The organism is Marinobacter sp. KMM 10035 (assembly GCF_046537445.1).
Lineage (GTDB): Bacteria > Pseudomonadota > Gammaproteobacteria > Pseudomonadales > Oleiphilaceae > Marinobacter > Marinobacter sediminicola.
In genome coordinates, this window is the sequence record NZ_JBBVMG010000002.1 from 57,672 (window position 1) to 288,357 (window position 230,686).

At 53.4% G+C, this 230,686-nt stretch carries 217 protein-coding genes and 6 tRNA genes (2 of these 223 only partly in view); 91 read left to right on the forward strand and 132 right to left on the reverse strand.

Annotation, left to right across the window (positions count from 1 at the left end; translation table 11 throughout):
• The 12 genes from bamB to trmJ form a co-directional block, all read right to left on the reverse strand.
• A protein-coding gene (gene bamB, locus AADB16_RS12195) for an outer membrane protein assembly factor BamB (RefSeq protein WP_410803700.1) crosses the window boundary here: on the reverse strand, nt 1-151 show its 5' end (the start). Its footprint begins 1,067 nt before the window's first position; only the first 151 of its 1,218 coding nucleotides appear in the window; the start codon lies at nt 149-151; its stop codon lies off the left edge, out of view.
• Nucleotides 151-816 (reverse strand): YfgM family protein, encoded by a 666-nt coding sequence (locus AADB16_RS12200; protein WP_410803702.1) that lies wholly within the window; start codon nt 814-816, stop codon nt 151-153. The genes bamB and AADB16_RS12200 overlap by 1 nt, the downstream gene beginning before the upstream one ends.
• Before the next feature lie 43 nt (nt 817-859).
• Entirely contained in the window at nt 860-2,140 is a 1,281-nt protein-coding gene (gene hisS, locus AADB16_RS12205) for a histidine--tRNA ligase (RefSeq protein ID WP_410803703.1), read from the reverse strand.
• A 41-nt stretch (nt 2,141-2,181) separates the two neighbouring features.
• A complete protein-coding gene (gene ispG, locus AADB16_RS12210; protein WP_298446934.1) occupies nt 2,182-3,300 on the reverse strand; it encodes a flavodoxin-dependent (E)-4-hydroxy-3-methylbut-2-enyl-diphosphate synthase in 1,119 nt (372 codons plus the stop codon).
• A 37-nt stretch (nt 3,301-3,337) separates the two neighbouring features.
• Complete coding sequence (locus AADB16_RS12215) at nt 3,338-4,312, reverse strand: RodZ domain-containing protein (RefSeq protein WP_410803706.1); 975 nt, start codon at nt 4,310-4,312, stop codon at nt 3,338-3,340.
• A complete protein-coding gene (gene pilW, locus AADB16_RS12220; RefSeq protein WP_410804551.1) occupies nt 4,302-5,102 on the reverse strand; it encodes a type IV pilus biogenesis/stability protein PilW in 801 nt (266 codons plus the stop codon). Before pilW ends, AADB16_RS12215 begins: the two co-directional genes overlap by 11 nt.
• A gap of 46 nt (nt 5,103-5,148) precedes the next feature.
• The gene (gene rlmN, locus AADB16_RS12225) at nt 5,149-6,261 is read right to left on the reverse strand and encodes a 23S rRNA (adenine(2503)-C(2))-methyltransferase RlmN (protein ID WP_200204985.1); all 1,113 of its coding nucleotides are present in this window, start codon (nt 6,259-6,261) and stop codon (nt 5,149-5,151) included.
• A 62-nt stretch (nt 6,262-6,323) separates the two neighbouring features.
• The gene (gene ndk / locus AADB16_RS12230; protein WP_200204986.1) at nt 6,324-6,752 is read right to left on the reverse strand and encodes a nucleoside-diphosphate kinase; all 429 of its coding nucleotides are present in this window, start codon (nt 6,750-6,752) and stop codon (nt 6,324-6,326) included.
• Between the two features lie 81 nt (nt 6,753-6,833).
• Entirely contained in the window at nt 6,834-7,982 is a 1,149-nt protein-coding gene (locus AADB16_RS12235; RefSeq protein WP_410803707.1) for an IscS subfamily cysteine desulfurase, read from the reverse strand.
• A gap of 18 nt (nt 7,983-8,000) precedes the next feature.
• Nucleotides 8,001-8,498: a Fe-S cluster assembly transcriptional regulator IscR gene (iscR, locus tag AADB16_RS12240; RefSeq protein ID WP_298446931.1), complete on the reverse strand. Its 498-nt coding sequence runs from the start codon at nt 8,496-8,498 to the stop codon at nt 8,001-8,003.
• Between the two features lie 77 nt (nt 8,499-8,575).
• Nucleotides 8,576-9,349 (reverse strand): serine O-acetyltransferase, encoded by a 774-nt coding sequence (gene cysE, locus AADB16_RS12245; protein ID WP_298446930.1) that lies wholly within the window; start codon nt 9,347-9,349, stop codon nt 8,576-8,578.
• 18 nt (nt 9,350-9,367) lie between these two features.
• Complete coding sequence (gene trmJ, locus AADB16_RS12250) at nt 9,368-10,204, reverse strand: tRNA (cytosine(32)/uridine(32)-2'-O)-methyltransferase TrmJ (protein WP_410803709.1); 837 nt, start codon at nt 10,202-10,204, stop codon at nt 9,368-9,370.
• Between the two features lie 183 nt (nt 10,205-10,387).
• Between trmJ and AADB16_RS12255 the strand changes: the two genes are divergently transcribed.
• Nucleotides 10,388-11,188: an inositol monophosphatase family protein gene (locus tag AADB16_RS12255; protein WP_298446928.1), complete on the forward strand. Its 801-nt coding sequence runs from the start codon at nt 10,388-10,390 to the stop codon at nt 11,186-11,188.
• Between the two features lie 114 nt (nt 11,189-11,302).
• Here the strand turns inward: AADB16_RS12255 and secF are convergent, their stop codons facing one another.
• From secF to AADB16_RS12350, 19 genes are all read right to left on the reverse strand, one after another.
• Entirely contained in the window at nt 11,303-12,256 is a 954-nt protein-coding gene (gene secF, locus AADB16_RS12260; RefSeq protein WP_410803711.1) for a protein translocase subunit SecF, read from the reverse strand.
• Nucleotides 12,249-14,123, reverse strand: coding sequence for a protein translocase subunit SecD (secD, locus tag AADB16_RS12265; RefSeq protein WP_410803713.1), 1,875 nt, complete (start codon nt 14,121-14,123; stop codon nt 12,249-12,251). The genes secF and secD overlap by 8 nt, the downstream gene beginning before the upstream one ends.
• 94 nt (nt 14,124-14,217) lie before the next feature.
• Nucleotides 14,218-14,583 (reverse strand): preprotein translocase subunit YajC, encoded by a 366-nt coding sequence (gene yajC, locus AADB16_RS12270; RefSeq protein ID WP_298446925.1) that lies wholly within the window; start codon nt 14,581-14,583, stop codon nt 14,218-14,220.
• A 30-nt stretch (nt 14,584-14,613) separates the two neighbouring features.
• A complete protein-coding gene (gene tgt, locus AADB16_RS12275) occupies nt 14,614-15,735 on the reverse strand; it encodes a tRNA guanosine(34) transglycosylase Tgt (RefSeq protein ID WP_410804553.1) in 1,122 nt (373 codons plus the stop codon).
• A gap of 14 nt (nt 15,736-15,749) precedes the next feature.
• Nucleotides 15,750-16,862: a tRNA preQ1(34) S-adenosylmethionine ribosyltransferase-isomerase QueA gene (gene queA / locus AADB16_RS12280; RefSeq protein ID WP_410803715.1), complete on the reverse strand. Its 1,113-nt coding sequence runs from the start codon at nt 16,860-16,862 to the stop codon at nt 15,750-15,752.
• Nucleotides 16,863-17,086: 224 nt separating this feature from the next.
• Nucleotides 17,087-17,734, reverse strand: coding sequence for a hypothetical protein (locus AADB16_RS12285; RefSeq protein WP_410803716.1), 648 nt, complete (start codon nt 17,732-17,734; stop codon nt 17,087-17,089).
• 263 nt (nt 17,735-17,997) lie between these two features.
• Nucleotides 17,998-18,084: transfer RNA gene (locus tag AADB16_RS12290), tRNA-Leu, on the reverse strand.
• An 83-nt stretch (nt 18,085-18,167) separates the two neighbouring features.
• Complete coding sequence (gene flgL / locus AADB16_RS12295) at nt 18,168-19,406, reverse strand: flagellar hook-associated protein FlgL (protein WP_410803717.1); 1,239 nt, start codon at nt 19,404-19,406, stop codon at nt 18,168-18,170.
• A gap of 18 nt (nt 19,407-19,424) precedes the next feature.
• Nucleotides 19,425-21,464 carry a flagellar hook-associated protein FlgK gene (flgK, locus tag AADB16_RS12300; RefSeq protein ID WP_410803718.1) on the reverse strand — a complete coding sequence of 680 codons (2,040 nt, stop codon included), beginning with the start codon at nt 21,462-21,464 and terminating at the stop codon, nt 19,425-19,427.
• 3 nt (nt 21,465-21,467) lie between these two features.
• The gene (gene flgJ, locus AADB16_RS12305; protein WP_410803719.1) at nt 21,468-22,460 is read right to left on the reverse strand and encodes a flagellar assembly peptidoglycan hydrolase FlgJ; all 993 of its coding nucleotides are present in this window, start codon (nt 22,458-22,460) and stop codon (nt 21,468-21,470) included.
• 8 nt (nt 22,461-22,468) lie between these two features.
• On the reverse strand, nt 22,469-23,566 hold the full coding sequence (locus AADB16_RS12310; protein WP_410803721.1) for a flagellar basal body P-ring protein FlgI: 1,098 nt from the start codon (nt 23,564-23,566) through the stop codon (nt 22,469-22,471).
• Nucleotides 23,563-24,264 (reverse strand): flagellar basal body L-ring protein FlgH, encoded by a 702-nt coding sequence (flgH, locus tag AADB16_RS12315; protein ID WP_410803723.1) that lies wholly within the window; start codon nt 24,262-24,264, stop codon nt 23,563-23,565. The genes AADB16_RS12310 and flgH overlap by 4 nt, the downstream gene beginning before the upstream one ends.
• Nucleotides 24,265-24,292: 28 nt before the next feature.
• The gene (gene flgG / locus AADB16_RS12320) at nt 24,293-25,081 is read right to left on the reverse strand and encodes a flagellar basal-body rod protein FlgG (RefSeq protein ID WP_298446917.1); all 789 of its coding nucleotides are present in this window, start codon (nt 25,079-25,081) and stop codon (nt 24,293-24,295) included.
• An 81-nt stretch (nt 25,082-25,162) separates the two neighbouring features.
• Nucleotides 25,163-25,915, reverse strand: coding sequence for a flagellar basal body rod protein FlgF (locus tag AADB16_RS12325; RefSeq protein WP_298446916.1), 753 nt, complete (start codon nt 25,913-25,915; stop codon nt 25,163-25,165).
• 88 nt (nt 25,916-26,003) lie between these two features.
• Entirely contained in the window at nt 26,004-27,944 is a 1,941-nt protein-coding gene (locus tag AADB16_RS12330; RefSeq protein WP_309044346.1) for a flagellar hook protein FlgE, read from the reverse strand.
• A 26-nt stretch (nt 27,945-27,970) separates the two neighbouring features.
• Nucleotides 27,971-28,648, reverse strand: coding sequence for a flagellar hook assembly protein FlgD (locus AADB16_RS12335; protein ID WP_309044345.1), 678 nt, complete (start codon nt 28,646-28,648; stop codon nt 27,971-27,973).
• An 18-nt stretch (nt 28,649-28,666) separates the two neighbouring features.
• Entirely contained in the window at nt 28,667-29,116 is a 450-nt protein-coding gene (gene flgC, locus AADB16_RS12340) for a flagellar basal body rod protein FlgC (protein ID WP_309044344.1), read from the reverse strand.
• A gap of 34 nt (nt 29,117-29,150) precedes the next feature.
• Nucleotides 29,151-29,546, reverse strand: a complete 396-nt coding sequence (flgB, locus tag AADB16_RS12345) for a flagellar basal body rod protein FlgB (protein ID WP_410803726.1) — start codon at nt 29,544-29,546, stop codon at nt 29,151-29,153.
• Between the two features lie 225 nt (nt 29,547-29,771).
• The gene (locus tag AADB16_RS12350; protein WP_410803727.1) at nt 29,772-30,335 is read right to left on the reverse strand and encodes a nitroreductase; all 564 of its coding nucleotides are present in this window, start codon (nt 30,333-30,335) and stop codon (nt 29,772-29,774) included.
• Nucleotides 30,336-30,513: 178 nt separating this feature from the next.
• Here AADB16_RS12350 and AADB16_RS12355 point away from each other — a divergent pair, with 178 nt between their 5' ends.
• On the forward strand, nt 30,514-31,959 hold the full coding sequence (locus tag AADB16_RS12355; RefSeq protein ID WP_309044341.1) for an adenylate/guanylate cyclase domain-containing protein: 1,446 nt from the start codon (nt 30,514-30,516) through the stop codon (nt 31,957-31,959).
• On the opposite strand, the gene queF is transcribed toward AADB16_RS12355, so the two are convergent.
• From queF to AADB16_RS12370, 3 genes are read right to left on the reverse strand one after another with little or no spacing between them, the layout of a single operon-like run.
• Nucleotides 31,960-32,778 carry an NADPH-dependent 7-cyano-7-deazaguanine reductase QueF gene (queF, locus tag AADB16_RS12360; RefSeq protein WP_410803729.1) on the reverse strand — a complete coding sequence of 273 codons (819 nt, stop codon included), beginning with the start codon at nt 32,776-32,778 and terminating at the stop codon, nt 31,960-31,962.
• 43 nt (nt 32,779-32,821) lie between these two features.
• On the reverse strand, nt 32,822-33,595 hold the full coding sequence (locus AADB16_RS12365) for an ABC transporter permease (protein ID WP_298446908.1): 774 nt from the start codon (nt 33,593-33,595) through the stop codon (nt 32,822-32,824).
• Complete coding sequence (locus tag AADB16_RS12370; protein WP_410803730.1) at nt 33,592-34,542, reverse strand: ABC transporter ATP-binding protein; 951 nt, start codon at nt 34,540-34,542, stop codon at nt 33,592-33,594. Before AADB16_RS12370 ends, AADB16_RS12365 begins: the two co-directional genes overlap by 4 nt.
• 233 nt (nt 34,543-34,775) lie before the next feature.
• Here AADB16_RS12370 and AADB16_RS12375 point away from each other — a divergent pair, with 233 nt between their 5' ends.
• A complete protein-coding gene (locus AADB16_RS12375; RefSeq protein ID WP_410803732.1) occupies nt 34,776-35,924 on the forward strand; it encodes an organic solvent ABC transporter permease in 1,149 nt (382 codons plus the stop codon).
• A gap of 6 nt (nt 35,925-35,930) precedes the next feature.
• On the opposite strand, the gene AADB16_RS12380 is transcribed toward AADB16_RS12375, so the two are convergent.
• The 3 genes from AADB16_RS12380 to AADB16_RS12390 all read right to left on the reverse strand — a co-directional run bounded on the left by AADB16_RS12380 (nt 35,931) and on the right by AADB16_RS12390 (nt 38,397).
• Complete coding sequence (locus tag AADB16_RS12380) at nt 35,931-37,241, reverse strand: HD-GYP domain-containing protein (RefSeq protein ID WP_410803734.1); 1,311 nt, start codon at nt 37,239-37,241, stop codon at nt 35,931-35,933.
• A gap of 201 nt (nt 37,242-37,442) precedes the next feature.
• A complete protein-coding gene (locus AADB16_RS12385) occupies nt 37,443-38,063 on the reverse strand; it encodes a hypothetical protein (RefSeq protein WP_410803735.1) in 621 nt (206 codons plus the stop codon).
• Between the two features lie 55 nt (nt 38,064-38,118).
• Nucleotides 38,119-38,397: a PilZ domain-containing protein gene (locus AADB16_RS12390; RefSeq protein WP_309044335.1), complete on the reverse strand. Its 279-nt coding sequence runs from the start codon at nt 38,395-38,397 to the stop codon at nt 38,119-38,121.
• A 224-nt stretch (nt 38,398-38,621) separates the two neighbouring features.
• Here AADB16_RS12390 and AADB16_RS12395 point away from each other — a divergent pair, with 224 nt between their 5' ends.
• Together AADB16_RS12395 and AADB16_RS12400 are read left to right on the forward strand one after the other, a co-directional pair.
• A complete protein-coding gene (locus AADB16_RS12395) occupies nt 38,622-39,638 on the forward strand; it encodes a Fe(3+) ABC transporter substrate-binding protein (protein WP_309044334.1) in 1,017 nt (338 codons plus the stop codon).
• Between the two features lie 148 nt (nt 39,639-39,786).
• Nucleotides 39,787-41,475, forward strand: a complete 1,689-nt coding sequence (locus AADB16_RS12400) for an ABC transporter permease (RefSeq protein ID WP_309044333.1) — start codon at nt 39,787-39,789, stop codon at nt 41,473-41,475.
• 6 nt (nt 41,476-41,481) lie between these two features.
• On the opposite strand, the gene AADB16_RS12405 is transcribed toward AADB16_RS12400, so the two are convergent.
• A complete protein-coding gene (locus tag AADB16_RS12405) occupies nt 41,482-41,973 on the reverse strand; it encodes a thioesterase domain-containing protein (RefSeq protein WP_410803737.1) in 492 nt (163 codons plus the stop codon).
• Between the two features lie 127 nt (nt 41,974-42,100).
• Nucleotides 42,101-43,768: an AMP-binding protein gene (locus AADB16_RS12410; protein ID WP_309044331.1), complete on the reverse strand. Its 1,668-nt coding sequence runs from the start codon at nt 43,766-43,768 to the stop codon at nt 42,101-42,103.
• A 241-nt stretch (nt 43,769-44,009) separates the two neighbouring features.
• On the opposite strand from AADB16_RS12410, the gene AADB16_RS12415 reads away from it, so the two are divergent.
• The 3 genes from AADB16_RS12415 to AADB16_RS12425 all read left to right on the forward strand — a co-directional run bounded on the left by AADB16_RS12415 (nt 44,010) and on the right by AADB16_RS12425 (nt 46,760).
• The gene (locus AADB16_RS12415) at nt 44,010-44,984 is read left to right on the forward strand and encodes an ABC transporter substrate-binding protein (RefSeq protein WP_309044330.1); all 975 of its coding nucleotides are present in this window, start codon (nt 44,010-44,012) and stop codon (nt 44,982-44,984) included.
• A 69-nt stretch (nt 44,985-45,053) separates the two neighbouring features.
• On the forward strand, nt 45,054-45,956 hold the full coding sequence (locus AADB16_RS12420) for an ABC transporter permease (RefSeq protein ID WP_298446897.1): 903 nt from the start codon (nt 45,054-45,056) through the stop codon (nt 45,954-45,956).
• Between the two features lie 9 nt (nt 45,957-45,965).
• On the forward strand, nt 45,966-46,760 hold the full coding sequence (locus tag AADB16_RS12425; RefSeq protein WP_298446896.1) for an ABC transporter ATP-binding protein: 795 nt from the start codon (nt 45,966-45,968) through the stop codon (nt 46,758-46,760).
• Nucleotides 46,761-46,810: 50 nt separating this feature from the next.
• Here AADB16_RS12425 and AADB16_RS12430 read toward each other — a convergent pair whose 3' ends face one another.
• Complete coding sequence (locus AADB16_RS12430; RefSeq protein ID WP_410803740.1) at nt 46,811-47,629, reverse strand: DUF6160 family protein; 819 nt, start codon at nt 47,627-47,629, stop codon at nt 46,811-46,813.
• 619 nt (nt 47,630-48,248) lie between these two features.
• Between AADB16_RS12430 and AADB16_RS12435 the strand changes: the two genes are divergently transcribed.
• The 6 genes from AADB16_RS12435 (at nt 48,249) to AADB16_RS12460 (ending at nt 56,992) form a co-directional block, all read left to right on the forward strand.
• Nucleotides 48,249-50,393: an adenosylcobalamin-dependent ribonucleoside-diphosphate reductase gene (locus tag AADB16_RS12435; protein ID WP_410803741.1), complete on the forward strand. Its 2,145-nt coding sequence runs from the start codon at nt 48,249-48,251 to the stop codon at nt 50,391-50,393.
• A gap of 29 nt (nt 50,394-50,422) precedes the next feature.
• A complete protein-coding gene (locus tag AADB16_RS12440) occupies nt 50,423-51,118 on the forward strand; it encodes an NrdJb (protein WP_200371165.1) in 696 nt (231 codons plus the stop codon).
• 346 nt (nt 51,119-51,464) lie between these two features.
• The gene (locus tag AADB16_RS12445; protein WP_410803743.1) at nt 51,465-53,471 is read left to right on the forward strand and encodes an ATP-dependent nuclease; all 2,007 of its coding nucleotides are present in this window, start codon (nt 51,465-51,467) and stop codon (nt 53,469-53,471) included.
• Nucleotides 53,468-55,234, forward strand: a complete 1,767-nt coding sequence (locus AADB16_RS12450; RefSeq protein WP_410803744.1) for a UvrD-helicase domain-containing protein — start codon at nt 53,468-53,470, stop codon at nt 55,232-55,234. The genes AADB16_RS12445 and AADB16_RS12450 overlap by 4 nt, the downstream gene beginning before the upstream one ends.
• A 176-nt stretch (nt 55,235-55,410) precedes the next feature.
• On the forward strand, nt 55,411-56,388 hold the full coding sequence (locus AADB16_RS12455) for a hypothetical protein (protein ID WP_410803746.1): 978 nt from the start codon (nt 55,411-55,413) through the stop codon (nt 56,386-56,388).
• Nucleotides 56,378-56,992 (forward strand): hypothetical protein, encoded by a 615-nt coding sequence (locus tag AADB16_RS12460; RefSeq protein ID WP_410803748.1) that lies wholly within the window; start codon nt 56,378-56,380, stop codon nt 56,990-56,992. The genes AADB16_RS12455 and AADB16_RS12460 overlap by 11 nt, the downstream gene beginning before the upstream one ends.
• A 46-nt stretch (nt 56,993-57,038) precedes the next feature.
• Here the strand turns inward: AADB16_RS12460 and ltrA are convergent, their stop codons facing one another.
• A complete protein-coding gene (gene ltrA, locus AADB16_RS12465; RefSeq protein ID WP_410803750.1) occupies nt 57,039-58,373 on the reverse strand; it encodes a group II intron reverse transcriptase/maturase in 1,335 nt (444 codons plus the stop codon).
• A 537-nt stretch (nt 58,374-58,910) separates the two neighbouring features.
• Here ltrA and AADB16_RS12470 point away from each other — a divergent pair.
• From AADB16_RS12470 to AADB16_RS12480, 3 genes are all read left to right on the forward strand, one after another.
• Nucleotides 58,911-59,396 (forward strand): GFA family protein, encoded by a 486-nt coding sequence (locus AADB16_RS12470; protein ID WP_410803752.1) that lies wholly within the window; start codon nt 58,911-58,913, stop codon nt 59,394-59,396.
• Nucleotides 59,397-59,499: 103 nt separating this feature from the next.
• Nucleotides 59,500-59,988 carry a hypothetical protein gene (locus AADB16_RS12475; protein ID WP_410803753.1) on the forward strand — a complete coding sequence of 163 codons (489 nt, stop codon included), beginning with the start codon at nt 59,500-59,502 and terminating at the stop codon, nt 59,986-59,988.
• Nucleotides 59,989-60,001: 13 nt separating this feature from the next.
• A complete protein-coding gene (locus AADB16_RS12480; protein ID WP_410803755.1) occupies nt 60,002-60,571 on the forward strand; it encodes a hypothetical protein in 570 nt (189 codons plus the stop codon).
• 160 nt (nt 60,572-60,731) lie between these two features.
• On the opposite strand, the gene AADB16_RS12485 is transcribed toward AADB16_RS12480, so the two are convergent.
• Nucleotides 60,732-61,859: a zinc-binding dehydrogenase gene (locus AADB16_RS12485; RefSeq protein ID WP_410803757.1), complete on the reverse strand. Its 1,128-nt coding sequence runs from the start codon at nt 61,857-61,859 to the stop codon at nt 60,732-60,734.
• A gap of 208 nt (nt 61,860-62,067) precedes the next feature.
• Here AADB16_RS12485 and AADB16_RS12490 point away from each other — a divergent pair, with 208 nt between their 5' ends.
• The 11 genes from AADB16_RS12490 to AADB16_RS12540 all read left to right on the forward strand — a co-directional run bounded on the left by AADB16_RS12490 (nt 62,068) and on the right by AADB16_RS12540 (nt 68,268).
• Nucleotides 62,068-62,343 (forward strand): hypothetical protein, encoded by a 276-nt coding sequence (locus AADB16_RS12490; RefSeq protein WP_410803759.1) that lies wholly within the window; start codon nt 62,068-62,070, stop codon nt 62,341-62,343.
• Between the two features lie 17 nt (nt 62,344-62,360).
• Nucleotides 62,361-63,056 (forward strand): aspartate/glutamate racemase family protein, encoded by a 696-nt coding sequence (locus AADB16_RS12495; protein ID WP_410803761.1) that lies wholly within the window; start codon nt 62,361-62,363, stop codon nt 63,054-63,056.
• 72 nt (nt 63,057-63,128) lie between these two features.
• Nucleotides 63,129-63,461, forward strand: a complete 333-nt coding sequence (locus tag AADB16_RS12500) for a YnfA family protein (protein WP_410803762.1) — start codon at nt 63,129-63,131, stop codon at nt 63,459-63,461.
• Nucleotides 63,462-63,588: 127 nt separating this feature from the next.
• Nucleotides 63,589-64,026 (forward strand): thiol-disulfide oxidoreductase DCC family protein, encoded by a 438-nt coding sequence (locus AADB16_RS12505; protein WP_410803763.1) that lies wholly within the window; start codon nt 63,589-63,591, stop codon nt 64,024-64,026.
• The gene (locus AADB16_RS12510; protein ID WP_410803765.1) at nt 64,019-64,405 is read left to right on the forward strand and encodes a DoxX-like family protein; all 387 of its coding nucleotides are present in this window, start codon (nt 64,019-64,021) and stop codon (nt 64,403-64,405) included. Before AADB16_RS12505 ends, AADB16_RS12510 begins: the two co-directional genes overlap by 8 nt.
• 98 nt (nt 64,406-64,503) lie before the next feature.
• Nucleotides 64,504-65,589, forward strand: a complete 1,086-nt coding sequence (locus AADB16_RS12515; RefSeq protein ID WP_410803767.1) for a glutathione S-transferase family protein — start codon at nt 64,504-64,506, stop codon at nt 65,587-65,589.
• Nucleotides 65,590-65,628: 39 nt separating this feature from the next.
• Nucleotides 65,629-66,045: a hypothetical protein gene (locus AADB16_RS12520; RefSeq protein ID WP_410803769.1), complete on the forward strand. Its 417-nt coding sequence runs from the start codon at nt 65,629-65,631 to the stop codon at nt 66,043-66,045.
• 61 nt (nt 66,046-66,106) lie between these two features.
• The gene (locus AADB16_RS12525) at nt 66,107-66,286 is read left to right on the forward strand and encodes a hypothetical protein (RefSeq protein ID WP_410803771.1); all 180 of its coding nucleotides are present in this window, start codon (nt 66,107-66,109) and stop codon (nt 66,284-66,286) included.
• A 91-nt stretch (nt 66,287-66,377) separates the two neighbouring features.
• Complete coding sequence (locus tag AADB16_RS12530; protein ID WP_298446875.1) at nt 66,378-66,626, forward strand: DUF3297 family protein; 249 nt, start codon at nt 66,378-66,380, stop codon at nt 66,624-66,626.
• Nucleotides 66,627-66,652: 26 nt separating this feature from the next.
• Nucleotides 66,653-67,624 (forward strand): cysteine synthase A, encoded by a 972-nt coding sequence (gene cysK / locus AADB16_RS12535; protein ID WP_309044309.1) that lies wholly within the window; start codon nt 66,653-66,655, stop codon nt 67,622-67,624.
• Nucleotides 67,625-67,773: 149 nt separating this feature from the next.
• Nucleotides 67,774-68,268: a hypothetical protein gene (locus AADB16_RS12540; RefSeq protein ID WP_410803773.1), complete on the forward strand. Its 495-nt coding sequence runs from the start codon at nt 67,774-67,776 to the stop codon at nt 68,266-68,268.
• 72 nt (nt 68,269-68,340) lie between these two features.
• On the opposite strand, the gene AADB16_RS12545 is transcribed toward AADB16_RS12540, so the two are convergent.
• On the reverse strand, nt 68,341-68,664 hold the full coding sequence (locus tag AADB16_RS12545) for a hypothetical protein (RefSeq protein ID WP_298446872.1): 324 nt from the start codon (nt 68,662-68,664) through the stop codon (nt 68,341-68,343).
• 162 nt (nt 68,665-68,826) lie between these two features.
• Between AADB16_RS12545 and AADB16_RS12550 the strand changes: the two genes are divergently transcribed.
• The 11 genes from AADB16_RS12550 (at nt 68,827) to AADB16_RS12600 (ending at nt 78,669) form a co-directional block, all read left to right on the forward strand.
• Nucleotides 68,827-69,615 (forward strand): DUF1206 domain-containing protein, encoded by a 789-nt coding sequence (locus AADB16_RS12550; protein ID WP_309044307.1) that lies wholly within the window; start codon nt 68,827-68,829, stop codon nt 69,613-69,615.
• A gap of 167 nt (nt 69,616-69,782) precedes the next feature.
• On the forward strand, nt 69,783-70,775 hold the full coding sequence (phnD, locus tag AADB16_RS12555) for a phosphate/phosphite/phosphonate ABC transporter substrate-binding protein (protein ID WP_410803776.1): 993 nt from the start codon (nt 69,783-69,785) through the stop codon (nt 70,773-70,775).
• A 52-nt stretch (nt 70,776-70,827) separates the two neighbouring features.
• Nucleotides 70,828-71,622 (forward strand): phosphonate ABC transporter ATP-binding protein, encoded by a 795-nt coding sequence (gene phnC / locus AADB16_RS12560; protein WP_100640337.1) that lies wholly within the window; start codon nt 70,828-70,830, stop codon nt 71,620-71,622.
• Nucleotides 71,619-72,437, forward strand: a complete 819-nt coding sequence (phnE, locus tag AADB16_RS12565) for a phosphonate ABC transporter, permease protein PhnE (protein WP_200371126.1) — start codon at nt 71,619-71,621, stop codon at nt 72,435-72,437. The genes phnC and phnE (AADB16_RS12565) overlap by 4 nt, the downstream gene beginning before the upstream one ends.
• Nucleotides 72,431-73,240 (forward strand): phosphonate ABC transporter, permease protein PhnE, encoded by an 810-nt coding sequence (gene phnE / locus AADB16_RS12570; RefSeq protein ID WP_200371124.1) that lies wholly within the window; start codon nt 72,431-72,433, stop codon nt 73,238-73,240. Before phnE (AADB16_RS12565) ends, phnE (AADB16_RS12570) begins: the two co-directional genes overlap by 7 nt.
• Before the next feature lie 70 nt (nt 73,241-73,310).
• A complete protein-coding gene (locus AADB16_RS12575; RefSeq protein ID WP_309044304.1) occupies nt 73,311-74,084 on the forward strand; it encodes an HAD-IIB family hydrolase in 774 nt (257 codons plus the stop codon).
• A 16-nt stretch (nt 74,085-74,100) separates the two neighbouring features.
• Nucleotides 74,101-74,883: a DeoR/GlpR family DNA-binding transcription regulator gene (locus AADB16_RS12580; protein ID WP_410803779.1), complete on the forward strand. Its 783-nt coding sequence runs from the start codon at nt 74,101-74,103 to the stop codon at nt 74,881-74,883.
• A gap of 73 nt (nt 74,884-74,956) precedes the next feature.
• Complete coding sequence (locus AADB16_RS12585) at nt 74,957-76,210, forward strand: glycerophosphodiester phosphodiesterase family protein (protein ID WP_309044302.1); 1,254 nt, start codon at nt 74,957-74,959, stop codon at nt 76,208-76,210.
• A gap of 21 nt (nt 76,211-76,231) precedes the next feature.
• On the forward strand, nt 76,232-77,770 hold the full coding sequence (locus AADB16_RS12590; RefSeq protein ID WP_410803781.1) for a glutamate synthase-related protein: 1,539 nt from the start codon (nt 76,232-76,234) through the stop codon (nt 77,768-77,770).
• A gap of 136 nt (nt 77,771-77,906) precedes the next feature.
• Nucleotides 77,907-78,143, forward strand: a complete 237-nt coding sequence (locus AADB16_RS12595) for an MliC family protein (protein ID WP_410803783.1) — start codon at nt 77,907-77,909, stop codon at nt 78,141-78,143.
• 154 nt (nt 78,144-78,297) lie between these two features.
• On the forward strand, nt 78,298-78,669 hold the full coding sequence (locus AADB16_RS12600) for a YajD family HNH nuclease (RefSeq protein ID WP_298446861.1): 372 nt from the start codon (nt 78,298-78,300) through the stop codon (nt 78,667-78,669).
• A 27-nt stretch (nt 78,670-78,696) separates the two neighbouring features.
• Here the strand turns inward: AADB16_RS12600 and AADB16_RS12605 are convergent, their stop codons facing one another.
• Nucleotides 78,697-79,371, reverse strand: coding sequence for a class I SAM-dependent methyltransferase (locus AADB16_RS12605; protein WP_309044300.1), 675 nt, complete (start codon nt 79,369-79,371; stop codon nt 78,697-78,699).
• Nucleotides 79,372-79,471: 100 nt separating this feature from the next.
• On the reverse strand, nt 79,472-80,230 hold the full coding sequence (locus AADB16_RS12610) for a DUF1499 domain-containing protein (protein WP_410803786.1): 759 nt from the start codon (nt 80,228-80,230) through the stop codon (nt 79,472-79,474).
• A gap of 117 nt (nt 80,231-80,347) precedes the next feature.
• Between AADB16_RS12610 and AADB16_RS12615 the strand changes: the two genes are divergently transcribed.
• Nucleotides 80,348-80,614: a DksA/TraR family C4-type zinc finger protein gene (locus AADB16_RS12615; protein WP_410804555.1), complete on the forward strand. Its 267-nt coding sequence runs from the start codon at nt 80,348-80,350 to the stop codon at nt 80,612-80,614.
• 100 nt (nt 80,615-80,714) lie between these two features.
• Nucleotides 80,715-81,728, forward strand: coding sequence for a class I fructose-bisphosphate aldolase (locus AADB16_RS12620; protein ID WP_410803788.1), 1,014 nt, complete (start codon nt 80,715-80,717; stop codon nt 81,726-81,728).
• Between the two features lie 7 nt (nt 81,729-81,735).
• Here AADB16_RS12620 and AADB16_RS12625 read toward each other — a convergent pair whose 3' ends face one another.
• From AADB16_RS12625 to AADB16_RS12650, 6 genes are all read right to left on the reverse strand, one after another.
• The gene (locus AADB16_RS12625; RefSeq protein ID WP_410803790.1) at nt 81,736-82,716 is read right to left on the reverse strand and encodes a tRNA dihydrouridine synthase; all 981 of its coding nucleotides are present in this window, start codon (nt 82,714-82,716) and stop codon (nt 81,736-81,738) included.
• Nucleotides 82,717-82,834: 118 nt separating this feature from the next.
• Nucleotides 82,835-84,349, reverse strand: a complete 1,515-nt coding sequence (locus AADB16_RS12630) for a catalase (RefSeq protein ID WP_410803792.1) — start codon at nt 84,347-84,349, stop codon at nt 82,835-82,837.
• A gap of 192 nt (nt 84,350-84,541) precedes the next feature.
• Nucleotides 84,542-84,760: a DUF2835 domain-containing protein gene (locus tag AADB16_RS12635; protein ID WP_298446855.1), complete on the reverse strand. Its 219-nt coding sequence runs from the start codon at nt 84,758-84,760 to the stop codon at nt 84,542-84,544.
• Between the two features lie 5 nt (nt 84,761-84,765).
• Nucleotides 84,766-86,658 carry a molecular chaperone HtpG gene (htpG, locus tag AADB16_RS12640; protein WP_410803794.1) on the reverse strand — a complete coding sequence of 631 codons (1,893 nt, stop codon included), beginning with the start codon at nt 86,656-86,658 and terminating at the stop codon, nt 84,766-84,768.
• Nucleotides 86,659-86,876: 218 nt separating this feature from the next.
• Nucleotides 86,877-87,311 carry a PaaI family thioesterase gene (locus AADB16_RS12645; RefSeq protein ID WP_410803796.1) on the reverse strand — a complete coding sequence of 145 codons (435 nt, stop codon included), beginning with the start codon at nt 87,309-87,311 and terminating at the stop codon, nt 86,877-86,879.
• Complete coding sequence (locus AADB16_RS12650; protein WP_309044293.1) at nt 87,308-87,778, reverse strand: PaaI family thioesterase; 471 nt, start codon at nt 87,776-87,778, stop codon at nt 87,308-87,310. The genes AADB16_RS12645 and AADB16_RS12650 overlap by 4 nt, the downstream gene beginning before the upstream one ends.
• A 152-nt stretch (nt 87,779-87,930) precedes the next feature.
• Here AADB16_RS12650 and AADB16_RS12655 point away from each other — a divergent pair, with 152 nt between their 5' ends.
• From AADB16_RS12655 to AADB16_RS12670, 4 genes are all read left to right on the forward strand, one after another.
• Nucleotides 87,931-89,163, forward strand: coding sequence for a M48 family metalloprotease (locus tag AADB16_RS12655; protein WP_410804557.1), 1,233 nt, complete (start codon nt 87,931-87,933; stop codon nt 89,161-89,163).
• A gap of 170 nt (nt 89,164-89,333) precedes the next feature.
• On the forward strand, nt 89,334-89,879 hold the full coding sequence (locus tag AADB16_RS12660; RefSeq protein WP_410803798.1) for a hypothetical protein: 546 nt from the start codon (nt 89,334-89,336) through the stop codon (nt 89,877-89,879).
• Entirely contained in the window at nt 89,880-91,067 is a 1,188-nt protein-coding gene (locus AADB16_RS12665; RefSeq protein WP_309044291.1) for an iron-containing alcohol dehydrogenase, read from the forward strand.
• A gap of 175 nt (nt 91,068-91,242) precedes the next feature.
• Nucleotides 91,243-92,022, forward strand: a complete 780-nt coding sequence (locus tag AADB16_RS12670) for a substrate-binding periplasmic protein (protein ID WP_309044290.1) — start codon at nt 91,243-91,245, stop codon at nt 92,020-92,022.
• On the opposite strand, the gene AADB16_RS12675 is transcribed toward AADB16_RS12670, so the two are convergent.
• Genes AADB16_RS12675 through AADB16_RS12685 form a run of 3 tightly spaced genes read right to left on the reverse strand, consistent with a single transcriptional unit; the run spans nt 92,000 to nt 97,654 of the window.
• The gene (locus tag AADB16_RS12675) at nt 92,000-94,390 is read right to left on the reverse strand and encodes a putative bifunctional diguanylate cyclase/phosphodiesterase (RefSeq protein ID WP_410803801.1); all 2,391 of its coding nucleotides are present in this window, start codon (nt 94,388-94,390) and stop codon (nt 92,000-92,002) included. The genes AADB16_RS12670 and AADB16_RS12675 overlap by 23 nt on opposite strands.
• Before the next feature lie 58 nt (nt 94,391-94,448).
• Nucleotides 94,449-96,935 (reverse strand): ABC transporter permease, encoded by a 2,487-nt coding sequence (locus AADB16_RS12680; protein ID WP_410803803.1) that lies wholly within the window; start codon nt 96,933-96,935, stop codon nt 94,449-94,451.
• Nucleotides 96,935-97,654: an ABC transporter ATP-binding protein gene (locus AADB16_RS12685; protein WP_410803805.1), complete on the reverse strand. Its 720-nt coding sequence runs from the start codon at nt 97,652-97,654 to the stop codon at nt 96,935-96,937. The genes AADB16_RS12680 and AADB16_RS12685 overlap by 1 nt, the downstream gene beginning before the upstream one ends.
• A gap of 58 nt (nt 97,655-97,712) precedes the next feature.
• Between AADB16_RS12685 and AADB16_RS12690 the strand changes: the two genes are divergently transcribed.
• The gene (locus AADB16_RS12690) at nt 97,713-98,342 is read left to right on the forward strand and encodes an arylesterase (protein WP_200204410.1); all 630 of its coding nucleotides are present in this window, start codon (nt 97,713-97,715) and stop codon (nt 98,340-98,342) included.
• 6 nt (nt 98,343-98,348) lie between these two features.
• Here AADB16_RS12690 and AADB16_RS12695 read toward each other — a convergent pair whose 3' ends face one another.
• Nucleotides 98,349-99,314 (reverse strand): YheT family hydrolase, encoded by a 966-nt coding sequence (locus tag AADB16_RS12695; protein ID WP_410803807.1) that lies wholly within the window; start codon nt 99,312-99,314, stop codon nt 98,349-98,351.
• 73 nt (nt 99,315-99,387) lie between these two features.
• On the opposite strand from AADB16_RS12695, the gene AADB16_RS12700 reads away from it, so the two are divergent.
• Nucleotides 99,388-99,463, forward strand: a tRNA-Asn gene (locus AADB16_RS12700).
• Between the two features lie 67 nt (nt 99,464-99,530).
• On the opposite strand, the gene AADB16_RS12705 is transcribed toward AADB16_RS12700, so the two are convergent.
• Nucleotides 99,531-100,820, reverse strand: a complete 1,290-nt coding sequence (locus tag AADB16_RS12705) for a M18 family aminopeptidase (protein WP_410803809.1) — start codon at nt 100,818-100,820, stop codon at nt 99,531-99,533.
• A 136-nt stretch (nt 100,821-100,956) separates the two neighbouring features.
• On the opposite strand from AADB16_RS12705, the gene AADB16_RS12710 reads away from it, so the two are divergent.
• Together AADB16_RS12710 and AADB16_RS12715 are read left to right on the forward strand one after the other, a co-directional pair.
• Nucleotides 100,957-101,442 carry a hypothetical protein gene (locus AADB16_RS12710; RefSeq protein ID WP_309044283.1) on the forward strand — a complete coding sequence of 162 codons (486 nt, stop codon included), beginning with the start codon at nt 100,957-100,959 and terminating at the stop codon, nt 101,440-101,442.
• Nucleotides 101,443-101,524: 82 nt separating this feature from the next.
• Nucleotides 101,525-102,133, forward strand: coding sequence for an outer membrane beta-barrel protein (locus tag AADB16_RS12715; protein ID WP_309044282.1), 609 nt, complete (start codon nt 101,525-101,527; stop codon nt 102,131-102,133).
• A 27-nt stretch (nt 102,134-102,160) separates the two neighbouring features.
• Here AADB16_RS12715 and rlmKL read toward each other — a convergent pair whose 3' ends face one another.
• Nucleotides 102,161-104,335, reverse strand: coding sequence for a bifunctional 23S rRNA (guanine(2069)-N(7))-methyltransferase RlmK/23S rRNA (guanine(2445)-N(2))-methyltransferase RlmL (gene rlmKL / locus AADB16_RS12720; RefSeq protein WP_309044281.1), 2,175 nt, complete (start codon nt 104,333-104,335; stop codon nt 102,161-102,163).
• Nucleotides 104,336-104,654: 319 nt separating this feature from the next.
• On the opposite strand from rlmKL, the gene rmf reads away from it, so the two are divergent.
• Nucleotides 104,655-104,867, forward strand: a complete 213-nt coding sequence (gene rmf / locus AADB16_RS12725) for a ribosome modulation factor (RefSeq protein WP_200204386.1) — start codon at nt 104,655-104,657, stop codon at nt 104,865-104,867.
• A gap of 155 nt (nt 104,868-105,022) precedes the next feature.
• Here the strand turns inward: rmf and AADB16_RS12730 are convergent, their stop codons facing one another.
• Nucleotides 105,023-106,042: a quinone-dependent dihydroorotate dehydrogenase gene (locus AADB16_RS12730; protein ID WP_410803813.1), complete on the reverse strand. Its 1,020-nt coding sequence runs from the start codon at nt 106,040-106,042 to the stop codon at nt 105,023-105,025.
• Between the two features lie 355 nt (nt 106,043-106,397).
• On the opposite strand from AADB16_RS12730, the gene AADB16_RS12735 reads away from it, so the two are divergent.
• A complete protein-coding gene (locus tag AADB16_RS12735) occupies nt 106,398-107,561 on the forward strand; it encodes a cation diffusion facilitator family transporter (RefSeq protein ID WP_309044279.1) in 1,164 nt (387 codons plus the stop codon).
• A 33-nt stretch (nt 107,562-107,594) separates the two neighbouring features.
• Here AADB16_RS12735 and AADB16_RS12740 read toward each other — a convergent pair whose 3' ends face one another.
• Nucleotides 107,595-109,094: a RimK family protein gene (locus AADB16_RS12740; protein ID WP_298446840.1), complete on the reverse strand. Its 1,500-nt coding sequence runs from the start codon at nt 109,092-109,094 to the stop codon at nt 107,595-107,597.
• 203 nt (nt 109,095-109,297) lie between these two features.
• On the opposite strand from AADB16_RS12740, the gene AADB16_RS12745 reads away from it, so the two are divergent.
• Nucleotides 109,298-110,422 (forward strand): GNAT family N-acetyltransferase/peptidase C39 family protein, encoded by a 1,125-nt coding sequence (locus AADB16_RS12745; RefSeq protein ID WP_410804559.1) that lies wholly within the window; start codon nt 109,298-109,300, stop codon nt 110,420-110,422.
• A gap of 18 nt (nt 110,423-110,440) precedes the next feature.
• On the opposite strand, the gene uvrB is transcribed toward AADB16_RS12745, so the two are convergent.
• Nucleotides 110,441-112,501, reverse strand: coding sequence for an excinuclease ABC subunit UvrB (gene uvrB, locus AADB16_RS12750; protein WP_309044277.1), 2,061 nt, complete (start codon nt 112,499-112,501; stop codon nt 110,441-110,443).
• A gap of 213 nt (nt 112,502-112,714) precedes the next feature.
• Between uvrB and AADB16_RS12755 the strand changes: the two genes are divergently transcribed.
• Nucleotides 112,715-113,899, forward strand: a complete 1,185-nt coding sequence (locus tag AADB16_RS12755; RefSeq protein WP_410803815.1) for a pyridoxal phosphate-dependent aminotransferase — start codon at nt 112,715-112,717, stop codon at nt 113,897-113,899.
• Nucleotides 113,900-113,968: 69 nt separating this feature from the next.
• Nucleotides 113,969-114,044, forward strand: a tRNA-Asn gene (locus tag AADB16_RS12760).
• Between the two features lie 53 nt (nt 114,045-114,097).
• Here the strand turns inward: AADB16_RS12760 and pyrF are convergent.
• The 12 genes from pyrF to purU all read right to left on the reverse strand — a co-directional run bounded on the left by pyrF (nt 114,098) and on the right by purU (nt 128,623).
• On the reverse strand, nt 114,098-114,808 hold the full coding sequence (gene pyrF, locus AADB16_RS12765) for an orotidine-5'-phosphate decarboxylase (RefSeq protein WP_410803817.1): 711 nt from the start codon (nt 114,806-114,808) through the stop codon (nt 114,098-114,100).
• 69 nt (nt 114,809-114,877) lie between these two features.
• Nucleotides 114,878-116,047 carry a lipopolysaccharide assembly protein LapB gene (gene lapB / locus AADB16_RS12770; RefSeq protein ID WP_410803819.1) on the reverse strand — a complete coding sequence of 390 codons (1,170 nt, stop codon included), beginning with the start codon at nt 116,045-116,047 and terminating at the stop codon, nt 114,878-114,880.
• Nucleotides 116,047-116,349 (reverse strand): LapA family protein, encoded by a 303-nt coding sequence (locus AADB16_RS12775; RefSeq protein ID WP_309044273.1) that lies wholly within the window; start codon nt 116,347-116,349, stop codon nt 116,047-116,049. Before AADB16_RS12775 ends, lapB begins: the two co-directional genes overlap by 1 nt.
• Before the next feature lie 67 nt (nt 116,350-116,416).
• Entirely contained in the window at nt 116,417-116,713 is a 297-nt protein-coding gene (locus tag AADB16_RS12780) for an integration host factor subunit beta (RefSeq protein ID WP_100640373.1), read from the reverse strand.
• Between the two features lie 132 nt (nt 116,714-116,845).
• Nucleotides 116,846-118,540 (reverse strand): 30S ribosomal protein S1, encoded by a 1,695-nt coding sequence (rpsA, locus tag AADB16_RS12785; protein WP_200204364.1) that lies wholly within the window; start codon nt 118,538-118,540, stop codon nt 116,846-116,848.
• A gap of 130 nt (nt 118,541-118,670) precedes the next feature.
• Nucleotides 118,671-119,348 (reverse strand): (d)CMP kinase, encoded by a 678-nt coding sequence (gene cmk, locus AADB16_RS12790; RefSeq protein ID WP_298449463.1) that lies wholly within the window; start codon nt 119,346-119,348, stop codon nt 118,671-118,673.
• Between the two features lie 2 nt (nt 119,349-119,350).
• On the reverse strand, nt 119,351-121,609 hold the full coding sequence (locus tag AADB16_RS12795) for a bifunctional prephenate dehydrogenase/3-phosphoshikimate 1-carboxyvinyltransferase (RefSeq protein WP_410803822.1): 2,259 nt from the start codon (nt 121,607-121,609) through the stop codon (nt 119,351-119,353).
• Between the two features lies 1 nt (nt 121,610).
• Nucleotides 121,611-122,735 carry a histidinol-phosphate transaminase gene (gene hisC, locus AADB16_RS12800; RefSeq protein WP_410803824.1) on the reverse strand — a complete coding sequence of 375 codons (1,125 nt, stop codon included), beginning with the start codon at nt 122,733-122,735 and terminating at the stop codon, nt 121,611-121,613.
• A 22-nt stretch (nt 122,736-122,757) separates the two neighbouring features.
• Nucleotides 122,758-123,855 carry a prephenate dehydratase gene (pheA, locus tag AADB16_RS12805; protein WP_410803826.1) on the reverse strand — a complete coding sequence of 366 codons (1,098 nt, stop codon included), beginning with the start codon at nt 123,853-123,855 and terminating at the stop codon, nt 122,758-122,760.
• A 2-nt stretch (nt 123,856-123,857) separates the two neighbouring features.
• The gene (gene serC, locus AADB16_RS12810) at nt 123,858-124,940 is read right to left on the reverse strand and encodes a 3-phosphoserine/phosphohydroxythreonine transaminase (protein ID WP_309044269.1); all 1,083 of its coding nucleotides are present in this window, start codon (nt 124,938-124,940) and stop codon (nt 123,858-123,860) included.
• A gap of 50 nt (nt 124,941-124,990) precedes the next feature.
• Entirely contained in the window at nt 124,991-127,639 is a 2,649-nt protein-coding gene (gene gyrA / locus AADB16_RS12815) for a DNA gyrase subunit A (RefSeq protein ID WP_298446829.1), read from the reverse strand.
• A gap of 129 nt (nt 127,640-127,768) precedes the next feature.
• On the reverse strand, nt 127,769-128,623 hold the full coding sequence (gene purU, locus AADB16_RS12820) for a formyltetrahydrofolate deformylase (RefSeq protein WP_298446828.1): 855 nt from the start codon (nt 128,621-128,623) through the stop codon (nt 127,769-127,771).
• 169 nt (nt 128,624-128,792) lie between these two features.
• Here purU and ggt point away from each other — a divergent pair, with 169 nt between their 5' ends.
• Nucleotides 128,793-130,571, forward strand: a complete 1,779-nt coding sequence (ggt, locus tag AADB16_RS12825) for a gamma-glutamyltransferase (RefSeq protein WP_410803829.1) — start codon at nt 128,793-128,795, stop codon at nt 130,569-130,571.
• Between the two features lie 51 nt (nt 130,572-130,622).
• Nucleotides 130,623-130,871 (forward strand): YkoF family thiamine/hydroxymethylpyrimidine-binding protein, encoded by a 249-nt coding sequence (locus tag AADB16_RS12830; RefSeq protein ID WP_298446826.1) that lies wholly within the window; start codon nt 130,623-130,625, stop codon nt 130,869-130,871.
• Between the two features lies 1 nt (nt 130,872).
• On the opposite strand, the gene AADB16_RS12835 is transcribed toward AADB16_RS12830, so the two are convergent.
• From AADB16_RS12835 to AADB16_RS12845, 3 genes are read right to left on the reverse strand one after another with little or no spacing between them, the layout of a single operon-like run.
• Entirely contained in the window at nt 130,873-131,598 is a 726-nt protein-coding gene (locus AADB16_RS12835; RefSeq protein ID WP_410803831.1) for a ZIP family metal transporter, read from the reverse strand.
• Between the two features lie 42 nt (nt 131,599-131,640).
• Nucleotides 131,641-132,519, reverse strand: coding sequence for a glutathione-dependent disulfide-bond oxidoreductase (gene yghU, locus AADB16_RS12840; protein WP_410803833.1), 879 nt, complete (start codon nt 132,517-132,519; stop codon nt 131,641-131,643).
• Between the two features lie 58 nt (nt 132,520-132,577).
• Nucleotides 132,578-132,880: a monooxygenase gene (locus tag AADB16_RS12845; RefSeq protein WP_309044265.1), complete on the reverse strand. Its 303-nt coding sequence runs from the start codon at nt 132,878-132,880 to the stop codon at nt 132,578-132,580.
• A gap of 139 nt (nt 132,881-133,019) precedes the next feature.
• Between AADB16_RS12845 and AADB16_RS12850 the strand changes: the two genes are divergently transcribed.
• Nucleotides 133,020-133,193: a DUF2897 family protein gene (locus AADB16_RS12850; RefSeq protein WP_298446822.1), complete on the forward strand. Its 174-nt coding sequence runs from the start codon at nt 133,020-133,022 to the stop codon at nt 133,191-133,193.
• Here the strand turns inward: AADB16_RS12850 and AADB16_RS12855 are convergent.
• Entirely contained in the window at nt 133,184-133,522 is a 339-nt protein-coding gene (locus AADB16_RS12855) for a 4a-hydroxytetrahydrobiopterin dehydratase (RefSeq protein ID WP_410803836.1), read from the reverse strand. The two genes, AADB16_RS12850 and AADB16_RS12855, sit on opposite strands and share 10 nt — an antisense overlap.
• A gap of 144 nt (nt 133,523-133,666) precedes the next feature.
• Between AADB16_RS12855 and imuA the strand changes: the two genes are divergently transcribed.
• Genes imuA through AADB16_RS12870 form a run of 3 tightly spaced genes read left to right on the forward strand, consistent with a single transcriptional unit; the run spans nt 133,667 to nt 138,902 of the window.
• Nucleotides 133,667-134,356, forward strand: a complete 690-nt coding sequence (imuA, locus tag AADB16_RS12860; RefSeq protein ID WP_410803838.1) for a translesion DNA synthesis-associated protein ImuA — start codon at nt 133,667-133,669, stop codon at nt 134,354-134,356.
• 5 nt (nt 134,357-134,361) lie between these two features.
• Complete coding sequence (locus tag AADB16_RS12865; protein WP_410803840.1) at nt 134,362-135,780, forward strand: Y-family DNA polymerase; 1,419 nt, start codon at nt 134,362-134,364, stop codon at nt 135,778-135,780.
• Nucleotides 135,780-138,902: an error-prone DNA polymerase gene (locus AADB16_RS12870; protein ID WP_410803842.1), complete on the forward strand. Its 3,123-nt coding sequence runs from the start codon at nt 135,780-135,782 to the stop codon at nt 138,900-138,902. Before AADB16_RS12865 ends, AADB16_RS12870 begins: the two co-directional genes overlap by 1 nt.
• Before the next feature lie 127 nt (nt 138,903-139,029).
• Here the strand turns inward: AADB16_RS12870 and AADB16_RS12875 are convergent, their stop codons facing one another.
• The 4 genes from AADB16_RS12875 to dbpA form a co-directional block, all read right to left on the reverse strand.
• Nucleotides 139,030-140,364 carry a sodium ion-translocating decarboxylase subunit beta gene (locus AADB16_RS12875; protein WP_309044258.1) on the reverse strand — a complete coding sequence of 445 codons (1,335 nt, stop codon included), beginning with the start codon at nt 140,362-140,364 and terminating at the stop codon, nt 139,030-139,032.
• Between the two features lie 14 nt (nt 140,365-140,378).
• Entirely contained in the window at nt 140,379-142,157 is a 1,779-nt protein-coding gene (oadA, locus tag AADB16_RS12880; RefSeq protein WP_410803844.1) for a sodium-extruding oxaloacetate decarboxylase subunit alpha, read from the reverse strand.
• A gap of 49 nt (nt 142,158-142,206) precedes the next feature.
• The gene (locus AADB16_RS12885; protein WP_298446814.1) at nt 142,207-142,455 is read right to left on the reverse strand and encodes an OadG family protein; all 249 of its coding nucleotides are present in this window, start codon (nt 142,453-142,455) and stop codon (nt 142,207-142,209) included.
• A 219-nt stretch (nt 142,456-142,674) separates the two neighbouring features.
• Nucleotides 142,675-144,048 carry an ATP-dependent RNA helicase DbpA gene (gene dbpA / locus AADB16_RS12890; RefSeq protein WP_410803846.1) on the reverse strand — a complete coding sequence of 458 codons (1,374 nt, stop codon included), beginning with the start codon at nt 144,046-144,048 and terminating at the stop codon, nt 142,675-142,677.
• Nucleotides 144,049-144,155: 107 nt separating this feature from the next.
• On the opposite strand from dbpA, the gene AADB16_RS12895 reads away from it, so the two are divergent.
• A complete protein-coding gene (locus AADB16_RS12895) occupies nt 144,156-144,692 on the forward strand; it encodes a DUF2058 domain-containing protein (RefSeq protein WP_410803848.1) in 537 nt (178 codons plus the stop codon).
• Here AADB16_RS12895 and AADB16_RS12900 read toward each other — a convergent pair.
• On the reverse strand, nt 144,682-145,413 hold the full coding sequence (locus AADB16_RS12900; RefSeq protein WP_410803850.1) for a 5-oxoprolinase subunit PxpA: 732 nt from the start codon (nt 145,411-145,413) through the stop codon (nt 144,682-144,684). The genes AADB16_RS12895 and AADB16_RS12900 overlap by 11 nt on opposite strands.
• A 123-nt stretch (nt 145,414-145,536) precedes the next feature.
• Between AADB16_RS12900 and AADB16_RS12905 the strand changes: the two genes are divergently transcribed.
• A complete protein-coding gene (locus AADB16_RS12905) occupies nt 145,537-146,349 on the forward strand; it encodes a prolipoprotein diacylglyceryl transferase family protein (RefSeq protein ID WP_410803852.1) in 813 nt (270 codons plus the stop codon).
• 20 nt (nt 146,350-146,369) lie between these two features.
• A complete protein-coding gene (gene dsbG, locus AADB16_RS12910; protein ID WP_410803854.1) occupies nt 146,370-147,161 on the forward strand; it encodes a thiol:disulfide interchange protein DsbG in 792 nt (263 codons plus the stop codon).
• A gap of 51 nt (nt 147,162-147,212) precedes the next feature.
• On the opposite strand, the gene AADB16_RS12915 is transcribed toward dsbG, so the two are convergent.
• From AADB16_RS12915 to alaS, 9 genes are all read right to left on the reverse strand, one after another.
• On the reverse strand, nt 147,213-150,314 hold the full coding sequence (locus tag AADB16_RS12915; protein ID WP_410803856.1) for a molybdopterin dinucleotide binding domain-containing protein: 3,102 nt from the start codon (nt 150,312-150,314) through the stop codon (nt 147,213-147,215).
• A gap of 22 nt (nt 150,315-150,336) precedes the next feature.
• The gene (gene nrfD / locus AADB16_RS12920) at nt 150,337-151,446 is read right to left on the reverse strand and encodes an NrfD/PsrC family molybdoenzyme membrane anchor subunit (protein ID WP_410803858.1); all 1,110 of its coding nucleotides are present in this window, start codon (nt 151,444-151,446) and stop codon (nt 150,337-150,339) included.
• Nucleotides 151,427-152,206: a sulfate reduction electron transfer complex DsrMKJOP subunit DsrO gene (dsrO, locus tag AADB16_RS12925; RefSeq protein ID WP_410803860.1), complete on the reverse strand. Its 780-nt coding sequence runs from the start codon at nt 152,204-152,206 to the stop codon at nt 151,427-151,429. The genes nrfD and dsrO overlap by 20 nt, the downstream gene beginning before the upstream one ends.
• Before the next feature lie 205 nt (nt 152,207-152,411).
• Nucleotides 152,412-152,488: transfer RNA gene (locus tag AADB16_RS12930), tRNA-Arg, on the reverse strand.
• A gap of 210 nt (nt 152,489-152,698) precedes the next feature.
• Nucleotides 152,699-152,775 (reverse strand) — tRNA-Arg (locus AADB16_RS12935).
• A gap of 65 nt (nt 152,776-152,840) precedes the next feature.
• Nucleotides 152,841-152,930, reverse strand: a tRNA-Ser gene (locus AADB16_RS12940).
• Between the two features lie 128 nt (nt 152,931-153,058).
• Complete coding sequence (gene csrA / locus AADB16_RS12945) at nt 153,059-153,256, reverse strand: carbon storage regulator CsrA (protein WP_100640407.1); 198 nt, start codon at nt 153,254-153,256, stop codon at nt 153,059-153,061.
• Between the two features lie 148 nt (nt 153,257-153,404).
• On the reverse strand, nt 153,405-154,643 hold the full coding sequence (locus AADB16_RS12950; protein ID WP_309044248.1) for an aspartate kinase: 1,239 nt from the start codon (nt 154,641-154,643) through the stop codon (nt 153,405-153,407).
• Nucleotides 154,644-154,751: 108 nt separating this feature from the next.
• The gene (gene alaS / locus AADB16_RS12955) at nt 154,752-157,382 is read right to left on the reverse strand and encodes an alanine--tRNA ligase (protein WP_410804562.1); all 2,631 of its coding nucleotides are present in this window, start codon (nt 157,380-157,382) and stop codon (nt 154,752-154,754) included.
• 141 nt (nt 157,383-157,523) lie between these two features.
• On the opposite strand from alaS, the gene AADB16_RS12960 reads away from it, so the two are divergent.
• Nucleotides 157,524-158,063 (forward strand): RDD family protein, encoded by a 540-nt coding sequence (locus AADB16_RS12960; protein ID WP_410803863.1) that lies wholly within the window; start codon nt 157,524-157,526, stop codon nt 158,061-158,063.
• A 17-nt stretch (nt 158,064-158,080) separates the two neighbouring features.
• Here the strand turns inward: AADB16_RS12960 and lptG are convergent, their stop codons facing one another.
• Both lptG and lptF read right to left on the reverse strand, forming a co-directional pair.
• Nucleotides 158,081-159,142, reverse strand: coding sequence for an LPS export ABC transporter permease LptG (lptG, locus tag AADB16_RS12965; protein WP_309044245.1), 1,062 nt, complete (start codon nt 159,140-159,142; stop codon nt 158,081-158,083).
• Nucleotides 159,135-160,238 carry an LPS export ABC transporter permease LptF gene (gene lptF / locus AADB16_RS12970; protein WP_309044244.1) on the reverse strand — a complete coding sequence of 368 codons (1,104 nt, stop codon included), beginning with the start codon at nt 160,236-160,238 and terminating at the stop codon, nt 159,135-159,137. The genes lptG and lptF overlap by 8 nt, the downstream gene beginning before the upstream one ends.
• Before the next feature lie 200 nt (nt 160,239-160,438).
• On the opposite strand from lptF, the gene AADB16_RS12975 reads away from it, so the two are divergent.
• Both AADB16_RS12975 and AADB16_RS12980 read left to right on the forward strand, forming a co-directional pair.
• Nucleotides 160,439-161,932 (forward strand): leucyl aminopeptidase, encoded by a 1,494-nt coding sequence (locus tag AADB16_RS12975; RefSeq protein ID WP_410803865.1) that lies wholly within the window; start codon nt 160,439-160,441, stop codon nt 161,930-161,932.
• On the forward strand, nt 161,932-162,450 hold the full coding sequence (locus tag AADB16_RS12980) for a DNA polymerase III subunit chi (protein WP_410803867.1): 519 nt from the start codon (nt 161,932-161,934) through the stop codon (nt 162,448-162,450). The genes AADB16_RS12975 and AADB16_RS12980 overlap by 1 nt, the downstream gene beginning before the upstream one ends.
• Nucleotides 162,451-162,513: 63 nt before the next feature.
• Here AADB16_RS12980 and AADB16_RS12985 read toward each other — a convergent pair whose 3' ends face one another.
• On the reverse strand, nt 162,514-163,725 hold the full coding sequence (locus AADB16_RS12985; protein WP_410803869.1) for a pilin: 1,212 nt from the start codon (nt 163,723-163,725) through the stop codon (nt 162,514-162,516).
• Nucleotides 163,726-164,008: 283 nt separating this feature from the next.
• Between AADB16_RS12985 and AADB16_RS12990 the strand changes: the two genes are divergently transcribed.
• Genes AADB16_RS12990 through AADB16_RS13000 form a run of 3 tightly spaced genes read left to right on the forward strand, consistent with a single transcriptional unit; the run spans nt 164,009 to nt 168,484 of the window.
• Entirely contained in the window at nt 164,009-166,861 is a 2,853-nt protein-coding gene (locus AADB16_RS12990) for a valine--tRNA ligase (protein ID WP_410803871.1), read from the forward strand.
• A gap of 2 nt (nt 166,862-166,863) precedes the next feature.
• Nucleotides 166,864-167,886 (forward strand): ketopantoate reductase family protein, encoded by a 1,023-nt coding sequence (locus AADB16_RS12995; RefSeq protein ID WP_309044239.1) that lies wholly within the window; start codon nt 166,864-166,866, stop codon nt 167,884-167,886.
• A gap of 40 nt (nt 167,887-167,926) precedes the next feature.
• A complete protein-coding gene (locus AADB16_RS13000; protein WP_309044238.1) occupies nt 167,927-168,484 on the forward strand; it encodes a cob(I)yrinic acid a,c-diamide adenosyltransferase in 558 nt (185 codons plus the stop codon).
• A gap of 169 nt (nt 168,485-168,653) precedes the next feature.
• Here AADB16_RS13000 and AADB16_RS13005 read toward each other — a convergent pair whose 3' ends face one another.
• The 4 genes from AADB16_RS13005 to AADB16_RS13020 all read right to left on the reverse strand — a co-directional run bounded on the left by AADB16_RS13005 (nt 168,654) and on the right by AADB16_RS13020 (nt 174,702).
• Nucleotides 168,654-170,684, reverse strand: a complete 2,031-nt coding sequence (locus AADB16_RS13005; protein ID WP_410803874.1) for a methyl-accepting chemotaxis protein — start codon at nt 170,682-170,684, stop codon at nt 168,654-168,656.
• 103 nt (nt 170,685-170,787) lie between these two features.
• Nucleotides 170,788-171,675: a regulatory signaling modulator protein AmpE gene (gene ampE / locus AADB16_RS13010; RefSeq protein WP_410803876.1), complete on the reverse strand. Its 888-nt coding sequence runs from the start codon at nt 171,673-171,675 to the stop codon at nt 170,788-170,790.
• A complete protein-coding gene (gene ampD, locus AADB16_RS13015) occupies nt 171,676-172,326 on the reverse strand; it encodes a 1,6-anhydro-N-acetylmuramyl-L-alanine amidase AmpD (RefSeq protein ID WP_410803878.1) in 651 nt (216 codons plus the stop codon).
• A 72-nt stretch (nt 172,327-172,398) separates the two neighbouring features.
• Nucleotides 172,399-174,702 carry a DUF1631 domain-containing protein gene (locus tag AADB16_RS13020; RefSeq protein ID WP_410803880.1) on the reverse strand — a complete coding sequence of 768 codons (2,304 nt, stop codon included), beginning with the start codon at nt 174,700-174,702 and terminating at the stop codon, nt 172,399-172,401.
• Between the two features lie 235 nt (nt 174,703-174,937).
• On the opposite strand from AADB16_RS13020, the gene nadC reads away from it, so the two are divergent.
• Entirely contained in the window at nt 174,938-175,777 is an 840-nt protein-coding gene (nadC, locus tag AADB16_RS13025) for a carboxylating nicotinate-nucleotide diphosphorylase (RefSeq protein WP_309045832.1), read from the forward strand.
• 30 nt (nt 175,778-175,807) lie between these two features.
• On the opposite strand, the gene AADB16_RS13030 is transcribed toward nadC, so the two are convergent.
• The 5 genes from AADB16_RS13030 to AADB16_RS13050 all read right to left on the reverse strand — a co-directional run bounded on the left by AADB16_RS13030 (nt 175,808) and on the right by AADB16_RS13050 (nt 179,635).
• Complete coding sequence (locus tag AADB16_RS13030) at nt 175,808-176,143, reverse strand: YqcC family protein (RefSeq protein ID WP_410803882.1); 336 nt, start codon at nt 176,141-176,143, stop codon at nt 175,808-175,810.
• Between the two features lie 9 nt (nt 176,144-176,152).
• The gene (locus AADB16_RS13035) at nt 176,153-176,950 is read right to left on the reverse strand and encodes a ParA family protein (protein WP_309045834.1); all 798 of its coding nucleotides are present in this window, start codon (nt 176,948-176,950) and stop codon (nt 176,153-176,155) included.
• Nucleotides 176,951-177,032: 82 nt separating this feature from the next.
• Nucleotides 177,033-177,731: a DnaA regulatory inactivator Hda gene (gene hda, locus AADB16_RS13040; protein WP_309045835.1), complete on the reverse strand. Its 699-nt coding sequence runs from the start codon at nt 177,729-177,731 to the stop codon at nt 177,033-177,035.
• A complete protein-coding gene (locus tag AADB16_RS13045) occupies nt 177,728-178,288 on the reverse strand; it encodes a CDP-alcohol phosphatidyltransferase family protein (RefSeq protein WP_410803885.1) in 561 nt (186 codons plus the stop codon). Before AADB16_RS13045 ends, hda begins: the two co-directional genes overlap by 4 nt.
• A 21-nt stretch (nt 178,289-178,309) precedes the next feature.
• Nucleotides 178,310-179,635: a DUF2066 domain-containing protein gene (locus AADB16_RS13050; RefSeq protein ID WP_410803887.1), complete on the reverse strand. Its 1,326-nt coding sequence runs from the start codon at nt 179,633-179,635 to the stop codon at nt 178,310-178,312.
• A 216-nt stretch (nt 179,636-179,851) separates the two neighbouring features.
• Between AADB16_RS13050 and purM the strand changes: the two genes are divergently transcribed.
• The 3 genes from purM to AADB16_RS13065 all read left to right on the forward strand — a co-directional run bounded on the left by purM (nt 179,852) and on the right by AADB16_RS13065 (nt 182,412).
• Nucleotides 179,852-180,916, forward strand: coding sequence for a phosphoribosylformylglycinamidine cyclo-ligase (purM, locus tag AADB16_RS13055; RefSeq protein ID WP_410803889.1), 1,065 nt, complete (start codon nt 179,852-179,854; stop codon nt 180,914-180,916).
• Nucleotides 180,913-181,575 carry a phosphoribosylglycinamide formyltransferase gene (gene purN / locus AADB16_RS13060; protein ID WP_410803891.1) on the forward strand — a complete coding sequence of 221 codons (663 nt, stop codon included), beginning with the start codon at nt 180,913-180,915 and terminating at the stop codon, nt 181,573-181,575. Before purM ends, purN begins: the two co-directional genes overlap by 4 nt.
• A gap of 84 nt (nt 181,576-181,659) precedes the next feature.
• On the forward strand, nt 181,660-182,412 hold the full coding sequence (locus AADB16_RS13065; RefSeq protein WP_309045840.1) for a DUF3108 domain-containing protein: 753 nt from the start codon (nt 181,660-181,662) through the stop codon (nt 182,410-182,412).
• Here AADB16_RS13065 and AADB16_RS13070 read toward each other — a convergent pair.
• The 4 genes from AADB16_RS13070 to apbC form a co-directional block, all read right to left on the reverse strand.
• Nucleotides 182,409-183,686, reverse strand: a complete 1,278-nt coding sequence (locus AADB16_RS13070) for a valine--pyruvate transaminase (protein WP_309045841.1) — start codon at nt 183,684-183,686, stop codon at nt 182,409-182,411. The two genes, AADB16_RS13065 and AADB16_RS13070, sit on opposite strands and share 4 nt — an antisense overlap.
• Nucleotides 183,687-183,760: 74 nt before the next feature.
• Nucleotides 183,761-184,360 carry a YjaG family protein gene (locus tag AADB16_RS13075; RefSeq protein ID WP_298446780.1) on the reverse strand — a complete coding sequence of 200 codons (600 nt, stop codon included), beginning with the start codon at nt 184,358-184,360 and terminating at the stop codon, nt 183,761-183,763.
• Complete coding sequence (gene dcd / locus AADB16_RS13080; protein WP_200204240.1) at nt 184,357-184,923, reverse strand: dCTP deaminase; 567 nt, start codon at nt 184,921-184,923, stop codon at nt 184,357-184,359. The genes AADB16_RS13075 and dcd overlap by 4 nt, the downstream gene beginning before the upstream one ends.
• Before the next feature lie 267 nt (nt 184,924-185,190).
• The gene (gene apbC / locus AADB16_RS13085) at nt 185,191-186,291 is read right to left on the reverse strand and encodes an iron-sulfur cluster carrier protein ApbC (RefSeq protein WP_410803894.1); all 1,101 of its coding nucleotides are present in this window, start codon (nt 186,289-186,291) and stop codon (nt 185,191-185,193) included.
• A gap of 140 nt (nt 186,292-186,431) precedes the next feature.
• On the opposite strand from apbC, the gene metG reads away from it, so the two are divergent.
• Genes metG through nth form a run of 8 tightly spaced genes read left to right on the forward strand, consistent with a single transcriptional unit; the run spans nt 186,432 to nt 194,679 of the window.
• Nucleotides 186,432-188,474, forward strand: coding sequence for a methionine--tRNA ligase (metG, locus tag AADB16_RS13090; RefSeq protein WP_410803896.1), 2,043 nt, complete (start codon nt 186,432-186,434; stop codon nt 188,472-188,474).
• 36 nt (nt 188,475-188,510) lie between these two features.
• Nucleotides 188,511-189,092 carry an electron transport complex subunit RsxA gene (gene rsxA / locus AADB16_RS13095; RefSeq protein ID WP_200204228.1) on the forward strand — a complete coding sequence of 194 codons (582 nt, stop codon included), beginning with the start codon at nt 188,511-188,513 and terminating at the stop codon, nt 189,090-189,092.
• Between the two features lie 15 nt (nt 189,093-189,107).
• The gene (gene rsxB / locus AADB16_RS13100) at nt 189,108-189,680 is read left to right on the forward strand and encodes an electron transport complex subunit RsxB (RefSeq protein ID WP_309045844.1); all 573 of its coding nucleotides are present in this window, start codon (nt 189,108-189,110) and stop codon (nt 189,678-189,680) included.
• The gene (rsxC, locus tag AADB16_RS13105) at nt 189,680-191,518 is read left to right on the forward strand and encodes an electron transport complex subunit RsxC (RefSeq protein WP_410803899.1); all 1,839 of its coding nucleotides are present in this window, start codon (nt 189,680-189,682) and stop codon (nt 191,516-191,518) included. Before rsxB ends, rsxC begins: the two co-directional genes overlap by 1 nt.
• Nucleotides 191,519-191,539: 21 nt before the next feature.
• Complete coding sequence (gene rsxD / locus AADB16_RS13110) at nt 191,540-192,592, forward strand: electron transport complex subunit RsxD (protein ID WP_410803901.1); 1,053 nt, start codon at nt 191,540-191,542, stop codon at nt 192,590-192,592.
• Nucleotides 192,593-192,594: 2 nt separating this feature from the next.
• The gene (rsxG, locus tag AADB16_RS13115) at nt 192,595-193,296 is read left to right on the forward strand and encodes an electron transport complex subunit RsxG (protein WP_309045847.1); all 702 of its coding nucleotides are present in this window, start codon (nt 192,595-192,597) and stop codon (nt 193,294-193,296) included.
• Nucleotides 193,297-193,298: 2 nt separating this feature from the next.
• Nucleotides 193,299-194,012: an electron transport complex subunit E gene (locus tag AADB16_RS13120; RefSeq protein ID WP_410803903.1), complete on the forward strand. Its 714-nt coding sequence runs from the start codon at nt 193,299-193,301 to the stop codon at nt 194,010-194,012.
• A 28-nt stretch (nt 194,013-194,040) separates the two neighbouring features.
• Nucleotides 194,041-194,679 (forward strand): endonuclease III, encoded by a 639-nt coding sequence (nth, locus tag AADB16_RS13125; protein ID WP_410803905.1) that lies wholly within the window; start codon nt 194,041-194,043, stop codon nt 194,677-194,679.
• Between the two features lie 70 nt (nt 194,680-194,749).
• Here the strand turns inward: nth and AADB16_RS13130 are convergent, their stop codons facing one another.
• The 17 genes from AADB16_RS13130 to AADB16_RS13210 all read right to left on the reverse strand — a co-directional run bounded on the left by AADB16_RS13130 (nt 194,750) and on the right by AADB16_RS13210 (nt 213,712).
• On the reverse strand, nt 194,750-195,322 hold the full coding sequence (locus AADB16_RS13130) for a chalcone isomerase family protein (RefSeq protein WP_410803907.1): 573 nt from the start codon (nt 195,320-195,322) through the stop codon (nt 194,750-194,752).
• 234 nt (nt 195,323-195,556) lie between these two features.
• Nucleotides 195,557-196,570: an RNA polymerase sigma factor RpoS gene (gene rpoS, locus AADB16_RS13135; protein ID WP_410803908.1), complete on the reverse strand. Its 1,014-nt coding sequence runs from the start codon at nt 196,568-196,570 to the stop codon at nt 195,557-195,559.
• Between the two features lie 157 nt (nt 196,571-196,727).
• Entirely contained in the window at nt 196,728-197,528 is an 801-nt protein-coding gene (locus AADB16_RS13140) for a peptidoglycan DD-metalloendopeptidase family protein (RefSeq protein ID WP_410804564.1), read from the reverse strand.
• Between the two features lie 305 nt (nt 197,529-197,833).
• Nucleotides 197,834-198,754 carry a DUF368 domain-containing protein gene (locus AADB16_RS13145; protein ID WP_309045880.1) on the reverse strand — a complete coding sequence of 307 codons (921 nt, stop codon included), beginning with the start codon at nt 198,752-198,754 and terminating at the stop codon, nt 197,834-197,836.
• A 38-nt stretch (nt 198,755-198,792) separates the two neighbouring features.
• A complete protein-coding gene (locus tag AADB16_RS13150) occupies nt 198,793-199,422 on the reverse strand; it encodes a protein-L-isoaspartate(D-aspartate) O-methyltransferase (protein WP_410804566.1) in 630 nt (209 codons plus the stop codon).
• 23 nt (nt 199,423-199,445) lie between these two features.
• Nucleotides 199,446-200,216: a 5'/3'-nucleotidase SurE gene (surE, locus tag AADB16_RS13155; protein ID WP_410803910.1), complete on the reverse strand. Its 771-nt coding sequence runs from the start codon at nt 200,214-200,216 to the stop codon at nt 199,446-199,448.
• Between the two features lie 57 nt (nt 200,217-200,273).
• Nucleotides 200,274-201,371: a tRNA pseudouridine(13) synthase TruD gene (gene truD / locus AADB16_RS13160; protein WP_410803913.1), complete on the reverse strand. Its 1,098-nt coding sequence runs from the start codon at nt 201,369-201,371 to the stop codon at nt 200,274-200,276.
• Nucleotides 201,368-201,847 (reverse strand): 2-C-methyl-D-erythritol 2,4-cyclodiphosphate synthase, encoded by a 480-nt coding sequence (gene ispF, locus AADB16_RS13165; protein ID WP_309045855.1) that lies wholly within the window; start codon nt 201,845-201,847, stop codon nt 201,368-201,370. The genes truD and ispF overlap by 4 nt, the downstream gene beginning before the upstream one ends.
• Nucleotides 201,848-201,873: 26 nt before the next feature.
• The gene (gene ispD, locus AADB16_RS13170; protein WP_410803915.1) at nt 201,874-202,575 is read right to left on the reverse strand and encodes a 2-C-methyl-D-erythritol 4-phosphate cytidylyltransferase; all 702 of its coding nucleotides are present in this window, start codon (nt 202,573-202,575) and stop codon (nt 201,874-201,876) included.
• 150 nt (nt 202,576-202,725) lie between these two features.
• A complete protein-coding gene (locus tag AADB16_RS13175; protein ID WP_309045857.1) occupies nt 202,726-202,998 on the reverse strand; it encodes a septum formation initiator family protein in 273 nt (90 codons plus the stop codon).
• Between the two features lie 205 nt (nt 202,999-203,203).
• Nucleotides 203,204-204,499 (reverse strand): phosphopyruvate hydratase, encoded by a 1,296-nt coding sequence (gene eno, locus AADB16_RS13180; protein WP_309045858.1) that lies wholly within the window; start codon nt 204,497-204,499, stop codon nt 203,204-203,206.
• Between the two features lie 196 nt (nt 204,500-204,695).
• Nucleotides 204,696-205,541, reverse strand: a complete 846-nt coding sequence (kdsA, locus tag AADB16_RS13185) for a 3-deoxy-8-phosphooctulonate synthase (RefSeq protein WP_309045859.1) — start codon at nt 205,539-205,541, stop codon at nt 204,696-204,698.
• Between the two features lie 2 nt (nt 205,542-205,543).
• Entirely contained in the window at nt 205,544-207,172 is a 1,629-nt protein-coding gene (locus AADB16_RS13190; RefSeq protein WP_309045860.1) for a CTP synthase, read from the reverse strand.
• Between the two features lie 87 nt (nt 207,173-207,259).
• Entirely contained in the window at nt 207,260-208,600 is a 1,341-nt protein-coding gene (gene tilS / locus AADB16_RS13195) for a tRNA lysidine(34) synthetase TilS (RefSeq protein WP_410803916.1), read from the reverse strand.
• Nucleotides 208,584-209,537: an acetyl-CoA carboxylase carboxyl transferase subunit alpha gene (accA, locus tag AADB16_RS13200; protein WP_309045862.1), complete on the reverse strand. Its 954-nt coding sequence runs from the start codon at nt 209,535-209,537 to the stop codon at nt 208,584-208,586. The genes tilS and accA overlap by 17 nt, the downstream gene beginning before the upstream one ends.
• A gap of 158 nt (nt 209,538-209,695) precedes the next feature.
• Nucleotides 209,696-213,178, reverse strand: a complete 3,483-nt coding sequence (gene dnaE, locus AADB16_RS13205) for a DNA polymerase III subunit alpha (RefSeq protein ID WP_410803919.1) — start codon at nt 213,176-213,178, stop codon at nt 209,696-209,698.
• A gap of 81 nt (nt 213,179-213,259) precedes the next feature.
• Nucleotides 213,260-213,712: a TlpA family protein disulfide reductase gene (locus AADB16_RS13210; protein WP_410804568.1), complete on the reverse strand. Its 453-nt coding sequence runs from the start codon at nt 213,710-213,712 to the stop codon at nt 213,260-213,262.
• Nucleotides 213,713-213,795: 83 nt separating this feature from the next.
• Here AADB16_RS13210 and arsC point away from each other — a divergent pair, with 83 nt between their 5' ends.
• From arsC to AADB16_RS13230, 4 genes are read left to right on the forward strand one after another with little or no spacing between them, the layout of a single operon-like run.
• Complete coding sequence (gene arsC, locus AADB16_RS13215; RefSeq protein ID WP_309045865.1) at nt 213,796-214,149, forward strand: arsenate reductase (glutaredoxin); 354 nt, start codon at nt 213,796-213,798, stop codon at nt 214,147-214,149.
• 30 nt (nt 214,150-214,179) lie between these two features.
• Nucleotides 214,180-214,785: an NAD(P)H:quinone oxidoreductase gene (wrbA, locus tag AADB16_RS13220; protein WP_309045866.1), complete on the forward strand. Its 606-nt coding sequence runs from the start codon at nt 214,180-214,182 to the stop codon at nt 214,783-214,785.
• Nucleotides 214,786-214,838: 53 nt separating this feature from the next.
• Nucleotides 214,839-215,198, forward strand: coding sequence for a DUF2069 domain-containing protein (locus AADB16_RS13225; RefSeq protein WP_309045867.1), 360 nt, complete (start codon nt 214,839-214,841; stop codon nt 215,196-215,198).
• Nucleotides 215,199-215,227: 29 nt separating this feature from the next.
• The gene (locus AADB16_RS13230) at nt 215,228-217,057 is read left to right on the forward strand and encodes a GspE/PulE family protein (protein ID WP_410803922.1); all 1,830 of its coding nucleotides are present in this window, start codon (nt 215,228-215,230) and stop codon (nt 217,055-217,057) included.
• A 40-nt stretch (nt 217,058-217,097) separates the two neighbouring features.
• Here AADB16_RS13230 and AADB16_RS13235 read toward each other — a convergent pair whose 3' ends face one another.
• From AADB16_RS13235 to smrA, 9 genes are all read right to left on the reverse strand, one after another.
• Nucleotides 217,098-218,150 (reverse strand): DUF3080 domain-containing protein, encoded by a 1,053-nt coding sequence (locus tag AADB16_RS13235; protein WP_410803923.1) that lies wholly within the window; start codon nt 218,148-218,150, stop codon nt 217,098-217,100.
• A gap of 40 nt (nt 218,151-218,190) precedes the next feature.
• Nucleotides 218,191-218,883, reverse strand: coding sequence for an acireductone synthase (gene mtnC, locus AADB16_RS13240; RefSeq protein WP_410803925.1), 693 nt, complete (start codon nt 218,881-218,883; stop codon nt 218,191-218,193).
• The gene (locus AADB16_RS13245; RefSeq protein ID WP_309045871.1) at nt 218,880-219,440 is read right to left on the reverse strand and encodes a 1,2-dihydroxy-3-keto-5-methylthiopentene dioxygenase; all 561 of its coding nucleotides are present in this window, start codon (nt 219,438-219,440) and stop codon (nt 218,880-218,882) included. The genes mtnC and AADB16_RS13245 overlap by 4 nt, the downstream gene beginning before the upstream one ends.
• Nucleotides 219,437-220,063: a methylthioribulose 1-phosphate dehydratase gene (locus AADB16_RS13250; protein ID WP_410803927.1), complete on the reverse strand. Its 627-nt coding sequence runs from the start codon at nt 220,061-220,063 to the stop codon at nt 219,437-219,439. Before AADB16_RS13250 ends, AADB16_RS13245 begins: the two co-directional genes overlap by 4 nt.
• Before the next feature lie 4 nt (nt 220,064-220,067).
• Nucleotides 220,068-221,006 carry an XdhC family protein gene (locus tag AADB16_RS13255; protein WP_410803929.1) on the reverse strand — a complete coding sequence of 313 codons (939 nt, stop codon included), beginning with the start codon at nt 221,004-221,006 and terminating at the stop codon, nt 220,068-220,070.
• A gap of 79 nt (nt 221,007-221,085) precedes the next feature.
• Entirely contained in the window at nt 221,086-223,290 is a 2,205-nt protein-coding gene (locus AADB16_RS13260) for a molybdopterin cofactor-binding domain-containing protein (protein ID WP_410803931.1), read from the reverse strand.
• Between the two features lies 1 nt (nt 223,291).
• Entirely contained in the window at nt 223,292-223,786 is a 495-nt protein-coding gene (locus tag AADB16_RS13265) for a (2Fe-2S)-binding protein (protein ID WP_410803933.1), read from the reverse strand.
• A 117-nt stretch (nt 223,787-223,903) separates the two neighbouring features.
• Complete coding sequence (locus AADB16_RS13270; protein WP_298446737.1) at nt 223,904-224,095, reverse strand: hypothetical protein; 192 nt, start codon at nt 224,093-224,095, stop codon at nt 223,904-223,906.
• 73 nt (nt 224,096-224,168) lie between these two features.
• Nucleotides 224,169-224,750 carry a DNA endonuclease SmrA gene (smrA, locus tag AADB16_RS13275; RefSeq protein ID WP_298446735.1) on the reverse strand — a complete coding sequence of 194 codons (582 nt, stop codon included), beginning with the start codon at nt 224,748-224,750 and terminating at the stop codon, nt 224,169-224,171.
• 199 nt (nt 224,751-224,949) lie between these two features.
• On the opposite strand from smrA, the gene AADB16_RS13280 reads away from it, so the two are divergent.
• From AADB16_RS13280 to AADB16_RS13305, 6 genes are all read left to right on the forward strand, one after another.
• Nucleotides 224,950-226,866 (forward strand): putative nucleotidyltransferase substrate binding domain-containing protein, encoded by a 1,917-nt coding sequence (locus tag AADB16_RS13280; RefSeq protein WP_410803934.1) that lies wholly within the window; start codon nt 224,950-224,952, stop codon nt 226,864-226,866.
• 17 nt (nt 226,867-226,883) lie between these two features.
• Nucleotides 226,884-227,591, forward strand: coding sequence for a PolC-type DNA polymerase III (locus AADB16_RS13285; protein WP_410803936.1), 708 nt, complete (start codon nt 226,884-226,886; stop codon nt 227,589-227,591).
• 210 nt (nt 227,592-227,801) lie between these two features.
• Nucleotides 227,802-228,065 (forward strand): DUF4212 domain-containing protein, encoded by a 264-nt coding sequence (locus AADB16_RS13290; RefSeq protein WP_071268071.1) that lies wholly within the window; start codon nt 227,802-227,804, stop codon nt 228,063-228,065.
• 4 nt (nt 228,066-228,069) lie between these two features.
• Nucleotides 228,070-229,851 (forward strand): sodium:solute symporter family protein, encoded by a 1,782-nt coding sequence (locus AADB16_RS13295; protein ID WP_410803937.1) that lies wholly within the window; start codon nt 228,070-228,072, stop codon nt 229,849-229,851.
• 96 nt (nt 229,852-229,947) lie between these two features.
• Nucleotides 229,948-230,457, forward strand: a complete 510-nt coding sequence (locus AADB16_RS13300) for a hypothetical protein (RefSeq protein ID WP_309046026.1) — start codon at nt 229,948-229,950, stop codon at nt 230,455-230,457.
• 53 nt (nt 230,458-230,510) lie between these two features.
• Nucleotides 230,511-230,686: the start of a NahK/ErcS family hybrid sensor histidine kinase/response regulator gene (locus AADB16_RS13305; protein ID WP_410803940.1), read on the forward strand. The gene runs 3,346 nt beyond the window's last position; only the first 176 of its 3,522 coding nucleotides appear in the window; its start codon is at nt 230,511-230,513; its stop codon lies off the right edge, out of view.

A 230,686-nucleotide genomic window follows, 5' to 3' on the forward strand; every position in this document is an offset into this window, starting at 1 on the left:
AGACTGTTTTAAGCGTAACGGAGGTATCTACTTCAGGAACCGGCACCGGTTGCTCAAAGGTATCGGTTGTGCTGCACCCGGTGATACCCAGTGCAGCTACCAGGGCTGAAAAAACACCAGCCCGGAACAGCCTGTTACCCGCAAACTTCATCAGGCCTCCTCTCCAACACCAAGATCAGACAGCTTGAGCTCCAAAATACCACTGCGGCCTTGCTGGCTTTGTTCACGGGCACCCAGATAAGCATCCAGTGCACCTTTCTTGTCGCCCTTAGCCAACAGAATGTCACCACGCAACTCAGAGAAAATTGCAGCAAAAGCGTCAGCGCTTTCAACATCGCCAGCACCATCGATGGTTGCCAGTGCATCATCATAACGCTCGGCAGAGAATTGAGCGCGGGCCAGACGGTTACGAACCACCAGCGCCAGTGCTTTATGGTCACCGGCTTTTTCCAGAGCCCACTCCAGTGAAGCAACGGCTGCTTCCGCATCCTTGTCTTCAACCAGCTGCTGACGGGCCAGAATCAAATTGCCATAAACTGCATAGGCGCTTTCGGCATGATCTTCACGCAGCGTGTTCGCAACGAAGTCTACAGTTTCGCCAGCAGTGTCATCCGCTTGATTGCCAAATGCGTTTAACAGCGTGGCAAACTGGTTAGCAGCTTCCGCTCGCTGTTGTTCCTGATGGTTCTGCCAAGCCTGCCAGCCGAAAACAATTGCGAGGGCGGCACCGATACCAATGAGCAGAGAGCTGCCATTTTTCTTCCACCAGTCCTTGATCGCCTGAACCTGTTCTTCTTCGGTGCGCATTTCCGCCATGATGACTCCTGTAATGGTTTTTTACTTTTGTAGTGATGCGAATTCAGTTCGCCAGGGCTTTCGCAAGCACCGATGCAAGATCGCTCTGTGCCACACTGCTTTGTTCTTCATCGGAACGCAGCGGTTTGAGACCCACCGTTGCGTTCTCTATTTCGTTGTCGCCCAGAATCACTGCGTACCGAGCGCCACTTTTGTCCGCCTTTTTCATCTGACTTTTGAAGCTGCCACCGCCACAATGGCTGATCACCACTCGACCTTCCAGCTGATTGCGCAGTGTTTCCGCGAGCGCCATTGCTGGTGCTAACGCTGTATCGCCCATAGCGGTTACGTAGACATCCGCATTGCTGTTTGCTTCTTCCGGCACAAGCCCGAGGGTATCAAGCAGTAAAATGAGACGCTCCAGCCCCATGGCAAAACCAACAGCCGTCGTCGGCTTCCCGCCAAGCTGCTCAACAAGACCGTCGTACCGGCCGCCCGCACAGATAGTACCTTGGGCGCCAAGACTCTCGGTCACCCACTCAAAAACGGTTTTCCCGTAGTAATCGAGCCCGCGAACCAGAGCTGGGTTAACGGTGTAGACGATACCCGCAGCATCCAGAAGCTCTTTCAGGCGATCGAAATGCTCACGTGACTCTGCATCAAGATAGTCTTCAAGGCGCGGCGCATCGGCAAGCAACTTGCGGGTGCCCGAATCTTTGGTATCCAGAATGCGAAGTGGGTTGGTATCGAGTCGTCGCTGGCTGTCTTCATCAAGCTCCGATTTGTACTGCCCCAAGTATTCGACCAATGCCTGACGAAACTCCTTGCGGGCAGCAGATGATCCAATTGAGTTGATTTCCAGGCGAGCATGATCGGTAAGGCCCAATGCCCGCCAGAGTCTGGCCGTAAGAATCAACAGTTCTGCGTCAATGTCCGGGCCCTGAATACCGAAACACTCAACGCCAATTTGATGAAACTGACGATAGCGCCCTTTTTGTGGCCGCTCATGCCGGAACATCGGCCCGGTGTACCACAACCGCCGGGTCTGGTTGAACAGCAGCCCGTGCTCTTCGGCAGCCCGAACGCAGCCAGCCGTACCTTCTGGCCGAAGCGTCAGGCTATCGCCGTTACGGTCCTCAAAGGTGTACATCTCCTTTTCAACGATATCGGTCACTTCGCCAATGGAGCGTTTAAACAGATCTGTCTGCTCGACAATGGGCATCCGGATTTCCTGATACCCATATTGCCGGAGCACTTTACGCGCAGTGGACTCAACAAACTGCCAAATGGGTGTCTGCTCTGGCAGGATGTCGTTCATCCCGCGTATTGCCTGAATCTTAGCCAATGTAAACCCTTAATTCCTGCTGGATAATCGTGCCTGCTCGATTACTTGCCCGAGCGCGCAATAATGGCATCTTCCTGTTCTTTTTTTCGGGCGATTTCTTCACGAATCAGCCGCTCAAGATCATCCGTAAGATTGGCATTGTCGAGCTTTTGATTTGGTTTTCCTGCCCTGTAAAACAGGTTCTTTGGGCTGCCTCCGGTTAGGCCGATATCCGCCACTTTGGCTTCACCGGGACCGTTGACGATGCAGCCGATGATGGCAACATCCAGAGATTCGTTTACGTCTTCCAGTCGCACTTCCAGATCGTTCATGGTCTGGATAACGTCGAAGTTCTGACGGGAGCAGCTCGGGCACGCAATGAAGTTAATGCCCCGACTACGCAAGCGCAGGCTTTTGAGTATGTCGAAACCGACCTTGATTTCCTGAACCGGGTCTGCGGCCAGCGACACCCTGATAGTATCGCCGATACCATCCATCAACAGCATGCCAAGACCGATGGATGATTTAACCGTACCTGCACGGAGCCCGCCGGCTTCGGTGATGCCGAGGTGAAGCGGCTGATCAATCTGAGTCGCGATTTTGCGGTAGGCTTCCACCGTCATGAACACTTCCGAAGCTTTCAGGCTGACTTTGAAGTTCTGGAAATCATGTCGATCAAGAATGTCGATATGGCGCATTGCCGACTCAACCAAAGCGTCCGCCGTGGGTTCGCCGTACTTGCGCTGAAGCTCTTTTTCAAGTGATCCGGCGTTTACGCCGATGCGCATAGGTATGTTGCGATCCCGGCAAGCGCTGATAACTGCACTGACCCGGTCATCACGACCAATGTTGCCAGGGTTGATGCGCAAGCAATCCACACCCAGCTCAGCAACCCGAAGCGCTATTTTATGATCAAAGTGGATGTCTGCAACCAACGGCAGAGACACCCGCTCGCGAATCTTTCCGAAGGCATCAGCAGCCTCCATTGAGGGTACAGATACCCTGACAATGTCGGCACCCGCTTCCTGAAGCGCAGTAATCTGACCAACCGTTGCGTCAACATCGCAGGTGTTGGTGTTGGTCATGCTCTGAACAGCTATGGGCGCATCGCCACCAACGGGAACATCCCCAACCATGATCTGGCGGGATTTGCGTCTTTTGATCGGGGATTCGTGTTTCATGTGCTTACGACCGAGATAGATAAATGCAAAAAAATGTTCAGATTGTCAGTGTGAACTCAGACCGGTTGTTCACCACCGGGAAGTCCCTTATGTCCACAGATTCGCCCTGAAAGCGAATCGTATCCACAGTGCTTACTGCGCCAATAACAACCTTCAATGGGGGTTTGCCGGATACTTGAAGTGTATCACCTGCTCTTTGCAGGGAACTGGCCAAACGATTTCCAGTGGCATCACTTACCTGTACCCAGCAGTCACCTGTAAATGCAATTTCCAGCACGCCGGATACAGGCCCAGAGCTTTCCGTAACCGGCGGCTGGGCCAGAGCTGGCTCTATGGTTTGAGCCACAACGGGTACCTGGTCTGAAACTTCGGGCTGCACCACAACCTGCTCAGGCTCAACATCCCTGGCAACCAGCTCGGCCGCTGGGGCTTCATCAAGATATCCAAGATCAGACTGAATCTCGTTATTGTCATCACTATTGCTGCGGGGCTCATCGGGTATGCTGATGCTATCTTCTGGCAGCGCATCATCCGGCTGCGACATGACACCCGTTTCCGCCGGAAGCTCGGCATCTGCTTGGCCAGCAGTAAACTTCGGCACAACAAACATGACCACTAAAGCGCCAACAGCCACCATTGCCGCAAACAGCAAAAAAAGCTTGGCGATGCGGCGCTTCCTGCGCCTCCGACGCTCAATATCAATGAGAGGGTTGGCTTCAAGCTCCCGGGCTTTCTGAATTCGCGCCGGTTCAAGTTCAACATTTAAATCAGCAATAATGGCATCTGCATCCAGGCCGACCTGTTTCGCATAGGCTCGAACATAACCTTTAAGGAATAGCTCGCTGTCGATTTGTGCGTAATCGCCGTTTTCAATAGCCTGGACAACACCATTTCTTAAATGCTGGGCATCAGCAATCTGGGCGACGCTCAATCCTTGCCTTTCACGAGCTCGCTTCAGTTGCAGGCCAACGGCTTCATTCGCTGCATTTTGTTGGGAGTCATCACTTGTCATTTGAAATCAGCGCCTTGTATTGTTGGTACTCTACTGACTCCGGGTACTTGTTCTTCAGCTGCAAAATCAGGCTCGCTTCCTGATTTCTATCCCCGGAATATCGCGCAATACGAATACCCGTAAAAAGACTCTCAGGCGAATGCTGCAAATTCGGGTTACGCTGCATGATCGACAGAAGGCGGTCATAATAGCGCTTGGCCCCGGCCACATCGCCCGAGTCGACCATTACCCGGGAAAGCGAAAGCAAGGAGCGCGCATCGCCACGGGAAAGCTCCGTCGCGCGACGATAGGCAACAATTGCACCGTCCTGCTCCCCAAGGCGCTCCTGTGTCATACCCAGATTGTAAAAAACAGACCCACGGTCTTTGTAACTCGTATCTCTGGAAGCTGCGCTAAATTGATTGCGCGCCTCTGAAAACCGCTGTTTGGAATAAAGAAAGGCGCCATAATACACTCTTGCACGTGTGTATCCGGCGTCTTTGGAGATTGCTTTCTTGAAGCTCTCTTCTGCAAGCTCCGACTCGCCATCAGCATTATAAATCAACCCCAGAGTCGCCAGAGCCTGCGGGCTGTTTGGTTCAATCTCAAGAGCACGGTCCAGATGATGCCGCGCGCGCTCAATATTACCTTGGCCAATATAGGCCGAGGCAAGCTCAACGTAATTATCAACAGCTTTCTGGCGGTCCGCTTCACGGGAAAAACGGTTATCCGTAGTGGTAACACACCCGGTGACCAGCAGAGCAACCAACAAGGCCGCTGCTGTAGAACATCGTCCATTTAGCAATTTCATAGCCACAGAATGCGTTCCTCGCGGGTTAAACATTGCAAGTGTCCGATCAGGAATTCACCTGTTGAACATTGATGTATCGCTGGCTTCTACGGGTACGGTCTTCAACCTGTCCAACAAGCTGTCCGCACGCCGCATCAATATCATCGCCGCGGGTTGTTCTGATCGTAGCGATGTAGCCTGCCTCATTCAGGACAGCCTGAAAACGCCGGGTAGCGTTCATGCTAGGCCGACGGAAGTCGCTTTCCGGGAACGGATTAAAGGGAATGAGGTTGATTTTGCAGGGAATATCCCGCAACAACTCAGCCAGCTCGTGAGCATGCTCCGGCTTGTCATTCATGCCTTCAATAACCGTATACTCAATGGTCGCTTTACGCTTATCAGGAAGACGGCTGAAATAGCGTTTTGTGGCCGCCAAAAGCTCCGCAATCGGGTATTTTTTGTTAAGCGGCACCAGCTTGTTTCTCAACTCATCATTGGGCGCATGCAAGGAAATGGCCAGTGAAACATCGGTAACTTCCGCAAGCTTATCAATGCCCGGCACCACACCCGAGGTACTGAGCGTTACCCTGCGCTTGGAGATACCGTATGCAAGATCCTCCATCATAAGATTCATTGCATCTACCACGTTGTCAAAATTCATCAGGGGCTCTCCCATTCCCATCATGACAACGTTGGTAATTGGCCGGTCAGGGCCCGGCTCAAATGGCATGAAGGCTTTGCGCGCAACCCATACCTGCCCGATAATTTCGGCAGCCGTAAGGTTTCTGTTAAAACCACGCTTGCCCGTTGAGCAAAAGGTGCAGTCCAGGGTGCAGCCGATTTGCGAAGACACACACAAAGTGCCCCGCTCACCGTCTGGAATCAGAACAGTTTCTACACTGTTGCCGTTATCCATGCGCATGACCCACTTGCGTGTGCCGTCTTTCGATGTTTCATCGTAGACGACTTCCGGACCACGAATTACGGCTATTTCCTTGAGTTTTTCCCGTAGAGATTTACTCACATTGGTCATTTGATCGAAGTCATCCACACCCCGCTGATGCATCCACTGGAGCATTTGAGTAGCACGAAAACGCTTCTCGCCCAGGGATTCAAAGAAAGCCTCAAGCTTTGCTTTGGGCATTCCCAGCAGGTTGGTTTTTTCAGCAGCGGCTGTCATTTTATAACCTCGATCAGATAATCAATGCGGGAGCCGCCGACGGCAGCCCCCGACCAACAAAATCAGCCGCGCGGGCAGATTTCGTTGTCACTGAAGAAATAAGCAATTTCACGCTCTGCAGAAGCTGCAGAATCGGAACCGTGAACCGCATTCGCATCAATAGATGTAGCGAAGTCTGCGCGGATTGTGCCGGCATCCGCTTCCTTCGGGTTAGTTGCACCCATCAGGTCGCGGTTCTTCAGGATGGCGCCTTCGCCTTCCAGAGCCTGAACAACAACAGGACCGGAGGTCATGAATGCAACCAGATCGTTGAAGAAAGGACGCTCTTTGTGCTCAGCGTAAAAGCCTTCCGCCTGCTCCTGGGTAAGGTGCATCATGCGTGACGCTACAATGCTCAGGCCGGCTTTTTCAAAGCGGCTGTAGATTTCACCGATCACATTTTTTGCAACTGCATCGGGCTTGATAATAGAAAGCGTGCGCTCATTAGCCATGGTATTTCTCCTAGAGGGTTTGGGTTATGGAATACGGGTGAATTTCAGGCCTGCGATTATACGCAGTCAGAGGCCCACTGCCTACCGCACTGCGCGAAGGCGGGTAACAACTTCAACAATTTGCGTGCTGGCGAAGGCAATTTCCTCAGACGTGGTAAAACGCCCGATGGAAAATCTCAGTGCACGATGGGCTAACTCTTCGCCCAGCCCAATACCGAGAAGCACATATGAAGGCGCTAAGGTGGCAGAAGCGCAAGCAGAACCAGATGACACAGCGAGATGCCTGAGACCAAGCATCAGAGACTCGGCATCAACACCATCAAATGAAAGATTCATGATTCCCGGCACGCGGCACGTATCAGAACCATTGAGAGTCACCCCTGACAACCCTTCAAGGCCACCAAGAAATTCAGCACGCAAGGCTTCGAGCTTGCCGATTTCTTCCTCGAGACAGAGCTGGGAAATTGCGAATGCCTTACCCATGCCAACAATCTGGTGCGTCGGCAGGGTTCCCGAACGCATACCACGCTCATGGCCACCGCCATGAATCTGGGCTTCGATACGAACATCCGGCGATCGCCTCACATAGAGCGCGCCCACACCTTTGGGTCCGTATACTTTGTGGCCAGAGAGAGACATAAGATCCACTGGCATAGTGGTGACATCAACGGCGAGCTTGCCAGCGGCCTGGGCCGCATCGACATGGAACAAAACACCACGGTTTCGAAGCTCCGTACCAATAGTGGCTATGTCAGTTACACAACCCAACTCATTGTTCACAAGCATCAGGCTCACCAGAAGAGTTTCTGGCTTAAGCGCATCAAATACCTGCTGCGGCCGGATCACGCCATCACGTTCAGGCTCCAACCACGTAACTTCAACACCGCGGCCCTCGAGCCATTTACAGGTATCAACAACCGCCTTGTGTTCAATAGTAGAGGTTATGATGTGGGCTTTATCTCGACCCGCAACCGCGCCCTTGATGGCGAGATTATCAGATTCGGTAGCTCCGGAAGTCCAGACTATTTCACGAGGATCCGCATGAATCAGGCTCGCCACCTGACCTCGAGCAGCCTCTACAGCCGCTTCAGCCTGCCAACCAAAACCATGGGAACGGGACGCAGGGTTACCAAAGAAGCCCTCCGGTGTCAGATACTTGATCATCTCTTCCGCTACGGCAGGATCAACGGGTGTTGTTGCCGCGTAATCGAGGTATACAGGCTTTTTCATAGAATACAGAGGCTTGATTCAGGCGGGCGCCTGATCTATCAGACGCTCGGTATTAATTGTGTCGGAATCACCTTCGGCTTGCCGGCGATTCTGTCGGTCCGCAACCTGGCGGATTTCGTGTCTTTGCATCAGATCTCCGAGACTGATCCCGCTAAGAAACTGATGAATCTGATCACTCAAGTCAGACCACAGGTGATGCGTCAGACATTTTTCACCATTCTGGCAATCGCCCTTATTTCCACACCGCGTGGTATCCAGGGACTCACTGACTGCATCAACCACTTCGGCAATGTAAATACTGGCCGCACTTCGGCTCAGGTGATAACCACCGCCGGGCCCACGAATACTTATCACCAACTCCCGGCGACGAAGACGTGAGAAGAGTTGCTCCAGATAGGAAAGCGATATTTCCTGACGGGCTGAAATATCCGCTAGCGTTACCGGCCCCTGCCCTCCGTGGAGAGCGAGATCCAGCATTGCCGTAACGGCGTAGCGGCCTTTAGTAGTCAACTTCATGGCATCAGCCCCATGATGGGAATGAATCTCAGTATGCGAGACTGAGTATGAATTGACCAAGTAAATCAGTCAAGTATTCAGCCGCGATCCTCGCTTTCATCACGCACGCAATCAAAATCGTCTTCGTCCAGCACCGGAAGCTCTCCATTCTGGTACTCACTATTCACCTTGCGCAGTGCCTTACACATGATTTCAATGCGATCATCCACCGCATGCATGTGATCCAACAGCGCACGCATGGAGCGAGCAACAGGATCCGGCATCTCCTCGGTCACGCCATAAGCATCAAAACCCATGCGCTCTTCCATAACCTTGCGGCGGGCATCGTCTTCCATTTTTTGCTTCACGATAATCCGCCCGGGGATTCCCACAACAGTCGCACCGGCGGGAACCGCTTTGGTTACCACTGAGTTAGATCCAACCTTGGCACCCTCGCCTACCTCAAAGGGCCCGAGTATTTTCGCGCCTGCACCAACGACCACACCGTTACCTATCGTGGGATGCCGCTTTCCCTTATTCCAGCTTGTTCCGCCGAGAGTCACACCTTGGTACAGCGTCACATCGTCGCCAATAATCGTCGTTTCCCCAATAACCACGCCCATGCCATGGTCAATAAAAAAGCGCCGACCAATCGTTGCGCCCGGATGAATCTCGATACCCGTAAACCATCGTGCCAAGGTCGATATTGTACGAGCCAGCCATTTCAGCCCGACATTCCACAGCCAATGGGAGAACCGGTGAATAAGCAGAGCGTGGAGCCCCGGGTAATTCGTGAGTACCTCAAACGTGTTCCTGGCAGCAGGATCTCGATGAAAAACGCTATTTATATCTTCTTTCAAATGCCTAAACATGGCCATTTCCCTGCCCGGTCAGTCTGTACTGGCCTTGGTTGAATTGGTGTGCCCGGATGCGCCTGCGGCCTTTTGAACAGCACTCAAAATGCCCCGAAGGATGTTGATTTCCATCTGATCAAGCTTTGCGCGCTGGAACAATCGGCGCAAGCGAGACATCAACTGTCTGGGATTATCGCGACGATGGAAATCCACATCATGTAGCGTCTGCTCAAGGTGGCCAAAAAAGCCTTCCACATCACCTACCTTGGCGGGCGGCACATCCCAGCCAGCATCGCCTGGCGCGAGCATCGGTTTTAGATAGGGATTGTCTTTACCCTCTTCAAGGTTACGCAAGAAAAGCATGCGCAATTCATAGCACATAATCTGAACCGCCATAGACAGGTTCAAAGAACTGTAATCGGGGTTCGTGGGGATATGAATATGGTAATGACACCGGTGAAGCTCATCGTTGCTCAGCCCATGATTTTCACGCCCGAACACCAATGCCACTGGGCCACTAAGGCTCTTCTCCGCTGCAATTTCGGCCGCTTCTGGCGGCGGCAATACGGGCCAGGGAATTTTCCGACCCCTGGCACTGGTACCCATCACCATAATGCAGTCTTCAAGCGCTTTATCCAGACTTGGAACTACCTGGGCTCTGTCGAGTATGTCGGAGGCTCCGGCCGCTCGAGCGTATGAGGCTTCATCTGGAAAAGAATTGGGATTGACCAGCCAGAGATTGGCCAACCCCATGTTTTTCATGGCCCGTGCGACAGCCCCGATGTTTCCGGAGTGAGAGGTCTCGACCAGGACAATTCGAATTTTATCCTGAAACGCGTCTGGCCCTTCCAGAGGCGGAGATGGCTTATGCATTGGTGACTAGCCCGAGGTTAAAATTTAAGGGCCGCAATGATAGCAGAAACCAGATACCTTCTGCGCTCCGGATATTCACTCACATAGCAACATCCGTGCTTTTCCTGAGTCAAAAAACATACAAGGAGGGGGATCTTTTGCTATCATACCCGGCCTTCACACACCCGGATAACGAACACACAGATGCAACCAGCTATTAAAATGGCCCTGCGCGTCGCGCGTCAAGGGTCGGATTACCTGAAAGCCCACTTCGAGCGCCAGGAGCCTACCGGAAAAGACGACGACGAGCGTCGCTTCCAGTTGGACCGGGTCGAGCAATCCATTTATGACAACTTTGCAGAGCAACTCGAAAAGGCCTACAAAGATCACACCATTGCGCCCCTGAACGAATCAGACGCCGGAACCAGCGAACGTAGCTGGCATATTTTCCCGGTATTGGGACGCGAAAATTTCCTTCGTGGCATTCCTGAATTTGCTCTGGCACTGGCTCAGAAGAAAAACAACCGCACGGAAAACCTTCTACTGGTTAACCCGGTTACCGGTGAGGAATACTCTGCCAGCCGTGGCCGAGGCGCCGCACTGAATAGCCGCAGAGTTCGGGTGTCTGACGTCAAGCATGCCGAGAAAGCCGCGTTTGCAACCAACCTGCTTGATCAGGCGCGCAAAAGCGAGAACCCGCTGCTTTGGGGCGAGATGGCCGCAGTACTGGCCCAGAACTCCTCCATGTTTCGCACATCTGGCTGCGTGGTCCTTGATATTGCGCGGGTTTCTGCCGGCCTTCTCGATGCTGCAGTCATCTTCCGCCCAGATGCCGTTGATCTGGACCTCGGCGTTGCCTTGGCAATGGAGTCCGGTGCTCTTACCGCAGACTTCTCGGGCAACCCTTCAACAGATAAGGCACGCCAACTCGTTGTTGCGAACCCGAAGCTGTTCCGGGAGGTTCTCAAGGTATTGCACCCATTCCGTGGTCGCATGCCCGCCTGAGCTGAATACGCTTAACCCCTGAACTGAACCAAAGCCAAGTTCAGGGCACAAAAAAACCGCCAACGAACGAGTGGCGGTTTTTTTTGTGCCCGGGTTATTAACCCGGGACCTGAATCACATACGGTCAAGCCATTCCGGTGGCTGTTCCTCTTCAGCACCTTCCCCGGCACCCTCTTTAGCAGGCACCATGAGGTCTTCGCGAGAAACACCCATAACCATCAGCAAGTTGGCGGAGACATAGATAGATGAGTAGGTACCCACCACCACACCGATAATCAATGCCAACGCAAACTTGTTAATGGCTTCGCCTCCGAAGAAATACAGAGCCAGAAGAACCACCAACGTAGTACCAGAGGTGTTGATGGTACGGGCAATGGTCTGATGAATAGACTCGTTGATGATATCCCAGGATTCACCCACCCGCATTTTCCGGAAATTCTCCCGAATACGATCAGCCACAACGATGGTGTCGTTCAGCGAGTAGCCGATAATCGCCAGCAGAGCTGCAAGAACCGTAAGGTCGAACGTCCACTGAAACAGCGCGAAGATCCCAAGAACGATAATAACGTCGTGCGCCAATGGCACTACCGACGCAATACCAAACTTGAACTGGAACCGCATGCCCACATAAATGAGCACCACCGCAAGCGCGATGAGAAGCGCAAGGCCGCTGTTCTCTTTAAGCTCGTCGCCCACTTGCGACCCTACAAACTCGGAACCTATCAACTTCAGATCGCCACCGTTTTTGGCCAAAACGCTGACAATCTCTGGCGCCAACTGGTCGTTACCCGATTCGTTGAGGCGCACAAGAACAATCGTATCTGCACCGAAGTTCTGCACAACAAATTGATCGTAGCCAGCCTCTGTAAGAGTTGAGCGCACCTCATCCAGTTGCGGCGCTTGTGCGTATTCCAGCTCTACCGACGTACCACCGGTAAAATCCATGCCGAAGTTGAGGCCGCGGACTCCAAGCAACACGATAGACGCGACCACCAAAGTAATGGAGATTACGGAAGCAATTTTCCGAAACCCCATAAAATCGAACTTTTGCTTCTGATCATCAGACATTGGCGAGCTTTCCTCCGATCGACAGTTTCTCGACCCTGCGGCCGCCATAAACCATATTAACGATACTGCGGCTGACCATCAGTCCTGAGAACATGGACGTCATAATCCCGATACACAGTGTCACCGCGAACCCTTTTACCGGTCCTGAGCCCATCGCGAAAAGGATAATGGCCACAAGTAAGGTGGTGATGTTCGCATCAAAGATCGACACAAAAGCACGAGAGTAGCCCGCGTTTATAGCAAGCTGCGGCGACGCACCCGATTTAAGCTCTTCTTTTATACGTTCGAATATCAGAACGTTAGCATCGACCGCCATACCCACAGTCAGAACGATACCGGCAATACCAGGCAGCGTTAGCGTCGCGGAGAGAATGGACATGCACGCTATCAGCAGCATCAGGTTGATGGTCAGAGCGATATTCGCAACAACGCCAAACCCACGGTAGTAGACCAGCATGTACAGCAATACAAGAATGAAGCCCAGAGCCACCGACATCATGCCGGCATCAATGTTCTTCTGACCCAGGCTAGGCCCAATAGTGCGCTCCTGAACAAAGTACATAGGCGCCGCCAAAGCACCTGCACGCAACAACAGCGCAAGCTCGGACGCTTCAGGTATGGAATCCAGCCCGGTGATGCGGAAGCTGCTACCTAAAGCAGATTGAACAGTCGCGAGGCTGATAATGCCTTTCTCAACGACCCGCTTGTCTACTTCAACAGGCTCACCATCAACCATTCTGGTTTCGGTTTCCGTACGGAACTCGATAAACAGAACGGCCATGCGCCGCCCTATTGCATTCCGCGTAGCGCGATTCATCAGATCGCCACCGATCGAGTCCATCGTAATGCTGACTTGTGGCTGACCATTCTCATCAAAGGCCTGCTGCGCGTTTGCAACGTTGTTGCCGGTAGCGATTGTGTCCCGCTCCAAACGAGCAGTACGCTGACGCTCATTGCGGAAACTGAACTGTTCGGTTTCACTGGCAGGCGCATCCTGCCGCGCCTCCATACGGAATTCCAGGTTTGCCGTGGCTCCAAGTACCCGTTTTGCCTGAGCGGTATCCTGAACACCCGGAAGCTCAACAATAATCCGGTCTGCGCCCTGCTGCTGAACCAAAGGCTCTGCAACACCCAACTCGTTCACTCGATTGCGAATAGTGGTCAGGTTTTGCTCGAGGGCATACTTTCGAATGGCACTTACTTCAGCTTCGGAAAGCGTAAGGACAATCTGGAACTCATCGCCGACGGTCTTTTCATCCAAAAGAAACTCGTTGTACTGACGCTTGATGAGGTTAAAGGCTTCGGTACGCGACGATTCATCGCGGAAGCTCAAAACGATATCGCGAGTACCTTTAACATCGCCCCCGCGGTAGCGGATGCGTTCTTCGCGAAGTTCGCGCTTGATCTGACCTGAAACTGCTTCCAGCCTCTGACCAACGGCAGTATCCATATCCACTTCAAGCAAAAAGTGGACGCCACCACGCAGATCAAGGCCAAGTTTCATTGGCCCTGCACCCAGACCCTTGAGCCAGGCTGGCGTAGACGGTGCCATATTCAACGCAACGAGATAGTCTCGGCCGAGAGCTGCCTGAACGGCAGGGCGGGCACGCAACTGATCATCGGAACTGGTTAACCGTATAAGGGCATCCCGATCCTCAAGCGTGCTGCTTTTAACTTCAATGCCATCCGATTCCAGCGCTTTAACGGCTCTTTCAAGAACAGCGGAGTTCACTTCAGTGCTACTACGGGCACCGGTGATCTGCACAGCGTAATCATCGGGAAACAGGTTGGGTAAAGCGTAGATAAACCCGATCACGACCGCGACCAGGATAATCAGGTTTTTCCAAAGCGGGTACTTGTTCAGCATGGGATCCCTTGTAGCCGGCCCAAAAGCCGGCCTTGGTGTTTCAGCCAGAAAGGTTCAGGCCGGCGGGTATCAGGGCCGGCCAGAGAGTCCTTGCTCAGATATCTTTGAGCGTACCTTTAGGCAGTGCGGCAGCTACAGCTACTTTCTGTACCTTTACTTCAACATTGTCGGCAATCTCAACAACGATGAAGTCGTCAGCTACTTTGGTGATCTTTCCGGCAATGCCGCCAGAGGTAATCACTTCATCACCCTTGTTCAAGCCCGACATAAGTGACTTGTGCTCTTTCGCACGCTTGGACTGTGGGCGCCAGATCAAAAAGTAGAAAATAAGGATAAAGCCGGCGAAAAAGATAACCTGACCCATAACACCCATACCACCAGCGGCAGGCGCCGCCTGAGCCATAGCCAGTGCAGGCATCATTGCTATTAGGCCGGCCAAAAACAACTTGACTGATTTCATCAAAACTCTCCGTTGATTAAGCAAAAGGATTTACTCATTACCCATGGCTGGCACTGTCTCGCCGCGCAGAGCATAGAAGTCATTTATAAAGCTCGACAATGTACCTGCTTCAATGGCCCCGCGCAATCCAGCCATGAGGTTCTGGTAGTAGCGCAGATTGTGGATTGTGTTCAGCTGGGAGCCCAGCATTTCCCCACACTTATCCAGATGATGCAGGTAACTTCTAGAAAAATTCTTGCAGGTATAACAGTCGCAACGATCATCCAAAGGGCCTGTATCATGGCGATTCTTGGCGTTTCGGATCTTTACGATTCCGGTGGATGTGAACAAGTAGCCATTGCGGGCATTTCTTGTGGGCATCACACAATCAAACATGTCGACGCCACGGCGCACCCCTTCCACGAGATCTTCCGGCCGCCCAACTCCCATCAGATACCTGGGCTTATCAGCCGGCATCTTGGGTGGCAGGTGGTCGAGTATGCGGATCATATCCTCTTTGGGCTCACCAACGGAAAGACCACCAATGGCGTAGCCATCAAAGCCTATATCCGTAAGCCCTTCGAGAGAACGATCGCGCAGCGATTCATACATTCCGCCCTGAACAATGCCAAACAGCGCTGAAGAACTGTCTCCATGAGCGTCCTTACTACGCTTTGCCCAGCGTAATGAGAGTTCCATGGATTCCTTTGCCTGCTTTTCTGTTGCAGGGTACGGCGTGCACTCGTCAAAAATCATAACAATATCAGAGCCGAGATCGCGCTGAACCTGAATCGCGATTTCTGGGGACAACTCGACGGGGGATCCGTCTACCGGGGACCGAAACGTCACCTTTTCCTCAGTAATCTTTCGCATCTCCCCCAGGCTAAACACCTGAAACCCACCGGAATCCGTGAGAATCGGCCCTTTCCATTGAGTAAAATCATGGAGATCACCGTGAGCCTTTATTACTTCCGTACCAGGGCGCAACATCAGATGAAATGTATTACCCAGAATAATTTCTGCACCGGTTTCGTGGATATCCCGGGGCAACATCCCTTTCACCGTGCCGTAGGTACCTACGGGCATAAACGCCGGTGTTTCAACGGTTCCACGGGGAAAGCTCAGCCGGCCGCGACGGGCCAGGCCATCTTCCGCCAGCTTTTCGAATGTCATAAAACAGGACTGGCTCACGACTTATCTCCGGAATTGAATGATGATGGGCTGCCCGCATGTGCATGTTCATCGGGCGCGCCCAGTAGCATACCTCTGCTCGGCTCCTGCCCGGTAATGAACATGGCGTCGCCGTAACTGAAAAACCGATACTTTTCGGCAATCGCTTCTTTATATGCCTGCATTACATGCCCATGCCCTGCGAAGGCACTGACGAGCATAATCAGTGTGGATTCCGGCAGGTGAAAGTTAGTGACCAGTGCATCTACGGTCTGAAATCGATAGCCGGGGTATATAAAGATCCTGGTTTCACCCTGAAAGGCTTCCAGACACCCGCTCCGGCTGGCAGACTCAAGGGATCGCACAGATGTAGTACCAACGGCGATCACTCGCCCTCCCCTAGCCCGGGTGCGATTAACCGCATCCACTGCCTCTTGGGAGACATGCACTATTTCACTGTGCATAACGTGCTCATCGATATGATCAACCCGCACCGGCTGAAACGTGCCTGCCCCTACATGCAGGGTTACAAACGTACTTTCAACACCCTGGGCTTTCAAAACATCCAAAATTGTCGAATCAAAATGCAAGCCCGCTGTCGGAGCAGCAACCGCACCGGATTCTTTCGCGTAAACGGTTTGATAGCGCTCGCGGTCAGTTGATTCATCGGGACGATCAACATAAGGCGGCAGCGGCATATGCCCGATGCGCTCAAGCAGCTCCAACACCGGCTCACTTGCCTCACTTTCAAGATGGAACAAGGCGTCACTTCGCCCCGTCATGCGCAGTGCGCTGCCATCTTCAAGGATCACCTTCTGCCCTTCCTTCAATGCCTTGGAGGCACGAACATGGGCAACAAGATTATGCTCACCGGTGACACGCTCAACCAACACTTCAACCTGCCCACCGGTTTCCTTTTTTCCGAACAGCCGAGCAGGGATAACCCGGGTGTTATTAAAAACAAGCAGGTCGCCTGGCTGGAGTAAATCCGGTAGATCCGTAAAAGATCGGTGTGCAGTGTCGCCGGTAATACCGTCAAGACAGAGCATACGGGAAGCGCTACGTTCCCTGAGAGGGTACCGGGCGATGAGATCATCCGGGAGATCAAAGTGAAAATCGGAGACGTTCATGAACCAGACTATTCAAGGCGCCGCATTCCTGCGACTTGATTGGGGTAGCTGCAGATGCCAGTTCCGGATCGCTGCTGGTTAATTTCCATAAGTGGTTGATTTAGTTGAACTCACCCACTTACGGAGGCGGCATAGTATCGCACGCCCGCCAGCTTGGTTACAACCGCGCAGCGCTAGTAGCCCAAGCTTACAGCGCAGTGTAACCATCCAGGGTCTGAATACCCTTATTTACCCTTCTTTACGTGGGGTAAGGTCTTTTCAAGTGCTTTAACAATAACCGCTCCGAAGTCTTTGGCAGCGGAATCTATAGACATTGGATCAACGGTGCTGGAATAAAGTTGCCAAACAGGCGTGGCGGAGTCGGTATCAAACAGCGTCGATTTCAACGCGTAGGTTGTTGTTTCTTCATAATCAGCCGGCGCTACCGTTGTTTGCATGTAGGTAGATGCAGCGAGAGGCCCTACGGATGTAACAATTGGCTGGTAGTTCACCTGCTCTGGCACATACCGTGATTCGCGTTGCTTACTCACAAGCGAAACCACCATCACACCATCGTATGCTCCATTTCGGGCATCCTCAGCAACGAGCTGCTGCAGCCTGGTGGGGTCACCCCAGGGGATATCAGAGTTAGACATAGGAAACGGACTGGCTTTGAAATTATGCGCGTTCAGTTCCGCAACAAGCGCGGCTTCAATCATCGAACGGTTATGCTCTTTTTCTGTTACCGCAAACACCATGACGCGCTTATAGTCTTTATCAACCTCTGAGACTGCATCAATGCGCTCAACCTTCGTACCGGGGCCAGCGCACCCGACCAGAAGTGCAGCAATAAAAAAGCAGGCATATTTCATCATCGCCGTAGTTCCTTTCATACTCTTCCTCTTGATTCTTTTAAGGCCAAGGCTCGACCTTTTCTTGTTCGCTTGCTCGAGATTTCAGACGCAAATCGAGAACATTATAGTTCAGCAGCTCCCAGGCGACCTATCAATAGCCCACGAAACTCTCAATTTAGTGAACTGAGTAGGAATACTGCCCGCCCCTTTACTGAATACCCGAAAAACAATCAGGCACAAAAAAACCAGCCTTGAAGCTGGTTTTGTGTTTCTCTTTTTAACCAAAAACCTTCGTAAGATTTTGGTAGCGGCGGGCGGACTCGACCCGCCACACTATTTCTAGCAACGGATTTTGAATCCGTCGTGTCTACCAATTCCACCACGCCGCCAACGAAGAGTGGGGGAATTATACTTAGCCTGATCGTGAAAGCAAGACACTGAGCCTGCAAGTTTTCCTCACAGGCCAAACATTTTACAGCCGGTCAAATAACGACAGCTGGGAAACCTGGGCAAACGACTGCTGGGCTGCCTGCAACACAAAGCTCTGGAAGCTCAGGTTACTGATTGCCTCTGCATAATCCACATCTTGCAGTTGCGAGCGAATCTCATTGGTGTACACAGAGGAGTCTGCAAGGAAGCTCTTGGTAGATTCAACTGCATTCATTCGACCACCGAGCTCTGTCTGTTTGAGAATAAAGCTTTCCTGAGCATTATCGAGATTCACCAGAGAATGCGCGATCAAATCGTCATATTCGGCTTGACCTTCCGGAGTGCCTTTATTGATAGAATCCAGGCCGGCAATCAGGTTTTCGATGGTACCGAAAACGGATTGTTTCTCCCCTACCTTCAATGTGAACGTATCGGGCGAACCTGGGGTTGCTCCGGTAATACTTGCCTCGATCCCTGCAACAACAAACACACCTCCATCCTCGTAGTCCGCCGGGCTAACAGGTAAAGCCTGCGGTGGGGTACTGTTGTTGTCGAAAGCTAACACCTGTGGCGGCACGCTATTATCGACCTGAAGCGTTATATCATTGGGGAATCCGTTCGGAAACGCAGCAGCCAAATCGGCCTCGTTAACCACCTTAACGCCTGAAATAGATTCTCCCGCAGGGGTTGCACCATCAAACTGCCCTGTCACCGCCGCTGGCACATTGACAAATATACCCTTGCCGTTGTCACTGATCGGTACGGTCACACCGTCATCAATTTCAAGAACCCGCTGCCCTTCATCTCCATGGTATTCGTACTTGCCTTCGGCATTTTTCTGAAACGCCTGCACCGACCCCTGGAACCCACTGAAAATATACTCACCTGAGGAATCGCGGGTATTGCCGATGTTGGCAAGCTGCCCTAGTCGTTCTTTCATTTCTGAGGAAATCGACTTGCGGTCATTGGGGGACAGTGCCCCGTTACCTGCCTGCACCGTCAACTCGCGGATCCGTTGTATTACGTCGATCGCGCTTGTGAGCGTATTTTCTTCCTGCTTGAGCCGGTTATCCGCAAGGTTCACGTTGCGCTCATAGGTTTTAACCCGGGTCAGCTCTTGATCCAGCTTGAGAATGCGAGCCGCAGCCACCGGATCATCCGAGGGCTTGTTCACCCGTTTACCCGTAGATATCTGTTGTTGCGTGTTGTTCAGGTTACTGTTCAACTCCTGCAACCGGTTGATACCGCTTGAGAACACCTGTTGTGATGAAATTCTGATCATGTCACATCACCTCGTCTGTTACCGGAACGTCTGCAACAGTGTATTGAACAAATCCTGGGCCACCGATATTACCTGCGCCGAAGCGTTGTAAGCGGCCTGGTACTGAATGAGCCTGCCGGCTTCCTCATCAAGGTTGACCCCTGAAACCGACTCGCGCTGAGCCGTGGACTGCTCCAGCAGTGTCTTGCCCGCTGAAAGATCAAACTGGCTCTGGCGGGTTTTAACGCCTATATCCTCAACCAAACCGGCGTAGCCTTCGGTGAAGCTTTGGCTTTTGCCGTTCAGCGTATTCGCCGTACCCAGTGCAGCCAACAGTTCAGCGTTGCGGTTGTCTGACACACCGTTGCTGTTGTAGGCAATCTCAAAGGTATCGCCTACTGCTGGCTTGCCGGTCAACTTGAATTGAAAGCCTTGGTAATCCACTCCCGCCGCAGGGTCGTCACTGAACACATCGTTAATTTCCCCTGCCTCATAGGGCTGGTTTGGCGTTCCCACGCCAGTATTCGATGGCGGTGGACCGGTTACTGTAAAAGTCATGCCCGTTGGACCGCCTGCAGCAAAACGGATGGTCAGAGGACCATTAGCCAACTCACCCGCTGTCTGAAACCCTGGTAATAAAGAGCCGGTAAACGGGTTGCGGACATTGAACATGGTGCCTTGGTCAATCTTGCCAGTTCCTACGTTCTGCTCGCCCGTAGTGGCCCTTACCGGGCTGGCAAATGCCAGATCTTCTTCACGACTTACCTGCAAACCCATGGATTCGGCGGCGTTTCGGCTCGGTTGAATCAGGTACTTGTCGCCCGCGTTGAAGGTGCCACCTTCAATGCGAATATTAAAACCGGGCATGGAAATTTCCGACTGCACGGGATTTGGCAGCCGGCCCTGATTTACAACTTCCCCGCTGGCTTTGTCGATAAGCTCAAAGCTGCTGCCGTCGCCACTGAATTGCAGTGTCCAGCTACCCGCAGGCAGCTTCGTACTATCAGTAATCTCAACCGCCAACCGCCCATCTTTCGGCAACTGGTTGTTGGCGTTGGCCACCACACGGCTTCTCTGTACAGCCAGGTCGTTTATATCGTTGAAAAACAGGCCACCAAGATCCCCCTCAAGGTCCATCCCGATTTCGTGCTGATGGTTCACACTGGCGGCAAGCCCAATGGCAATCCGGCCCAGTTCATCAAACGCGGGTTTCAGTGCCTCATCATCAAACCGCCTCAAACCACCGAGCTTTCCACCGGTGATCTGCTCATTAATATTGACAGTGCGGCCACCAGTGGAGAGTGTGAACTCCAGGCGGGTCAGATCTTCCGCGTTATTCCGGGTACCGAGCTGAGCCGCGTTATTTCCAACCACAAGGGACAATCCATTGGATAGAGAAACGTTAACCTGACTACCCTCTGTTTCGGTTACCCGTATATTGACCAGTTCAGAGAGCTGGCGCAGTTTTTCATCACGCTGATCCAGCAACTCATTTGGCATTCTGCCTTGGGCCAATCCTGGGGATTCCGAGATTGCCAGGTTAAGATCGGCAATGCTTTTCAACAGGGTATTGGCGTCTTTAACACCCTGCTGCATTTGTGTTTTTACAGATTCCCGCTGCTGAATGAATTCCTGGCTCAGCGATTGAAACCGGTTGACCACCTGCTTGGCTTCGCTCAACACAAGCTGGCGCTGTGGCAGGGAGGCTGGGTCTTCTGCCGCGTTCTGCAGGCTCGCAAAAAAGTTATTCAGGGCATTGTTCAGCCCCGTGGTCTCGCCACCCAGCAAGTTGTCGAGCCGGCGCAGTTCGGAATTCAACGTTTGCTGCTCGCCTGTCAGGGTGCTGTCTTCCCTAACCTGCTGCACAAGGAACTCATTCGCCAGCCTGCGGATGTCTATAACGCTGACACCCGTGCCGATGGTTCCGGCGCCGGTTCGGTTCCCCTGCTGGGTTTCGAACACCACTTCCTGCCGACTGTAGCCAGGCGTATTCGCGTTGGTGATGTTGTTGCCCGTGGTGTTCAAGGCACTCTGATGGCCAAGGATACCGGTCAGGCCAATACCAATCAGTCCCGCCATAATTTACTCCCCGGCTCCATTGCCCATTGAAAGTGTCATCAGAGAATCCCGGTTCATAATCCGATTGATCTTATCCCCATACTGCGGATCCGTGGCGTACCCGGCTTCCTGCAGCTTTCTGGCAAACACATCGGGCTGATCGGCACTGGCCAACACATCACGGTACCGGGGGTTCGATTCCAGAAAGGCCACATAGTCACGGAAGCTGGATTCGTAATCCGGGTATGCACGGAAGTCCGCTCGCTCCTTCATGGGCACACCTTCACGGAACTCTGTGGTTGTAATCGTCACCGCATCACCCTGCCAACGGCTGTCCGCCTTGATACCAAACAGATTAAAACTCGGCTGGTTTCCGTCACCACGAATCATGTGTCGGCCCCAACCGGTTTCCAGAGCCGCTTGCGCGACCATCAGCTTGGGGCTAATGCCGGTATCGGCCGCAATCGATTCTGCAACTGGTAGCAATGTGCTTACAAAATGTTCCGGCGATTCAAACTGTTCAGGTAGTTTGATGGCTTGCGCGGCAGGCTCTGCATTCGTTTTCTGTGCCACTTCTGCCACTTCTGCCACTTCATCAACTCTCTCTGGCAAGCGTGGTGAAATGACCGGCAGGCTGCGTTCGTAGTCCGTCAGCAGCTTCTTGTGAGCGGCCAAGGGACTACCTTCCTCATCCATTCCAGGGATACTTTTACCCAGTTGACGCACAAGAGCATCCGCAAGCCCAGTGCCCTGCCCGCTAGCCATGGACAGGCTCAGCTGGCTATCGAACATATCCCGATACATTTGAGACTGACTACTGTTCAGGTAGTTGCCCTCAGCAAACACATCTCCGGCTTTGCGCATGGATTTCAGCATTTCAGACAGAAAAATACTCTCAAACTGGCGCGCCACTTCTTCCAGCGCAGCCTGCTTGTCATCCCCGGCGCTGTGCTTAAGTGCATTCAGCCCGCTGAAATCTGTGTATACCCTGGCCTGTTGAAGCTGATAATCCTGCATCACATCACCTAGATAACAATAAGCTCAGCGCGCAGTGCGCCAGCCTGTTTGAGAGCTTCCAGCACGGCCATAACATCCCCCGGTGCCGCACCTACCTGGTTTACTGCCTGAACAATTTCGTTGAGCGTAACCGCTGGCCCAAACTTGAACATGCGGGCCGGGTCTTCTGTGATGGCAATCTGGCTGTCCAGCTCGGTCGCAGTGGTGCCACCTGAAAACGGCAAGGGCTGCTGAATAGAGGGGTTCTCCTGAATGGTCACCGTCAGGTTGCCGTGGGTGACGGCCGCGGGGCTGACTTTCACGTTCTGCCCAACAACAATGGTACCCGTGCGGCTGTTTATGACGACTTTTGCTGCGTCTTCTGCCGGCTCCACTTCCAGATTTTCGAGAATGGACAGAAAACTCACACGCTGTGATGGGTCCCGTGGCGCACGAACCGAGATTGCTGTTGCATCATGGGCATAGGCCATATCAGGGCCAAGAAATTCGTTAACCACCTCTACCACCCGGCGCGCCGTAGTGAAGTCCGGACGCATCAGGTTGAAGGTAATCGTGTCACCACGGGTAAACGGCGAGGCAATTTCACGCTCAATGGTCGCACCGTTGGGGATTCGGCCAACACTGGGCACGTTCACTGTAATACGCGAACCATCCTGCCCCTGAGCACCGAACCCGCCCACCACAAGGCTACCCTGTGCCATGGCATAAACATTACCGTCTGCGCCTTTCAGGGGGGCCATCAGCAAGGTTCCGCCGCGCAAACTGTCGGCGTTTCCAATCGACGAAACGGTTATATCCATTTCCTGACCCATTTTCGCAAATGGCGGTAAAGTGGCACTCACAGTAACCGCAGCCACGTTGGCCAGGTTCGGGTTCACACCATCCGGCAGAGTAATGCCGAATTGGTTCATCATGTTTCGAAACGTCTGGTTGGTGAAAGGTGCTTTATCGCCCGTACCATCCAGACCAACCACCAGGCCATAACCGACAAGCTGGTTGTTACGCACACCTTTGATACGCGCCAAGTCCTTCAGGCGGTCTGCCAATACAGGTGCCGCCATGACGGCAAGCATCAGTGAGAGAACTACGCACCGGCGTATCGTCATAGGGGCCACCACTCACTGTTGAAGAACCGGGCCAGCCAGCCCATCTGATTCGCCTGATCAAAATCTCCGGTACCGCCGTAGGCAATGCGAGCATCGGCTATACGGCTGGAAGCAACAATGTTGCCCGGGTCGATGTCTTGTGGGCGCACCAGGCCTGTCAGGCGCACATACTCATCGCCGTTGGTCAGCGAGATCCACTTCTCGCCACGCACTTTCAATACGCCGTTGGGCAACACTTCTATAACCGTCACTGTAATACTGCCCGCCAGGCTATTGCTCTGGTCTGCTTCGGCTTTACCGTTAAAGTCTCTTTCATTCTTGATGGACGTTGCGATGCCAAAATCATTCCTGCCCAGAATAGTGGGCTCGATCAGTGAAATATCACTGTCCTTATTGATCTTGGTTTCAGCATTCTTGCTGGCCCGCGTGGACTCCTTGAGCGTAACCGTCAGTACATCGCCTACATTCAAAGCCACTGTGTCGCCGTAAAAGTTGTAGTTGCGGGAGCTCTGGAAAATCGCGCCTGATTCCGGATCACGCTGCATCATTGCGCTGGCACGCACAGGTGCGTACGCGGGATCATTCGGCTCGGCTCTGGGCCGGCTCATGGCCGTACATCCTTGCAGCAGGATCAGCAGCCATACCAACACAAAGGTGCCTGCCGGTTTAGCTATCCAGGTTGATGTAATCGGTTTCATGAGCTCACTCCTCACTTCTTTCAGTCTATTAGCCAATATTATTGGTAATGAACTGGAGCATCTGATCGGTAGTTGAAACAACTTTTGAGTTCATCTCATAAGCACGCTGGGTGGTGATCATGTTCACCAACTCTTCAACCACTTCCACGTTGGAGGACTCAATCATTCCCTGCTCCAATGAGCCCAGCCCGGCCAAGCCAGGCTCACCCTCAGCAGGGTCACCACTGGAGTTGGTTTCCTTGAACAGGTTGTTGCCGATGGCCTGCAAGCCCTGAGGGTTGATGAAGTTCACCAGGGTAATCTGCCCAAGGTTCACCGGTGCAGCCTGATCATCAGTAATCGCCGAAACAGTGCCATCTTTGCCGATGGTCACTTTTGTGGCGTTTTCAGGCACGTTGATATTGGGCTGAAGTGCATAGCCTTCTGGCGTAACCACATCGCCATCTGCGTTGAGCTGAAACTGGCCATCCCGTGTATAAGCGGTCTGGCCATCCGGCAGTTCAATCTGCATGAACCCACGGCCGTTAACAGCCAAATCCAGAGGCTGTTCAGTGATCTGAAGGTTGCCCTGGCTAAACTGCTTTGCAGTGCCAACCACTCGCACACCCGTACCCAACTGCAGACCCGATGGCAGCTCAGAGTTCTGCGTGTTCATGCCTCCAGGCTGCCGGTTGATCTGATACAGCAAATCCTGAAATACCGCCCTATCTCGCTTGAAGCCAGTGGTGTTCACGTTGGCCAGGTTGTTCGAGATGGTGGACATGTTGGTGTCCTGGGCGCTGAGCCCCGTTTTACTAACCCAAAGAGCTGGATGCATAGTCATTACTCCTTGCCGGTGCCCGGCCTGCGGCTAAGATTTGCCGCTTCCTGGCCAGACGGGCGTTGTTTTCAATCGCTATCAAAGGTTCTGCAACAGTCGTGCCGCTGCTTCAGAATTCTCGTTTGCCGTACGCATTACCTTCACCTGCATCTCGTATTGGCGGGAGAGCTGAAGGTTGGAAATCATTTCTTCTACGGCATTCACATTGGAGCTTTCGAGGAAGCCTGAGGCCACGCGCAAGTTCGCATCGGTGGGTTCTTCGCCATCAATTCCTTCGCCAGGTTTGCGGCGGATAAAACCATCCAGACCTTTCTCAAGCGCTTCTGGCGGCGGGTTGACCAGTTTTAGTCGGTCCACTTCCACCAACTGGTCTGGCGGGCCACCTACGGGAACAATAGACACAGTGCCATCAGCACCGACCTGTACGTTATCAAAGGGGGGTAGAGCCACCGGGCCGCCGTTACCGAGAACCATCTCGCCAGTGCCCAGGCGCACCAGGCCGTTCACATCAATCTGCAAGCTGCCAGACCGGGTAAAAACTTCCTCGCCCAGGTTGTTCTGAATGGCAAGCCAGCCCTCGCCTTCAATGGCTACGTCCATTTTCCGGCCGGTTTGCATCAGTGCACCCGCCGAAAGATCTGTACCGGGGCGTTCAGCCATGGCGTAAGCACGGGTAGGATGATGCCCACCGAACACGGGCATGCTACGGGCCTGAGCAAAGTCCTTCTTGAAGCCTGTAGTGTTTACGTTTGCCAGGTTGTTGGCATGGGCACGCTGGGAAAGCATATTCTGCTTCGCGCCAGACATACCAAGATAGAGTGCTTTGTCCATGGGAAAACTCCTGCCGGAATTTTGACTGTTTTCAGTGTTCTTACAGTCATTCCTGCAGGAGTCATGCCATGTTCAGATCAAAGCCGGTTTAGCGCAGGTTAATGATGGTCTGGGTGACCGCATCGGAGGTCTCAATGGTTTTCGCGTTCGCCTGATAGTTGCGCTGCGCAATGATCAGGTTGACCAGTTCCGCAGAAAGATCCACGTTGGATTCCTCCACCGAACTGGCTTTGATACCACCTAATGTTCCCGTATCAGGTTGGCCAATAATTGGCTGGCCCGACTCGAAGGTTTCAACCCAGCTGGTATCGCCCACGGGCGACAAGCCATCGGTGTTATTAAAGCTGGCAAGGGCCACCTGACCCAGGGCTTTGGATTGGCCATTGGTGTAGCGGGCGAACAGAACACCCTGCTTGGACACATCAAGACCGGACAAACGCCCAGTGGTGTAGCCATTTTGCCGCTGATCGTCCACGCCAAAGGCTGCACCGTACTGGGTGGTTTCCCCAAGGCTCAACACGAAGGCGGACGAAGTAGGCGGCTCCGGAATGGGAGTGACCACAGGTGCGCCAGCCGCCGGAGGGCCATCGGCGCCGTTAGGTAGGCCTTGGCTATCTTTCGGAACCCAGTCAGTGATCAGAATTTCACCACTGGTATCGCCGTTAATGGATTGCAGCACACCGTCTTGATCAAATCGCGCCGTGTAGGGGGTAATGTCTGTGCCCGCTACCATTTCGCCATCAATTTGCAGGTACACAGACCACTCACTCACGCCCACACCGTTTCCAGGGGCTGGCTCTTTAACAAAGAATTGCGTTAGCTCGTGGGAGTTACCTAAGCTGTCAAAAACCGAGGTCGATGTGGCGTGGTTATAGGTTCGCTGATCCTGCGGGTTGAACTCATTGGTTATGCGGATCGGAGAGGTCCCATAACTGTCAACAAAATTGCTTGTTCCGCCTGTAGATGTAAGACCTAAAATGGTTCGGTCGCCTATGGCATTCACATCACCGAAGACAGTTACAGGCGTAGTTGGATCTATAGATTGGGCCGGATTTCCATTGCCATAACTGAATTGAAGATTCTCACCCTGGTTATGAACGACATTCAACACACCAGTGGTACTGTCAATAGTGGCGGAGATTGCGCTATCACTCGATCTGTTAATAGCATCCCGCAGGTCAACCAGCGAGTTTACAGAACTGGTATCTATAGGAATCGGCGCATTGTTAACACTGAGATTGAATGAAAAACTGCTAGGGACTTGAGCTTGAGCGGTCGAAATATAGGCGTCGTTGAGTTCCGAGCCCGCTGGTGCAGGCGTGGTTGGGTGCTGAATGCGTGCAGTGGTTGTCGCGGAAGCGCTAAGACCCGGCGCACCGGCTATTTGGTCGGCCATCGCACGTGCCGTCGGCAATGAACTCAAATCGACGGAATAGGCAGGAGTGCCATCGGTATAGGTAACGTCGAAGGTTTCACCGCTAATGTCATTGTATGACAAAGGCACCACATCCCGTACTCTGGATTCCAGCACAGACTGGCGAGAGTCCAGATTCAGATCAGAGCGTAAATTAGTGGTACGCCGCGGCGCCAGGTTATCCGTGGCAATTTCAAGATTGCCCCGGATGCCCGAGAGGTTACCATCATCATCAGCAGTGTAGCCCTGTACCCGCATTGACTGGCTATTTACCACAAAGCCGTCTTTATCGATGGTGAATTGCCCGGCACGTGAGTAGCGGGTTTCGCCACCACTATTCAGAATAAAGAAGCCATCGCCACTAATAGCCATATCCAGGCCATTGTCTGTAAAGCTGATATTACCCTGACCAAACGATTGCTTTACGTCCTGAACATTGACACCGTCGCCAATCGGGTTGGAGCCGCCGCTCAGAAAGCCGCTGGCATACAGGTCGCCAAACTGAACCCTGCTCCCTTTAAACCCCACTGTGCTGGCGTTGGCAATGTTATTGCCCGTAACATCCAGATCTACCGCTGCAGCCCGCAGGCCACTGAGCCCCGTATTAAAAGCCATAATTCACCCCTGGTCTGACACCGGTATTAATTGATTTGTTGTACATCTGACAGAGCAATAGAGCCCATGCCTGCCAGGTTTAAAGTAACTGACCCATTTTGCCCAAGTGACACGCTGTCTACGTTTGCACTGACCAGAGTCGGAAGCTGCACGCTACCCTGCGGATACGAGGCTTCAGCCACAATTCGATAAGGCCCGGGCGGCAAACTGTTGCCGTTGCCATCCTTACCGTCCCAGCTGAACGCTTTGACCCCGGCAGAACTGCTGCCAAGATCAATCTGCCGCACCAGTTCGCCACTGGGGCTCTGGATAGACAAGCGCACGCCACCGGTGGATGCCGGCACCTGAATATTGCCGGAGATTTCACCCTCCGCTCCAAGAATACCGACTTCCGAAGGCGCCAGAACCGTCTTGCCAACCATTGCAGAGGCCTGCAGCGCCTGCGTGGAGCGGAACTGCCCTACCACGTCTTCAACAGTGCCCGACAGTTTCTGCATTTCTTCCAGCGAGCTGAACTGAGCAAGCTGGGAAATAAACTCGCCGTTGTCCTGGGGCTCCAACGGGTTCTGGTTTTTAAGCTGCGCCAGCATAAGCTCCATGAACTCATTCTTGCCGAGTTCGCCCTTGCCGCTGGCGCCGCTCTGTGGCTGGCTTCTGTAGTTCGCCAGTACATCTGAGGCTTGTGTTGCGTTAACTGCACTCATGATTGAATCCCCGCCCCGTTACTGCTGACCAAGTGTCAGGATGCGCTGCATCATGGATTTTGCCGTGTTCATAATGTCCACGTTCATTTGAAAGCTTCTTGAGGAAGACATCATGTCTGCCATTTCTTCCACCACGTTCACGTTGGGGTAGTACACATAGCCATCTTCATTAGCGGCCGGGTGATGTGGCTCGTAACGCATCTGCAGCTCGGCATCGCTCTCAACAATGCCCTCAACACGAACGCCTGCACCAGCACCCTCTCCTGCCTGAGCCCCAAATCCCTGCTGGCCCGGATTCATCATGGACTGCTGGATAGCAGAGAAAACCGGCTTGCGCGCACGATAGGTCGTGTCGGTGCTGGAACTCGCTGTCTCGGCGTTCGCGATGTTTGAGGCGGTGGTATTCAACCTCAACGATTGCGCTGTCATGCCGGAGCCGGCGATATCAAATATGTTGCCCAGGGACATGGTGATTCTCCTTCACAAATCGTGGAACCGCGGATTACTCGCCTTTCAGGGCTTTGGTCAGGCCGGTAAATTTACTGTTCAAAAACTGGAAGCTCGCCTGGTAATCCATCGCATTGCGCATGAACCGGGTCTGCTCTGCCTGGGCATCCACCGTATTGCCATCTACCGAAGGCTGGTCTGGCTCCCGATACAGCAAATCTGAATCGCCACCGGCAGAGGTATCCATATGGCCTGCGTGGGTTTTCTCCATGCTGATACCGCTCATGCTGTCCTGGGCTTTCTGCATCATGGCCTGAAAGTCCACGTCACGGGCTTTAAAACCCGGCGTATCGGCGTTGGCAAGATTGTTCGCCAGAATTTCCGCACGCTGAACCCTGGCGTGCAGCGCATGCTGGTGAATGCCAAGAGCTCTATCAAAAGTGATTGCCATACAACCTCCGAAATACTGTCACCAGCAATATTTGGCTTTGCCGGTTTCGTTCTATGGCAGAACTAAAGCAATGCTGATGCCAGATTTTGGAAGTACGCTGAATTCGGGTGTCTTAGGGGATTACAGAGGTGCGGGGAATAATGATGCAGATAAAGAAGCGGCAAAGCCTGATGAAAGCGGCAAGCTGCTTCCCCCGCTGAATCGGCAGGGGAAGCAGACCTGTTGTTACGCTGGCCAACGGGCAACAAATTCCGACAGCTCAGGCCTTGGGACTGCAGGCTTGTTCGACGACACGGTACCTGTATAGAGAAAACCGATTATAGATTCTCCCTGTTCAAGGCCCAGCCCTTCCAGAACCAAGCGATTGTAGACCAGTTCACCGGTGCGCCACATAACCCCATAGCCGGCATCCTGAAGGGCAAGTCCAAGATAGCTCATGCTGGCGCCGGCTGAGAGTATCTGTTCAACTTCAGGAACTTTTGGATGGGGCTTAGGGGACGCAATTCCAACAATAATCATGGGGGATCGATGCGCCTTATTGCGTATGATGTCGAGCTTTTTTTCGTCGGTCTTACCCCTTAAATCGGAGTAGCCCACCGCAAGCACCTCACCCAGGGCATCCAGACCCTCACCCTCAATCACCAGATAACGCCATGGGCGCAGCAATGCATGGTCTGGTGCCCGGGCTGCACAAGTAAAGGCGCGGTCAAGTATTGCGGCATCAGGAGCTGGCGCTTCCAGCCGTGGCTCAGATGCCCTGTTGAGCAAAAAGTCAGTGACTGAACTCATATCGATAATTTTCCAATAACAGAACACTGGCCCGTTAGCATTCAAACCGTGCCAGCGAATTGTGGGTTATACGTAATACTGCTAACCTTTAGTCGTACTTCCAATCTTTACTCTCAAACGTGCCTTACAAACTACAAATAAATTTGAATGGTTCCAGCACCATGAGTGATCAGCATACATGATGAGTGCTCCGGCAGATCTGCGCAATGCCAGCAATAGCTTGGGGAAATCTCTGGCATCCGATGCTCAGAACAGACCGGTAGTGATTCCCCCGATGCCCGACTACAGCGGGCGAGTGCTGGCGTATACGGCCACAGCCATCATTATTACTGTGGGCGTTTGGGAGGAAGTGTTCCAAACATGGCATTTGTGGCTGGTTGCCGGCGCCTTGATGTGGCCCCACATTGCGCACCTGTTAAGCCGTCGTACGTTTTTGAAAAACTCCTCCCGCATTCGACAAAAAATGCTGATGGTCGACTCCGTGATCGGCGGCAGTTTCATGGGATGCATCGGGCTGATTGCCATTCCATCCGCTTGTGCCGGGCTTATGGTGATGTTCAGCGCGCTGATCATTGGTGGGATTCGACAGTGGCTCATCGGCTGCGTGTATATGCTCATCTCCGCTTTGGCTTTTTTGGCCTTGGTGGGGCCCGCAGATTCGTTCCAGTCACCTTTATTTACAAGCCTGTTCTCCATACTAGCGGCTGGCTTCTACATCTGCGTGACTGCGTTTTACTCGCATCAACAGGCGCGGGCGCTCATGCTGGCAAAAACCCAGATTCAAAACCAGCGCGAGCAGTCCATAGCACTCTCCCACAAGCTGTCCAAATACCTCTCACCCCAGGTATGGCAATCCATTTTTACCGGGGAAAGAGATGTTCGCCTTGAAACCCAGCGTAAAAAGCTCGCCGTATTTTTCTCCGACATAAAAGGCTTTACCGAACTGTCGGAAGAAATGGAGCCAGAAGCGCTTACTGAATTGCTCAACCACTACTTCAACGGCATGTCTGAAGTGGCCCTCAGGTATGGCGGCACCATCGACAAATTCGTGGGCGACTCCATCATGATTTTCTTTGGTGACCCCACCAGCCGTGGCCAGCGGGAAGACGCCTTTGCCTGCGTATCCATGGCTATTGATATGCGCAAACACATGAAGATCATGCGGCAGAAGTGGCGCAGCCAGGGCATTAAATCCCCCCTCGAAATTCGCATGGGCATCAGCACCGGCTACACAACCGTAGGCAACTTTGGCGCTGAAAACCGCATGGACTACACCATTATTGGCAAGGAAGTTAACCTTGCCAGCCGGTTGGAATCTCTCGCAGAGCCGGGGGAAATTCTCGTTTCCTACGAGACCTTCTCACTGATCAAAGATCGGATCATGTGCCGAGACAAGGGCGAAATCACGGTGAAAGGCTTCGGCCGCCCCGTACCCATCTATGAAGTGGTAGATTTCCGCAGGGACATGGGGCCAAACCGCAGCTTTATGGAACATGAACACAGCGGTTTTGCCATGTACCTGGATTCCGAGAAGATCACCGGCAAAGAGCGGCAGAGTATCCTCAGTGCCTTGGAAGATGCCGCAGAGCGTCTGCGGCATGAAGAAGACAGCGCCCGGGACTGATTACTGACGAATCAACCTTGGGCCAACCTGTTCTTCTGGCTCCGTGCTGCGCCAAGGGTTGATATCCAAGCCACCCCGGCGGGTATAACGGGCGCAGACCGTCAGGCTCTCAGGCTTGCAACGACTCAACAAATCCGTAAACAAGGTTTCCACACAATGCTCGTGGAAATCCTGTTTTTGCCGAAAACTCACGATGTAACGCAACAACCCAGCGCGATCAATGGCAGAGCCGGTATAACTGATCAGCACCGTACCCCAGTCGGGCTGGCCGGTTACGGGGCAGTTACTCTTCAACAAGTGTGAACACAGCTTCTCTGAAACTACAGGCCCGGATGCGGCAAGTGATTCCGGCGCATAGTCATACACCACATCCTCAACCGTTTCGTTATCAATCAATTCGTATCCCGACGGGCGCCCGGTAGCCGTGTCAGACTCATCAACACTCAAAAGGCGAACATTCACTGCAGCTCCACACACACTGGAGAGATCCGCAGTAACGGTCTCCTCAACCTGTTCATCGGATGAGAACACGGTTTGATTCAGGGAGTTCAAATAGAGCTTGAGTGACTTGGATTCAACCAGGGACGGAGACGCAGCCGGAAACCGGATTTCTGCCCAGGCAACCCGGGGAATGCCATCGGGCCGCAGCCAGGATATTTCCCAAGCCTGCCACAGATCACCCCCAAACCAGGGCCAGCGCCCATCCTCGAGGCCGATTCGACGGCGATTTTCATCCCGCGCTACCGGGAAAAGCAGAGCTGGATCGTACCGATCCGGGTAGTCACTGGTTTTGCCAAGCGGCGCATTATCAAGAGCCATAAAACGTCCTAAAAATAACAGTTGTCAGTATCTGGTGAAGGCATCAATGCCTGATGCCCTTGCCCCGCGCCAGTAATTTGAGCGCAATAAAGGAAAGCACAACGATGAACACCAGTATCATTCCAAGGGACACAAACGGGTTTACATCAGAAACGCCGAGTATGCCAAACCGGAAGCCGTTAACCATGTACAGGATCGGGTTCGCCATAGACACGCCCTGCCAGAAATCCGGCAGTAGATCGATGCTGTAAAACACCCCGCCGAGGTAGGTTAGCGGCGTTAGAACAAAGGTCGGCACGATGGAGACATCATCAAACTTGGTGGCTAAAAGCGCGTTAATAAAACCGCCCACCGCGAACAATGCAGATGTCAGAAATACCGTTACCACAACCATGGGAAGGCTGTGTATTTTCAGCTGGGTAAACGCCAGCGACAAAAGAGTCACAATCACGCCAATTCCTAGCCCGCGCGCCATACCTCCCGTTACATAACCGGCCAATATGATCCAGTTCGGCACTGGTGAAACAAGCAGCTCTTCAACGCTACGCTGAAACTTCATGGAGAAAAACGACGACACTACGTTGGCGTAGGAGCTGGTAATAACCGCCATCATGATAAGCCCCGGCACGATAAACGACATATAATCGAAACCGCCCATCTCACCGATTCTGGAACCAATCAGATTGCCGAAGATTATAAAATAGAGCGTCATTGTAACTGCGGGGGGCAACAATGTCTGGGGCCAGATACGGGTAAACCGGCGAATTTCCCGCAGCACAATAGTGCTGTAAGCGGTAAACAGTGCCTGAGCATTCATGCCCTGCCCTCCGTGATGGCTTCGCCTGCAGGCTCACTGGATTCCACCATGCGGATAAACAACTCTTCCAGCCTGTTTGCTTTGGTCCGCATGCTGATAACTTTTATACCCTGCTGTTCCAACTGCGCAAATACATCGTTCAATGCTTGCCCTTTGTGCACATCCACTTCCAGAACACCCTCATCGTCTAACCGGCAGGTAAAACCTTCCAACTCTGGCGTTTTACTCAACGGCTTCTCGGTATCAAGCAGAAAGGTTTCCAGGCTGAGCTGCTGCAGCAGTTCCCGCTTACTGGTATTCCGGACGATACGCCCATGATCAATAATGGCGATATTCCGGCACAGGGCCTCCGCCTCTTCGAGGTAATGAGTCGTAAGGATGATGGTGGTGCCCTGCCGGTTCATTTCCTCAAGAAATGACCACATGGAACGCCGCAATTCAATATCCACACCCGCGGTGGGCTCATCAAGAATCAGCAGTTTCGGTTCGTGCACAAGGGCACGGGCAATCATCAGCCTGCGCTTCATACCACCAGACAGCATGCGTGCTGGTGTGTTCCGCTTGTCCCACAGACCGAGCTTTTTCAGGTATTTTTCAGCGGAAACCGCCGCTTTCTTTAATGGAATTCCGTAATAGCCCGCTTGAATGGTGACAATATCAAACACCTTCTCAAACTGGTTGAAATTGAACTCCTGCGGCACCACCCCAAGATGGAGCTTTGCCTCTGAAAGATGGGTATCAATGTCGTAACCAAATACGCTTACCTTACCCGCACTTTTGGTCACCAGGGAGCACACAATACCCAGCGTGGTCGATTTGCCGGCACCGTTAGGGCCCAGCAATGCAAAGAAATCGCCCTCCGTTACCTTCAGGTCAATTCCCTTGAGTGCTTCAAACCCACTACCGTAGGTTTTGGTTAGCCCCTCGATTTCCAGAGCATTGGTCATAAAAGGTTCCGATTAAATAGGCAGTGTTCAGGGAACACTCATTTATTGAGGCTTATCCTATTTTTTCAAGGCCAATGCGCACCCACTCAGGCTCCGCGAAATCTGCAAACTGCGACAGGTATCCCGATATACCCTGATTGGGCTCCCTATAATGCCGGTTACAACAATTTACAGAAGGCCGTCCACGACTGCACAGTTGGCACGGCCCAACCTCAGGGAATGTACAACGAACCATGGCTGCCGTTCACCTTGCTCGCTCACTCTTTACTCCTCCCCGCGCGCTCCTTGCTGCGTTGATTGTCGCGCCACTACTCTCCGGGTGCCTGAGCAGTGACAGCAACAATAACGGTGGTGGCACGAGCACGGGGACAATAAACGCATTGGGCGTTAGCGGACTAAGTTATCAAACCAGCAGCCAGTCCGGTAAAACCGGCATCAAGGGTCATTTTCAGTATTACCCAGGTGAAACACTCCGCCTCAAAGTTGGCGATCTGCTTCTGGCAGAAGACGTACCTGCGCAGGAATGGGTCACGCTGCTCGAGTTTCTACCGGAAATACGCAGCCAACTCACAACACCCGCTGTCGATGCTGAGGGCCTCAGCACTCACAGGATTACCGAACAACAGCTTCTTACTAACGTAACCTTGACCAACCTCACCCGATTCCTGTTGTCGCTCAATTGGTCCGAAAATTTGCGGGAAGGCAATGGCATCGATATTCGCGACCGCGTACTTCAGCAGATGAACGCGGCCCTGCCTGGCCTTTCAGGCCCCATTGATTTCCGCGTGAGTGAAGCCGAGTTTAATGCAACAGGCGCGGCGCCCTCCCCAGCAAACCAGCTGCTGACCAACATCTGTTTTTACCCGGCAGATGATGAACTTTGCCAGGTGCCCCCAACAGAAGACGAAATAGACAAGGCGCCTGATCGGCCTGAAGACGAAGATCTATGGGACCCGAACATTGAGTACAAAGAAGATCTGCGCAACAAAAGACAACGCATTCTCGACTCTGTTCGCTCCATGGAGGATGTTGATGCTGAAGATGCCAGGCTCTATCTAACCCGGGAGCTGGACAGTATTTCAACCACCATTGGAAACCGCTTTTATCTGGAAAATCACGTAGCCAAGCACTCGGCTAGCGACACCGGAATAAAGCGGTTCGAAATACGGCGTATTGGTGGCAGTGCTGAGCTTGCAGACATTGAAGCCATCACAACCCGACCACAAGATGTGAGTGTGCATTCTTTTAGTTGGCAAACGGCCGATGTGGAATACTTTATAGACGGACCTGCCGGTGGCGAGTCCGAGATTGTGACCAGCTTCTTGCCCGATTCTACTTACAGGTGGGTGCGGAAGACTCTGCGGGTTGTTATAACACCTTGAAAACGGTTATCGACTGATAAACCGGCTCATACTCCAACGGGATTCTGAACCGGTAACATCGTAACCAGCCGGATTCAGGCCCTCAGTTCCGTGGGCAAGGCACTCTCTGATCGCCAATATCTGGGCTGCTGAACGGCTCTGGTTGTATTTCGCAAGATCAACAACCTTTGCGGCTTTCAGGGGCGAGCGGTTGCTGTCCGACATCACCATCACCTTGGGCCACAAACGGCGCCCGGGTGAATGCGACACCACAATACCGCGCTGACCATCCGTCAGCTCCACAAGGCTGCCTGTTGGGTAAATGCCTATGGCACGTATAAACCCCTCAACAAGCTCATCCTGAAATTCTATGTTGCGCATGTCATAAAGCAGCGTTACTGCCCTTGCAGGCGTCATCGGCTCGCCTAAACCTTCCCTCGGCTCAATCAGCGATTCGAAGAACTCAGCAATCCCGGCAATCTTGGCCAGCAATGGAATCCTGTCACCACGAATCCCTTCCGGAAAGCCCGAACCGTTATGGCGCTCACGGTGGCCCTGCACAACGCTGAGAACCGCACGGGAAAGCCCGCTATCCTCTAGCATCGCCATACCTTTTTCGACATAACTCCGGTACAGCGCAAATTCTTCCGGGCCCAACTGGCCTTCCCGACTGAGCAGGTCTTGAGGCAGCTGAGCTTTACCCACCTGGGACAACAGGCAACCCAAACCAAGATGACTCAGCAAGCCTTCATTCAAACCAAGCTGACGACCACAAACAAGCGCCCACACGGACGTATTGAGGGCATGCCGGTACACATGGTTATCGTGCTGCTGAACACGGCTCAGCCATAACAAGGCGTCTGGCTGGCGAATAACACTGCGCACCATTTTATTGATCACGGCTGCAATCGGGCGCAGGTCGCGGGTTTCCTGGGTATTTACAGCGGCGTAAAGCCGCTCAAGGGCAGTGCCGGCATCTTCAAGCAGATGCTTGGAGGTTTTCATTTCACGCTTCAGCGTGGTGCTTGCCTGATATTTTACCGGCTCACGTATACTAAGCGGCGGAAGCTGAAGCTGTTCGCGCCCATCATTCTTTTGTTGGCTTCTTTTTCCAAAAGACGGCCGCACAATTCGTGTCAGTTCAACGGAACCAGCTGTTTCCGCAACGTCGATGGACACCCATTTACAATGGGAGACAAGCGCACGAATATCGTCTTCGGAGCGGATATGAAAACCCTGAATCGGAAACGGTGTCTGGTGCCACGGCCGATCAAGGTCAGACACAAACATGCCAACCTCCAGATCATGCACCGCTACTTTTCTCTGACAGACACCCACTGCGTCACTCCTTGAGCCAAATACTTCTTTGATTGCTACTATTTTCAACCGAAGAAAGGGAATAGTCCATTACAACTTGGTAGCTTAAAGTAACGACAACAACACAAACAGTAACGACTGTATTCGGCCGGAAACGGAGTGTAATACCGTGACAAACATCACAGTGCTTACCCTCGCCATGTCACTAAATCCAAATGCCGATCACTCGGCATCGCATACCGAGCGTTCAAACTTTGGAGGGCGCGCATTGAACGCGCCCCTTGGGGCTTTGCGAGAGTAGACAGTATAAGGCACCGTCGATGCGCGAATGTAATCAACATTCACCGCCTCCTTGCCTTCGCCCTTCACCGGAGAAACCGGCTCACAGGCTACGACAAGCTCCAACCGGCCGGGGATATCTGCAATTCTTGCTTCCGAATCCGAAGATCTCACCGACATACACTGATCGTCCGAACCCGCTGGCCGCCTGCTTTCTACCAGTCGGTCTTGCCCGGGCTGCCCGCAGGCCCGGATACCCTGGCCACAGCCTTCTGCCTCAGCATGGCTCGCATCATAAAGTTTCCAAACTCGCTCACTACACTGGGTTTCGACAGTTAAAGGCGTGGCGCGATCGGATACAAACCACCAACCGGGGTATTCCGCAGTGTCCCAGGATAGCCGGACAGTACGCGGCTCTCCTTTCGAATTTTCAGCAGGAAACATCGCGTAATGGGAGTAATAAGTAGCACAGCCAGCCTGCGTCACCAGCAACCCGGCGACAACCAATAAGCGCGCAATGCCAGCAGTACCACTAATAGAGGTGTGAAATCGGAAAGCGGTCATGATACCTAATCTATACATAGGGAATCTGTGTGGTGGTGCAGTCGGCGGGCGCGTCCTAGTTTACGCTTTCATCAAACTGCAAGCCGTATCCATCTATGGTTTTGCGAACTACAACCATTTCCAGCAGCGGTGCCTCTACGGGCAAACCTTGCACCTGAACATTCACCTTGTCGCCCATTTCCGGAGCAAATGGCTCGGTGTCTACCACGATGAACACACCACCATCTGATATATCGCGGGTAGAGAATATAAATTCTCCCAGCTGCTCGTGGGTTACTTTTACCTTGGCACTCATCGCTGTGCGACAGTGTATTCTGCGGTCATCTACAGCCATCAACAAAGATCCACTGCTTAACTACGGTACATTGTAGATTTTTATGTGTTTATACGAATCATATTTCGTATGTATCAATACGTAGAGTAACACCATTTTGAAGAAGTACGCCAAAGGGAATATTGACAACACCTGTAATAGAAATGAGAATGGTTGGCGTTTACAGACCGCAACTCATCTCAAACTCAGATGCGAACCCAAACAGACTCATTTAAGGATGCATTATGCGCATGAAACTCGCTGCAACTGCGGCAATCGCCCTTACAGCTCTCCCACTTGCCGCCTCCGCAGACGGTGAAGTTAATATCTACTCATACCGGCAGGCGTATCTCCTTGAGCCGCTGCTGAACGCATTCGAGCAAGAGACTGGCATCAAGAGTAATGTTGTGTTTGCAAAGCAGGGCCTGGCTGAGCGCTTGGAGCGCGAGGGCCGCAACAGCCCGGCAGACGTTGTGATGACCGTAGACATTTCACGCCTTAACGAACTGGTAGAGCGCGATCTGGTTCAAGGCCTGGACAACGATGTGCTGGAAAAGAACATTCCCGAAAACCTTCGCCACCCCGAAGGCAAGTGGTTCGGCCTTACTACCCGTGCCCGCCTGATTTACACCTCTAAAGAACGCGTTGAAGAAGGTGAAATCACAACCTACGAGCAGTTGGCTGACAGCAAGTGGGACAACCGCATCTGTACCCGCAGTGGCAAGCACCCTTATAACATTGCTCTGATTTCATCCATGATCGCGCACCACGGTGAAGCCGAGACAGAAACCTGGCTCAAAGGCCTGAAAGACAACCTCGCCCGCAAACCCCAAGGCGGAGACCGCGACCAGATTAAAGCCATCGCGGAAGGTGTGTGCGATGTGTCTATCGGCAACAGCTATTACTACGGCAACATGCTGCAGGATGAGAGCCAACGCCCAACGGCAGAAGCCGTTCGGTTGGTGTTCCCTAATGCCGATGGCCGTGGAACACACATCAACATCAGTGGTATCTCTTTGACCAAGAGCACCCCGAACCGCGAAAATGCGATCAAGCTGATGGAGTTCCTGTCATCTCCGGAAGCCCAGGGCATCTACGCTGAGGCGAATACTGAATACCCAGCCAACCCGAACGTAACACCCACTGGCCTGGTAGCAGAATGGGGAGAAATCCACCCAGACAGCCTTTCTCTTCAGGAAATTGCAGACAAGCGCAATGCAGCAGTGAAATTGGTTGACCGCGTAGATTACGACGGCGAGTAAGCGTTTTGGCGAGGGTGGCACAACCACCCTCGCTATTTCTTTAAATCGGCCTGGCAAATGACACCAGTCATTGCAGCGGCTATTTGAGCTGACTACAATCCCTACCCTTCAACGTTAAACCCTATTCCCTATTGCCAACAGGAACCCTATGAGCGAGGTCGCGACCAGCGTTAACCCCGGGCTAACCCAGCCCTTGCTGGCAAAGCGAACCTCACGCCGTTGGTTGGTCAGTGCTGCACTCACCACTGCCATTGTCGCGCTGCCGGTTCTCACCGTTATTTTTCTGGCCTTTTTCCCTGAAGAAAACATCTGGCCACACCTGCTGGATACAACCTTACCCCGCTACCTTGTAACCACCATTAAGCTCATGGCCGGTGTCGGTGCCATTACTCTGGTAATCGGCCTTGCAACCGCCTGGGCCGTCACCATGTGCGAATTTCCGGGGCGCAAGTTCTTTGAATGGGCGATGTTGTTGCCGTTTGCGGTTCCGGCGTATGTTATCGCCTATGTATACACCAGCCTTCTGGATTATGCCGGCCCGGTACAAGGTGCCCTGAGGGATGTGTTTGGCTGGACCAGCGCCGCCGATTATTGGTTCCCGGAAATTCGCAGTCTGGAAGGGGCCACGTTAATGATCGGCCTTGTGCTTTACCCATACGTTTACCTTCTTGCCCGTGCCGCCTTTCTGGAACAGTCGCCCTCCCTGTTTGCCGTTAGCCGCAGCCTTGGCCATTCAGCGTTGAGCACTTTTTTCAAAGTGGTTCTACCCATCGCCCGCCCTGCCGTCGCTGTAGGTCTTTCACTGGTATTAATGGAAACACTGAACGACTTTGGCACCGTCGATTTCTTTGCCGTACAAACGCTCACCGCTGGCCTGTTTGATACCTGGATGAACCTGGGCAACCTGGGCGGCGCCGCGCAAATTGCCACCACCATGCTTATCTTCGTTGTTATTCTGGTCACCCTTGAACGCTATTCCCGACGACGCCAGCAACAATTCGCAGCGCGAGACAACCGCGACCCTATTCGCCGCTTTACCATGTCGTTCCCCCGGCAGCTGATCTGCGTTGCTGTTTGCGCCGTGCCAGTGGTGCTTGGCTTTGTCGTTCCCGGCGTCACGCTGAGTGTTTATGCATGGGAGTATTTTGGTGAAAGCTGGAACCCGGATTTCGTGCGCAACACATTTAACAGCCTGTTCCTTTCTGGAACCGCGGCCCTGACCACCCTTTTGATCGGCGTAACCCTTGCGTATAGCCGCAGGCTTCACAATACCCGCGGCATGCAGGTGCTCATGCGGCTTTCAAGCCTGGGATACGCCATGCCGGGTGCTGTGCTGGCCGTGGGTGTGATTGTGCCCCTGGCGGGTTTTGATAACTGGCTGGACAGCCTGATGCGGGATTACTTCGGTGTGAGCACCGGCCTGCTGCTGAGCGGCTCGGCCTTCGCCATCGTATTTGCGTATACGGTGCGCTTTCTTGCGGTCTCCGCCGGCAGCGTCGAAAGCGCACTGCAAAAGATTACCCCGAGTATGGACATGGCCTCGCGGTCACTGGGCAACAGCCCCGGCAAAACATTGGTGAAGGTGCACCTACCCATGTTGCGCGGCACCCTTGTAACCGCCGCACTGGTGGTGTTTGTGGACTGCATGAAGGAACTACCAGCCACGCTGATACTCCGGCCCTTCAACTTTGAAACTCTGGCCACCTACGTGTACCAGTTTGCCTCTGATGAGCGCCTGTACCACAGCGCTCTGCCTGCCCTGATTATTGTATTGGCCGGTATTATTCCCATCATTCTGATGAGCCGATCCATCTCCAACTCCCGCTCTATGGCCTGATACACCTCAAAGCTGCGGGGGCATCTTTGATCGGGCGTCCTGAACCACGAACCGGCCCTGAAACACCGCCACCGGATCACCCTGGGGCAAAGGGTTAGGTTTGCCGCAGAACACCTCTGTGGTCAAATCCAGACGGCCCTTACCGTGCCTTGCCAGGCTTTTCCTGAAGCGCTCCGGAATTTCATCCCCAGGTAGGCGACAAATGGCGTAGAAGTCAGAGGTAACTGGCTCAAGGTAATCAATGCTCCCCGTTTGCACCACCACACTCCCCTTCAACCCGAGATCAGCCAGCGCAAGCTCCGTGACCCCCCAGGCTGCGGTTACGGCCACTGAATAAACGCTACCACCAAAACCAGTACCTTGGTGATTGATGTTGGGCGCAAGCGGGGCGCTGAGAAGCAACGAGCTGCCATCCCATGAATGCAGTTGAATGCCTAGCGCGCGAGAAAGCGGAATTTCCTCATGGATGCGCCGTTGGAACGCGGAAAGCTGAGCCATAAACCCCTCCTGATGTGAGTTAATTCTATGCCCGCCACTCGTCTTTCCCAATGCGACCAATGTCGGTTCCAAAACGCATCAGGCCCAGCGTGAGCCGGGCCTGATTTGAAACAAAACGGATTGCGCGTTACTGCCAAACTACCTTCTTCTTCTGCGCATACCACTCGTTTACTTTGCCTTCGTAAGTATCCTCCACCACGTTCCGCTTCAGCTTCAACGTTGGTGTAAGGAAGCTGTTTTCGATACTCCACTCATCGCTAACAATAATAACGAACGCCAGTTGCTCATGGGGATCCACAGTTTTGTTCACCCGTTCAACCAGCTCCGTCAGTTCCGCCTCAAGCTCCTTCCGGAAGTTCGCATCGCCTACCTTGGGCCGAACGCCTTCCGCCAGTTGAATCATGGCATAGGGCTGGGTTTGATTGGCACCCGACACGCACACCAGCTCGATAGACTGGTTTGCCATCAACTTGTTTTCAATGGGCGCGGGAGCAATGTACTTCCCTTTGCTGGTCTTGAAGATTTCCTTCATCCGGCCGGTAATTTTCAGGCGGCCCATCTCGTCAATTTCACCCTTATCGCCGGTTCTCAGGAATCCGTCTTCGGTAAAGGCCTCTTTGGATTTTTCCTCATCCTTGTAGTAACCCATCATAGTGGCCGGGCTCTTCACCAGAATTTCACCCTCCTGGCTAATCTTGGTGTCTACGCCGGGCATGGATTCACCCACATAACCGGTGCGGGAGCGCCCAGGCTTGTTGATATGGGAATAGGCAAAGTTCTCCGACATGCCGTAGCCTTCAAGTAACTCCAGGCCAAGGTTGCGATACCAATCCAGCACATCACCGGCCAGCGGCGCAGAACCACTACCGGCCAACTTGACCTTATCCAGGCCCAGCCCAGTGAGAACCTTCTTTTTGATCAGCTTGTTCACCACAGGAATCTTCAGCAGCGTATTCAGCTTTTTCTGTGGCAGCTTCTGCAGAACACCCTGCTGGAACCTGACCCAAAGGCGCGGAACCGAGAGGAACAGAGTTGGCTGCGCGCGCTTCATATCATCAACAAAGGTGTCGAGAGATTCCGCAAAGAACAGGTGAAAGCCAGCATACAGCGATGCAAGCTCAACAAACGTACGCTCAAACACATGAGCAAGAGGCAAGTAAGACAGCATGCGCTCATTGGGGCCTACCTGCAGCACATCCATACCACCTTCCGCCGCGTATGCCATATTGCGGAAGCTGAGCATGACGCCCTTGGGCCGCCCGGTACTACCGGAGGTGTAAACGATGGTTGCCAGTTCGTCTGCATCACGCTGAACGTTTTCTTCCAGCGGCGGGTACTTGGCAACAATATCATCCCAGGTTTCGAAATCGTTAGGCGGGCTCAGGGGGAAGGAAATGCAGCGAACAGATTCAGGAACGCCCGGCTTCATCATATCCCAGTCGTCGAGCTTGCCCACAAACAACACGTCGCACTCCGCGTGATTCAGCACGTAATTGACCGTGTCAGCGTTGAGCGTTGGATACAAAGGCACGGAAATATGGCCCGCCATCCAGATTGCCCAGTCGGTCATAATCCAGTGCGCGCAGTTTTTGGAAATCAGGCCTACTCGGCTCTTTTCCGGAAGATTGAGCGACTTCAAATACGACGCCATTCGGCGGGCCTCGTCGACCGCTCTACCCCAAGTGTATTCAACCACCTTCCCATCTCCGATGGGCTGTGTCATATACAGGGAGTTCGATTTAGCCGTTTCCCAGTGATAGACCATATCCAGGGGCAATTTATTTTTAGTTGGCATGGACTTTCCTTACGTACGTTATTTGATTTATAAGGGCATTATTTAGACTTTAGTAGCATATTTCAACACATTATGGCGGGCCAAAGCGTGACACAAGCCTGCTGAACAGAAACTCAACCGGAGAATAACGAATCAGACTGCAAACACGTTAGCACGCTCTAACAACAAGTGGGTGAGGCTGTGATAAACTCCCGCACCTTAACAACTCGAAATACCGTATCAAACCTCGGAGATGGGCAATATGGCCAAGAAAACACTGCGCACCCTGCTGGGCGCGTCACTAATGGCACTGACAAGTCTTTCAATGGCCGCGGAACCGCGTGTTGTCGCTATTACACAGATTGTGGAGCACCCTGCTCTCGATGCTGTTCATCAAGGTGTGAAAGATGAACTGGCTGCACAGGGTTTTATTGAGGGTGAAAACCTCAAACTCATGCACGAAAGTGCCCAAGGTAACTCCGCTATCGCCTCCCAGATTGCCCGTAAATTTGTGGGCGATAACACCGACGTGATTGTGGCCATCGCAACACCGTCTGCACAAACCGTTGCCGCCGCTGCCCGGAATATTCCGGTCGTGTTTGCAGCCGTAACAGACCCGGTCGGCGCTAAACTCGTAAAAACTGCTGAAGAACCCGGCGCGAACATAACCGGCGTAAGCGACATGTTGCCGATCGACAAGCACATCGACATGCTGCTGCGCATGGTTCCGAACGCCAAGCGTATCGGCACCGTATATAACCCCGGTGAAGCCAACGCAGTGTCCCTAATTGAACTGCTTGAAGAGCGCCTTGAAGCCCGCGGTCTGACTCTGGTTAAAGGTGCTGCCACCAAGACCTCCGAAGTACTCGGTGCAGCGCGCTCCCTGGTGGGCAAAGCCGATGCTATTTACCTGACCACCGACAACACCGTGATCAGCGCCGCTGAAGCCGTAATCTCTGTGGGCGAGCGCGCCAAGATCCCGGTATTTGCCGCCGACACAGCCACTGTTGCCCGTGGTGCCGTTGCCGCACTGGGCTTTGATTACTACGACCACGGCCGCCAGGCAGGCGTTATGGTTGTGCGCATCCTTAACGGTGAAAAGCCAGCTGGCATGCCGGTAGAAACCATGGAAAAACTCAACCTGTTTGTAAACCCCGAAGCCGGTGAGCGCATGGGCATCACCCTGCCAGACGACGTACTCGCAGAAGCTGCTGAAGTGATTAGTAGTGGCAAGTAACACCTGACTTACACGGGCGGGTTCTGTATAAAGGGCCCGCCCGTTTTTCTTCCACAGTGAATCTTTCCCATGCTCAGTGAAATTGCATTTTACGGCGCAGTCGAAACTGGCCTTATTTATGGCTTGGTTGCGTTCGGTATCTACCTCTCTTTTCGTGTACTCGATTTTCCGGATCTGACCGTTGATGGCAGCTTCCCCCTTGGCGCAGCCGTTGCAGCCGTCCTTATTATGGAAGGCTGGAACCCTTGGCTGGCAACCGGTTCTGCCGTCCTTGCCGGCATGGCCGCCGGTGCAGTTACTGCGATACTCAACGTAAAACTGAACATCCTGAACCTGCTGGCATCCATCCTCACGATGATTGCCCTCTACTCCATCAACCTCCGGGTTATGGGGCGGCCAAACATAGCGCTACTAGGTGAAGAAACCGTACTCACCCCCTGGTACTCGCTGGACATCGCCTACCACCAGGTGCCGGTATTGCTGTTTGCGATCGTGATTGTTGTCGCCCTTATTCTGCTCTGGCGCTTCATGAAATCTGAAACCGGCCTGGCCATGCGCGCCACCGGAGCTAACGCCAGAATGGCCCGCGCCCAAGGCATCGCCACCGGCGCCATGATTATTCTTGGTGTTGCCGTATCCAACGGCCTGGTTGGCCTGGCAGGCGCTCTGTTTGCCCAAAGCCAGGGCGCTGCCGATGTAACCATGGGCGTTGGCGTCATTGTTATTGGCTTGGCCTCACTGATTGGTGGTGAAGCGGTTATCACGCCTTCAACCGTTGTGCGCGCGCTGATTGCCTGTGTGGTTGGTGCCATTATCTACCGCCTGGCCATTGCCTTTGCACTGAACGCCGATTTCCTTGGCCTGCAGGCGCAAGATCTGAACCTGATTACCGCTGTGCTGGTTACCCTGGCAATTGTATTGCCTGGTGTTCGCACCTCTCTGGTAAACAAACTCACCCGCAAAAAGGCCTGAGGAGGCACTATGATCAGCGCAACCGATCTCCGGCTTACCTTCGGCAAGGGCACTCCACTGGAGAACCCTGCACTGCGAGGCATGAGCCTGACCGTAAATCAGGGTGAATTTGTTACCGTGATTGGCAGTAACGGCGCCGGCAAGTCCACCTTCCTGAACGCTCTGGCAGGTGAAACCCTGGTGGATAGCGGCACCATCGTGGTCGACAACGTAAACGTTACCAAACTGCCAACCCACAAGCGCGCGGGACGAGTGGCACGAGTCTTTCAGGACCCTCTCGCAGGCACCTGCGAAGGCTTGAGCATTGAAGAAAACCTCTCGCTCGCCATCAAGCGTGGCCAGTTCCGTGGGTTGGGCACCGCCGTTAAAAAACAGTACATGGACAAATTCCGGGAAAGCCTTTCCTCGTTGAACCTCGGGCTGGAAAACCGCCTTGGCGACAAAATGGGCCTGCTCTCCGGTGGCCAACGCCAGGCCGTAAGCCTGTTGATGGCAAGTCTTACTCCATCGGCCATTCTATTGCTGGACGAGCACACCGCAGCACTGGACCCCAAAACAGCCGCCTTTGTTTTGGAACTCACCACCAAGATCATCAACGAGCAGAAACTGACGGCTCTGATGGTCACCCACAGCATGAAGCAGGCGCTGGAAGTGGGCACCCGCACAGTCATGCTGCACCAGGGCCAGGTGGTGTTCGATATTGCAGGCAAAGACCGGGAAGGTCTGGAAGTTAAGGATCTTCTGGAGCTGTTTGAAAAGCAGCGAGGCCTAACGGTAGACGACGACAGTTTACTGCTCGGCTAACAAAAAAGCGGGAGCCTTGAGCTCCCGCTTTTTTGTTACTGCACCAACCCTTAGTGACCGTAGATACGCATCGACGTATTGGTAATCGCAAGGTCATCCACAAAAATACTGCCTATGGACTGCTGGCCAACAATCAGTTCATCTATCCCGATATCCGCCCGGAACGACGGCATCTCAATCGCCAAAGACGACCAACCGTTAGAGAACCGAGCGCCTTCGTAGATATAGAGATCCACTTCAGCAAACAGATCCAACGGGCTGGGGAAAGAGCGATCGTAATCGGCACCGGTAATTTGCATGCCGCGAACACCAATCGCCAGGAACGGCACATCAAACTCCATGGTCTCAATCGCGAAGGCCGTTCTGAAGCGCATCACATCCGTTGCTGTATCGATGTGAATCGAGCCACGCCCCATTAAGCCCTCCGCAAAAAAGTTGCCAATCAGATCGGTGTAGTTGTTACTTCCGTCTGTGGCAGCCAAATACCAGGCACCTGTGGTGATACGGAAATCCACCGCAGCAAAGTTTGTGGGCACGATATTAATTGCTGCATCGCCATCCGCGAGCACATCGATATCAATCCGGATATTGTCCAACCGATCAGTACCGGTTGGCCCGGCAATCCCGCCAAACCCGAAGAAATCCGTGCGTTCGGCACCGCCAATACTGATGTTTTCGATAGCCAGCGCACCTTCATCGAAATAAAGGAAGCGGCCGATATCGATTTTCGTTTCAAGTTCAATACTTACACCCGCCTGCCCCGTGATGTTACCCATCATGGAATCATCCAGGCGCTGTATGTCAGCCATGGCTGCAGGTGTGACCCCCGCAATACACAGCGCTAGCAATGTAGGTTTCAGGCCCTTCATTGTTCGTTTCCTTTTTATAGTCGTTATTACATCCTGTGGGCCACTGCGGTTTTCGACGCCACGTCGCTACTTTAGCGACACGTGCGATTTGAATACGTGCAAGAGTCACAAATAGTGTGTATTTACTAGGTAAAACAACCAACTTCGCGCATTTTTTGATCACAACATGTAGTAATTTCCATTTTTTGAACCCAAGCGACGGATTTACCGAACTTTTATTTCTTGCAAGCCATTTTCCATTGATTTTCTTTGCAAGAAGTCACATCTCAATAGCTCCGCTTAAATTCACAAACCACTATATCCTGTTATACTCACCCCACAATAATCCCATATATAGGGCAAACTACTTCCTAGCAAACCTGCACCAAAGCAAGCATACTAGCGGCCAAAGCCCCGAGATGAGCGCTTACGGGGTTGTTTTCCGGGTGTAGTTATCAGGTACCGGAGCACTACAGCAGGTTCTCGCGAGCACCACATATAGTGTTTCATCGGCGAAACATAAACGCCGTACAAAGATCAAGAGCACAAGCGCAGGTTTAGCAAACTTTTACAGGGAAATGGCACCGCCGAAAGGGTGCCATCGACAGACAACAGTCATATTTGAAGATTGAGGGTGGCAATGAACGCTAAGGCTAAAGCAGAGGCAGTGGTTACAACGATTCCGATGCAGGAAACTTCGCTGGATATCTGGAACAGTAAATACCAGCTGAAAACGAAAACCGGCGAACCTGTAGACAAGGACATCGACGCCACGTATCACCGCGTTGCGGTAGCTCTGTCTCAGGTAGAGAACAAAAATGTTCGTGCCGAGCAGATGAAGAACTTTGCCTGGGCTCTTAAAAACGGTGCCATTCCTGCAGGCCGGATTACCTCCAACGCCGGTGCCGAAGCGCACAAACCTGCAACCTCCACCATCAACTGCACCGTATCTGGCTCCGTTCAGGATTCCATGAACGACATCCTGGAGAAAAACCACGAAGCAGGCCTCACCCTCAAGGCAGGCTGTGGTATCGGTTATGAGTTCTCTACCCTGCGCCCCAAAGGTGCTTACGTTGCCGGCGCCGGTGCAACCACATCTGGCCCACTGTCGTTCATGGATATCTTCGACCGCATGTGCTTCACCGTATCCTCTGCCGGTGGTCGCCGCGGTGCGCAAATGGCAACCTTCGATGTTCACCACCCGGATGTAATCGACTTCATCCAGGCCAAGCGTGAAGACGGCCGCCTGCGCCAGTTCAACCTGTCCCTGCTGATTACCGAAGACTTCATTGAAGCCGTTCGTAACGACAGCGACTGGCACCTCTCCTTCCCGGTAACCGAGAAAGAAGTCGCAGAAGAAGGCCTGGATCTGACCGACCCAAGCCAGTTCGTGTACCGCGACTTCCCCATACTGGACGGCTACGTGGTTAACGATGAAGGCAAGGTGGCGTGCCGTATTTACCGCACCCTGAAAGCCCAGTTCATCTGGGACACCATCATGACCTCCACCTACGATTATGCAGAGCCCGGCTTCATCCTGATCGACAAGGTCAATCAGATGAACAACAACTGGTTCTGTGAAGACATTCGCGCCACCAACCCCTGTGGCGAACAGCCCCTGCCCCCTTACGGCAGCTGCCTGCTGGGCTCTGTGAACCTGACCATGTTTGTGGACTACCCGTTCACCGACAAAGCCAGCTTCAACTATGAAAAGTACCGCAAGGTTGTGGGCATCTTCACCCGCATGCTGGACAACGTAGTAGAAATCAACGGCCTGCCGTTGCCTGAGCAACGCCACGAAATACACTACAAGCGCCGCCACGGCATGGGCATTCTGGGCCTGGGCTCAACCCTCGCCATGCTGCGTATGCCCTACGGTTCGTCTGAATCCGTACAGTTCACCGAAGACGTAGTACGTGAAATGGCTGTAGAAGGCTGGCGCCAGTCTCTTGCCCTTGCGGAAGAGAAAGGCGTTGCGCCGATCATGAACGACGACTTTGAAATTACCCCTAAAATGATGGGCAAAAACCCACAACTGGCCAAAGATGGCCACAAAATTGGCGATAAACTGCCAGGCCGCGTACTGCACGCCAAGTACAGCCGCTACATGCAGGAAATCGCCAAGGTAGAGCCTGAACTGGTTGAACAGCTGGCTGAAAAAGGTGGTCGTTTTACTCACCACACCTCTATTGCACCAACAGGCACAATCAGCCTGTCGCTGGCCAACAACGCCAGTAACGGCATAGAGCCAAGCTTCTCGCACCATTACGCCCGTAACGTAATCCGCGAAGGCCGTAAAACCAAAGAAAAAGTCGACGTGTTCTCCTTCGAGCTGCTGGCCTACCGCCACCTGGTAAACCCCGGTGCCATGCCCTTCTCAGACGAAGAAGACAAAAAGCTGCCCAGCTACTTCACCACCGCAGATGATGTAAGCCCGGCACAGCACGTAGACATCCAGGCCGCCGCCCAGAAGTGGGTGGATTCTTCGATCTCCAAAACCGCAAACGTGCCTACTGATTTTGAATATCAGGAATTCAAAAACATTTACCTCTACGCCTACGACATGGGCCTGAAAGGCTGCACCACCTTCCGCTTTAACCCGGAAGCCTTCCAGGGCGTACTGGTAAAAGAGAAAGACCTGGAAAACACCCTCTACGAGTTCACCCTCGACGACGGTAGTAAAGTAGAGCTGAAAGGCAACGAACAGGTGGAGTACGACGGCGAAATGCACACCGCCGCCAACCTGTTTGACGCGCTTAAAGAAGGCACCTACGGAAAGTATTGATCCGGAACACCGACACAGGACATAGAGACATGACAGTTAAAATCAGCAACAAAATCGTCGGCTACCGGGTAAAGAAAGCCGACACAGATGCAGCCAGCCCACAGCCGGCAGCACAGCCAGAAACCTCACTGGTACAAATGAATGAGTACATCGAGCGGCCAGAGTTTCTTGTAGGCACCACCTACAAGATCAAACCGCCCGTGGCCGAGCACGCGATGTACATCACCATTAACGACATCATATTGAACGAAGACACTGACCACGAAAGCCGTCAGCCGTACGAAGTGTTCATCAACTCCAAATCCATGGAGCACTTCCAGTGGGTAATCGCCCTCACCCGCGTAATCTCTGCGGTATTCCGCAAAGGCGGCGACCTGACGTTCCTGGTTGAAGAACTGCGCTCGGTATACGACCCCAACGGCGGCTACTTCAAAAAGGGCGGCGTATTCATGCCCTCCCTGGTAGCTGAAATTGGCGCGGTAATCGAGAAGCACCTGAAGGCCGTAGGCTTGATGGAAAGCGAGGAAATGAGCGAAACCACCAAGCGCATCCTCGCGGAAAAGCGTGCAGAGTTTGAAGCCAATAACGCCAAGGCAACGAACGACGACAAAGCTGGCGACTTCCCACCCAACGCCACCATGTGCGGCAAGTGCAGCACCAAGGCGGTGATTGTGATGGACGGTTGTGCGACTTGCTTGTCTTGTGGGGATAGTAAGTGCGGTTGAGGTAACTCGGCAGCATGAGAAACAGGAAGGCCCGGAGCGAATGCCTCGGGCCTTTTTTTATGGCCAGCATCAACGAAAGCACGTATTCGTGTGACAGCTTCGTTATTGCGCGGTGATATTACGGAATTTGACAATCCCGGACTGGTAACCGCCTGGTTTTGGGCTAGTTTATTGGTTTGGTTGCTGAAGAAAGGCGTAATAACGACGCGGACTATTGCGGACGTCAAAGGTGTTTAATAACGAATAGTGCAGTCTAATTGCTGTTATGTCTATAGCGAAGTGCAACGAAAATATTAGTTTTAATTGTTGACAGGTTTGTCTATTTGCATCCTAGCAAGGAAGAACAATGAAAATAAAAAGTGCCCGCATCAAAAATTATCGCTTGTTGAAAGACGTATGTCTGAGCCTAGATGACAGAACGACACTGATTGTCGGGCGAAACAATACCGGTAAGACTTCGCTTGCTGAAATATTCCGCAGCTTCCTAAGTTCAACGGGGCCGAAAGTTCGTTATGAGGATTTTAATCAGTCTTGTTTGGCGGAGTTTGAAAAAGCCCTAAAGGCTTTCAAGGAAGGCAAAGAAGATGAGGCCGTTCGTCTCTTGATGCCAGCGATTGAGCTACAGCTACTTATCCACTATAAAGACGATGAGAACGATTTTGGAGCCTTGGGTGATTTCATTATTGATCTCGACGACACATTGTTTGAAACCTGTGTATTGGTTTCTTACCAGTTAAAAGACGGAAAAATTAAGGACTTCTTTCAGGCACTGGATGCAGCTAACCGTAAAAAATATTTTGCTGATCTTAAAGTTTTGATCAACCAGCATTATGAGCCCGTGATATATGCGATCGAACCGACCAATTTGAATAATAAAGTCAGGCTCGAATTCTCTTCCTTTAAACGGTTGATATTGTCAGGATTGATTAATGCTCAGCGCGGCCTCGATGATGAAACACACAGTGAGCGCGATGTGCTGGGTAAATCACTAGGAAACATTTTTAAAAGCGCGAACAGTGCCGGTGCGCCTGAAGCATTTAAGGCCAAGTCCGATGAAGTCAATACAGTAGTAGAAGCGCTCCAAGAGAAAGTCGATACGGATTTTCAGGAGAAAGTAAAAGCGCTTTTGCCAACGCTTAACATCTTTGGGTATCCCGGGCTGCAAGATCCAAATTTAAGTGCTGCTACTGAGCTAAATGTAAAATCATTGCTGGAGAGCAATACCAGGGTATTCTATGAAGGCGATGATCATTTTACTCTGCCAGAAACCTACAATGGTTTGGGTATTCGTAATTTGATTTTTATTCTCTTTCGAATCTATGAATACTTTAGAGAGTTCCAGTCGCAGCCTACCCCACCGAAAGGTCATTTAATTTTTATCGAAGAGCCCGAAGCCCATCTGCATCCGCAAATGCAGGAAGTTTTCATTCGGCAGCTTGAGGAAATAGTCAGTGAGTTCCAAAAGCAGCTTAATGATGGGAATATTTGGCCAGTGCAGTTTGTGGTCAGCACGCATTCCTCACATATAGCCAACGAAGCAGATTTTAGCAAAGTCCGTTATTTCTTATCCAAGGAAGGAAAAGAAACCAAGGTGAAAGACTTGGGCGAAGCATTTGGTAGTGATGAGGTAAAGGCAGACAAAGAGTTTTTGCATAAGTATTTAACGCTGACCAAGTGCGACCTCTATTTTGCAGATAGAGCAATTCTAATCGAAGGGGCCACGGAAAGAATTCTACTGCCTGAGATGATTAAAAAAGTGGACGAGGCGAAGCAGTGTGGTTTACGCAGAAAGTATATGTCTGTAGTCGAGGTGGGTGGCGCCTATGCTCATCATTTTTATAAGTTCATCGACTTTCTTGAGCTAAAGACCCTGTTCATTACTGATTTAGATTCAGTAAAGAAGACCAAAGGTGAGAAGAAAACAACATATCCTGCTTCCATGGTAAGTGATGGTTCACATTCAAGTAACGTAGGCCTGTCTAACTGGTTTGGGATGGACGGGTATTCTGAATTGAAGGATATACGTTTAAAAGACGATAGCACCAAAATTTCTGGATGTCGTCGATTAGCGTTTCAGGTGGATGAAGGTGAAAGTGGTCTGTGTGGCCGAAGCTTTGAGGATGCGTTTATTCTGGCGAATACAAGCCTTTTTGAATTAAAGGATGAAAAGGGGTTGGTGCTGGAAAATGCTGTGTTCGAAAGGGCTAAAAAAATTGGGAGTAAAAGTAAAGCCAACTTTGCTATTGAATATGCTATTGAAAAGACAGATTGGGGTGTTCCTAAGTATATTTGCGAAGGACTCGAATGGCTGGATAAAGACGTTGCGGTTAAGGCTGAGGAGGCTCAGCCATGACCAACACAAACCCTGCCGAACAGGCTTCTATCGAGGCGTTGGAGCAGCTCAGGAGCTGTATTGATAAAGGTCTGTGTTTTCGTTTAGAAGCAGGTGCGGGCGCAGGTAAAACCTATTCCTTGATCGAGTCAATTAGGTATTTGATATCGAATCGCGCAGTTGAGTTGCTAGGTAATCGGCAGCAGATAGCATGTATTACATACACAAACGTAGCAAAGGATGAAATAAAGGATAGAACGGATCATCACCCAGTTATTTTTGCCGATACAATTCACGCGTTCTGCTGGAGCATACTGCAACACTACCAGGTTAAGCTACGAGAGCATCTTCCAGAACTTGGTGAAAAATGGAAAAATCGAATAGATGAGTCGGTAGGTGTTACCAACCAGAAGGTTAAGTACGAGTTAGGATTCCCCGCTGTCAATGAGCACGAAATTACCTTACATCATGACGACGTAGTCGCGTTGATGGCGCGCATGCTTATGTATCCAAAGTTTCAGAAGCTACTTAAAAGCAAGTTCCCTATAGTTTTAATCGATGAGTATCAGGATACCAATAACAAGCTGGCTGATAGCATTGTCACTAATCTTATCGATAACGACTCCGGCGTAATGGTTGGCCTTTTCGGCGATCACTGGCAGAAAATCTACGGCGCTTCAGCTTGCGGCTTGATTTCGAGCGAAAAAGGAAAAATCGTAGAGATCGGTAAGAAAGCAAACTTCCGGTCGGATCGAAATATAGTTCAATGTTTGAACAGAATGCGCCCAGATCTTCCCCAAGCAGAATCAGACCCTAACTCAAATGGAGTGATAAAAGTTTTCCATTCCAATAATTGGGCGGGTGTCCGGAGAGATGGTAAAGGCGGCGGCCACTGGAAGGATGATCTTCCAGAATGCAATGTGAAGGAATATATCGAAAAAACGAAAGAATTGATGTGCGTAGATGAATGGGATATGTCTCCCGAGAAAACTAAAATCTTGTTTTTAACCAACAATCTTATAGCTAGTGAGCAAAACTTTAAGAATCTTACTGATTGCTTTCGATATACAGATGACTATCTCAAAAAAAATGACAAATATGTCCAGTTTTTTCTTGAGGTGATAGAGTCAACAGTATTTGCCTATGAGAAGCAGCAATATGGTGAATTGTTGCAAATTAAAAAGAAAAACCATCCTCAATTGAAGTGTCAGGCCGATAAAACAGAATGGCTGAATATTCTTGATAGGGTAATGCACGCAAGAAAAAATTCTAGCGTTGGCGATATGCTGGATCTTTTGATGGAAACCAAAATACCTAGAATTTCATCAAAAATTGAAGAATCAGAAAAGCGATATAAGCAACTGACATCAAAACCGATTGACGAGCTGGATGAGTATGAAGCGAAGTTTGTGAAAAAGCTTAGCAAGTTGCGCTCCGTAGATTATCTTGAGGTTGCTAACTTGGGTGAGTACATCGATGAAAAGACGCCTTTCTCGACGAAGCACGGCGTGAAAGGAGCGCAATTTGATAATGTTCTTGTCGTTTGTGGTCGCGGATGGAATCAATACAACTGGAATCAGATGTTGGAGTGGATGGACGGTAGCTGTCCCGAAGATAAACAAGATACATTTGAGCGAAATCGAAACTTGTTCTACGTGAGCTGCTCGAGAGCCAAACACAATCTCACTTTGCTGTTTACGCAAGAGTTATCCGAAAAGTCAATTACGGTACTTGATCGGATATTTGCCAAGGATAATGTATTAGGTAGCCCACTTGATGCTTAGGCTCTGCTTGTATTTAATCTGTGTGATGAAAGGACATAACAATACGTGTCAGTCGGACAGTTTGTTCCGTGGCTCTTTTTGTGCTGGCCGCTACGCTAGCACAAACCGCCACTACACAAACTGCCGCTGCACTCAGCGTTAAGAACACATCGGATCTGAAGCATGGAAGATGAATTGTGAGTGATTTCGTGAATGCATTTATAAGAATAGTTGATTTGTTTCTAAATCCTAAAAAGAATGGCTTCCCTGTCCTCGTTGCATTGATAGGTCTTACGATCGCTTTTTTTGGATATAATCTTTTCATATCCGGAATTCAGGAGGGTGGCGCGGCGCTTTCTATCGCATATGGCGATAATCATGAATTCAATTTGGGTAAAGGTGGTCCTGGCCTTATCTTTTGCTTTTTTGGCATGGGCTTGATTGTTTATTCAATCCGTAATTACTCGAAAATCCGGGTTTCTCCTGATGCGTCAAGCACCGAAGATATTGATGGCTTACAAGAGATACATCCCAAAAATATAACTAAAGAGTTTGACGTCCTACTATCCAATGCCGGTCGGTGGAGGTATAAGGGAAATTTTGGTAGATATATGAGAGGAAAAGTTCTGCCAACTTTAGCGTCAAAAGCTAATTTTCATATCAGCGTGTGTATTATAGATCCGAATAATCGAGAGCTTTGCGAAGAGCATGCTCGCTATCGAAACAGTATTAATTCGATTGACAAGGGCAAGAAATATGATCTGAATAGCGTTGCCCTCGAAGTGGTTGTGACGATTATTATATGTGCTTGGTACGTTACCAATAAAAACATAGCAATAGACTTACATCTTACCTCCGTCTTCGATCCGGTTCGGATTGATGCAAACGATGATGCAATGATCATTACAGTTGAGGATAGAAGGAGCCCGGCCTTAAAAATCACAAATGGTCACTTTATGTTTGAGCACTTTGATCTGCAAATGCAATTCTCCAGACAGCAAGCAAAGAGAGTTACGCTTACTGGTTTAAAAGAATCGGATACTGTAGCTTCAATAGAAGAAATAGATATAGATAGTTTTCTTGAAAGTATTGGCATGAAAGAGCTTTGCAGGACATTGGGGCCAGCCAATATTCTTAACGCATGCAGAAATGTACGGAACCCTTATGAAAATTGAGGCGAAAAACTATTTAGGTTTTCTATATGAAAATATAAATGAGCTTCGATGCAAGGCTGTGCCGTTATGGCATCCTCTAGGTTTTGTTTCTTGCATAATAAAAGAAACTCAAAATTATACTTTGAGGGTTCATTTCTGGCCTAAGGGAGAGCGAAGAGTCAAGAATCCAGATTGGCCAATACATACACATTCGTACTTTCTATCAAGTTTTGTTTTGCGAGGTAGCGTTCGCGACATCCGCTATAAAACAATTGACGGCGGGCAAGATGTAATATATTCAGTCAGGTATTTTAAAGGCGGGTCAGAAATAACTCAGACAGAAAAAGAAATCGGTGTAGTGCCAATAGTTGACGAGCTAAGACATTCGGGCGATAGCTACGAGGTTGGTTTAGATGTATTTCACCAAAGTGTTGTCGAAAAACAGAGTAGTGCCGTAACGCTGGTAGCATTATCGCAATTTGTCGATTCGCCCCCACTTGTCCTTGGGAGTAGCGCGAAAGTAAAATACCCTTACGATCGAAAACCCTATGATAAGGATGTTTTCTGGGACCAAGTGTCCATGGCCGTTGCTGACGCTCTTAATCGGGTATCCGAGGGTATCTAACCCCCGGCCCCCACAACACCCTGCATGCGGGTCCGCACAGGGCGTTTCACCGGGAATGGTGAAGCCTGATCCATCCATCGCGAAGCGATACCAATCCTTCGGCTTTCAGGTAGTCGTTCGACAGAGCCTGTTGAATGCCCGGAGTTTTGGAGCTGCGCCATGGACCTTTACTGGTGATGCCACATGCCACGGCAGACTGCACATGCACACCCAGCCTCATCAGGTTTCTCACTTTGGTGCGCGGCTTACGCCACTGTCGCCAGTAAGCCATCCGGACGCGACGGCGGATCCAATGATCCAGATCGCAGCAGCGTTGGTAGCCAGTGGCAATGCCAAAGTAGTTGATCCAGCCACGGAGGTACTGGCTGACCTTGAAGAGCTGGTAGTGCATCGACACGCCCCAGTTCCGGTTCGTCAGTACCCGGATGCGCTGCTTGAACTTATGCAACGTGTCCGGGTGCCAATGGATCTGGGTTCCCTTGAAGGTAAAGCCCAGGAACTTGCTGTCATTGGTTCTGACTACGCGGCTCTTGGCCGTGTTGACCGTCAGTTTCAGACGATGTTCCAAGTAGTGGCTGATGCTGGCCAGCACCCGGTCGCCTGCGCGTCGGCTGTTCACCACAATGGTGAAGTCATCCGCATAACGGGCAAACCGATGGCCCCGTCGTTCCAGTTCTTTATCCAGCGGGTCAAGCATGATGTTAGCCAGCAGAGGTGACAATGGGCCACCCTGAGGTACACCTTCCCGACTCTCCAGATAGAGCTGGTTATCGATAATCCCAGCTCGCAGGTACCGGGCAATCAGGGCCAGCAGGCGCTTGTCCCGAACCTTGTGGCCCAGGTGCGTCATCAGCAGGTCATGATTAACCCGGTCGAAGAACTTCGACAGGTCCACATCCACGGCAAAGCGCTTCCTTTCCTTGAGAATGCTTTGCACTCGTCGCACCGCCTGGTGCGCGTTCCGGCCCGGACGGAAGCCGTAGCTGTCCGTTGAAAATCCCGGGCCGAACAGGGGCATCAGGATCTGGGCAATGGCTTGCTGAATCACCCGGTCTGTCACCGTCGGGATACCAAGCTGTCGCTTGCCACCGTCCGGCTTGTCGATCTCAACCCGCCTCACTGGCGCTGGTTGATAATCGCCCAAGCGAATCGACTGCTCGACCACGCTCCAGTGGCCGGCCTTTACCCAAGCGGGAAATTCATCGATGGTCATGCCATCGACCCCCGCCGCTCCCTTGTTGGCTCGAACCTGTTTCCAGGCTTGTTGTAGGTTAGCCCGTTGCAGTACGGCATCGAGTAGATCGTTGCTAAAGGCTGGCTTCATGGCCGTACGCTGAGCCACGTCACTGCCGGACGGCATTCGTGTGTTCAAGTCGGTCAAGGCTCCTCCTTTATTTCCGGTGTTAGGCCCTTCACCCTGTCCCGACCATTACGACGGGCGTTTGGCTACTATGGCCGCTGCTGACTTCTGCTCAATCACCGGTGGAGTTACCCCCATCGGCGCTATCGGTGTCCATCTCGTTCGCTCGCAACCGCCGATGGCAACGGCTGCGCCCAGGCTTGATCGACCAGTGGCCTGACTGGTAATTGACCGATCGCTCGTTGAGCAGACCTCCCCAGATAAAAGCATGCACTGTCACTGCACAACTGCATCATTTACGGTGGCCGTTAGATCACGCGGCTTCGCGGGAGGCCGCCCCGTCGGCTTGTGCCAACTCGCCTCCGGCCTACGCCTCATATGATGTTCTTGTTCATCAGCTCGCAGTTTTGCTAGCGGCTTCCTCCAGACCAACCCTCACGGGTTGGCCCTTGCCATTCGCTAGTGGTTAGCGTTCAATCGGCTAAAACCGGCTGAACGGTGATCTTCCCACAGGGGACTTTCACCCCATTAGTTCATGCCCATGCTGGGCGTACACAAATGCAGGCAAGGGACGCTCCTGACGTCGCGCCCCTGCTGCAAGCGCTATGTGTGTTTTATCCACAGGCCATGGAAGGGATTCTGATGACTGATCATTTCGGTTCTTGTCTGTGTGGCACCGTGAGCTTTGAGGTAAAAGGTGAGTTCGATAGCTTTTACCTGTGTCATTGCCAGCATTGCCAAAAAGATACGGGTTCGGCTCATGCGGCAAATCTATTCTCACAGTCAGCTAAATTGGTCTGGCGGTCGGGTGCAGATGCTGTGACTTCCTTTACGCTTCCAGGCACTCGTCATAGCAAAAGTTTTTGTGAGCTGTGTGGCTCAGCATTGCCGAACACACAGATCGCAGGTTTGCTCGTCGTTCCGGCTGGGTGTTTGGACACTGAAATCTCTATGTCGCCAACAGCGCACATCTTTTCATCCAGCAAAGCTGCTTGGGATGGGGAGTTTGGGGAAGTGCCAAAGTTCGAGGGGCTGCCAAATTGAGCTACCATCACATAACCAGTGGATGTTGGCGGACGCACCTACGCTGCGCTCCGGCGCACCTTAAAGCCAAGCGTAGAAATGACCAGCCATGAGGGGATCAGAAATGTCGCTGTCAGAACCTGAAGCAAAATTAAAAATGGTGGTATTAAATTCTAATGCTATGAGGATAGATAGAATTGATACGATCACACGACTTACGAACTCTGGTTTGCCGCAAGAAATTATCACTCGGATAGATGAGCTTTGGGAAAAAACAAAAATCATTGGCGGCCAAATTATACACATTGGCAAGATAACATTTGTTGAAATTTTGAAGTTTATTAATGAAAACCCTCATCTGGCGGTTGGCGTAGCGATTGGTGCAGCAATTGGGGCATTGCTAAGCATGATCCCCTTTTTAGGGCCGATATTAGCACCGCTCGCAGCGGCAATCTCAATACTAGTTGGTGGTATTTCAGGTTATCGACTTGATCAAGGAAAGAAGACAACTGATGGTGTGGTTGGGGTGACTCAAGAAATAATTTTGATTGCGAAGAAATTCTTTGAATTATTTGCAAATATTTTTAATGCATTGCGTATGCAATTTTCCTGACAGGTGGCAGGTCTTGAAAAACAATCAGACATTGACTGCAGAAGAATATATAAGAGCATTAGAGAAAATGAAAAAAAGTCCTAGAGATAGGATTGGAGTTCTTGGCGAATTAGGAGCTTCAGGATTGGGTGGCGTTGCAGGGGCTGGTCTCGCAGCTGCGGCGGCGAGTACCGCAGGTGCTGCTACGATTTTTGGCTCTTCAACCCTTGGTACTATTCTTGGAGGTGTTTTTGTCACCACAACGCCGATTGGTTGGGTTGTAGGTAGCGTTGCGGTTGGTGGAGCCGTTGGGTACGGAATTAGTAAGCTTGTAAGTAGTGGTGGTAAAAGTGATGCGATAAAGCAGATGAATATTCTCGAATTGCAGACAAGAATTAAAGTGCTTCAAAATCAATCCCAACATTTACATAAATCTAACGAAAAAATGAAAAAAGTAATCGAAGGTATTCAATTGCTTATTAAAAACAACAAAATTTCTCAAGATGAATCAACTGATTTATTAGCAGGTATTGAAAAAGGAAACATGACCATTGATTTTGTATTTAATACAATAAACGAAATACTCTCCAATAGTAAACATTAAACCTAATAAATCGCTGATACGATTTCCGCTACTTCCCTTCGGTCATTCGCTCCAAGTGGTCGGCTGAAGGCGAACGCTAAACAGCACAAAAAGAGCCCCAGGCCGCTGAAGTCATTCTGTCTCTAGCAGCCTGGATGGCCTCACGGCCACACACCAAACCTCAGCTCTGTGGTCTGATCAGGAACTTCTCGCCAGTAGCCTGTTTGCCGTAAACCGCCATCGCATCCAGCTGTAAAGCACCGGCCAGCGATACTTCGTGAGTGTAGTGGCTGGCGAACGTGGTTTTGATCTCTGCTGCTATGCGTTTGCGCATGGCGATGGCGGTTTCCTTGCTCAGTTTTCCTAATGCATTAAACAATAAAAAGCCGTTCACGCCCCAGGCAAAACCAAAGTTGCGGTTTAGCATGATGGGGCCGCGATCAAGCCCGCCGTAGATATAAACCTGTTTGTAGATATCAGATCCATACACGTTGTATTCAGTGATGTTGCGAGACACGGCGGCTTCCATGCAGGTGAGAATGTCACTGGCCAATTTACCGCCACCAATCGGGTCGAACGCGATGGTCGCGCCGGTTTCGATCAGTGCTTGGGTCAGGTCAGCCATAAAGCTGTCGCTACTGGAATTAACCACGTATTTTGCACCCAATTCCCGCAGCAATGTTTCCTGTTCTGGCTTACGGACAATATTCACCAGGTCGATGCCGTCGGCGATGCAGATGCGGTTGAGCATTTGTCCGAGGTTAGAGGCGGCAGCCGCGTGAACGATGGCTTTGTGACCTTCAGCGCGCATGGTTTCGACCATGGTTAGTGCCGTCAGCGGGTTCACAAAGCTTGAAGCGCCTTCGGCGGCAGTCGTACCCTGCTCCAGTTCCAGGCAGCTTTGCACCTTGGCACAGAGATATTGGCGGTAGCTACCACCGCCAATGAACGCAACGGTTTTGCCCATCAGGCTTTGCGCAGCGGCTGATGGGCCTGCAGCTACAACTGTACCGGCGCCTTCGTTGCCTACGGGTATAGCCTTGCCAACCCGCTTTTTAACGGCACCCATGAACTTGGCCGGGACATCGGCACGGATAACCGGGCGATCGGCGCTACCGGATTGGCTGGCAGTGGTCATATCGGCCGCGCTGAACATCACTCCCAGATCAGACGGGTTAATAGGGGCGGCTTCGATGCGGATGACTACTTCGTTTTCGCCGGGCTGGGGGATCTCGATCTCCCGCAGGGCAAGTTCCAGTGTGTTGTCTTCGCTAATGGTAGAAATAAGTTCGATGTTGGTGTCCGACATTTTTCTTCTCCTGAAAACGTTAGGCTGTCTGTCACTTCGCTGAACTGTTTGATCGTAGCGGTAAACTGAGGTCAGATTAGCACTTCACCAAGCATTAATGTTCAACTGCCCTCAATGGCACCGACAATGAGCTGAATGGGGCGTGCTTCTGCTTTATTATTACAGGCGGGTGCGGACGCTGATGTTATACACAAGGAAGTCATCTATCATGGCAAAAAATCGCGGCCAAAGTGGGCCGATTGAATCGAGGCTGATCAGTCTCTTCGCATCGCTGTTCTTCTCTATCCCAACCGCAGCGTTCGTTTGGCTCTGGGCAAACCTGGAGCTGGCCGTCTATTGGGATGGCTTTCTCAGTAGTAGCTACCTTGTCACCTGCATCATCCTATTTGCTGTGTTGGCTTTGCTGCTCCCGCAACTCTTTCCATCTATTCTCGGGACTGTTTGGCGCGCTATGGCCAAAGTTTGGGGCTGGTGGGGTTGGTAAACACGGTAAAGCATCCTATGAAAACAATAGGTCTAATTGGCGGAATGAGCTGGGAGTCAACGCAGAGTTACTACCGCCTGATCAACCAGAGAGTCAGAGATGAGCTCGGCGGGCTTCATTCGGCAAAACTTGTTCTATACAGCGTTGATTTTGCAGAGATTGAGGCCTTGCAACACCAAGGGGATTGGCAGGCAACAGGGGAAATACTGGGATCAGTCGCCCAGTCGGTTGAGTCGGCAGGCGCAGAGTTTTTGCTTCTCTGTACGAACACGATGCATAAAGTCGCTTCCCAAATTGAACGCTCAGTGAACATCCCCCTACTCCACATCGCAGATGCCACGGCCAACGTGCTCAAACAGGATGGGATAACCTGTGTAGGACTGCTGGGTACACGATTTACCATGGAGCAGACGTTTTACCTTGGGCGTCTTCAGGACCATGGTATCCAGGTTGTTGTGCCAGATGAGTCTCAAAGAGAGACTGTTCATTCGGTGATTTACAATGAGTTGTGCCAAGGGGTGATCAAGCCTGATTCAAAAGCCATGTATCTGGATGTTGTCGCATCATTGGCTGAACGCGGTGCGCAGGGCGTAATTTTGGGATGCACGGAGATAGGCCTTTTGATTCAGGGCTCGGATACAGAGGTCAAACTGTATGACACCACAGAAATACATGCCGAGCAGGCGGTTCAGTATGCCTTGGGGAGGATTTAACCAGAGGCTGCTGCAAGCGCACGTTATCGGGCCGTCGCTTATTCCAACGTTACTACCAAGGAGCGGGTTATTTTGTCTGAGTTGAAAACCGTTGGTCTATTCCTCGTCACCGCTCTAGCCGAGATTGTTGGCTGTTACCTGCCCTACCTATGGCTTCGGGAAGGTAAATCCATATGGCTCTTAGTGCCGGGGGCGTTGAGCCTTGCGGCATTTGCCTGGCTGCTGTCGTTGCACCCCACGGCTGCAGGCAGGGTTTATGCTGCCTATGGCGGCGTTTATATCTTCACGGCCATTCTCTGGCTATGGACAGTGGATGGCATTCGCCCAACTACCTGGGATCTGGTTGGCTCAGGGGTTGCCTTGGTAGGTATGGCTATAATTATGTTTGCTCCGCGCACGACATAACCAATGCATAGCGCCAGGGCGAAAGCTTCGTCGTCCCCAACGAGATGCGGCACCCGGTTGTTGCAGTCCGGGCTTTCAAGGCGGCTCATGTCATGCCAAAGAAAAACACCCATAACTCAACTTTACTATGAAAAATAAATCGCAATCTCATCCCAATATTGCTCCTGAGGACCGGGTGGTTTTGTTCGATGGTGTGTGTCGACTTTGCTCCGCGTGGGCTCGCTTCCTTATTAGATTCGATAAAAACCGTCGATTCAAATTAGCGACTGTTCAATCACCTGAAGGCCAGGCGATTCTTCAGTCGCATGGTTTCCCGACGGATTATTACGAAACCATGCTGCTTGCCGAGGGGCCGAATATTTATACCAAATCTACTGCCTTTTTCAGGGTGATGCGTGAACTGCCATGGCCGTGGCCGTTGACCTGTGTTGGTTGGGTTGTGCCATCAATGATTCGAGACTGGCTATACGACCGAATTGCATTAAACCGCTACAAGCTGTTCGGTCGCTACGATGCTTGTGTGATTCCCAACAAAGATCATGATTCAAGGTTCCTGGGTGAATAGTCCACTTTTAAGTTACGCAGTATGTCGGGGCACCATTGCTTTTATCTGGTTCTATCAAGGCTTGATTCCGAAATTGCTCTACCCCCATGAGGATGAGCTGGCAATGAGCATGGCGGCAGGGTTTTCACATTCTGGTGCAGTTCAGTTGGCCACTATCGCTGGGGTGTTAGAGATTGCCATGGCCGTTGTTATCTTGATATTTTGGCGACAGCGCTGGCCGCTGCTGCTTACATTAGCCGCAATGGTAGGCTTGCTGGCATTCGTAGTGCTGGTTCAGCCCTTACTTCTGTTTGGCGCGTTCAATCCAGTAACAACGAATGTTGCTGTCGCTGCGCTCTCAATCACCAGCTTGCACCTTCTGCGGGTGATTGAGCCATAGAGATGCCGTTGAGCAGGTTCGAAACATGATCGTAAAGGAGATCATTTAGCGAGTCGCATAATCAGCGTCGGCCAAAAACATAAAACAAAGAGAATAAGATGGCTAAAAAAGATCAGCTTTTGGGGTGGGATGTTTCTCCATACACCGCGAAGGTGCGGAGTTACTTTAACTACAAAAATATTCCCTACGACTACAAGCCACCCAACGCTCATACGCTTTTCAGAAAAGTGCAGCCTGCCGTTGGGAAAATAATAATGCCCACTGTGTTTCGGCTCGATGGCTCCGTGCTACAAGATTCAAGCCATATCATCGATGTTTATGAAACCGAAAACCGACTCAAACCGGTTTTCCCGGAAACGCCAAAACAAGCCCTTGCCAGCCTGTTGGTGGAGCTATTTGCTGATGAATGGTTGCCCATGGCCTCTCTTCACTACCGTTGGAACTACAAGGGTAACTTGAAGTTTATCATTGGCGAATTCGGCAAGAATGCACTCCCCTATTTCCCCGGTGTCCTACAACGCACTGTGGCTAAAAAATTCGCCGGAAAGATGTCAGGCTATTTGCCAATACTGGGCATCACGAAAAAAATGGAGCCCAGGTTAGAGGTCGCGGTTGAAAACATTCTGTCCCTGTTGGACGAGCACTTTAAGGCCTATGCATTTCTATTAGGCGGCCAGCCTACCATTGGAGACTTTGCACTATATGGCCAGCTATACGCCCACCTGCATCGTGACCCCGAACCGGTAGATCTAATTAAAAAATACGACCATTTGTATACTTGGCTAATCGCCATGCATGGATCGTTCGAGCAGCCTCTTGAGGACCTGCCCACAAATGATCAAATACCTGACACACTGATTCCAGTATTGCAGGCAATGTCATCACTGCAGGCCCCGTTGTTAGAACAAGCTATTCAGGGGGTGAAATCCTGGGCAGATGAAAACCCCGCTAAAGATAAGATACCCCAACGCCTTGGAGACGCCAGGTTAACGATTGAGGGAGAATCGGAGACGCGCTACAACGTGAGTTATCCTTATTGGATGGTGCAACGAATCAATCAAAATGTGGAGGCAGGCTCTTCAGAGCTTAAAGGGTTTATCCAAGAACTCGGGCTGGCTTCCGTATTTTCTGAACCCTTACCCGTGAAGGTAGAATTAAAGCGGGCCCGGCTCTATAAAAGCTAGAACACAAGGCTCAATGCATAATATAAGGGGTTGATAGGTATGATTTTCTTTAACGCCGCCCGTTGGCGGAGCGCTACCATTGTGGTGGCATTGTGCGGGTCGCTGGCAAGCTGCGCGGCTCTTTCTCCTGCACCGAATTTGACCACCGATGAAAAGAAAGCCCTCAGTGCCAACCTGAACGAGAAGTACAAGGCGTATCAGGATTGCATGGTCGGTGAATCCGATCGCTTCAGCCATATCAGCTCGGCTCCCCCTTCAGACATTGCCAAGGGCGCCCAAGCGGGCTGTGAGGCTGCTTTCAGGAATTATCATAAAGCCGTGACCAAACAGTTTACGGCCTTTGTATCAAGTGCGGGCCAAGCAGAAGCCCTAAGCCGCGCTGACCAGCATGCCAGCGATGCAAAAGATCGCACCTGGGGCCATGTTATCCAGCGGGTTCTGATCCAAAGACAATAAACCATCTATGAGGGGAGCACGCAGCACACTCAGTGGGCTGCTCCAGCTCCGAGGAAGAAATATGAATTTAAGGATTGTTGGCACCATTGGAACATTTCTTTTGGTGTTTCTGGGGTTATTGCACAAGGTTGGCGATTTTAACGCGCAGGAATTCTTCGTAATTCTAGCGCTCGCGTCTATAGCAGGCTCCATTGCCTGGTTTAAGCTCTTCAAGCCCGGCCCTCGGCGCGAAGGCAACTAAGTGCAGGGCGAATAACCCTGCGGCCGTTATTGAGCGCCCGATCTATATTGCCTAGAATGGCGCCCTTTCCTATTCAACGCGGATTACTATCATGAGCGAAACTACATCTTTGCCAGCACTGCCGGATCGTCTTTCAAGAAACCCCAACAGCCCGCACCATGTCGCTGAAGTTTTCGTGCACGACATTGCTATCAAGCTGAATGGAAAAGAGCGCACCAATGTTGAGGAATATTGCATCAGTGAAGGGTGGATAAAAATCGCCTCCCCCAAGGCACTAGACCGTCGTGGCCAACCGCTTATGATGACCATGAAAGGTAAGGTTGAAGCCTACTACGATTAAGCAACACGGTGCCAAGGAGACAGCCCATGCCCCGCATTTTTGAAGACAACTCTCAGTCCATTGGCAACACACCGCTGGTGAGACTTAACCGTGTGAATAATGGCGCGACTATCTGGGCCAAGATTGAAGGCCGTAACCCGGCCTACTCGGTGAAGTGCCGAATTGGCACGGCCATGGTGCTGGATGCCGAGAAACGGGGGGTGCTGAAGCCGGGCATGACCATTATAGAGCCGACCAGTGGCAACACGGGTATAGCCTTGGCCTTTGTGGCTGCGGCCAGAGGCTACAAAATCGTTCTTACCATGCCTTCTTCCATGAGCTTGGAGCGCCGCAAGGTGCTGAAGGCTCTGGGTGCTGACCTGCTGCTGACCGAGCCCGCCAAAGGCATGCCCGGCGCGATCGCCAAAGCGGAAGAACTGGCGGCGGCCGAGCCTGAGAAGTACTTTCTGCCTCAGCAATTCAACAACCCGGCCAATCCACAAATTCACGAAGATACCACCGGTCCTGAAATCTGGAACGACACCGATGGCGCCGTGGATATTTTTGTTTCGGGTGTGGGCACCGGCGGCACGCTCACGGGCGTCTCTCGCTACATCAAGAACACCCAGGGCAAGGCTATTACTACGGTAGCCGTTGAGCCTGCTGACTCTCCTATCATCACTCAGGTGCGTAATGGCGAAGCCCTCAAGCCGGCACCGCACAAAATCCAGGGCCTTGGTGCTGGCTTTGTGCCTGGAAACCTTGATTTGGACATGGTTGATCAGGTGGAAACGGTCACCAATGAAGACTCCATGGCCATGGCCCACCGGTTGATGCAGGAAGAAGGCATTCTGTGTGGCATTTCCTGTGGTGCGGCAGTGGTTGCCGCTGTCCGTGTTGGCCAGCAGCCTGAACACAAGGGCAAGAACATTGTGGTCATTCTGCCGGATTCTGCCGAGCGCTACCTTTCCAGCGCCCTCTTTGCTGAGCAGTTTGGCGATACGGAAAACGTGCAGTAAAAGGCACCCTGCCCCGTAAAACACTGCAAAATCCGCGGGTTCCGTGTTCCGGTTCCAATCGCTTTGGGCTAGGGTTAGCGCAACCCTAAACGGCTGGCTGCTACGCCGGCCTAGCCCAAGCGAAGATTAGTTCAATTTTTGGAGACACAATGAAAAAAATCCTTTTGGCCGCGTCTGTTTTGTTTACTTTGAGTGCCCGCGCAGACACTACAGTAATCGAGTCTCAGGCCGTCAAAAATGGTGTCGTAAAATGCGCTGCACCTCTGGCAGAGATGGGGGATTTCATTATTGGGGATAAGAGCCACGCGTCCCATTCAACATGGAACTCGAAAGACCCGGACAACCGTATCTATGCGTCCCTGTCGAGCAAGGGTTACTCCGATGGCGATTCCCATGTAACGGTGATTGCCGCGCCCACGTCATCAGGCAAGTGCGATACAACCTATATTGAAACCTTTGCCTTGGCCAAATCCTGCATGCTCACCCGAGAAGAGGTGTTTGGTGACTGGGCCTATGTAGGCACCATGAACGAGAAGACTCTAATTCTTAAAAATGACGACGACACAGTGAATATCTATCTCTCAGCTCAGGGTACGAACGACAATATCTGCCTCGTCTCCAAGAGAGAGGTTGTATACCAGTAAGTTCAAACTTCAATACTTACTGAACCTCGCCTTCTCGGTGCTCACTGAGAAGGCTGACTCCGGGAGTACTGCTCAACCAAAGTACTCCTGCATCCATTCAAACAACGTTTCCGCGCTCACATCCGCCATATCAACACTTTTGAACCCCTCGCCAACTTCTTCATCAATGGTAATAAACTGATAGAGAAGTTTGCCGGGCTGCTCGTCATGCAAAATAAGCGTAATGCGCCGACGCGTTCGCAGGCAATCGATGGTCATTGCATCTGCAGGAATGCCTGCATCGCGCATGCCGCGGCGCACTTCAACAACTGGGTTTATGTGCTCATGCGTGGATTGAATTCGTGCGTGTGCTTCACTGGCCATATCAGCCAGAGTTTTCAGGGGATCAACAGACATAATGATTATCTTGCAGTTGGTTGTGAGCGTTTTACGAGCATACCTGATGAGACTTTCCTCAACCACGCTGAACGCCAACGAGCCTGATAGGCTAGACTGCATATATCTGTAGCAAGGTTCGGGTGCACAACAGCCCGAGTTACGAGAGGAGCCGTCAAAACAATGCCCCCCGACGAATCCATCGCTTTTTTTGCTCGAGCTGGCTACGCCGCCCGCGGGATTGTGTATTTGCTGATCGGAGGCCTTGCCACTCTGTCGGCGCTCGGTAGAGGCGGCCAGACTACGGGAAGCCAAGGCGCGCTGGAAAGATTGTTGTCGGCACCTCTGGGCGAGATTCTTTTAGGCGCAATGGCCTTCGGCCTTGTTGGTTATGCATTATGGCGCTGCATACAAGCCATCGCAGACACCGACCGCCATGGAAAAAGCTTTAAAGGCATTATTATCAGGGCCAGCCTGCTCGTAAGTGCCGCAACGCACCTGCTACTCGCGTTCTTTGCCATTAATCTGATCTTTACCTTGGGTGGCAGCGGCGGTGGCAGTGGTTCTGACGGCACTGCCGGCTGGCTCATGAAGCAACCCTATGGCCAGTGGTTAGTGGGAGCTGTTGGGCTGATGATGATCGGCGCCGGAGTAGCGCACAGCGTTAAGGGCGCAAAGGCCAAATTTGAACGCCATTTTTGTATGCCACAGAGCACCCAGCGCTGGGCTTACCCCATCTGCCGATTTGGCCTGGTCGTTCGTGGCTTAGTGTTCATCGTTACGGGTACTTTTTTTATTATCGCGGCTTACCAGGTCAATCCGGACGAGGCCGGCGGTATAGCTGAAGTGTTCTCAACCTTCCGCAAGCAGCCTTTCGGCACGCCACTTATGGCGTTCATCGCCGTCGGGCTGTTCGCTTTCGGCATGTACAGCATGTTGGAGGCTTTCTATCGCCGTGTTGATCCACCATAGCCCGATCAACATTCATGCTTTTTCATCCTTGCCTAGTCAGTGTTTACTGCTATCATCATGTTCAATTGAACATCTAGTAATAATAAACCAATGGAGTCGGCCCTCCCAGATGTTCAATAAAACCGCATGGAACCCCATGCATGGACCGCTCCCGACGGAGAATCACAATGAATTTCCATAAAAAAAAGCTTCCCGGGGTACTGCCCTCTGCTGCCTTAGCGGCTTCCGTTTTGATGGCAAGTTTCAGCGGTCAGGCATTTGCCGACTGCGAGAGAGGCGCACTGGATACTCTGTATTGCGATGAAAATGGCGACATGGTTGCAGACTTGCCTGAGGACAAGTCCAAGTGGAACGATCCCAACACCCTGATTTTTGCCTACACCCCGGTTGAAGACCCCGCCATTTATTCCGATATTTGGCAGCCGTTCATCGATCACCTGTCGGAAGTAACTGGCCGTGATGTTCGCTTCTTTGCCGTTCAGTCCAACTCAGCTCAAGTAGAAGCTATGCGCAGCGGCCGTCTGCATATTGCTGGCTTCTCCACTGGCCCAACGCCTTTCGCGGTTAACCTGGCCGGTGCGGTTCCGTTTGCGCTGATGGGTTCAGAAACAGGTCAGTTTGGTTACACGCTGCAGGTGTTCACCCACGTTGATTCCGATATTCATGAGATGAAAGATCTGAAGGGCAAGCGTGTCGCTCACACTTCCCCAACGTCTAACTCGGGCAACCAGGCTCCACGGGCTCTGTTCCCTGAGATGGGTATCGTTCCTGGGGATGACTATGAGATTTCTTTCTCGGGTAGCCACGACCAGTCCATGCTTGGTGTCGTCGCAAAAGACTATGATGCCGCTCCGGTAGCATCAGAAGTTGTGGAGCGTATGGCGGCTCGCGGGCTGTATGACACAGACGACGTGCGTCTGGTTTGGGAATCAGATCGCTTCCCGACTACCTCGTACAACTATGCGCACAACCTGCACCCGGATCTGGTTGAGAAGATCCGCGAAGCGTTTTACACCTTCAAGTTTGCCGGCACTGAGCTCGGTGAGGAATTTGAAGGCGTCGAAACGTTCATTCCCATCAACTACAAAGATAACTGGAAGGTCATCCGCACCATCCAGGCCTCTAATGGCGTTCAGTACACCCGCGATAACCTTAAATAAGTAGCCCAGGAGCCTCTGGCATCGCGCCAGAGGCTCTATCCGGAGTAAACACATGTTAGAGATTACCAACCTCGTAAAACGTTACGGGCAAAACGAACCTGTGCTCAAAGGCCTGAATCTGAAGGTGGAAGGCAGCAGTGTTGTTTCCATCGTCGGCGCATCCGGTGCAGGTAAAAGCACCTTGTTACGATGCATCAACCGGTTGGTCGAGCCAACGTCGGGTTCGATCAAGCTGAACGGCCACGAGTTGGTCAATCTTCGCGGAAGCGACCTGCGCCACTCTCGTCGGCGGATCGGTATGGTGTTTCAGGGCTTTAACCTGATTGACCGTTTAACCGTTATGGAAAACGTGCTCTCCGGCCGCTTGGGCTATGTGTCCTTCTTTCAGGCTTTGACTCGTCGCTTCCCACAATCGGATATCGACCGCGCGTTCAGCCTCATGGAGCGTGTGGGTATCGCCCACTACGCCGATAAACGTGCCGACCAGCTGTCTGGTGGTGAACGCCAGCGTGTTGCCGTGGTACGTGCTTTGATGCAAGAGCCCGAAATTCTTTTGGCCGATGAGCCCACGGCGTCGTTGGACCCGAAAACCTCACAGCAGATCATGAGCCTGCTGCAAAGCCTTGCCAGTGAAATGTCTTTGCCTGTACTGATCAACATTCACAACGTAACTCAGGCGCGTATGTACACCGACCGTATTGTCGGCATGCGCCATGGGCAGATGATTTTTGACGGTGAACCCAAAGACTTCAACCAGGATGCTCTGGATGCCATTTACGGTGGCATTGAGTCGCCGGAAGAAGATGCTGGTGAGCCTGCATCCCCAACTGAGGAGGCTTCGGCATGACATCCGGGAACACTGCATCCGGTGCACAGCCGGGCAGGGTCTGGAAAAAGCCCCCTTTCATAGCAAATCCCTGGATTCGCTATGGATTGGTCGCAATCACCCTGGCCTACTTGTACTGGGCATTCTCAACACTGCCTTTTGACTGGCAGCGTATCGCTGAAGGCTTGCCTCGGGCAGGCAAAATTTTTGGCGGCGCTTTCCCTCCCAGTTTTGAACGCGGCGGGCTGCTGTGGACGGGCTTCAAGGAAAGCTTCCAGATTGCCTTTTTGGCGACCATGCTGGGTGTTCTCCTGTCGGTTCCCATTGCGGTCATGGCGGCTCGTAACGTAGCGCCCCTTCCCGTTTACATTCTGGGGCGGACTCTTATTATCGTCTCCCGCAGCTTTCACCCGGTTATCGTCGCCATTCTGTTTGTTGCAGCGGTGGGCTTTGGCCCTATGGCGGGCATTCTTACCCTGACTCTCTATTCCATCGGCTTCGTTGCCAAGTTATTGGCAGAAGAGATTGAAGAAATTGATTGGGGCCAGGTTGAAGCCATGCGTTCTGTTGGCGCCGGTTACATGAAAATCCTGGTTTATGGGGTTTTCCCACAGATCATGCCGCGCCAGATCGGGCTATCCATGTATCAGCTCGACAGTAACCTTCGCGCATCGGCCGTTGTTGGCATTGTGGGTGCCGGCGGTATCGGTGGCACTCTGATGAACGCTTTCGGACGTTACGATTACGATTTCGCCTTTGCCATTTTGCTGATGATTATTGCGATCATTCTGGTCAGTGAAGGCTTGAGCGGATGGGTGAGGAAAAAAGTATGGTAGATCACGCTGCAAAACTGACCGACCGAGTCTGGTCGCGCTACGACCGTAAAGAACAGCTTACGCGCTATGCGGTCTACCTGGCCACGCTGATAGCTGTTGTTTGGGCCGTGCGTGATATTGATATTTTTTGGCCCTGGGTTTGGGATGCGCCCAACCAGATCCAAAGCTTGGGCGCACGCATGTGGCCGCCGGAATTCAGCAAGTGGAGTGCGATTTTCTCCGCCATGCTGGAGACGGTGCACATTGCCACCCTGTCCACCATGCTGACGATTTTCATCGCTCTGCCGGTGTCTTACATAGCGGCTCAGAACACCACACCGAACAAGATCACGCTCTGGATTGGCCGGTTCATTCTGGTATCCAGCCGCTCTGTGAACACCATTATCTGGGCATTGCTGTTCGTGGCTATTTTTGGCCCCGGCGTGCTGGCCGGTATTTTGGCGGTGATGTTCCGCTCAGTCGGGTTTATCGGCAAGCTGATGGGCGAGGCGATAGAAGAGATTGACCGCCGCCCGGTGGAAGCCATGGAAGCGACCGGTGCCAGCAAGATGAAGGTGGTGTTGTACGCGATTGTGCCTCAGGTAATGCCGGCATTTTTCGCCATCATTATTCTGCGCTGGGACATCAACATCCGTGAATCCACTGTGCTGGGTTTGGTGGGTGCTGGTGGTATCGGTGTATTGCTGCAGGGGTCAATCGACATGTTCGCTTGGCAAACCGTTGCAACCATCCTGCTTGCAATCGTTGTGTTGGTCATTCTGGGCGAGGCGCTGACCAGCGTCCTGCGCAAAAAAGTAATTTGACCTTGAGTTGTTTGCCGCCCGAGCGTTTCGGGTGGCAAACACTCGCGCTGTGAACTGGATAACCGATTCTATGAAAGACAGTATTGATTTTGGCAGGGCCGACATTCTTTTCACCGATGTGGACGATACACTCACCACCTGTGGCCGCCTTCTGCCAGAGACTTATCTCGCGATCTGCCGGCTGGCCGATGCAGGTATCAGTGTCATCCCCGTAACAGGGGGCTGTGCTGGCTGGTGTGACCAGATCATTCGTACCTGGCCGGTAAAAGCGGTGATTGGTGAAGGCGGAGCCTTCTATGCTGAGCGCACTGCCCCGCAAACTGTTAAATGGCACTTCTGGGAAAACGAAGCGAAACACCGACGCGACCAGCAGTCCATATTAGACGCTGTCGCAGCACTGGATTTGGATTTCGAGGCAAAGCTGGCCACAGACCAACCCTTCCGTTTTGTCGATGTGGCAGTAGACTACAACCAGCAGGAATCGCTAACACCTGAGCAGGTAGCGGCGATACATGATCCTTTGGTTTCCCAGGGCTTCAGCGTTCGGCAAAGCTCTATCCACATCAACATCTGGCTCGGCGATTTCGACAAATCCACTATGTCACTTCGAGTGGGCCAGGAGTTACTGGGGCTGGATATCGAGTCTTTGCAGAAGCGCTCCATTTTCATTGGTGATGCCCCCAATGACGAGAGCATGTTCCGCAGCTTTCCCATGAGTGTTGGCGTAGCCAATATTCGGAAGCATTTACACGTTATGACCCATCAGCCCGCAGCGATTGTCAGCCAACCTTCGGGATTGGGCTTTGCTGAAATGGCAGAGGCCTGGCTGCAACATCGCACCTGACCGAGCAGGTAATCTGATGAGTGCCAAAGAACGCCAGCGCTGCATCCTCGAATGGGTGCATGAACAAGAGCATGTCGAAGTTGAAGACATCGCTCAGCGCTTTGGCGTCACTACGCAAACCATTCGCCGCGACATCAACAAGATGTGCGAACAGGGTTTGTTGCGCCGTCGTTATGGCGGTGTCAGCCTGCCGGCAACGCCTGCACCATCCTTTGCTGTGCCCCAGGATGAACCTACATCCAGTCAACTCGCTAAACAGCGAATGGCCAAACGCGTTGCCACAGATATTCCTGAAGGCGCCACCGTTAGCCTGGGGGTTGGCAGTACCGTTGAACTGGTTGCACAAGCGCTGATTCATCATCATTCGCTTCGGATATTGACCAACAATTTCAGTGTGGCGGCAGCACTTTCAGGTAACCCGGGTATCGAGGTTATCGTGTCTGGAGGCATGTACCGCCATAACCATCACGATGTGGTTGGACCAGAAGTCAGCAGCTTTTTCAGCTCCTTCACGACAGACTTCGGCATTTTCAGCACCGGAAGCATGGATCTGGAACAAGGCTTGATGGATCACGAAATCCGCGAGGCTGAAGTTAGCCGTGCCATCATCGCAAACACCAGAACCCGTATGCTTGTGGCAGACCACAGCAAATGGACTCTGAACGCACATTGTAAAGTGGCCACGTTCAAATACGTTGACCGTTTTTACACCGATTCCGTCCCACGGAAACAGCGGGCAAACTTGCCCGACTCCATGGCCATCATTGAATGCGACGAACCACAGCTGGTGGTTAGTTGATCAATAGTGAGGTGGCCACTAATGTTTAGCTCAGTAATATAAATTCAAACAAAAAATACAGAAGGATTCTGTCATGAAACGTACACTTTCCCTGTCACTGCTCGCGGGTTCTATTGCGGTCATGTCTGGCTGCAGCACCATGGATCACAATGCCAGCACCCCTGAAGCCTCCCCTACTGACAGCCAGGCGCTGGTTCAAGTTGGACCCCGGCCTTACTTCCTGATTAACAACATGGACGAAGGCAAGCTGAAGCAGTCCCTGCAAGCGTGTGAATCCAAGCCGGTGACCTCTTCGACCTTCTCCATCGGTCACCGGGGTGCTCCTATGCAGTTTCCTGAGCATACCCGCGAATCTTACATAGCGGCCGCACGAATGGGCGCCGGGATCGTAGAGTGCGACGTGGCCTTTACCAAGGACAGGGAGCTGGTGTGCCGCCATGCCCAGAATGACCTGCACACAACCACCAACATCGTGGCTGTGCCGGAATTGAACGCCAAGTGCACCAAGCCTTTTACCCCGGCAGATCCGGCCACAGGCCAAAAGGCCGAAGCTGAATGCCGCACAAGCGACATAACACTGGCTGAGTTCAAATCGCTCAGGGGTAAAATGGATGCGTTTAACGCCGATGCCACCACACCAGAAGAATACCTGGGCGGCACAGCCGACTGGCGAACGGATTTGTACGCCACGAATGGAACGGTGTTAAGCCACCGTGAAAGCATCGAGCTGCTCAAGGAACTGGGTGTTCAGTTCACTCCGGAGCTGAAAACGCCGGTGGTCGACATGCCGTTTGAAGGCGACTACACACAGCAGGATTATGCTCGCCAGATGATTAATGATTATGTACAGGCAGGCGTTAGCCCTTCCGATGTATGGCCCCAGTCGTTCCTGCTGGAAGACGTGGTTTTCTGGATCAATGAAACGCCTGAATTTGGCAAGCAAGCGGTCTTCCTTGATGAAGATGATCACTCCCCTGAAAACGTATCCCTTGAGTACATGGAAAGCCTCGTTCAACAAGGGGTTCCTGTTCTGGCGCCTGCAATCTGGAAAATGCTGACCCTGAACAGCAACAACGAAATTGTACCTTCCGAGTATGCACTCAACGCCAAAGCTGCAGGCCTTGACCTGATTGGCTGGTCGCTTGAGCGCAGCGGACCGCTACACACGGGCGGCGGGTGGTACTATCAGAGCGTAACCGATGCCATCAACAACGACGGTGACATGTTCACAGTGATAGATGTGTTGGCTCAGGAAGTGGGTGTAATCGGTATTTTTTCAGACTGGCCGGCCACTACAACCTACTACGCCAACTGCATGGGCATATAAGCTGAACCCTGGAGTTACCTAATGAACCCGACCGTAGCGAATAACAGGCCTGTAAAAGTGGATCTCGCAGAAGGCGAGGAATATTACTTTTGCACCTGTGGCCGTTCCAACAAACAGCCGTTTTGCGACGGTTCCCACGTGGGAACTGAGTTCAAACCAAAACCCTTCACGGCTGAGAAATCTGGTGATGCCTATTTGTGCCAGTGCAAACATTCGGCAAATCTGCCGTTTTGCGATGGTACTCATAAGCAGTTTGATGCCAGTGCAGTTGGCAAGGAAGGGCCTGGCATCAAAGCGGGCGCAAGTGAGATTCCCGTGGCAAGTGCCACTGTTGAGGAACCTACGGTCGAGTTCATTCACCAACTGGCCAGAGATGGCTTATCAAAGATGGGGCACCATGGTCCTATGACCTCCATGGGGGTGCCCCGTCATTTGCTGCCGCACTGGGATGATATTCAGGTGATGACGGCGCAAATGGCTACTCAGCCTCTGCTTGAAGATGTTCCCGTTAGTACCGAGCTGGTTATCGGGCCCAGAGCCAGAAAGCCGCTGAAGCTCAAGATTCCCCTGTTTGTTTCCGACATGAGTTTCGGAGCCCTGTCTGAGGAAGCCAAGCTGGCTTTGGCGAAAGGCGCCGAAATGGCAGGCACGGGCATTTGCTCTGGAGAAGGCGGAATGCTGCCAGAGGAACAGGCCGCTAACTCCCGTTATTTTTATGAATTGGCGAGTGCGCAATTCGGGTATGACGAAGCAAAACTGAAAGATGTTCAGGCCTTCCACTTCAAGGGCGGTCAAGGCGCAAAAACCGGCACTGGCGGCCATCTGCCAGGCAATAAAAACGTCGGTAAAATTTCACAGGTTCGAGGCATTCCCGAAGGCGAACCTGCGGTATCTCCACCCACATTTGCACACTTGCACACGGCGGCAGACTTCAAGAAATTTGCCGATCGCGTGCGTGAGGTAACGGGTGGCATCCCCATTGGTTTCAAACTCAGTGCCAACCATATTGAAAAGGACATTCAGTTTGCTCTGGATGCCAGCGCCGATTACATCATATTGGATGGCCGAGGTGGCGGCACGGGTGCGGCGCCGGAAATGTTCCGCGATCACATCAGTGTGCCGACCATACCTGCACTGGCACGGGCGCGGCGATACCTGGATGAGCAGGGCGTGGGTGGCGACGTTACCCTGATTATTACCGGTGGCCTGCGCACACCCATGGATTTCGTGAAGGCCCTGGCTTTGGGCGCCGATGGCGTAGCCATAGCAAACAGCGCCATGCAATCAATAGGCTGTGTCGCTGCGCGCATGTGTAATACAAACAACTGCCCTGCCGGTATAGCCACACAAAAGGCCGATCTTCGGCAGCGTTTGAACGTCGAAAAATCCGCCGGGCAGCTCAGGAATTTCTTTGAAGCCTCTGTAGAATTGATGCAAGTGATGGCCAGAGCCTGTGGTCACGATTCGTTGAATTCATTCAACAGTGACGATTTGGCAACTTGGCATCGAGAGATGGCTCTGTTATCAGGAGTAAAGTTTTCCGGGTTTATCGAACCCTGATCAACTTTTTCATCACTAATCAAACTTTCGAGGCATGTATGAACATTTATGCTCCCCTTACGATGGCGTCCGCCCTTTTCCTCACTGCCTGTGCAAGTTCGCAGCAAGATGATGTGGGCACCACGCATACCTATCAGTGCGACAGTGCGAAACGATTACGGCAACCTACCCTTCGAACAAATCTGCTGTAATTCAGCACAAGGGTGCCAAGCACACACTGCAAATCGCAGTCTCTGCCAGTGGTTCACGCTACGTTGGCAACGAGCTGGAGTGGTGGACGAAGGGTTCCGGCCCCGGAGCTGAAGCTGCCCTCCTCCATCACATGGCTGACGGCACTTCAGGAAAAATCATCGAGAACTGTGCTGAATCCTGAGCATCGAAAGATATGAAAATCACGCTTGCTCTGTAGCATTTGAACTAATAAAACGGCTAACCGATGCGTTACGCAATCGAATTCCAACTATTGTTTGGGTAGCCCTATCGGACAGCATGGGCAGCAATTACGCCCGAACAGAGGAATAGCCTGCATGAGCCAAAATACCGGCAGCACAAGCAAGGTAGATAAACTGCTGGCTGAGCAGCGTGACTATATCGCAAAGCGCGAAAGTGGCTACCGTGAGCGCGCTCTGAAAATGTACCCCTGGGTATGTGGCCGTTGCGCCCGTGAGTTTACGCGCATCAATTTACGAGAGCTCACCGTGCACCATGTTGACCATGACCACGACAACAACCCGGCCGACGGCAGTAACTGGGAACTGTTGTGCGTGTACTGTCACGATGAAGAGCACAGCAAGTTTGAGGATTTTGTGCGCTACGGCGGAAGTTCCGAGAAGCGGCGTGAAGCCGCAACGCACAACCCGTTTGCAGGCCTGAAGGAAGCGCTTGAGAAGAAAAACTAACAGCCTGCCTGTATCTTAAGAGTCCCGTTAGGCAGGCTCTACACATCCCCCCCGCCAGAATTTAAGCACGTGCCCTTTGAAGGGCTTTTCCAGGTAATCCGTATGCTCCGGCTTCTCCTCAGAAAAGCTGAATCCGTGGGTTTCCATGCGACGGCTGAATTTGTTTTTTCTGCCTCTTCCCGGATCCACCAGAATTACTTCACAGGTTGGGTTGGCGTGCCGGTCAATGAAATCGGCCAACAGGTTTACGTGCTCGTCTTCGTACAACACGTCACTGCCAATAATAATATCGAACAAGCCGAGATCACTGGCTTTATCTGCCCAATCAACTCGCTGGTAACCTATCGCTTTCCCTTGGTTGAGCTGAGTGTTCCGCTCCAGAAAAACGCCCACTTCAGGGTGGTAGTCGGTCGCCGTAATATCATCGTTACGTTCGTTCAGCAGCAGGCTGGACAGCGCCATTCCGCAGCCAATTTCCAGAACTCTCTTGCCCTCCGTTGGATGCTTCACAATGTGATGGGCAAGCACCAGGCTTGATGGCCAGATAATTCCGAACAGCGGCCAGGTAGCAGAGGAAATGCCCAGTTTGAGGGCAATGTCGTTTGGATCGTCGAATTGCTGATTATCACGCAAGGTACACACGTGAATGTCCACGTTGCCGAACTCAATAGTTTGGTAGCGAAGACGCAGGGGTGATTTCATTGTGGGTCACACTAAAGGAGTTAGGCCCGCCAACCTGTTAAATGAAGCGGAAAATCCTACACCTTCAGAGTATACCCCTTGGCTCGCTTGGAAAACGACTTTAACGTTTTGCCAGATCTTCAAGAAAAACCTGAATTCGTTCTGCGTTGGTGCCAAGATCGCTTTTGCCCAGCCTGGAGGCAGAACGCATATCTACTTGCACGCCTTGCTCTGTTTCCGTCATGCGGATCACCACGTCATCTTTAAACCCGAACCAGCGGGTTGTCGCGGTGGCTTCAATGGTATTGTCGGTGATTCCGGCAATCTCCCAACCACGGGCTTGAACCATGGTTTTCACTGCGGTCATAACACGCGTTAAAGGAGCATCCAGAATAATCGGCTTTAACTGGGGGTAGGCCAATTGCTGCTGCTTTGCAGTTTCCGCTCCCGGATAATCGACGGCATTGGGTGCTTCCTCACGGGCCGCCGCCAACAATGTGAAGGCCGGAGGGTTTTCCATATCCGTTGTTATATCGTGGATGGGCGGCACGCTTTGGGCGCGCTGCTTCATCTGCATGGGTATGGCGATTATGGCCACTACCGCCAAGGTGACCAAAGCACCCACCAGAGCCGGCCGCCAGCGGCGCAGCGCACCTGCAAGTACCAAAGTAATCAGCCCCACTACCGCAGCACCCATTGCCAGTTGCGCGCCCTGCCGCATCCACGTGAAGGAGGTGCCCAACTTAATCCACTCTGCCCTGAATGCCGGCCCGGCAACGCCCATCAACGCGCCTGCTACTATCAACAGGGTTATTGCAAGCCACGCTGTAACAAGTGGCCACTTTCCGCCGCGTCGGGTTGAGTTGTTTTCAGGCGACATTCTGCTTCCTTATCTATACGTGGGAAAACCTAATACGATGCCCTACCTTAGCCCGATCACCGCGGCTTTGGTATGCTGATGTTCACAACAGGTAAAGGCTTTGCCGAGGGTAAGGTTATGGCTGGTGGGTGGACCCGTGATGGGGCTGTGCAGGATCAGATTGATGCGAGCGTAGAGGATGCCGTCGCTGAGGCACGTAGTCGGCTTGGCAGGGGTGAAAGTGCGGAGTTCTGCGAAGAGTGTGACTGCCCTATTCCTGAAGCTCGGCGCAAAGCGATTTCCGGTGTACGCCTGTGTGTTAATTGTCAGGCGGCGCTGGAAAAACAGGAAACAGGATCAGGCGGCATCAACCGACGAGGCAGTAAAGATAGCCAACTGAGATAACCGGGTGCAATCAAAGAATGGCCCTGAAACACAGACTACACTTGAAGATATACCACAACGGATATACGCCATAACACTCTCCCCGTCATAAGGAGCCGGTATGAGCATTCAAGCCGAACTGAATTCAACCATTCAAGCCCTCATTCAGCCAGGAAAAGGAATTCTTGCCGCCGATGAAAGCCATCCCACGATTGCCAAGCGCTTCAAGGCCGTTGGTGTCGAATGTACGGAAAGCAAACGTCTGGAGTATCGCAGCCTGGTTTTTTCTACACCAGGGCTCGGTGAGTTCATCAGTGGCGTCATTCTCTTTGAGGAAACCCTTGGCCAGAACAGCCTTGAACGAGTCACGATCCCGGCGCTGCTGGAAAACCAGGGGATTGTGCCGGGGATCAAGGTAGATAAGGGTAAGAAACCACTCGTTAACGCCCCGGGCGATGAAATAACCTACGGGCTGGACGGTTTGGATGATCGTCTGGAAATCTACAAGAACCAGGGTGCCCGGTTTGCCAAGTGGCGCGCTGTTTACACTATCTCCGAGACCCTACCCTCACGCCAGGCGGTGGAAGCCAACGCTGAAATGCTGGCGCGCTATGCCGCGCTCTGCCAGGCCATAGGCATTGTGCCTATTGTGGAGCCCGAGGTACTGATTGACGGTGATCACACCATCGAACGGTCTGCGGAAGTAAACGAAGTCGTGATTTCGGAGGTTTTCAACGCGCTTCGCCGGCACCGAGTGCAACTGGAAACCATCATTCTTAAACCGAGCATGGTAACGCCGGGCAAAGAGTGTGCGAAGGCGTCTCCAGAGGAAGTCGCAGAAGCGACGTTGAAAGTATTCCGCAAGGTTGTGCCTGCAGCGGTTCCAGGCATTAGTTTCTTGTCTGGAGGACAGACCCCTGAAGAAGCGACCAGTAACCTGAACGCCATGAACTGCCATGGCCCGCAACCTTGGTATCTGAGCTTTTCCTATGGGCGCGCACTACAAGAGCCAGCTCAGATAGCCTGGGCTGGCGACCTTAATAACAAATCGTACACTCAGGCAGCCATGCTAAAACGCGCACGTCTGAACGGTGCTGCGTCTCAAGGCTTGTACACACCCGATATGGAAACCTGAAGGTAATTCAGGCAGCCTGAACGGGAGCCTTGGGCTTGGCAGGGACAACCTGCTCAAGGCACGCCAGCATAGGTGCAACCTCACGGATCTTACGGGCATCCTGCCAGATGGCTTCCGCCTCCGGAAATCCCTGTCGCAAAAAGTTCAGCCACTGCTTGATGCGGCCGGTTACATACTTGTCTTCCAGCCAGCCCTGCAGCACTTCGGCATATTCCCGAACCAAGGCTACGGCCTCTGGCCAGGTCATGTCTGTAACCTTTTCACCTTGTTGACTCGCCTTGATCTTGAGGGCGAGATCCGGCCTTGCAATCAGGCCTCGGCCGATCATGACATCTTCACAACCGGACACTTCCCGGCAGCGCCAGTAATCGGCTACTGTCCAGATTTCACCATTGGCTATGACTTTGCATTTAACCGCCTCGCGAGCCTTGGCGATTTCCTCCCAGTAGGCTGGTGGTTTGTAGCCATCCACCTTACTGCGGGCATGGATAACAATCTCCTCTGCCCCGGCCGCTTCCAGCGCCTGAGCACAGGCCACGCCCATGGAGCGATCGTCGTACCCCAGGCGCATCTTGGCCGTAACCGGCACGCCTTCAGGAACGGCCCTACGCACGGCCGCAACGATGTTATGCATCAGTTCCGGCTCTCGCATCAACACACAGCCACCCTTGTGCTTGTTCACCGTTTTGGCGGGGCAGCCGAAATTGATATCAACCTGAGTTGCGCCCAGCTCTGCTGCTCTGTTCCCGTGCCAACCCATTTGCTCCGGGTCTGAACCCAACAGTTGAACAGCCACAGGGGTGCCCACCCGTGTGAGGGAATGGTTATGCAGTTCAGGGGCAAACTTATAGAAAACCCGTGGCGGCAACATGCTATGGGTCACACGGATGAACTCGGTCACGCAACGATCTATCCCGCCGACTTTGGTCAGGGTTTCACGAATAGGTGCATCGACCAACCCTTCCATCGGGGCAAGGATGATTCGCATGGGGGTCTCCAATTGTTCAAAATTCAAGCGAGCGCGATTGTAGGCAATTCGCGCTCGCTTTGGTAGTGAAGGCTACCGGGGCTCACCTCCCATGAGTGCTTGTTACTGCAAGCAGATATTACTCTGCCAATTCAGGGTTGGGATCCAGCTCATCAGGCGACTTGACCGACATACCCAGAGCCTTGGCAACGCCTTCGCCATAGGCCCGGTCGCAACGGGTGCAGTTGTCGATGTGGCGCTGTTTGATGAAGTCTGGCGCATCCCCCATATTCCGCCCGGTATTTTCAAACAGTACCTGCTGTTGAGCAGGTGTCATCAGTTGAAACAGTGCGCGGGGCTGACTGTAATAATCGTCATCATCCTCACGGAAATCGAACATGGCCGCATTCCCGTCAATCTTGAGCGGCGGCTCTGCATATTCGGGTTGGTCTCTCCACTGACCGAAGCTGTTTGGCTGATAATGCGGCAAACTACCGTAATTGCCGTCTACCCTGCCAAGACCATCGCGATGGTTGCTCATAACCGGGCATTTAGCCCCATTCACCGGTATCTGCTGGTAGTTCACACCCAAACGATACCGTTGCGAATCGGGGTAGTTAATAAGGCGCGTCTGAAGCATCTTGTCCGGAGAGACACTGATACCAGGCACTAGATTCGCTGGCGAGAAGGCCGCCTGCTCAACATCCATATGATAGTTTTCAGGATTTCGGTTTAGCTCAAACTCGCCGACCTCGATGAGCGGGTAGTCCCCCTTGGGCCAAACCTTGGTCAAGTCAAACGGATGCACGTGGTAGGTTTCCGCCTCGGCTTCGGGCATCACTTGCACATACATTTTCCAGCGCGGGAAGTCGCTACGCTCGATCGCTTCAAAAAGGTCCCGCTGATGGCTTTCACGGTCATCAGCAACAACTGCCGCTGACTCGGCGTCGGTCAGGTTCTCAATGCCTTGCTGCGTTTTGAAGTGGAATTTCACCCAATAACGCTCACCTGCCTCGTTCCAAAAGCTATAAGTGTGGCTGCCAAAGCCATGCATGTGCCGGTAGCTTTTGGGGATGCCACGGTCTGACATCACCACAGTCACCTGGTGCAGAGCTTCGGGCAGAAGTGTCCAGAAATCCCAGTTGTTCGTGGGCGAACGCATGTTGGTTTTAGGATCGCGTTTTACGGCTTTATTCAAATCCGGAAACTTCTTGGCATCCCGTAAAAAGAACACAGGGGTATTGTTGCCCACCATGTCCCAGTTGCCTTCTTCGGTATAGAATTTGAGCGCAAAGCCGCGAATATCACGCTCGGCATCGGCCGCGCCCCGCTCGCCTGCGACAGTACTGAAGCGGGCAAACATTTCGGTCTTTTTCCCTACTTCACTGAAAATTTTAGCGCGCGTATAGCGGGTAATGTCATTGGTTACGGTAAACGTACCAAACGCGCCCGACCCTTTGGCGTGCATGCGGCGCTCAGGAATAACCTCACGCACGAAATTAGCGAGCTTTTCGTTAAGCCACACATCTTGAACCAACACGGGGCCACGCTTACCAGCGGTCATCGAGTTCTGGTTGTCGACTACCGGGGCACCAAAAGCGGTTGTCAGGTGTGATACCGGGCACTTACCCTTTTTTGAGTTTTCATCGGTCATGATCCGTTCCTCTGAAATTCATATCATCATTGAACAGCTTATACCAAGACTCGTACTCAGCAACTTGTGCTCTTTTCCTTGTTCCGGTGTCAGCGTTCAAAATCATTGGACCACGCCAATCACCGTGCAGATAATCAATTAAGAGAAAGACATCGAAAGTTTTTAACTATCAGGAATGAGAGGAGGGAAATACTAGACTCGCTCAATGAACTCGAACTTACCTTGTTCATTAAACACGATTCGGAAGGAGCCGCGAACGCCGTCGCGAAGATAGAAGCGGGAGAGAATACGGGCCGGGAAGCGGACTGAGCGTCCGTCCCGGGCCGTAGCGTGAACATCGGTAGCAACGCCCTGGTAGAATTTTATCCACTCATCAGGGCTGATGCTTATGTCCACGATAATCTGGTGCATGGGCTTTAGTTAGCCAGTTCCAGCAACAGACGGTTCAAGCGGGTTACGTAGGCACCCGGATCCTGTAGCTGCTCGCCACTGGCCAGAGTGGCCTGATCCAGCAGAACGGCAGAAAGTTCGTTGAAGCGCTCATCGCCCTTCTCACTTTCAAGGCGCTGAACCAGCGGGTGATCTACGTTGACTTCAAAGATCGGTTTGCTGTCGGGAACCTTCTGGCCAGCCGCCTCCATAATCTTCTTCATCTGGGCGCCCATATCGAAGTCGCCGGTTACCAGGCACGCCGGTGAGTCTGTCAGGCGGTTGGTTACCCGCACTTCCTGAACCCGGTCGGTGAGTGCTGTTTTGATACGCTCCAGAAGCGCCTTGTGCTCTTCAGCAGCTTCTTCCTTGTGCTTCTTGTCTTCTTCGGTTTCCACATCGCCAAGATCAAGATCGCCACGGGCTACGTCCTGGAACTGCTTTTCGCTGTATTCATTGAGGTAGCCCATCATCCACTCGTCGATACGATCGGAGAGAATCAGTACCTCAATACCCTTCTTGCGGAACACTTCCAGATGCGGGCTGCTCTTCGCGGCCATGAAGTTATCGGCTGTGATGTAGTAGATCTTGCTCTGACCTTCTTTCATCCGCTCAATGTACTGGTCCAGAGATACGTTCTGGGCACTCTCACCTGTGTGGGTAGAGGCAAAGCGCAGCAGGCCGGCAATTTTCTCGCGGTTGCTGAAATCTTCCGCCGGGCCTTCCTTGAGAACCGTGCCGAACTCATCCCAGAACTTCTGGTATTCACCGGCATCTTTCTTGGACAACTTACCAAGCATGTCCAGCACACGCTTGGTAAGCGCTGTGCGAATGCTGTCTACCGTGGAATCGTTCTGCAGAATTTCACGGGATACGTTCAGTGACAGATCATTGGAATCCACCACACCTTTAGCAAAGCGCAGGTACAACGGCAGGAACTGCTCTGCGTCGTCCATGATGAATACACGCTGTACATACAACTTCAAGCCACGGGGCGCATCACGGTTGTACATGTCAAACGGCGCACGAGCCGGAATGTACAGTAGGCTGGTGTAATCCAGTTTGCCCTCTACCTTGTTGTGGGACCAGGTGAGCGGGTCTTCAAAGTCGTGAGCAATGTGCTTGTAAAACTCTTTGTATTCCTCGTCTTTGATTTCGGTGCGAGGCAGTGTCCACAGCGCGGTTGCGTCGTTAATGGTTTCGTCTTTTGGCTCTTCGCCTTCTTCGGTCGGTTCGGACTTCATGACCACCGGGAAGGAGATGTGGTCGGAGTACTTCTTCACCAGGTTGCGCAGGCGGAAGCCATCGGCAAATTCGGTGGCATCGGGTTTCAGGTGAATAACAATTTCAGTGCCGCGCTTTTCGCGAGCGACCTGCTCGATTGTAAACTCGCCGTCTCCAGCCGACTGCCAATGCACGCCCTCTTCTGCTGGCGCGCCGGCGCGGCGGGTGAACACGTCAACTTTGTCGGCAACGATGAATGCGGAATAGAAGCCCACACCAAACTGGCCAATCAGTTTACTGTCTTTCTTTTCATCGCCGGAAAGCTGCTTAAGGAATTCTGCAGTGCCAGATCGGGCGATGGTGCCGAGGTTCTGAACGACGTCTTCACGGCTCATGCCGATGCCGTTGTCAGTCAGGGTAATAGTGTTGGCTTCTTTGTCGAAACCCAGGCGGATTTGCAGGTCGGAATCGCCTTCGTACAGGCCGTCATCTTTTACGGCGGCGAAGCGCATTTTATCTGCGGCATCGGAGGCGTTGGAAATCAGTTCGCGGAGGAAAATTTCCTTGTTTGAATATAGGGAATGGATCATCAGGTGAAGTAGTTGTTTTACTTCGGTCTGGAATCCTAACGTCTCTTTTTTTGATTCAACTGTCATTCTTCAGTCTCTCCTGCATGAAACATGTGGTGAGACACGGGAGCGAAGGGCATTCCAAAACACGCTGTAGATACGTCCGTGTACGCTCGGCTCCGCCATCCATGGCTCCGCACGGTTTTGGAATGCCCTTCGCTCCCGTGTCATCCGGCATCGGAATTATTCATGATGCAAAAATGGGGTCGCGCGAAAGCATTTCAAGCCCTGATGCAGAAAGCGGCTCAGTCTTCCAGCAGGAAATGCGCCCGCGCGGTGGAAATTGGCTTGGAGCGGGACTTTTGCCAGGCAGTTATCATCACGTTTGCTACCCGGTTGCCCTGTCGGGTGAGTTGGCATTCCGCGTAGATTTCGCGGTCGAGGCCGGCGCGGAGGTAGTCCAGGGAGAAGTTTACGATGCGGGGCATGCGAACGGTTTCCTGGGCGAGCATCAGGTATATCGCAGCCGAGAGCTCCATGAAACCACCTATTACGCCGCCGTGAATAGCGGGCAGTACAGGATTACCCAGGTTTTGATCTTTGGCTGGCAGGCGAAAGATGAGGTCGTCGCCAAATTGATCGCACTCCAGGCCAATAAAGTTTGCATAGGGAATGCTCGCGATCAGCCGGGAGAAGTCGCCTGTTTCGCGGGTGTATTTCAAGGTTTCCAGATCAGTCATACCGGGCCTCCGGTGATTTTTTCACGGTAGGCTTGCGGCAACGCCTGGGGGCCGATGCGCATGAAGGTTCCTACGCAGTTAGCTACGGTTTCGCCGTGGTCTTGATAGGCTTCGCATCGGGTGAATATGATGTTGCGGGTTAATCGGTGGATCTCTGCCCGTGCGTAAACGGGCTTGTGGGGCTCGGCTGGGCGCATGTAGTCAACCCGAAGATCCAGCGTGGGGCAAAGTTCGAATACGTCCAGAGCGCAGAGCATGAGCGAGCCGGATGTGGTGTCCATGAGCGTAGTGATGGCACCGCCATGAATCACGCCGGTAACTGGATTGCCGATGATTCGGTCACTGTATGGCAGGCAAAGAGTGAGGCTGCGATCTGTTGTCTCGGTCACCGTGAGACCAAGCTCCACAGCCTGGTTGAGCGTTTGGATAAACCGGGTTACCCGGTCGGCCCGGATTCGATCGTCCATTCAGAACAAACCTGTGCGTCGTGTATGGGTTTTACCACTGGCAGTGTTTCAAGCCGGCAGCAGCCGTGTAATTATACGCCTTAGTATTTCAATTACAGGAGTCGAGTGTGAAAAACACGGTCTTGCAACGCTGTGCGCCAGTTTTGGCATTTATGCTGGTGCTTTCCGGGTGCTCGGTAAACCCGGTTACTGGCGAGAACCAGCTTTCGCTGATTGGTGAGAGCCAGGAATTCGCCATGGGTGCTGAACAGTATACCCCCACCCAGCAGACTCAAGGCGGGCAGTTTTATGTTGACCCCGAGCTTACGCTCTACGTCCGCGAGGTTGGCCAGAAGATGGCGCAGGTGAGCGACCGCCCCGACCTACCCTACGAATTCGTGGTTCTTAACAGCAGTGTGCCTAACGCCTGGGCGTTGCCGGGCGGAAAGATTGCGATTAACCGTGGCCTGCTGACGCAGCTTAGTGATGAAGCCCAGCTTGCATCTGTGCTGGGCCATGAGATTGTGCATGCGGCAGCGCGCCACAGTGTTCAGCGTATGCAAAAGGGAATGCTGATCAGCGCCGGCGTGGCCGGGTTAGGGTTTGCGCTGTCTGATAACGAGTGGGCTGGCTTGCTTATGGGTGGCGCGGCTGTCGGCGCACAGCTTGCTCTGGCGCAATACGGCCAGGGAGATGAGCTGGAATCGGATTACTACGGCATCGTTTATATGAAAAAAGCCGGCTACGACCCGCAGGCTGCTGTTGAGCTGCAAGAGATTTTCCTTCAGCTTTCGAAGGGGCAGCAGGCAGGCTTTGTAGATGGTCTTTTTGCGACCCACCCGCCTTCCGCCAAGCGCGTACAGGAGAACAGTAAGCTGGTTGCCAAGATAGGCGGCGGTGGTTATCGCGGGGAAGAGGTTTACAAGAAGAAAACCGCGTTCCTGCGCAAGGCTCAGCCGGCTTACGATGCCCACGACGAAGCTATGAAACTTGCCTCCAATGGCGATATGAATGCAGCGCTTAAAAAGGTCAACGAGGCCATTAACCTGCTACCCCGTGAAGCCATGTTCTATTCTTTGCGTGGCCGTATTTATCAGGAGCAAAAGCAGCCCGAGAAAGCCCAGGCTGATTTCGACAAGGCGGTGTCTATGTACCCCGAAATGTTCACATATCGCCTCCACAGCGGCCTGACTGCGCTGCAGCTTAATAATCTGAGCAAAGCGCGGGAGAACCTGACCCGGGCTAACGAGGTGGTACCCACGTCCATTGCCTTTCTGCGGCTGGGCGATATTGCCGTAAAGGATAACAACCGCAAGGAGGCCATCGCTTATTACAGCACAGCGGCGGAGTCCGGCGGCGACATTGCGGAGGAAGCCAAGCGTAAGCTTGCCGCGCTAACCCAGTAACACCTCCAAAATCATGCGTTAAAAGGCCGCCATCCTGGGGATGACGGCCTTTTTTCGTTTCCGAATCCAGGTTTGCCGAGAGTGCGCAACTTTACTGTCATCATGATCATTGACTTTTAGAGCAATAACTCTAAAAATCAGTCATCAATAACCATATTCAGGTGACGGACATGTTAGCGAAACGTATCCAGCCGATGGCTTCCCAGGCGAAACGCCTGTATGTAGAGCTGATGTTCCAGGTTATGGGACGGGCCCTACAGGCGGTCAGTGAGGTTGATAGCGAGGTTCAGGCAGAGGCGCGAACTCTGCCTGAAGGGTTCCTGTTTGAAATGATGGTGATGCCAGACGGCTCCAAGCTGATCGTGGAACACATCGGCAACGGCCGTTTCCATTACCATGGGGACTCAGCCCCTCGCCCGGTAGATGTGTCCATCAAGTTCAAGCACCTTACCCACGCTTTTTTGGTGTTGTCGTTCCAGGAAAAAACCTCAGTCGCATTTGCCAATGACCGCATGCTGGTGGATGGCGATGTTAGTTACGCAGTGCGTATGACACGGGTGCTGAACCGGCTGGAGGCATTCATTCTGCCCAAGATCATTGCCGAACGAGCCGTAAAAGAATATCCGGCAAACCTGCATCTCCCGGAAAAATTGATCAGTGCTGCACAGATTTACTTGAAAGTTGCCACCCATTTTGTCCAGACAGTGAGAGCCTAAATGTCCAACACTTATTACGAGTTCTTCTGCCCGGTAAAAGTCATTGCCGGCAAAGCCGCCCTTGAGCACATTCCATATGAGCTAAGCGGCCTTGCCGCCAAGCGCCCAATGATTGTCACAGATAAGGGCGTTCGTGCCGCCGGGCTGCTGGACCCCGTTATTGCGGCCTGTGAAGAAAGTGGGCTCGAAATTATTTCCATTTACGACGATGTTCCACCGGACTCATCCACCACCGTCGTTCGTGACATTGCCGCCGTCTACCGTAAGGAAAAATGCGATTCCATCATTGCTATTGGCGGTGGCTCGGCCATCGACACAGGCAAAGCGGTCAACATTCTGGTTTCAGAGGGCGGAGATGACGTTGCCAAGTACACGGGTGCTGGCGTACTGAAACGTCCCCTCAAACCATTTTTGGTGGTGCCTACCACGGCAGGAACTGGCTCCGAAGTAACCTCTATTGCTGTCATAACCGATGAGAAAAAAGGCGTAAAACTGCCTTTCACCTCTTCATATCTGCTGCCCAACGCAGCGGTGATCGACCCGCGAATGACCCTGACGTTGCCACCTCACATCACCGCAGCAACGGCCATGGACGCCATGACCCACGCAATTGAGTCCTTCACGTGTATGGCGAAAAACCCCCTGAGCGATGCTTATGCTGCCGCGGCTATAAAAAAGGTCAGCCGTTCTCTGCTACAGGTAATGGACAACCCGAAAGACAGTGATGGCAGGCTTGAGCTGGCGCAGGCGTCCACCATGGCGGGCATTGCGTTCTCCAACTCCATGGTTGGGCTGGTGCATTCTCTTGGCCACGCCACCGGTGCTATCTGCCACCTGCCCCACGGCCTGTGCATGAGTCTGTACCTGCCTTATGTACTTGAGTACAACCTTGAAACCATTCGTGAACCGCTGAGCGAGTTGCTTTTGCACCTGGAAGGTCCGGAAGTATACGCAGCCACGCCTTCCAGCCGCCGTGCAGAAGCCAGTATTTCGGCGCTGCGCAAGCTGAGAGATGCGCTTTACAAGCGCTGCAAACTGCCACGCACGCTGAAAGAAACAGGCAAGGTTACCGAAGATCAGCTGGACCAGATTGCAGAAATGGCGCTCGACGACGGCTCCATCATGTTCAATCCGAAAGAGGTGAATCTGAAGGACGCACGAGCAGTACTGCAACGCGCCTGGGCCTGATACAACAACGACGCTGAAACGGGGCCCGAACACCGGCTCCGTTCCTGTTTAACACAACATTACTCAACACTGTTGAAATAACAGGACAGACGAGTAACAATTACCCTCCTTCTGGCAGGGATTTAGCCGGGTCAGTTCTTCCACGGACCGTACCACCCGCAGAGAGTCCCTTTTGATGAAGCACCTGAAATCTGGCTGGCTTACAGCTTTTACTAGACGCTTTGTCTGCCTGACCTTATTGCTGACGTTTGCCTTGGCCATAAACACTGCGTTTGCCAGCGATGCAAAGGTGTTTCGCTTCAACATTTCCCCTAACGGCTACCCGCCCTATATGATCGTTGATCGGGACGCGCCCTCCGGCATCATGTGGGACGTAGTTTCGCTGATTACCGAGCGCCTGGGCTATGAACTCGTCGCTAAAAAGATTCCCCGCAAACGCGTAGATCAGATGTTGCTGGATAGCTATATCGATGGCACTTCCCGGGCTGTTGAATGGACACAAAACCCCGAAGACTTTCTGTTTACTGAACCCGTAGTGGATGTGCAGGAAGTGTTCTTTACACCCAAAAGTACCGGTGAGACTTACCATTCCCCCGAAGACCTGTTTTCAAAAACGGTCGTTACCCATTTAGGTTACATATACCCGGTACTGGAACCACACTTTGAGTCTGGTGCTATCAAGCGTTTCGACGTGCCCAAAGAAATAGATATGTTTAAATTTTTACTTCACGGCGACCGTTTCGATGTCGCGGTGATGGATTTGCTTGTGGGCAAGTGGATGCTGAAAAATGAAGGCTTGCAGGATCAGTTCGTGTCTTCAGGGGGCATAAGCTCTTACGGCTTCCGGATTATGCTGCGCAAGGAATCCCGGCCATTTGCCGAGAAGTTCAACGCAGAACTGGCACGCATCCGCAAGAGCGGCGAACTGGCCGCTATCCTCGCGAATTACCGCTAAGAATATCCTGGAACAGACACGGGCGATGTAGCCCGTACCCCTGTAAATAATCCACACCCATATCTTTGAGCAATGCCTGGGTTTCGTCATTTTCGACAAACTCAGCGATGGTTTCTTTCTTCAGGGTTTTACCAATATCGTTTATTGCCCGTACCATCGCCAAATCCGTTTCGTCAGTCACTATGTCCCGCACAAATACCCCGTCAATTTTCAGATAGTCGACGGGGAGCCGACGAAGATAGCTGAACGACGACAATCCGGTTCCAAAATCATCCAAGGCAAAACGGCACTCCGAATCTCGCAGGCGTTCCATAAAGTCCTGGGCATCTGCAAGGTTGTGCATGGCAGCGGTTTCAGTCAGCTCAAAACAAATCTTGCGGCCTGATAGCCCATAGTGCTCTAACCGCTCGATAACGAAGTCGGCAAAATCAGGCTGATCAAATGAGCGACCAGACAGATTTATATGGCAGGCATCCAGTTCCTCCAGGTGCGCGGCATGTGCCACCAACTGGCGGAAGACTTCGTCGATCACCCAGCGATCTATTTTGGGCGCAATTCCAAAGCGTTCGGCCGCAGGCAGGAAGGCACCCGGGGGAACAGTTTTCCCGTCTTCGCCCTTCATCCGTACCAGGACTTCGTATCTCAACCTGCCACCGTTGCTCACCGGTGGCACGATAAACTGGGCATCAAGAAAGAATCGTTTTTCCTGCAAAGCTTCCTGAATGCGATTCACCCACTCCATCTCAGTGCGTTGCTCTGATATCTGAAGGTCATCTTTAACAGAAAGGTAAGTCCGGTTACGACCCCGGCTCTTGGCCACGTAACACGCAATATCCACCGCACGCATCAGCGTACTGATATCGGCAACGCCGGGTGTTATCGGCACAATACCAATACTGCCGCCCACACTGTGGCTTTTGCCTTCCCATGTGAACGCCATATCCTCAAGTGCCACACGGAGCTTGTCCGCGATACCAGCTGCGGCATCCGCCGAAAGGTTACGCAGAATGATGCCAAACTCATCACCGCCCAGGCGCGCAAGAACGTCACTTTCCCGCAGTGAATGGCGTGCTGTTGTAGCAACTTGCCGCAGCAGCTCATCACCTGCCAGGTGGCCGGATGTGTCGTTAACAACTTTGAACTGGTCCAGATCCAGAAAGCACAAGGCATGATTGGTGTGTTCAGTGTGTGCTTCATTCAGCACCGCCTCCAGATGACGCTCGAATGCCCGGCGGTTTACCAGCCCGGTCAGCACATCGTGATTCGCCTGGTAGCTCAATTCTTCTGACATGCGGTAGGATTCAGAAACATCTTCCAGCACAACGATATAATTGCCGGTGCGATCTTGGTGTGATTCGGCTTTAGACACAGTGAGCCTGGCCCAGAGCACGTCTCCGCTGGCGTTTTTCAGGCGCTGCTCAAAGGTATAGTTGGCTTCATCTTCAATCATGACCGCCTGTTGCTGTAACCGACCAGACTCCCAATCCTCGGGAAACAACAGGTCTTCATACCGCATCGAAAGTAACTCGGGCTTTGAGTAACCCAGAATCCTGCTGAGGGCTTCATTAACATCGAGCACATAGCCATCGCTCCGGAGCTGAGCTATGCCGACCGCCGCCTGTTCAAATATGGCGCGAAACTTCTGCGCCGAATGTCGAACCGAACGTGTCAGGCGGGCACTGAGTTGCCAGGCCACAAGGGCCAGAATCAACAGAAAAACTGTGCTTATAATCGATAGTACGCCCGCTGACCTTCTGGTCGCGCTGGCCATCGCTTCGCGAAAGCGCACCGCATATGTTTCCAGCTCGCCGTTTGTCTCCGCCAACTGTTGTCGAAGCAGCGCAATGTTTGCCCGGTCAGGCTGCGCCAAAGACCATTCCGCCTCCAGGGCATCACCAATTTTGCGAAGCTTAAGCAATCCGGGATCTGTCTTTCGCCATGCGTCCATGGCTTTCTGAAAATCATCAACATCCGATAGATTGCGCACCAACCAGATCATTCCGCCAACATCAGCCGGGTGATTCTTACCCGCAAGGAGACCTGTTTTGGCCGCGTCCCGATCAAATGGTTCAGTTTCCATGGCCAAACGCGCTTCGCGGTCAGCAAGCGGAACCGAAAGCCAGTCTCTGGCTTGTTTCAATTCCTGAGGGTTACCGGAACGGGCGTACCGGTCAAAATAGATCACAGCAGATAACTGGGATCTGGACCAGATACTTTCGCCACCCGCGTATGCCGTAATCGCAGCTTGGATCTGAACAATGGAAACGGCACAGATCATGGCAATCAAAACCAGGGAAAAAAGCCCCGCAACCATGCCGGCTATTTTTAGCCGCGGCGGCTGCCGATACCAACCTTGTCTTTTAGGCATTGTTTTTCCCTGTGTGCGGCCCCCTCAAACGGACGATTCATTTGCCGGAGGCATCGCTTTATTCGAGGCGCCTAAGCAGTAGCATAGGCGAAACACTCAATACTGGCCGGAGTTGCCAACGCCCGAATAATGAAAGTACTACCGCACTGATTATCGGTATAGGCAGAACAACTTGCCAGTGCCAGCTAAAGGCGCCCTCAAACATCCGGAACTGTAACGCCCAGACCGCCGCTTCTGCCGCTGCCACCCCAAGAATGCCTGCAAAGCCACCAAGCAAGGCAAACTCCAGCATGGTGCTGCGCACCAACAGGCTCTGACGACCGCCAAGGGTGCGCAAAAGTGCCCCTTCCCGTTGCCGATCCTGAAGCGTAGCGCTGACTACCGCAGCCATCACCACCAGGGCTGCTGCCAGTATCAACACCAGAATCGCCTCTATAGCCTGGGTAACTTGCCGCACAATTTCCTGTATGCGTTCAATTATATTGTCGATTTCCAGCAGCGACACGGTTGGGAAACGCCGGGAAAACTCATTCAGCTCGCTTTTACGGTCTCTTGGCAGATGGAAGCTGGTTATCCAGGTGGCGGGCATATTGGTGAGAGCCCCGCCCGGAGGAAACGCCATATAGAAGTTCGGCTTCATGCTGTCCCACTGAACCGTGCGAATGCTGGTGACCGTTGCGTTGACCTTGTCGGAGCCAATGGTGAACGTGAGCTCGTCACCCAGCGCCAAATCAAGCGCGGCCGCCAGATCTGCCTCCACGGAGACACCGTCGGTTTGGCCTTCCTCGAACCAACTGCCTTCCACAACAACGTTGTCTGCAGGCAGAGAGGGCATCCAGGTGAGGTTGAGTTCCCGGTTGAGGGCGCCTACCCGCTGATCTTTACTCACCACTTCTTTTACAGGCTGGCCGTTCAGTTCTGTAAACCGCCCTCGCACCATGGGGTATAGCTGATCCAGTGGCTGGCCAAGCTCTTCCCAGTAGGCAGCAACGTCATCCACTGCCTCCGGAGCAATGTTGATCAAAAAGTGATTCGGCGCATCGTCTGGAAGCTGAGCTTGCCAGTCGTCCAGCAAGGAGGTGCGCACCAGAATCAGTGTTGTTGCCAGCATGAGCGTCATGGCAAATACGGCAATTTGCGACAAGCTGGCACGGCGATGCCGGTACAATCCAACCAACGCCAGGCGCCAGGCATGCCCGCCACCTCGAACCTTTCTAAGGGTTGCCACAAGCACCCAACCCAGTACGCCCAAAGCACCCAACAGCAAGGCAAGGCCTCCCAGAAGGGAAATCACCAAAGACACTTCACCCGCATACAGCCACACCAAGCCAAACACGGCCACAATAGCAATCAGCATGTCAGGCAGTGCTTCGCGCCCTGTTTCGCCCGGCTGGCTGCGCAATACGCCCATGGCCGGCACGTTTCTGAGCCGCCTGATAGGTGGGTATGCAAAGGCAAACAATGAAACGACCGCCGTTAAAAGCGCTGGCGTGAGTGCCGCTGAATCCAGCTGAAACGGCACCGGCCTTTCCAATGCTTCACTGAGTAATCGGGTGAGTATCCAGAACAGCGGCAAGGCCACCAGAAGGCCGCCGACCATACCAGTCACACCCCAGAGTCCAAGCCGCTTGAGGTAAAGCCGGCCGATTCCGGAACTGCCAAGGCCCAGGGTTTTGAGTAGTGCCACGGTGTCGCGTTGGGAAAGTGCGTACTGTCGGCTGGCAACAGCCACCGCCACAGCGGCCAATAAGACCGCAAGGCTGCCGCCTAACAGCAGGAAGCTCTCAGCGCGATCAAGCGAGCGTGAAAAGGTTTCACCGTCGCGCACGCCTTCCCACTCATGACTGGGCTCCAGTTGAGGTTGCAGCCATTGATAATAGCGTTCGAGAGATGCTTCTTCGCCGGCAAAGAGGTAAACGTATTTTACCCGGCTACCTTCCTGAAGAACGCCGGTCGACGCCACGTCGTCCACGTGCATCATCACTCGGGGTGCCAGTGCAGAGAGGCTAAACCCGCCGTCCGGCTCCCGCAGCACCAGGCCCGACACTGTCAGCTTGCGGCTACCGACTTCGAGGGTATCGCCAACCTGAATATCCAACAGCCTCAAAAGCCTGGGGTTGATCCACACTTCGCCCGGCGCCGGGCCATTTTGCACTTGAACCCGCGAACCTTCTGACGGCCCCTGGATCTCGAGCTCGCCACGCAACGGGTACTCGTTGCTGACCGCTTTTACCGACACAAGCTGAAAGGCATCGCTACCAAACACCATGGTAGAGAACTCCACCATGCGACCGGTTTCCAGCCCACGCTCGATTGCTTCGTTTATCCAGGGCTCCGGAACCGGCCGGCCATTTTCGGCCTCCAGCTGCCTGTCCGCTGCCAGGAATGAGCTGGCAGAAGACACCAGGGTGCGTTGCAACTGGCTGGCAAACAGGGCAATGGTGGCTACCGTAGCGACGGCGATAATAAGCGCCGCAAGCACCACTCGCACATCTCTCTCTCGCCAGTCGCGGCGCACCGACATGAGTTTTTTTGCAGCAGCCATCAGTGTGCAAGCTCCACCTGAGCAACTGGCTCAGTCAACTCGCCCGCCTCAATATGAAATTGCCGGGAGCAGCGCGCCGCCAGCTGTTCATCGTGGGTAACCATCACCAGTGTGGTGCCCTGCTCCTGATTCAACGCCATCAGCAAATCAGAGATTTCCTGCCCCGTGCGGTTATCCAGGTTGCCAGTCGGCTCATCGGCAAACAGGATGGCCGGGTCAGAGGCAAAGGCCCTGGCAATGGCCACCCGTTGCTGTTCACCGCCAGATAGCTGCCGAGGGGTATGGGTAAGCCGCTCACCAAGCCCAACCCGCTCAAGCAATTCACGGGCACGCTTTTCCGGCGCGTCCATACCTGCCAACTCCAGTGGCAGCATCACGTTTTCCAAAGCGGTCAACGCCGGCAGCAACTGGAATGACTGAAATACGAATCCCACCCGATGAGCACGCAATTGGGCCCGCTCATCTTCACTTAACCGGCTTATAATGGCGCCATCGAGCTCCACAGTACCTTCGGTAGGTGTATCAAGGCCGGCAAGTAGTCCAAGGAGGGTTGTTTTTCCGGAACCGGAGCGGCCGACAATGGCTACGGATTCTCCCCGATTGATTTCAAGGCTGACCGCCTTCAATATCGTCAGCGTATCTGTTTCCAGGCTTACGCGGTGAGTCAGGTTTTCAACGCGCAACATCGGGCGCTGGCTATCGGAGTTTGTAGTCTGCATTTTGTTTACGGGGCTCCCGGAAAAAGCACGTTCATTTATCAAGGTATACGGATTGTTTATGTATAAAGTGCTGCTGTATTCAAGATCGATCGTATTCATTCTGCTGGCATTCATTGCCGTGCCTGTGATGGCCAGCCAGCAAACGCTTCTGATTGTGGGTGACAGCCTCAGCGCTGCCTACGGCGTGCCAACAGAAACCGCCTGGGTACAACTCTTGCGTGAGCGCTTACAAAACAACGGCCTTGGCAACTGGCGCGTAATAAATGCCAGCATCAGCGGCGAAACAACCGATGGCGGTGTTCGCCGCCTGCCTGAGCTGCTGGAAAAGAATAGCCCCTCCGTGGTGATTATCGAGCTGGGTGGTAACGATGGCCTGCGGGGTTTTCCACCCAATGTAATCAAATCCAACCTCGCAACCATGGTTGGGCATGTTCAGAACGCTGGCGCCCGCGCCATTCTGATAGGAATACAAATACCTCCCAACTACGGCCAGCGCTACACACAAATGTTTGCTGACATCTTCCCAGCGCTGTCAGACAGCTACAACACCGCTCTGGTTCCCTTTTTTCTCGACAATATCTACGATCAAAAGAACCTGATGCAGCGCGATGGCATTCACCCCACCGCCGAAGCCCAACCCATACTCCTTGACAACGTATGGCCGGTGCTCAAACCTTTGCTTCAGTAACGCAGTTCACACCACACCTTGCAAAAATGCCAGTGCCCGGCGCTCAGACCAATAGAAGCCGCCATGTCCATGCTCCACGAACCCCACATGACCGCCCCACTTGGGTGCGTCCATGCTCACGTGGGCACCAAGTACGGATGGCGACTCCGGGAAACACGCGGGTGATAAAAACGGATCGTCAGCGGCATTAATCATCAGCGCCGGCACCCGGATATGCCTCAGCTTGCCCAATGCAGAGCACTGCTCCCAATAATCCTCAGCGCTCTTGAATCCGTGCAGTGGCGCGGTATAGCGCTCATCAAAGTCATGAAAACTCCGGATTGATTCAAAACCGGACACATCAATAAGATCGGGGAACTTTTGCGCTTTTTCAGCCATTTTTACGCGAAGATCCTTCAAAAACCGCTGCATGTAGATCTTCCGACTGGGCAATGCCAGTTTGTCTGCACTGCCCGCCAAATCACAGGGAACTGAGTACGCCACTGCGCCACAGATTCTGCTGTCAACGCGCTCACTCTGCTCACCCAGATACAACAGCGTAAGGTTACCTCCCATACTGAAACCGGACAGAAACACTGTTTGATAGCCTTGCGCCAAACCATGATCCACAACCCGGCGCAGATCTTCAGTGGCGCCGCTGTGATAAAACCTTGGCTGATGATTCATCACACCGCCGCAGGAGCGGAAATTCCAGGCCAGAACATCCCAGCCTTCGGCCATCAGCGCCCTGGCCAGCCCTTTCACATAGGGTCTCCGGCTATTTCCTTCCAGCCCATGGGAAATGACCGCCAAGCGGCTGCTGCCCTGGCGATACCAATCCAGATGCAGCTCATCTTTGTCGTCCGTAGGGAGCACTTCTGCCACCGGCTCCTGCAGGTTTACCTTGCGAAACAACGCGGGCCATACCGATTGAACATGGCCACTGCGAAACCAGGGTGGAGGGCGATATTGATGAGCCATACTACGGTACAAATTTTGACCTTTTATATCAGGGGGTTGACCGGCTAATTCAAAGCGACTACTATGCCGCCCGACTTGATGCTGTTCCCCGATAGCTCAGTTGGTAGAGCAACGGACTGTTAATCCGTTTGTCGCTGGTTCGAGCCCAGCTCGGGGAGCCACTTATTCCTAAATGCCGCTACTTCATACGAAGCAGCGGCATTTTTCGTTCCGGACTGTCAAAAACCGCTAGAACACCTGCTTGCGCTGCATAAACTCGGTCAAAACTCTATACAGCGTAAAGCCATCCTCAGTACCGATCAGCTCACGAATCGAGTGCATGCCAAATTGCGGCACGCCAATATCCAGTGTTGTCACCCCCAAATTTGCAGCCGTAAGCGGCCCAATGGTGCTGCCACAGCCCATATCACTGCGCACGACAAAGCTTTGGTGCGGCAAATCAAGCTCATCACTGATATGCCGGTAAACCGCAGCAGAGCGACTGTTGGTTGCGTAGCGCTGGTTATGGTTGATCTTGATAACCGGGCCCTTGTTCAGAATAGGGCCATGGTTTTCATCGTGCTTGTCGATGTAGTTGGGGTGCACGCCGTGGGCGTTGTCGGCTGATATCATCATGGAGCGTGCAATGGCTTTTGCCTTGCCGGCGCCACACCAGCGGTCAAGAACCGCCGTCAGGAATGGCCCCTGGGCGCCTTCGGAAGATACGCTACCCACTTCTTCGTGGTCGTTACACACCAGCAGCGCCGCTTCGTCACCTGAGGTATTCAGCAAAGCTTGCAGGCCGATGTAGCAACTCAACAGGTTATCCAGCCGTGCAGATGCAATAAATTCGTCACGCAAGCCGACAAAGTTCGCCTCTTGGGCATCGTAAAAGCCCAGCTCATAACCAAGCACCTTGCGTACTTTCAGGCCGGATTCACTGGTAATTTGCTGGCCCAAAAGCTCGTGAAAACTGGTGGCATCGTCTTCAGCCACTTGCATCAACACCGGCGGAAGATCGGTCTGGGGGTTTACTGTGCGCTTGGTATTGGCTTCTCTGTCCAGATGGATCGCGAGGCTGGGGATAAACGCCATCGGCTTATGGAAGTCCACCAGCGTGTCTGTGACCTTGCCATGGCCATCAAGAAACGTCACCCTACCGGCCAATGAAAGATCCCGGTCAAACCAGGGGTTCATAAGAACGCCGCCGTACACCTCTACGCCCAGCTGAAAATACCCTTTCCGGCGCAGCTCGGGGTTGGGCTTAACTTTCAGGCACGGGCTGTCGGTATGAGCGCCAACCATGCGGATGCCGGATGCCACGGCATCGTTTGTTCCGGTGCGGAACGCTACGATAGACGACCCGTTGCGGATAACGTAGTAGCTGGATTTCTGATCAAGAGACCAATCTTCTTTTTCATCCAACTCTTTAAAACCGGCTGCATCCAGCCTTTTTTTCATGGTTGCCACAGCATGCCAGGGCGTGGGCGATGCGTTCAAAAACTTCAGTAAATCTTTGTTGAATTCAGCTTGTTCCATGGTGTCCCTGATAGAATGATATGGATTGCTACAGTATGGCATGAAGCCTTAATACCTCATACCTGACCAACAGACATTAATCGCCTTCTTTAAAACCTTGAACTCACTGTACGCCACCCACTAAACGGAGCCTGCCATGTCGACACCAAGATTTCTCGATATCGAGTACTGCCAGACCGAAGATGCCCTATTTCCAATTGCTATGGCCTGGTCACTGGAAGACGGCCAAATGAAAACGGTGGTTATTGCTCCGGTGGATGAATGGCTACCGGAAGACGGCGATCTGGGCGACATCGATCTGAACTACCTGGCCGAACAGGGCGTGCCTTTGATCGAGATTGTTCATGAACTGCATCAGGACCTGCCTGATCAAACCGTATACGTAGACGGGCTGGATCCGGACGAAATCCTGATTGATTTGATTTTTACCGCCATGGAGCAAGATGCACCTTTCGAGATCGCTCCCATCACAGACCTGATCACCAGCATGGATAGCAACGCCCTGGAAGATCGCCGGCGTCAGTTGCTGTTTGATGAAAGTCTTGAGCCCCAACTTCCGGAAAATGGCGTTTACGCTCTATTGTTGATGGCTCAGGAACATGGCCTGTTCGAGGAAGACTAAACTGTGACATGGGTCGACGTAACAATCGGTTACACAAGGCAAACTCAGACCGTAACCGCTCACGTCAGGAAACCCGATAATAATGAAAAAGGTTGTTCGATCGCACCTGATCCTCGCACTGCTGCCAGCTTGCCTGCTTCACTCTCAAGCTTCCCTGGCGCAGGAAAAGCCACGGGAGGATAAGCACTATGTGGGTTTGATAACCACAGCGTTTAACTACCGCACCATAGGTGAAGTCTCGAAAGAGCAGGCTACTGGTAGTGGCGCGGCACTGATTATGGGCACCCATATCACAGATTTGTTTCACGCAGAGCTACGTGCAGGCGGAGGATACAGGGATGCCAAAGTAGGCGATAGCGGCCTGACCCTTGCCGTTGACTACTTTGCCAGCTGGTATATGGGGTTGCACTACCCTGTTACAGACTATGCCAACGTCTACGCACAGGCCGGATTTTCTTTTATCCACGGCACCGCTGAAATCAACGATGAAAATGGGCCGGTACGATCCGAATTCCAGGATATGGAAGGCGACTTTCCAGACAGCAGCTTCGGCGTAAGCTGGGTATTCGGGATGGACTTCGAAGTGTTTGACGACACTTACCTCGTATTAGAGGGCGGTAAATTCTTCAAGGATACTGGTACTGACGCTAACACCTTTCAGTTTTCTACCGGCCTGAAATACGAGTTTTAAACACCTTCTCAAAATTCAGATGGAATGTTACAGACTTTTCCGGATGTGCCAGCACCGGTGAATTCGAGCATTCCTCTGGAAGTCCTTATCCAGAGTGCTTGCACTTACCTCTTCAACCTCAAACTCTGCGGCCAACTCATCATCAAGCTTGAAGCGCCGGAAGTTATTGGAAAAAATCAGCAAGCCGTCCGTACTTAACCTTGCCATGGCCTGGCGGATCAGCCTGCCGTGATCCTTCTGAACATCCAATACACCTGCCATACGGGCAGAGTTGGAAAAGGTTGGCGGGTCCATAAAGATCAGATCGTAAACCTGATCAGGTTTGGGCTTTGCAGCCAACCAAGCCAGACAATCCGTCTGCTCTACCTTATGCTTCCGTGGATCTGCCGCGTTCAACCTGAGGTTGTCCTGAGCCCAGCCAACATAGGTGTTAGACAAGTCGAGGCTCAGGGAGCGGCTGGCGCCTCCAGCAACCGCATGAACAGTCGCGGCACCGGTGTAACAGAACAGGTTCAGAAACCGCTTGCCCTGAGCATTTTGCTGAATCCAGTGGCGCACAGGCCGGTGATCCAGGAATAGCCCGGTATCGAGATAATCCTTAAGGTTCACCTTGAGGGTGACACCGTGCTCCTTCACATGAAAGAACTCGCCGCTGGCATCCTGCTTTTCATACTGGTTAACGCCAGCCTGACGCTGCCGCTGTTTGCACACCATCTGATCCCGCTCAATGCCCAAGGCTTCCGGAATAACCGCCAGTGCTTCGGCCAGGCGATCCCGTGCGGAGCGCTCATCAATGGTTTTGGGGGCAACGTATTCCTGCACATGCACCCTGCCCTCATACATATCGATCGCCAGCGCGTACTCTGGCATATCCGCATCGTACAGGCGGTAACAGCTTATATTTTGCTTGCGCGCCCACTGACCGATAGTCTTCATATTTTTCTTCAGACGATTTCGCAGCATGGCTGCTCGCTCTTCATTCGCAATGCGGGGCAGGACTTCACCCGGGAGTCCAGGCTCGCGAGGCGTGCGCACACTCGCCTCATCAATGGTGAACAGAAGCAGTTGTGCTGGTAGCTTGCCGTTAAACAACTTGTATTGTTTGAAACTGCGCAAGCCGATGGACTTGCCGAATTCCGGAGCCCCCGTAAACACACCCAGGCGCCATCCTGACGCGGCCTCTTTGACAGCATCGCCAAGTGATTCGTATAGGCCTGCCAAAGCCTGCCTGTCGCTCAGGCGTTCGCCGTAGGGAGGGTTTACCAGAACCAGCCCGGCTTCTGCCCTGTCATCACCCAATGATAGCTCTTCAATCGATTGCACCTGGAACTCAACCAAGCCTTCAAGCCCTGCTCGCTGAGCATTATTGCGCGCTGTGGAAATGACCCGGCTATCCTGATCAAATCCCAAAAACTTCGGTACTCTGCCCTGCTTGCCTTCGTATGCTCGCTTCTCAGCCTCTTGCCTTAAAGACAGCCAGGTTTCAGGTTGGTGGCCCAACCATTTTTCGAAACCGAATCGCTCCTGACGACGGCCTGGCGCTATGTCCAATGCCATCAGCGCCGCTTCAATTACGAGCGTGCCTGAACCACACATCGGATCAACAAAATCACCACCCGCCGCTGCAATTTCAGGCCAGCCCGCTCGCAATAGCAACGCAGCTGCAAGGTTTTCCTTCAAAGGCGCAAGACCTTGCTCTGTTCGGTAGCCGCGCTGATGCAGACTGTGTCCACTGATGTCGATACCCAGAGCCAGTCGACCACGATGCAACCGTGCAGATACGGTGACATCCGGTGTTTTGGCTTCAACCGCCGGACGCTTTCCGCCGCTCATCGTGAACCGGTCTACAATTCCGTCTTTTACCCGCTGAGCACCAAACTGGGTGTTACGGATTTCCTCGTTTTCACCAATGAAGTTGACTCGGAAACTGCCATCGACAGGAATGTGCTGCTGCCAGTCAATGTGAACAACGCCATCGTAAAGCTCATCGGCGCTGGTAGCCGCTACTTCGTCAATATGGAGAACCACCCGGTTCGCCAAACGCGACCACAGGCAGGCCCGGTATCCAGCCTCAAGCGAGCCCTCTACCCATGCGCCAGCCGGTGCGTTTTTCACCAGCCCGAGACCCAAGGTGCCGAGCTCGTCCGCCAGAAGGTACTCAACACCCTTTGGGCAACTTACAAAAAATACAGGTTTGGACAAGTTCAACTCCAGGCTCTTTAGGCAATTCTCGCTAAGTCACGGGAATTGCAGCGTTCATAGGTTTCAGGTCATCGCTTATTCAGTTTAGACCAAAAAAAGCGATCCGTTAGATCAAAATGATAGTGTACTTCTGCTCGAACTTCGGCTTACCTTGTAGGTGACGCGTCGTTCGGAAAGGGGTAACTCCCTTTCGTTAACAGGATCCTGACTGCTCTGGCTGGAGCTGGCAATAGTGGGTTATCCCGGAGTGGATTCCACATGTCACAGCCACTGCAGAAGTGTACACGCTTGTTCTGTTAATCCATTAGTGAGGAACGGCATGAAAAGACAGAAAAGAGATATGTACGCTCGTGCATTCAAGCGGGGTTACCTCGCTGGCGTGTCCGGAAAGTCCAAAGACAGCTGTCCGCTCGACCAGGCAGAAGTTCGCCAGGAATGGCTGAACGGGTGGCGAGAAGGCCGCACAGATCAATGGGATGGCATGACCGGCGTCTCTGGTATCCATAAAATGGCAAACGTCACCACCGCGTGATATTTACTAAACCCCGACTTCTTAATCTGATCTTTTGTCACACAATTTGACGCAGTATTCAGCACAACCAATACGGGGCCTCCCGCCCCGTCTCATGCGCTGATGAGCGCAACGGGGTTAACTCCCCGTGAGGGCCCGCATTGCGGGCCCTTCCTTTACCGGAGCTTCCGAATCGCCTCGACGGTTTCACCAATCAGTTCGGGCCCTCGATAAATAAAGCCAGTATATAGCTGAACCAGCTTGGCGCCTGCACGGATCTTTTCAGCCGCACTCTCACCATCGATAATGCCTCCCACACCGATAATTGGCAATTCATCGCCAAGCTCTGCATACAGCCCTTTGATAACCCTTAAGGACGCCTCTCTAACCGGAGCACCACTTAACCCACCGGCCTCTGCCCCATACACGTGGCCTGCAACTGCATCGCGGCTTATGGTGGTGTTTGTAGCAATAACACCATCCAGCCCGACCTCTTTCAAAGCTGAGGCAACAAACCGAATACCTTCATCATCCATATCCGGAGCAATTTTAACGGCAATCGGCACGTAACGGCCGAGCTGGCTCTGGCACTTTAACTGTTCATCCTTGATGGCGTGGAGCAGGCCTTTCAGGGAATCACCAAACTGAAGATCCCGTAAACCGGGCGTGTTCGGTGATGACACGTTTACCGTGATGTAGTCTGCGCGGCTATAAACAGCCGCAATACCCTTACGGTAATCCGACTCGGATTCCTCGTTTGGCGTATCTTTGTTTTTACCAACATTAATGCCGAGAATGCCCCGGTAGCTGCGCTTGTCTACTCGCTCCAGCATGTGGGCCAGGCCTTCGTTATTGAACCCCATGCGGTTAATGATGGCCTGATGCTCTGGCAAGCGGAACATGCGGGGTTTCGGGTTACCGGGCTGCGCCAGCGGTGTAACTGTCCCAACTTCAATAAATCCAAACCCGAGGGCGCCCAGAGCGTCCAGATGGTCTGCATTTTTATCCAGCCCTGCTGCAAGCCCCACCGGGTTGGGGAAATCAAGCCCCATCACGTTGACTGGCAGTGCCTCTGCTTTCGGTGAAAAAGCACCCAGCAGACGCAGGCGATGCGCCAGATCCAAGCTGTTTAATGCAACAGCATGTGCCTGTTCGGGTGATAACCGGAAAAGCAGATTGCGGATAACGCCGTACATCTGAAAACTCCTCAAGAAAACGTGCTCGCGAGTATACCGGAAGTTTTCCACAGCGGCCCGGTAACATAAAACAACAGTGCTAAACATCTGTATACTTAGGCCCTTGGGAGCTTTTCCACGGAATCTGTGGATAACCCTGTTGAAAATCACGGAGCATCCTTGCCTAACCCTTGCAATCTGCGCTCATCTACAGATTGATCATTTTTTGACCAGTTTATTTTTCGTTTATTTTCAACATGTTATTTAATTTTCACTTAAAATAGAAAAGATTCTGAACAAACTGTCATTCAAAGCCACTACTGCTATGATGTGTATAAATCAAGCAGGAATGCAGAAATTTTCGGAGCTTTTTTCAATGCAGCAACCCGTTTCACCAGCCCAACGCAATCGCGACAACCTGGCGGTGGAAATGAAAGCAGCCTCCCGGGTTACGATTATAGGAATGATCCTTGACGCCTTCCTTGGAGTCATCAAAGTCATCGGCGGCACGCTTTTTCACTCCCAAGCTCTTCTGGTTGACGGAATTCACTCCTTTACGGATGTAGCATCCGATGTTGTTGTGCTGGGCGTAATGAAAGTCTCCCGCCAGGAACCGGATGATTGTCATCCATACGGACATCAGCGCATCGAGACCTTTGGCACCCTGGTACTTGGTAGTATCCTGATCGCTGTGGGTGCAGCCCTTGCCTGGGAAAACACCCTCAGGCTGATTGAAGGCGATGTTGACCACATTCCCGAATGGCCAGTGCTGGTCGCCGCAGCCATTTCGGTTGTGGGAAAGGAGTGGATTTTCCGCTACACCAAGCACGTCGGCCTGGCCATCCGCTCAGATTTAATTATCGCCAATGCCTGGCACAGCCGCACCGATGCCCTCTCTTCCCTGGTGGTTCTGGTTTCAACGGCGGGCGCCATGCTTGGATTTGTATGGCTGGACATGCTCGCAGCCGTAGCGATTGCGGTGATCATTATCCACATTGGCTGGAAGTTTACCTGGGACAGCGTTCAGGAGCTTGTAGACACCGGGTTATCACCCGATGATACCGAAATGCTGAAAACCATAGCGCGGGGAACTGACGGCGTTTTAAACGTGCACGAACTTCGCAGCCGGCGTATGGGGCAGGATATTCTTCTGGATATCCACCTGGTCGTGCGCCCGGAAATCAGTGTGTCAGAAGGGCATCAGATTGGTATGCAAGTAGTCGCCGGAATGCGCAATGCTCTGGACAACATTCTCGACATCAACTTCCACATTGACGCCGAAAATGATGAGGACCACGAGTTTGCAACCACCAAACAGCTACCCTCGCGTGCAGAGGTTACAAGCATCATTGCGGAACACCTGGGTGAAATACCCCAGCGTAGCCGGCTAAGACTTCATTACTTGAGAAACAAATTGCATCTGGAGATTTTTCTCGACGAGCAGGACGCGGAGGCGGTTTTCACACCCGAAAACGTCCGGCAGCATCTGGAAGCATACCCATGGTTTGGCAGTGTAAGGATCTGGGTAGCCGGCCTGTAAGCCGGCCACCCGGCATCCGTAACTCAGAAGGTGTTAACGGCGGCGATTCTCTTCCATTCGGGAAAGGAATTCCTGCATGATCAGCGTGTAAAGTTCGCCGCCGAGAAACAGATCTTCAACACCCGCATCAATACTCGGGTTATCGTTTACTTCAATGACGGCAACCCGGTTTCCAGACTGTTTGATATCCACGCCATAGAGCCCGTTACCGATCAGTCGCGTGGAGTTCAGCGCGGCCTGGATAACATTTCTCGGCACCTCATAAGTGGGCATGGTTTCGAACCCACCGCTCTCACTTGCTGACTCGCCGTGTTGATAGATCTGCCAGTGGCCTTTCACCATCATGTATTTGCACGCGTAGATTGCCCGGCCACCCAGCACGCCGATACGCCAGTCGTAATCGGTATACAGGTACTCTTGCGCCAATACCAACGCTGACTGCCGGAACAGATCTTTCAGCCCTGCTCTGAGGGATGCCTCATCTTCAGCCTTGGTCACACCTCGAGAGAATGCACCATCCGGTATTTTAATAACCGCCGGAAAACCCAACTCCTGAATCACCTGTTCCACAGCATCTTTCTGGTCTTTTGAAAGAATCAGCGTTTTGGGCGTAGGTATCTTGTTGTTTTTCAGCAGGTCCGCCAAAAAGACCTTGTTAGTACACTTGAGGATCGATGCAGGATCGTCAATCACCACCATGCCTTCAGCTTCGGCCTTACGAGCAAAGCGATAGGTGTGGTGGTCGATGGCTGTGGTTTCACGGATGAACAGGCCGTCGTACTCAGGCAAACGCATGTAATCCCGGCGCGTAATCTGCTCCACGTTAATTCCCAGCTTGCGCCCGGCTTTTTCAAAGCGTTTCAATGCCACCGCATCGCTGGGCGGCATTTCTTCATCCGGATTCACCAGAATCGCAAGGTCATAGCGGTACCGGCGGCGGGTTCTCGGCTTGCGCCAAACCATGCTGCTGAAGCGGTCCAATGCAGCAGCAAAAACATCCTGGTCAGCCTCGTTCAGATCTGCAGGCGCAGCGGGCTTCATGGATTCAATTTGCCAGTTTTTCCGGCGCCGGAACACGATTTCAAGAATCGGGCAAGGAAACCGCTCAAATAAGGCCCGCGCCACCGGTTTAAGATCCGGATGCTCGGTTTGCCCGAAGTAGGTGCGAACCCGAACTTCGTGGGTGGCGTTGCGTTCATCGCTGGCCGGATCAATGGCCGAGCCAGCCGCTTCCAGCCAATTGACAACACTCGCGTCGAGCTCTTCCAATTCAAGAGAGAACAGCCCTTTCCGGCTCAAATCGTTCAGCGTCATCACAGACGGAACTACATGGTGCCCACGGGCTTCAGCCAGCAATGAGCAGTAGTATCCACGGCTGAGGTATTTCGCACTTTGACACAAGTTGATAACACGCACGCGACTGGTCGCCGGCGCAGAGAATTGCAGGTACTGATCGAACGTCAGTACATCCTCACTGGGGTAATACGGAGCCCAGTCCTTGGTGCGGTCTACAACGATAAGCAAACGAGACATTAAAGGCGCTCCTCCCCGGAGATAATTGCCTGGATAACACGCCGCAACAATACGCCGCTGCGGGTGCTGGAACAATCCACTGATAATGAGTGCTTTTACTCATAATAAGCGTATTTTCCAATTCGTTACTCTCAATCATAATAGCTGCATACGGGAAGCCTACCAGCATGCCCCATGCCTATATTCGCAAGGCCGCTTTAACCATGTCCGATTTGCAACTCCGGCAAGCCACAAGTGATGATCTGAATGCGCTTCTCCAGCTTGAGCATCGCTGCTTTACGGAAGACAGGCTATCCCGTCGAAGCTTTCGGCGTTTTCTGGACATGCCCCGGGACAGATTGATCGTTGCGGAAACAAAAAATGAGGGCGTGAGCGAGCTCCTGGGCTATTGCCTGGTGCTGATGAGCGCAGCAACCCGAATGGCGCGCATCTACTCTATTGCGGTGCTGCCTGCGGCGCGCGGCCGTGGTGTTGGTGAAAAGCTGGTGAAGTTGGCAGAGCGCGAGGCAGCAGAGGCCGGCCGCATTCTCATGCGCCTCGAAGTTCGGGAAGATAACAGCGGCGCCATTGCCCTGTACAAGCGCCTGGGCTATCGGCAGTTTGGTACCTATCGGGACTATTACGAAGATCAGGGCACGGCCCTGCGCTTTGAACGCCGCATTCTGTTTTATGAGCCCACGCAGGAATTCCTGCCCGTACCCTACTACCCTCAAACCACCGACTTTTCCTGCGGCCCAGCAGCATTGATTATGGCTATGGCCGCGCTTGATGAGGAGCAGTCGCTCACCACTCTGGAAGAGCTCAGAATCTGGCGTGAAGCGACTACAATCTTCATGCTCGCCGGCCATGGTGGCTGCGGCCCACACGGTCTTGCGCTATCGGCATGGAAGCGTGGTTTTGAAGCCAGTGTCTGGATCAGCACAGAAGGCCCCCTATTCCGGGACACAGTTCGCAACGACGATAAAAAGCGGGTTCTGGAACTGGTCCATGAAGGGTTTTTGCATGATATCGGCCAAACAGACATCGAGCTACACCACGACCCGCTGACGCTGGACGCCATGGAGCAGGCTCTGCTCAACGGCCAGATACCAGTGATACTGATTAGCACCTGGCAACTGAACCGCAGCCGCGTGCCTCATTGGGTTACGGTATGCGCCATAGATGATCAGTTCGTCTATCTGCACGATCCGGAAATAGACGCCGACGATGGCGAAACCGTGGCAGACAAGCAATATTTACCGGTGGATAAGCGGGTATTCAGCCAAATTTCGCGATACGGCAGCGTTCAGCCACTCAGGGCCGCTGTTATTGTTGGCCCCAAGCGCTGATATGGTATCTGAACCGGTTTATCCGGTTCGCAGAGCGGCCTCTTTAAGGCCGGATATTTCATCCCGCAGGCGGGCGGCTGCCTCAAAGTCGAGCTCTGCTGCTGCCTTGTACATCTCATCCTCGAGGCGCGTTACTTCTTTGAGCAAATCCTGTGGCGAACGGCTGCCAACCCGTGTGCGATACTGCTCAGCCTCTTCTGCAGCCTTCTCCCCTGGCCGTTCGGCTTTTCGTCGGCCGCGGCCACCACCACCGGCACCTTCCATGATGTCCGCCACCTTCTTATTAAGCCCCTGAGGAGTGATACCGTGCGCCTCATTGTGCTCTTGCTGTTTGGCGCGCCGGCGATCTGTTTCATCAATGGCCCGCTGCATGGAACCGGTAATGCGGTCGCCGTACAGAATTGCTTTCCCGTTGAGGTTCCTGGCGGCGCGGCCAATCGTCTGAATCAGCGCCCGCTCGGAGCGCAGGAAGCCTTCCTTATCCGCATCCAGAATGGTCACCAGCGACACTTCCGGCATATCCAGACCTTCACGCAGCAAGTTGATGCCCACAAGCACATCAAATTCGCCCCGGCGCAAATCGCGAATAATCTCTACACGCTCAACCGTGTCTATGTCCGAGTGCAAGTAGCGCACGCGAACATCGTGCTCCATCAGGAAGTCCGTAAGATCCTCCGCCATTCGCTTGGTAAGCGTTGTTACCAGAACTCGCTCTTCCACCTTCACCCGGGCACGGATTTCCGAAAGCAGATCGTCCACCTGTGTCGACGCCGGGCGCACTTCAATCACCGGATCCAACAAACCAGTGGGCCTGACAACCTGCTCTACCACCTGCCCCGCATGTTCGGCTTCGTAATTGCCGGGTGTGGCTGACACAAAGATCATCTGGGGCGCAATGCGCTCCCATTCGTCAAACCGCATGGGTCGGTTATCTAACGCAGACGGCAAGCGGAAACCATACTCCACCAGAGTTTCTTTTCGGGAGCGGTCGCCTTTGTACATGGCACCAATTTGCGGAATGGTCACGTGGGATTCATCAACAACCAGCAGCGCATTCGGCGGCAGGTAATCAAACAGTGTTGGAGGGGCTTCGCCAGGCTCCCTACCTGAAAGGTAGCGGGAATAGTTCTCGATGCCGTTGCAATAGCCCAGCTCGTTCATCATCTCCATATCGTAGCGGGTTCGCTCTTCCAGCCGCTGGGCTTCCACAAGGCGGTTGTTGTCCCGGAGCTGCTGCAGGCGCTCGTCCAGCTCCACCTTGATTCGCTCCGCGGCGTCCAGAATCGTCTGCCGCGGCGTGACATAGTGCGACTTGGGATAAATCGTAACCCTGGGAACCCGTCGGAGCACTTCGCCGGTAAGCGGGTCGAAATAACTGAGGTTTTCCACCTCTTCATCAAACAACTCGATCCGCACCGCTTCCTTTTCCGATTCCGCCGGAAACACATCGATAACATCACCCCGCACCCGGTAATTGGCCCGGTGGAATTCGATGTCGTTGCGGGTGTACTGCAACTCAGCCAGCCTGCGCAGAATATGCCGCTGGTCTATCTTGTCGCCCCTATCCAGGTGCAACATCATTTTCAGGTAGGACTTTGGATCACCCAAGCCATAGATTGCAGACACCGTTGCCACAATAATCGCATCGGGGCGCTCAAGCAGTGCTTTAGTGGCAGACAGCCGCATCTGCTCTATGTGCTCGTTAATAGAAGCGTCTTTCTCTATAAATGTATCCGATGAGGGAACGTAGGCCTCAGGCTGGTAGTAATCGTAGTAGGACACGAAGTATTCCACGGCATTGTCGGGAAAAAATTCGCGAAATTCGCCATAGAGCTGCGCAGCCAGGGTTTTGTTGTGGGCCATTACAATGGTCGGACGCTGTACCGATTCGATCACCTTGGCTACGGTAAACGTCTTGCCCGAGCCGGTAACGCCCAATAACGTCTGGCTTGCCAATCCCGAATGAATGCCGTCAATTAGGCCTTCTATGGCCTTTGGCTGGTCACCGGCGGGCTCAAATGGCGAGTCAACAATGAAGACGCCCTCTTTACCTGAAATGCTGGAATCACTACTGGCCATAATCGGCACACAACCTCCGCTTACACAACCTACGAACCCTAGCCAGGTCTTATGGTTGCAAGACTTGGCCCGAGAGAGAAATTTATTGTTACGCCAACTTCATGGTACCATCAACGCGATCGACGGCTGGGCGAAAATCAGCCGCCATAAGGCAAGGATTCAGACACCCCGCCGGTCACGGACCTATCAGACGCAGCTTTAAGGAGCGCAAGTTTGGACCTTCAACTTTCCAGCCGAGTACAGGCAATCAAGCCATCCCCCACCCTCGCAGTCACCAACAAAGCTGCCGAATTGCGCGCAGCTGGCCAGGATATTATCGGCCTTGGTGCAGGCGAACCGGATTTCGATACCCCGGAGCACATCAAGCAAGCAGCCATTGAGGCCATCAAAAGCGGCCAGACCAAGTACACAGCTGTTGATGGTACGCCAGCCGTAAAGAAAGCAATCATTGCGAAATTCAAACGGGATAACGGCCTGGAATACGAAGCCAACCAGATACTCGTGTCAAGTGGTGGCAAACAGAGCTTTTTCAACCTTGCATTGGCAACTCTGAATGCGGGCGACGAGGCCATTATCCCTGCGCCTTACTGGGTATCCTACCCGGATATGGTTCTGGTTGCTGAAGGCAAGCCGGTTATCATCGAAACCGGTGCCGAAACCCGCTTCAAGATCACTCCGGAACAACTGGAAAGCGCGATTACCGAGCGCACACGTTTGTTCGTGATCAACAGCCCTTCCAACCCCAGCGGTATGGCTTACACCATGGAAGAGCTGAAGGCGATTGCCGAGGTGCTGAAGAAGCACCCGAACATCATGATTGCCACAGATGATATGTACGAGCCGATCCTCTGGACAGGTCAGCCGTTCTGCAACATTCTCAACGCTTGCCCAGAGCTTTACGAGCGCACCTTTGTACTCAATGGTGTATCCAAAGCTTACTCAATGACGGGCTGGCGTATCGGTTACGCGGCTGGCCCCGCGAAAATCATTGGGGCCATGAAGAAGATTCAGTCTCAAAGCACCTCTAACCCCTGCTCCATCTCCCAGGCCGCGGCTACTGCCGCTCTGGATGGGGATCAGGCCTGCGTAGGTGAAATGGTCAAGGCGTTCAAAGAGCGCCACGACTGGCTGGTAGACGCCTTGAACAAGCTGCCAGGTGTTGAATGCCTGAAAGGCGACGGCACCTTCTACGTGTTCCCGAGCTTCCAGGCAGCAATTGATGCCACCCCGGATGTCAGCAACGATGTGGAGTTCGCAGAGAAGCTGTTGAGCGAAGCGGGCGTTGCGCTGGTTCCGGGTTCTGCGTTCGGTTGCCCTGGCCACATGCGCCTGAGTTTTGCGACGAGCATGGATAATCTGGAAAAGGCCATTGAGCGTTTGCAGAAGGCTTTGAGCTAAAAAAATCGGTAAGGGGTTGACGAGGCCGTGGTGTAATCTTAATATACGCGCCTCGTCACATGACGACGTTCCCCGATAGCTCAGTTGGTAGAGCAACGGACTGTTAATCCGTTTGTCGCTGGTTCGAGCCCAGCTCGGGGAGCCACTATTTAAAAACCCGCTAATTCTTTGAGTTAGCGGGTTTTTTCGTTTTACACCCTAAAGACCCATCACTTCAGCATAAATAGCCTCAAGCGCAGCCAGAGGATCCGTAGCCTGTGTAATCGGGCGACCTATAACAAGGTAGTCGGAACCGGCTTTTAGGGCATCGCTGGGCGTCATGATGCGCTGCTGGTCGCCTTTATCTGCGGTTAAGGGCCGGATGCCCGGGGTGATCAGTTTGAAGTCAATGCCCTGCTCTGCTTTGAGCTTAGGGGCTTCCTGCGCAGAGCAGACTACGCCGTCCAGACCGCAGTTTCGCGTCAGTGTTGCCAGGCGGGACACATGTGCTTCCGGCGAGCCTGTGATACCAATTCCAGCAAGATCTTCAGCACCCATGCTGGTGAGGACCGTAACCGCGATCAACAGAGGCTTATCTTTACCAAAGGCCTCCAGCCGCTCGCGGCAAGCCAGCATCATCTTCTCGCCGCCAGATGCATGCACATTCACCATCCACACACCCAGATCTGCCGCGGCAGCCACAGCCGATGAAGCAGTGTTGGGAATATCGTGGAATTTCAGATCCAGAAACACATCAAAACCGCGCTTCTGCAAGCTTTCAACCAACTGAGGTCCGGATCGGGTAAAAAGCTCTTTGCCAACCTTCAGGCGGCACTTCTTCGGGTCAAGCTTATCTGCCAGTTCCAGTGCCGGGTTTGCAGAGGGGAAGTCCAGAGCAACGATGATATTGGGGTCGTTCGAAGTTTGCACGTTGGTATGTCCTGCGGGGTTTTGATAAAGAATGTTGGTAAATATTAATAACTGAAAACAAGGACAAAACTATTCAGCCTCAACGCCTTGTATTGGGCGAACCGTTTCCCATTGTTTACAGCTAGGGCACAACCAGTGCAGCTGCTGACCGGAGAAGCCGCAACTTACACAGCGGTAAACCGGCCTGTTGGCAAGAATCATAAGACCGATGCGGCTAACGAGGCGCCCTTCGTCAGTGGTTATACCCTTTTCATAGCCTGCCATTTCAACAAGCCGTAACAGGCCTCTCATACTGGGGCGGGTTTCCAGCTCAAGACGCAACAACTCTATAGCCGCGGGGCGGCCTGAAACTCGCTCAACCGACTCTACCAGAGCCAATAGTAAGCTGGTACTCGGGTAGGTCTCGTATAACTTACGTAGTTTTTTGGCCAGCCTGCCAATATCTCCGTGCTCGTGCTCAAGCTTCATGAGGCGGTCAATGGCTTCCGGCCCAAAATTCGGGTTCTGGTCAAATACTTTCAGTCCCTGGTTACCCGCGTCCCGATAGCTGCCCTGTCGGACCAGTATTTTCATCAGAATCAATGTGGCGCGAACACAAGAGCGGTCGTAATCCAGCGCCTCTTTGGCAAGCTTCTGAGCGTTCCAACGGTCATCCTGCACAAGGGCCTTTTCCGCCAACTCACAAGTAAGATAAGCCAGATCCTTAAACATGGCAGGGTCTGCATCATTTTTGGTCAGGGTTCGGGCGACATCTGCAGCCTTGCCCCATTCCTTCTCTTGTTGATAAAGCTCGATGAGTTGCTGCGCCGCTTTTCGACCGTACTCGCGATCCCCCATCAACTGCTGCAGTAGCGCTTCAGCGCGGTCCAACAAGCCTGCATTGAGGAAGTCCATCGCGAGCTCTAGCGTTACCTGAGGGGAAAACCGAGGAGGCAGCTCAGGCCTTGCAAGCAAATTCTGGTGCACGAGAATGGCTCGGTCCGTTTCGCCTTTGTTGCGAAAGTGTCTGCCAATGGAGAGATGAAGACTTACGGTATCTTTATTAACAGCCAGCGATTGCACAAAATTATCGACGGCCTGGTCCGAATAATTCGTAAAAAGAAACTGCAGTCGATCTTTAACCGAGTCTTCGTCGGCAATCTTTGTTCGAGTTCGGCTACGACCATTACCCAGCCGGCCGACAAACCAGCCCACGGCAACTGCAACGGTCAACAGTAGCCACTGAAAGACTATGTCCATTAAATAGCCTGATCGTTCTGAGCCTTGGATTTCTCCAATGCCTGCTCGGCGCGACCTAGTCGTTTCTGGAGAGTTCGACGGGAAACCGACGTGCGGAAGGTGGCGAGGATGGTTATTAAAATTCCAACCAATGCGCCAATAACAAAAGACATGATAATCCAGACGGCGACGCCATGGGGCTTGGTCTCAAACACCAAAAAGTTGAGAGCCACCGCCATCTGATTATTCAGAGAGAACACAAGGGCCAGCAATACCAGGACCAGTACCAACAGAATCAAAAGGATCTTCTGTAATCCTGCCATAGCTTTAGCTCTCCCAAACGCTGTTAAGTGCTCGAATTATAGGTGTTTCGATTCAGGGATGAAAAGCCTAAAAGCCCTGCTTCAAACTGTCATTCACCTGTTCACGCAGTTCCTTGCCGGGCTTGAAGTGAGGAACATACTTTGCCGGTAGCTGCACAGCCTCTCCGGTTTTTGGGTTCCGGCCTGTGCGGGCGGCTCGATGGTGAAGGGAGAAACTGCCAAATCCCCGGATCTCGATTCTTTGTCCGTTAGCAAGCGACTGGGACATATGCTCAATAATTGTTTTCACCGCCAACTCAACGTCTTTAACTGAGAGCTGCGTTTGTTTCGAGGCAATTAATTCGACCAGTTCTGACTTCGTCATGAGGCACTTCCCTCTTTTCTTATTTATTCGGCCGATGATCGCCGAATTCCCACCCCTTCAGTTTAGCTAAATCAGAAAAAAACACAAAAAAAACGGGCTCTTAGAGCCCGTTTTTTTATTACCAACCGGATATTAGTCCTTGTTGGCGTTCTGCTGCTGCATCTGTTCCTTGATGAGATCACCAATGGTGGTCGCACCGGAGGAAGTTTCTGCAGTTTTGCTGCGAACTGTATCAATCGCCTGCTTGTCGTCTTCAACGTCCTTGGACTTGACCGACAGGTTGATGATGCGGTTCTTGCGATCGATGCTGATGATCTTAGCTTCGACTTCTTCGCCTTCTTTCAGAGCGTTACGCGCATCTTCAACGCGATCACGGCTGATTTCAGAGGCTTTCAGAATCGCTTCAACTTCGTCGTTCAGAGCGATAGTAGCTTGCTTGGCGTCAATGGCGGAAACAGTGCCTTTAACGATAGAGCCTTTATCGTTCAACTGAACAAACTCAGCGAATGGATCGCTTTCGAGCTGCTTGATACCCAGGGAGATACGCTCGCGCTCGGGATCTACAGAAAGGATAACGGTGTCAACATCGTCGCCCTTCTTGTATTCACGAACGGCTTCTTCGCCTGTTTCGTTCCAGCTGATGTCTGACAGGTGAACCAGACCATCGATGCCACCGTCCAGACCGATGAAGATACCAAAGTCAGTGATTGACTTGATCTTACCGGAGATGCGGTCGCCCTTGTTGAAGTTGCCGGAGAAATCTTCCCATGGGTTGGATACGCACTGCTTGATACCCAGGGAGATACGACGACGCTCTTCATCGATGTCCAGAATCATCACGCCCACTTCGTCGCCAACATTAACGACTTTGGATGGGTGGATGTTCTTGTTGGTCCAATCCATTTCAGATACGTGAACCAGACCTTCAACACCTTCTTCCAGCTCAGCAAAGCAGCCGTAATCAGTCAGGTTGGTTACACGTGCAGTAACCTTGGTACCTTCAGGGTAACGGCCTTTGATATCAACCCAGGGATCTTCACCCAGCTGCTTCAGACCCAGAGATACACGGTTACGCTCACGATCGAACTTCAGTACTTTAACGTTGATCTCGTCACCAACGTTTACGATTTCGCTCGGGTGCTTGATGCGCTTCCAAGCCATATCGGTAATGTGCAACAGACCATCAACACCACCCAGATCTACGAACGCGCCGTAGTCGGTCAGGTTCTTGACGATACCCTGAATTGACAGGCCTTCTGTCAGGGTTTCGAGCAGAGCTTCACGCTCGGCACTGTTTTCAGCTTCCAGAACGGCGCGGCGAGAAACAACCACGTTGTTACGCTTCTGGTCCAGCTTGATAACTTTGAATTCGAGCTCTTTGTTCTCCAGGTGCGCGGTATCGCGAACCGGACGAACGTCTACCAGGGAGCCCGGCAGGAACGCACGAATACCAGCCAGATCAACGGTGAAACCACCCTTAACCTTGCCGTTAATAATACCTTTGACCACCTCTTCCGCTTCGAAGGACTTCTCGAGTACCTTCCAGGATTCAGCACGCTTGGCCTTTTCACGGGAAAGACGGGTTTCACCGAAACCATCTTCCACTGCATCCAGTGCTACGTCGACTACGTCGCCAATAGCTACTTCCAACTCGCCTTTTTCATTCAGGAACTGGGAGGCGGGGATAACACCTTCGGACTTCAGCCCGGCGTTAACTGTGACCCAGTCGCTATCAACATCAACTACGGTTCCCTGGACGATGGAACCTGGTTTCATGTCAATTTCTTTTAGGCTTTCTTCAAAAAGATCCGCAAAGCTCTCGCTCATTATGAGTCCTATAGGTTCAATGCAAGTATGCTCCGTGTCACCAGCAACACGGTCTGTTAATAAATTCCGGAATCAGCCAGCGGCTGGCAGATTACGCTGTTCCCGGACTTTCAACGACAAAAAGGTGTAGTCAGGTCTGACCTACTGCGGCCACACACCTGTCTAGCACCTCCTGTATACTCAAACCTGTAGAATCAATGACTTGCGCATCGTCTGCTGGTTTGAGAGGGGCTGCGGAACGGTTCATATCCCGTTCATCACGAACCCGTATCTCCTCTAAAAGGGCGTCAATACTAACATCGACACCCGCTGCCTTCAACTGGCTGAAACGCCGCTGGGCTCGCTCTTCTGCACTGGCCGTCAGGAAAATTTTGACGGGTGCATCCGGGAACACCACGGTACCCATATCACGGCCATCAGCGACCAACCCAGGTTTTTGCTGGAAGTCACGCTGACGCTGCAAAAGCGCATCACGAACCGGCTGCATAACGGCAATCTTTGAAGCGTTGTTGCCACAAGTTTCTGTACGTATATCTGCAGTGACATCTACTCCGGCTAATATCACTTTTACCGGCTCACCTTCGGGCGTGGGTTCGAAAGCCACATCCAGAGACGCTGCCACACTTACCAACGCGGCCTCATCCTCCAGCGATACGTTTTGACGCTCTGCCGCAAGAGCCGTCAGCCGATAGAGCGCGCCGCTGTCGAGCAAGTGCCAGCCCAGCTTTTTGGCCAACATTTGAGTAATTGTGCCCTTGCCTGATCCGCCCGGGCCATCAACGGCAATAACGGGTGCGCTACCTTCCAGCATTAAAGGGCTCCCTTTTCAGCGCCCGGCTCGGAAACCTCAGCGACAATATTAATACCTGTCTCCTTCGCAAGCTCCACAAAGCCCGGGAAGGATGTTGCCACAACCGCGCAGCCGTTAATTTCAATCTCTTCGGTGGCGCGCAACGAGGCCACTGCAAAAGACATAGCAATGCGATGGTCGTCATGGCTGTAAACAGAGCCGCCTTTAATGGTCTGCCCGCCCTCGATAATAATGCCATCTCCCGTAACCGTGGTTTCGACACCCAGTGTTGCAAGGCCGTCTGCCATCACCTGAATACGGTCACTTTCTTTTACCCGCAGCTCCTCAGCGCCGGTTAAAACGGTACGCCCCGTAGCGCAAGCGGCAGCAATAAATAGCACCGGGAACTCATCGATAGCCAGCGGCACTTGGTCTTCCGGAATAATAATACCTTTGAGCTCAGCGGAGCGAACGCGAAGATCGGCAACTGGTTCGCCGCCAATTTCACGCTCGGCCATGACCTCAATGTTTCCGCCCATTTGCTGCAGGATGTTGATCACACCTACCCGTGTTGGATTCATGCCCACATGGCGCAGCGTCAGGTCAGACCCCGGAGCAATACTGGCGGCAACCATAAAAAAAGCGGCCGACGATATATCTGCGGGAATATCAATAGCATTAGCGATTAGCTTACCACCACCTGTAAGGCTGGCAGTTGGGCCATCACGCTCTACTTTATAACCAAACCCAGTCAGCATGCGCTCAGTATGGTCGCGAGTTGGCGCTGGCTCAGTAACAGAGGTGGTGCCGTCGGCATACAAGCCGGCAAGCAACAGGCAAGACTTCACCTGGGCACTGGCAACCGGCATATCGTAGTGGATACCGGTGAGCTTCTTGTTCTGGCTACCCCGGATTTTCAAAGGCGGACGACCACCCTCTGCTGTGTCGATCACTGCACCCATAGACCTAAGTGGATCAGCAACTCGATTCATAGGCCTAACGGATAGGCTGGCGTCGCCGGTGAGCTCAGACTCAAAAGGCTGCGCGGCCAGCAGCCCGGTAAACAAGCGCATGCCAGTGCCAGAGTTGCCGAGATATATTGGCCCACGCGGCGCCTGCAAACCATGCATTCCAACACCATGAATGCGCACAAAGCCGTTATCTGGCCCTTCAATGGCAACACCCATATCACGGAAAGCCTGCAGTGTTGCGAGACTGTCTTCTCCTTCGAGGAAACCTTTTACCTCGGTCACCCCCTCTGCCAGCGCCCCAAGCATAATCGAGCGATGAGAAATGGATTTATCGCCGGGCACCCGAATGTCACCATTAACTGAGCCGCCGGGCTGAAGACGAAACGTCACTTGATTTTCACTGTTATTTGTCACGTAAGCCTGTCCTGAAAGCATTTTTGAAAAGTGTTCGCGTGCTGCTTTGGCGCGGCCGAACACACGCAAAAGTGTGGCGCCGTCCTGATCTGCGATTGCTGTGCGCAGTTGGTCCAGATCCTGGGTAAAATGGTCAATCACCCGGAGAACGGCATCGCGGTTTGAAAGAAAAATGTCGTGCCACATAACCGGGTCACTCGCGGCTATCCGGGTAAAATCACGGAACCCCCCAGCAGCATACCGAAAAATATCCATGTTCTGGTCTTCGCCGGCCAGTGTATCCACCAGGGAGAACGCAATCAGGTGGGGCAAGTGGCTGGTCGCCGCCAACACTTCATCATGATATGCCACCGACATGGTGAGAACTGTGGCACCGCAGGCTTCCCACAAGGCCTGAAGCTTTGCCAGATGAGGGGCGCTAACCTTATCGGGAGGGGTCAGTATCACCTTGTGGTTGCTGAACAGATCGGGGTTGGCCGCACGAATACCGCTTCGCTCCGATCCCGCAATCGGGTGTCCGGGAATAACGCGAGGCGAAAACTCACCAAACACCGCCTCTACGTCCTTTACGAAACCGGATTTCGTACTACCCACATCGGTAAGAATGGCGTCTTCCGCAAGATGCGGGCGTACGTCTTCTAATACCTTTCGGGTCGCCTGCACTGGCACAGCCAGCACGACGAGGTCAGCCCCTTGCACCGCCTCTGCAGTGGTTTCCGCAATTGTATCAATCACACCCAGAGACTGGCCAAACAGGAGATCTTCTTTACTTTGATCTGCGCCAACCACTTCCCGTGCAAGGTTGTTGTTGCGGATGGCGCTCGCCAACGAACCACCTATCAGGCCTAAGCCAATAATGGCCACACGCTGAAATAGCGGTTCGCGCAATCGCACCTCAGGCTCCCTGCCCTGATGCCGCCAGCGCTTTTGCGAGGGCGTTGATAAATTGTTCGTTTTGTTCAGGTAAACCCACGGACACCCGAAGATGATTGGGCATGCCGTAGCCTGTTACAGGGCGCACAATAACTCCCTGGCTCAACAGGGCCTGGTAAACACCCATCGCTTGCGGCCCCACTTCAACGGCCACAAAGTTACCGGATGACGGAATATACCGAAGCCCCATCTGATCGAAGGCTTCTTGCAACTGTTTCAGACCAGCAGTGTTGGCAGCACGGGAGCGCTGCAGATAGTCCTTGTCGTCCAGCACCGCGGTGGCGGCTGCTAGAGCAGTGGAGTTCACATTGAAAGGCTGGCGCACGCGGTTCAGGATATCGGCAATCGCCGGTGAGCTGATGCTGTAACCAACACGCAGGGCAGCAAGACCCCAGGCTTTGGAAAAGGTACGGCACACGATCAGATTGGGGAAGCGGCTCAGCAGCGCAACACCGTCCGGGTCTTTCAGTCCAGTCATGTATTCGTAGTAGGCCTCATCAAGGACTACCAGCACATCGCCCGGAATTTTGCCCAAAAATGCTTCAATTGCGTCCGAACCGTGCACGGTGCCCGTTGGGTTGTTCGGGTTAGCCACAAATACCAGCCGGGTGCGTTCTGTGACTGCGGCAGCCATGGCATCCAGGTCGTGACCCCAGTCTTTGGCCGGTACGGTAACCGCTTTGGCGCCAATGGCTTGAGTAACAATCGGGTAAACGGCAAATGCATACTGGGAAAATACAATTTCGGAATCCGCGCCTGCAAAACAACGGGCAATCACTTCAAGCACGTCATTTGAGCCGTTTCCAAGCGTGATCTGATCCGAGCCAACACCAAGATAGGTAGACAGTTTCTGCTTCAGATCAAATCCATTGCCGTCGGGATACAGGCAAAGTTCCTTCAGCGCGCCTTCAGCCGCTGCAATCGCTTTATCGCTGGGGCCCAAAGGGTTTTCATTGCTGGCAAGCTTGATAATGTCAGCTGGGTGCAGCCCAAGCTCACGGGCCAGCTCACTGATCGGCTTGCCCGGCTGGTAAGGAGACAAAGCCTGAACGCCTTTTACAGCAAGGCTCTGATAATCGATGGCCATATACCTTCCTTAAAACTATCTGCTAAAGAACACCGATGGGATAGGAACCCAGGCGCTTGAGCTCGACCGCCTCTTCATCCACCTCAGCAAGCACTTTGCGAGCCTGCTCATCGTTCATATGCCCTTCAAAATCGATATAGAACACATAAGCCCATGTGCCGCTAGGCGACGGCCGGGTTTCAATACGTGTAAGGCTGATACCATGACTGTGAAACGGCTCAAGCAGCTGATACAAAGCACCCGGCTTATTTCTCATGGAGACAAGAATGGATGATTTGTCGTGTCCGCTGGCTGGCACTTCTTCACGGCCAATAATCAGGAACCGGGTGGTGTTGTCTGGTCGATCTTCGATGCTGTTCGCCAGCTTTTCCAAGCCATAGAGCTCTGCGGCCATATCGCCAGCAATCGCTGCGGTACCGGGCTCTTTAGCTGCACGGCGTGCCGCCTCGGCGTTACTGGAAACGGTTACTCGCTCAATACCATAGCGGTGGGTATCCAACCACTGGCGGCACTGGGCAAATGATTGCTGGTGGGAATAAATGCGGGTTATTTCCTGATCCCGAAACTCCGGCGACACCAAAAGATGGTGGTGAATTCTAAGCTGCACTTCACCGCAAATTTTGAGCGGAGATGACATGAACATATCAAGGGTGTGGTTGATCATGCCTTCCGTGGAGTTCTCGACCGGCACAACACCATAATGAGCTGCGCCGGATTCGACCTCGCGGAACACCGCATCAATTGCCGGCAGAGGTACGCTTACGACCGAATGCCCGAAATGCTTGAGCGCAGCGGCTTGGGTGAACGTGCCAACAGGGCCCAAAAAGGCAATGTGCATGGGCTTTTCCAGCGCCAGGCAAGCCGACATGATTTCACGAAACAGCCGTGCCATTTCCTCGTCAGGCAAAGGACCCGGGTTGGCTTCTTTGATACGGCGTAGTACCTGAGCTTCCCGTTCCGGACGATAGAAAAACACGTCCTGCCCGGGGCTTGCAGCCGTCTTTACGTGGGCTACTTCCTGAGCGCATTTTGCGCGGGCACTGATCAGCTCCATGATCTGTTGATCGAGGCTGTCTATCTCTACCCGTAGTTCTCCTAAGCGAGTCTGCTCATCACTCATGATCAGCCCCGCTCCTTTGCAAATTCAGTCATGTATTGGATCAAGGCATCCACGCCAGCTTCAGGCATAGCGTTATAGATGCTGGCACGCATACCTCCCACTGAGCGGTGTCCTGCCAGGTTCAACAATCCCCGCGCATCGGCCCCTTTAAGGAAAGCACCGTTGAGGGCATCGTCCTGAAGGGTAAAGGGAATGTTCATCCAGGAACGGAAGCGTGGATCAATAGGGTTGGCGTAAAACGTATTGGCATCAATAAAGCCGTACAGCTTTTCTGCTTTTCTGCGGTTTGTCTCGCCCATGGCAGTTACACCACCCTGAGCTTTCAACCACTTGAAAACCAGTCCGGCAAGGTACCAGGAGTATGTTGCGGGCGTGTTGTACATAGAGCCGTTATCCGCAATTACCTGATAGTTCATCATGGTCGGAGTGTCCTTACGGGCTTTGCCCAGAAGGTCTTTCCGGATGATGACCACAACCAAACCGGAAGGACCAATATTCTTCTGGGCGCCTGCGTAAATCATCCCGAATTTTGAGACATCCACAGGGCGCGAAAGCATGGTAGAAGACATATCTGCCACCAGTGGCACGTCGCCACTTTCAGGAACAAAATCGAATTCCAGACCACCGATGGTTTCATTAGGCGTGTAATGCAGGTAAGCAGCATCGGCACTGGTCTGCCATGACGTTTGATCTGGAATGCTGACGAAGCCGCCCTCTTCCGAGCTCGCAACTACGTTCACATTGGCGTAGCGCCTGGCTTCATCAATAGCCTTTTTCGACCAGATTCCGGTGTTTACATAATCCGCAGACGTTTTGTCGCCAAGCAGGTTCAGAGGAATCGTGGAGAACTGGCTTGAAGCTCCACCTTGCATGAAAAGTACGGCGTAATCATCTGATACACCGGCCAATTCACGCAAGTCTCGCTCAGCAGTTTCGGCGATCTCAACGAACGCATCACTACGGTGGCTCATCTCCATTACGGACATGCCTGTGCCACGCCAGTCCAGCATTTCATCCCGTGCCTGTGCCAGCACACTTTCCGGCAAGGTTGCCGGACCTGCACAAAAGTTATACGCCCTGCTCATGTTCCTGTGGTCTCTCACGTCTTGCGGATTCGGTGTTCGGCAGTGCTGGCTTATTCCTCGCCAGCATCCTGTTCCGGACTGTTAGTATCGCTTTCGTTTGTTGAAGCGTCTTCGCCTTCGATATCTGTACCTTCAACGTCTACATCTGCATCTTCGATGTCTTCATCGTCGGTTTCCGCTATCCGCTCCACACCAACCAGGCGCTCGTCTTCCTGGCTCAATCTGATCAAACGCACACCTTGAGTGTTCCGGCTAAGAACCGATACTTCATCCGTGCGGGTACGAACCAGCGTGCCCTTATCGGAGATCAGCATCATCTCGTCACCCTCGAACAGCTGCAGAGCTGTAACCAGGTTGCCGTTACGATCGGAGCATTGCATGGCGATAACGCCCTGACTGCCACGACCGTAGGTTGGGAACTCTTCAAGCGCGGTGCGCTTACCGTAACCATTCTCACTGGCGGTCAGAATGACGCCGCCTTCCTGCGGAATGATCAGGGATACCACCTGGTGGCCTTCCGGCATTCTGATACCGCGCACACCGCGGGCTGTTCTGCTCAACGGTCGAACGGCTTCTTCATTAAAGCGAACCGCCTTGCCTGCTGTAGAGAACAGCATGATTTCCGCATCACCTTCAGTAATCGCAGCACCAATCAATGTATCGCCTTCGTCCAGAGACAAAGCAATCAAACCACTGCTACGCGGGCGTGAGAAATTCGGCAGAGCCGTTTTCTTGACGACACCGGCAGACGTTGCCATCAGAACGAACTGGTTTTCAGGGTAATCACGCACCGGCAGGAACGTGGTAATACGCTCACCTTCATCCAGCGGCAGGATATTTACCATCGGCCGACCACGGGACGCACGGCTGGCACGGGGAATCTCAAACACACGCAACCAGTAAACCTTGCCCCGGTTAGAGAAGCACAGAATGGTGTCGTGGGAGTTGGCAACCAGCAGCTTCTCAACGAAGTCTTCGTCTTTCATGGAGGTCGCGGCCTTACCACGGCCACCACGGCGCTGGGCCTGATAGTCTTCTACCGCCTGGGTCTTCGCATAACCGCTGTGGGAAATGGTGACAACCAGCTCTTCTTCATCAATCAGGTCGGCAATCGTAAGATCGCGCTGGGAGCTGGTAATTTCCGTACGACGCTCATCACCAAACTCTTCAACTACGGCTTCCAGCTCTTCACGGATAACCTGCATCAAACGATCAGGGTCAGCCAGAATCTCAAGCAAGCCAGCAATTTTTTCCAGGATTTCCTTGTACTCGTTCTGGAGCTTTTCAGTCTCCAGCCCCGTCAGGCGGTGCAGACGCATATCCAGGATAGCCTGGGTCTGCTCCGGTGACATGAAGTACAGGCCATCGCGCAGCCCATAAATTTCTGGCAGATCGTCCGGGCGGCAGGCATCTTCGCCAGCACGCTCAAGCATTGCCATCACGTTACCGGGCGCCCAGCCCTGGGCCATCAGCTTTTCTTTGGCTTCCAAAGAACTTGGGGAAGCTTTGATCAGCTCGATCATCTCATCGATGTTGGCCAGTGCAACGGTCAGGCCTTCAAGAATATGGCCACGCTCGCGGGCTTTACGCAGCTCAAAGATGGTACGACGGGTCACCACTTCACGGCGGTGACGCACGAACGCATCCAGCATCTCTTTAAGATTAAGTATTCTTGGTTCGCCGTTGATCAGCGCAACCATGTTGATACCGAATACAGTTTGTAGCTGGGTGTGCTTGAACAGGTTGTTGACCACAACCTCCGGGTTTTCACCGCGGCGCAGCTCTATAAAGATCCGAATACCTTCCTTGTTGGACTCATCCCGAAGCTCGGTGATGCCTTCCAGACGCTTTTCCTTCACCAGCTCAGCGATCTTTTCGATCAGGCGAGCCTTGTTCAGCTGATACGGCAGTTCGGTGATGATAATGGCGTCGCGATTGGTTTTCTTATCGGTTTCGATTTCGTGGCGGGCGCGAATATAAATGCGGCCACGACCGGTACGATAGGCTTCAACAATTCCGGCACGACCGTTAATGATGCCTTCTGTCGGGAAATCCGGACCTGGTATGAACTCCATCAGTTCATCGCAGGTGAGATCCGGATTATCAATCAACGCCAAACAGCCACTAACCACTTCGGTCAGGTTGTGGGGCGGTATGTTGGTCGCCATACCTACGGCGATACCGGACGAGCCGTTCACCAACAGGTTAGGAACCCGAGTAGGCATAACCTCAGGAATACGCTCTGTACCATCGTAGTTATCGACAAAATCTACGGTTTCTTTCTCGAGATCCGCCAGCAACGAGTGTGCAATTTTCTTCATGCGGATTTCGGTGTAACGCATGGCTGCCGCGTTGTCACCGTCGATAGAACCAAAGTTGCCCTGACCATCTACCAGCGGGTATCGCAGAGAGAAAGGCTGGGCCATACGAACGATAGTGTCGTAAACAGCAGAGTCACCGTGCGGGTGGTATTTACCAATAACATCACCCACCACACGGGCAGACTTCTTGTAGGCCTTGTTCCAGTCGTTGTTCAGTTCGGACATAGCGAACAGAACACGACGGTGAACCGGCTTGAGGCCATCCCGCACGTCAGGAAGCGCTCGCCCGACGATTACACTCATGGCGTAATCAAGGTAAGACTGCTTCAGTTCGTCTTCAATATTGACCGGCAGGATCTCTTTGGCTAATTCACCCATCGAGAAAGGTTCCTTTGCGTTATCTGGAAGTCGTTTCAGGGCCGCTTCCCGGCCCCATAATTATTCTTCATCAAACCGCCAACTCTACCACAGTCGCACCCTGCTGGGGGCAACTGTGGTGCGTCAGCCTTAATCAAATACCACTGTCTTGTTTTCGTGGGTGATCACACGATCCTCGATATGAGAGCGCAACCCCCTTGCAAGAACGTTTTTCTCGACATCTTTACCCAGGCGCACCATGTCTTCGATGGTGTCACTGTGATTAATGCGGATAACGTCCTGCTCAATAATTGGCCCTTCATCAAGATCCTGGGTCACGTAGTGGCAGGTAGCGCCGATCAGCTTCACGCCACGGCTGTACGCCTGGTGGTAGGGCCGCGCCCCGGCAAAGGAGGGCAGAAAGCTGTGATGAATGTTGATCACTTTGCCTGAGTACTTTGCACAAAGCTCGGCGGGCAAAATCTGCATATAGCGCGCAAGCACCACCACATCGGCTTCGTAGCCCTCGAAAAGCTCGTCGATCTGGGCAAACGCCTCTTCACGGTTGGCCTTGCTCACCGGAATATGGTGGTATGGGATACCGTGCCACTCCACCATACTGCGCAAGTCATCGTGATTGGAAATAACCGCGACAATATCAGCGTTGATTTCGTTGCTGTGCCAGCGGTACAGGAGATCGGCCACGCAGTGGGACTCCTTGCTGCACATCAGGACCACTTTCTTTGGCTGGGCAGAATCGGCGATATGCCAATTCATATTGAATTCCCGGGCAATCGGCGCAAATGCAGCACGGAATTGCTCAAGACCAAACGGGATAGACTCAGCTTTGATCTCGTGACGCATGAAAAACCAACCACTATGAGTATCGGAGTGGTGGCTTGCTTCGGTTATCCAACCATTATAAGTAGATAGAAAATTACTCACCTTGGCGACAATTCCAACCCCGTCGGGGCAGGAAATCACAAGACGGTAGGTATGCTCCATGAAAGCCTTTCCTTAACTGACAAACGGGAAAGCAGATGCGTCGAAAACTCTTGCCGGAAACGGCAGTCCGAACAGGAACCTGAATAGAAACCAGGGTTAGTCGGTACGCACCCTATAAAATGACGGGCTATTATAGCCTATCTGAACATCAGAAACGAGGAATCGAGACATGGACAGAGGCCCGCACCAGCAAATCCGAAAAGCCCAACTCACTGCACCCTCAGGCAGGCTACGCGCACTCGCCCTGATGGCGAGCATCACAGTCTACCTTGCAACTCTGGCAACTCCGGTTTTCAGCCAGGCCATTCTGGAGGGTGAACGCTTTTATCCCGCCAGCGCCACTAACGGCATGGTGGCAACCAGTCATACCCTGGCCACAGAGGTAGCACTGGAAGTGCTGAAAAACGGTGGCAATGCTGTGGATGCCGCTGTAACCGCCGGATTCGCACTTGCCGTCACCCAACCAAGGTCCGGAAACATCGGCGGCGGCGGCTTTATGCTGATCTCCAAAGGCGACGGCTCTGAACCGGAAGCCATAGATTATCGGGAAAAAGCACCCTCCGGCGCGACTGAAACCATGTATCAGGATGAATCCGGAGAAGTGGTCAAGGATCGCAGCCGGTTTACCCATCTGGCCGCGGGCGTCCCAGGCACCGTTGCTGGCTTTGCTTTGGCACTGGAGCGTCACGGCACTATCTCCTTGAAACAGGCATTGGCCCCGGCCATCAAACTTGCCCGTGATGGTTTTATTGTTCCGCAGCGATTCAGCGAAGGCCTTGAGCAAGCCCGCGAACGACTTCAGCGTTGGCCCGCAACCCAGGCAACCTTTTACAAAGAAGACGGTTCTGCCTGGCAAGCCGGCGAGCGTTTTCGCCAGCCGGAACTTGCAGACACCCTGCAGCGCATTGCAGACGAGGGCGTTAAAGGTTTTTACGAAGGTGAAACTGCAAAGTTGATTGTTGAAGAGATGGAAAGGCACGGGGGCCTCATCACCCGACAGGATCTTGAAAACTATCAGCCAGCTGTACGCACCCCTGTGCATGGGAATTATCGGGGCTACGATATCTTTTCCATGTCACCACCCTCTTCTGGCGGCGCTCACATCGTACAGATACTGAACATTCTTGAAGGCTTTCCTATCCCGGATCTGGGACACAACTCAGCAGATACCATTCACTATATGGCCGAAGCCATGAAGCTTGCCTATGCCGACCGCTCCGAATATTTGGGCGATACGGATTATGTAGACGTACCGCTGAAAGGGCTGACCAGCAAAGCTTACGCAGAAGAGCTAAGGCAAGGCATCAAACCAGACAAGGCACGCCCTGCCCAAGACGTTCGCTACGGCCAGCCAGCCAGCTACGAAAGCCCTGAAACCACGCATTTTTCGGTTGTCGACAAGTGGGGCAATGCGGTATCGAACACCTACACCATTAACTTCAGTTATGGCTCAGGCATTACCGTTCAAGGTGCCGGCTTTTTGCTTAATAATGAAATGGACGACTTCAGCGCCAAGCCGGGCGTGCCCAATGCCTACGGCCTGATTGGCGGCGCAGCGAACAAAGTGGAGCCTGGTAAGCGCATGCTCAGCTCCATGTCGCCCACCATCGTTCGCAAAGGCGACCGCAACTTTCTGGTCACCGGCAGCCCCGGCGGTTCCCGAATTATCACGACGACCCTGCAGGTGCTCATGAACGTGATTGACCACGGCATGAATATACAAACCGCCGTCAATGCACCACGCATCCATCACCAGTGGTTGCCGGATGAAATTCGCATCGAACAAGGTATCAGCAAAGACACAATACGCCTGCTGGAAAGCCGGGGCCACAAGGTGGTCACCAACTCAGCCATGGGGGCCATTCAGAGTATTATGATTGGAGAAGATGGCACGCTGTACGGCGGCGCAGATCCGAGACGCAGCACGTCTTCGGCCATGGGTTACTGATGTTTTGCGCACCGAACAAACGACTAGTGAATATGAACACTGGAGGCTTTTATGTTTCTGTCTGTACAACTTAGCTGCTACCCACTTACCGACGACTACAAGCAGCCTATCTGGGACCTGATTGCCCGGCTGGAAGAAACCGGCCTGCAAGTTGTCGCTGGGCGCATGAGTACTGAGATTTTTGGTGAGTATGACGAAGTTATGAAGGTACTTTCCGATACCATGAAGTGGTCATTTGAGACGTATGGAAAGTCCGTTTTTGTGGCAAAAATTATGGAGGGGGACCGGAGGCCGAAATAGTTCAGCCCCCTGCGACCAACATATCGCTGAACAACGCCAGGCAAAAACCGAGTACTGCACCAAGCGGTGGCCCCCAGTGCCTGTCCAATCGGGACTGGGGCGCTATATCCTGGAAGATCAGGTATAGAATCCCACCGGACGCCACCAGCATGATGGTTCCCAGAACCACGGGCTGCTCAGAAAGGAAGAAGTACCCAAGAAGCCCTGCGGCCGGCCCGGCCATTGCCAGGCTGAACATGACAGCCAGGGTTTTCTTCGGTGTGTAGCCTGGCTTATCCAGAAACTCCCGGTAGGCATTAAAGCCTTCAGGCAGGTTTTGCATGGCAATCAGCACAGCCATCAAGGGCGCGAGACTCGGGTTAACTATGATCAGCCCACCCAGGGCTGCTGCTTCCGGCACGAAATCCAGCATCACCCCCATCAACTGTGGGGATTCCCGATGATGAACGCCCAGCATCCGCTCAATCCAGAAAAACAGCAGGCCGCCCGCAATGATGGCGGGGATAGCCCAGAAGGAACCGCCAATGCTCGACTGCCCCTCCGGGATTAACACAATGGTTACCGCGCCAAGCAGAATACCCCCGCCCAGCGCGATCAGGAAGTGCCGAAACTCCTGTTCCAGCCACTTGGGACCAATGCGCTCAACGCTTGCCAGTAATCCGCCAAGAGGAATACAGATACCGGCAAGTGCCGTTAAGCCAACAATGTAAGCAATGTCAGAAATCATCAAACTGCCTGGCTTAATTAACGCTTCAGGAATTAAGAGCCCTCAGCCTTCAGAACTCTCACCAATCTTGTCCTGGGTTTTGTGCTCAAAGTCACTGGCGTCATGGCGCTCGTGCAACTGGGTTTCTGGTTCACCCCAGGCGCGGTTGACCATTCGCCCGCGCTGCACGGCCGGCCGTTTTTTAAGCTCCAAAGCCCAGCGCATCACATTGGTGTAGGTGTGTGCCTCAAGAAACTCTGCGGCATCGTACACAGCGTTAGTTACCAGTGCGCCATACCAAGGCCAGATGGCCATATCGGCAATGGTGTATTCGTCACCCGCAACATAGCGATTATTGGCCAACTGGCGATCCAGCACATCCAGCTGCCGCTTCACTTCCATGGTGTAGCGGTTAATAGGGTATTCGTACTTCTCTGGCGCATAAGCATAGAAGTGTCCGAAACCACCACCCACAAACGCGGCACTGCCCATTTGCCAGAACAGCCAGTTAAGTGTCTCGGTACGAGCAGTGATATCCGACGGCAGAAACTTATCAAACTTCTCAGCCAGATAAAGCAGTATGGAACCAGACTCAAACACACGAACAGCAGGGTCCTGCGAGTGATCCATCAACGCGGGAATCTTGGAGTTGGGATTCACATCCACAAACCCGCTACCGAACTGCTCACCTTCATTAATGCGAACCAACCAGGCATCGTATTCCGCCTCGCTGATGCCCAGCTCCAGCAGCTCTTCCAGCATTATTGTGACTTTTACACCGTTTGGTGTCGCCAGTGAATAGAGCTGAAAAGGATGCTTGCCAATCGGCAGATCCTTCTCGTGAGTAGGGCCTGCAATAGGGCGGTTAATATTTGCAAATGCACCACCGCTGGCAGATTCCCACTTCCAGACTTTAGGGGGAACATAACTGGGATCGCTCATTATATCGGACTCCTTAAATGCTGTTTGTTTACTACGGATCTATGGGGATACCAGAGTTTCAAATCGGCCCTGCTGTAATCTTGGATAATGCCTCGTTTACATCAAAGATCTTGGCGTAAACCTTTTCAACACCCAGCTCCTTAAGCCTTGCTGTGTGTTTCTCAAGATAGGCTTGCGCAGTCTCTTCCGTTTTAAAAAGATAAATACCGCCCGCATCTTTTTCAGACTCATTTTCCGTCCAGATTTTCCAGATAAAACCGGGCTCTTCCGTGATGGAAACGGCGAGATCTCTTAGCGCCTCAGCCATTTCTGAACCAAACGGACCCGTGAAAGGAAAATCGATCTGTAATAGTTTTGCCACCTGGTAGCACTCCTGTTTTCGGCAGACACTGCCATAATGCTTTATAAGGGGTGGAATGTGCCGCCAACCCGGCCGGGACATGCCACTATAGAGAAAGCCATTTCAACAATACTACTCCAACTAAAAAGGAGCCTGACGTATGCCAATGATAGGCTGGATTTTTATACTCGCCGCCTTGGGTCTGATTCTGGGCAGTTTATTCATGCTTCGGGACTCAGCCAGAAAAATGAGCATTCCCAAAGACAAGCTGGAAAAAGTCCGCAAGCGCAAGGCGGAACTTGAAGCCGAGGAAAAAAAAGACGATCAGTGGTAAGCCGAGTCTGTTCTCGCTGCCATGATAAAATCATTCTTGTGCAACCCACCGATTGAGTGGGTCCACCAGCTTATGGTCGCCTTCCCATATTCCAGCAAAATGGCCGGATGATGATTTTCTTCCTCAGCCAGCTCCCCTACCGTGTTGGTAAACGCCAGGGCCTGAGCAAAATTCCTGAATTTAAATACCCGGCGTAATTGTTCTTCGCCATCAACACTGAGAATGTCCCACTCCTGAACGTCTTTATGCAGTGACCGTTTCTCTTCATCAGTTACCTTGGGGGCGTTCGCACTACACGCCTCACAACGCAGTTCAGCCAGTCCACTCATGCAAAACCTCCGAGCCGATATCCGAATTCTCTACCGCTACACATAATACAAGATGGGCCCGGTCATACATTTTATCAACCGGCGTCTTGAAATCGGCCCCTCTTCGGAATACTGTATATTTAAACAGTATTCCGAGATTACACCATGAGCGAGCTTCTTAACACGCTAATGCAGGATGCCCGTGTTTGGCAGGGACACAAACACAACAAAACCACTCAACCGGCAGAACCGACCGGTTATCAGGCCTTGGACAATCAACTTGGTGGACTTGGTTGGCCCCGAGGCGCCTTGAGCGAGTGCCTTATGGATGCGCCTGGTATCGGTGAGCTGACCCTGTTAGTGCCACTAATGCAGAGACTCTCGCAAGATGGCAAAACGGTGTTCTGGCTGAATCCGCCATACACACCCTATGCTCCGGCACTGGCGCGAGAATGCATCAACCTGGATCAGGTCATCATGATTCACACCGATGATAAAGACGATTTTCTCTGGACTCTGGAAAACTGTCTACGTTCCCCGGTTACCGGCCTGGTTATCGCTTGGCCCGGCAAACTGGCTGCTCGGGAAGTCCGGCGTTTGCAGTTGGCGGCTGAAGCTGGAAGCAATGTTTGCGTGCTTTTTCGTGAGCGCCACTACGTGGAACAAAACTCCCCCGCTGCATTGCGCCTTGAGCTGGAGCCTGACCATCAGCAGGGCCTGAAAGTGAATGTGGTCAAACGCCGCGGCAGCTGGCCGGGCCAACGCTGCTCGCTTGCCATAGCTCATCGGGCAAGCCTGTCTCACCATGAAGCGCCCCGCGTGGTTCAAGGCCCATGGCCTGAGGCAGCACGGTAACTTCTATGCTTTGGCTGCATTTGCACTTCCCTCACCTGCTGCTGGATCACATTCGCCGCTCCGGTGAAAACGTCGCGGCGCTGGTGATTGTGCAAGGTTCCGGACAGAAGGTAATACAGGCCTGCCCTGCCGCCCGGGATCTGGGCGTGAAAGCTGGCATGCGGCTAAAAACGGCCGTCAGCCTTGTGCCGGATCTGGGAATAGTAAGAGCAGACCAACCACAAGAAGCCCGCATTCTGGAAGACCAGGCTCTCTGGATGTATCGCTATGCAGCTCATATTGTGCTGGTTCCGCCTAACGGTTTGTTGGCTGAAATCGGCAGTCTGCAGCGATTGTACGGTGGCCTTCCGGCAGCTTGGAGAACAATAGAAGAAGTACTGCACGAACGTCAGCTTACAGCCTGGATGGGCATAGGCCACACACCCTTGGCAGCAGGGCTTATTGCACGCAATAGCATGGGTGAATGCACATCTGACACAGCCCAGATACTCCAGACTCTAGGCAGACTGCCACTGCAAGCTGCGGAGTTTGATGCGCGCACCAGCACACGCTTAAAACGGCTCGGCTTGAGCACTCTTGGTGAAGTCTTCGGTTTACCCCCGGCAGAAATGGCACGGCGACTATCCCCGGAAACTTTGGCGACTATCCAGAAAATCCAGGGCTCCAGAGCGGATCCTCAGGCCCCTTGGCAACCGCCACATCATTTCCGGCAACAAGCAGACTTTGTACAGGATATAGAGCACTCACAAGGGCTGCTTTTTCCATTGCACCGCATGCTCTCTGAACTGGAAAAAGATCTGTGTTGGCGCCAGCAGGATACTGATTGTTTATTGTTAGTGCTCCAGCATCGGCACGGGGAACCCACGTGCCTTCGCATTCGCACTTCCGGCCCAGAACACCGCGCGGAGGCATTTTTGAGCCTAATTAACCTGCGATTTGAACAGCAGCCACTTAAAGCTCCGGTCGCATCGTTGCGCCTGACCGTTAAACGGTTTCTTGGGCGGGAGGCACCCGGCGGGCAGGATCTGCTAGGCGAGAGCCAGAATCTGAACGAAGCCTGGCACACCCTGATCAGCCGACTGCAGGCAAGGCTTGGAGACCATGCACTAAAACAGCTGGCACCCAAAGATGATCACCGGCCCGAGCGGGCATGGAGTGCTTCAGGCGTGCGGCGATCAAACCGCGCAACTATAACAACAGCGGGCCAACTACCCCGTCGCCCCCTGTGGCTTCTGCCAGGCCCACAGCCGCTGACAGAAGCCCCGAAATCATGGTTTGCCGGCCCGGAAAGGATCAGTGGTGGCTGGTGGGATGGCCAGCGAGTGCACAGAGATTATTACATTGCCCAACTGAATAATGGCCAATTGGCTTGGGTATTCCGGGATATGCGGGAAGGCTGGTTCATACACGGATGGTTTGGCTGATGGGCGAACCTTCTTATGCCGAACTCTTCTGCTTCAGCAACTTCACCTTCCTGACTGGAGCCTCTCACCCCCATGAACTTGCGGAACACGCCGCAGAGCTTGGATACACAGCACTGGCCATTACCGATGCCTGCTCGGTGGCGGGTATCCCCCGCGCTTGGGCGGCACTGAAAGAAAGCCCGGTAAAACTGATTACCGGGAGTTGGTTTGAGCTGGCGGACAGCCCACCCGGTGCCAGCTCGCCCCGATTTATTCTTCTGGCACGCACCCGCAAGGGCTACGGTCAGCTCTGTCAATTTATAACCACCGGTCGGCGGCGGGCAGAAAAAGGGCAATACCAGATTTTCCATAGCGACGTGGAAACACATGCTCTGGATGACTGCCTGTGCCTGTGGTTGCCGCCCTCAACTATCGAAGCTGATGCGGATCAGGCTCTGGCCTGCGGCGAATGGTTAACCCGGTTATTCGAACACCGCCTCTGGATTGCCGCCGCCCGCACCCTGGAATCCGGTGAAGAGCAGCAACTGGCCAGAGCCCGCTGGCTTAGTAACCACTTGCGCTGCCCGATTACGGCCATTGGCGAAGTTCACATGCACAACCGGCAACGCCAACCTTTGCAAGATGTCCTCACTGCCCTGCGCAACCACACCAGCCTGGAAAGCGCCGGCCACTGTCTATTCCAGAACGGTGAACGCTACCTCCGCCCGTTACCGGTCCTACAACGGTTGTTTCCGGAAGCCTGGCTGAAAGAATCTGTACGCATTGCTCAACAGTGCACCTTTGAGCCCGGCAGCTTGCGTTATGAATATCCCCCAGACCTGGTGCCAAAGGGAGAAACCCCAGCTGTTTATCTGAAACGCCTAACTCAGGAAGGTGAGCGACGACGCTACCCGGCAGGCACGCCACTGTCTGTTCAGGCCCTGATCCGCAAAGAACTGGGGCTGATTTCAGAGATGAAGTATGAACACTACTTCCTCACCATTCACGACATAGTAGCCTTCGCCCGCAGCCGCGACATTCTATGCCAGGGCCGTGGCTCCGCCGCCAACTCCGCCGTGTGCTATTGCCTGGGCATTACCGAAGTAAACCCGGCACAGGTGGATTTGCTGTTTGAACGCTTCATCTCCAAAGACAGAAACGAGCCGCCGGATATCGACGTGGACTTTGAACATGAACGCCGGGAAGAAGTGATTCAGTACATCTACCGACGCTATAGCCGAGAGCGGGCGGCATTGGCAGCCACAGTTATCCGCTATCGTCCAAAGAGCGCTATTCGCGACGTTGGCAAGACTCTGGGGTTCGATCCAGCACTGGTGGAGCAACTTCTTGAAGGCATCGACTGGCGTGACAAAGCCACCAACTGGCGCCAGCAAATTCTCGACAAACGTCTGACCCGCAACCCGAAAGTGGCAGACCAGTTCTTTGCTCTGGTGAACACCCTGCTCGGCTTCCCCCGCCACCTGTCCCAGCACGTGGGTGGCTTTGTAATCAGCTCCGGCCCCCTGTCCGAACTGGTGCCAGTTGAAAATGCCGCCATGGCAGACCGAACCGTTATCCAGTGGGACAAAGACGACCTGGAAAGCCTGGGCCTGATGAAAGTTGACGTGCTCGCACTGGGCATGCTCACGGCAATACACAAAGCCCTGGAGATGATCAGTCAACAGAAAGGCGAACCCTTTCGCATGCAGGACATTCCCCAGGAAGACCGAGCCACCTACAACATGCTGCAAAAAGGCGACAGCATTGGTGTATTCCAGGTGGAATCCCGCGCCCAGATCAACATGCTCCCCAGACTGAAGCCTGAAACCTATTACGATCTGGTGATTGAAGTTGCCATCGTCCGCCCTGGTCCCATTCAAGGCGACATGGTGCACCCATACCTGCGCCGCAAGCATGGGCTGGAGCCGGTGGACTACCCCAACGACGCCATCCGTGGCGTGTTGGAGCGCACGCTAGGCGTGCCCATTTTCCAGGAACAGGTCATCAAACTCGCCATGGTCGCTGCGGGATTCACAGCAGGCGAAGCCGACCAACTCCGCCGCGCCATGGCTGCCTGGAAATCCCATGGTGACATGACGCCGTTCCGGGAAAAGCTCATCAACGGTATGCTTTCACGGGGCCACGATGCCGACTTTGCCGAACGCCTCTACCTGCAAATCTGCGGGTTCGGTGGTTACGGCTTCCCGGAATCCCATTCAGCCAGTTTCGCCTTGCTCGTTTACGTTTCCGCATGGATAAAATGCCACTACCCTGCTGCGTTCTACTGCGCCTTACTCAACAGCCAGCCCATGGGGTTCTACTCCCCATCGCAACTGTTGCAGGACGCGAAACGCCACAACGTAGTGGCACTACCTCTCGACATCAACAACAGCCAGTGGAATCACACGTTAGAAAGCCCGGGTCTGCAACTACGCCTGGGCCTGAGAATCATCCAGGGATTCTCAAGCAGTGCCGCCGAGCGCCTATATCAAAATCGCCCCGAAACTGGCTACCGGTCTTCCACAGAGCTACGCCGCTTGGCAAGCCTCAACCAGCGCGACATGGAACTCCTTGCCGGCGCCAACGCCATGCCCGCGTTCGCTGCTAACCGACATCAAGCCTACTGGCAACTGCTGGGCCACGAAAAACCCTCTGAGCTCTTCGCTGCCGCCGAAGACGACGAACACTACGAGCTGGAAACCTGCAACCAATTACCGGAACCCACCGAAGGCCAGAACGTCCTCGCCGACTACGCCAGTCAGGGCCTAACCCTTCAACGCCACCCACTGGCCTTGCTCCGGGAACAAGGCCACCTACAGTTCTGCCTCAGCGCTGAACAACTAAAAACCACCAAAGCCGGCATCCCCGTACAGGTAGCCGGCCTGGTAACCGGCCGCCAGCGCCCCGGCTCCGCCTCCGGCGTTACCTTCGTAACCCTGGAAGACGAAACCGGCAACGTGAACGTAGTCGTCTGGCTGGAAACCGCCCGCCGCCAACGCAAGCCGTTACTCACTGCCCGGTTGTTGCACGTAAAAGGCATTCTGGAAAGAGAGGGAGAGATTGTTCACGTTATGGCGGGGAAGCTCTCAGACCTGAGTCATCTGATTCAGTCACTTCCGATTAGCTCGCGAGATTTTCATTAGGCCTGCTGTGTTGAGGCTAGTTTGCAGGGAGATATCACCTGAGCTCAAGCACCCAAATCAACAGGCTAAAAAGCAAAAAACCCCGCACAAAGGCGAGGTTTTCTGTAAAGCACTACAAAAGCAACAATCAGCTAAGTAGCTTTATCATCACACCCGCAGCAACAGCCGAGCCGATAACACCAGCAACGTTCGGCCCCATAGCGTGCATCAGCAGGAAGTTCTGCGGATTCGCCTCAAGACCAACCTTGTTAGAAACCCGCGCTGCCATCGGCACCGCAGATACACCGGCAGAACCAATCAACGGGTTGATCGGATCCTTACTGAACTTGTTCATCAGCTTGGCCATGAGAACACCACACGCTGTGCCCACGCCAAACGCTACGATACCCAGCCCCAGAATACCCAGAGTCTGGCCATCCAGGAACTTGTCCGCCATCAGCTTGGAACCAACAGACAAACCCAGGAAAATCGTAGTGATGTTGATCAGAGCATTCTGGGCAGTGTCGCTCAAACGCTCCACCACACCACACTCACGCATCAGGTTACCAAAGCAGAACATACCCAGCAGGGGCGCAGCATCTGGCAGGAATAGAACCACAGCGATCAGAACAACCAGCGGGAAAACGATCTTTTCACGCTTGCTGACAGGGCGTAGCTGGGACATCTTGATAGCCCGCTCTTTCTCTGTAGTCAGCGCCTTCATGATCGGCGGCTGAATCATCGGCACCATAGCCATGTAGGCGTATGCGGATACCGCAATTGCACCCAACAGATGCGGAGCCAGAACACTGGAAACGTAGATGGACGTCGGGCCATCAGCACCACCAATGATACCGATAGCAGCGGCTTCCAGAATCGTGAACTCCAGAATGCCAAGCCAATCCAGCAGTGCTGCACCCAAAACTGTTCCGAAGATACCGAACTGGGCAGCAGCACCCAGCAGCATGGTTTTCGGGTTGGCCAGCAACGGACCGAAATCCGTCATTGCACCAACACCCATGAAAATCACCAGGGGCCCGATGGTGCTGCCGATAACCACAGAATAGAAGTTATACAGCATGCCATTACCATAACCGGCATCCTGAGCGACCGTGTTAGCTGCTGCCATTTCGGAATAGCTAGCTTCTTTTACGGCCACCTTGAAGGCTTCTTTCAGCTCGGGCGTAATTGCTTGCCCAGCCTGATAAGCCACATCCAGAGGCGCAGCAAGCGCAGCCAGCAACTCCCCTTTCCCGCCACTCATGGCAAGATGGATAGCATTTTCTGCCGCAGTCAGGGCAAGCCCTGCCTCCGGAATATTCGCCAGAATGCCACCAAAGCCGATAGGCACCAGCAGCAATGGCTCAAACCCTTTGCGAATCGCAAGGAACAGAAGAAGCAGGCCAACGGCAATCATGATCACCTGGCCAAGCTCTATATTGAACAGGCCACTACCTGTCCATAACGTCATTAACTTATCCATGGAATGCTGGCCCTTTATGCGATTGTCAGCATTTCATCATCAGGGGAGACGGCATCACCGACCTTGATGAAGACTTCGCCGACAGTGCCGGCCTTTGGTGCACGAATCTCGGTTTCCATTTTCATGGCCTCGAGAATAATCAGCACATCGCCTTCTTCAACGGCTTCGCCTGGTGACACCAGTACCTTGAAGATGTTGCCACCCAGAGGTGCGATAACAGGCTCGCCTTCACCGGCTGGCGCGGCAGACGCAGCTGGCGCAGATGCAGCGCCACCCTCGCCCTGAATCTGGGAGATTTCGCCGCCTTCAGACACTGCAACCACGAACTTCTTACCGTTAACATCAACAGTATAAGTTTCAGGGCCGCTGGCCTTCTTGGCCGGAAGCGCGTCTTCAGCCGTAGGCACTGGCTCAAAGGCATCCGGATTGTTGCGGTTTTCAAGGAACTTGAGACCAATCTGCGGGAACAGAGCATAGGTCAGAACATCATCAACGGTGTTGTCCGCCAGCTTGATGCCTTTCTCGTCTGCCAGCTTTTTCAGCTCGTCGGTCAGCTTGTCCATTTCCGGCTCAATATTGTCAGCCGGGCGACAGGTAATAGCTTCTTTACCTTCCAGAACCCTTTCCTGCAGTTCTTTGTTGAAAGGCGCAGGCGCGGAGCCGTACTCGCCCTTCAGGATGGCCGCGGTTTCCTTGGAGATAGACTTATAACGCTCGCCCGTCAGAACGTTAAGTACAGCCTGAGTACCAACAATCTGAGATGTCGGAGTTACCAGCGGGATGAAGCCCAAGTCTTCACGAACCTTGGGGATTTCAGCCAGTACTTCGTCAAATCGATGCGCAGCATTCTGCTCTTTGAGCTGGCCTTCCATGTTGGTCAACATACCACCCGGTACCTGAGCAATCAGGATGCGCGAATCGGTACCACGGAGGCTGCCTTCAAACTTTGCGTACTTCTTGCGAACTTCGCGGAAGTAACTGGCAATTTCTTCCAGCAACACAAGGTCCAGACCAGTGTCACGCTCGGTGCCTTCAAGAATGGCGACAACCGCCTCAGTGGGCGAGTGGCCGTAGGTCATACTCATTGACGAGATGGCCGTATCCACGTTATCGATTCCGGCTTCCGCTGCCTTGATGGCTGTGGCGGTAGACATGCCAGTGGTCGCGTGGCACTGCATGTGAATTGGGATATCGAGTTCTTTCTTCAGGCGGCTGACCAGATCAAAAGCCACGTAGGGCTTGAGAATACCGGCCATGTCCTTGATCGCAATGGAATCTGCGCCCATGTCGGCAACTTCTTTCGCCAACTCTACCCACATCTCGATGGTGTGCACCGGGCTGGTGGTATAAGAGATGGTGCCTTGTGCGTGCTTGCCGGTTTTCTTCACGGCCTTGATGGCTGTCGCCAGGTTACGGGGATCGTTCATCGCATCGAAAATACGGAACACATCAATGCCGTTTTCTGCGGCACGATCAACAAACCGCTCTACCACGTCATCCGCATAATGCCGATAACCCAGAAGGTTCTGGCCACGAAGCAGCATCTGCTGAGGCGTGTTGGGCATTACTTTTTTCAGTTCGCGAATGCGCTCCCAAGGATCTTCGCCCAGGTAACGGATGCAGGAGTCGAAGGTAGCTCCACCCCAGGATTCCAAAGACCAGAAACCGACTTTGTCGAGTTTCTCGGCAATGGGCAGCATGTCGTCAAGCCGCATACGGGTGGCAAGCAGGGACTGGTGGGCGTCGCGGAGTATAACGTCCGTAATCCCCAGCGGTTTCTTTGTATCAGTCATCGTGTCAGCCTTCTGTTTAAAGGTTCTATCTAATCGGTTACCGGCTCACTTACTTGTGGCGCGACCGGAATTTGGCAATCGCCTGTTTAATCGCCTCTGCTGTATCAGGATCAACTGAAACAGGTGCCTTGGGCTTGGCACGGGGCTTTTTGGCCGGGGTTACCGGCTCGGGCGGTGCAAACCGGATAAGCAGTTTGGACATAAGCAGGGTCGCGAACACCAGAATAATCAGGAACACGAACACAAAGCCCATACCCGCAACCATCAGATCGACGGCTTGTGACATCAGGTCATCCATATTGAATAGCTACCTGTGATTCATTTGTGTGTTTTCCCAGGGAACCGGAGCACCGATGGCCGGAGCCTTTAGGTGCGCCGGAATAAACCCGGAGGCAAAATCCTGCGTAATTTACCGGTTTCGGGCGCAGTGAGCAACCAAATCAAAAAAGGCTATACGAACTTTCCGAGCGCTTCGCCACGACCTCAAAGCGCAAGAAAAGCCCGCGACGACACACTCTCAGACCAGCCTGACCCTTAGCTTGCGACCCTTTATTTTTCCATCTTCAAGGCGTTTCAGGGCACGTTTGGCCTGCCCTGCCTCGACAGCGACGAAGCACTGAAACTCAAACAGATCGATTTTGCCCACGGATTTACCATCCAGGCCGGCTTCTCCGGTGAGTGCACCAAGCACATCCCCCGGGCGGAGCTTCTCCTTACGCCCGGCTGCGATACAAAGCGTTTTCATGGCAGGGGTGACTGGCTCTGCGGGTACTGAAAGCAGTATTTCGGTGTCTCCCCAGGTAACCGGGCGGCCCCGCTCACTCTCAAGACGATTGATCTTGTGCCCCTGTGCGGGGCTACACAGCGTAACCGCCAACCCTGCTTCACCTGCGCGCCCCGTGCGCCCTACCCGATGGGTGTGCACTTCCGGATCCCGTGCGGGTTCGGCGTTGATCACCAATGGCAACGCCTTGATGTCCAGACCGCGTGCTGCAACGTCGGTTGCCACCAAAACCTGACAACTCTGGTTAGCAAAACGCACCAAGACACTATCGCGCTCGCGCTGCTCGAGATCGCCGTGCAACGCCAAAGCCGAGAACCCTTGTGCCCCCAATTCTGCTGCCAGTTCATCGCACTGTTGCTTCATGGAGCAGAACACCAGGCAAGAAGCCGGCTGATGCTCAGACAACAAGCTCACGATGGCTCGTGTGCGCTCGGGGGCGGGAATTTCATAAAACAGCTCACGAATATCGGTATTGACGCTTTGCGACTTCGCCCGCACATCAACTGGCTCACGCTGAAACCCTGCACTGAGCTTACGGATCGAATCCGGCCAGGTCGCTGAAAACATCAGCGTTTGACGTTGCTTGGGCGTGTAACTCAGTATTTCTTCCATGGCAGGCTGGAAACCCATATCGAGCATCCGGTCGGCCTCGTCCAGAACCAGGGTCATGAGTCGCTTCAGATCCAGAGTTCCTTTGCGCAGATGGTCGGCAATTCGCCCAGGTGTACCAACAACGATATGCGCACCATGAGCCAGAGAGCCAATTTGCGGTCCAATAGACACGCCGCCACAGAGGGTCAGAATCTTTACGTTTTCCTGCGCCCGTGCCAATTCCCGCAGGGCCTTCGCTACCTGATCTGCCAGCTCACGGGTGGGACACAGCACCAGCCCCTGCACCGCAAACAGTTTAGGCTTGAGACCTTCAATCAGTCCGATGCCGAAAGCCGCCGTTTTACCACTGCCGGTCTGCGCCATGGCGATCACGTCACGACCCGCCAGGCAATGAGGCAAGGCTCGCTCCTGAATGTCCGTAGGTTGTGAAAAGCCCAACTGGGCGAGATTGGCCTGCATGGCTGCAGACAGATCAAGATCTTTAAAGGAAGGCATACAAGAAAATCCCGGAATCAGCGGTTGCTGGTTAAGAAGGTAAGCACGAGGGCGTATACTAGCGCCATAGAATACCAGAATTCATGACCAATTAACGGAGTTATCCCATGGCGTCCCTGCAGGATCAGCTATTGAAAGCGGGCTTGGCCGATCAAAAAAAGGCCAAAGCTATTCGCAATGAAAAACACAAGCAGCGCAAACAGCAACCCAAAGGCGCGGTGCAGGTTAATGAGACCGAGGTTCGTGCTCGCCAAGCACGGGAGGAAAAAGCCGAGCGTGACCGTCAGCTGAATCTTAAACGTCAACAGGAAGCAGAAAGGAAGGCCGTTCAGGCCCAGATTCGCCAGTTGGTGGAGACCAATCGGCTGGACCGCAGCCGGGGTGAAACCTCATATCAATTCGTTCACGACAAAAAGATCAAAAAAATGTATGTCGACGACACCATGGCCGACCAGCTATCCCGTGGCCGCCTGGCTATCGTGTCGGTAAGTGATCAGTATGAGATTGTGGCCGAAGGTGTGGCGCGCAAGATTATCGAACGTGATGCGCAGGCAGTGGTTGTGCTCCACGACCGCAAGACAGACGATGTGGGTGACGATGATCCATACGCAGGGTATGAAATTCCCGACGATCTTATGTGGTAAGCGCCTGACGAATAGCTCGCACGGCGGCAACCGACTCGGGGTTGTCGCCGTGAACACACAGAGTATCTGCTTCCAGAGTGAGCAATTTTCCGTTAATCGTCGAGATGGCGTCCCCTTCAGCAATCGCTTTTGCCTGGCGCAGAATAATGTCCGTATCGTGATGTACGGCCCCCGCGATGCGGCGAGGAACAATGTACCCTTTTTCGTCGTATGCACGATCCGCGAAGGCTTCCAGTAATAATTCAACGCCATACTCCGCACACAACGCCTTTAATGGCTGATTATCAGCCGTTGTCATCGCCATGAGTGCAAGCTTGCCAGAGGTCTGACCAAGCGCTCCAAGAATCGCCGTGAGCACCGCTTCATCCCGCATCATGTCGTTATAGAGTGCACCGTGGGGTTTGACGTAACTGAGCTTGCCGCCCTGCGCTGTAGCCATCTGGCTCAAGGCACCTACCTGGTAAAGCACCATGGCGTGAATTTCTTCCGGGCTGCACTTCATGGAGCGGCGACCAAAGCCCTGAAGATCCGGGTAGGCAGGATGGGCACCCAGAGCCACGTTATGCTGCAGCGCCAAGCGAACGGTGTTTTGCATAACTAAAGGGTCACCGGCATGAAAGCCGCAAGCAATGTTTGCCTGGTCAATATAAGGCATAACCTGCTCATCCAGCCCCATCGTCCAGGCACCAAAACTCTCACCAATATCGCAATTCAACAACATGCTTGTATCCAGTCATCCTTAAAAAACAAACTATTGAGCCTAACAATAGCCTGAAAAAGGAACTCATGGGAGATCTTCGGGTCGTATGCCCGCCAGTTATAAAGTTATAAACAAGGAGCGATGATGCTATCGGTTAGTTTAGGCCCGCTAAGCCTGTCTTTGGGGCATGTTCTGTTGCTTGGCGCTTTCGTGCTTGCGCTGGTTGTTGGTGCGATCAGCGGGCGAAAACACGGCGTGCCTATTGCCGGAACCCTATCTGATATTTTTCTGGCCTCCATGGTTGCGGCGCGAGTCGGCTTTGTAATCCAGTACTTCGAGTACTATCAGGATAACCTGTGGGGCATCGTCGATATTCGGGATGGCGGCTTTCATATTGTCGCCGGTGTGCTCGGCGCCATTGCGCTGACTGCCTGGAAACTCTGGCGACACGCCAGTATCCGCAAACCACTATCGATTGCTGTAGCAACCGGGATGCTAACCTGGGGTTCCATATCGCTGCTGGTCACATTGGTCGAAAGCAGCTCCAGAAGCATGCCTCAAAGTAGTTTCAGCCTGATGGACGGCACGCCGGTAACGCTTCAGGAAGTGGCAAAAGGCAAGCCCATTGTGGTCAACCTGTGGGCAACCTGGTGCCCACCCTGCATCCGGGAGATGCCTGTACTGGAACAGGCCCAACTGGAAAACCCGGACATTACCTTTGTGTTTGTAAATCAGGGTGAATACCCTGAAACCATTGCTCAGTTCATAAACCAGCACAAGCTATCGCTGAACAATGTCCTTACTGACACCGGCGCCAGCCTTGGCCGCACAACAGGCAGCCAAGCCTTGCCAACAACCCTCTTCTACGATGCTGACGGCAAGCAGGTAAATGCCCACTTGGGCGAACTGTCGAAAGCATCCCTTGCTCACAATCTCCGAAGCTTTAGCGCGGACTGAACCTCACCTGGAGACTTACTATGCACTTGTCTGATTTCTCTCTGAAACGATCCCTGCTTGCAACGGCGCTGATGACCAGCGGGCTGCTAAGCCTCCCCGCGCTCGCGCAAGAAAAACTTCCTGATCCAGTTCAACTTCTGGTTGATCGCGGCGTAACGATCTCGGCAACTTTTGAAGGCCCTGGAGGCATGACCGGCTATGTCGGCAGCATGCCAGGTGGCCCGGTTGCGTTCTATCTCACTCCAGACAAGAAGCACGTGATCGTAGGCAACATGCTGGACAGCCGCGGCGAAAACCTTACGGCCCCGAAAATACAGGAATTGGTGGTGGGGCCTCAGAACGAAAAGGCCTGGGGTGAGATTGAAAAAGCCAACTGGGTGCGTGATGGCGATGCCAATGCGCCGGTTATTGTCTACACCTTTACCGACCCTAACTGCCCGTTCTGTCACAGATTCCGCCAAGCCGCGGAGCCCTGGATTGATGCAGGCAAGGTGCAACTCCGGCACGTAATGGTGGGCATACTGGCACAGGACAGTCTGCCCAAGGCCGCGACAATCCTGGGCTCAAACAACCCCAGTGAAGCTCTGAAAGAAAACCAGCAAAATCATGCTCAGGGTGGCGTTACCGTGGATCGCAACATCGTCAGTGCGCATGCGAAAAAAATCAGACAGAACAACCGACTGATGTCTGACTTGGGGCTGAGTGCTACACCAAGCACCTACTACAAAGGAGCTGATGGCTCCATCCAGATGAAACAGGGTGCGCCGCGTTCCGATGAAATGGAAGCCATTATGGGTAGCCCAAAACCCTGAACAATTCAGAGATTCTGGCCCAGCATCGCTGGGCCGTTATCCTCTCAAATATCAGACCATACCCTCTACCACACGCACCCGCACCGGCAATCCCTGTCGAACAGATGCACCGCTGACGTTTTCCAGCCAGGTAGCTGTGCCGTCCTTGCGGGTGGGATCCGCAAAACCCAGATCGTTGATGTTCACACCTGCCGCGAGGTAGGGATTGCCGACGCGCTCCTGACCATCAATGATGTGGCTTGCAGCACCCAGTTCGCGGTGGCCGTAGCCATGCTCAATACCGAGTGCGCCTTCGTGCACGTTATCCCCTACCAACGCCAGTGCCAGAACCTTGCCGCCGGGGCTTTCAATACTGATGGTGTCCCCGTGACGCACACCGAACTTCTCAGCATCGTTGCGATGCAAAAGCACCGGGTTGTAAGGCTTGATCATGCGCAGACGCTCAAGGCCAATGGCGTAGGAGTTCATCAGGTTCGATTTGAACGAGAAAGCCAGCAATGGCCATTCGCTCTCCGGGTAGTGGTCTCTTAACAGGGAGCCATCCCAGAACCTTGGCGCATGGTGCGTGGGTGTCCCCACCAGTCGCTTTCCACTGTAGCTGTCGATTGCCGTACCCACTGCCTCATTGTAAACGCACAAAGGGCGCTTCCAGGCATGGCCGAGCTTATCCTTGTCATAGGCCTTCTCCATGGTTTCAAAACGGCCACCACGGGAGTACAAGTGAGCCACAGGGCCAACTTCATCTCCGGCTACCGTGCTTTTGATTCGATCCAGCAATGCTTCAATACCACTGGCATGGATGTCTTCGTCACTGGCCACCGGCAAAGGCGTTCCAGCCATGGCGATATTGGCCGCCGCGCGCAGATAAAAATCCTCGGCGCGATTCAGGCCGTGCATCTGGCCACCTGCCCCCTCAATGGAATTATCACCAAAACCCGGCAACTCAAGGCGCTTACCCAGCTCAATAAAGAAATTGTCCATGCAAACCGGCTCACCCGCAGCGGTTTTGGCCTGACGAGGCTCAACAACCGGCCAACAAGCAGTGGTCATTTTGGTCAGAGTGCCACTCCAGGCGCCGGTGAAGCCCCAAACCTCATACATAACCGAATCCGGCACTACGTAGTCTGCAAAACGGTTGGTTTCGTTAATGAAACCGTCTACAGCCACATACAAACCAATATTCTTGGGATCTTTCAGTTTTTCTTCCAGCAAAGAGGTCAGGCCTGCCTGGCCATACATGGGGTTAGCCATAACCCCTATCATCGCTTTGATCTTGTAGGGGTACCCTTCAAGGCCAGAAAGCAGGTGTTCAGTGAGAATGGGTGGAGCCAGCGAACGCCAGGGTGCAGCAGCCGGATAAGGAGACTCGCCCGCGGCCACACGGCGTTTGTATTCATTGGTTTTCTCATAGGGGAAACGCGAGCGGGAGAGAAACACGCCCTTGGGCCCAACTTTCCCGGGGAAGTCCTCAAGGTTATAGCGGGGGCCAGCACCAACACCGTTGAAGCTTCCGCCACCTTTGGCCACCCCACCCTTCTGGTTAAAACTACCGGCCAGCAGGTTCAGCATGTTGATGCTGTATGAGGCATAGAAGCCAGAGCCCGACATCATTCCGCCATGGGTGTCTGCTGCCGCCATACGCCCAAAGCTTGTGAAGCGCTTGGCCAGATTGCGTATAACATCAGGCTCAATGCCACAGAACTCTGCGTATTCTTCGATACTGTATCGCATGGCCTCCTGGCGCAGTTTGAACAGTGAACTACGCACCCGTACCGGGCCAGCACCGGTTTCCACAGTGCGTTCAACGAATAATTGGCCGCGCGTGGCTACTTCAGAGCTTTCAAGATCGCCCGCCATGTTCACCACGACCGGGTAATCATCATCGGCGCCGGCCTGTGCCTGGGCTATGTCACTCAGGCGCAGAAAGTAACCTGCACGGGGGTGGTTATCGTCGTCAATCACCAAGTGCGTTGCGTTGGTGTGGCCAGACTCGCCTGCTTTACTGGCGGCCATATTGCCAGGGAGTTCCAGATAATCTTTGGCATAGGCTTCGTTCACCAGCATCCAGCGAATCAATGCCATGGCAAAGGCAGTATCGGTACCCGGCAGGATAGACACCCAACGGTTACGGTCACTGGCGGAATGGGATGCAGCGGCAGTCAGTGCGGGGTCAACCAGCACATATTCCATATTGCCTGTCGTACGGGCTTGCGCCAGCAAGCGGCCCTGACGCTTGAACGGGTTACCCGCCTGGCTGGGCGCGGTTCCGATAAACAAGGCAAACTTTACGTTGGCATAATCCGGCTTCACGTGGGCATTCTTCGCCAGATCATTCATCAGCGCGCCAGAGCCCATACGGAACGCCAGACCACAATAGGCGCCATGATGCCCGTAGTTTCGGGTTCCAAAAGCATTGAATGCAAAGCGCTTAAGCAACGCCGACCGTCCGTAATCCGTTGCCTCCATCACCAGCAACTGGTTTGACTTGGGGCCGTACTCGGGATTCTCCGGATCCAGTGGTGTTTTCACATCACGGATAGAGCGCAGGCCTTCAACCTCACCTTCTCCAAACAGGTTACCGCCAGCCACAATTTCGTCCAGCAACTGCTCAAAGGGAATGCTTTCCCACTGATTGCTTCCACGAGGGCCGGTTCGTTTGAGGCACTTCAGTACTCGCTGGTCGCTGGTCAGCTGTGACATTGCCGCGTTACCACGGGCACATGCAGTCGACCGGTTAAGCTGGCCTTGATCCTGAAAGCTGCTCATACGCTGAAAGGCTTCCAGCACCGGAGTGCTTTCATCCAGATGCTCGTCAGAGGACAACGGGTGGTATGGGTTACCCGATACCCGCAGAACCTTTTCCTCGTTGTTATCGATACGAACCCGCACGCCACATTTGGTGGTACAGCCATAACAGACGGTAAAAGCGATGCGCTGATCCGGATTAAGCACTACTTCTCCGGTTTTGGGATCAACCGAGTATTCAGGTGCCAAGCTGTTGCCGTGCAGCCGATCCGCCGTAGCTACACCAGAAGTACCGTTCACCAGGCCCTTGCCCATTTTTTCCAGCGGGCCATAGTAGCCCGCCGCGAAAGTTGCGACACCGCCGGCAGCGGCTGCCCCCTTCAGGAAATTACGACGATTCTTGTCCATAATCTCGCTCCGAAAATATCTGTCAGTGGGTGCTTGCCTGGAGACTCTTCTTCCAGGGCACCAGAATATCGATAATCAGCAGTGCGGCTAGCCAGAGCCCGAAGGTTCCGATAATGCCCATCAACCCGCTGGAACCAGCCTCAATGGCGTAGTGGTAGTAGCCCGCCGTGTTTTTGGCCACGGTTTGCACTTCCATCAGTACCATCCAGCGAAACGTCCAGCCGATGTGCACGGCCAACAGGCCTGCTAGCCAGGAACGCCCTATCCAGCCGGGACGCCGCAGCATAGCGATGGCACTGAGTGTGAGCGCCACCCCTACCAACAAGCCGTAGATCGCGACGGCACGCCACTCGGGGTTTCTCTTCAGCGACGCAAAGGCCTGCTCAACCGAGGGGCTGAAGCCGGTAATACCTTCAGAAACCCAGAGCGCAGCGACCAGGGCAGAGAGAACCATGGTCACGAAGATGACTTTCAGACTCTGCTCGTTAACCTCCTGATCGTTACCTGTCATCAGGCGGTTAATCAGAATCACCAATCCCGCCGCTGCGACCAAACCGGTCAGCACGAACATGACGGGGAGCCAGTAGGTATTCCAGAGAGGACGGGCTTTAACGATCGCCACTTCCGCGCCGGTATAGACCATGATGCCAACAGAGAGAACGAGCGCACCAAGCCCCGCAACCACCAGCATCCAACGAGACGCATGCCATTGGCCCAAGCTGACCCAGCCCGAGAGCCTCGCAATCCACCCTTCACCCTGAGCCTGCACCTGCATAGCCGGCCGCCATGCCAGCCATGCATAAGCCACAACCAGCACGAGATACACGGGTAGCAGCAAGCTGCCTATAGACATCCACGACCAAGGCGTGAGATTCACGTAGAAATGCCAAAACCTTAGCGGTTGATGCAGGTCAGCCAGCAAAGCTACCGGCCCTACCAGAGTGCAACTCACGGTGACTAACAGGGCCACTTTCGCCAGCGACTCATAATTCTTCTTGCCGAACAGCAAACCCGGCACCGTCAACAGCAGCGACGAGTATGAGATCGCAATCAGGAAAAAGTACTGGACTGCCCATGGGTACCAGGCAATACCATAACGAGGTGCCAGAACCTCAATGACCGCTGAATTCATAGCCAATCTCCTCACCTTGTTGGTCTCGAACATCCCAGATTGCGGGCTTGGCGTCTGGCCGGGATACGAACCGCTCGTCCATACCCAAATAGAACACATGCGGAGCTGTGCCCATTTCAGGCTTGAGTACCATTAGCTCGCCGTAGTGCTCTTTCATCATGCGGCTGATCTGGCTGTCCGGGTCGCGTATGTCGCCAATAATACGGGCACCACCCACACAGGATTCCACACAGGCCGGCAGCAGGCCGACATCCAAGCGATGCGCGCAGAAAGTGCACTTGTCAGCGGTTTGGGTGTACTCATTGATAAACCGGGCGTCGTATGGGCAAGCCTGCACGCAGTAGGCACAGCCCACACATGCCTCGTTGTCGACGACAACAATGCCGTCCTCACGCTGAAAGGTTGCCTGTACAGGGCACACAGGAACACACGGCGGATTCTCGCAGTGATTGCACAAGCGCGGCAGCATGAAGGTGGCAGTGTTGCCCGTTTCTTCGTGCTCCACTTCATATTGCGAGACAATGGTGCGGAAGTTGCCGAGCGGTGCTTCGTTTTCGATATGACATGAAACAGTACAAGCCTGGCATCCGATACACGCCCTTAGATCAATCAGCATCGCATAGCGCCTCTCCGGATCCCCTTCTCGGCGCGGAGGCTGGTCGTTAATGCCTGCAGAAGTAATGCTGCTTAGAGGAACGAGCGCTGCTCCGGCGGTCAGTTTGGCAATCTGCCCTAGCAGAGCGCGGCGAATTTTATCCATGAGTTCTCCATCCATTAGCGCTGGACGTGGATTAATAAGGTAACTAACGAAAGTCTAGCAAGGGTGGAATGGAGGAACTTGATGGCGGTCAATTGGAAGCTGTTGAGCTGTAGGGGTATTCCCATAGGCGGGAATGATTGCGGGGGCACAACGCAAAACGCCCCAGTTTGTGAGATTCACAAACTGGGGCGTTTTGACTTGAATATGGCGCGGCTGGGAGGATTCGAACCTCCGACCGCTCGGTTCGTAGCCGAGTACTCTATCCAGCTGAGCTACAGCCGCCAATAACTTTCTATCCTGCCCGGATGGCTATGAGCCAATGGGAGGATTATTCGGGCCTTTGGCCCTCACCCCTTCGGGGCCGCCGTCGCTTCGCTCTGGCGTTCCTCAGCACACTGCGTGTGCTTCGGTCGAACCTCTTTTCGGTTCAAATCCTGTCTGACTTATGAGCCTGACTCTAAAGCCGGGTTCATTCATCATCATTCTATTAAGTGGCGCGGCTGGGAGGATTCGAACCTCCGACCGCTCGGTTCGTAGCCGAGTACTCTATCCAGCTGAGCTACAGCCGCGCATTGATCACTTTAATTGGTTGAATGCAACTTCAACCTGTTCCGCTTTTCTTATAAAAAGAAAATGGCGGAGAGGGAGGGATTCGAACCCTCGGTACGATTGCTCGTACGGTTCCTTAGCAGGGAACTGGTTTCAGCCACTCACCCACCTCTCCTTCAGAACGGGGCGTATACTACCATAATTTTTCTGTTTTCATAGGCTTGACAAGATTTTTTTAACCTTCATTTTCCCTGAAAACAAAAAAGCCGCCTAAGTTTTGCTTGGGCGGCCTCTTTTCTCTTCTCAGCTGTTGCCCGGCTCCGGCTCATCGCCGTCTTTTTCAGACTGGATGCGCTGATAGATCTCTTCCCGGTGCACAGCTACTTCTTTCGGCGCATTAACACCGATACGCACCTGGTTACCTTTCACCCCAAGCACAGTAACAGTGACATCATCACCGACCATTAACGTTTCGCCAACACGGCGAGTCAAAATCAACATATCCCTTTCTCCCTATCCTGAGCTACCTGTTCCGACAAGTAATGTTTTATTTAGTTCGACTTTTATACTGAGAACACGGGCTAACCAAAAGACGCACATCCCCTTATACGAACACATGCGAGCACTAGGCCAGAAAGTGGGTCTCTTTTTATAAGGTTTCTTCTACTCCAGGCTTGTCCAACTCAAACGCACTGTGAAGTGCGCGAACCGCAAGCTCAAGGTATTTCTCATCAATCACGACAGAAATCTTGATTTCCGATGTGGAGATCATCTGAATATTGATCCCTTCATTCGACAGCGCCTCAAACATTTGAGTTGCCACACCCGCGTGAGAGCGCATACCAACGCCGACAATACTGACTTTCGCGATTTTGGTATCGCCACTGACGCCCCGAGCACCCAGCTCATCCGACACACGCTGAAGCACGTCTTTAGCGCGCTTGAAATCATTGCGATGAACGGTAAAAGTGAAGGCTGTGCGGTTATCCTCGCCAACGTTCTGGACAATCATGTCCACACCAATGTTAGCTTCACTTACCGGCTTCAGAATGCGCAACGCACTACCCGGGGTGTCAGGCACTCCAGAGATGGTGACTTTGGCTTCATCACGATTAAAAGCGATGCCGGAGACGACCGGTTGTTCCATGGCGTTGTTATCCTCAAATGTAATCAGGGTGCCTTCACCTTCCTCGAAGCTGGAAAGAACCCTTAACGGAACGTTGTATTTTCCTGCAAATTCTACAGCGCGAATCTGGAGAACCTTGGATCCCAGGCTCGCCATTTCCATCATTTCTTCAAATGTAATCTGTTTCAGCCGACGGGCGCTGTCTACCACTCGTGGGTCCGTTGTATAGACGCCATCTACATCGGTATAGATCTGACATTCATCGGCCTTGAGCGTGGCCGCCAAGGCCACCGCGGTGGTATCCGAACCACCTCTGCCCAAAGTCGTGATATTGCCTTCTTCATCAACGCCCTGAAATCCGGCAACAACCACAACACGGCCCGCGTCCAGATCTGCACGTATACGCTGCTCATCGATCTGCTTGATACGCGCCTTGGTGTGCATACTGTCCGTTAGTATGCGGACCTGCGAACCGGTATAGGAGCGAGCATCAAAGCCACGCTTTTGTAGTGCCATGGAGAGAAGCGACATGGTTACCTGCTCCCCCGTAGAAATCAGAACATCCATTTCACGAGGCGCAGGCTCTTCCATAATATCGCTGGCCAACCCGATTAGCCGGTTGGTTTCACCACTCATGGCAGACACTACAACAACCACATCATGGCCCGCATTGCGGAAGCCAATCACCTTTTCAGCCACTGCCTCTATGCGCTCGGTTGTACCCACCGAGGTGCCACCAAATTTCTGAACAAACAGAGCCATTGTCTTTCCAATATCCGAATCGAGGCCTACGGCAGAGCAGAGTACCCTGCCCGTCAATATACAAGCGACCGGAATTATAAACCCCGATCGCTTCTGAAAAACAGTTGCTCAGGCGATATTTTTACCAACCCACTCAGGCACCCCGGCAAGGGCACCCGCAAGCTTCGAGGCATCGTTACCACCACCCTGGGCCATATCCGGGCGACCGCCGCCTTTACCGTCAACCAACCCTGCCAGGTGCTTCATCAAGTCACCCGCTTTGATGCGGCCAGTTGCAGACTTTGTTACACCCGCAACCAAGGTTACCTTTCCATCCTCTACGCTCGCGAGAACAACCACACCCTCTCCCAGCTTGTTTTTAAGCTGGTCTGCAGTTTCCATAAGCGTTTGACGGTCTGCGCCTTCAAGCTCGGCAGCAACAACCTTCAGGCCAGCAACATCTACAGCAGAATCAGCCAAATCACTGCCAGCGGAACTGGCCAGCTTGGCCTTCAGGGCATCAACATCTTTCTCAAGCTGCCGATTCCGGTCAATGGTCTGTTGCACCTTGTCGATAACCGTTTCCCGGCTGCCTTTTACCAGTCGGGCTGCTTCACGCAGCGTACGCTCGGTATCGTCAACCCACTCAAGGGCACCAAAACCGGTCACCGCTTCAATTCGACGAACACCCGAAGAAATGCCGCTTTCGGATGTAATACGGAACAGGCCAATGTCGCCAGTGCGGGTTACGTGGGTGCCACCGCAAAGCTCTACAGAGTAGCTGTCGGTACCCATGCTCAGCACCCGAACCACATCACCGTACTTTTCACCAAACAAAGCCATGGCGCCTTTTGCTTGCGCCTGCTCCATATCTGTAATGTCGGTCTGTACTGCGGTGTTGCTGAGAATCTGCTCGTTTACCTGGCGCTCAATTTCTTTCAACTGTTCAGGCGTAACCGCTTCGAAATGCGAGAAGTCAAAGCGCAGCTTGTCCGGATCCACAAGAGAACCCTTCTGGCCTACATGCTCTCCCAACACTTTGCGCAATGCCGCATGCAGCAAGTGCGTGGCAGAGTGATTCCGGCGAACCCGCTCACGGCGTGCGTGGTCAATGCGGGCGTCCACTTCCAGGCCTTCGAACAGCTCACCCTCTATAAGGGTGCCCACATGCAGATGGTTATCACCGTCTTTTCGCGTATCGGTTACCTTGAAGCGGCCACCGCTCCAGGTCAGCAGCCCGGTATCACCTACTTGGCCACCGGATTCAGCGTAAAACGGTGTGCGCTCCAGCACCACAATTGCTTCATCGCCGGCTTCTGCTGTTTTCTGCTCGCCGTTGACGATGACGGCACGGATACGCTCGTGGCCATCAATGTGCTCGTGGCCAGTGAACTCGGTTTTACCTTCAATGCCCAAGCCAGCTGCGTTGTAATCCATGCCAAACTTGCTGGCAGCTCTGGCCCGCTCACGCTGGCTTTCCATAGCTTTTTCGTAGCCCTCATAGTCCAACGTCAGGCCACGCTCACGGGCGATATCGTTGGTGAGATCCACAGGAAAGCCATAGGTGTCATACAGGGTAAAAACCGTCTGCCCGGGAATCACGTCGCCTTTCAAGTCGGCGATATCCTGCTCCAGCAGGCGCAGGCCTTTATCCAGAGTTTTGACAAACTGTTCTTCTTCCTGCAGCAGCACTCTCTCTATCTGCTTCCGACTGCTGACCAGTTGTGGGAAAGCCTCGCCCATCAACTCAACCAATGCACCGGTTAACTTGTAAAAGAACGGACCGGTAGCGCCAAGTTTGTTGCCGTGGCGAGCTGCGCGACGAATGATGCGGCGCAGCACAAAACCACGACCTTCATTTGAAGGCATAACCCCGTCGGAAATCAGGAATGCACAAGAGCGGATATGATCGGCCACGACGCGCAGACTGGCTTCCGTTGTTGCAGCACCGCCCAGTATGGCCGACGCTGCATTCAGCAGATCATCAAACAGGTCAATTTCGTAGTTGCTGTGTACGCCCTGCATCACAGCTGTAACCCGCTCCAGGCCCATGCCGGTATCTACCGAAGGCTTCGGCAGCTTAAGCATCTCGCCATCTGCAGTGCGGTTGTACTGCATGAAGACCACGTTCCAGATTTCGATGTAGCGGTCGCCATCTTCCTCAGGGCTGCCGGGAGGGCCACCCGCCACGTCCGGGCCGTGGTCATAGAAAATTTCGGTACAAGGGCCGCAGGGGCCGGTATCGCCCATCTGCCAGAAGTTATCTGAAGCATAGGGTGCGCCGCCATTGTCGCCAATGCGAACAATACGATCCGCCGGAACGCCCACTTCTTTATTCCAGATATCGTAGGCCTCGTCATCATCGGCGTAGACGGTTACCCAGAGTTTCTCAGCGGGCAGCTTTAGCCACTGCTCGCCGGTCAGAAAGGTCCACGCATAATTGATGGCTTCGCGCTTGAAATAATCACCGAAGCTGAAGTTGCCCAGCATTTCGAAGAACGTATGGTGGCGCGCTGTGTAACCCACGTTCTCCAGGTCATTATGCTTGCCGCCGGCACGAACGCATTTCTGGGAGCTGGTTGCGCGAGTGTAGTCACGCTCCTCGCGGCCAAGAAATACGTCCTTGAACTGGTTCATTCCCGCATTGGTAAACAGCAGTGTCGGATCGTCCGCCGGCACCAGCGAGCTGCTTGAAACAATGGAATGACCTTGCTGTTTAAAATAATCGAGAAATGCCTGTCGCAACTCTGCGGTTTTCATAGCCCGTTGATACCTTTCCATAAATCCCACCGGGAAGCGGCGGGATCCGCGATTGAATTCGAATACTTACATGCGTGTGCAAATCGGCTACTCTAGCACACGCTGAGTACAGGAAAAACGTGAAAAATCACAGGAGAGCCCATGCCCCGCCGCTTCCACGCCGCTGACGAACTACTACCCCCGGCGACGTTTCTCAAACGATCACTGGCCATTATTTACGATGGCCTGATCAGCATTGCCGTACTTCTGGTTACCACATGGATATACACCATGATAACTGGCTGGATTACCGGCTGGGACAGCATGGAGCAGAAAGCCGAAGCGGGTCAGTTATCCGGCGACCCCGGCCTGACGTTCGTATTGTTTCTGGTGATGTACCTGTTCTTTGCGTACTTCTGGACGCGAATCGGGCAAACACTGGGCATGCAGGTTTGGCGAATCCGCATTGAGAATCTGGATGGCTCCTCGGTGAGTTGGGGCCAGGCTCTTCGTAGGTATGTGAGCGCAGCGGCGGTATTTTTTCTGACTCTTCTGGCCGGCTACTACCTCGGTTCGGCAACTCTATTTCTGTCCGTTCCAGCGATGATCGCGCTGTTCTACCCTATAAACGGTCTGTCCATAACTGACAGGTTTTCAGACAGCATGGTTGTCGGCATCCCCCATAAAGCCAAGGCAGGCTGAACCAGAATGCCGGGCGGCTATCCTGCCCGGCGCATCAATACGCCACCAAACACCGCACTGATTGCAATCGGCACGACCACCGCCAGGACCGGGTTAAATCCATAAACCAGGCTCATGGGGCCCAACAGGTCCTGCATATACTTGAATAACAATCCCACGAGTAGCCCGGTAAACACCCGGAACCCCATAGTCACTGAGCGCAGCGGCCCAAAGATAAAGGAAATCGCCACCAATACCATCACCCCTGTGCCCAGCGGCATCAGGGCCTTTTTCCAGAAGGCCAGCCAGTAGGGAGAGCCATTTAGCTCCTGATCACCAAGGTAGTTGGCGTAAGTATACAAGCCAGTCATAGAAAGGTTTTCCGGCTTAACGATCAGCACGCTCAACACGCTTGGGGACAGCCCCGTATCCCAGCGCAGACTCTTGTGATCTACCCGCTTGGTGGATTCACCCTCAAGGCGAGTGGTCGTGGAGTTCTCCAGCAGCCAGTGATCGCCCTGATAAATTGCCCGCTCCGAGAAACTGGCCGCTATCAGTTGCCGTTGATCATCAAAACGAAACAACGAAACACCGTGCAACACACCGTTTGGCTGCACCGCATTAAGGTGCATGAACACATTACCCTCCCGGTGCCATACCCCGTGGGCTGCGGCCACACTCTGGCCCGCACCGAGAGCAACCGCTTTATGGCTTTGAGCAGCGCGCTCCGCCGGAGGCGCCAGGTACTCACCAATAAGGACACCCGCCAGAACGATCACCAATGCAGGCTTCATTGCAGACCAGACAACCCGTTTGATAGAAACCCCCGCCGCACGAATCACCGTGAGCTCGGAAGAACTGGCCATGCTACCCAGCCCGATCAAACAGCCCATAAAGGCTCCAAGAGGCAGGTAGTCGTATACCCGGCGCGGCACGGTAAGGACTACAAACCAGAGGGCATCCAGAATCTGATAGTTATTACGAGTGTCGTCCAGCTCGGCAACGAAGGCGAAGATCAGGTCGAGGGACAGAACTACGAGCATCACCAGGAGCATGGCTCCGCCGACATTGCGCATCACATAATGATCGATCTTACGCATTGACCACTCCTTCCCGCTTCACCTTTTTTCTGTGAAGCCAGGCTGGGCCAAAATGCAGCCAGAGACCAAGCGCAAGGAAGATGGCGTGCACCCAGAGCATGCCCAACCACTCAGGCACCTTGCCGTCCGCCATGGCATCTCGGGCAACAATTAACAAGCCAAGATAGGCAACGTATACAAGCATGGCGGGCAGAAGATGGAAAAAGCGCCCTTGTCGAGGATTAACCCGGCTTAGCCGAACCGCCAGCAGGGTTACTATCGGAACAATCAGCGGCAACGAAAAGCGCCAGTGCAACAAGGCCCGGTCGCGGGGGTCGTTCGACTTCATCAACTGACCGGTAGTGACGCCCTCATCCAAATCCACATCACCGCTGCTGCCGCTGCGAATCTTCAGGCCGTAGGCTTCAAAGCTTGTAATCTGGTAATCCAGTTTCCCGGGCGTCCCATCAAAACGCGCACCGTTCTCGAGAATGAGGAAACGACTGCCGGTTTCCTCATCAATCAATTGGGATCCGGAATCGGCGGTGATGACGTTCACACCAGTTCCGCCTTTACCGTACTCAGCAATAAACACGCCTTGCAGCTGGCGCTTATCATCGCTAAGGGCCTCGGTGTAGGTCACTCGCCCACCCGACGAAAGCTTCTGGAACCGCCCCGGCGCCAGCAGATCGAATTCTGTTGCCTTCGCCTGCTCCGCAAAAATTTCTTCAACCTGCTGCATACCCCAAGGCGAAACCACCAGGCTCATACTTCCGACAATCAGCATAACAACAAGGCTGCCCACCAGGGTTTTCGACAGCAACTGACCGTCGCTTACACCGCAAGCGGACAGCACGGTCATTTCACTTTCGAGATACATACGGCCATAGGCCAGCAGTATGCCGATGAACAGACCTAACGGAAGGATAAGCTCAAGAAACCCGGGGAAGCGATACGCCATAATTTCAAACAACACGCCAGGGGCAATCTTGCCTTCAGCGGCACCGGCCAAATATTTGAGAAAGCGGCCGCTCATGAACACCAGCAGAAGAATGCCCGAGACGGCAACCATGCTGACCATAACCTGACGTATGAGATAGCGGAAAATAATGCTCAAAACGGTTTCTCTGCCCGTATAAACCGGAACATGGAGGAATGGGAAAACTGCGGGTATTCTATGTAACCTTGGGGCTGAATAACAGTGTAGCCCTCCTAACTTGATAATCCGCCTACAAACCCCAATGCTTGGTGGAACAGGATTAAATCATTCTCGCCGCTCATCATTGCGGCGTTCCCCGGATAACTATAGGAGTTTCCATGAACTTCAGCCTTAACAGTACTGCCCTTGCGAGCACAAAAGCCGATTGCCTGGTCGTCGCCCTTCCAGAACAAGGGAATTGGCCAGCCTCTACTACCGAGGCCGACAGCGCACTTGGCGGGCTGATTACCAAACTCCAGAAAGCCGGCGACATCAAAGGTAAGAATACGGACACAAGCCTGATTCCACTTAGCGACCAACCATGGGATCGACTGCTTGTTGTTGGCACAGGTAAAGACACTGAACGCACTGGTGCAAATTTTCGAAAGACATTGGCTGCCATGATGGGCGCGCTGAAAGATGGGCCATCAAAGAGCGTGCTGATCAGCTTGACCGACACCGCCCTGACTGGCGATGACAGCCTTAGCTCCGAACTGGCAAAACTGAGCCTGATCGGCCGTACTCTGGAAGATCAGCTCTACAGCTTCAGCGAGTTCAAGAGCGAAAAGCCTTCAGCGCGCAAGCTCAACAAAGTTCTGGTCGCCACTTCTGATGCTGGAAAAGCACAAAAAGAAGCCTTTAATCTGGGTTTGGCAACCGGTCGCGGCATGAACCTGGCCCGCGATCTGGGCAATATGCCACCGAACATCTGCCACCCTTCATGGCTGGCAGAGCGAGCCAACAAACTGGCCACTGAACACGACTGCATCAAGACCGAAGTGCTTGATGAAAAGCAGATGAAAAAGCTCGGCATGAATTCCCTTCTGGCCGTGGGTCAGGGCAGCGCCCAACCACCACGCCTGATCATCATGGAATACCGTGGAGGCAATGCGAAAGACAAGCCTCATGTCCTGGTAGGCAAAGGCATTACCTTCGACACCGGCGGCATAAGCCTTAAGCCGGGCGCTGGCATGGATGAAATGAAATACGATATGGGCGGTTCTGCTGCCGTATTCGGAGCCATGCAGGTACTCGCGGAAACCAAACCAAAAATCAACGTGGTTGCCGTTATCGCGGCTGCTGAGAACATGCCTGATGGTAACGCGACTCGCCCTGGCGATATCGTCACCACCATGTCTGGCCAGACGGTTGAAATCCTCAACACAGACGCTGAAGGCCGCCTGGTATTGTGCGATGCCCTCACCTATGTGAAGAAGTTTGATCCGGAAGTGGTCATCGACCTGGCCACACTGACCGGTGCCTGCATCGTTGCCCTTGGCCACGAAACGACAGGCCTGATGGCAAACAACGACGAATTGGCCAACGAACTGCTGGCTGCGGGCGAACGTGCCAGCGACAAAGCTTGGCGCCTGCCCATTTGGGACGAGTATCAGAGCCTGCTGGACAGCAACTTTGCAGACATGGCCAACATTGGGGGCCGCACCGCAGGCACCATTACCGCGGCCTGCTTCCTCGCGCGCTTCACCAAGGAGTATCGCTGGGCTCATCTGGACATCGCGGGAACTGCATGGCATTCCGGTAAAGCCAAGGGTTCCTCCGGCCGACCGGTTCCCCTGCTGGTCGACTACCTGATGTCCCACGCTGGAAAATAATGGAAAGTCATTCAGCCTCACAAGCCGGTAGACCTGCTGCCGGCAACTCTCGGCCCGGGTCTGCACAGGAAGATAAAAACCAGCGTTACTGGTTTCACATTCTCCTGCAAGACACTCCCGCCGCCCGCAACCTGCACGCCACCAAGCTTGTAAGCAAGGCCTGGCAGCAGGGTGACAGGGTGTGCATTGTGTGTGACACCCAGCAACAAGCTGAGGAGCTGGACGAACTAATCTGGAGCTTCAGCCCGGACGCATTCATCCCGCACAGCGTCATACCGGATGCCGCAACACCCTGCGCAGAGCCTGTTGGCATACTGTTGTGCCCGCCGATTGCGGAGGACTGGGATACCGTAATCATTCTCTCCCAAACCCTTCCCGCGAACGCAGACAAATTCAAACGCCTCGCTTTAGTGGCCCATAACGACCCCGCCGTTCTCAACCAGGCTCGTTCACATTTCAAGCAGTTGCGCGCCTTGGGTATCGAGGCCCAGGTGTATGATCAACGACCGCGATCCTGATCGTTGATCATACATTGCTGGACAGCGCTGGATTAAAGCTTCCAGCTTGCGAATACGACGAAATTAACGACAATTCGCTGGCAAGTGTTTTTCATTCACATTCTGGCCGTAACACATCCAACTGATCTCGCCGTCATCGACGGCAGGTTCAAGTACGATATATTTGGACTCTCCCGAACGGTCCACGCCCATTTCGACCCCGATCATGCCGTCTTCATATACATCGATCGTATAGTTCTGAACGTCATTCTCCAATGTCAGCTCCGGGTAACCCAGCTCTTGCATAGTTACCGGCCAAGCCTGGTTCTCAGTGGCGTAGGAAGTGACTCGAGCCTGGACCTCCTGAGCCATGGAGTATGCAGCCGAATAACGTGCACTTTCTACATACTGCTGGTAAGCAGGAATTGCCACCGCAGCCAGCACACCGATGATCGCGACAGTTACCAACAGGGATGCCGCTCCGCCAGCACCACCACCCAACCGGGGCACAAACATCGATAGCACCCAGGCCCCGATACTGCGGCGAGGATGCTTCACCTCCCTGCCTTGCGCCAGTGCCAAAGCGGTCGCCATGCGTTTTGTCAGCCACGGATAGTCGCCGGTTAGTTCGTTAAACGACATCCAGAACCCACTGGTTGCCTGAATCTGACTGAGGTAAGCATCCACATTGATGGTCTTCCAGCGTGTATCGCCTGCAGCGATTGCTGCTATGGCGGCCTTGATATCCTCTGAAGACTGGCAACAGGCAACGCCGTAGCGATCACAGGTGTACTCCTCTGCGCGGCGCAAAGCCGGCCCAACCACAGGCAACAGCGAGCCGGGCATGACAAACGCGCGCCACGAAAGATGTTTGCGGTGTATGTGGCCAAGTTCATGGCCAATGTAGAAGTCGACTGCACCCGGCTGATCTTCCAGAGCATCAATCACATCGGTAAACAACACCACAAAGTGACGGCCGAGAAACTTGGTGGCCAGTGCGTTAAAGAAATCGGTGCGAAGCAGATATGCCTCAGGTAACTCTGTGACGCCGACTTTTTCGGAACAACGGACAAGCCGTTCATAGAGATCTGGATACTGATCCTGGCTGATGCGCACACCCGAGCCTTTCAGGTGGGAGATAAATGCAGAATGCGCAAACAGGAAAAACACATAGCCCAAAAGCAAGTACAACAACAAAATCCCGAACGTCCCGACAAACAAAGCAAGCCAGATAATCGCTGAAAACACGACCGCTATCCTGAGCAACGGTTTCTCGTTCTTGTAAACCAAATCCATGGTATTCCCTCGTTAAGATGCTTTCAAAGTGACCGGCGAGTGCACAGCACAAGACCTGAGCCAACCATGACTGAGGTGCATTGCGGCGCACCCACGCAGCAAAGCCGGCGATTATAGAGAAAAACAGCGAACATCTTCCACGACTACATGTCGATTTCACATACCCGAAGGTGGGACACGGCCTGCCGAAGCCGACCTCCATGGCTCGAAGGCAAGCGACCATGTATAATCCAGCGATTCAATTTCCCCTTGTGAATCAATCAAACGGTCGCCAGAAAAACCCATGGAAAAAACCTACCAGCCAGAAAACATTGAGCGCCAGTGGTACGAAAACTGGGAATCCAAAGGCTACTTCCGCCCCAGCGGCGAGGGCGAGTCCTACAGCATTGCCATCCCGCCACCCAATGTGACCGGCAGCCTGCACATGGGCCATGCCTTCCAGCACACCATCATGGACACCCTCACCCGCTACAAACGTATGCAGGGCCATAACACCCTGTGGCAGGTGGGCAGTGACCACGCAGGTATCGCCACCCAAATGGTGGTTGAACGCAAACTGGCGGCAGAAGAAGGCAAAACCCGCCACGACCTGGGCCGCGACGAGTTCATCAAGCGTATCTGGGAATGGAAGGAAGAGTCTGGCGGTACCATTACCGGCCAGATGCGCCGGTTAGGTAACTCCGTCGATTGGGACTCCGAACGCTTCACCATGGACGACGGCTTCTACAAAGCCGTGCAGGAAGTGTTTATCCGCCTTTACGAGGACGGACTGGTATACCGTGGTAAACGGTTGGTGAACTGGGACCCGAAGCTACACACCGCCATTTCCGACCTGGAAGTTGAGAACAAGGAAGAGAAAGGCTTTTTCTGGCACCTGCGTTACCCATTGGCTGACGGCGCTACCACACAAGATGGTAAAGACTATCTGGTTGTGGCCACTACCCGTCCGGAAACCATGCTGGGCGATACCGCTGTCGCCGTTCACCCGGATGACGAGCGTTACCAGCACCTGATTGGCAAGTTCGTGATGCTACCGCTGGTGAACCGTCGCATCCCGGTGATTGCCGACCACCACGCCGATCCCGAGAAAGGTTCCGGCTGCGTGAAGATTACGCCAGCACACGACTTTAACGACTATGCCGTAGGCAAACGCAACAACCTGCCGATGATGAACGTGCTGACCCAGGATGCGAACATCCGTGAGCAGGCCGAAGTCTTCAATAGTGATGGCACAGAGAACACCGAGCTGGATGCCAGCCTGCCCGCAGCGTACGCCGGACTGACCCGGGAAGACGCCCGCAAGCAGATCGTGGCCGATATGGAAGCCGCCGGTCTGGTTCAGCAAGTGGAAGATCACGTACTGAGCGTACCCCGTGGCGACCGCTCCGGCCTGATCATTGAACCGATGCTGACCGACCAGTGGTTTGCCGATGCGAAAAAACTGGCCGAGCCTGCCATTGAGGCGGTCGAAGACGGTCGCATTCAGTTTGTGCCCAAACAGTACGAGAACATGTACTTCTCCTGGATGCGTGACATTCAGGACTGGTGTATTTCCCGCCAGCTTTGGTGGGGCCACCGCATCCCTGCCTGGTACGACGCCGAAGGCAATATTTATGTCGGCCGCAGTGAGGAAGAAGTTCGCCAGAAGCACAACCTGGCAGCCGACTTCGCCCTGAAGCAAGACGACGATGTACTGGATACCTGGTTCAGCTCTGCCCTGTGGACCTTCGGCACTCTGGGCTGGCCGGAAATCACCGAGCGCCTGAAAACTTTCCACCCGACGGATGTTCTGGTGACTGGTTTTGACATCATTTTCTTCTGGGTTGCCCGGATGATCATGATGACCATGCACTTCATGAAAAATGAAGACGGCACGCCTCAGGTTCCGTTCAAAACGGTGTATGTGACCGGCCTCATCCGCGACGAGCACGGCGACAAGATGTCCAAATCCAAGGGCAACGTGATTGATCCGCTGGATATGATTGACGGTATCGATCTGGCCCCGTTGCTTGAAAAGCGCACCGGCAACATGATGCAGCCGAAGCTGGCGAAGAAAATTGCCAAGCAGACTGAAAAGGAATTCCCGGAAGGTATTTCTGCCCACGGCACCGATGCCCTGCGCTTTACTCTCGCAGCCATGGCCACCACCGGGCGCGATATCAACTGGGACATGAAGCGTCTGGAAGGTTACCGCAACTTCTGCAACAAGCTGTGGAACGCTGCCCGTTACGTACTGATGAACGTGGAAGGCGAAGACTGCGGCGTAAATGGTGAGCCGGTAGAGCTGTCTCTGGCTGATCGCTGGATTATCAGTGCCCTGCAGCAGTGCGAGCAGGATGTAACCCGCCACTTGGACCAGTACCGTTTCGATCTGGCCTCTCACGCACTGTATGAGTTCATCTGGAATGAGTACTGCGACTGGTATCTGGAGCTTTCCAAACCCTGCCTGAGCGACGACAGCGGCAGTGTTGAGGCGAAGCGCGGAACCCGCCGCACTCTGGTTCGCGTATTGGAAACGGTTCTGCGCCTGGCGCATCCGATCATGCCGTTTATCACCGAAGAAATCTGGCAGCGGATTGCACCGCTGGCTGGAAAATCCGGTGACAGCATCATGTTGCAGCCATTCCCGCAGGTGGACGCCAGCAAGCACGATGCCAAGGCCGTTGAAGACATTGAATGGCTGAAGGGCGTGATTGTGGCGGTGCGCAATATTCGCGGCGAGATGAACATTTCCCCGGCGAAGAAAATTCCGGTGCTGTTCCGTGGCAACAGTGCAGAAGGTCAGCGCCGGATGAATGAAAACCGTCAGTTCCTGAGCTCTCTGGCCAAGCTGGAAAGTCTGGAATGGTTTGAAGGCGATAAAGCACCCATGAGTGCCACTCAGTTGGTTGGCGATATGGAAGTGTTGGTGCCTATGGCCGGGCTGATCGATAAGGATGCGGAGCTGAAGCGCCTGGATAAGGAGCTTGAGCGTTTGCAGAAGGAGATCGGTCGTCTTGAGGGCAAGCTGAACAATGAGAAGTTTACTGCTAAGGCGCCTGCTGAAGTGGTTGCCAAGGAGCAGGAAAAGCTGGATGAGGTTCAGGGTAATCTGAGCCGGTTGCAGCAGCAGCGCGCAGATATTGAGGCCATGTAGGTATGGTGTCTGCGGGTGAGCGTTCCGGGGGTGGCGGGGTGATCGCCATTCTTGGAGCGGGTTCTTTGGGGCGGCTTTGGGCCGCCCTTTTGCCTTCTGCTCTTTGTGGTTTCTTGCCTCGGCCTGAGCACGCTTATCGGCTTGGGAGAAGCGTCAGCCGTCAGGACATCCCTCCCGAAACACGCTGTGAATACGTCCTTGTACGCTCTGTTCCGCCATCCATGGCTCCACAAGGTTTCGGGAGGGATGTCCTGACGGCTTCGCCGAGCTCTGGTGAAGCCCGCACTAACATTAACCCTCCGTGGCTTCAGTCAGTTGAGAGAGTGGGTCTTCTGCTCGTAACAACGAAGGCTGGAGATACCCTCGCTGCCTTGGACGCTTGGCTGCCTCGGATTCCGGTTGGCACACCAGTTGTTTTGTTTCAGAACGGATTAGGCAGCCAACAAGCAGTTGCCGAGCGCTGGCCGAAGCGGTCGATTTTGGCAGCCAGCACTACCGAAGGAGCGAATCGCCCTTCCCCGGATGTTCTGGTCCATGCCGGAACTGGTGATACCTGGGTGGGCGCGCTTACGGCTAGTGCCGTTGACCACACCGCGAGTGTTGTTCAGCAACTAGCTGAAACCGGCTTGCGGGTTCATGCAGAGGAGAACATTCTGCAGCGGCTTTGGCAGAAGCTGGTAGTGAATGCCGGGATAAATCCGTTTACGGCCCTGCTCGACTGCCCTAATGGAGACATTCTGAGCTCACCTCTTTATCAGCAGAACATTGATGGGCTTTGCTCGGAGATATCTGTTTTGTTGGCAGCTGAGACCTCAGAAGCCGTTGCACCAGAGGTTCTTCGGGAGCGTATAGAAACTGTGGCGAGAAACACCGCCAGCAATACGTCTTCCATGCGCGCGGATATTTTAGCGGGTCGTAAAACAGAGATTGACTATATCAACGGCTATCTAGTGCAATGCGGAAGGCGCCATAGCATTGCCACGCCGGTAAACCAAATGCTGACCGAACGAGTACAAGGTCTATAAGGCTTTTAGCCAATCAGCTTAAACTACCAGGAGCAACATCATGGGCAACCGCCTTTCCAAGATCTACACCCGCACAGGTGACGACGGCACTACCGGCCTGGCCGATGGTAATCGTATTGCCAAAAACGCTCAGCGTGTTGAGGCAATGGGCATGGCCGATGAGTTGAATTGCCATATCGGCCTGCTGATCGAAACTCTGGATAGTGACGATGACATGCTGGAATCCATGCGCCGCATTCAACATCACCTTTTTGACCTGGGTGGCGAGTTTGCGATTCCCGGAAGCAAAGCAATCACTGAAGATCACATTAGCTGGCTGGAAACTCTGCTAGATGAACTGAACGAGCCCTTGCCGCCTCTGAAGAACTTCATCCTGCCAGGCGGAAGCCCAGCTGCAGCTCAATGCCACCTGGCCCGCGCCGTTTGCCGCAGAGCAGAGCGTGTAGTGGTAGCCCTCAGTCACGAGGATTCCATCAATCCACTGGGGCGCCAGTACTTGAACCGTTTATCCGATCTGTTGTTTGTAGCTTCAAGGGTGTTAGCGCGCAGGGAAGGCGCTGAAGAGATTCTGTGGGACCAGAAAAAATCTGGCATGTAGCGTTCACCAAGGCTTAAAAATGCGAGACGGCTTGCTCCAAAACCAGGCCAAGTGGGGCGCTGAGACTCCGGAAACTGTGCGTAGCCATGGATGGCGAAGCCAAGCGTACACGGACGTATTCACAGCGTGTTTCCGGAGTCTCAGCGCCCCACTTGGCCGTCTAAAGAACTCAAACCTTAAACGCCTCAACAAGCCTCTGCAAAGACGCCGTCAAATCAGACATCTCCTGGGAAGAAGCCAGAGTTTCTTCAGCGTTCGCGGCAGTCGATGCACCCAGCTCGCCAATGTGGGCAACACTGGAGTTCACATCTTTGGAAACCGCAGACTGTTCTTCAGCAGCCTGGGCAATCTGGTGGCTCATGTCCACAATCACCGAAATACCCTTGGCAATTCTGCTTAGCGCCTCAGTAACCTCTCCCGACTTCTGAACGGTTGTCTGAGTAACATCACGGCTATTGGTCATGGCCGCTACGGCATCTTTTACGCCACTTTGAAGCCGTGAAATCATGCCTTCAATCTCTTCAGTGGACTTATGCGTGCGCTGGGACAGAGAGCGAACCTCATCTGCAACCACCGCAAACCCACGCCCTTGCTCGCCGGCACGTGCTGCTTCGATGGCAGCGTTCAAGGCCAATAGGTTGGTCTGCTCAGCAATGGCTTTGATTTCCACCAAAACCTGACTGATGTTATTGCTGTCCTCGCTTACCCGGTTGATCACATCCACCGCACTGGAAATCTCCGTTGCCAGGCGATTGATGGTTGCAACGGTATCGGAAACAACGCCGCGGCCGGTTTCCGTATCTTGCTCTGCGGCGGTAGCGCTGTCAGCAACCCGGTGGGCGCTTTCAGTGACTTCACTCACCGCCTCTACCATCTGGCTCATGGCTTCATTGATCTGACCGCTCTCGGCCATCTGCCGGGCTACCGCTTCACTGTTGGCGGCCGCTGTATCCTTCACGCGCGCAGCCTGCTGATCGACCTCGTGCGTTGTTTGGCCAACAGAGCGAATCAGTTCAGCTATGCGATCCGTCATATTGTTGAACTCACCGGTCAACTCGCCAAGTTCATCGCGATTATCCAGCGAAATCCGGGTCGTCATATCACCAGCAGCAACCTTGCGAGCCGCTTCGCTGAAGCGGTTTATCGCAGTACGGACAGACATAAAGAAGCCGACATAGAGGTACACAACAAACAGCAGCACAACAATCAGTGCCACTACAATGAGACGGCGCTGACTCACCTCCTGCTCCAGCCTGGCTCCCAAGTTGGCGGCCACCACATCAAACGCAGCATCTTTCAGCTCAACATAACCTTCCAACTCTGCAGAAATCCGGGAATCGTATTCCGCCCAAGCCATCTCCAGCCGCATTGGCGCAATGACATTCACCTCAAGCAATTCACGGGCGTTCAAAAGACTCTTATCAACGCGATTCAATGCTGTTCCCGCCAAAGCCGTAAGGGTTGGAGACGCATCTGCCGCGAGGGTCAAGGCTGGCGAAAGCAAGGAACTACGGTTAGTCAAAGCATCGTAGATTTCATTCAGGTTTTCGCTAAGGGCGTAACCTAACTGGCCATCAACAAGCGCGAACAAACCATAGGAGCGCGCCCGACCCAGTTCGCTTCGTGCATCGGGAAGGGTTTCACGGATAAGGCCGAGAATAAGCAGGTTTTCCCTTGAGGCACCCTGGCCCAACCCCGACGTCTCTATAGTCGCAGGAATCAAGGCCAACGCTTTCTGAACAAACTCCTGAAAATATTTGAACTGAGGGTCGAAGTTGGTCTGATAGTTATCATCCCCACGAACGCTCTGCCACTCTGCTTTGAGCGCCTCCACTTGCTCAGCCCAGGCTCCAGACGTATCAAAGGAACGTGGCTCTGCAGTCAGGGCATCAAGAATGGAATTTATTTCGGTGGCAGTTTGGTCGGAGAGAGCCTTTAGACTGCCTTCATCCTTGGCGACTCCGGGTGCGCGGTAGTCCCGATAATCAATAGCTGCGTCTACAAGTCGGTCAATCTGGCGGAGCTGTTCAAGACCCTCAACGCCCCGTGTTGTGGTTGCAACTGAGCGGTTGAGTTCCGTCATGACAAGCCAGGACAACCCACCAATCGGTAAGAGGAACAAAATACTGATAAGGCTGAACTTATACAGCATCGGCAGCCGGTTCATCAGTGCTACTGCGGGATTAATGAGTTGCTTCACATCGACCCTCTCTTTGAGACGCAAACAAATGAATGCATGTTCTGTTTTTATTATCGCCCAAATTCGAAAAAACTTGAGTAACTATTTATTACCAAACTAAGGTTCAAACAACCCCTGCAATCACCAGTAACGCAAGCGCACAAATCCACACCAGCATGCTCCGGCTGAGCAAGTCTCTTACCGCACTCAAACTGCGACCGCCAAAACTGGACCATTCGTCCGCATGAATCCGGGAAAAGCGGGCTGGATCAAGTGCATACCCGGTTAACGACCCATTCGCGGAAATCATGAGGATCTCTGACGTCTTTTTCGTAATACCCGCCATCGCAGCTCTGGATTCACTCAACCAGCCCGACAAGTCACCGGCAATCCCAAAGGTTATTGAAAGCAACCTCACCGGTATCCAGTTAAACCATTCACATACTTTCATGTACCGCGGTCTCGCCGCTGCCTGTGGCCACTGTTCTGACAGAGCCACAAGCCCACGTACAAAAATGGCCAAGCCAATGCCGCCCACTACATACCAGAAAGCCACAAGGAAGAACCGCTGAAATACGGCCAGCATCAACGCTTTGCACAAGGCAAGGTGCATGATCTCAGGTGATACCGCAGCACCACGCTCGTTGGCAGGCAGGCGCTCCTGTATAAGATGCCATGCAGCTTGCATGTCACCCTTACGCCAAGCTTCCGCGTAGGGCTCAAGCGCTTGCCGCCAGCCCGGCGAGCCCATCATCAGCACAAGCACTAGAGTTTCCAGCGGATAGGCAGCAAGCCGCCAACCATGTAGCTCAAAAGCATAAATGCTCAAAGCCGCCAGCAGCGCAGGTACAGTGATCAGAACAAGACCAGTCACAAGCTCTGATTCACGACCCGCTTTAACAACAGCACCTTGGCGAAACCAACGCCGCCAAAGCTCGTCCCCGGAAATCGCATTCAGGCTATCAAGCCGTCTCCGAACCAGATACGCAATGAGAAATACCACCAGAATCATCTAAACCGCTCCTTCAGGTGGCTGTTCGGCACTGCTCTTTCCAGTTTGAGCTGCCTGTAGAGACGTCCGAAAGTGTTGCCAATCAAATGCCGGCCCAGGGTCCGTTTTGCGACCAGGTGCAATATCACTGTGGCCAGTAATACGGTTGCCGGTGATATCCGGCCAGGCAGAACAAATAACTACCGAGAGCTCTGCCAGCGCCCGATATTGCTTGAGCGTGTAAGGAACATCGTCTGCACCTTCAAGCTCAACTCCAATAGAGAAGTCGTTGCACTCTTCTACACCCTGAAAACTGGATCGGCCCGCATGCCAAGCCCTTTCAAGCAGGCTGACAAACTGAACCAGGCTGCCATCCCTGCGAATCAGTACGTGGGCCGACACGCGCATCTGCGCAATGGTTGCGAAGTAAGGATGCAACTCCGGATTCAGGCTATTGGTGAAGAAGTCTTCAATGTAGGGGCCACCAAACTCGCCGGGCGGCAAACTGATACTGTGCACCACCAGAAGGTTTATGGTCGCGCTTTCCGGGCGAGGGCCGTAATTCGGCGAAGGACACCAGCGAGCGCCTTCAAGGCGCCCCGTTTGGCGAAGCGCCTCTATGTTTTCGCCGTAATTGGCCCTACTAACATGATCGGAGGCTGAATGGGGCAAGATGAATCCATTATTATCAGAGCATTACACTGTGATCTGATTGAATCACAAAGTAACACCTGTTACCACGGATCAATCTTTGCGAGTGTTGCGCAGATTGTCGATGATGGATTCCAGTGCTCTGTCGAAGATAAGCCCATCGTCAAGCATGCATACCGAGCCAGCGGCCATTGCGGCTGCCAACTCCTGGCGATGATACTCCGCCACTTTGGCACCGCTGCGGTTAACGAAAATGTACTTGCCGGTGGCTCTGATAACGGCAGCCAGCTTGCAACGAAGCCTGGTTTCCTCGCGGGTAAGCTCAACCCAGGCGCCAACGCGAAGGCCGTCTGCCCTGATCAGCCACCGTTCCGGAATATCTTCCCCAACCGACTCAGGGGACGCTTCGACTAGTGACTCCACCACTTCAGGTTGCTGCTGTATATTCGCCTCAGCCTTCGTTCCGGTGTCCGGCGGTGTAGCTTCGGTCTCTGGCACTACAAACGTTTCAATCAGTGGTTCTTCATCTTCCACCGCCGCTACTGGCCGCGACGGGGCCGTTGCCAAACGCTGAAACACGTCCACGTGCGCCAGTTCGAGATCTCTTACCGCGGTATCTGTTGCAAACGGATCCCAGGAAATTTCCTGAAGCGCCCTGCGGAAATCATCCACAATAGCCGGGATTGCGCGAAGCAAGTCGCTTCGGGTGGAGCTCTCTACAGGCTGAGGATCCACACTCCACACAAGGTGGCCAGTCAGCTCTTTTGCGTCTGCCCAGCGCTCACTGTCTTCCCCCTCCCGCAATACCACCCACTGCAGGTACTTTGCCCATGCTTCTGTGAGCATTTCGAGCACAGGCTCAGGAATATCCCTGCCAGCCGTATGCTGCTGAATCAGTGTTTCAGCAACCTTCGACGCCTGCTCCTGCCGCGCCCGACCTTCCTCCGCATCGCGCAAGCGTTGCTCAACCAGTTCCCGACGGCGGCGATCAAGGTCCGTGAAGTGGCAAAAATCCTTCAAGAGCTCATCAAAAAGTGAAACATTGTTGGTGAATTCACTCAACACCCGGTCCACCACCGTTTCGATCTTTTCGTGCAGCGGATCGCGCTGGCCTGCTCGCTTCTCACTCCAACCAATGGCAGATAGCGCCAGTTCGTTCAATAATTTTCGTACCGGGTGCCCACCACGGTTAAAAAAGTTTTTGTCGCTCAGGGCAACCTTGAGAACGGGTATCTGCAAGCGCCCTATGAGCGCCTTCATAACCGGGTGCAATTGCCGATCTTCCAGAATAAAGTCAAACAACATGGAGACCAGGTTTATGACATCATTGTCTACCTGCCCAATGTTCGCTTTCTCGCCACTAGCCGCCCTGAGAACAGGCTGAAGCCTCTGATCGAGAGAAGCTACATCACCGCCTTCCCACTGCGCGAACGATGTCTGTGCCTCGCTGAGACGAGCCAACAACCCATCAGTATCCAGGTAGGCTTCATCAGCCTTGTCCGGCTCTAACATGGCCTGGGATGCACCTCTTTGATGCAGGAGCGCGCTCAATTCGGAAAACGTTGCATAGGAAGCACCGCCCTGGATCTGGTCATGACTGTAATACTGGCCACCATCGACCTCACCCGACCCTTCACTCGCACCTTGCTGCCTTGAGCTTGGCGGCACCGGGGCGGAGGTCGCAGACCTGGCACCGGCGGAACGGGCTGGTGGACGCTTTACATCCGGAAGAACACCTTCTGAAACCAGCGTGCGGTTGGCTTCCTGATAGAAATCACCGAGCGTATCCGCCAGCAAACGGTCAAACAGTTTAAGAACAACAAGTTTTGCACGTATATCGATATCCAGATCAGCACAAGCTTCTGCGATACCGCCACAGATCACCTCGGGACTGAGAGGCATCTGACTGCCGGAGAGATCCACCCCCTTCACCAGATGGTTCACCCGCAAAGACAAAAGCTGGATAGGGGCCTGATATTGATTTCGCAGCTTATTGATCAGGTTATCAATCGCTACCTGCTGCTCCAGGTCTGAATGCTCCAGCAGACTCAGGGAATCGCGATCAACTTCATCAAGCGCACCTGCGGCCTGTCGGGGCCGGAACTTGCCAATATCGTTAAAAGCCTGGCTAACGTACTGCAGCATTGAAACGACCATGGCTTTGCGGCGCAGCCGCAATTCGCGCATAGCATCAAAATAGACTGTCTGATCCATGTTGGAGCCGGCGCGATCCGCAAGCTCGAACAAGGAGTCGTCAGCACGCTCGAAAAAACGTTCGAGCACACCTTTCAAAGACTGGCCAGACGAATCACGCAGACGAACAAGGGCCGGCGGCAGATCAAACCGTGAAAACGATTTCTGCCCGGAAAAATTGACAACCTTGTTTTCCTGCTTCATTGATTACCCCTCAGCCAAGGTGCGTGAAACGCCTGAGCATCGCTAAGAAACTACTCGGATTACATATCATACGAGTTAGTTGCGTCACCTTGTGTCAGAAATTGTCACCTTTTGTGTAGAGCGGACCCAGATCACAATCTTGGCAGAATTTGGCGAAACCGCTAGCGGTCTATAGAATCGTGCTCCTTAACTCGTTCAGAACACTTTGGCCCCAGACACAAGCGGATGTATCACCATGAATTTCACCGAACGCCTACGCCAGTCACGAATTGAATCCGTCGCAGCGAGCCTGCGAGAAGATATCGGCGATGGCGATATTACAGCTCAACTTATCCCACTGGAGAAGCAGGCTACAGGTCATGTTATTACCCGGGAGCGGGCCCACATCGCAGGGCGCGAATGGGTGAATGAAGTGTTCCGTCAGGTGGACAGCTCGGTCACTCTGGAGTGGCTAATCAAGGATGGTGAACCCGCCTCGCCCAACCAGGTTCTGTTCCGAATGAAGGGCACTGCCCGGAGCCTTTTAACTGCTGAGAGGGCCGCATTGAACTGGCTGCAAACGCTTTCAGGGGTTGCAACAAACTGTGCAGGCTACGCTGAGCGTGTGGCGCATACCGGTGTTCGCCTTCTGGATACCCGGAAGACACTGCCCGGGTTGCGACTTGCCCAGAAATACGCGGTAACCTGCGGCGGCTGCCACAATCACCGCTTGGGGCTTTGGGATGCATTTCTGATCAAAGAAAACCACATTTCCGCCTGCGGTTCCATTGCTGCCGCCATTGAGGCAGCCCACAGAATCGCCCCAGGCAAACCCGTAGAAGTGGAAACTGAGAATCTGACCGAGTTGGAGCAGGCACTCAACGCGGGCGCTGACATCATCATGTTGGATGAGTTTTCCATGGAAGATCTGCGCACAGCCGTCGCCATGACCGGAGGGCGGGCAAAACTGGAAGCTTCGGGAGGCATCAATACAGACACATTGGTTCCTATTGCAGAGACCGGTGTCGACTATATTTCCATTGGCGCGCTGACCAAAGACGTCAAAGCAACTGACCTATCCATGCGCCTGGACTGAACCGGGCAGCTCAGCATGCAAGCACAGTGATCAGCTACCTGAAAGTAGCTGATCAACTGCTTCAAGCTCCTGTATCAACCCCTGCCCTGATTCAGGAAGGCCACGAAAGTACTCTTCTGCCATGGGCGCAATGCCAGACACCCTGGGCAGAGGGTGGCCGTTTTCAACTATGAACTTCATGCGCTCAAGAAATACAAATTGAATCCACTGTGTAAGTGCCAGTGTGTCGATGCAGAAGGGCTCAGTGCTGTCGAATGCCTCTGCTGGCGGGCGTTCAACCGCCCACATGTCAAGTTTGCGCAGCTCTATTTCAATTCCAAGAAGGCAATCTGCCACCTGCCCTGTCACGTCACCGGTGCCGGCCATAACCCCTCCTCAATCCGCCAAAGGTTCCAGCTCTACGGTCTCGCCACTCAATACGCGATACAGATCTTCAAACTGCTTTGTGAGGGCGTGCTTTGGAGCCATGTGAATAAGCGGCTGCCGACACTGGTGAGACTCTTTCATTTTTACAGACGCTGACAAGCGTACGGGCAGCACTGGCAATCCTTCTTCGATCAGCTCTTTTACCAGCTTCTTGGGCAGGCTGGCCCTGGGCTGGAACTGGTTGGCGACAATACCTTCCACCACCAGCTCTTCGTTATGATCTTCCTGCAGATCTCTAATTTCATTGAGAATGTTGTATAGCGCCTGACGAGAAAAATCATCACAATCGAATGGAATCAGGCAGCGCTGAGCCGCGATAAGTGCCGAACGGGTGTAGAAGTTCAGAGCCGGTGCCGTGTCGATGTAGATTTCGTCGAAGGACTCACCCAGCTTTTTGAGGGCTTCCCGCAGCTTGTAAATCTTATGCTTCGCTTCCAGCTTGCGCTCAAGAAAATCCAACTCCGGGCTGGAGGGCAACACATAAAGGTTTCGGAACGGCGACGCGTGAACAAATTCCTCCGGACGCCGGTTGAATACCTTGAAGGCCACCGTTTGTTCCAGCATGTCTGCAACCGTATCTTTGAGCTCGCTCGCAGGTTTGCCTAAGAGATAATGCGTTGAGTTACCTTGGGGGTCCAGATCAACAACCAGCGTGCGCTTGCCTCGTGCCGCGCTGATCGCTGCCAGGTTGCAGGTAATACTGGATTTTCCGACTCCACCTTTTTGGTTGAATACTACCCGTCTCATGTCATTTCTCCATCTGGCGCTCTACTCAGCGTCTTATCGTTTGATTGCTGTTTTTGTGTTTGGTTATGCCTGAGCCTTTGACTCACCACTGCATGACCGTTTTCACGAACGGAATAGTGAGACGTCGCTGTGCTTGCAGGGAATTTTCATCGAGGGTATCAAGAATGCTCAACAATTCTCCGAGACGCCGTGGAGCACGGCGCATAATAAAGCCTGCAACGTCGTCCGTCATTGTTAGCCCGCGCTGTTCTGCACGGGCCATGAGTATTCTTAACCGGTCATCATCACGGTAAATCCCAAGCTGCACCGTAACACCGTGATGCAACCGAGAGACCAGATCTGGCAATACAAAGGGCAAGGAGGCAGGGACCTCAGAGAGACTGACAACGAGCATACGCCCACCGTCGTGCAGGCGGTTATAAAGGTGAAAAACCGCCTCTTCCCAGTCTGCTTTACCGGCTATCCGGTCCAGATCATCAAGCGCGACAACATCCATGGTGTCCAGCCCCGCAAGCGCTTCTGGCCCGAAAGGCTCCAGTTCGGCAATACTGATACACACGGCTGTTTTTCCATCGGCCTCTCCGTGGTGGCAGGCTGCCTGTAACAGGTGGCTTTTACCGGTGTCAGAATCGCCGCACACCACCACCACCGGCAGTCCTTCAGGCTGACTGAACACCGATGCCAGCCGCTGCGCAGCTTCCCGGTTGCGATCCCCGTGAAAATTATCGAAACGTGCATCGTCCCGAAGCCGGACACCAAGAACCAGTTGCGATGCGCTCACGACTGACTGGCCCTCCACGCCCGTGCACCCCAGACAACTGCGTAATGGCTTCCACTAAACACAGTAGAAGCTGCAACCAGCCAGATTCCGACATCCATCCACACGGGCTGTACCGGCAAACCCGCCATAACAATAATCACGCCCAAAATTACCAGAACCTGAACCAGGGTATTCAACTTTCCGGGCATACTGGGTTCCATTTCAAAGCGGCCGATTCGGTAATGATAAGCCAGTGCACCACCAACAATCAGAAGATCCCGCCCGAGTATCAGTGCGAACAACCACAACGGCAGTACAGATGTGTATGTCAACACCAGATAGGCTGTGATTAATAGGGCCTTGTCTGCCAAAGGGTCGGCCACAGCACCAAAACGCGAACGCCAGTTGAAATGCCGTGCAAGGAAACCATCAAGACCATCTGTCAACGACGCGACAGCAAAGATAAGCAAAGCAAGGCGGTACTCATGCACCAGTAACGCCCTGGCAAAAGGAGCAATCAGCAATATACGCACAAACGTCAAAGCATTGGGAATCCAGCGCCAGGCGTATGTGTTCACTGAGTTGCCTCCGGTTGCGGCTTACTGCCCGCCATCATTCACAATAACCGGCACGGGCTGCCAGCGGTAATAGAGAACCTGATAGAGCGATTCGAATGCCTGTTCCGCCTCCTCTTCATCTACAGGAGATGGCTGGTAGGTATACATGGATTGCTCAGCAGAACCCGCTTCTGTGCCTGATTTTATTTCTTGAGCCGCCTCTGGGCTGTTCTGCCCGGCTTGCGACTGAGCTGGCTTTGCGGGGGTTTCAGGTGGCGTCAAACGAGACTGCCGCATATCCTGAGGTTCACCCTCAACAGGCACGAACCTTGAATCCAGAGCAATGTATTCCCTGAGTTGATCGAGTTCACCGGAAAATGCCACCCTGAGTGTTAATTGCTCACCCTTGACTCGCGAAGCCCCTGCACTTACTACTGGTGTTAGCCCCTCAAGAACCTGAGTAGCCTTGCCATAGTCCGTAACTGAGGTAACACCCCGCAGTACAATATCAACCTGTGGCAAGTCTCCAACCTCACCGGCTGCAACAGCGTAACGACTGGCGTACAATTCTGCCCAACGATTCACCAGCGCCTCCGCCAAAGCTTCCCGCGTATCGGCACTGACCGACTCTTCACTGCTGTTGAGCTTTGCACCTTCAAACACCCAGCCTGCACGCCACTGACTGCCAGAGCGGCTAACACGAACCAGGGCAAGCACATCATGCTCAACGCCCTCTGAGGCGCTGCGCACACGACTGGTGAACTGCCCCCAAATGTCCGACAACAACTCTCTGTTATCGCTGAATTCCGCCGGTGGAAGTGTCACGGGAAGCCCCCGCTCCTCAGCCGCTCGGGCAAACGCGGAAGACCAGATTCCGGAGTCTCCGCTATTTGCCATATCTCCACCGGAGCCCGTCACTAGCCTGCGAACACCGCGATCCTCAACAGCGACCCACGCCAGAGTCAAAGGCCGGTTTGCACCCCATACAGGGGCATCAATCGACGCCAGCGCACGGTTTACGCCCACCGCACCAAAGGCCATATTCAGCCGGCTATCACCATTTGCGCCACGGAGCACTTGGTAGGACAGTAGCAAGGACTCCGCATCCGCCATCAATGCTTCGGCACCATCTAGCGCAAGCACATCGCGGGTACCCGAAATCCGTACAAAAACCCGAGCCAATCCATCTGCATAGCCCTGAGCTAGGGCAGCCGGGCCGGAGCCGGCCACAGGAACCTCTACTGTATAAAGCCCTGATACTGTAACGGCCGTTGCTGGGGTAGATATTGCCAGCAGAAAGGCACAAAAAATGGCAAGCCAAAGGGCTGGTAAGGGCTTTAAAGCCCGGATCTTGTTTGGTACTGGCATGAAACACCCTGCTGTTCGCATGAATGGCGCATAGGATACACCATGGCCCGGAGCCTGAGTAGCCGACCCGGGTTGCTGAAATGCAATCTCGCCCACCCCGGACCACACAGTTACTCGTCAAATCTGCACTCGCTCGCAGCAATTGCACTTGGACCCCCACACTGCACCTGTTAAAATCCGCGGCCTGACCCACTTGCCTAATTGGTTAAGATTCCCATGAGCGAACAGAAGCCTTCCCTGACCTACCGCGATGCGGGCGTTGATATTGACGCCGGTAATGAACTTGTCAGCCGTATCAAGGAAACCGCCGCACGTACCCGGCGCCCCGAGGTTCTGGGAGGACTTGGCGGGTTTGGTGCCATGGTCGCTATCCCTCCAGGGTACAAAGAACCCATCATGGTGTCCGGCACCGATGGCGTGGGCACAAAGCTCAGACTGGCCATGCAACTCGAAAAGCATGACAGCATTGGTATTGACCTGGTCGCCATGTGCGTGAACGATCTTATCGTAGGTGGCGCAGAGCCCTTGTTTTTCCTGGACTACTACGCCACTGGAAAACTGAACATAGACATAGCCGCGAAGGTAGTGGCTGGTATTGGCGAAGGCTGCGAACAATCTGGTTGCGCGTTGGTAGGTGGCGAAACGGCTGAGATGCCGGGCATGTATGAAGGCGACGACTACGACCTGGCCGGCTTCTGCGTTGGCGTAGCAGAGCGCAGCGAAATTATAGATGGCAGTAATGTGCGCGAAGGCGACGTGCTGCTGGCACTGGCATCCTCAGGCCCCCACTCCAATGGTTACTCACTGATTCGCAAGATCCTTGAGGTTAGCAACGCCGACCTTAAGCAGCCTATTGGCGATACCACTCTGGAAAATGCACTGATGGAGCCCACACGGATCTACGTCAAAAACGTGCTGAAACTCATTCAGCAGGTGGACGTAAACGCTCTCTCCCACATCACGGGTGGTGGTTTACCAGAAAACATTCCCAGAGTTCTACCCAAAGGTATGGTTGCTGCTATCGATACCACAAGTTGGGAGCTACCTCCCGTATTCCAATGGCTTAAAGAGGCGGGTGGTGTTGCCATTGAAGAAATGTACCGCACCTTTAACTGCGGCATTGGTATGATCGTTTGTATTCCACATAACCAGAAAGAGCTGGCTCTGGATACCCTGAAGGCGCTCGGAGAGACTGCCTGGCAGGTGGGCGCTATTGAGCGCGCTGAGATCCCTGAAGAAGACGCGGTAGTGCGCTATGCACCGGGGCTGCTGTCAGAATGAACGCAGACCAACCTACTCTGCCCAAAATCCTCGTATTGGCTTCCGGCAGCGGGACCAATTTCCAGGCCTTGGTAGACGCAAGCCGGGAACGGGATTTCCCGGGCCAGGTCATCGCTTTGGGCTGCAACCAGCCCAAAGCGTTTGCCCTTGAACGCGCCGCCCAAGCCAACATTGAAACCTTTGTCGTTGATCATAAAGGATTTGGTTCTCGAGACGAGTTCGACGCTGCTCTAATCGCTCACATTCTGCGCTACAGCCCGGATGTCATCGTACTTGCAGGCTTTATGCGCATCCTCACCCCGAGCTTTGTACAGGCATTTCGCGGCAAACTGCTGAACATTCACCCATCGCTTTTGCCAAAGTACACCGGCCTGAACACACACCAAAGAGCGCTGGATGCTGGTGACAATACTCACGGTGTCTCAATTCACTTCGTAACCGAAGAACTGGATGGCGGTCCGGTGATTGCGCAAGCAGAGGTCTCTGTGATGCCAGATGACACAAGTGAATCGCTTGCCGAAAAAGTGCAGCTTAAAGAGCACCTGTTGTACCCGATCGTGGTGCGCTGGTTCTGCGAAGGCCGAATACAACTGGGCAGCGACTACGTGCTGTTCGATGGCCAGGTTATGGAAAAACCCATGCGTCTCTCCGACAGCTGAGGCGCACCTTAACAGACTGTCACCACGCGATGCCCACCGACCCGCTAAACTTTCAGCATACTTGAAGGATTCGAGGTCAACGACATGTTTCCAGCTCTAGTTATTGCACCCTCCCTGAAAACAGGCCGAAACATCGCAGCCAGCTTCCTGTGCGCGCTCGCACTGCTGCTAAGTAACGCTGCACAGGCGGAGCCAGCCCCGGATTTATTTCCTTTTGAGGTCAGTTATGGCGCATCCATGGAAAAGGGCGTCTCCCTGAATGGCAGCGCCAAACGCATCCTCACCTCCCAGGGCAATGATGTCTGGCTGTACCGCACAGAGGTAAAGTCTTTTATTGCCGATCTGGACGAGTCTCTGATACTTAAATGGGAGGATGGCAAGGTTGTTCCCCTCAGATATCGATATCGCCTGTCTGGCTTCCTTATTAAAGACAGAACGCAATCTATCGATTTCGATTGGAAGGCCGGGGTAGCCACGGGAGATTACAGGGGCAAATCATTCAACGTAGAGCTGCAGGAAGGTCTTCTCGATCCTCTTGGCTTTCAGGTGCAACTGCACCAGGATGTTCTGAACGGAAAGCGCGAGATGGAGTATCAGGTTCTGGATCGCGGTAAAATTGACAGTGAGCGGTTTGCCGTTGTGAACGACAACGCAAGCAGTTCAGATGGCGCCCAATCATCACTGCTCAAAGCCGAGAAGGTTCGTGAAAACTCCAAACGCGAAACCTTGATGTGGTTTGATCCGGCCAGCCAGTTCGTACTGGTGCGTCTGCTTCAGGTTGAACCAGACGGCAGCAAGTACGAACTCAAACTAAAAAATGTGGACTTGGGAGGTTAAACCTCCCGGCCCACCTCAGCCCAAACAGCCTTAACCTCATCAGCGATAATCCGCAACCCTTGCGCTACCCGCTCGTCGTCCTGGGAATAGGTCACACGCAAGCATTCATCACGGTGTTTCCAGCCATCCTCCGGCAATCCCGGGAAGAAGTAATGGCCTGAAACCACCAGAACGCCCCGGGCTTTTAGCCGCTGGTATAACTCAAGACTGGTGATGGGCAAATCCGGGAACCACAGCCACAGGAACATGGCGCCCTCAGGTTTGTGCACATACCAGCGACAACTGTCTTCGCCCATGGCCTCACGAAACGCGGCTACCGCCCGCTCCATCTTTCGCTTATAAAACGGACAAACGACATCCCGGCTCAATGAGAGGATTTCTCCGGAACGCACCAGCGGCTCGGCCAGCATGGCACCAAAGCTACCCGTTGCCAGGTTCATGATCGCGTTGATTCCAGATAGCGCTTTGATAACGGGCGCTGAAGCAATCACAATCCCGGTGCGGGCAGCCGGCAAACCAAGCTTGGACAAACTCAGACAAAGGATAATCTGTTCGTTCCAGGTGGGCTTGGCATCTACAAACAACAGGCTTGGAAAAGGTGTGCCGTAGGCCCCATCCACAATCAGCGGTATGTTGTGCTGACGCGCCATCTCCTCTAACCGGGCCAACTCCTCGTCGGTCACCACGTTGCCGGTCGGGTTGGTTGGTCGGGATACACAAATGGCACCCGTCTCTCCCGTTACTTCTACCGCATCAAAGTCCACACGATATTTGAATTCGTGAGCATCGGTGAACGAAATATCGGGCTGCACCGCGTGAAATAACCCCGGCTCAATACCAGCATCAGCATAACCTATGTACTCAGGCGCCAGTGGCAGGAGTATATGCTTTCGCTGACCTTCGCCGTAATCGCCACCAAACATGTTAAACAACATGAAGAAAGCGGCCTGGCTGCCGTTGGTCAGGGCGATGTTTTCCGGCTTCAGATCCCAGCCATACTCACGGCTTAGCAGGTCTGCCAGTGAGGCAATAAACTGCTTTTCTCCCTGGGGGGGATCGTATATTCCCACCAACCGGCGAACGTCGCTTTCGCTCTTGCTCATGTCCGCCAAAATCTCCTGCACTCGCGCCTGAATTTCAGGGATGTGCCCCGGATTCCCACCCCCCATCATGATCATGTCGTCGCCAGACGCCATGGCGTTACCCAGATCATCCATCAGCGAGGTGATGCCTGCGTCGGCGGTGAACTTACGGCCAAAAGTGGAGAGTTTCATGGGTTTGCATCCATAGGGTCGGTACTGAACATTTAGCGGGAGTGGCGAAAACCTGTTCCAAGACTGGGAAGAATTCAGTCTCCTGGCGAGATACCAAGATTACTGACGCCGTCGTTGGCAGCAGTTTCCCGAACTTCGGTAATAAATTGCTCTACTGGGGTGCGCTGGCGTTTCAGCTCAAGCACGAGGTTGCGCTGAAAGGCTTTATCTTCTTTCATCAGGGGGTGTGAGTCGAGCAGGCGAACCAGTTCATATTCTTCCAGCCCGTCACCTTCAGACAGCTCAATGAAACTCATTACCGTACTCGTTGCCAATTGCGAGGCTTCTGTCGCACGGTGTTTTGACGGATTCAGTCGATTCAGTAACGCTTGCTCTAGCAGCTGACAGAAATCAAACGCCGGGTATACACCATAAGCGTCATAAGCCCCCACATCCGGAGACAAGGCTTCGAGCTTTACCAGCAGTTGCGGTATGGCGGATTCGGCTACATCTTCCTGAAGCGTGCCCCAGGCGAGATCGAGTATCTGGTGCATTTTGCCGCCGGTTTTCAGGTCAACCGCTTCGGCAAAGAGCGCGTAGTTCGGAAACGAGCGCTCGGCAAGTGCCAGCAGGAAGGCGCATTCACGCCATCCCTGCAATTGGGCTACTGCTTTAAGAAACTGGTTGGCGTTCATGTTTTTGGCAGTGTTACGCCAGTCTGGCCAAAGTACTTTCCGCCCCGATCTTTGTAGCTGGTCTCGCAAATCTCGTCAGATTCAAAGAAGAGCATCTGGGCCACACCTTCGTTGGCGTAGATTTTCGCCGGGAGGTTGGTGGTGTTGGAAAACTCCAGGGTTACGTGCCCTTCCCACTCCGGTTCCAGCGGTGTGACGTTTACGATGATGCCGCAACGCGCGTAGGTGGATTTACCCAGGCAGATGGTGAGTACGCTGCGGGGAATACGAAAATATTCGACGGTGCGCGCAAGGGCAAAGGAGTTCGGCGGGATGATGCAAACGTCGCCGGTGAAGTCTACGAAGCTTTTTTCGTCGAAGTTTTTGGGGTCGACGGTAACTGAGTGCACGTTGGTGAAGATTTTAAATTCGTTGCTGCAACGTACGTCGTAGCCGTAGCTTGAGGTGCCGTAGGAGATAACCCTGCCTTGCTCACCGTCACGAACCTGGCCGCTTTCGAAGGGCTCGATCATGCGGTGCTGTTCAGCCATTCGGCGAATCCACTTGTCAGCTTTGATGCTCATGGCGAAATCTCGTTTCTACTTGGGAAAATTGGGGCGTAGTTTACCTGTTCGGTTGGGTTCTGTCGAAGCCCTTAATTACCGGGATTTGGTGGTTACAGGGGTGAACTGCCCGGCGACTGCGATCACAGGTACAACCGTCCAAAAACCGCTACGAGCACATCCATGTGCGCTTGTCTTCGGCCGTCCTTGGCCTTCGACATTTTTGGACGGTTGTACCTGTGATCGCGAGCATGCCTTGGTGACATCCGCTGCATTAAGCGTCGACGCTTAATGCGATTTTACGGACACACTTGAGATAGCGCCGCTGAGGTTTCGCTCCCTTGTGGAAAGCTCAGCCCCAACCCGGCGGGCAATGTCGCGGTATCGGAGTGCCACTTCGGACTCAGGTACGGCAACTACCGTGGGCTTACCGCCGTCGGTTTGTTCGCGAATGGTCATGTGCAAGGGCAATTGGCCCAGCAGGGTCGTTTCGTATTCATCAGCAATGCGCCCACCACCACCTTCGCCGAAGAGGTGCTCTTCGTGGCCGCAGTTGCTGCAGATGTGCACGCTCATGTTTTCCACAACACCCAGTACCGGGATGTCGACCTTTCGGAACATTTCTATGCCGCGTTTGCCGTCAAGCAAGGCAATGTCCTGAGGGGTGGTGACAATTACTGCACCGGTAACCGGAACTTTCTGGGCCAGGGTGAGCTGGATGTCGCCAGTGCCTGGGGGCATGTCGACGATCAGGTAATCGAGCTCATCCCACAGGGTCTGCTGCAACAACTGCATCACTGCACCGCTGACCATTGGGCCGCGCCACACCATGGGAGTTTTGTCGGTGGTTACGAAGGCCATAGACATGGTTTGGAGGCCGTGGGCTTCCATGGGCACAAAGTACTTTTCTTCTCGCACATCCGGGCGCTTGCCTTCAGGGACACCGAGCATCATGCCGATGCTGGGGCCGTATATGTCTGCGTCGAGCACACCTACCCGAGCGCCTTCGGCGTGGAGTGCCAGGGCAAGGTTTACCGCAGTCGTAGATTTACCAACGCCGCCTTTGCCAGAGGCTACGGCTACGATGTTTTTTACACCGGGAACGGACGGGAGTTCTTTCTGGACCTTATAGGAATGGATTTTCTGAGCCACATGTACTTCAGCAGCCTCAACCCCATCAACGTTCTCCAATGCGTTGGAAACCAGCTGTTTCAAGCCGCCTGCGATGCCTTTAGACGGATATGGCAACTCTACCATCACCGTAACCTTGCCCGTTTCATCAACTACCAGTGACTTTACGGCACCCAACTCGTAAAGATCCTTTTCCAGGTAGGGATCTCGGTATTCACGAACGGCCGCTTGCAGGGCCTGCTCTGAAATCTGTGTCATCTGGCTCTCCGTAAATAAGTTCATGCGGGTTTTCGGCATGAAAACAGGTGTTTCGGGTGAAAATTATCTGTTCAAAAGGTATCATCTGTGCCCGTTTCTGACCATACAACCCTTACTCTGATGAAAGGTTCGGACACACCATGACGCAAGCGAGTTCAAAGCAACAGCGCGATATTCTGGTTACCAGCGCACTGCCCTACGCCAATGGCCCCATTCACCTGGGTCATCTGCTGGAATACATTCAGACCGATATCTGGGTGCGTTATCAGAACATGCGAGGCCATACTTGCTACTACGTTTGCGCCGATGATGCTCACGGCACCGCCATTATGCTTCGTGCCGAGCGGGAAGGCATCACTCCCGAGCAGCTGATTGACCGCATCCGTGAGGAACATCAACAGGATTTCGCCGGGTTTCACATCCGCTTTGATAACTACTACACCACCCATTCGGAGGAGAACCGGTACTTCTCTGAGTACATCTACCGCCAGTTGCAACAGAACGGAAAGATCGCGACTCGCAACATCACTCAGTTCTTCGACCCAGAGAAGAACATGTTTCTTGCGGATCGATTCATCAAGGGCACATGCCCCAAGTGTAAAACTGACGATCAGTATGGCGATAACTGCGAAGCTTGCGGCGCAACCTACACACCTGCTGAATTGATCAACCCACGCTCTGCAGTGTCCGGCGCTACACCAATTGAGAAGGATTCCGAGCATTATTTCTTTAAGTTGCCGGAATTCACCGAGTTCCTGACTCAGTGGACCCGCAGTGGCGCGCTGCAACCTCAGGTTGCCAACAAGCTTGCTGAATGGCTTGATGCAGGCCTGCAAGAATGGGACATCAGCCGTGATGCCCCCTACTTTGGCTTTGAAATCCCTGATGCCCCCGGCAAGTTTTTCTATGTTTGGCTGGATGCGCCTATTGGCTACCTCGCAAGCTTCAAAAACTTCTGCAACCGGGAAGACGTGGATTTCGAACACTTCTGGAAGGTGGATTCCACTGCCGAGGTTTATCACTTTATCGGCAAGGATATTATCAACTTCCACGCCCTCTTCTGGCCGGCAATGCTACACGATGCGGGCTTCCGCACGCCAACAGCGGTCTGGGCCCACGGTTTTGTAACCGTTAACGGCAAGAAGATGTCCAAATCCCGGGGCACGTTCATTATGGCCCGCACTTATCTGGACCACCTGAACCCCGAGTATCTGCGCTATTACTTTGCAGCCAAGTTGACTGGCGGCGTGGATGATATGGACCTGAATCTCGAGGACTTTGCTGCGCGAGTGAATTCAGACCTGGTGGGCAAGGTAGTTAATATTGCCAGCCGCAGTGCCGGTTTCATTACCAAACGCTTCGACGGCAAGCTTGGCCAAGTAACTGAGCACGACAAGCTGAAGAAATTTATTGAAGCGGGCGAAGAGCTGGAAGCCTTTTATGAGGCTCGTGAGTTTGGCCGTGCCATGCGCCGCATCATGGAGCTGGCAGACATTGCCAACCAGTATGTTAACGATGAGCAGCCATGGGTCGTAGCCAAGCAGGAAAGCCAGGACGAAAAACTGCAGGCCATCTGCACCAACGCCCTGAACATGTTCCACCTGTTAATGACTTATCTCGCCCCTGTGCTACCAGAGACGGCCAAGGCTTCGGAAGACTTCCTCAACGCGAAGCTGGACTGGAACAATCGCAGCGAGCGGCTGGAAAACCACAGCATCAACAAGTTCAGCCCTCTGATGAGCCGGGTAGACATGGCACAGATCGAAAAGATGCTGGATGCGTCGAAAGAAGAGATGCCTGCAGCCATCGGCAAACCAGCTCAGGCAGACAAGCAGGACACCAGCGAAGCTATTGCTGATGAAATCGAGTTTGATGATTTCGCCAAGGTAGACCTGCGGGTGGTTAAAATAGTCAAAGCCGAGCATGTAGAAGGAGCAGACAAGCTACTTCGCCTGACGCTTGACCTGGGGCAAGGCGAGCGCAACGTGTTTGCTGGTATCAAGTCTGCTTACAAGCCTGGGGATCTGGAGGGTCGCCTGACCGTAATGGTTGCCAACCTGAAACCCCGGAAAATGAAGTTTGGCATGTCCGAAGGCATGGTTCTGGCGGCAGGCCCGGGCGGCAAGGATATTTTTATCCTGTCTCCTGATTCGGGTGCCACGCCCGGCATGCGTGTAATGTAAGAAAAGGTCGAGGCAGAGCGATCCGGTGATGCAACAATGACAGAATATTTACTGATCTTGGTCAGCACCATTCTGGTGAACAACTTCGTACTGGTGCAGTTTCTTGGCCTGTGCCCCTTCATGGGGGTTTCAGGCAAGCTGGAGACCGCCATGGGCATGTCTTTGGCCACCACGTTTGTGCTGACTCTGTCATCGGTATGCAGCTATCTTGCCTACACGTACCTGCTGGCACCTCTGGATCTGGTGTTTCTGAAAACCATCACCTTCATTCTGGTGATTGCCGTGGTGGTTCAGTTCACCGAAATGGTTGTACGTAAAACCAGCCCTCTGCTCTACCGCGTGCTGGGTATTTTCCTGCCGCTGATTACCACCAACTGCGCCGTGCTCGGCGTAGCGCTTCTTAACCTGAACAAAAACAACAACTTCGTTGAATCAGTACTCTACGGTTTTGGCGCCGCCGCCGGCTTTTCGCTGGTACTGGTGCTCTTTGCCGCAATGCGCGAGCGCATTGCCGTGTCTGATGTCCCGGTGTCTTTTCAGGGCGCCGCGATTGGCATGGTTACCGCAGGGTTGATGTCACTGGCGTTCCTGGGCTTTACCGGCCTGGTCAGCGTTTAACGGAGACGCAGTTTTATGTGGACAGGCATTCTTATCGCCGTTCTGGTTCTGCTTGGCCTTGCCCTGGCGTTTGGCGCGTTGTTGGGTTTCGCCTCGGAGCGTTTTCGGGTTGAAGGCAACCCGCTGGTGGAACAGATTGATGCCATGTTGCCGCAAACCCAGTGTGGCCAGTGCGGATTCCCCGGCTGCCGCCCCTATGCTGAATCCATTGCCGATGGTGGGCCCATCAATAAATGCCCTCCCGGCGGTGAATCCACCATCAAAGCGCTGGCCGACCTGCTCGATATAGACCCTCAACCGCTGGATGCAGAACACGGCGTAGAACAGGCGCGCACGGTTGCCGTTATACGGGAAGATGAATGTATAGGTTGCACCAAGTGCATTCAGGCCTGCCCGGTAGACGCAATTCTTGGGGCTGCAAAACACATGCACACGGTTATCGAAAGTGAATGCACAGGCTGTGATCTGTGCGTGGAGCCCTGCCCGGTTGATTGCATCGACATGATTACTATCGAGCCGGATATCCGCGGATGGACCTGGTCTCAACCCCGGATTATCACTACCGACAAACAGGAGGCCAACTCCTGATGCCCTCAACCATCAAGCTTTGGGACTTTAGCGGCGGCATTCATCCCGTAGAGAACAAGCAGATTTCTACCGGCCGGCCGATTCAATCCGCAGGTATTCCTGGGCAGTTGGTACTGCCACTGCAACAGCATATTGGTGAACCTGCAGAACCTATAGTGGCGGTTGGCGATGTCGTCCTGAAAGGTCAGAAAATTGCCGACGTAAGCTATGGTATGAGCGTTCCAGTGCACGCACCGACATCTGGCGTGATAGAACGCATTGGCGACTACCCGGTACCTCACCCTTCTGGCATGTCAGACCAATGCATCGTTTTGAAGCCCGACGACAAGGATGAATGGTGCGAGCGCTTCCCGATCAGCGACTACCGCACTCTTGAGCGGGATCAGGTGCTTGGCATTATTCACTCTGCCGGTATTTCCGGCATGGGGGGAGCGGGGTTTCCGACGGATATAAAACTGAAGCCGCCCAGGGATCGTAAAGTCGACACGCTGATCCTCAACGGCGCCGAATGCGAGCCTTACATTACCGCTGACGACATGACCATGCGCGAACGAGCGGACAAGGTTGTGGCCGGCTTAAAGATAATGGCCTGGATCCTGCGACCCGAGCGTTGCGTGATCGGTATAGAAGACAACAAACTGGAAGCCACCGCAGCACTGCGCGATGCCATTCAAGGTACGCAAATTGAAATAGCGGTTATCCCGACCAAATACCCCTCAGGCGGGGAAAAGCAGCTGATCCAGATCCTCACTGGTATGGAAGTGCCCAGTGGCGGCATCCCGGCAGATATAGGTGTCATGTGCCAGAACGTTGGCACCGCCGTAGCCGTGGCTGATGCTGTATTTGAAGGCTCGCCGCTTATTAGTCGAGTAGTTACGGTAACCGGTGGAGCCACTGACAGCCCGGGTAATTTTGAAGTGCTGCTGGGTACACCAATGGCTTATCTGCTGGAACAGGCCGGCTTGCAGCAAGACCGGGTCAGTCGCTTGGTTCTGGGTGGTCCCATGATGGGCTACACCCTGAACACCACAGCGGTGCCGGTTATCAAGACCAGTAACTGCATCATTGCTGCGACCGCCAGTGAGTTGCCTGCACCGCCACCGGAGCAAGCGTGTATCCGCTGCGGCCAATGTGCAGAGGTTTGCCCCATGGAACTGCTACCGCAGCAATTGTTCTGGCATTCCAAAGCGGCAGAGTTCGAAAAAGCAGAGCATCTGAACTTGTTCGACTGCATAGAGTGCGGTGCCTGTTCTTACGTTTGCCCCAGTTCCATCCCGCTGGTGCAGTACTATCGCTATGCCAAGGGCGAGATCCGCGTACAGCGGGCAGAACAGCTGAAAGCAGATAGAGCACGGGAGCGTTTCGAAGCCCGCCAGCAAAGGCTTGAACGCGAACAGCAGGAGAAAGAATTGCGCCGCAAAGAGCGCGCCAAAGCCGCTGCAGAAGCTCAGGCCCTAAAGAAAGCAGAGGCGGAGCAGTCTGCAGCGAGCGGAGAGGCTGTCGACGAGCGAGCAGCGAAATCTGCTTTGGTGGAGCAGGCCCTGGCACGCAAAAAAGCCAGCTCTGAAGCCAGCAATGCAAAGGCAGCTCCTCCCCCAGAGGCAGAACAGGAAACGCCCGATTTGGATGCGCTGGAAAAACAGTTCTCGCAGGCGCAGTCCAAATTGGAAACCATGCAGGCCATGCTTGAAGATGCAAAAGCACAACAAGCAGACAACGTGGACAAGCTTGAACGAGCCGTTGCCAAGAACCACGACCGGGTTAAGCGGGCTGAAGAAGCCCTTGCGGATGCACGCAAAACGCTGGCAATTCACACTGAACCTCAATCCATCAAATAATCTGAATCAGGCCCGATTTTCATGGCGTTTGTTCAACAGTCTTCACCCCATGCTCACAAGGCTCGCCCAACCTCAAAGGTGATGCTGTGGGTCATACTCGCGGCCTTACCCGGGTTGCTGGCTCAAACCCTGTTTTTTGGCTGGGGCAACCTCATCAACGTTGCCTGGTGCATCGCCATCGCCCTGGTTTCGGAAGCCGCTGTTCTCAAATTGCGCAGCAAACCGATTGCGTTTGTTCTCAAGGACAACACAGCCGCTGTAACCGGGTTGCTGCTGGGGCTATCCATGCCACAGTTTGCACCCTGGTGGGTATCCGCAGTGGCGGTCATTTCCGCAATAGTGATTGCCAAACAGCTTTATGGCGGGCTGGGCTCTAACCCTTTCAATCCCGCCATGGTGGGCTACGCACTGGTGCTGATCTCGTTCCCGGTTGCCATGACCACCAACTGGGCTGAGCCGGCAATGCTCTGGGACAAGGCACCTGGCTTCGGAGATACGTTGGCGGCTATTGCCTCAGGACAGCAAACAGCGGTTGACGGCTGGACCATGGCCACCCCTCTCGACGAATACAAACATAAAATTGCGACTCACACTGCAGAGGAAGTTCTTGTCCACCCCACGTTTGGTGATGCTTTTGCCAAGGGTTGGGAATGGGTGAATGCTGCCTTTCTGGCCGGCGGGCTTTTGCTGATCGGCCTCAGAATTATCACCTGGCACATTCCGGCCGCGTTTCTGGGCGCGCTGATCGTTATGAGCCTGGCCTTTGGTAGCAACGCTGATGAGTTCGCACCGCTTTCACTGCATTTGCTGGCAGGCGGCACCATGCTCGGTGCGTTTTTCATCGCCACTGACCCAGTATCTGCGGCCACCAGCCATCAGGGCAAAATGATTTATGGTGCGGGTATTGGCGTACTTATCTATCTGATCCGGAGCTGGGGCAACTATCCGGATGCCGTTGCATTCAGTGTATTGCTGATGAACTTTGCCGTGCCCTTTATCGACCATTACACGCCGCCGCGAACCTACGGCCACCACAAGGCCCGCAGAGGCTTTTCTGGCGGAGGCAGGAGCTGACCATGGCGACCATGATTCAATCAATTCGTCGCAGCGCCATTGGCCTTGGCATATTTGCAGTCATTACAGGTGGCACCATTGCATTTACACAAGCACTGACCAGTGAGCGCATCAAGGAACAAGCTGCCAGGGCAGAAGCCAAAGCACTGTTCGAGATTATCCCTGAGAGTGACCACAACAACGATCTGCTCAGAGACACTCTGGTACTGCCTGCCAGCGATCGTTTGGCTACCGAAGGGCCGGTCACAGTATGGGTAGCTCGCCAGGACGGAAAGCCAGTCGGTATGATCATGCCAGCGGTTGCACCAGACGGCTATTCAGGCACTATCAAGCTGCTGGTCGGTATCGATCTTGAGGGAAAGGTTCTGGGTGTACGTGTTATCGCACACAAGGAAACCCCGGGGCTGGGCGACCGGATAGAAACCCGTAAATCGGATTGGGTCAAACACTTTGAGGGACGTTCTCTCGGGAACCCTGCACCAAAGCAATGGACCGTGAAAAAGAACGGCGGCGTTTTTGACCAGTTTACCGGGGCCACCATCACTCCGAGAGCAGTAGTGAAGGCAGTACAGAAATCACTGATTTATTTCCGTCAGAACCAGCAGGCAATCCAGGCGCAACTGAATAGCACTCCGTCCGGACAAGGCCCGGTGGTTACACCCGGAGATCTGACAGATGAATCCCTGAACGTGGAGCAGTTCTGATCATGGCCACTAAAACCTCCAATGAGATCATTCGCGATGGGCTTTGGGACAACAACCCTGCCCTGGTTCAGGTACTGGGGCTGTGCCCGCTTCTTGCGGTTACCAGCACTGTCGTTAATGCGATTGGCCTGGGGCTTGCCACTCTGATGGTGTTGATGGGTTCGAACCTTGCAGTATCGCTGATCCGGAACTTCGTAAGTGAGTCAGTACGGCTACCTGCATTCGTGATGATTATCGCGTCGTTCGTAACCTGTGCAGAATTGCTGATGCAGGCCTACACCTACGAGCTGTACCAGATTCTGGGTATTTTTATCCCCCTCATAGTCACCAACTGCGCCATCCTTGGCCGAGCTGATGCTTTTGCGTCACGCAACGCTCCAGGCCCTGCACTGCTCGACGGCGCGATGATGGGCGCAGGCTTTCTCGTCGTGCTCATCATTCTCGGCGGTATGCGCGAACTGATCGGGCAAGGCACGCTGTTTGTTGATATGCACCTGCTACTCGGCCCCATGGCTTCAGACTGTGTTATCGAGCCCTTTGCAAACTACCCGGATATGCTGTTCATGGTATTGCCGCCCGGCGCTTTCGTCGGTCTCGGCTTGTTGATCGCCATGAAAAACGGTATTGACCGCCATCTCAAGGAACGTAAAAAGACGCTCCAGCCAGCAACAACACCCGGCAGCAAGCGCGTGCGCGTTACCGGAAACGTCTCATGATTTGTCATCGGAGTCGTAACGAAACACCATGAACAAAGAAAAACGCATTGAAATCTTCTCTCGCTTTCGGGATGCCAACCCCAAGCCAGAAACCGAGCTGAATTACAGCAACCCGTTTGAACTGCTCATTGCCGTCATTCTGTCTGCCCAGGCAACGGATGTCGGCGTCAACAAGGCCACCGACAAACTCTACCCTGTCGCGAACACGCCGGAAGCCATACTGGCGCTGGGCGTGGACGGTCTGAAGAACTACATCAAGACCATCGGGCTGTTCAATACCAAAGCTGAAAACGTTATCAAGACGTGCCGCATGCTGATTGAAAAGCACGACAGCGTTGTCCCCGATAACCGGGAGGATCTTGAAGCCCTCCCCGGGGTTGGCCGAAAAACCGCAAACGTGGTTCTCAACACAGCGTTCGGTCAGCCCGCCATGGCTGTAGACACCCATATCTTCCGGGTATCAAATCGCACGGGCATCGCTCCGGGGAAAAACGTACTAGAAGTAGAAAAGCGTCTGATGCGGCTAGTACCCAAGGAGTTTCTACTGGATGCGCACCACTGGCTTATCCTGCATGGGCGCTACACCTGCGTAGCTCGAAAGCCCAGATGTGGTGCCTGCATTATTGAGGATCTTTGTGAGTTTAAAGACAAAAACGATTATCAGTAAACAATTGTTTTGGGCACTAAAAAGCCGGCTGTTGCCGGCTTTTTAGTGGGATACTGAAGTAGCTCTACTATTACTTACCCAGCATTTCTTTTTTCAGGCTCTTCTGTGCAGGAGCATCAGATAACCAGATGCCGAACAGCGCCTTTTTGAAGGCCAGGTCACCCACCGTATCTTTTTGCTCGCCGTTTTTCAGTACATTTACACCTTCGCCAGGCACATAGACAAGATCAAACACATCGCCTTCTTTGATCTCTTCTTTGAACACAGACATGAACTGATCAATATCTGCCTTAACCGATGACATATCACCATCTGTTGAGGCCTCAAAGCCTTCCATAGTTGCTTCAGTCATGCGATCGCTGGTGATCATGCCGGAAGTAATATGCAGCGTGATCGCCTGAGGCTCATCCGCTTCAACAACGGCAGTGCCATCCTTCTGCGCTTGGGGCACATAAAGACTGCCAACGTACAGATCCATGAAAAACTTGGACCGGGTACCCGCACCGTTCAGCTGAAGCTCAGTGCCGCCAGCAGTATAAGTATCCGGAACGTCAACACCGCCAACTGTTAGTGCTGCTGCAGGTGTTGAAAGTGTGGCTGCCAATATAAGAGATGCAAAGCCCGTCAAAAACGCTTTTTTCATAGTCCTTTCCTTTTCAGTCATTATTATGAGAATTCATTCGTCACCAAGTACAAATCCTTAGCCCCCGGCGTTGTTATTCTACCAACGACCACGTGGGGTGAAGCGCCACCTGGTTCTCATTTGCAGGGTTACTTTTAGCGAGTTGTTTTTGCAGAAATACGTTTTCAACGTCAGTAAAACACAAAACGCCGACCATGAGGCATGGCCGGCGTTCAGGGTGCTTCGTCAGAAAAGCTATTTAAATAACAGGTTTCCTGTGAGTCCTTCCTTTTCCAGAATCTCACGCAGGCGCCGTAACGCTTCTACCTGGATCTGACGAACTCGCTCGCGAGTCAGGCCAATTTCCTGCCCAACTTCTTCCAACGTGCTTACCGGGTAGCCCCGAAGCCCGAACCGTCTGGACAGTACTTCCTGCTGCTTTTCACTCAGCTGATCTATCCACTTCCCAATGCAGGCGCTCATGTTGTTTTCCTGCAACACATCTGCAGGATCAGATGCACCTTCATCCGCGACAGTATCAAGCAGGGATTTCTCGCCGCCGGGGCCAATGGGCGTGTCCATGGATGCAACACGTTCATTCAAACCTAGCATTCGTTTTACATCATTGACCGGCTTGCCGACCAACTGGGCAATTTCTTCGGCTGTTGGCTCGTGATCAAGCTTCTGCGTCAGCTCTCGGGCCGCGCGCAGGTACAAGTTGAGCTCTTTAACAACGTGGATAGGCAATCGAATGGTGCGGGTCTGGTTCATAATGGCCCGCTCAATTGTCTGGCGGATCCACCATGTTGCATAGGTAGAGAAGCGGAAGCCTCGCTCCGGATCAAACTTCTCGACTGCACGAATCAGGCCGAGATTACCCTCCTCAATCAGGTCCAGCAGGGTCAGACCACGATTCACATAGCGCCGTGCTATTTTCACAACCAGCCGAAGGTTACTCTCAATCATTCGCTTGCGGCCAGACTCCTCTCCTTTACGCGCAAGACGTGCAAAGTAGACCTCCTCTTCCGGAGTCAGGAGTGGCGAAAAACCAATTTCATTGAGATAAAGCTGCGTAGGATCCAGCTGTTTGGCGGCACTACTGTAGTAGCTACCTTTGGTGGAGAACTTACCTTCAACCTCAGTCACTTCTGGGGCCGTCTTATCGTTTTCTTCTTCTGCGAGAAGCTGCTCCTCAGGATCTTCAACGTCTGTAGAGCCATCAACATCTTTTATGCGATCAATAATGATATCTTCTTGTTCTGCTGACATATCTATTACCCCGCCTTTCAACAATCCTGTTTTTTCGCCCGATACTTCTTTTTATTGCGGACATTGGATACTTCGCTTTTTATTCAGGACTTCTTCAGTGGCCAGTTTGGCGCTTTGACCACCTTTTCTTCTTATTTTTGTCGAACCAGGCTTGTCACTAACGAGGTGGCAGATAATGTGCTGGATCAACCGGGTTTCCATTTTTTCGAATTTCAAAATGTAACTTCGGCCTATCTACACCACTACTACCAAGTTCTGCTATGACTTGCCCGGCTTTCACCCCCTCTCCTTCGCTGACCAGAATCTTCCGATTATGAGCATAAGCGCTCAGATAACGCTCGTTATGATTCACAATAATCAAATTGCCGTATCCAAGCAAACCATTGCCGGCATAGACCACACTTCCATCTGCGGCAGATCTAACAGCATCCCCGGCTTTCCCCGCAATATCAACGCCTTTGTTGACTTTCCCGGATGCTGAATAGCCTGCAATTACGGTGCCAGAGTGTGGCCAGCGCCATGAAACTCCGGCCACAGTTTGGGTTCGCGACGCAATTGGTGCAGACGTATCAGGCTTACGAGTAACCGCAGGTTTCCGGGTATTTGCAGGCGTTGGTACAGGGGGGGTAGCCCGGGTCGCTCCAGCCGACGTGGTGCCCGTTGGTCTGGTTGGCTTCGTTGCGACCCGTGAATTACTGTCTGGTTGAGCGGTGCCGCGAAGATCCAGGCGAAGCACCTGCCCTGCACGGATAGTCCAGGGTGGACTGATTCCATTGGCGCTGCCCAGCTCTCGGTAATCGCGCCCATAAGTCCAGGCAATGCCGTACAAAGTCTCGCCCGGACGCACAACATGGCGCCCCCAGTACACCGGAGGGTTGTAGATATCGTCTTGGTGAAGGGCCTGGGTATTACAGCCAGACAAGGCACCCGAGAGTATGAGGAACCCCAACAGAAACAGGCAGGCTCGACTGTTTTGAGAAACCCACAAGGTAAACTGGGCACCAACGAGGAACCGCGGGGAAGCCGACTGCGCGGCTTTAGCTGACCCACGAAATAATCTCACAGGAATAGCACCAGCTCGGTTAAACCTAATCTTTATTGACTCTGATTCTGATCAAAGAAGATCCTGAAGTTTCAAAAGTAACTCGCTAATTTATTACACATTTTAAAATCAATTCCAAGTTACTTGCTGACTATCTCCGTTACCCGCTCCGCTCTTTGTTACGGGTGGGAACAACAGCATGCCTGAAAAGGTAACACGACTTAACCAATGCTATCGCCTAACGCTTGTTCACTTTTCGGCCCTCGCCCACCCAGCCATTCAATCAGTAAAACGAGCACCACGCCTGCTGCAGCGGCCGCCAGCGCCGTGGCAATCTGCGGGTCAGCCCCTGTCAGATCAAAAAATTGCCAAGGGCTGACACTGACTTCAGTCAGGGGCACTTGCTCGCCGGAACTGTTGGTTCTCCAGCTAAGAGTTTCTTTCCACGGCCAAACTTTATTCAATGCGCCGATCATGAAGCCAGTCAACAGGGCCAGAACATGGTCGTGGTACTTGTGAAAAGCCCATGTGATAAGCCTTGCAACAGATAGAAGCCCCACCAGACAGCCAGCCATAAACAAGAGCAGCACGGTAATATCGAGGGATTTAATCGCTGAAAGAACCGGTGCGTACATACCGATAATGACCAGAATGAAACTCCCGGAAATTCCGGGCAGAATCATCGCGCATATTGCGACAGCGCCAGCGGCGAAAAATGTCAGAGCCGATGGGTTAACCTGCCCAGCAGACAAGGTTGTGATCCACCATGCGACGGCAATGCCCAAAATAAGGGGGCCAAGCAACGCTGCACGATAATGCCTCGCCTGACGCCCAACGTGCCAGACAGACGCCAGAATCAGCCCGAAGAAAAAGCTCCAGACAAGAATTGGATACTCGGCCAGCATATAGCTGATGCCGGAGGCCAGAGTCACAATGCTGACAAGAATACCCAGCAGTAGCGTGCTGAGAAAGGTGCCATCACATGCCTGCCAGAAGGACCTTACATTGCCCCGGAGCAGATCCTTGAATACAGCTCCCGGAACTGCATTAATCGCCTCAAGAAGCCGGAAATATATACCGGTGATGAAGGCTACTGTTCCCCCGGAAACACCGGGAACAATATCTGCTGCGCCCATCGCCATGCCTTTGAGAAACACCGAGGCGGGATGTTGCTGAACGTTCAACGGACAACCCCACCCAACAAGGGTACGAAGCGAACCGGCTCTAACTCTCGCCGCTCAAACTGATCACCCTTGCGTTTCACCTCAACCAATACCTGGTGCTCTTCACCGACAGGTGCTATCAGCACTCCCCCGTCAGCAAGCTGGTCCAAAAGCTCTGAAGGGATCTCAACAGGAGCGGCGGTAACAATAATGCCGTCAAATGGCCCCCTATCTGGCCATCCCATACCTCCGTCTGCATGCTTTAGCATGACATTCCGGATATTGAGTTGCCGTAACCGATCACGGGCACGATCCTGAAGTGGCTTGATCCGTTCAACGCTGTAAATTTGGTCAAACAGCTGCGACAACACAGCGGTTTGATAGCCTGACCCGGTACCCAGTTCCAACACTCTGGCAGGTTCGTGCCCGAGAAGCAGTTCGGTCATTCGAGCAACGATGTAGGGCTGGGATAGCGTCTGCCCATAGCCGATAGGCAGGGCCGTGTCCTCATAAGCCCGATGGGACAATGCCTCATCGAGAAAGATATGACGGGGAACCTGCCCCATAATATCCAGCACGCGATCAGAGCTGATGCCGGATTCCTTGAGGCGCTGAACCAAGCGCAGACGTGTGCGCCGGGAGGTCATCCCTATACCTTGAAGCTCGCCACTCACACATCATCCCCCATGGATGCCTGAAGGGAATCAGCCCAGGTTCTGAGAGACACAAGTGCCTCATGGCGAGTCATATCAATGTGTACCGGCGTGAGGGAAACGTAACCTTGCGCGACGGCATGGAAGTCGGTTCCCGGGCCAGCATCGCCGCCTTTGCCCGCAGCGCCAATCCAGTAACGCTCCTTTCCCCTTGGACAAGTCATAGGGACAGCGCCTTCGGCCCGCTCCCGATCACCCAGGCGGGTGACGCGGAACCCCGCGAGTTCCTCCCAAGGCAAGTCTGGCACGTTTACATTCAGAATAGAGCGCGGCCCTAAAACAAAAGGGCGCTGGCTTTCAAGCAGCATGCGTACGACTCTGGCGGCCGTGTCGTAATGATTTCGCCCTTCACTGACCAGAGATACCGCAATAGCTGGCAAACCAAGATAACGGCCTTCGGTGGCTGCTGCCACGGTACCTGAGTAGATAATATCATCACCCAGGTTGGCGTGGGTGTTGATACCCGAAACCACCCGGTCGAAAGGCTCTTCAAATAATCCGTTAACCGCCAGATGCACACAATCTGTGGGCGTGCCATCGATAGAACGGAAGCCATTGGGATGTCGCTCGACCGTAAGGGGGCGATTGAGCGTCAACGCATTACTCGCCCCGCTGTGATCCCTGTCCGGTGCAACCACCTCAAGATCACCCAAGCCTTTGAGTCCTTCATACAGGGCGATAAGCCCTGGTGAATGAACACCATCATCGTTAGACAACAGAATACGCAAAGTACACTCCAGATATTTGCTAGCTAAACACTAGCCAACCGTAACCAGTTAGCTGTGTTATTTGTTATGTTGGCTGAGGCTCATGTCCTCAAGCTCAAAAATATCTCCCAAAACCGTAGTGGCGTATTGGCCCGGATCAAGAACGAAATTCAGCTCCAAGCTGCCATCTTCAAGCCAGCTCCAACTTAAATCTTTTGCCATGGCAACCAGCGGACGACGCTCGGGCTGCATTCGCGTCGCCAGAAACAGCGATGCCAACTCGGGTGTCTGGGCCACTGTTTCCCGTTCACGCTGCTCGGCCTCACCACCGGCGCTTGTTCCGCCATCGCCCCACAATGGGCCGGTTGGGTACTCCGAAGGTTCGCCCGGTATCGGCATTGTCCAGCTGCCCTCTGCTACCCGATCTGCAAGCACTTCATTGAACAACCAGGATCGGGCGGCCGAAAAGTACAATACGTTTTTCCGATCATCTCTGCCACCACCTGACTTGCCCGCGCCGCGCCCCCGACCTCTGCGTTTACCTTTCCCGCCACCGCGGTTCAATGCTGCAGGATCAATATGAACCGCTCGATCCAGATTGCCGCCGGAAAAGCCAAAACGCTGGGGACCAAAGTAGTTAGGTGCACCCTGAACTTTCAGGCGCTCAAGGGCGCCTTCAACCCGCTCGCGATCAGCATTAACCTGCCTGAGCGTAATCACAAACCAGTTGCCTTGATGATCACCACGGCGCAGCTTGCGCACACTGCGGTGAGCCGACTTCACCAACCAGCGCTCTGAAATTTGTTCTATCAGAGCCATGTCATCGCTCATCATACCGGGACGGTATAGGCTGAACCATTGACTGGTTACTGCATGGCGATCTTTAAGCCCGCAAAACCCCACATCAAAAGACCGACAGCCCGCGAGAGTGGCCAGCTCCCCCGCCACAAACTCCGTATTGTCACCGACTTTTTCGATACGCAAACACAGGTGCTCACCCTCGCCGGTAACACTTAATACACCAGATGGCTCCGCCTGCTCCGGAAACTCCTCCAAAACCTCACTGACCCGAAAATCCTCTGGCACGGTTTTCAACTGTGCACTGGCCACCCGTGCGCCGCCCGATACCGGCCAGTCCAGCCGCCAGCTTTTTGCATTAGCTTCGGAGTCACTCACACCGTCACCGGCTCAAGCAGACACACGGCCTGGCAGGCAATCCCCTCGCCTCGACCCGTAAAGCCCAGCTTCTCACTGGTAGTTGCCTTAACGCTTACACGACTGGCCGGGATGCCCAGATCATCCGCAATATTCAGACGCATTGCCTCAATATGCGGCGCCATTTTGGGTGCCTGCGCAATAATCGTAGTATCTACGTTAAGCACACTAAACCCTTCCTCCGCCACACGAACCATAACCTTACGCAAAAGATCACGGCTATCCGCGCCCGCCCACTCGGCACTGGTGTCCGGAAACAAATGCCCAATATCACCCAGTGCAACTGCACCTAACAAGGCATCTGCCAAAGCATGCAGCAACACATCCCCATCAGAGTGGGCTTTCAAACCCTGACTGTAAGGAATGGAAACACCGCCAATAATAACGGCATCGCCCTCGCCGAAGGCATGAACATCAAAGCCCTGACCAATTCGCATAATCAACTCCGGGGAAATTCAGACATTCAGAGCCGGCCAAGAATAAAGCCAGCAAGATCCAGATCAGCAGGCACGGTAATCTTGATATTGTCCGGCCGACCTTCCACAAGAACCGGCATATTACCGGAAAACTCCATAGCCGAGGACTCATCCGTAACCGGCTGCTTATCCTTCAGCGCCGTCACCAATGCCGAAACCAGCATGGAATAGCGGAACATCTGAGGCGTTAACGCACGCCAAAGCTGACTGCGATCAACGGTCTCGAATACCTCAGGCAAATCACCCGACTCCGCCTTTTTAAGCGTATCCGCAACCGGAGCCGCGAGCAGGCCACCTACTGGATGATCCGCCAGTGTTGAAACAAGATTCGCAAGATCGGCCGGATGAACACAGGGACGCGCCGCATCATGAACCAGCACCCAGTCGTCGTCAGCCACCTGCTCTTTGAGAGCGCGCAGTGCCGAGAGCACAGAATCCGCCCGCTCAGCGCCGCCGCCACAGGTTTGAATGCGCTCATCATTACTGGCATCAGACTCTGGCCACCAACTATCCGCTGAATTCAGGGGAACCATACAACCAGCAAAAAAGCCGGAAGCCAGCAGTCGCGAAAGGGTGATATCCAGAATAAAGCGATTATTAATACGGAGATACTGCTTGGGACACTCAGCCCGCATCCGCTGACCAACGCCTGCGGCGGGAACAATCAACCAGAGTTTTGGAGAAGTCATAGAAATTTCGCACAATGCCTGGAGAGTGGCGGATAGGCCTTTTCCGGGAATGTCGGTGGCCAAGGATGGCCACCGTCAAGCGCACATGGATGTGCTCGTAGCGTTTCCCGGAAAAGGCCTATCCGACGCTCTGAACTCCAAACCCGAAAATTACTGCTCAACAACAAGAAAAAAGGTCTCATCATCACGAATCAACCCAAGATTCATCCGGGCCCGCTCTTCAACAGCGCCCTGCTCATTACGAAGGTTGCGTACCTCAGCATAAAGACGCTCATTACGGGACGATAGCTCAGCATTCTCATCTCGCTGCTCGGAAATTGAGTGCTCCAGGGCCCATACTTGAGCAAAGCTGCCCTCACCAATCCACAGACGCACCTGCAGAAGGAGAATGAGAACAACCATGAGGGCCCAGAGCAACTTCATTAATACCGATTCCGTACAGGAGTTAAGCGATCAAAAATCAAACACCGGATGACAAGTATAGACCTTAGAGCAAATTCGCAACAAGTTCTTCTAACTGATTGGGCAAAAAGGCCATCGTGACTGAACTTTCATTCAAACCACGACGGCCTTAACATTTTGTTACTTGCGACCTCAAGGATCACAGGTAAAAAAACAGCTGTTAAACTCAGCCTTGCCCTTTGATCTCACTGAGACCCAGATAAGGTGCCTTACCTTCCAACGCCTCTTCAATGCGAAGCAGCTGGTTGTACTTGGCTACTCGATCAGAACGGCAAAGCGAGCCAGTTTTGATCTGGCCAGCACAGGTCGCAACCGCGAGATCCGCAATAGTAGTATCTTCAGTTTCACCAGAACGGTGAGAAATCACTGCCGTAAAGCCGGCATCCTGAGCCATTTTGATGGCGTCCAGAGTTTCGCTCAAGCTACCAATCTGATTGAACTTGATCAGGATAGAGTTGCCCACACCCGTATCAATACCGCGCTTCAGGATCTTGGTATTGGTTACAAAAAGATCATCACCCACCAGCTGTACCTTGTCACCGATTTTGTCGGTCAGCACCTTCCAGCCGTCCCAGTCACTCTCGTCCATGCCATCTTCGATGGACACAATTGGATAGCGCTCAGCCAGACCAGCCAGGTAATCCGCAAAACCTTCAGAATCGAAGCTCTTGCCTTCACCAGCCAATACGTACTGGCCATCCTTGTAAAACTCAGAAGCGGCACAGTCCAGAGCCAGAGTAATGTCCGTGCCCAGCTTGTAGCCTGCCTTTTCAACAGCCTCCTTAATCACCGCCAGGGCTGCTTCATTCGAAGGCAGGTTAGGCGCAAAACCACCCTCATCGCCTACCGCAGTGTTCAAGCCCTGTGCCTGCAACACTTTTTTCAGGCTGTGAAAAATCTCGGCACCGATGCGCAGAGCTTCTGCAAAGTTCTTGGCAGCAACCGGCTGCACCATGAACTCCTGGATATCAACGTTGTTATCCGCGTGCTCACCGCCGTTCAGAATGTTCATCATTGGTACAGGCATGCTGAACTTGCCGGAAGTACCGTTGATGTCTGCAATGTGCTCATAAAGTGGCTTGCCCAGAGACTCAGCCGCCGCTTTTGCCGCTGCCAGCGACACCGCCAGAATGGCATTGGCGCCCAAGTTGGCCTTGTTCTCAGTGCCGTCCAGTTCCAGCATGATGTTGTCCAAACCACGCTGGTCGGCAGCATCTTTACCCAGCAGCGCAGTACGGATCTTGCTATTAATAGCCTCGACTGCCTTCAGCACGCCCTTACCCAAGTAACGAGATGCATCACCATCGCGCAGTTCCAGCGCTTCGCGAGATCCGGTGGAGGCGCCAGAGGGAGCGCAAGCGCGGCCAAGCGTACCGTCTTCCAGAATCACGTCTGCTTCGACAGTAGGGTTCCCACGGGAGTCCATAACCTCACGGGCTTTAATGTTGGCAATCTTGGTCATTCAGGGAGTCTCCAGGTTTTCAATTCAAAGGTCATTAACAAAATCTGGTGCAAGAGAGCGCGGGGCACGGCTTTACGAAAACCGCTACAAGCACATCCATGTGCGCTTGGCTCCGCCATCCATGGCTACGCACATTTTCGTAAAGCCGTGCCCCGCGCTCTCCCATAATTTGTACCTATAACGCGAAAACCGCCAATCAGGCGGTATCGATAGGTTTAAAACTTTTCACAAGGTCATCAACAGCCTTTACTCGCTGCAGGAACGGCTCAAGTTGGCTCAAGCGCAGCGCACAAGGGCCATCGCACTTGGCTTCGTCCGGGTTCGGGTGAGCCTCAAGAAACAGCCCAGCCAGGCCCTGGGTCATGCCAGCCAATGCCAGGTCAGTAACCTGAGCGCGGCGACCACCAGCCGAATCGGAACGGCCGCCAGGCATTTGTAGAGAATGGGTTACATCGAACATCACAGGCACGTTCATGGCCTTCATGATGCCAAAACCAAGCATATCGACCACAAGGTTGTTATAACCGAAGCTGCTGCCCCGCTCACACAATATAACCCGGTCGTTTCCGGCTTCTGCGCACTTGGTGATGATGTGTTTCATCTCCTGCGGAGCAAGAAACTGGGCCTTCTTGATATTGATCGCCGCGCCGGTTTTCGCCATGGCGACCACCAGATCAGTCTGGCGACTCAGGAAAGCCGGCAGCTGAATGATGTCACACACTTCAGCCGCAGGCGCCGCCTGCTCTGGCTCGTGAACATCAGAAATAATCGGAACACCGTACTTGCTTTTGATATCAGCCAGAATCTGCAGGCCTTTCTCAAGACCCGGCCCCCGGAAGGAGTTAACCGAAGAACGGTTGGCCTTATCAAAGGACGCTTTAAATACGTAAGGAATGCCCAACTTGCTGCACACCTCAACATATTTCTCAGCAACCTCAAACGCCAGATCGCGAGACTCCAATACGTTCATACCACCAAACAAAACGAACGGCTTGTCGTTGGCAATGTCGATATCAGCAACAGTAACGGTGCTCTGAGCCATGTTCAGGATTCCTTGCGGTTCGCCAGCGCTGCTTCAATGAACCCCTTGAACAACGGATGGCCGTCGCGGGGTGTCGAAGTGAATTCCGGGTGGAACTGACAGGCAACAAACCAGGGATGGTCCGCCACTTCCACCACCTCTACCAACTTACCGTCAGTGGAGCGACCGGAAACAACCAAGCCTGCAGCTTCCATCTGTGGCAGGAAGTGGTTGTTCACCTCGTACCTGTGGCGATGGCGTTCACGGATGGTTCTTCTACCGTAGCAGTTGGCAATGTTCGAACCCTCAGTCAACACACAATCCTGCGCACCCAAACGCATGGTGCCGCCAAGGTCGGAGTCGTCTGTGCGCTCTTCGCGCTCACCGGTCGCATCCAGCCACTCGGTGATCAGGCCCACGACAGGTTCTGGCGTGTGCGCACGGAATTCGGTGCTGTGGGCATCAACCAGACCGGCTTTGTTACGAGCGTATTCGATAACTGCCACCTGCATACCCAAGCAGATACCCAAGTAGGGAACCTTGTTCTCACGGGCATACTGAACTGTGCGGATTTTGCCTTCCACACCACGTTCACCAAAACCACCGGGAACCAGAATGGCATCGGCGCTCTCAAGTACAGCAGTGCCGTCACGTTCGATGTCTTCAGAATCAATGTAATTGATCTTTACCTTGGTGCGGGTTTTGATACCGGCGTGCAGCAGAGATTCGATCAGTGATTTGTAGGCCTCGAGCAGCTCCATGTATTTGCCAACCATGGCAATCGTCACTTCCTGCTCAGGATTCATCAGTGCTTCGACAACACCGTCCCAATCACTAAGGTCCGCCTCCCGTGCATCAAGCCTGAAGTGATCAATAACCAACTGATCCAGGCCATGCTCGTGCAGCATGCGGGGAATAGCGTAGATGGACTTTGCATCACGCATCGGAATAACAGCGCGCTCTTCCACGTTTGTGAACAGCGCGATTTTCCGGCGGGAGCTGGCGTCCACTTCATGCTCTGAACGGCACAGCAGAATGTCTGGCTGCAAACCGATAGAGCGCATTTCCTTCACGGAGTGCTGAGTCGGTTTGGTTTTGATTTCGCCAGCAGTCGCAATGTAAGGCACCAGTGTCAGGTGCATAAACAGCGCACGGGCAGAACCCACTTCAACCTTCAGCTGACGGCAGGCTTCGAGAAACGGCAGGGATTCAATATCACCAACGGTACCGCCCACTTCAACCAGAGCAACATCCGCACCGGCTGCGCCTTCGACCACGCGACGTTTGATCTCGTCGGTAATGTGGGGAATAACCTGAACAGTACCGCCAAGATAATCACCGCGGCGCTCTTTGCGTATAACCTCTTCATACACCCGGCCAGCCGTGAAATTATTACGGCGGCTCATGGGCGTGCGAATAAAGCGCTCGTAATGGCCAAGATCAAGGTCGGTTTCAGCGCCGTCTTCGGTGACATAGACTTCACCGTGCTGGAACGGGCTCATGGTGCCTGGGTCAACGTTTATGTATGGGTCCAGCTTGAGGATAGTGACCTTCAGGCCGCGCGCCTCAAGGATCGCAGCCAATGAGGCCGATGCGATACCTTTCCCCAGTGAGGACACAACACCGCCGGTGACGAAAATATAACGCGTCATGCAGATTCCATGATTATCAGGTTCTGTGAAGGAGGGAGATTGTCATCTCAAGATGGGACGCCAGACTACCAGAAAGCCCTCAACGACTCAATGACAATCCCGCTCTACAATCAGCTGCAAGCCTGCAGCCGGCGCCTTCCCGCAGTATTGTTCAGAACACCATAAATCGCCAATGGCGATGAGTTCTTTTTCCGGCTCCACACCCATGAAAACCAAGGGTAGACGCAGCCTTTCCCAAGGTGGAACGGCCTGTTCCTGAAGCCACTTTTTCAGTGATTTTGACTGGCCTCCAGCGTGAAAACGCATGCGTTCTCCACCCTGCCTCGTACATATTCGTATTGGCGGCGTAGCGGCTTTCGCTGTAAACGATGGAATCAGACGGATCGTCCATTCGCCCCACTGCACCGGCTCGCCAAATTGAAGCGTTACAGGTTCCTCTGGCAAGTCAGCGGACTCAGGAACCAAATACAGCTCGCCCTGAAAACGTCGAAGGCTGTAATTGTCACCCCGCAATTCCGGAGATCGATCCTCCGCAGCTTGCAATAGATCGCCCAACACCTGTGACCAATCACTTATTGAAGGGACATCATATCCGGCTCGCAGGACCCACCAACGCAGAAGATTTTTCTGTTCCACCAGGGTAAGCGCACCCAACCCCGCCACCGGAAGGCGACGTTTATGCCCTCCCAATGACCGCCACTGCAACTCCGCCAGCCGCTGGTTCAAAAAATCGCTTTCTGAGCAAGCGCCCGCACTGTGCCGCAGTCGCTGATTCAGCCCAGGCCAGCGCTTTTTTAATGCCGGAAGAATGCGGATACGGAGGAAGTTTCGATCGAATTTCTGATCTGTATTGCTGGGATCATCAACCCAGGAAAGTCCGGCCTGGCGAGCGTGAAGCTCGAGTTCCGCCCGATCGACCCCCAGCAATGGCCTGGCAAGGCGGCCCTGGCCTAAGGGGCGGGTTTCAGGCATGCCTGCAAGACCGGCGACACCACTGCCACGGAACATTCGAAACAGTACTGTTTCAGCCTGATCATCATCATGATGGGCCATCAGCAACACATCATCAGGCTCAAGAAGTGTTTCAAAAACTCTGTAGCGGGCCTTACGCGCCGCCTCTTCAAGGCCCTCACCAGGGCCGGCACCGAGTTTGACCGTCACGGGCTGAACAGTGAGAGGAACACCCAACTCAGCGCAGAGTGCCTGGCAAAACACTTCCGTGTCACCAGCATTGGCCTGAAGCTGATGGTTGATATGCAACGCTCGCACTCCGGAATGGCAGAGTGCGGCAAGATGCAAAAGAAGGGTGGAATCCAGGCCACCACTGAGGGCAACCCAAAGACGCCGGTAGCCAGAAATGGCTTTAACCGGCGCAAGCAACGCCTCAGGAAAGGCGTACCCGATTGAGGGCTTAGCGCCCAGTGTCATAGCGGGTTAAACGCTCGTACCGCCGGGAGACCAATTCATCCAAAGGCAAGCGACTTAGCTCTGCCATCCCGTTTGCCAGCGTCTCACGCAGTGCCTCAGCCATTTTTTCCGGGTTACGATGCGCACCGCCCAGAGGCTCAGTGATTACATTGTCCGCAAGCCCGAGATCTTTCAGGCGACCCGCAGTCACACCCATGGCTTCTGCTGCGAGAGAGGCAAATTCCGCACTCTTCCACAAAATAGAGGCACAGCCTTCCGGCGAGATCACCGCATACGTCGAGTACTGCAGCATATTCAACTGATCGCATACGCCAATGGCCAACGCACCACCCGACCCACCTTCGCCGATGACGGTGGAAATGATGGGTGTTTTTAGGCGAGACATCACCGCCAGGTTAAACGCGATGGCTTCACTCTGCCCACGCTCTTCAGCGCCAATACCGGGATAGGCTCCTGGAGTATCGATAAATGTGAGAATTGGCATTCTGAAGCGCTCTGCCATTTCCATTAAGCGCAAGGCCTTGCGGTAGCCTTCCGGACGCGGCATTCCGAAGTTGCGTTTTACCTTATCCCGCACTTCCCGCCCCTTCTGGTGACCAATAACCATCACGGGCTTATCGTTCAACCGTGCGGTGCCGCCCACAATGGCTTGATCATCTGCATAACGGCGGTCGCCATGGAGTTCATCGAAATCATCAAAGATCATCTCGATGTAATCCAGGGTATAGGGCCGGCGCGGATGCCTCGCAAGACGAGCAACATCCCAAGGGTGCAAATCGGAGAATATGCTCTCCGTCAGACTGACACTCTTCTTTTTCAGCCGTGTAATCTCGTCAGAAATATTGATATCGGTGTCGTTGCCCACCATGCGAAGCTCTTCAATCTTGGCTTCAAGGTCGGCAATCGGCTGTTCGAAATCCAGATAATTAGGGTTCATGATGTTCCATCATTTTATTACCAGGCGGGACAGCGCGCCGCCTATTCAGAATTTGGTACAAAGATAGCAGTGCCCGGGTCATGGCTAAAGCGGACATTGGTATGAGTCCGCAATCTGACAGATATTTAACTTTCCGCGCAGCTCTTTGTCTTTATCACTCAATCATAGACCAGTTCCACGCACTGGTCGCCCACCAGATACTTCAGTTCCAGCAACAAGCTGTCATCTGGCCGTACACGCCAGGTTTCACCCAGCTCAATTCGGGTGCTGGCTTCGGGACTGCTGTACTCAATCCACACCGGGCTACCCTCGCAACGAAACGGCCTTAGTGTGCTATCAATCTTATCCAGAAAGCCATTTTGAAGCTGGTCGGCGTGAAGGTTCAACTTTAATCCTTTACTGAACTGCTTCCGGGCGCTGGGCACATCCATTACCGAACTGACGCGCATTTTCATCTGGCCAGAATAATCATCGTGGCTCACCTGTCCCTCAACCACAATCACCTGATCCGATTGCAGCAACTCCCGATTCTCGAAGAAGGCTTCAGAAAACAGGGTGGCTTCAATGCGCGCACTGCGGTCATCCAGCGTGATAAAGCACATGGTAGAGCCTGTGCGCGTTTTCATGGTGCGCTGTGCTATCACCAGTCCGGCAACCCGCTGGGGAGATTTGTTGGGTTTCAGGTCCGAGATCGAAGAACGCACAAAACGGCGAACTTCGCGCTCATATTCATCGAACGGGTGCCCAGTAAGATAGAGGCCCAGAGTGTCTTTCTCGCCTTTAAGCCGCTGTTTCTCCGGCCACTCACGCACGTCAGCCACATCGACATAGGGATCACCGCCATCCTCGGCTTCCAGCATCTCGCCAAACATATCCATCATGCCTACGGATTCGTTGCGCGACTGTTGATCGGCCTGCTGAACCGCTTTCGGTATGCTGGCCATCAACTGGGCCCTACTGGCACCAAGTTTGTCCATGGCGCCTGAGCGAATCAGCGCTTCCATTGCCCGCTTATTGATTTTTTTCAGATCAACCTTGCGGCAAAAATCGAAAATATCCTGATACGGCTCACCACTTGCACGCCCTTCCACAATGGCCTGAATGGGGCCCTCACCCAACCCCTTGATCGCGCCAAGGCCATAAACAACCTGCCCTTCATCGTTAACGGTGAAGGTGTATTCCGAACGACTGACATCTGGCAGCACCAAATCCAGCTTAAGATTGCGGCACTCTTCAACCAGCGTGACGACCTTATCTGTGTTCTGCATATCTGCGGTCAGAACAGCAGCCATAAACTCAGCCGTATAATGGGCCTTCAGCCATAGCGTTTGATAAGACACCAGCGCATAGGCGGCGGAGTGGGATTTGTTAAAGCCGTAGCCAGCAAACTTTTCAACGAGATCAAAGATGTTTTCCGCGAGTGTTTTGTTAATGCCATTGCCTTCGCAGCCATCGAGAAAGAACTGCTTCTGCTTGGCCATTTCCTCGGGCTTCTTCTTACCCATGGCACGGCGCAACATGTCCGCATTACCCAGGCTATATCCACCCATTACCTGAGCAATCTGCATAACCTGCTCCTGGTAAAGGATAACCCCGTAGGTGGGCTCCAGAACCGGCTTCAGGCCTTCGTATTGGTAGTCCGGGTGCGGGAAGGACATCGGCTGCTTGCCGTGCTTACGGTCGATAAAGTCGTCAACCATGCCTGACTGCAGCGGCCCTGGGCGGAACAGCGCCACCAGTGCGATCATGTCTTCCAGGGAGTCCGGCTGCAGACGGCGAATCAGGTCCTTCATGCCGCGGGATTCCAGCTGGAACACGGCGGTGGTTTCCGCCTTCTTCAGCATGACGAACGAAGCCGGGTCATCCAGCGGAATTTCGCTGATGTCCAGCGGAGGGAGGCCCCGACCTTCCCGCCGCGGGTTAATCATTTTCAGGGCCCAGTCGATGATGGTCAGAGTTCGCAGACCAAGGAAGTCGAACTTGACCAGTCCGGCATCCTCCACATCGTTTTTGTCGAACTGGGTCACCAGACTGCCGCCGTCATCATCGCAATACAGCGGTGAGAAGTCGGTAATTTTAGTGGGTGCAATTACCACACCACCAGCGTGCTTACCGGCATTTCGGCATACGCCCTCAAGTTTCAGGGCCATCTCCCAGATTTCCTGGGCTTCTTCATCCTGTTCAAGAAACTCCTTGAGGGCGGGCTCCTGCTCTATCGCCTTTTCCAGCGTCATGCCCACTTCAAAGGGAATCAACTTGGACAGTTTATCTGCCAAACCGTAGGACTTACCCTGAACACGAGCGACGTCCCGCACCACCGCTTTGGCCGCCATGGTACCGAAGGTAATGATCTGGGAAACCGCTTCCCGGCCATACTTTTCAGCAACATAAGCGATAACCCTGTCCCGACCTTCCATACAGAAGTCGACGTCGAAGTCGGGCATGGACACTCGTTCAGGGTTTAGGAAGCGCTCGAACAGCAAGTCGTACTCAAGCGGGTCCAGATCCGTAATCAACTGGGCATAGGCAACCAGCGAGCCGGCACCGGAACCACGGCCAGGCCCAACGGGCACGCCATTATTTTTGGCCCACTTGATGAAGTCCATAACGATCAGAAAGTAGCCAGGAAATCCCATCTGGATGATGATATCCAGTTCGAATTTCAGCCGTTTAAAATAGGCGTCGCGCTTGCTGTCGTATTCCGGGTCGTCTTTGGAAAGGGTTTTTGCCAAACGATCTTCCAGACCGTCCTCAGACACCTTGCGGAAGTATTCGTCCATGGTCATGCCTTCCGGCACCGGGTAATTGGGCAGGAAGTACTCGCCCATGCGCACGGTGACCGAACAGCGCCGAGCTATCTCCACGGTGTTCGCAATGGCTTCGGGGATATCGCTGAACAGATCAATCATTTCCTCAGCGCTGCGCAGGTATTGCTGATCGCTAAAACGGCGATCACGGCGAGGGTCATCCAATGCCCGACTTTCACCGATGCAGACTCGAGCCTCGTGGGCCTCAAAATCCTCAGCCTCAAGAAAATGCACGTCGTTGGTAGCAACAACCGGCAGCCCCAATTGTTGGGCCAACTCAACACTCATGTGCAGGCAGTCTTCGTCACCGGGACGACCCGTTCTTTGCAGCTCCAGATAATAAGAGCCTGGATAGAGTTTCATCCAGTACTCTGCCCTGGATTTTGCAAGCCCGGGTTTATCCGCCAGCAAAGCCTTGCACACATCGCCCATTTTGGCGCCAGACATGGCAATAAGGCCTTCCGTTCTTGTCTCTAGCCATTTGCGCTGGATAATCGGTTTGCCGTATTTCTGCCCCTCGGTATACCCAAGGGAAATGATTTCTGTAAGGTGGAGGTAGCCTTTGTCATTCCGGGCCAGCAGCGTCAGGCGGAACGGGCTCTCCGGCTCATCCGGGTTCTCCAGCCAGAGATCCGCACCTATGACGGGCTTCACACCCGCACCAGTGGTTGCTTTGTAAAACCGGACCAGCGAACACATGTTCGATTGTTCTGTCAGGCCCACGGCCGGCATGCCCAATTCCACCACTCGTTTGACCAGAGGCTTAACGCGAACGAGGCCGTCCACCATGGAATGTTCTGAGTGCACGCGAAGGTGTACAAAAGTCTGCGACATAGCGTCAGCTGGTTCCTGCTTATTTATTTAGAGTGTCGATTAACGGCGCCTGAAAAGGCCTCTTTAAAATGCCTAAAGCAATCAGTCGCCAATTAATGCACGTATATCTTCTTCAGTCTGGGGACCAAAACGGGCCTCCAGAAGATCTCCGTCGGGGGTCACAACAAATGTTGCTGGCAAGGCAACCGGGCGCTGCCAGTCAAATTCAGGGCCTGGGTCGTTTGCAAGCATGGTGTACTCAATACCCATGCGCTGGCCGAGAGCAACCAGTTGCTCACCCTTCACGCCGTCAAAATTAACCCCGAGCACAGTAATATCAGGGGCATTGTCCAGTTCGTTGAACTCCGGTATTTCTTCCAGGCAGGGCTTGCACCACTCGGCCCAGTAGTTCACCAAAACCCACTGGCCCCGCAGGTCGCTCCAGGCCAGTTTTGTGCCTTCCGCCCTTTCCAGCTCAATTTTTTGACAGCCTGCCAGCAAAGCTATTACAAACAGGGCAACGGTAACGACTGCTCTCCGCGGCAACCGGGAAATGACAGGGTTCTGCAAGGGAAAACCTCCTGTTAGACTGCTCGCCACAAACTATTGCGGCTCCATTTCAACAAACAGGCACGAACATGACAGAACCCATTCGGATTTTCCACAACCCGCGCTGCTCAAAATCTCGCCAGACACTTGAACTGCTAACAGACCGGGGTATTGCGCCGGAGATTATACGCTACCTGGAAACGCCACCAACAGAGCGGGAGCTTTCCGATATCCTTGACGCGCTCGACCGCCAACCCCGCGAGCTCATGCGTACCGGCGAAAGTGAATTCAAGGAACTTGGCCTGGACAACCCGGATCTGAGCCGCGAACAGCTGATTGCTGCTATGGTAGCAAATCCGAAACTGATTGAACGGCCTATTGTGTTTGCCAATGGTAAAGCCGCCGTTGGCCGACCACCTGAAAACGTACTCAAAATTCTTTAGTTACATGACCACCGTTTTAAGGAAACCAAAGTGCCAGAGCAACTGCCGTATATTCTGATTCTCTACTACAGCCGCACAGGGCAGACCGCAGAGCTGGCCAGCCAAATAGGCCGCGGGGTCGCCAGGGTGGGCGGTATTGAGGCAAAGCTGCGCTCTGTTCCTGTAGTCTCACCTGACACTGAGGCATCGTTACCAGCGGTTCCCGATGCGGGAGCCCCCTATGTCAGCAAGTCCGATCTCGCCAATTGTGCCGGGCTGGCCATCGGCAGCCCTACCCGCTTCGGCAACATGGCAGCACCACTTAAACACTTTCTGGATACAACCGGCGATCTGTGGCTAAACGGCGCGCTCGTCGGCAAGCCAGCGGGAGCATTTACGTCAACTGGCAGCCTGCACGGTGGTCAGGAAGCCACAATCCTGACCATGATGATCCCCCTGCTTCATCACGGCATGGTGTTGTGCGGCTTGCCCTACACAGACGAAAACCTGAGTAAGACGACAACCGGAGGCACACCATACGGCCCCTCGCACTGGGCCGGCACCGGAGAGCAGCAACCCCTGAGCAACCATGAGAAGGCACTTTGCCAACTCTTCGGTGAGCGCCTGGCAAAATTGGCGCTCAAACTGGCTGATTGATACGAACACGGCTATGCCACGCAAAGCTCTTTATACTTTTCTGGAATCTGACAATGCTCCATAACCCCAAAGCCCGGCACACTGCGAAAGCAACCCAATTTCTCTATCTGGCCGTGTTGGCAACGCTTTTGATTACAACCTTCTACCCAGCGCCAATCGAGGGGGTTTCCATTGCCCTGATTCTATCTGTCAAGCTGATTCCCCTGCTAGCACTGATTGTCCCCGTGTTCCGTGGCAACAATCGTGGATATATCTGGTTAGCCTTTGTGGTGATTTTTTACTTTACTCAAGCCGTTGTTTCATCATGGCTAAGCCAAGGCGCACCCGACCACGTTGTTCTTATGGTACTCACGCTCCTGCTATTCATCATGGCGATGGTTCATTTGAAAGTGAACCGGCCAGTTACAGGCTGACATGCTCCATTACCGGAAAGTGACACCTTATGCCCAACTCCACTAAAACAGAGCAGACGCCCCCGACACTTCAATCGAAGCTGGCAGCGCCTCCGCGCAGCACTCTGACGTTGCGGGATATCTGTACAGCTTTGGTCACCGATGGTGAAATTGGTCAGGAGAGCGCTGAACGGGTGCTTTCCGCCAATCTTGGTGCCGCCAGCAGCCACACAGCGAAGCGCCATCCGCTGGAGCTTGTGGCTATCGCGGCACTCACCAGTGATAAAAGCGGCAAGGTTCTGGATCTTGAGCGACTCACAAAGTGGCTGGCAGATTGGGCTGGCCAACCCTATTACCATATCGATCCCCTGAAGATAGACACGCCCGCGATTGCCCGTGTCATGTCTTACGCATTCGCCCAGCGCCATGACATTCTCGCAGTTGAGATTGGACAGGACGAAATCCTTGTGGCCAGTGCAGAGCCCTTCAAAGTTGACTGGGAAAGCAATCTTCGTCAGGCCGTGCGTAAGGATATCCGCCGGGTGGTGGCGAACCCGGAAGACATCCGCCGATACTCCGTCGAGTTTTACCAGCTCGCAAACTCCGTAAACAAAGCAAGTGGTGGCCAGGCCCCCGCCAATAAGGCTGGCCAGCAGAACCTTGAACAACTACTGGATTTAGGCGCCAGTGATAGTGCCGATGCCAACGATCAGCACGTTGTGCGCATCGTGGACTGGCTGCTGCAATACGCGTTCGACCAACGCGCATCAGACATCCACATTGAGCCACGCCGCACCCTGACTCACATCCGCTTCCGTATTGATGGCGTACTGCACAGTGTTTACGAATTCCCAGAGCATGTGGGCATGGCCATTACCAGCCGGCTGAAGATTTTGGGGCGATTAAACGTTGCTGAAAAACGCCGCCCACAGGATGGTCGCCTGAAAACCCGCAAACCCGACAACAGCGAAGTCGAGCTGCGCCTGGCCACCATGCCAACGGCATTCGGGGAAAAAATGGTGATGCGGATATTTGACCCGGATGTACTTCTGAAATCCTACGAACAACTGGGGTTCAACCGCGAAGACCGGGAGCGCTGGCAGGAAGTCACTTCGAAACCCCATGGAATTGTTCTGGTTACAGGCCCCACAGGCTCAGGCAAGACCACCACTCTGTATTCCACACTGAAACAAATCGCCTCTGCCGAACTGAACGTCTGCACCATCGAAGACCCAATCGAGATGGTTGAGCCTGCGTTCAACCAGATGCAGGTTCAAACCAATATCGATCTGACGTTTGCATCGGGCGTCCGGGCTCTGCTGCGACAGGATCCAGACATCATCATGATTGGTGAAATCCGTGATCTGGAAACCGCCGAAATGGCGGTGCAGGCGGCACTAACCGGGCACTTGGTACTTTCTACCTTGCACACCAATGACGCTCCGAGTGCGCTGACGCGAATGATGGAGCTGGGCATACCGCCCTACCTGATTCGCGCAACCGTGTTAGGCGTTATGGCCCAACGTCTGGTTCGAACACTTTGCTCGCACTGCAAAGCAACAGCGCCTGTTGACCTCCAGGCATGGCAGACTCTAACCAAGCCCTGGAAAGCTCCGCCACCAAAGGAGTTTCACAAACCCGTGGGTTGTCTGGAGTGCCGCAATACCGGCTACCTTGGCCGTGCCGGGGTGTATGAGATCATGACGCTTTCCGGTGCACTGACAAGCCAGATTACGGACCACTGCGAGCTGGAGCAGTTGCGGCTGGACGCCTACCGCGAAGGCATGAAGTCGCTGCGTTTGAGCGGCGCCCAGAAAGTGGCCAGCGGCCTGACCACCGTTGAAGAAATACTCAGGGTAACACCGGCAAGCCAGCGCTGATGCTGCAGTAAGCTCACGGTCAAGTGAGGGAGGCTCTACCCTATGCTCCGGGTCTAAGCCCACACTGCTCAAGCAAAGACTGCCAGGCTTTGGTATGCCTCTCCACGGCGCGATCCAGGTTCGCCCACACACTTTCCACGCCCTCAAGGGCAAGCGCTGAGCGTCGCCACTCACGAAAGTCTGCAGGCATTACCTCTGCCTGCATTTTCGCCAGCTCGGTTAAAGGTTCGATCAAATCCCTACGAGCCCGTCGCAAGTCGGCCAGATAGGGCTGAACCTTCCCTATGTAGATACTGAAAAACATGCCCTGAACGATATCCGATTGGCTGTTGGGCTTGCCGTTGAAGCAGAGCGGCCGACTATCCAACCGCTGTTGAATCAGGTGGGTGGCATCGTCGAGGCGCGTAACGACCAGTTTGCTGCTGTTGATGAGTTGCCCTGCCCGATATTCCGCTTGCCAGCGCTGATGCACCTTTCCCCAGAAGCTCAGATCTACCTCAAGGTTCTGATCGAGAAGTGCTGCCACGGTTTTGTTTAACTGACGGGTATCCCGGGCAAGGTCCGAGAGAAGATCTTCGGCCCCAACCGGATACTCACCCTTGGCGAGCGTGAACAGGGTTTCTACTTCCTCCACGCCCCAGCTAGCATTCCAGATGGCTATTGGCAGTGACTCACGCTTGCTGGCAATAGCCTGTTCTAAAACATCCTGAAGTTCTTCATCCTCTACCATTAGACACTCGCCGGCGGCGCGGATGAAACGAACTTCATAGCGTAGGCGGTTCAGGGGCTGCATCACCTTGCCCATGACGGAGTTTTTCTCCCCCACCACATACTGCAGTTCACAGCCATACAGCGACAGGAAGTCCAGCATGCCCAGGTCCAGCTCGGGCATTGGCAGGACACGGTTACGACGTCTGGGAATGGGATTTGCTGCAGGAATCTCTGAAAGCTCTGGCTCTGTGTCCAGAACCCGGCCAACCCGCTCCACGTATTCGTCCATCATGGGGCGGGCATCGGAGAAAGGATTGCACCCGGCAAGCAGCAAGATAATTGCACTGGAGACAAGCAGCCTGGCAGATCGGGTTGCAGACATATTTACCTCCCGACACCCACTTGTGCTCGCGAGCGAACGACTACCGCTTCCGCAGCAAGCCAGCGTCCACCTCGGCGAAATCCCGGGCGACAAAACGCTCTGTTTCGGGCAAATCACCATCCCGGATCAGCCAGGCAGTTTTCATGCCCGCGGCCTCTGCTGCCACAAGTTCAGCCTCAACATCCGACAGAAACAGGACAGTAGCGCCCTCTACGCCGAGCTCCTCAAGAATGTTCCGGTAAGCTTCCGGCTCTCTCTTTCCACCAATCCGGGTGTCGAAATAACCAGAGAAAAACGGTGTGAAATCGCCAGACGTGGTAAAACCAAAAATAAGTTTTTGGGCTTTCACCGAACCAGACGAGTAAACGTACAAACGCAGACCACGGTCGTGCCAGTGCTGCAGGTATTGGGCGGCGTCTTCGTAGATATGGCCGTTGAGCTCGCCTTGTTGGTAGCCCTGTTCCCAAACCATGCCCTGAAGCGCCTTGAGCGATGTAGCCTTGCGGTCTTCACGAATCCACCCTTGCAGTGCTTCGATCAATGCCCCGGCATCCTCGCGATCTGCACCGGATTCCTTTGCCACTCCATCCAGTTGTTTCGACACTTCCGGGCTATCCCAATGTTCGCGGATAAATTCCGACAGGTGCTCAGCAGCATAGGGAAACAGCACATCGTGCACAAAGGAAATGGAACTGGTTGTGCCTTCAATGTCGGTAAGAATCACGCGAATCATACGGCCTCTCCTTCCAGAGCTTCATAGCGCGGTAATTGCCCGGCAATATTGTCCCCGGTGAAGTCCGCGACCCAGCCTTCAGGATTGGTAAACAGGCGGATGCAGGTAAACTCCGGCTCCGGCCCCATATCAAACCAGTGTCGAGTACCTTCAGGCACGCTGATCAGATCGTTCTTCTGGCACTGAACAGCAAACACCTGATCGCCAAGATGCAGATAGAATATGCCCTGACCACGAACGAAAAAACGCACTTCATCCTCGCAGTGGGTATGCTCATCCAGAAACTTCTTCCGGAAAGCCTCCTTCTGGGGGTTATCCGGGTTCAGACTGATCACATCGGCAGTCTGAAAACCGCTTTCGGCCTTCAGCTTCGCGATTTCAGCGCTGTAGGCTTCCAGAATCTCCTCCGGTGCTGCATCCGCCGGCAGGTTCTGGGTGGGCCAGCGTTCAAAACGGACACCCTTGCTGTTCAGCTGAGCGGCTATCTCACCTGGATCATGGGTGATTGCCGGCGCAGCTTCCGGGTTATGTGCGTCAAAAATACTCAAAGTCGTCATGGGCTAACCCTCATGGTTGCAAGCTCACACTCGAAAAGAAACTCAAAGGCCTCCACATGCCGAAGGCAATCCGCCATGGTTTTACCCCAGGTATACAGCCCGTGCCCGCGAATCAGGTAACCGGGTTGCTCAGGGTGTTCAAGGAACCACTCTCGGGTATCTTGGGCCAAAGTTTCAATATCCTGGGTGTTATCGAAAACCGGAACCGTCACCGCTGTCTCGTGGGTTTCCACGCCATCAAACGCCTTTTGCAGTTCGTAGCCATCAAATGTCAGAAGCTCCCCTGCTGGCACCAACCTGCTTAGCACCGTTGCATTAACAGAGTGCGTGTGAAGAACCGCGCCAGCATCCGGAAATACCTGATACAACGCCGTGTGCAGCAAGGTTTCTGCAGACGCGCGGCTGTCACTTTGTACCGGCCTGCCCTGAAGATCGACCACCATGACATCCCCTGCACCCAATTGACCTTTGTGGCGGCCAGACACTGTAATAGCAATATGATCCTGATCTACTCGGGCAGAGTAGTTGCTGCTTGTGGCCGGGGACCAGCCGCGCTCGTACAGAAAACGCCCGGCATCGGCGATGGATTCGGCAACAACAGCGTATTGGTTTACATCAAGCACGGTTTTACTTTCCAGAATATGAAGCGCATGGCTCGTGAGTTATGCGCAAATGATGCCGTGCTGCAATCAGATCAGCAACAACAGAAATGGCAATTTCTGCGGGGGTTTTACTGGGAATGTTAATGCCAATCGGTGCCCTTAGGCGCTGTAAATCTGCCTCACCAAGCCCAAGTGACAACAACCGCTCCCGCCGGGTGTCAGAGGTTCGTTTAGAGCCCATGGCACCCACGTAAAATGCCGACGACTGCAAGGCCGCCAGCAGACCCATATCGTCTATTCTCGGATCATGGGCCAGAGCCAAGACTCCGCACCAGCTATCATTAAAAGACTCGGCGACCAGATCATCTGGCAAGCGCCGGTCGAGTGGCAGGTGCGGGTACCCCCAACCAGAGGAAAAAGCTTCCCGCGGCTCGCAAAGGGTTACGGTGAAATCCGCAGCAGTCGCAAATTCAGCCACATATCGCGCCACCTCACCTGCCCCTATCAGCAGTAACCTGCACTCCGGCTGCAGTGTCTGGAGCAGCTCTTCACCATCAAACATAATACCTGGCTGAGCAGTTGGCTCCGGTAACTCCAGTTCAACTACGCCTTGCAGACTGACTCTCCGAGCTACAGGCTGGCGGCTCCTCAAGGACTCCGCCAACTGCCGCACATGCTCTAGCGCGCCGCTTCTGGTCGATGCGGTGCTGCCCAAGGGTTCCACCAGTAACCGGATGCGACCGCCACAGGGCAGCCGGAAATTGTCACGATCACCGTCGGTAATGCCATAGTCCACGACCACCGTGTAATCCGCGCCCTCTGCCACAGTTCGGCGTAGAAGATCCTCTTCCAGGCAGCCGCCAGACACCGAACCACTCCACTGCCCTGCATCACTAACCGCCAGCCAGGAGCCTGCGGGCCGAGGCGATGAGCCCCAGGTTTCCACAATAGTACAGAGCCACACCCGCCTGCCTTGCTCAAGCCACGATAATACATCTTGGATTACTGACCCATGGCCACCGGTCATCTGTGGTGATGGGGAGTCAGGCATCTGCTTTCAGAGGCAGAGTGCGCTGACGTTTGCCAGTCAGTGCGAACAGCGCATTGCCCAGAGCAGGGATAACCGGCGGCACTCCAGGCTCGCCAACACCGGTAGGGCCTTCGGTACTCGGCACTATATCCACCGTTACTTCTGGCCGCTCGTACTGCCGCATTAGCTGAGTGTCGTGGAAGTTGCTCTGCTGCACCCGGCCGCCCTCAAAGGTTATCTCGCCGTACAGCGCTGCAGTAAGTCCAAAGATAATCCCGCCTTCTATCTGATCTTGCACAATACGGGGGTTAACCACTTGGCCGCAGTCCACAGCGCAGGTGACCCTGTAAACCTTGATGACTCCGTTCTCCACGCCGGCTTCTACAACCTGCGCCACAAAGGTTCCAAAACTCTTGAATAGCGCTATGCCTCTGCCACGACCTTCCGCGACAGGAGTGTCCCAATCAGCCAGTCGCACTGCTCTATCGAGCACTTCCAGGTGGCGCGGCTGACCTGCAAGCAGGTTGCGGCGGAACCGGTAAGGATCTTCCCCAACTTCGTGCGCCAGTTCATCCATGAAGGTTTCAACAGCAAATCCATTATGCGAGTAACCAACGGAACGCCAGAAAGTCACAGGTACACCCGGGTCTGTATGAGTGTGGCGGATGTCTATGTTGTCCACGTTGTAGGGGTACTCTATCGCCCCCTCAATCGCAGACATATCCTTGGGGGTTGCTATCCCTTCGGCTAACAAACCAACTTTGCCAAGGGTGTCGTACATAAACTTTGGTGCCCAGGGGTATTGCGCCGGTGCGGCATTTCGCACGTACCAGTCCAGCAGCTGAGGACCAACGATCTGGTGATGCCAGCCTGACAGCTCCCCAGCCTCAATACCGGCCTGCATTCTGTGCAGCATGGCTGGGCGATACAGGTCGTGTTGCGTATCCTCTTCACGCGACCAAATCAGCTTCACCGGTTGCTTCACCCGATAAGCAACTGCAGCTGCTTCTTCAATAAAATCCTGGGTCAAGCGACGACCGAATCCGCCACCAAGAAACGTGGTATGAATCGTGACATCACTTGGTGAAAGGTCGGTTACCCGGGCAGCCGCTATACGGCCCAGATCCGGAGCCTGTGTAGGCGCCCAAACTTCGATGCTGTCACCTTTGTACCACGCCGTGGCGTTCATCGGTTCCAGCGTTGAATGGGCCAGGTAGGGCTGACTGTACTCCGCCTCAAATACCCTCCCTGCTTTTTTAACCGCACCCTCATAGTCGCCTTCGCTACGCTCTGACTTGCCGCGATCTTCATCGGCGGCCTTTCGGTAGGAATCAAACACCTCGCTAGTGGAAAGCGAGAAGGCATCCGAGTTGTCCCATTCTACTTTCAACGCGTTCTGGGCTTTTCGGGCACGCCAGTACTTGTCGGCAACAATGGCCACACCGCGCTCAATCTCAAACACATCAAGAACACCGAGCATGGCGCGAACTTCACTTTCATTGAAAGCCTTTACACGGCCACCGTGCTGGGGCGGCCGGCTTACCACGCTATAAACCATGCCCGGGAGTTCAACATCTATGCCGTAAACTGCGGTGCCTGTGGACTTTGCACGGGCATCAAGTCTGCCTCGCTGCTTGCCAATGTACTTCCACTCACTGGCAGGTTTCAGTGCAACATCTCCGCGAATAATCTCTTTGGAGGCCAGTTCTACCAACTGTCCGTAGCGCATGGAATCCAGGCCATTGGGGTGAAATACTCGGCCTTGGCGTGCGGTGCACTTGTCCCCATCCACATTCCAAACCCTGGCAGCTGCCAAAATGAGCATTTGCCGCGCCGAAGCCCCGGCCGTCCGTAGCGGTTCCCAGCTGGTGGATATACTGGTACTGCCCCCCGTGAGCTGCAGCTTGTACAAGGGGTTACGATATTCCGGTGCCACTGGCGCGAACCTGGGGGTGATCGCCTCCGGGTCAACTTCCAGCTCTTCTGCAATCAGAGTGGTCAGGCCGGTATAGGTACCCTGCCCCATTTCAACTCGGGCCAGGGTAAAATGAATTTCGTCCGTATTCGTTATCTCAAGCCAGGCATCCGGTTTCCACTCACCCGTTTCCTCTTTGTAGCCTGTCGGCATTCCGGAACAACCAGGGAGTGAGAGAGACAGCATCAATGACCCGGATGCACCTGCACCCACCTTTAGAAAATCACGTCGGTTCATCGTCATATCAGTTTCCCTCTCCAGACACAGAAGCATCGTATGCCAGAGAACTTCCTGCCACTGACTCAACTGCGGCAATGATTCGAGAGTAGGTGCCACAGCGGCAAAGGTTGCCGGTCATGGCTGCAACAATATCGTCCCGGGCAGGCGCCGGATTGGTTGCAAGAAGATGTGCAGCACTCATTATCTGGCCAGACTGGCAGTAGCCACACTGGGGCACCCCCTCTGCAATCCATGCTTTTTGCAGGGCGTGCAACTGGCCCTCTTCTGCCAAGCCTTCTATGGTTGTTACCTCACCACCGGTGGCCACCTCTACCGGTGTTGAACAGGAACGCACTGGCTGCCCATTCAGGTGCACAGTGCAGGCACCGCAAAGCCCCATACCGCATCCAAACTTGGTGCCTTTAAGCCCGAGCTCATCACGTAATACCCACAATAGGGGGGTATCACCCTCAACATCCAGCGACCGCTGCTCGCCGTTAACTGTAAGGCTCAGTGCCATGCCTGTTTACTCCCACTGTTTGTCCCGGCGTGCTATTCAGGCGTACTCTCCAGATGCACTACTCAGGCTTCTTGTTTTATGTACCAGAAAACTGTTTTATCGCCTTCTGTACAGGCGTTACTTCACAACTTCCTCGCCGTCTTTATTAACCCACACTTCACGGTCTTCTGTATTCATCTTGCCTTTCGAATCCCAAATCTCACGATTCTGGGTCTTTTCTTCAATTTTGCCTTTGTCATCCCAGATCACACGGTCTTTGCATCCCGCCAGCGCGACAACCGCAAACATTATCAGTGCAATTTTTTTCATCGAAAACTCCTCAATTCAGTTTGGGGTGTGGAGCTGATTTCAGCCCTCAGGGCACGAAACAAAGCGCATGGTGCTAACTTGTCCCATATAACTCCCGGTTATGCTGCTTTTCCCTGTCGCTCTTGCGCACCATGACATATACCGCTCCGGTCCCTCCATGGCGCTTTTGGGCCGAATGGAACGCCATTACAGCCAAGAGTTCTGGCAACCACTTGGCAAGATAGCTTTTGAGCTGTGCCACTCCATCAGGATTCCGCTCGCCTTTGCCGTGAAGAATTATGACGGACCGCAGGCCATAGCGGACACAATCCTCAACAAACTGGAAAACCTCTTTGCGAGCCTGCTCAACCGTCATCCGGTGAAGATCCAGCCTTGCCTCGATCGGGTATTGCCCAAGCCGGAGCTTACGGAAGACGCCATTTTGAATCCCTGAGCGTTGCCAACTGAGGATGTCGTGAGCGGTTAGGGGTTCAACAATGTCGGAGGTTAGTGGATTTGCGTCTCTGAACGTTGTTTCCACGGCAGATCGCTGACGCTCCAAATGACCGGGCGTCAATTCACGGGGCGTCGTTATCTCAGCGCGATTGGGCTTTCGGATGCGCCGAACGTCTTTCATTTCCTCAAGAAAGCTGAGGCGATCATTTTTGGTAGTCATGGTCGTGCTTTCAATAACCTGCAGAATGAGGGAACCTTACCACCCGCCACACTTTCCATAAAGAAAGTCGGAGGATTGACTGTACCTGCCCCCAAGCATCCAATGATCGGTCGCAGGTGCGACCAAAATCGTAAGGTGGGCACGCGCGCCCGTGATCTACACTGTAAACTCACGATAATAACGAATGAGCGGATTGGCCATGGCAGCAGCAAATCAGGACAACAGTCGCCCGCAGAATACCCGCTCCATTATGGTCTTCCTGCAAGCACATGCCCCCTTCTCTAATATGGATGATGACCACCTTGCCCACTTTGCAGAACATTCCACGCTGCGTTTCTATGCCGATGGCGATGTTGTTCTTGCGGCCGAAGATGGTGTTGTTAACAGATTCTACGTTGTAAAACAGGGGCGGATTCGTGGAGAGCGCCATAATGAGAAAGCAGATAAAACAGAAACCACGTTTGAAATCAGCATTGGAGAATGCTTTCCCCTCGCGGCCATTGTGGGCGAACGACCGACCCGAACACTGCACCGCGCGGCCGGCGACACCTTCTGCCTTAGCATCGAACAGGATGCCTTTATTACACTGATTTCCGAAAGTGAACCCTTCCGTGATTTCTGCTTGCGCGGTGTCAGCAGCCTGCTTGACCAGGTAAACCAGCGCATACAAACCGGCGCCATGGTCTCCATGGGGTCCAGCATATCTTTGAGCACGCCTCTTGACCGTTATGCGCTTCGCAATCCGATTGTATGCACACCGGATTTGCCCATACGCAAAGCGGTTGCCCTCATGCATGAAAACAACGTTGGCAGCATTGTCATCACCGATGACAACCGACATCCCGCAGGAATTTTCACCCTTCGGGACTTACGCACCATGATTGCAGAAGACACCTGCTCTCTGGACGCTCCGGTGCGCCAGATCATGACGAAAAGCCCCTGTTGCCTCCCCGCAACAGCAGATGCCTTTGCCGCAGCCATGCTGATGGCAGAACACCATTTTTCGCATTTGTGCTTGGTGGACGAAAACAATTGCCTGATTGGAATGGTGTCGGAGCGTGACCTGTTTTCCCTGCAACGGGTCGATCTGGTCAGCCTTGCCAGAACCATTGGCACCGCTACCCATTTGAGAACTCTGGTCAGCCTGCGTACCGACGTTTCGCGACTGGTGGATGCCATGCTGGCCCACGGTGCCGATTCCGGGCAAGTTGTAAAGATCATTACCACACTTAACGACGTTACTGTGCGGCGCGTGCTTGAACTGAATATCCAGAAAAACGACCCGGGAATACCCTTTACCTGGCTCACATTTGGCAGTGAGGGCCGGCAAGAACAAACCCTGCTGACCGATCAGGATAACGGCATTCTTTTCCAGACACCCGATGGAATGACGGAAGATCAGGTACGTGAAAAACTGCTGCCATTTGCCCGAACCGTTAACGATGAGCTGGCGGAGTGCGGATTTACTCTGTGCCAGGGCAACATCATGGCCAGCAACCCCAAGCTGTGTTTGAGCGACCGCGAATGGGATGATTGGTTCATCCGATTCATAGATGCCTCCACCCCACAAAACCTTGTGTATTCATCCATTTTCCTGGATATGAGAGCTATTTTTGGCCCAACAGATTCTCTGGATGAACTCCTTGAAAAAGTGCTCTCGAGAATCCAGAAGAACGCGCTGTTCCAGAAAATGCTCGCAGGCAACGCATTTCAGAGGAAGCCGCCTCTGACCATGTTCCGCAACTTTCGGTATGTCACCGACGGTAACAAACGCAGTCTGGACTTGAAGCGCCAAGGCCTTGCGCCCTTCGTAGAATCAGTGCGCGTGTTTGCGCTGGCTAATGGAATCAAAAGCGCAAACACACTTGAAAGAATCGACGACCTTGCCCAAGCAGGCGTTTTTGATATCAAGGATGCCAACGCATGGAAAGACGCCTACAGCCTTATACAGGCCATTCGCATGCGCTCCCACCAGGAAATGCTGGAACGAGGAGAAGAGCTCACCAACTACATTGATCCGGACGATCTGAACCCGCTGGACAGGCGGATTCTACGCGAGTCTTTCCGGCAGGCCCAACGCCTGCAACAGAAACTCGAAGTTACCTATCAACTCTGAATTCAGGCCGCTGCCCCATGCTGGAACAGATCAAACAGTGGATTGCACGCCATCGCGCTGGTCAATCGGGCAGCATTGCCCCAGAGAATACGCCTACTCCCAAAACCCCAGAGGATCAGCTCCTTTCAGAGTGTCGCCTGATCGTTCTGGATCTCGAGACCACCGGCTTAAATGCTGGCAAGGATGAAGTCATCGCAGTCGGCGCAGTCGCCATCAACGGAGGGGCTATAGATCTCAGCGACCAATTTGATCTGATTTTGAGGCGCCCTGAACTGGACATTACCGAGACAGTATTGATTCACGGTATTGGGCCAGAAGCTCTCACTCAAGGCCACGAAACCGAGGACGCATTACTGTTTTTGCTGGAATGGATGAATGGTGATCCGGTGCTCGCATATCACTCTGCATTTGATCAAAAGTTTTTGGAGAAAACCCTGAAAGCTGAGCTCGGCTATACCCGAAACCACACTTGGATGGATGTGGCAGATCTGTTACCTGCATTCTTTCCGGACGCCCTCACCGGAGGCAAGGGGCTTGATCACTGGGCAGACTTTTTTGGCCTTGAGGTCAGTGCAAGGCACCACGCGGCCTCAGACGCCCTGGCGACCGCCGAGCTAACCCTCATCGCGCTAAACAGGGCCAACAAAAGCGGTCTGAAAACTCTAAAACAGTTGCACGACAAACTACGCTACCACCGCCGGCTACAAAGCATTCATGGTGTGTGACCTCGCCGACAATCCCTTCTAAAACCGACGTCTGCTACCACTCTTTACTCATAATTAGACTTTTTGCCAATATCTATATATCACCTTCCCGGTAGAGTCAGTCAAGAGAACAAGTAGGGGAAGTACTAATATGAATAATAAACTCTCTGGCTCTCTCAGCTCACCAAATACCCACTGCAGACAAACAACAACAAGACAGGAGTAATCCTAATGTCAGGTCATAGCTACGATGCTGAAAAGTACTGGAAGGCGAATCTTCGCTTAATATTTGGGAGCCTGATTGTCTGGGCTCTGGTCTCTTACGGCTTTGGAATCGTTCTGCGCCCTATGCTCTCCGGCATACCTATCGGCGGCACCGATCTGGGCTTCTGGTTTGCTCAACAGGGCTCCATCCTCACGTTCATTGCACTTATCTTCCACTACGCGTGGCGCATGAACAGACTCGATAAACAATTCGGCGTGGACGAGGAGTAAGTTTATGAGCCAATTTGCAATCAACATCATGTTTGTAGGTGGGTCCTTCCTCATCTACATACTCATCGCTGTTTGGGCCAAGGCCGGAAGCACCAAAGACTTTTATGTTGCTGGCGGTGGAGTTCACCCTATCACAAACGGCATGGCTATCGGTGCCGACTGGATGTCTGCAGCATCCTTTATCTCCATGGCCGGTATTATTGCCGCCAGTGGTTACGCAAGCTCCGCCTATCTGATGGGCTGGACGGGCGGATACGTTCTGTTAGCGATGCTACTTGCTCCCTACCTGCGCAAGTTCGGCAAATTTACAGTTCCGGAGTTTATCGGCGATCGTTTCTATAGCAAAAACGCCCGTCTGGTTGCTGTTATCTGCCTGATTGTTGCATCCCTGACCTACGTAATCGGCCAGATGGCTGGTGCCGGTGTCGCTTTCTCACGCTTCCTCGAAGTTGATTCCACAACAGGCCTGATGATCGCAGCTGTCGTTATCTTCATCTACTCCGTACTTGGTGGCATGAAAGGTATTACCTACACCCAGGTTGCCCAGTACTGCGTACTGATCGTTGCCTACACCATTCCAGCAGTATTTATCTCCTTCCAGCTGACTGGCAATCCCATTCCGGCACTGGGTCTGTTCTCAACACACATTGATTCCGGAATGCCGATTCTCGACAAGCTGAATCAGGTTATTACTGATGTTGGTTTTAGTGAGTATTCTGCAGACGTTGACAGCCACCTGAACATGGTTCTGTTCACCCTGACTCTTATGATCGGTACAGCCGGCCTTCCCCACGTTATCATCCGCTTCTTCACAGTACCGAAGGTTGCTGATGCGCGCTGGTCTGCTGGCTGGGCACTGGTGTTTATTGCCCTACTATACCTGACAGCGCCCGCTGTTGCGTCCATGGCTCGCCTGAACCTGATGACAACCGTTTACCCGGATGGCACCGCTGCCGAGCCGATTCGATATGAGGATCGCCCTCAGTGGGTTAAAGAGTGGGAAGTTACTGGCCTGATCAAGTACGTGGATAAAAATGAAGACGGCCGCATCCAGATGTATAACGACGGATCCGACGAAGCCGCCCAAGCGTTTAAGCCTCAGGCTGAAGCTCGCGGCTGGGAAGGCAATGAACTGGATGTGAACCGCGACATTATCGTACTTGCCAACCCCGAGATTGCTAACCTTCCTGGCTGGGTTATCGGCTTGATTGCTGCAGGCGGCCTTGCTGCTGCACTATCGACCGCGGCTGGCCTCCTGTTAGCCATATCTTCGGCAATCAGCCATGACTTGATAAAGGGTTCAATCAATCCGGGCATCACAGATAAGGGCGAATTGCTTGCAGCCCGCATCTCCATGGCCGTTGCGATTGTTGTTGCAACCTACCTCGGCGCTAATCCCCCAGGGTTTGCAGCACAGGTTGTAGCACTGGCTTTCGGTATCGCGGCAGCCTCTCTGTTCCCGGCCCTGATGATGGGCATATTCTCCAAGCGCATTAACAACACCGGTGCTATTGCGGGTATGTTGAGCGGTCTGGTATTCACTCTCTCGTACATTTTTGTGTACAAAGGATGGTTCTTCATCCCAGGCACAGCTAACCTTGCGGATACACCTGCAAACTGGGTGTTTGGTATCTCTCCACTGTCGATCGGTGCTATTGGTGCGTTGGTCAACTTTGCGGTAGCCTTTGTTGTAGCAAATGCGACTGATGAGCCGCCCGTTGAGATTCAGGAACTGGTTGAAAGCGTTCGTTACCCCCGCGGTGCCGGACAAGCTCAAGACCACTAAGCAACACTCTGACCTGATTAACTCATCGAGTTGTCAGGTTGTTCTGGACGGGCTTCCTCAATGAGGGAGCCCGTTCTTTTTTAAGGAAAATATTTTATGTTCTGGACTCTTGTCGCCACCGTCTTCTGCGGGCTGGGTGCCGCCGGTATCGCTCTGGGCATCCGCGCTGCCACCCGCAACATGGCGCCTAAATGGATTATTCCGGTATTTGCAGGTATCGGTATGCTTGGGTATTTGATCTATGGAGAATACACTTGGTTTGACCACAAACAGTCGCGCCTGCCAGATGAAGCCGTGGTCGTGAGTACAGAGCGAAAAGGCATCTTCTGGCGGCCTTGGTCCATGGCCTACCCGTATGTGACCGCCTTCTCCACCGTGGATACAGACAGCATCAGCCGAGAAGATACCAGCAACTCTGATATCGTCAGATTTACACTGTATCGCTTCGAACAGAAGATAACGGATTCGGTATCTCACAGGGTCCAAATCATTAACTGTGCGACCCGCGAACTTGTCCCACTTGGCTCCGATGGAACACCACGGATAGACAACCTCAAGGTTTTGGAACGAAGCGACAAACTTTATTCAACGGTATGTTCAAGCTGACATTCTGGTACTGAGACCAGGTAACCTGCCCTACCTGACGGAAATAAAGAACTATGATTAGTGTCTGGCTGCTGGTTTTAATTTCCATCACCTACATATCAATCCTGTTTATCATCGCTTGGGCGGGTGATAAACATCCGGGGCTTTATAGCCGGCGCCTTGCCAGAACGCACGTTTACTCGCTGTCGTTGGCGGTCTACTTCACCTCCTGGACATTCTATGGCGCCGT

Bases quoted from the DNA above. Each gene is read 5' to 3' on its own strand.
- AADB16_RS12745 (WP_410804559.1), top strand. From the start codon at position 109,298: ATGTCCGATTTGCAACTCCGGCAAGCCACAAGTGATGATCTGAATGCG.
- rlmN (WP_200204985.1), bottom strand. From the start codon at position 6,261: ATGACAGCCGCTGCTGAAAAAACCAACCTGCTGGGAATGCCCAAAGCA.
- AADB16_RS13225 (WP_309045867.1), top strand. From the start codon at position 214,839: ATGCTCCATAACCCCAAAGCCCGGCACACTGCGAAAGCAACCCAATTT.
- AADB16_RS12775 (WP_309044273.1), bottom strand. From the start codon at position 116,349: ATGGCAGGATTACAGAAGATCCTTTTGATTCTGTTGGTACTGGTCCTG.
- purM (WP_410803889.1), top strand. From the start codon at position 179,852: ATGAGCGAACAGAAGCCTTCCCTGACCTACCGCGATGCGGGCGTTGAT.
- phnE (WP_200371126.1), top strand. From the start codon at position 71,619: ATGACATCCGGGAACACTGCATCCGGTGCACAGCCGGGCAGGGTCTGG.
- AADB16_RS12395 (WP_309044334.1), top strand. From the start codon at position 38,622: ATGCGCATGAAACTCGCTGCAACTGCGGCAATCGCCCTTACAGCTCTC.
- AADB16_RS12730 (WP_410803813.1), bottom strand. From the start codon at position 106,042: ATGTACGGCGTTATCCGCAATCTGCTTTTCCGGTTATCACCCGAACAG.
- dsrO (WP_410803860.1), bottom strand. From the start codon at position 152,206: ATGGATAAAATTCGCCGCGCTCTGCTAGGGCAGATTGCCAAACTGACC.
- AADB16_RS12580 (WP_410803779.1), top strand. From the start codon at position 74,101: ATGAGTGCCAAAGAACGCCAGCGCTGCATCCTCGAATGGGTGCATGAA.
- AADB16_RS13295 (WP_410803937.1), top strand. From the start codon at position 228,070: ATGAGCCAATTTGCAATCAACATCATGTTTGTAGGTGGGTCCTTCCTC.
- AADB16_RS12655 (WP_410804557.1), top strand. From the start codon at position 87,931: ATGCTGGTGCTTTCCGGGTGCTCGGTAAACCCGGTTACTGGCGAGAAC.
- flgG (WP_298446917.1), bottom strand. From the start codon at position 25,081: ATGCATCCAGCTCTTTGGGTTAGTAAAACGGGGCTCAGCGCCCAGGAC.
- AADB16_RS12530 (WP_298446875.1), top strand. From the start codon at position 66,378: ATGAGCGAAACTACATCTTTGCCAGCACTGCCGGATCGTCTTTCAAGA.
- AADB16_RS12685 (WP_410803805.1), bottom strand. From the start codon at position 97,654: ATGCAGACTACAAACTCCGATAGCCAGCGCCCGATGTTGCGCGTTGAA.
- yghU (WP_410803833.1), bottom strand. From the start codon at position 132,519: ATGAGCGATCCCAGTTATGTTCCCCCTAAAGTCTGGAAGTGGGAATCT.
- AADB16_RS13235 (WP_410803923.1), bottom strand. From the start codon at position 218,150: ATGTCTGCAACCCGATCTGCCAGGCTGCTTGTCTCCAGTGCAATTATC.
- AADB16_RS12985 (WP_410803869.1), bottom strand. From the start codon at position 163,725: ATGGATTTGGTTTACAAGAACGAGAAACCGTTGCTCAGGATAGCGGTC.
- AADB16_RS12665 (WP_309044291.1), top strand. From the start codon at position 89,880: ATGTCCAACACTTATTACGAGTTCTTCTGCCCGGTAAAAGTCATTGCC.
- ispD (WP_410803915.1), bottom strand. From the start codon at position 202,575: ATGACTTCTCCAAAACTCTGGTTGATTGTTCCCGCCGCAGGCGTTGGT.
- queF (WP_410803729.1), bottom strand. From the start codon at position 32,778: ATGGCTCTTGATAATGCGCCGCTTGGCAAAACCAGTGACTACCCGGAT.
- rsxB (WP_309045844.1), top strand. From the start codon at position 189,108: ATGTGGACAGGCATTCTTATCGCCGTTCTGGTTCTGCTTGGCCTTGCC.
- AADB16_RS12575 (WP_309044304.1), top strand. From the start codon at position 73,311: ATGAAAGACAGTATTGATTTTGGCAGGGCCGACATTCTTTTCACCGAT.
- AADB16_RS12625 (WP_410803790.1), bottom strand. From the start codon at position 82,716: ATGCGAATCATCCTTGCCCCGATGGAAGGGTTGGTCGATGCACCTATT.
- ispG (WP_298446934.1), bottom strand. From the start codon at position 3,300: ATGAAACACGAATCCCCGATCAAAAGACGCAAATCCCGCCAGATCATG.
- AADB16_RS13035 (WP_309045834.1), bottom strand. From the start codon at position 176,950: ATGAGACGGGTAGTATTCAACCAAAAAGGTGGAGTCGGAAAATCCAGT.
- AADB16_RS12400 (WP_309044333.1), top strand. From the start codon at position 39,787: ATGAGCGAGGTCGCGACCAGCGTTAACCCCGGGCTAACCCAGCCCTTG.
- nadC (WP_309045832.1), top strand. From the start codon at position 174,938: ATGAATTTCACCGAACGCCTACGCCAGTCACGAATTGAATCCGTCGCA.
- AADB16_RS12740 (WP_298446840.1), bottom strand. From the start codon at position 109,094: ATGTCTCGTTTGCTTATCGTTGTAGACCGCACCAAGGACTGGGCTCCG.
- AADB16_RS12415 (WP_309044330.1), top strand. From the start codon at position 44,010: ATGGCCAAGAAAACACTGCGCACCCTGCTGGGCGCGTCACTAATGGCA.
- csrA (WP_100640407.1), bottom strand. From the start codon at position 153,256: ATGTTGATTTTGACTCGCCGTGTTGGCGAAACGTTAATGGTCGGTGAT.
- AADB16_RS13175 (WP_309045857.1), bottom strand. From the start codon at position 202,998: ATGAAGTTGCTCTGGGCCCTCATGGTTGTTCTCATTCTCCTTCTGCAG.
- AADB16_RS12425 (WP_298446896.1), top strand. From the start codon at position 45,966: ATGATCAGCGCAACCGATCTCCGGCTTACCTTCGGCAAGGGCACTCCA.
- lptG (WP_309044245.1), bottom strand. From the start codon at position 159,142: ATGCGTAAGATCGATCATTATGTGATGCGCAATGTCGGCGGAGCCATG.
- AADB16_RS12505 (WP_410803763.1), top strand. From the start codon at position 63,589: ATGAAAAATAAATCGCAATCTCATCCCAATATTGCTCCTGAGGACCGG.
- serC (WP_309044269.1), bottom strand. From the start codon at position 124,940: ATGAGCAGGGCGTATAACTTTTGTGCAGGTCCGGCAACCTTGCCGGAA.
- AADB16_RS13290 (WP_071268071.1), top strand. From the start codon at position 227,802: ATGTCAGGTCATAGCTACGATGCTGAAAAGTACTGGAAGGCGAATCTT.
- AADB16_RS12905 (WP_410803852.1), top strand. From the start codon at position 145,537: ATGCTATCGGTTAGTTTAGGCCCGCTAAGCCTGTCTTTGGGGCATGTT.
- AADB16_RS12335 (WP_309044345.1), bottom strand. From the start codon at position 28,648: ATGAGTGCAGTTAACGCAACACAAGCCTCAGATGTACTGGCGAACTAC.
- AADB16_RS12630 (WP_410803792.1), bottom strand. From the start codon at position 84,349: ATGACCGATGAAAACTCAAAAAAGGGTAAGTGCCCGGTATCACACCTG.
- AADB16_RS13030 (WP_410803882.1), bottom strand. From the start codon at position 176,143: ATGGCCGGCACCGGTGACGTGACAGGGCAGGTGGCAGATTGCCTTCTT.
- rsxD (WP_410803901.1), top strand. From the start codon at position 191,540: ATGGCGTTTGTTCAACAGTCTTCACCCCATGCTCACAAGGCTCGCCCA.
- AADB16_RS12490 (WP_410803759.1), top strand. From the start codon at position 62,068: ATGGCAAAAAATCGCGGCCAAAGTGGGCCGATTGAATCGAGGCTGATC.
- smrA (WP_298446735.1), bottom strand. From the start codon at position 224,750: ATGACTACCAAAAATGATCGCCTCAGCTTTCTTGAGGAAATGAAAGAC.
- flgC (WP_309044344.1), bottom strand. From the start codon at position 29,116: ATGTCCCTGGGCAACATATTTGATATCGCCGGCTCCGGCATGACAGCG.
- AADB16_RS12515 (WP_410803767.1), top strand. From the start codon at position 64,504: ATGGCTAAAAAAGATCAGCTTTTGGGGTGGGATGTTTCTCCATACACC.
- arsC (WP_309045865.1), top strand. From the start codon at position 213,796: ATGACAGAACCCATTCGGATTTTCCACAACCCGCGCTGCTCAAAATCT.
- AADB16_RS12390 (WP_309044335.1), bottom strand. From the start codon at position 38,397: ATGGCTGTAGATGACCGCAGAATACACTGTCGCACAGCGATGAGTGCC.
- AADB16_RS12585 (WP_309044302.1), top strand. From the start codon at position 74,957: ATGAAACGTACACTTTCCCTGTCACTGCTCGCGGGTTCTATTGCGGTC.
- trmJ (WP_410803709.1), bottom strand. From the start codon at position 10,204: ATGCATAAGCCATCTCCGCCTCTGGAAGGGCCAGACGCGTTTCAGGAT.
- nrfD (WP_410803858.1), bottom strand. From the start codon at position 151,446: ATGAATTCAGCGGTCATTGAGGTTCTGGCACCTCGTTATGGTATTGCC.
- mtnC (WP_410803925.1), bottom strand. From the start codon at position 218,883: ATGATTCGCGTGATTCTTACCGACATTGAAGGCACAACCAGTTCCATT.
- hisC (WP_410803824.1), bottom strand. From the start codon at position 122,735: ATGGCCATCGATTATCAGAGCCTTGCTGTAAAAGGCGTTCAGGCTTTG.
- apbC (WP_410803894.1), bottom strand. From the start codon at position 186,291: ATGACACAGATTTCAGAGCAGGCCCTGCAAGCGGCCGTTCGTGAATAC.
- AADB16_RS12875 (WP_309044258.1), bottom strand. From the start codon at position 140,364: ATGGATAAGTTAATGACGTTATGGACAGGTAGTGGCCTGTTCAATATA.
- AADB16_RS12830 (WP_298446826.1), top strand. From the start codon at position 130,623: ATGTTTCTGTCTGTACAACTTAGCTGCTACCCACTTACCGACGACTAC.
- AADB16_RS13065 (WP_309045840.1), top strand. From the start codon at position 181,660: ATGTTTCCAGCTCTAGTTATTGCACCCTCCCTGAAAACAGGCCGAAAC.
- rpsA (WP_200204364.1), bottom strand. From the start codon at position 118,540: ATGAGCGAGAGCTTTGCGGATCTTTTTGAAGAAAGCCTAAAAGAAATT.
- AADB16_RS13075 (WP_298446780.1), bottom strand. From the start codon at position 184,360: ATGAACGCCAACCAGTTTCTTAAAGCAGTAGCCCAATTGCAGGGATGG.
- AADB16_RS12980 (WP_410803867.1), top strand. From the start codon at position 161,932: ATGGAAAGTCATTCAGCCTCACAAGCCGGTAGACCTGCTGCCGGCAAC.
- dcd (WP_200204240.1), bottom strand. From the start codon at position 184,923: ATGAGCATCAAAGCTGACAAGTGGATTCGCCGAATGGCTGAACAGCAC.
- AADB16_RS12660 (WP_410803798.1), top strand. From the start codon at position 89,334: ATGTTAGCGAAACGTATCCAGCCGATGGCTTCCCAGGCGAAACGCCTG.
- AADB16_RS12385 (WP_410803735.1), bottom strand. From the start codon at position 38,063: ATGACCGCTTTCCGATTTCACACCTCTATTAGTGGTACTGCTGGCATT.
- dnaE (WP_410803919.1), bottom strand. From the start codon at position 213,178: ATGTCGCAGACTTTTGTACACCTTCGCGTGCACTCAGAACATTCCATG.
- tgt (WP_410804553.1), bottom strand. From the start codon at position 15,735: ATGACATTCGAAAAGCTGGCGGAAGATGGCCTGGCCCGTCGCGGCCGG.
- AADB16_RS12550 (WP_309044307.1), top strand. From the start codon at position 68,827: ATGCCCCCCGACGAATCCATCGCTTTTTTTGCTCGAGCTGGCTACGCC.
- AADB16_RS12540 (WP_410803773.1), top strand. From the start codon at position 67,774: ATGAAAAAAATCCTTTTGGCCGCGTCTGTTTTGTTTACTTTGAGTGCC.
- cysK (WP_309044309.1), top strand. From the start codon at position 66,653: ATGCCCCGCATTTTTGAAGACAACTCTCAGTCCATTGGCAACACACCG.
- AADB16_RS12975 (WP_410803865.1), top strand. From the start codon at position 160,439: ATGAACTTCAGCCTTAACAGTACTGCCCTTGCGAGCACAAAAGCCGAT.
- flgJ (WP_410803719.1), bottom strand. From the start codon at position 22,460: ATGCAGGATTATCAGCTTCAACAGGCCAGGGTATACACAGATTTCAGC.
- AADB16_RS12285 (WP_410803716.1), bottom strand. From the start codon at position 17,734: ATGAAAGGAACTACGGCGATGATGAAATATGCCTGCTTTTTTATTGCT.
- yajC (WP_298446925.1), bottom strand. From the start codon at position 14,583: ATGAAATCAGTCAAGTTGTTTTTGGCCGGCCTAATAGCAATGATGCCT.
- AADB16_RS13000 (WP_309044238.1), top strand. From the start codon at position 167,927: ATGGGCAACCGCCTTTCCAAGATCTACACCCGCACAGGTGACGACGGC.
- AADB16_RS12375 (WP_410803732.1), top strand. From the start codon at position 34,776: ATGGCTGCCGTTCACCTTGCTCGCTCACTCTTTACTCCTCCCCGCGCG.
- AADB16_RS12520 (WP_410803769.1), top strand. From the start codon at position 65,629: ATGATTTTCTTTAACGCCGCCCGTTGGCGGAGCGCTACCATTGTGGTG.
- AADB16_RS13130 (WP_410803907.1), bottom strand. From the start codon at position 195,322: ATGAAAAAAGCGTTTTTGACGGGCTTTGCATCTCTTATATTGGCAGCC.
- AADB16_RS12995 (WP_309044239.1), top strand. From the start codon at position 166,864: ATGGTGTCTGCGGGTGAGCGTTCCGGGGGTGGCGGGGTGATCGCCATT.
- AADB16_RS12330 (WP_309044346.1), bottom strand. From the start codon at position 27,944: ATGGCTTTTAATACGGGGCTCAGTGGCCTGCGGGCTGCAGCGGTAGAT.
- flgK (WP_410803718.1), bottom strand. From the start codon at position 21,464: ATGGCGGGACTGATTGGTATTGGCCTGACCGGTATCCTTGGCCATCAG.
- AADB16_RS12990 (WP_410803871.1), top strand. From the start codon at position 164,009: ATGGAAAAAACCTACCAGCCAGAAAACATTGAGCGCCAGTGGTACGAA.
- AADB16_RS12405 (WP_410803737.1), bottom strand. From the start codon at position 41,973: ATGGCTCAGCTTTCCGCGTTCCAACGGCGCATCCATGAGGAAATTCCG.
- rpoS (WP_410803908.1), bottom strand. From the start codon at position 196,570: ATGTCAGCAGAACAAGAAGATATCATTATTGATCGCATAAAAGATGTT.
- phnC (WP_100640337.1), top strand. From the start codon at position 70,828: ATGTTAGAGATTACCAACCTCGTAAAACGTTACGGGCAAAACGAACCT.
- kdsA (WP_309045859.1), bottom strand. From the start codon at position 205,541: ATGGCTCAGAGCACCGTTACTGTTGCTGATATCGACATTGCCAACGAC.
- AADB16_RS12635 (WP_298446855.1), bottom strand. From the start codon at position 84,760: ATGCACCAGATTATCGTGGACATAAGCATCAGCCCTGATGAGTGGATA.
- eno (WP_309045858.1), bottom strand. From the start codon at position 204,499: ATGACCAAGATTGCCAACATTAAAGCCCGTGAGGTTATGGACTCCCGT.
- AADB16_RS12355 (WP_309044341.1), top strand. From the start codon at position 30,514: ATGATGAGTGCTCCGGCAGATCTGCGCAATGCCAGCAATAGCTTGGGG.
- AADB16_RS13285 (WP_410803936.1), top strand. From the start codon at position 226,884: ATGCTGGAACAGATCAAACAGTGGATTGCACGCCATCGCGCTGGTCAA.
- imuA (WP_410803838.1), top strand. From the start codon at position 133,667: ATGAGCGAGCTTCTTAACACGCTAATGCAGGATGCCCGTGTTTGGCAG.
- alaS (WP_410804562.1), bottom strand. From the start codon at position 157,382: ATGAAAACCGCAGAGTTGCGACAGGCATTTCTCGATTATTTTAAACAG.
- AADB16_RS12650 (WP_309044293.1), bottom strand. From the start codon at position 87,778: ATGGACGATCGAATCCGGGCCGACCGGGTAACCCGGTTTATCCAAACG.
- AADB16_RS13300 (WP_309046026.1), top strand. From the start codon at position 229,948: ATGTTCTGGACTCTTGTCGCCACCGTCTTCTGCGGGCTGGGTGCCGCC.
- AADB16_RS13070 (WP_309045841.1), bottom strand. From the start codon at position 183,686: ATGAAACTCTCCACTTTTGGCCGTAAGTTCACCGCCGACGCAGGCATC.
- AADB16_RS12365 (WP_298446908.1), bottom strand. From the start codon at position 33,595: ATGAATGCTCAGGCACTGTTTACCGCTTACAGCACTATTGTGCTGCGG.
- AADB16_RS12645 (WP_410803796.1), bottom strand. From the start codon at position 87,311: ATGACTGATCTGGAAACCTTGAAATACACCCGCGAAACAGGCGACTTC.
- AADB16_RS12850 (WP_298446822.1), top strand. From the start codon at position 133,020: ATGCCAATGATAGGCTGGATTTTTATACTCGCCGCCTTGGGTCTGATT.
- rsxG (WP_309045847.1), top strand. From the start codon at position 192,595: ATGGCGACCATGATTCAATCAATTCGTCGCAGCGCCATTGGCCTTGGC.
- pilW (WP_410804551.1), bottom strand. From the start codon at position 5,102: ATGAAATTGCTAAATGGACGATGTTCTACAGCAGCGGCCTTGTTGGTT.
- ampE (WP_410803876.1), bottom strand. From the start codon at position 171,675: ATGATTCTGGTGGTATTTCTCATTGCGTATCTGGTTCGGAGACGGCTT.
- queA (WP_410803715.1), bottom strand. From the start codon at position 16,862: ATGAACGTCTCCGATTTTCACTTTGATCTCCCGGATGATCTCATCGCC.
- flgH (WP_410803723.1), bottom strand. From the start codon at position 24,264: ATGAAACCGATTACATCAACCTGGATAGCTAAACCGGCAGGCACCTTT.
- AADB16_RS13050 (WP_410803887.1), bottom strand. From the start codon at position 179,635: ATGCCAGTACCAAACAAGATCCGGGCTTTAAAGCCCTTACCAGCCCTT.
- AADB16_RS12615 (WP_410804555.1), top strand. From the start codon at position 80,348: ATGGCTGGTGGGTGGACCCGTGATGGGGCTGTGCAGGATCAGATTGAT.
- AADB16_RS13145 (WP_309045880.1), bottom strand. From the start codon at position 198,754: ATGGCGATGGGCGCAGCAGATATTGTTCCCGGTGTTTCCGGGGGAACA.
- pheA (WP_410803826.1), bottom strand. From the start codon at position 123,855: ATGAGTGATGAGCAGACTCGCTTAGGAGAACTACGGGTAGAGATAGAC.
- AADB16_RS13280 (WP_410803934.1), top strand. From the start codon at position 224,950: ATGGCAGCAGCAAATCAGGACAACAGTCGCCCGCAGAATACCCGCTCC.
- AADB16_RS13230 (WP_410803922.1), top strand. From the start codon at position 215,228: ATGCCCAACTCCACTAAAACAGAGCAGACGCCCCCGACACTTCAATCG.
- AADB16_RS13190 (WP_309045860.1), bottom strand. From the start codon at position 207,172: ATGACGCGTTATATTTTCGTCACCGGCGGTGTTGTGTCCTCACTGGGG.
- flgB (WP_410803726.1), bottom strand. From the start codon at position 29,546: ATGGCAATCACTTTTGATAGAGCTCTTGGCATTCACCAGCATGCGCTG.
- AADB16_RS12310 (WP_410803721.1), bottom strand. From the start codon at position 23,566: ATGACGATACGCCGGTGCGTAGTTCTCTCACTGATGCTTGCCGTCATG.
- AADB16_RS12470 (WP_410803752.1), top strand. From the start codon at position 58,911: ATGCAGGCAAGGGACGCTCCTGACGTCGCGCCCCTGCTGCAAGCGCTA.
- AADB16_RS12370 (WP_410803730.1), bottom strand. From the start codon at position 34,542: ATGACCAATGCTCTGGAAATCGAGGGGCTAACCAAAACCTACGGTAGT.
- AADB16_RS12950 (WP_309044248.1), bottom strand. From the start codon at position 154,643: ATGGCTCTGTTTGTTCAGAAATTTGGTGGCACCTCGGTGGGTACAACC.
- ggt (WP_410803829.1), top strand. From the start codon at position 128,793: ATGGACAGAGGCCCGCACCAGCAAATCCGAAAAGCCCAACTCACTGCA.
- AADB16_RS12200 (WP_410803702.1), bottom strand. From the start codon at position 816: ATGGCGGAAATGCGCACCGAAGAAGAACAGGTTCAGGCGATCAAGGAC.
- AADB16_RS12620 (WP_410803788.1), top strand. From the start codon at position 80,715: ATGAGCATTCAAGCCGAACTGAATTCAACCATTCAAGCCCTCATTCAG.
- AADB16_RS12670 (WP_309044290.1), top strand. From the start codon at position 91,243: ATGAAGCACCTGAAATCTGGCTGGCTTACAGCTTTTACTAGACGCTTT.
- AADB16_RS12960 (WP_410803863.1), top strand. From the start codon at position 157,524: ATGCCCCGCCGCTTCCACGCCGCTGACGAACTACTACCCCCGGCGACG.
- AADB16_RS12710 (WP_309044283.1), top strand. From the start codon at position 100,957: ATGTCGACACCAAGATTTCTCGATATCGAGTACTGCCAGACCGAAGAT.
- gyrA (WP_298446829.1), bottom strand. From the start codon at position 127,639: ATGGGTGAATTAGCCAAAGAGATCCTGCCGGTCAATATTGAAGACGAA.
- AADB16_RS12855 (WP_410803836.1), bottom strand. From the start codon at position 133,522: ATGAGTGGACTGGCTGAACTGCGTTGTGAGGCGTGTAGTGCGAACGCC.
- AADB16_RS12690 (WP_200204410.1), top strand. From the start codon at position 97,713: ATGTATAAAGTGCTGCTGTATTCAAGATCGATCGTATTCATTCTGCTG.
- secF (WP_410803711.1), bottom strand. From the start codon at position 12,256: ATGTCTGATGATCAGAAGCAAAAGTTCGATTTTATGGGGTTTCGGAAA.
- AADB16_RS12915 (WP_410803856.1), bottom strand. From the start codon at position 150,314: ATGGACAAGAATCGTCGTAATTTCCTGAAGGGGGCAGCCGCTGCCGGC.
- ispF (WP_309045855.1), bottom strand. From the start codon at position 201,847: ATGCGAATTGGTCAGGGCTTTGATGTTCATGCCTTCGGCGAGGGCGAT.
- AADB16_RS13020 (WP_410803880.1), bottom strand. From the start codon at position 174,702: ATGAAGCAGGAAAACAAGGTTGTCAATTTTTCCGGGCAGAAATCGTTT.
- lapB (WP_410803819.1), bottom strand. From the start codon at position 116,047: ATGGACATAGTCTTTCAGTGGCTACTGTTGACCGTTGCAGTTGCCGTG.
- secD (WP_410803713.1), bottom strand. From the start codon at position 14,123: ATGCTGAACAAGTACCCGCTTTGGAAAAACCTGATTATCCTGGTCGCG.
- phnD (WP_410803776.1), top strand. From the start codon at position 69,783: ATGAATTTCCATAAAAAAAAGCTTCCCGGGGTACTGCCCTCTGCTGCC.
- phnE (WP_200371124.1), top strand. From the start codon at position 72,431: ATGGTAGATCACGCTGCAAAACTGACCGACCGAGTCTGGTCGCGCTAC.
- AADB16_RS12475 (WP_410803753.1), top strand. From the start codon at position 59,500: ATGTCGCTGTCAGAACCTGAAGCAAAATTAAAAATGGTGGTATTAAAT.
- AADB16_RS13260 (WP_410803931.1), bottom strand. From the start codon at position 223,290: ATGACGATGAACCGACGTGATTTTCTAAAGGTGGGTGCAGGTGCATCC.
- AADB16_RS12410 (WP_309044331.1), bottom strand. From the start codon at position 43,768: ATGCCAACTAAAAATAAATTGCCCCTGGATATGGTCTATCACTGGGAA.
- rsxC (WP_410803899.1), top strand. From the start codon at position 189,680: ATGCCCTCAACCATCAAGCTTTGGGACTTTAGCGGCGGCATTCATCCC.
- AADB16_RS12325 (WP_298446916.1), bottom strand. From the start codon at position 25,915: ATGGACAAAGCACTCTATCTTGGTATGTCTGGCGCGAAGCAGAATATG.
- rmf (WP_200204386.1), top strand. From the start codon at position 104,655: ATGAAAAGACAGAAAAGAGATATGTACGCTCGTGCATTCAAGCGGGGT.
- AADB16_RS13270 (WP_298446737.1), bottom strand. From the start codon at position 224,095: ATGAAAAAAATTGCACTGATAATGTTTGCGGTTGTCGCGCTGGCGGGA.
- AADB16_RS13265 (WP_410803933.1), bottom strand. From the start codon at position 223,786: ATGGCACTGAGCCTTACAGTTAACGGCGAGCAGCGGTCGCTGGATGTT.
- AADB16_RS12675 (WP_410803801.1), bottom strand. From the start codon at position 94,390: ATGCCTAAAAGACAAGGTTGGTATCGGCAGCCGCCGCGGCTAAAAATA.
- cysE (WP_298446930.1), bottom strand. From the start codon at position 9,349: ATGTTTAGGCATTTGAAAGAAGATATAAATAGCGTTTTTCATCGAGAT.
- AADB16_RS13245 (WP_309045871.1), bottom strand. From the start codon at position 219,440: ATGACGACTTTGAGTATTTTTGACGCACATAACCCGGAAGCTGCGCCG.
- oadA (WP_410803844.1), bottom strand. From the start codon at position 142,157: ATGACTGATACAAAGAAACCGCTGGGGATTACGGACGTTATACTCCGC.
- AADB16_RS12680 (WP_410803803.1), bottom strand. From the start codon at position 96,935: ATGGCTGCTGCAAAAAAACTCATGTCGGTGCGCCGCGACTGGCGAGAG.
- metG (WP_410803896.1), top strand. From the start codon at position 186,432: ATGACGCAAGCGAGTTCAAAGCAACAGCGCGATATTCTGGTTACCAGC.
- AADB16_RS12420 (WP_298446897.1), top strand. From the start codon at position 45,054: ATGCTCAGTGAAATTGCATTTTACGGCGCAGTCGAAACTGGCCTTATT.
- accA (WP_309045862.1), bottom strand. From the start codon at position 209,537: ATGAACCCTAATTATCTGGATTTCGAACAGCCGATTGCCGACCTTGAA.
- AADB16_RS12870 (WP_410803842.1), top strand. From the start codon at position 135,780: ATGGGCGAACCTTCTTATGCCGAACTCTTCTGCTTCAGCAACTTCACC.
- nth (WP_410803905.1), top strand. From the start codon at position 194,041: ATGAACAAAGAAAAACGCATTGAAATCTTCTCTCGCTTTCGGGATGCC.
- AADB16_RS12215 (WP_410803706.1), bottom strand. From the start codon at position 4,312: ATGACAAGTGATGACTCCCAACAAAATGCAGCGAATGAAGCCGTTGGC.
- AADB16_RS12485 (WP_410803757.1), bottom strand. From the start codon at position 61,859: ATGTCGGACACCAACATCGAACTTATTTCTACCATTAGCGAAGACAAC.
- AADB16_RS13120 (WP_410803903.1), top strand. From the start codon at position 193,299: ATGGCCACTAAAACCTCCAATGAGATCATTCGCGATGGGCTTTGGGAC.
- AADB16_RS12255 (WP_298446928.1), top strand. From the start codon at position 10,388: ATGCAACCAGCTATTAAAATGGCCCTGCGCGTCGCGCGTCAAGGGTCG.
- AADB16_RS13150 (WP_410804566.1), bottom strand. From the start codon at position 199,422: ATGACCTCCCGGCGCACACGTCTGCGCTTGGTTCAGCGCCTCAAGGAA.
- purU (WP_298446828.1), bottom strand. From the start codon at position 128,623: ATGGAGCATACCTACCGTCTTGTGATTTCCTGCCCCGACGGGGTTGGA.
- AADB16_RS12590 (WP_410803781.1), top strand. From the start codon at position 76,232: ATGAACCCGACCGTAGCGAATAACAGGCCTGTAAAAGTGGATCTCGCA.
- AADB16_RS12460 (WP_410803748.1), top strand. From the start codon at position 56,378: ATGAAAATTGAGGCGAAAAACTATTTAGGTTTTCTATATGAAAATATA.
- AADB16_RS12715 (WP_309044282.1), top strand. From the start codon at position 101,525: ATGAAAAAGGTTGTTCGATCGCACCTGATCCTCGCACTGCTGCCAGCT.
- ndk (WP_200204986.1), bottom strand. From the start codon at position 6,752: ATGGCTAATGAGCGCACGCTTTCTATTATCAAGCCCGATGCAGTTGCA.
- AADB16_RS12835 (WP_410803831.1), bottom strand. From the start codon at position 131,598: ATGATTTCTGACATTGCTTACATTGTTGGCTTAACGGCACTTGCCGGT.
- AADB16_RS12600 (WP_298446861.1), top strand. From the start codon at position 78,298: ATGAGCCAAAATACCGGCAGCACAAGCAAGGTAGATAAACTGCTGGCT.
- AADB16_RS12865 (WP_410803840.1), top strand. From the start codon at position 134,362: ATGCTTTGGCTGCATTTGCACTTCCCTCACCTGCTGCTGGATCACATT.
- rsxA (WP_200204228.1), top strand. From the start codon at position 188,511: ATGACAGAATATTTACTGATCTTGGTCAGCACCATTCTGGTGAACAAC.
- AADB16_RS12350 (WP_410803727.1), bottom strand. From the start codon at position 30,335: ATGAGTTCAGTCACTGACTTTTTGCTCAACAGGGCATCTGAGCCACGG.
- AADB16_RS12450 (WP_410803744.1), top strand. From the start codon at position 53,468: ATGACCAACACAAACCCTGCCGAACAGGCTTCTATCGAGGCGTTGGAG.
- AADB16_RS12895 (WP_410803848.1), top strand. From the start codon at position 144,156: ATGGCGTCCCTGCAGGATCAGCTATTGAAAGCGGGCTTGGCCGATCAA.
- AADB16_RS12610 (WP_410803786.1), bottom strand. From the start codon at position 80,230: ATGTCGCCTGAAAACAACTCAACCCGACGCGGCGGAAAGTGGCCACTT.
- AADB16_RS12525 (WP_410803771.1), top strand. From the start codon at position 66,107: ATGAATTTAAGGATTGTTGGCACCATTGGAACATTTCTTTTGGTGTTT.
- AADB16_RS12605 (WP_309044300.1), bottom strand. From the start codon at position 79,371: ATGAAATCACCCCTGCGTCTTCGCTACCAAACTATTGAGTTCGGCAAC.
- tilS (WP_410803916.1), bottom strand. From the start codon at position 208,600: ATGACACTGGGCGCTAAGCCCTCAATCGGGTACGCCTTTCCTGAGGCG.
- AADB16_RS12495 (WP_410803761.1), top strand. From the start codon at position 62,361: ATGAAAACAATAGGTCTAATTGGCGGAATGAGCTGGGAGTCAACGCAG.
- AADB16_RS12545 (WP_298446872.1), bottom strand. From the start codon at position 68,664: ATGTCTGTTGATCCCCTGAAAACTCTGGCTGATATGGCCAGTGAAGCA.
- dbpA (WP_410803846.1), bottom strand. From the start codon at position 144,048: ATGCCTTCCTTTAAAGATCTTGATCTGTCTGCAGCCATGCAGGCCAAT.
- AADB16_RS12780 (WP_100640373.1), bottom strand. From the start codon at position 116,713: ATGACGAAGTCAGAACTGGTCGAATTAATTGCCTCGAAACAAACGCAG.
- AADB16_RS12705 (WP_410803809.1), bottom strand. From the start codon at position 100,820: ATGGAACAAGCTGAATTCAACAAAGATTTACTGAAGTTTTTGAACGCA.
- AADB16_RS12440 (WP_200371165.1), top strand. From the start codon at position 50,423: ATGACAGTTAAAATCAGCAACAAAATCGTCGGCTACCGGGTAAAGAAA.
- uvrB (WP_309044277.1), bottom strand. From the start codon at position 112,501: ATGGCCAGTAGTGATTCCAGCATTTCAGGTAAAGAGGGCGTCTTCATT.
- AADB16_RS12445 (WP_410803743.1), top strand. From the start codon at position 51,465: ATGAAAATAAAAAGTGCCCGCATCAAAAATTATCGCTTGTTGAAAGAC.
- AADB16_RS12900 (WP_410803850.1), bottom strand. From the start codon at position 145,413: ATGTTGTTGAATTGCGATATTGGTGAGAGTTTTGGTGCCTGGACGATG.
- purN (WP_410803891.1), top strand. From the start codon at position 180,913: ATGAACGCAGACCAACCTACTCTGCCCAAAATCCTCGTATTGGCTTCC.
- htpG (WP_410803794.1), bottom strand. From the start codon at position 86,658: ATGACAGTTGAATCAAAAAAAGAGACGTTAGGATTCCAGACCGAAGTA.
- flgL (WP_410803717.1), bottom strand. From the start codon at position 19,406: ATGATCAGAATTTCATCACAACAGGTGTTCTCAAGCGGTATCAACCGG.
- AADB16_RS12435 (WP_410803741.1), top strand. From the start codon at position 48,249: ATGAACGCTAAGGCTAAAGCAGAGGCAGTGGTTACAACGATTCCGATG.
- AADB16_RS12235 (WP_410803707.1), bottom strand. From the start codon at position 7,982: ATGAAAAAGCCTGTATACCTCGATTACGCGGCAACAACACCCGTTGAT.
- AADB16_RS12430 (WP_410803740.1), bottom strand. From the start codon at position 47,629: ATGAAGGGCCTGAAACCTACATTGCTAGCGCTGTGTATTGCGGGGGTC.
- AADB16_RS12735 (WP_309044279.1), top strand. From the start codon at position 106,398: ATGCAGCAACCCGTTTCACCAGCCCAACGCAATCGCGACAACCTGGCG.
- AADB16_RS12885 (WP_298446814.1), bottom strand. From the start codon at position 142,455: ATGGATGACCTGATGTCACAAGCCGTCGATCTGATGGTTGCGGGTATG.
- dsbG (WP_410803854.1), top strand. From the start codon at position 146,370: ATGCACTTGTCTGATTTCTCTCTGAAACGATCCCTGCTTGCAACGGCG.
- iscR (WP_298446931.1), bottom strand. From the start codon at position 8,498: ATGAAGTTGACTACTAAAGGCCGCTACGCCGTTACGGCAATGCTGGAT.